At 55.8% G+C, this 230686-nt stretch carries 187 protein-coding genes and 1 pseudogene (1 of these 188 running past the window's edge); 87 read left to right on the top strand and 101 right to left on the bottom strand.

The genetic code is table 11. From position 1 onward, the window contains the following. Window positions 1-59: 59 nt before the first annotated feature. Window positions 60-356, bottom strand: a complete 297-nt coding sequence (locus LVD14_RS08500) for a hypothetical protein (RefSeq protein ID WP_237133659.1) — start codon at window positions 354-356, stop codon at window positions 60-62. A gap of 147 nt (window positions 357-503) precedes the next feature. Here LVD14_RS08500 and LVD14_RS08495 point away from each other — a divergent pair, with 147 nt between their 5' ends. Continuing rightward, window positions 504-2249: a DUF885 domain-containing protein gene (locus LVD14_RS08495; RefSeq protein ID WP_237133658.1), complete on the top strand. Its 1746-nt coding sequence runs from the start codon at window positions 504-506 to the stop codon at window positions 2247-2249. Between the two features lie 15 nt (window positions 2250-2264). On the opposite strand, the gene LVD14_RS08490 is transcribed toward LVD14_RS08495, so the two are convergent. The 3 genes from LVD14_RS08490 to LVD14_RS08480 are packed head-to-tail and all read right to left on the bottom strand — an operon-like array spanning window position 2265 to window position 4830. Then, a complete protein-coding gene (locus LVD14_RS08490) occupies window positions 2265-3548 on the bottom strand; it encodes a metal-dependent hydrolase family protein (RefSeq protein ID WP_237133657.1) in 1284 nt (427 codons plus the stop codon). Between the two features lie 29 nt (window positions 3549-3577). Next, window positions 3578-4384, bottom strand: coding sequence for a M15 family metallopeptidase (locus LVD14_RS08485; RefSeq protein WP_237133655.1), 807 nt, complete (start codon window positions 4382-4384; stop codon window positions 3578-3580). After that, window positions 4384-4830 carry an acyl-CoA thioesterase gene (locus LVD14_RS08480; protein WP_237134632.1) on the bottom strand — a complete coding sequence of 149 codons (447 nt, stop codon included), beginning with the start codon at window positions 4828-4830 and terminating at the stop codon, window positions 4384-4386. The genes LVD14_RS08485 and LVD14_RS08480 overlap by 1 nt, the downstream gene beginning before the upstream one ends. Window positions 4831-4929: 99 nt before the next feature. On the opposite strand from LVD14_RS08480, the gene LVD14_RS08475 reads away from it, so the two are divergent. Continuing rightward, on the top strand, window positions 4930-5817 hold the full coding sequence (locus LVD14_RS08475) for a glycosyltransferase family A protein (RefSeq protein ID WP_237133654.1): 888 nt from the start codon (window positions 4930-4932) through the stop codon (window positions 5815-5817). A 10-nt stretch (window positions 5818-5827) separates the two neighbouring features. Here the strand turns inward: LVD14_RS08475 and LVD14_RS08470 are convergent, their stop codons facing one another. Next, complete coding sequence (locus LVD14_RS08470; protein WP_237133653.1) at window positions 5828-7111, bottom strand: amidohydrolase; 1284 nt, start codon at window positions 7109-7111, stop codon at window positions 5828-5830. A gap of 138 nt (window positions 7112-7249) precedes the next feature. Here LVD14_RS08470 and LVD14_RS08465 point away from each other — a divergent pair, with 138 nt between their 5' ends. The 4 genes from LVD14_RS08465 (at window position 7250) to LVD14_RS08450 (ending at window position 10228) form a co-directional block, all read left to right on the top strand. Continuing rightward, window positions 7250-8071 carry an HAD family hydrolase gene (locus tag LVD14_RS08465; protein WP_237133652.1) on the top strand — a complete coding sequence of 274 codons (822 nt, stop codon included), beginning with the start codon at window positions 7250-7252 and terminating at the stop codon, window positions 8069-8071. A 70-nt stretch (window positions 8072-8141) separates the two neighbouring features. Beyond that, complete coding sequence (locus LVD14_RS08460; protein WP_237133651.1) at window positions 8142-8531, top strand: MAPEG family protein; 390 nt, start codon at window positions 8142-8144, stop codon at window positions 8529-8531. Then, window positions 8528-9154 carry a DUF938 domain-containing protein gene (locus LVD14_RS08455; protein ID WP_237133650.1) on the top strand — a complete coding sequence of 209 codons (627 nt, stop codon included), beginning with the start codon at window positions 8528-8530 and terminating at the stop codon, window positions 9152-9154. Before LVD14_RS08460 ends, LVD14_RS08455 begins: the two co-directional genes overlap by 4 nt. A gap of 108 nt (window positions 9155-9262) precedes the next feature. Continuing rightward, window positions 9263-10228 (top strand): aldo/keto reductase, encoded by a 966-nt coding sequence (locus tag LVD14_RS08450; RefSeq protein WP_237133649.1) that lies wholly within the window; start codon window positions 9263-9265, stop codon window positions 10226-10228. Between the two features lie 122 nt (window positions 10229-10350). On the opposite strand, the gene LVD14_RS08445 is transcribed toward LVD14_RS08450, so the two are convergent. Beyond that, window positions 10351-10785 (bottom strand): c-type cytochrome, encoded by a 435-nt coding sequence (locus LVD14_RS08445; RefSeq protein ID WP_237133648.1) that lies wholly within the window; start codon window positions 10783-10785, stop codon window positions 10351-10353. Between the two features lie 131 nt (window positions 10786-10916). Between LVD14_RS08445 and LVD14_RS08440 the strand changes: the two genes are divergently transcribed. The 3 genes from LVD14_RS08440 to leuB all read left to right on the top strand — a co-directional run bounded on the left by LVD14_RS08440 (window position 10917) and on the right by leuB (window position 13729). After that, entirely contained in the window at window positions 10917-12272 is a 1356-nt protein-coding gene (locus LVD14_RS08440; protein ID WP_237133647.1) for a DASH family cryptochrome, read from the top strand. Between the two features lie 95 nt (window positions 12273-12367). Beyond that, window positions 12368-12493, top strand: coding sequence for a hypothetical protein (locus LVD14_RS15450; RefSeq protein WP_272907265.1), 126 nt, complete (start codon window positions 12368-12370; stop codon window positions 12491-12493). A gap of 120 nt (window positions 12494-12613) precedes the next feature. After that, window positions 12614-13729 (top strand): 3-isopropylmalate dehydrogenase, encoded by a 1116-nt coding sequence (gene leuB, locus LVD14_RS08435; RefSeq protein ID WP_237133646.1) that lies wholly within the window; start codon window positions 12614-12616, stop codon window positions 13727-13729. Window positions 13730-13745: 16 nt separating this feature from the next. Here the strand turns inward: leuB and LVD14_RS08430 are convergent, their stop codons facing one another. Together LVD14_RS08430 and LVD14_RS08425 are read right to left on the bottom strand one after the other, a co-directional pair. Next, window positions 13746-14309 carry an RDD family protein gene (locus LVD14_RS08430; protein ID WP_237133645.1) on the bottom strand — a complete coding sequence of 188 codons (564 nt, stop codon included), beginning with the start codon at window positions 14307-14309 and terminating at the stop codon, window positions 13746-13748. A gap of 4 nt (window positions 14310-14313) precedes the next feature. Next, window positions 14314-14817 (bottom strand): hypothetical protein, encoded by a 504-nt coding sequence (locus tag LVD14_RS08425; RefSeq protein ID WP_237133644.1) that lies wholly within the window; start codon window positions 14815-14817, stop codon window positions 14314-14316. A gap of 86 nt (window positions 14818-14903) precedes the next feature. On the opposite strand from LVD14_RS08425, the gene LVD14_RS08420 reads away from it, so the two are divergent. Beyond that, on the top strand, window positions 14904-16451 hold the full coding sequence (locus tag LVD14_RS08420; protein WP_237133643.1) for an alpha-isopropylmalate synthase regulatory domain-containing protein: 1548 nt from the start codon (window positions 14904-14906) through the stop codon (window positions 16449-16451). A gap of 33 nt (window positions 16452-16484) precedes the next feature. Here LVD14_RS08420 and lptG read toward each other — a convergent pair whose 3' ends face one another. Genes lptG through LVD14_RS08405 form a run of 3 tightly spaced genes read right to left on the bottom strand, consistent with a single transcriptional unit; the run spans window position 16485 to window position 19135 of the window. Continuing rightward, window positions 16485-17558, bottom strand: a complete 1074-nt coding sequence (lptG, locus tag LVD14_RS08415; protein WP_237133642.1) for an LPS export ABC transporter permease LptG — start codon at window positions 17556-17558, stop codon at window positions 16485-16487. Further along, window positions 17555-18685 carry an LPS export ABC transporter permease LptF gene (lptF, locus tag LVD14_RS08410; protein ID WP_237133641.1) on the bottom strand — a complete coding sequence of 377 codons (1131 nt, stop codon included), beginning with the start codon at window positions 18683-18685 and terminating at the stop codon, window positions 17555-17557. The genes lptG and lptF overlap by 4 nt, the downstream gene beginning before the upstream one ends. Window positions 18686-18700: 15 nt before the next feature. Continuing rightward, entirely contained in the window at window positions 18701-19135 is a 435-nt protein-coding gene (locus tag LVD14_RS08405) for an acyl-CoA thioesterase (protein WP_237133640.1), read from the bottom strand. Window positions 19136-19280: 145 nt separating this feature from the next. On the opposite strand from LVD14_RS08405, the gene LVD14_RS08400 reads away from it, so the two are divergent. The 6 genes from LVD14_RS08400 (at window position 19281) to LVD14_RS08375 (ending at window position 26589) form a co-directional block, all read left to right on the top strand. Then, complete coding sequence (locus LVD14_RS08400; RefSeq protein WP_237133639.1) at window positions 19281-20771, top strand: leucyl aminopeptidase; 1491 nt, start codon at window positions 19281-19283, stop codon at window positions 20769-20771. A gap of 95 nt (window positions 20772-20866) precedes the next feature. Then, window positions 20867-21763 carry a DMT family transporter gene (locus tag LVD14_RS08395; protein WP_237133638.1) on the top strand — a complete coding sequence of 299 codons (897 nt, stop codon included), beginning with the start codon at window positions 20867-20869 and terminating at the stop codon, window positions 21761-21763. 92 nt (window positions 21764-21855) lie between these two features. Next, window positions 21856-22941, top strand: coding sequence for an SPASM domain-containing protein (locus LVD14_RS08390; RefSeq protein WP_237133637.1), 1086 nt, complete (start codon window positions 21856-21858; stop codon window positions 22939-22941). Window positions 22942-22955: 14 nt separating this feature from the next. Continuing rightward, entirely contained in the window at window positions 22956-24230 is a 1275-nt protein-coding gene (locus LVD14_RS08385) for an ABC transporter substrate-binding protein (protein WP_237133636.1), read from the top strand. Window positions 24231-24280: 50 nt separating this feature from the next. After that, window positions 24281-25963: an ABC transporter permease gene (locus LVD14_RS08380; RefSeq protein ID WP_237133635.1), complete on the top strand. Its 1683-nt coding sequence runs from the start codon at window positions 24281-24283 to the stop codon at window positions 25961-25963. Next, window positions 25960-26589, top strand: coding sequence for an ATP-binding cassette domain-containing protein (locus LVD14_RS08375; protein ID WP_237133634.1), 630 nt, complete (start codon window positions 25960-25962; stop codon window positions 26587-26589). Before LVD14_RS08380 ends, LVD14_RS08375 begins: the two co-directional genes overlap by 4 nt. Window positions 26590-26604: 15 nt before the next feature. Here the strand turns inward: LVD14_RS08375 and LVD14_RS08370 are convergent, their stop codons facing one another. Next, window positions 26605-27417, bottom strand: coding sequence for a DUF547 domain-containing protein (locus tag LVD14_RS08370; protein WP_237133633.1), 813 nt, complete (start codon window positions 27415-27417; stop codon window positions 26605-26607). Window positions 27418-27962: 545 nt separating this feature from the next. Between LVD14_RS08370 and LVD14_RS08365 the strand changes: the two genes are divergently transcribed. Further along, window positions 27963-30776 carry a valine--tRNA ligase gene (locus LVD14_RS08365; protein ID WP_237133632.1) on the top strand — a complete coding sequence of 938 codons (2814 nt, stop codon included), beginning with the start codon at window positions 27963-27965 and terminating at the stop codon, window positions 30774-30776. A 276-nt stretch (window positions 30777-31052) separates the two neighbouring features. After that, the gene (gene katG, locus LVD14_RS08360) at window positions 31053-33272 is read left to right on the top strand and encodes a catalase/peroxidase HPI (RefSeq protein WP_272907264.1); all 2220 of its coding nucleotides are present in this window, start codon (window positions 31053-31055) and stop codon (window positions 33270-33272) included. Between the two features lie 30 nt (window positions 33273-33302). Here the strand turns inward: katG and LVD14_RS08355 are convergent, their stop codons facing one another. Further along, window positions 33303-33515, bottom strand: coding sequence for a helix-turn-helix domain-containing protein (locus tag LVD14_RS08355; protein ID WP_272907295.1), 213 nt, complete (start codon window positions 33513-33515; stop codon window positions 33303-33305). A 29-nt stretch (window positions 33516-33544) separates the two neighbouring features. Beyond that, a complete protein-coding gene (locus LVD14_RS08350; RefSeq protein WP_237133630.1) occupies window positions 33545-34087 on the bottom strand; it encodes a DUF2975 domain-containing protein in 543 nt (180 codons plus the stop codon). A gap of 94 nt (window positions 34088-34181) precedes the next feature. Here LVD14_RS08350 and LVD14_RS08345 point away from each other — a divergent pair, with 94 nt between their 5' ends. The 4 genes from LVD14_RS08345 to LVD14_RS08330 are packed head-to-tail and all read left to right on the top strand — an operon-like array spanning window position 34182 to window position 39251. Next, entirely contained in the window at window positions 34182-34532 is a 351-nt protein-coding gene (locus LVD14_RS08345; protein ID WP_237133629.1) for a hypothetical protein, read from the top strand. A 43-nt stretch (window positions 34533-34575) separates the two neighbouring features. After that, window positions 34576-34812 (top strand): hypothetical protein, encoded by a 237-nt coding sequence (locus LVD14_RS08340; protein ID WP_237133628.1) that lies wholly within the window; start codon window positions 34576-34578, stop codon window positions 34810-34812. Window positions 34813-34827: 15 nt separating this feature from the next. Then, complete coding sequence (locus LVD14_RS08335) at window positions 34828-36108, top strand: exonuclease SbcCD subunit D C-terminal domain-containing protein (RefSeq protein WP_237133627.1); 1281 nt, start codon at window positions 34828-34830, stop codon at window positions 36106-36108. 2 nt (window positions 36109-36110) lie between these two features. Further along, window positions 36111-39251: an AAA family ATPase gene (locus LVD14_RS08330; protein ID WP_237133626.1), complete on the top strand. Its 3141-nt coding sequence runs from the start codon at window positions 36111-36113 to the stop codon at window positions 39249-39251. Here the strand turns inward: LVD14_RS08330 and LVD14_RS08325 are convergent. Next, entirely contained in the window at window positions 39246-39761 is a 516-nt protein-coding gene (locus LVD14_RS08325) for a DinB family protein (RefSeq protein ID WP_237133625.1), read from the bottom strand. The genes LVD14_RS08330 and LVD14_RS08325 overlap by 6 nt on opposite strands. Window positions 39762-39852: 91 nt before the next feature. Continuing rightward, the gene (locus LVD14_RS08320) at window positions 39853-40455 is read right to left on the bottom strand and encodes a LysE family translocator (protein WP_237133624.1); all 603 of its coding nucleotides are present in this window, start codon (window positions 40453-40455) and stop codon (window positions 39853-39855) included. 186 nt (window positions 40456-40641) lie between these two features. Here LVD14_RS08320 and LVD14_RS08315 point away from each other — a divergent pair, with 186 nt between their 5' ends. After that, window positions 40642-42036, top strand: a complete 1395-nt coding sequence (locus LVD14_RS08315; RefSeq protein WP_237133623.1) for a PLP-dependent aminotransferase family protein — start codon at window positions 40642-40644, stop codon at window positions 42034-42036. Between the two features lie 67 nt (window positions 42037-42103). Here LVD14_RS08315 and LVD14_RS08310 read toward each other — a convergent pair whose 3' ends face one another. Continuing rightward, the gene (locus tag LVD14_RS08310) at window positions 42104-44527 is read right to left on the bottom strand and encodes a DUF5916 domain-containing protein (protein WP_237133622.1); all 2424 of its coding nucleotides are present in this window, start codon (window positions 44525-44527) and stop codon (window positions 42104-42106) included. 222 nt (window positions 44528-44749) lie between these two features. Here LVD14_RS08310 and LVD14_RS08305 point away from each other — a divergent pair, with 222 nt between their 5' ends. Genes LVD14_RS08305 through recD form a run of 5 tightly spaced genes read left to right on the top strand, consistent with a single transcriptional unit; the run spans window position 44750 to window position 56904 of the window. Next, entirely contained in the window at window positions 44750-45757 is a 1008-nt protein-coding gene (locus LVD14_RS08305) for a hypothetical protein (RefSeq protein WP_237133621.1), read from the top strand. A 43-nt stretch (window positions 45758-45800) separates the two neighbouring features. Next, on the top strand, window positions 45801-47498 hold the full coding sequence (locus tag LVD14_RS08300; RefSeq protein ID WP_237133620.1) for an amidase: 1698 nt from the start codon (window positions 45801-45803) through the stop codon (window positions 47496-47498). A 51-nt stretch (window positions 47499-47549) separates the two neighbouring features. Then, window positions 47550-51089, top strand: a complete 3540-nt coding sequence (recC, locus tag LVD14_RS08295) for an exodeoxyribonuclease V subunit gamma (protein WP_237133619.1) — start codon at window positions 47550-47552, stop codon at window positions 51087-51089. Next, window positions 51086-54835, top strand: coding sequence for an exodeoxyribonuclease V subunit beta (gene recB / locus LVD14_RS08290; protein WP_237133618.1), 3750 nt, complete (start codon window positions 51086-51088; stop codon window positions 54833-54835). The genes recC and recB overlap by 4 nt, the downstream gene beginning before the upstream one ends. Next, window positions 54832-56904: an exodeoxyribonuclease V subunit alpha gene (recD, locus tag LVD14_RS08285; protein ID WP_237133617.1), complete on the top strand. Its 2073-nt coding sequence runs from the start codon at window positions 54832-54834 to the stop codon at window positions 56902-56904. The genes recB and recD overlap by 4 nt, the downstream gene beginning before the upstream one ends. Here recD and LVD14_RS08280 read toward each other — a convergent pair. Together LVD14_RS08280 and LVD14_RS08275 are read right to left on the bottom strand one after the other, a co-directional pair. Continuing rightward, window positions 56895-58202 carry a dipeptidase gene (locus tag LVD14_RS08280; protein ID WP_317622706.1) on the bottom strand — a complete coding sequence of 436 codons (1308 nt, stop codon included), beginning with the start codon at window positions 58200-58202 and terminating at the stop codon, window positions 56895-56897. The genes recD and LVD14_RS08280 overlap by 10 nt on opposite strands. Window positions 58203-58325: 123 nt before the next feature. Continuing rightward, window positions 58326-58736 carry a gamma-glutamylcyclotransferase gene (locus LVD14_RS08275; protein ID WP_237133616.1) on the bottom strand — a complete coding sequence of 137 codons (411 nt, stop codon included), beginning with the start codon at window positions 58734-58736 and terminating at the stop codon, window positions 58326-58328. Between the two features lie 137 nt (window positions 58737-58873). On the opposite strand from LVD14_RS08275, the gene LVD14_RS08270 reads away from it, so the two are divergent. Continuing rightward, entirely contained in the window at window positions 58874-59725 is an 852-nt protein-coding gene (locus LVD14_RS08270) for a hypothetical protein (protein WP_237133615.1), read from the top strand. Window positions 59726-59748: 23 nt separating this feature from the next. Next, complete coding sequence (locus tag LVD14_RS08265) at window positions 59749-60798, top strand: hypothetical protein (protein ID WP_237133614.1); 1050 nt, start codon at window positions 59749-59751, stop codon at window positions 60796-60798. Window positions 60799-60807: 9 nt separating this feature from the next. Here LVD14_RS08265 and ispH read toward each other — a convergent pair whose 3' ends face one another. The 5 genes from ispH to LVD14_RS08240 form a co-directional block, all read right to left on the bottom strand. Then, window positions 60808-61782, bottom strand: a complete 975-nt coding sequence (ispH, locus tag LVD14_RS08260) for a 4-hydroxy-3-methylbut-2-enyl diphosphate reductase (protein ID WP_237133613.1) — start codon at window positions 61780-61782, stop codon at window positions 60808-60810. A gap of 6 nt (window positions 61783-61788) precedes the next feature. After that, window positions 61789-62292, bottom strand: coding sequence for a peptidylprolyl isomerase (locus LVD14_RS08255; protein WP_237133612.1), 504 nt, complete (start codon window positions 62290-62292; stop codon window positions 61789-61791). Next, window positions 62285-65119, bottom strand: coding sequence for an isoleucine--tRNA ligase (gene ileS / locus LVD14_RS08250; RefSeq protein WP_237133611.1), 2835 nt, complete (start codon window positions 65117-65119; stop codon window positions 62285-62287). Before ileS ends, LVD14_RS08255 begins: the two co-directional genes overlap by 8 nt. A gap of 32 nt (window positions 65120-65151) precedes the next feature. Next, window positions 65152-66102: a bifunctional riboflavin kinase/FAD synthetase gene (locus LVD14_RS08245; protein WP_237133610.1), complete on the bottom strand. Its 951-nt coding sequence runs from the start codon at window positions 66100-66102 to the stop codon at window positions 65152-65154. Window positions 66103-66180: 78 nt separating this feature from the next. Beyond that, window positions 66181-66393, bottom strand: coding sequence for a hypothetical protein (locus LVD14_RS08240; RefSeq protein WP_237133609.1), 213 nt, complete (start codon window positions 66391-66393; stop codon window positions 66181-66183). A gap of 135 nt (window positions 66394-66528) precedes the next feature. Between LVD14_RS08240 and LVD14_RS08235 the strand changes: the two genes are divergently transcribed. From LVD14_RS08235 to LVD14_RS08225, 3 genes are all read left to right on the top strand, one after another. Continuing rightward, on the top strand, window positions 66529-66843 hold the full coding sequence (locus LVD14_RS08235) for a hypothetical protein (protein ID WP_237133608.1): 315 nt from the start codon (window positions 66529-66531) through the stop codon (window positions 66841-66843). Window positions 66844-66981: 138 nt separating this feature from the next. Continuing rightward, complete coding sequence (locus LVD14_RS08230; RefSeq protein ID WP_237133607.1) at window positions 66982-67749, top strand: dienelactone hydrolase family protein; 768 nt, start codon at window positions 66982-66984, stop codon at window positions 67747-67749. Window positions 67750-67853: 104 nt separating this feature from the next. After that, a complete protein-coding gene (locus tag LVD14_RS08225) occupies window positions 67854-68192 on the top strand; it encodes a P-II family nitrogen regulator (protein WP_237133606.1) in 339 nt (112 codons plus the stop codon). A gap of 21 nt (window positions 68193-68213) precedes the next feature. Here the strand turns inward: LVD14_RS08225 and LVD14_RS08220 are convergent, their stop codons facing one another. The 4 genes from LVD14_RS08220 to LVD14_RS08205 all read right to left on the bottom strand — a co-directional run bounded on the left by LVD14_RS08220 (window position 68214) and on the right by LVD14_RS08205 (window position 71232). Then, window positions 68214-68648, bottom strand: a complete 435-nt coding sequence (locus LVD14_RS08220) for a PaaI family thioesterase (RefSeq protein WP_237133605.1) — start codon at window positions 68646-68648, stop codon at window positions 68214-68216. An 8-nt stretch (window positions 68649-68656) separates the two neighbouring features. After that, the gene (locus LVD14_RS08215; protein WP_237133604.1) at window positions 68657-69682 is read right to left on the bottom strand and encodes a hypothetical protein; all 1026 of its coding nucleotides are present in this window, start codon (window positions 69680-69682) and stop codon (window positions 68657-68659) included. Between the two features lie 124 nt (window positions 69683-69806). Continuing rightward, window positions 69807-70769: a M56 family metallopeptidase gene (locus LVD14_RS08210; protein ID WP_237133603.1), complete on the bottom strand. Its 963-nt coding sequence runs from the start codon at window positions 70767-70769 to the stop codon at window positions 69807-69809. A 13-nt stretch (window positions 70770-70782) separates the two neighbouring features. Continuing rightward, window positions 70783-71232, bottom strand: coding sequence for a BlaI/MecI/CopY family transcriptional regulator (locus LVD14_RS08205; protein WP_237133602.1), 450 nt, complete (start codon window positions 71230-71232; stop codon window positions 70783-70785). Window positions 71233-71451: 219 nt separating this feature from the next. Here LVD14_RS08205 and LVD14_RS08200 point away from each other — a divergent pair, with 219 nt between their 5' ends. Next, on the top strand, window positions 71452-73539 hold the full coding sequence (locus LVD14_RS08200) for a TonB-dependent receptor (RefSeq protein ID WP_237133601.1): 2088 nt from the start codon (window positions 71452-71454) through the stop codon (window positions 73537-73539). 23 nt (window positions 73540-73562) lie between these two features. Here the strand turns inward: LVD14_RS08200 and LVD14_RS08195 are convergent, their stop codons facing one another. Then, window positions 73563-75311, bottom strand: coding sequence for a methyltransferase domain-containing protein (locus LVD14_RS08195; protein ID WP_237133600.1), 1749 nt, complete (start codon window positions 75309-75311; stop codon window positions 73563-73565). Window positions 75312-75340: 29 nt separating this feature from the next. On the opposite strand from LVD14_RS08195, the gene LVD14_RS08190 reads away from it, so the two are divergent. The 4 genes from LVD14_RS08190 to LVD14_RS08175 all read left to right on the top strand — a co-directional run bounded on the left by LVD14_RS08190 (window position 75341) and on the right by LVD14_RS08175 (window position 81794). Beyond that, entirely contained in the window at window positions 75341-76693 is a 1353-nt protein-coding gene (locus LVD14_RS08190; RefSeq protein WP_237133599.1) for an ATP-binding protein, read from the top strand. Next, window positions 76665-77201 (top strand): response regulator transcription factor, encoded by a 537-nt coding sequence (locus tag LVD14_RS08185; protein ID WP_237133598.1) that lies wholly within the window; start codon window positions 76665-76667, stop codon window positions 77199-77201. Before LVD14_RS08190 ends, LVD14_RS08185 begins: the two co-directional genes overlap by 29 nt. Before the next feature lie 298 nt (window positions 77202-77499). Next, window positions 77500-78624, top strand: a complete 1125-nt coding sequence (locus LVD14_RS08180; protein WP_237133597.1) for an efflux RND transporter periplasmic adaptor subunit — start codon at window positions 77500-77502, stop codon at window positions 78622-78624. After that, window positions 78621-81794, top strand: a complete 3174-nt coding sequence (locus LVD14_RS08175) for an efflux RND transporter permease subunit (protein ID WP_237133596.1) — start codon at window positions 78621-78623, stop codon at window positions 81792-81794. Before LVD14_RS08180 ends, LVD14_RS08175 begins: the two co-directional genes overlap by 4 nt. Before the next feature lie 301 nt (window positions 81795-82095). Here the strand turns inward: LVD14_RS08175 and LVD14_RS08170 are convergent, their stop codons facing one another. The 10 genes from LVD14_RS08170 to LVD14_RS08125 form a co-directional block, all read right to left on the bottom strand. Beyond that, on the bottom strand, window positions 82096-84135 hold the full coding sequence (locus LVD14_RS08170) for a BatA domain-containing protein (protein WP_237133595.1): 2040 nt from the start codon (window positions 84133-84135) through the stop codon (window positions 82096-82098). Continuing rightward, window positions 84136-85032 (bottom strand): DUF58 domain-containing protein, encoded by an 897-nt coding sequence (locus LVD14_RS08165; protein ID WP_237133594.1) that lies wholly within the window; start codon window positions 85030-85032, stop codon window positions 84136-84138. A 64-nt stretch (window positions 85033-85096) separates the two neighbouring features. After that, window positions 85097-86131 (bottom strand): AAA family ATPase, encoded by a 1035-nt coding sequence (locus LVD14_RS08160; RefSeq protein ID WP_237133593.1) that lies wholly within the window; start codon window positions 86129-86131, stop codon window positions 85097-85099. Window positions 86132-86180: 49 nt separating this feature from the next. After that, entirely contained in the window at window positions 86181-87092 is a 912-nt protein-coding gene (locus tag LVD14_RS08155) for a DUF4159 domain-containing protein (RefSeq protein ID WP_237133592.1), read from the bottom strand. Window position 87093: 1 nt separating this feature from the next. Continuing rightward, window positions 87094-89820 (bottom strand): tetratricopeptide repeat protein, encoded by a 2727-nt coding sequence (locus tag LVD14_RS08150; protein WP_237133591.1) that lies wholly within the window; start codon window positions 89818-89820, stop codon window positions 87094-87096. Between the two features lie 46 nt (window positions 89821-89866). Further along, on the bottom strand, window positions 89867-90919 hold the full coding sequence (locus tag LVD14_RS08145; RefSeq protein WP_237133590.1) for a hypothetical protein: 1053 nt from the start codon (window positions 90917-90919) through the stop codon (window positions 89867-89869). Then, window positions 90916-93219 (bottom strand): hypothetical protein, encoded by a 2304-nt coding sequence (locus tag LVD14_RS08140; protein ID WP_237133589.1) that lies wholly within the window; start codon window positions 93217-93219, stop codon window positions 90916-90918. Before LVD14_RS08140 ends, LVD14_RS08145 begins: the two co-directional genes overlap by 4 nt. A gap of 3 nt (window positions 93220-93222) precedes the next feature. Next, window positions 93223-96810 (bottom strand): DUF4175 domain-containing protein, encoded by a 3588-nt coding sequence (locus tag LVD14_RS08135; RefSeq protein WP_237133588.1) that lies wholly within the window; start codon window positions 96808-96810, stop codon window positions 93223-93225. 117 nt (window positions 96811-96927) lie between these two features. Further along, complete coding sequence (locus LVD14_RS08130) at window positions 96928-97536, bottom strand: NUDIX hydrolase (protein WP_237133587.1); 609 nt, start codon at window positions 97534-97536, stop codon at window positions 96928-96930. Window positions 97537-97613: 77 nt separating this feature from the next. Beyond that, window positions 97614-99170 carry a class I adenylate-forming enzyme family protein gene (locus tag LVD14_RS08125; protein WP_237133586.1) on the bottom strand — a complete coding sequence of 519 codons (1557 nt, stop codon included), beginning with the start codon at window positions 99168-99170 and terminating at the stop codon, window positions 97614-97616. A gap of 74 nt (window positions 99171-99244) precedes the next feature. On the opposite strand from LVD14_RS08125, the gene LVD14_RS08120 reads away from it, so the two are divergent. Both LVD14_RS08120 and LVD14_RS08115 read left to right on the top strand, forming a co-directional pair. Beyond that, window positions 99245-100468 carry a DUF3524 domain-containing protein gene (locus LVD14_RS08120; RefSeq protein WP_237133585.1) on the top strand — a complete coding sequence of 408 codons (1224 nt, stop codon included), beginning with the start codon at window positions 99245-99247 and terminating at the stop codon, window positions 100466-100468. A gap of 65 nt (window positions 100469-100533) precedes the next feature. Next, window positions 100534-101598, top strand: a complete 1065-nt coding sequence (locus LVD14_RS08115; RefSeq protein ID WP_237133584.1) for a lytic transglycosylase domain-containing protein — start codon at window positions 100534-100536, stop codon at window positions 101596-101598. Here LVD14_RS08115 and LVD14_RS08110 read toward each other — a convergent pair whose 3' ends face one another. Continuing rightward, window positions 101599-103764, bottom strand: coding sequence for a LysM peptidoglycan-binding domain-containing protein (locus tag LVD14_RS08110; RefSeq protein ID WP_237133583.1), 2166 nt, complete (start codon window positions 103762-103764; stop codon window positions 101599-101601). Window positions 103765-104031: 267 nt separating this feature from the next. Between LVD14_RS08110 and panP the strand changes: the two genes are divergently transcribed. After that, window positions 104032-105699 carry a pyridoxal-dependent aspartate 1-decarboxylase PanP gene (panP, locus tag LVD14_RS08105; protein ID WP_237133582.1) on the top strand — a complete coding sequence of 556 codons (1668 nt, stop codon included), beginning with the start codon at window positions 104032-104034 and terminating at the stop codon, window positions 105697-105699. A 168-nt stretch (window positions 105700-105867) separates the two neighbouring features. Here the strand turns inward: panP and oadA are convergent, their stop codons facing one another. Further along, window positions 105868-107667, bottom strand: a complete 1800-nt coding sequence (gene oadA, locus LVD14_RS08100; protein ID WP_237133581.1) for a sodium-extruding oxaloacetate decarboxylase subunit alpha — start codon at window positions 107665-107667, stop codon at window positions 105868-105870. 26 nt (window positions 107668-107693) lie between these two features. Next, window positions 107694-109109: an acetyl-CoA carboxylase biotin carboxylase subunit gene (locus LVD14_RS08095; RefSeq protein WP_237133580.1), complete on the bottom strand. Its 1416-nt coding sequence runs from the start codon at window positions 109107-109109 to the stop codon at window positions 107694-107696. Between the two features lie 135 nt (window positions 109110-109244). On the opposite strand from LVD14_RS08095, the gene LVD14_RS08090 reads away from it, so the two are divergent. After that, window positions 109245-110183 carry a LysR family transcriptional regulator gene (locus LVD14_RS08090; protein WP_237133579.1) on the top strand — a complete coding sequence of 313 codons (939 nt, stop codon included), beginning with the start codon at window positions 109245-109247 and terminating at the stop codon, window positions 110181-110183. A gap of 18 nt (window positions 110184-110201) precedes the next feature. Here LVD14_RS08090 and secF read toward each other — a convergent pair whose 3' ends face one another. The 5 genes from secF to LVD14_RS08065 all read right to left on the bottom strand — a co-directional run bounded on the left by secF (window position 110202) and on the right by LVD14_RS08065 (window position 116619). Further along, window positions 110202-111161: a protein translocase subunit SecF gene (secF, locus tag LVD14_RS08085; protein WP_237133578.1), complete on the bottom strand. Its 960-nt coding sequence runs from the start codon at window positions 111159-111161 to the stop codon at window positions 110202-110204. Between the two features lie 5 nt (window positions 111162-111166). Beyond that, entirely contained in the window at window positions 111167-113038 is a 1872-nt protein-coding gene (gene secD / locus LVD14_RS08080; protein ID WP_237133577.1) for a protein translocase subunit SecD, read from the bottom strand. Window positions 113039-113093: 55 nt separating this feature from the next. After that, window positions 113094-113426 (bottom strand): preprotein translocase subunit YajC, encoded by a 333-nt coding sequence (yajC, locus tag LVD14_RS08075; RefSeq protein WP_237133576.1) that lies wholly within the window; start codon window positions 113424-113426, stop codon window positions 113094-113096. A gap of 132 nt (window positions 113427-113558) precedes the next feature. Further along, entirely contained in the window at window positions 113559-114677 is a 1119-nt protein-coding gene (gene tgt, locus LVD14_RS08070) for a tRNA guanosine(34) transglycosylase Tgt (protein WP_237133575.1), read from the bottom strand. 337 nt (window positions 114678-115014) lie between these two features. Next, complete coding sequence (locus tag LVD14_RS08065; RefSeq protein ID WP_237133574.1) at window positions 115015-116619, bottom strand: peptide chain release factor 3; 1605 nt, start codon at window positions 116617-116619, stop codon at window positions 115015-115017. 118 nt (window positions 116620-116737) lie between these two features. Between LVD14_RS08065 and LVD14_RS08060 the strand changes: the two genes are divergently transcribed. Beyond that, the gene (locus tag LVD14_RS08060; protein WP_237133573.1) at window positions 116738-117598 is read left to right on the top strand and encodes an EamA family transporter; all 861 of its coding nucleotides are present in this window, start codon (window positions 116738-116740) and stop codon (window positions 117596-117598) included. Window positions 117599-117630: 32 nt separating this feature from the next. On the opposite strand, the gene LVD14_RS08055 is transcribed toward LVD14_RS08060, so the two are convergent. Then, window positions 117631-118497, bottom strand: coding sequence for a sulfurtransferase (locus LVD14_RS08055; RefSeq protein WP_237133572.1), 867 nt, complete (start codon window positions 118495-118497; stop codon window positions 117631-117633). Window positions 118498-118652: 155 nt separating this feature from the next. On the opposite strand from LVD14_RS08055, the gene LVD14_RS08050 reads away from it, so the two are divergent. Further along, complete coding sequence (locus tag LVD14_RS08050) at window positions 118653-119210, top strand: phosphatase PAP2 family protein (RefSeq protein ID WP_237133571.1); 558 nt, start codon at window positions 118653-118655, stop codon at window positions 119208-119210. Between the two features lie 41 nt (window positions 119211-119251). Continuing rightward, window positions 119252-120076: a class I SAM-dependent methyltransferase gene (locus LVD14_RS08045; protein ID WP_237133570.1), complete on the top strand. Its 825-nt coding sequence runs from the start codon at window positions 119252-119254 to the stop codon at window positions 120074-120076. Here the strand turns inward: LVD14_RS08045 and LVD14_RS08040 are convergent, their stop codons facing one another. The 5 genes from LVD14_RS08040 to LVD14_RS08020 all read right to left on the bottom strand — a co-directional run bounded on the left by LVD14_RS08040 (window position 120077) and on the right by LVD14_RS08020 (window position 125891). Next, complete coding sequence (locus LVD14_RS08040; RefSeq protein WP_237133569.1) at window positions 120077-120982, bottom strand: alpha/beta hydrolase; 906 nt, start codon at window positions 120980-120982, stop codon at window positions 120077-120079. Beyond that, window positions 120979-121995, bottom strand: a complete 1017-nt coding sequence (locus LVD14_RS08035; protein WP_237133568.1) for a COX15/CtaA family protein — start codon at window positions 121993-121995, stop codon at window positions 120979-120981. Before LVD14_RS08035 ends, LVD14_RS08040 begins: the two co-directional genes overlap by 4 nt. Window positions 121996-122104: 109 nt before the next feature. After that, complete coding sequence (locus tag LVD14_RS08030; protein ID WP_237133567.1) at window positions 122105-123196, bottom strand: helix-turn-helix domain-containing protein; 1092 nt, start codon at window positions 123194-123196, stop codon at window positions 122105-122107. A gap of 176 nt (window positions 123197-123372) precedes the next feature. Continuing rightward, window positions 123373-124344, bottom strand: coding sequence for a hypothetical protein (locus tag LVD14_RS08025; RefSeq protein WP_237133566.1), 972 nt, complete (start codon window positions 124342-124344; stop codon window positions 123373-123375). After that, window positions 124344-125891: a c-type cytochrome gene (locus LVD14_RS08020; RefSeq protein ID WP_237133565.1), complete on the bottom strand. Its 1548-nt coding sequence runs from the start codon at window positions 125889-125891 to the stop codon at window positions 124344-124346. The genes LVD14_RS08025 and LVD14_RS08020 overlap by 1 nt, the downstream gene beginning before the upstream one ends. A 271-nt stretch (window positions 125892-126162) precedes the next feature. Here LVD14_RS08020 and LVD14_RS08015 point away from each other — a divergent pair, with 271 nt between their 5' ends. After that, complete coding sequence (locus tag LVD14_RS08015; protein WP_237133564.1) at window positions 126163-126630, top strand: copper resistance protein CopC; 468 nt, start codon at window positions 126163-126165, stop codon at window positions 126628-126630. Between the two features lie 26 nt (window positions 126631-126656). Here LVD14_RS08015 and LVD14_RS08010 read toward each other — a convergent pair whose 3' ends face one another. The 6 genes from LVD14_RS08010 to LVD14_RS07985 all read right to left on the bottom strand — a co-directional run bounded on the left by LVD14_RS08010 (window position 126657) and on the right by LVD14_RS07985 (window position 133047). Next, complete coding sequence (locus tag LVD14_RS08010) at window positions 126657-127640, bottom strand: ABC transporter ATP-binding protein (RefSeq protein ID WP_237133563.1); 984 nt, start codon at window positions 127638-127640, stop codon at window positions 126657-126659. Further along, a complete protein-coding gene (locus tag LVD14_RS08005) occupies window positions 127637-128665 on the bottom strand; it encodes an ABC transporter ATP-binding protein (RefSeq protein ID WP_237133562.1) in 1029 nt (342 codons plus the stop codon). The genes LVD14_RS08010 and LVD14_RS08005 overlap by 4 nt, the downstream gene beginning before the upstream one ends. Further along, window positions 128662-129609, bottom strand: a complete 948-nt coding sequence (locus LVD14_RS08000) for an ABC transporter permease (protein WP_237133561.1) — start codon at window positions 129607-129609, stop codon at window positions 128662-128664. The genes LVD14_RS08005 and LVD14_RS08000 overlap by 4 nt, the downstream gene beginning before the upstream one ends. Beyond that, complete coding sequence (locus tag LVD14_RS07995; RefSeq protein ID WP_272907262.1) at window positions 129599-130546, bottom strand: ABC transporter permease; 948 nt, start codon at window positions 130544-130546, stop codon at window positions 129599-129601. Before LVD14_RS07995 ends, LVD14_RS08000 begins: the two co-directional genes overlap by 11 nt. Further along, a complete protein-coding gene (locus tag LVD14_RS07990) occupies window positions 130546-132234 on the bottom strand; it encodes an ABC transporter substrate-binding protein (RefSeq protein WP_237133560.1) in 1689 nt (562 codons plus the stop codon). Before LVD14_RS07990 ends, LVD14_RS07995 begins: the two co-directional genes overlap by 1 nt. Window positions 132235-132402: 168 nt before the next feature. Beyond that, complete coding sequence (locus LVD14_RS07985; RefSeq protein ID WP_237133559.1) at window positions 132403-133047, bottom strand: hypothetical protein; 645 nt, start codon at window positions 133045-133047, stop codon at window positions 132403-132405. 497 nt (window positions 133048-133544) lie between these two features. Between LVD14_RS07985 and LVD14_RS07980 the strand changes: the two genes are divergently transcribed. Further along, complete coding sequence (locus LVD14_RS07980; protein ID WP_237133558.1) at window positions 133545-133991, top strand: hypothetical protein; 447 nt, start codon at window positions 133545-133547, stop codon at window positions 133989-133991. A 23-nt stretch (window positions 133992-134014) separates the two neighbouring features. On the opposite strand, the gene LVD14_RS07975 is transcribed toward LVD14_RS07980, so the two are convergent. The 5 genes from LVD14_RS07975 to LVD14_RS07955 are packed head-to-tail and all read right to left on the bottom strand — an operon-like array spanning window position 134015 to window position 137719. Further along, window positions 134015-134257: a hypothetical protein gene (locus LVD14_RS07975; RefSeq protein WP_237133557.1), complete on the bottom strand. Its 243-nt coding sequence runs from the start codon at window positions 134255-134257 to the stop codon at window positions 134015-134017. Window positions 134258-134273: 16 nt separating this feature from the next. Then, window positions 134274-135371, bottom strand: a complete 1098-nt coding sequence (gene hisC, locus LVD14_RS07970) for a histidinol-phosphate transaminase (protein ID WP_237133556.1) — start codon at window positions 135369-135371, stop codon at window positions 134274-134276. A 12-nt stretch (window positions 135372-135383) separates the two neighbouring features. Next, a complete protein-coding gene (locus LVD14_RS07965; protein WP_237133555.1) occupies window positions 135384-136241 on the bottom strand; it encodes a hypothetical protein in 858 nt (285 codons plus the stop codon). Next, complete coding sequence (rimI, locus tag LVD14_RS07960; protein WP_237133554.1) at window positions 136238-136744, bottom strand: ribosomal protein S18-alanine N-acetyltransferase; 507 nt, start codon at window positions 136742-136744, stop codon at window positions 136238-136240. The genes LVD14_RS07965 and rimI overlap by 4 nt, the downstream gene beginning before the upstream one ends. 12 nt (window positions 136745-136756) lie before the next feature. After that, window positions 136757-137719, bottom strand: a complete 963-nt coding sequence (locus tag LVD14_RS07955) for a hypothetical protein (RefSeq protein WP_237133553.1) — start codon at window positions 137717-137719, stop codon at window positions 136757-136759. 112 nt (window positions 137720-137831) lie between these two features. Between LVD14_RS07955 and LVD14_RS07950 the strand changes: the two genes are divergently transcribed. The 3 genes from LVD14_RS07950 (at window position 137832) to LVD14_RS07940 (ending at window position 141097) form a co-directional block, all read left to right on the top strand. After that, on the top strand, window positions 137832-138815 hold the full coding sequence (locus LVD14_RS07950; protein ID WP_237133552.1) for an NADPH:quinone oxidoreductase family protein: 984 nt from the start codon (window positions 137832-137834) through the stop codon (window positions 138813-138815). 62 nt (window positions 138816-138877) lie between these two features. After that, on the top strand, window positions 138878-140611 hold the full coding sequence (locus tag LVD14_RS07945) for a class I adenylate-forming enzyme family protein (protein WP_237133551.1): 1734 nt from the start codon (window positions 138878-138880) through the stop codon (window positions 140609-140611). 198 nt (window positions 140612-140809) lie between these two features. Further along, window positions 140810-141097 (top strand): hypothetical protein, encoded by a 288-nt coding sequence (locus LVD14_RS07940; protein WP_237133550.1) that lies wholly within the window; start codon window positions 140810-140812, stop codon window positions 141095-141097. A 709-nt stretch (window positions 141098-141806) separates the two neighbouring features. On the opposite strand, the gene htpX is transcribed toward LVD14_RS07940, so the two are convergent. The 5 genes from htpX to acnA are packed head-to-tail and all read right to left on the bottom strand — an operon-like array spanning window position 141807 to window position 149479. Beyond that, window positions 141807-142688 carry a protease HtpX gene (htpX, locus tag LVD14_RS07935; RefSeq protein WP_237133549.1) on the bottom strand — a complete coding sequence of 294 codons (882 nt, stop codon included), beginning with the start codon at window positions 142686-142688 and terminating at the stop codon, window positions 141807-141809. Between the two features lie 11 nt (window positions 142689-142699). Beyond that, window positions 142700-144037 (bottom strand): flavohemoglobin expression-modulating QEGLA motif protein, encoded by a 1338-nt coding sequence (locus LVD14_RS07930; RefSeq protein WP_237133548.1) that lies wholly within the window; start codon window positions 144035-144037, stop codon window positions 142700-142702. Then, window positions 144034-145395: an NAD-dependent succinate-semialdehyde dehydrogenase gene (locus LVD14_RS07925; RefSeq protein ID WP_237133547.1), complete on the bottom strand. Its 1362-nt coding sequence runs from the start codon at window positions 145393-145395 to the stop codon at window positions 144034-144036. The genes LVD14_RS07930 and LVD14_RS07925 overlap by 4 nt, the downstream gene beginning before the upstream one ends. A 47-nt stretch (window positions 145396-145442) precedes the next feature. Beyond that, window positions 145443-146828 carry a class II fumarate hydratase gene (gene fumC, locus LVD14_RS07920; protein WP_237133546.1) on the bottom strand — a complete coding sequence of 462 codons (1386 nt, stop codon included), beginning with the start codon at window positions 146826-146828 and terminating at the stop codon, window positions 145443-145445. Then, window positions 146825-149479 (bottom strand): aconitate hydratase AcnA, encoded by a 2655-nt coding sequence (gene acnA / locus LVD14_RS07915; protein WP_237133545.1) that lies wholly within the window; start codon window positions 149477-149479, stop codon window positions 146825-146827. Before acnA ends, fumC begins: the two co-directional genes overlap by 4 nt. Window positions 149480-149659: 180 nt before the next feature. Between acnA and LVD14_RS07910 the strand changes: the two genes are divergently transcribed. From LVD14_RS07910 to LVD14_RS07865, 10 genes are all read left to right on the top strand, one after another. Further along, a complete protein-coding gene (locus LVD14_RS07910; RefSeq protein WP_237133544.1) occupies window positions 149660-151471 on the top strand; it encodes an autotransporter assembly complex protein TamA in 1812 nt (603 codons plus the stop codon). A gap of 65 nt (window positions 151472-151536) precedes the next feature. Further along, window positions 151537-155271, top strand: coding sequence for a translocation/assembly module TamB domain-containing protein (locus LVD14_RS07905; protein WP_237133543.1), 3735 nt, complete (start codon window positions 151537-151539; stop codon window positions 155269-155271). Window positions 155272-155397: 126 nt separating this feature from the next. Next, entirely contained in the window at window positions 155398-155586 is a 189-nt protein-coding gene (locus LVD14_RS07900; protein WP_237133542.1) for a CPXCG motif-containing cysteine-rich protein, read from the top strand. Window positions 155587-155698: 112 nt separating this feature from the next. Continuing rightward, window positions 155699-156910, top strand: coding sequence for a phosphoserine phosphatase SerB (gene serB / locus LVD14_RS07895; RefSeq protein WP_237133541.1), 1212 nt, complete (start codon window positions 155699-155701; stop codon window positions 156908-156910). A 95-nt stretch (window positions 156911-157005) separates the two neighbouring features. Further along, window positions 157006-157170 carry a hemin uptake protein HemP gene (locus LVD14_RS07890; protein WP_237133540.1) on the top strand — a complete coding sequence of 55 codons (165 nt, stop codon included), beginning with the start codon at window positions 157006-157008 and terminating at the stop codon, window positions 157168-157170. Between the two features lie 90 nt (window positions 157171-157260). Then, a complete protein-coding gene (locus LVD14_RS07885; RefSeq protein ID WP_237133539.1) occupies window positions 157261-159480 on the top strand; it encodes a TonB-dependent hemoglobin/transferrin/lactoferrin family receptor in 2220 nt (739 codons plus the stop codon). A 34-nt stretch (window positions 159481-159514) separates the two neighbouring features. Then, a complete protein-coding gene (locus LVD14_RS07880) occupies window positions 159515-160495 on the top strand; it encodes a sirohydrochlorin chelatase (RefSeq protein WP_237133538.1) in 981 nt (326 codons plus the stop codon). A 99-nt stretch (window positions 160496-160594) separates the two neighbouring features. Further along, window positions 160595-161638, top strand: coding sequence for a hypothetical protein (locus tag LVD14_RS07875; RefSeq protein ID WP_237133537.1), 1044 nt, complete (start codon window positions 160595-160597; stop codon window positions 161636-161638). A 20-nt stretch (window positions 161639-161658) separates the two neighbouring features. Then, window positions 161659-161904: a DUF2835 domain-containing protein gene (locus LVD14_RS07870; RefSeq protein WP_237133536.1), complete on the top strand. Its 246-nt coding sequence runs from the start codon at window positions 161659-161661 to the stop codon at window positions 161902-161904. A gap of 12 nt (window positions 161905-161916) precedes the next feature. After that, on the top strand, window positions 161917-162873 hold the full coding sequence (locus LVD14_RS07865) for a DUF1853 family protein (protein WP_317622705.1): 957 nt from the start codon (window positions 161917-161919) through the stop codon (window positions 162871-162873). Here the strand turns inward: LVD14_RS07865 and LVD14_RS15445 are convergent. Next, entirely contained in the window at window positions 162840-163757 is a 918-nt protein-coding gene (locus LVD14_RS15445; RefSeq protein ID WP_272907261.1) for a DUF5715 family protein, read from the bottom strand. The two genes, LVD14_RS07865 and LVD14_RS15445, sit on opposite strands and share 34 nt — an antisense overlap. A 393-nt stretch (window positions 163758-164150) precedes the next feature. Between LVD14_RS15445 and LVD14_RS07850 the strand changes: the two genes are divergently transcribed. Further along, window positions 164151-165734 (top strand): tetratricopeptide repeat protein, encoded by a 1584-nt coding sequence (locus tag LVD14_RS07850; protein ID WP_237133534.1) that lies wholly within the window; start codon window positions 164151-164153, stop codon window positions 165732-165734. A 232-nt stretch (window positions 165735-165966) separates the two neighbouring features. Next, on the top strand, window positions 165967-166308 hold the full coding sequence (locus tag LVD14_RS07845; RefSeq protein ID WP_237133533.1) for a DUF454 family protein: 342 nt from the start codon (window positions 165967-165969) through the stop codon (window positions 166306-166308). On the opposite strand, the gene LVD14_RS07840 is transcribed toward LVD14_RS07845, so the two are convergent. Then, entirely contained in the window at window positions 166305-166694 is a 390-nt protein-coding gene (locus tag LVD14_RS07840; RefSeq protein ID WP_237133532.1) for a hypothetical protein, read from the bottom strand. The two genes, LVD14_RS07845 and LVD14_RS07840, sit on opposite strands and share 4 nt — an antisense overlap. A gap of 188 nt (window positions 166695-166882) precedes the next feature. Between LVD14_RS07840 and LVD14_RS07835 the strand changes: the two genes are divergently transcribed. From LVD14_RS07835 to LVD14_RS07820, 4 genes are all read left to right on the top strand, one after another. Beyond that, window positions 166883-167773 carry a sulfurtransferase gene (locus tag LVD14_RS07835; protein WP_237133531.1) on the top strand — a complete coding sequence of 297 codons (891 nt, stop codon included), beginning with the start codon at window positions 166883-166885 and terminating at the stop codon, window positions 167771-167773. Window positions 167774-167837: 64 nt separating this feature from the next. Then, complete coding sequence (locus tag LVD14_RS07830; protein ID WP_317622704.1) at window positions 167838-169547, top strand: peptide MFS transporter; 1710 nt, start codon at window positions 167838-167840, stop codon at window positions 169545-169547. A 32-nt stretch (window positions 169548-169579) separates the two neighbouring features. Further along, window positions 169580-171769: a M3 family metallopeptidase gene (locus LVD14_RS07825; protein WP_317622703.1), complete on the top strand. Its 2190-nt coding sequence runs from the start codon at window positions 169580-169582 to the stop codon at window positions 171767-171769. 40 nt (window positions 171770-171809) lie between these two features. Beyond that, window positions 171810-172670, top strand: a complete 861-nt coding sequence (locus tag LVD14_RS07820; protein ID WP_237133530.1) for a penicillin-binding transpeptidase domain-containing protein — start codon at window positions 171810-171812, stop codon at window positions 172668-172670. Between the two features lie 16 nt (window positions 172671-172686). On the opposite strand, the gene LVD14_RS07815 is transcribed toward LVD14_RS07820, so the two are convergent. The 3 genes from LVD14_RS07815 to fghA are packed head-to-tail and all read right to left on the bottom strand — an operon-like array spanning window position 172687 to window position 176212. Then, entirely contained in the window at window positions 172687-174156 is a 1470-nt protein-coding gene (locus LVD14_RS07815; RefSeq protein ID WP_237133529.1) for a sodium:solute symporter, read from the bottom strand. A gap of 60 nt (window positions 174157-174216) precedes the next feature. Then, a complete protein-coding gene (locus LVD14_RS07810; RefSeq protein ID WP_317622726.1) occupies window positions 174217-175326 on the bottom strand; it encodes an S-(hydroxymethyl)glutathione dehydrogenase/class III alcohol dehydrogenase in 1110 nt (369 codons plus the stop codon). Window positions 175327-175363: 37 nt separating this feature from the next. Next, the gene (gene fghA, locus LVD14_RS07805) at window positions 175364-176212 is read right to left on the bottom strand and encodes an S-formylglutathione hydrolase (RefSeq protein WP_272907260.1); all 849 of its coding nucleotides are present in this window, start codon (window positions 176210-176212) and stop codon (window positions 175364-175366) included. A gap of 190 nt (window positions 176213-176402) precedes the next feature. Between fghA and LVD14_RS07800 the strand changes: the two genes are divergently transcribed. Then, the gene (locus LVD14_RS07800; protein ID WP_237133527.1) at window positions 176403-177737 is read left to right on the top strand and encodes an APC family permease; all 1335 of its coding nucleotides are present in this window, start codon (window positions 176403-176405) and stop codon (window positions 177735-177737) included. A gap of 30 nt (window positions 177738-177767) precedes the next feature. Further along, entirely contained in the window at window positions 177768-180041 is a 2274-nt protein-coding gene (locus tag LVD14_RS07795; RefSeq protein ID WP_237133526.1) for a penicillin acylase family protein, read from the top strand. Window positions 180042-180104: 63 nt separating this feature from the next. Here the strand turns inward: LVD14_RS07795 and LVD14_RS07790 are convergent, their stop codons facing one another. From LVD14_RS07790 to pip, 4 genes are all read right to left on the bottom strand, one after another. Beyond that, window positions 180105-181808 carry an alpha/beta hydrolase family protein gene (locus LVD14_RS07790; protein ID WP_237133525.1) on the bottom strand — a complete coding sequence of 568 codons (1704 nt, stop codon included), beginning with the start codon at window positions 181806-181808 and terminating at the stop codon, window positions 180105-180107. A 23-nt stretch (window positions 181809-181831) separates the two neighbouring features. After that, on the bottom strand, window positions 181832-182995 hold the full coding sequence (locus LVD14_RS07785) for a sensor domain-containing diguanylate cyclase (RefSeq protein WP_237133524.1): 1164 nt from the start codon (window positions 182993-182995) through the stop codon (window positions 181832-181834). A 237-nt stretch (window positions 182996-183232) separates the two neighbouring features. After that, window positions 183233-184483: a TIGR03862 family flavoprotein gene (locus tag LVD14_RS07780; protein WP_317622702.1), complete on the bottom strand. Its 1251-nt coding sequence runs from the start codon at window positions 184481-184483 to the stop codon at window positions 183233-183235. After that, window positions 184476-185429 (bottom strand): prolyl aminopeptidase, encoded by a 954-nt coding sequence (gene pip / locus LVD14_RS07775; protein WP_237133523.1) that lies wholly within the window; start codon window positions 185427-185429, stop codon window positions 184476-184478. Before pip ends, LVD14_RS07780 begins: the two co-directional genes overlap by 8 nt. Before the next feature lie 130 nt (window positions 185430-185559). Between pip and LVD14_RS07770 the strand changes: the two genes are divergently transcribed. After that, complete coding sequence (locus LVD14_RS07770; RefSeq protein WP_237133522.1) at window positions 185560-186708, top strand: diguanylate cyclase domain-containing protein; 1149 nt, start codon at window positions 185560-185562, stop codon at window positions 186706-186708. Between the two features lie 13 nt (window positions 186709-186721). On the opposite strand, the gene LVD14_RS07765 is transcribed toward LVD14_RS07770, so the two are convergent. Further along, on the bottom strand, window positions 186722-188266 hold the full coding sequence (locus LVD14_RS07765; protein WP_237133521.1) for an EAL domain-containing protein: 1545 nt from the start codon (window positions 188264-188266) through the stop codon (window positions 186722-186724). Between the two features lie 189 nt (window positions 188267-188455). Between LVD14_RS07765 and LVD14_RS07760 the strand changes: the two genes are divergently transcribed. Next, the gene (locus tag LVD14_RS07760; RefSeq protein ID WP_237133520.1) at window positions 188456-188971 is read left to right on the top strand and encodes a polymer-forming cytoskeletal protein; all 516 of its coding nucleotides are present in this window, start codon (window positions 188456-188458) and stop codon (window positions 188969-188971) included. A gap of 2 nt (window positions 188972-188973) precedes the next feature. Next, window positions 188974-189639, top strand: coding sequence for a hypothetical protein (locus LVD14_RS07755; RefSeq protein WP_237133519.1), 666 nt, complete (start codon window positions 188974-188976; stop codon window positions 189637-189639). A gap of 19 nt (window positions 189640-189658) precedes the next feature. Here the strand turns inward: LVD14_RS07755 and LVD14_RS07750 are convergent, their stop codons facing one another. After that, window positions 189659-191422: an amidohydrolase gene (locus tag LVD14_RS07750; RefSeq protein ID WP_237133518.1), complete on the bottom strand. Its 1764-nt coding sequence runs from the start codon at window positions 191420-191422 to the stop codon at window positions 189659-189661. A gap of 265 nt (window positions 191423-191687) precedes the next feature. Between LVD14_RS07750 and LVD14_RS07745 the strand changes: the two genes are divergently transcribed. After that, window positions 191688-192533: a fumarylacetoacetate hydrolase family protein gene (locus tag LVD14_RS07745; RefSeq protein WP_237134624.1), complete on the top strand. Its 846-nt coding sequence runs from the start codon at window positions 191688-191690 to the stop codon at window positions 192531-192533. 1 nt (window position 192534) lies between these two features. Continuing rightward, a complete protein-coding gene (gene ybaK / locus LVD14_RS07740; RefSeq protein WP_237133517.1) occupies window positions 192535-193002 on the top strand; it encodes a Cys-tRNA(Pro) deacylase in 468 nt (155 codons plus the stop codon). On the opposite strand, the gene LVD14_RS07735 is transcribed toward ybaK, so the two are convergent. Genes LVD14_RS07735 through LVD14_RS07715 form a run of 5 tightly spaced genes read right to left on the bottom strand, consistent with a single transcriptional unit; the run spans window position 192994 to window position 197339 of the window. Further along, entirely contained in the window at window positions 192994-194019 is a 1026-nt protein-coding gene (locus LVD14_RS07735; RefSeq protein WP_237133516.1) for an amidoligase family protein, read from the bottom strand. The genes ybaK and LVD14_RS07735 overlap by 9 nt on opposite strands. Continuing rightward, on the bottom strand, window positions 194012-194539 hold the full coding sequence (locus tag LVD14_RS07730) for a gamma-glutamylcyclotransferase family protein (RefSeq protein WP_237133515.1): 528 nt from the start codon (window positions 194537-194539) through the stop codon (window positions 194012-194014). Before LVD14_RS07730 ends, LVD14_RS07735 begins: the two co-directional genes overlap by 8 nt. A 21-nt stretch (window positions 194540-194560) precedes the next feature. Further along, on the bottom strand, window positions 194561-195859 hold the full coding sequence (locus tag LVD14_RS07725) for a serine hydrolase domain-containing protein (protein ID WP_237133514.1): 1299 nt from the start codon (window positions 195857-195859) through the stop codon (window positions 194561-194563). A gap of 44 nt (window positions 195860-195903) precedes the next feature. Further along, the gene (locus tag LVD14_RS07720) at window positions 195904-196182 is read right to left on the bottom strand and encodes a MoaD/ThiS family protein (RefSeq protein ID WP_237133513.1); all 279 of its coding nucleotides are present in this window, start codon (window positions 196180-196182) and stop codon (window positions 195904-195906) included. Next, on the bottom strand, window positions 196182-197339 hold the full coding sequence (locus LVD14_RS07715) for a glycosyl hydrolase (RefSeq protein WP_237133512.1): 1158 nt from the start codon (window positions 197337-197339) through the stop codon (window positions 196182-196184). Before LVD14_RS07715 ends, LVD14_RS07720 begins: the two co-directional genes overlap by 1 nt. A gap of 505 nt (window positions 197340-197844) precedes the next feature. On the opposite strand from LVD14_RS07715, the gene LVD14_RS07710 reads away from it, so the two are divergent. Further along, window positions 197845-200943: a TonB-dependent receptor domain-containing protein gene (locus LVD14_RS07710; protein ID WP_237133511.1), complete on the top strand. Its 3099-nt coding sequence runs from the start codon at window positions 197845-197847 to the stop codon at window positions 200941-200943. Window positions 200944-201127: 184 nt separating this feature from the next. Here LVD14_RS07710 and LVD14_RS07705 read toward each other — a convergent pair whose 3' ends face one another. Continuing rightward, the gene (locus LVD14_RS07705) at window positions 201128-201976 is read right to left on the bottom strand and encodes a glucosaminidase domain-containing protein (protein ID WP_237133510.1); all 849 of its coding nucleotides are present in this window, start codon (window positions 201974-201976) and stop codon (window positions 201128-201130) included. Window positions 201977-202125: 149 nt separating this feature from the next. On the opposite strand from LVD14_RS07705, the gene LVD14_RS07700 reads away from it, so the two are divergent. The 5 genes from LVD14_RS07700 (at window position 202126) to LVD14_RS07680 (ending at window position 207354) form a co-directional block, all read left to right on the top strand. Continuing rightward, window positions 202126-202524 (top strand): ArsR/SmtB family transcription factor, encoded by a 399-nt coding sequence (locus LVD14_RS07700; RefSeq protein WP_237133509.1) that lies wholly within the window; start codon window positions 202126-202128, stop codon window positions 202522-202524. Continuing rightward, a complete protein-coding gene (locus LVD14_RS07695) occupies window positions 202521-203537 on the top strand; it encodes an ArsJ-associated glyceraldehyde-3-phosphate dehydrogenase (protein WP_237133508.1) in 1017 nt (338 codons plus the stop codon). The genes LVD14_RS07700 and LVD14_RS07695 overlap by 4 nt, the downstream gene beginning before the upstream one ends. A gap of 12 nt (window positions 203538-203549) precedes the next feature. Beyond that, window positions 203550-204749: an organoarsenical effux MFS transporter ArsJ gene (gene arsJ, locus LVD14_RS07690; protein ID WP_237133507.1), complete on the top strand. Its 1200-nt coding sequence runs from the start codon at window positions 203550-203552 to the stop codon at window positions 204747-204749. Between the two features lie 251 nt (window positions 204750-205000). After that, window positions 205001-206494 (top strand): SulP family inorganic anion transporter, encoded by a 1494-nt coding sequence (locus LVD14_RS07685; RefSeq protein WP_237133506.1) that lies wholly within the window; start codon window positions 205001-205003, stop codon window positions 206492-206494. Continuing rightward, window positions 206494-207354 carry a universal stress protein gene (locus tag LVD14_RS07680; protein ID WP_237133505.1) on the top strand — a complete coding sequence of 287 codons (861 nt, stop codon included), beginning with the start codon at window positions 206494-206496 and terminating at the stop codon, window positions 207352-207354. The genes LVD14_RS07685 and LVD14_RS07680 overlap by 1 nt, the downstream gene beginning before the upstream one ends. A gap of 137 nt (window positions 207355-207491) precedes the next feature. Here the strand turns inward: LVD14_RS07680 and LVD14_RS07675 are convergent, their stop codons facing one another. The 4 genes from LVD14_RS07675 to LVD14_RS07660 all read right to left on the bottom strand — a co-directional run bounded on the left by LVD14_RS07675 (window position 207492) and on the right by LVD14_RS07660 (window position 212172). Then, on the bottom strand, window positions 207492-208139 hold the full coding sequence (locus LVD14_RS07675) for a YceI family protein (protein WP_237133504.1): 648 nt from the start codon (window positions 208137-208139) through the stop codon (window positions 207492-207494). Window positions 208140-208171: 32 nt separating this feature from the next. Then, the gene (locus tag LVD14_RS07670; protein ID WP_237133503.1) at window positions 208172-208735 is read right to left on the bottom strand and encodes a YceI family protein; all 564 of its coding nucleotides are present in this window, start codon (window positions 208733-208735) and stop codon (window positions 208172-208174) included. A 27-nt stretch (window positions 208736-208762) separates the two neighbouring features. Beyond that, a complete protein-coding gene (locus LVD14_RS07665; protein WP_237133502.1) occupies window positions 208763-210691 on the bottom strand; it encodes a PQQ-binding-like beta-propeller repeat protein in 1929 nt (642 codons plus the stop codon). Window positions 210692-210939: 248 nt separating this feature from the next. Then, the gene (locus LVD14_RS07660; RefSeq protein ID WP_237133501.1) at window positions 210940-212172 is read right to left on the bottom strand and encodes an ADP-ribosylglycohydrolase family protein; all 1233 of its coding nucleotides are present in this window, start codon (window positions 212170-212172) and stop codon (window positions 210940-210942) included. Between the two features lie 291 nt (window positions 212173-212463). Between LVD14_RS07660 and LVD14_RS07655 the strand changes: the two genes are divergently transcribed. Both LVD14_RS07655 and LVD14_RS07650 read left to right on the top strand, forming a co-directional pair. Continuing rightward, window positions 212464-212952: a nucleoside deaminase gene (locus LVD14_RS07655; protein WP_237133500.1), complete on the top strand. Its 489-nt coding sequence runs from the start codon at window positions 212464-212466 to the stop codon at window positions 212950-212952. A 409-nt stretch (window positions 212953-213361) separates the two neighbouring features. Continuing rightward, entirely contained in the window at window positions 213362-214207 is an 846-nt protein-coding gene (locus tag LVD14_RS07650; RefSeq protein WP_237133499.1) for an HDOD domain-containing protein, read from the top strand. Between the two features lie 472 nt (window positions 214208-214679). Here LVD14_RS07650 and merC read toward each other — a convergent pair whose 3' ends face one another. Genes merC through merT form a run of 4 tightly spaced genes read right to left on the bottom strand, consistent with a single transcriptional unit; the run spans window position 214680 to window position 217263 of the window. Next, window positions 214680-215114 carry an organomercurial transporter MerC gene (merC, locus tag LVD14_RS07645; RefSeq protein ID WP_237133498.1) on the bottom strand — a complete coding sequence of 145 codons (435 nt, stop codon included), beginning with the start codon at window positions 215112-215114 and terminating at the stop codon, window positions 214680-214682. A gap of 57 nt (window positions 215115-215171) precedes the next feature. Beyond that, window positions 215172-216578: a mercury(II) reductase gene (gene merA, locus LVD14_RS07640; RefSeq protein ID WP_237133497.1), complete on the bottom strand. Its 1407-nt coding sequence runs from the start codon at window positions 216576-216578 to the stop codon at window positions 215172-215174. Between the two features lie 12 nt (window positions 216579-216590). After that, window positions 216591-216899, bottom strand: a complete 309-nt coding sequence (gene merP, locus LVD14_RS07635) for a mercury resistance system periplasmic binding protein MerP (RefSeq protein ID WP_237133496.1) — start codon at window positions 216897-216899, stop codon at window positions 216591-216593. A 13-nt stretch (window positions 216900-216912) separates the two neighbouring features. Beyond that, on the bottom strand, window positions 216913-217263 hold the full coding sequence (gene merT / locus LVD14_RS07630; RefSeq protein WP_237133495.1) for a mercuric ion transporter MerT: 351 nt from the start codon (window positions 217261-217263) through the stop codon (window positions 216913-216915). A 72-nt stretch (window positions 217264-217335) separates the two neighbouring features. Between merT and merR the strand changes: the two genes are divergently transcribed. Both merR and LVD14_RS07620 read left to right on the top strand, forming a co-directional pair. Beyond that, complete coding sequence (merR, locus tag LVD14_RS07625) at window positions 217336-217755, top strand: Hg(II)-responsive transcriptional regulator (protein WP_237133494.1); 420 nt, start codon at window positions 217336-217338, stop codon at window positions 217753-217755. A 767-nt stretch (window positions 217756-218522) separates the two neighbouring features. Beyond that, entirely contained in the window at window positions 218523-219347 is an 825-nt protein-coding gene (locus LVD14_RS07620) for a cation transporter (protein WP_237133493.1), read from the top strand. Window positions 219348-219387: 40 nt separating this feature from the next. Here the strand turns inward: LVD14_RS07620 and LVD14_RS07615 are convergent, their stop codons facing one another. Continuing rightward, window positions 219388-221349, bottom strand: coding sequence for a TonB-dependent receptor plug domain-containing protein (locus LVD14_RS07615; protein ID WP_237133492.1), 1962 nt, complete (start codon window positions 221347-221349; stop codon window positions 219388-219390). Window positions 221350-221512: 163 nt separating this feature from the next. Between LVD14_RS07615 and LVD14_RS07610 the strand changes: the two genes are divergently transcribed. After that, window positions 221513-221944 (top strand): Cd(II)/Pb(II)-responsive transcriptional regulator, encoded by a 432-nt coding sequence (locus LVD14_RS07610; RefSeq protein ID WP_070116083.1) that lies wholly within the window; start codon window positions 221513-221515, stop codon window positions 221942-221944. Window positions 221945-221991: 47 nt separating this feature from the next. Here the strand turns inward: LVD14_RS07610 and LVD14_RS07605 are convergent, their stop codons facing one another. The 5 genes from LVD14_RS07605 to LVD14_RS07585 form a co-directional block, all read right to left on the bottom strand. Beyond that, window positions 221992-222900: a cation diffusion facilitator family transporter gene (locus LVD14_RS07605; RefSeq protein ID WP_237133491.1), complete on the bottom strand. Its 909-nt coding sequence runs from the start codon at window positions 222898-222900 to the stop codon at window positions 221992-221994. 63 nt (window positions 222901-222963) lie between these two features. Next, window positions 222964-226086 carry an efflux RND transporter permease subunit gene (locus tag LVD14_RS07600; protein WP_237133490.1) on the bottom strand — a complete coding sequence of 1041 codons (3123 nt, stop codon included), beginning with the start codon at window positions 226084-226086 and terminating at the stop codon, window positions 222964-222966. A gap of 14 nt (window positions 226087-226100) precedes the next feature. Next, entirely contained in the window at window positions 226101-227054 is a 954-nt protein-coding gene (locus tag LVD14_RS07595) for an efflux RND transporter periplasmic adaptor subunit (RefSeq protein ID WP_237133489.1), read from the bottom strand. 15 nt (window positions 227055-227069) lie between these two features. Next, window positions 227070-228365: a TolC family protein gene (locus tag LVD14_RS07590; RefSeq protein ID WP_237133488.1), complete on the bottom strand. Its 1296-nt coding sequence runs from the start codon at window positions 228363-228365 to the stop codon at window positions 227070-227072. A 63-nt stretch (window positions 228366-228428) separates the two neighbouring features. Then, window positions 228429-228908 (bottom strand): hypothetical protein, encoded by a 480-nt coding sequence (locus tag LVD14_RS07585; RefSeq protein WP_237133487.1) that lies wholly within the window; start codon window positions 228906-228908, stop codon window positions 228429-228431. A 14-nt stretch (window positions 228909-228922) separates the two neighbouring features. Between LVD14_RS07585 and LVD14_RS07580 the strand changes: the two genes are divergently transcribed. Both LVD14_RS07580 and LVD14_RS07575 read left to right on the top strand, forming a co-directional pair. Then, window positions 228923-229132, top strand: a complete 210-nt coding sequence (locus LVD14_RS07580) for a hypothetical protein (RefSeq protein ID WP_237133486.1) — start codon at window positions 228923-228925, stop codon at window positions 229130-229132. 159 nt (window positions 229133-229291) lie between these two features. Further along, window positions 229292-229510, top strand: a pseudogene (locus LVD14_RS07575) (HupE/UreJ family protein); the annotation flags it as partial. Here the strand turns inward: LVD14_RS07575 and LVD14_RS07570 are convergent. Beyond that, window positions 229437-229658: a hypothetical protein gene (locus tag LVD14_RS07570; RefSeq protein ID WP_237133485.1), complete on the bottom strand. Its 222-nt coding sequence runs from the start codon at window positions 229656-229658 to the stop codon at window positions 229437-229439. The pseudogene LVD14_RS07575 and the gene LVD14_RS07570 sit on opposite strands and share 74 nt — an antisense overlap. Window positions 229659-230623: 965 nt before the next feature. Between LVD14_RS07570 and LVD14_RS07565 the strand changes: the two genes are divergently transcribed. Then, window positions 230624-230686, top strand: the start of a protein-coding gene (locus LVD14_RS07565) for a MauE/DoxX family redox-associated membrane protein (RefSeq protein WP_237133484.1). 690 nt of this gene lie beyond the right edge of the window; only the first 63 of its 753 coding nucleotides appear in the window; its start codon is at window positions 230624-230626; the stop codon falls past the right edge of the window.

Below are 230686 nucleotides of genomic sequence, written 5' to 3'. Positions count from 1 at the left end.
TATTCCGCGCTTGTAAAAAATCACTGTTAAATCAGTTTATTGACTGCGTCGTTCGGATATCAGAGTCGTTTGTCGCGGGCGGAGTCTTCAGACTCAGGCTCTGCCTGTGCATTGTCTTTATCACGACGGAAAGTGCTGCGCTCGCTGTGCGGCGTTCCCGCACAGCTTTCACCGGTGTACATACCCGCCAGAAACTGCGAGAACGCGTACAGCCATCGCTGCCATCGACCTCGCTTCGGTTCAACACCAAGGTTCAGTTCGCTCAGGCCAATTCGCCGCCCATCCAGCGTGGGCTCGCGCCGGGCTGATTCGCGGGGTTTGCTGTCAGGTGCGCGAGTGCTCATGGCTTTGATCATAACCAAAACATGCGGGCAGTCCTATACGAAGCTGGAAAATCATTGTCCTCAATTGCATCACCTGATGCGACAGCGTCCGTGATTCATACTGTTGTGTTATGCTCGGAATCCATCGACTCTCGACTTCTGGCCTACGGAGACTTCCTTATGCGTTCCATTACCCTGGCTGCAATCCTGCTGGCATACAGTGCACTGAGCGTCGCGCAACCCGGTGACGCTGACAATGCGTCATTCAGCCAATTCAGCGAGTCTTTAATGATGGAAATGCTGGAGCGCAACCCAGAATGGGCTCTGTACGCCGGGCGCTACGACAATGCGCATCTGGTGACATTGCCGACGCCTGCGCGCTTCGCCGATGACGTGGCTTTTGCTGAACAGGCACTGGCGCAGCTGGCGGAGTACCCTGTGGATACACTGACCGCCTCCGAGCGCATTGACCAGGCTCTGCTGCGCAATGAACTGGAGTCAATGCAGTGGTATCTGACAGCGTTTCGTGACTGGCAATGGGATCCCTCCAGCTACAATGTTGCGGGTCCGATCGGCGTGATACTCACGACGCCATACGCCCCGGAAGAGGAGCGTCTGCGTACGATAATGGCGCGACTGGAGCAGGTGCCCGAGTACTACAGGGCAGCCCGCGCCAATATCAGTGATCCGACGCTGCCCCACACCGAACTGGCTATTACGCAGAATCAGGGCACCCGCAATCTGCTGGGTGAGTCACTGCGTGAGCGCGTCATGGCAGCCAATCTGGAACAGGCTGAAAAAGACAGATTTGAACAGCTTCGGGTGCAGGCGCTGGAAACGGTGGACGGCTTCATTACCGAACTGGAACAGCTGCAGCAATTACTGACAGACAACCCGCAGGCGCGCGGCTTTCGCATCGGCGCCGAGCTTTACGAAGAAAAATTTCGCTACGATATACAATCCGGTTTCACCGCGCGGGAAATGTACGAGCGGGCCCTCGCAGAAAAAGAGCGACTGCATAACGACATGGACGCGATCACACGCGAGCTTTGGCCAGGCTACTTCCCCGATACGGCAATGCCTGACGACAGATTGCAGCGCATAGGCATGCTCGTTGATCTGCTATCTGACCGGCATGTCGCCAGAGACGAGTTCTTTGCGGAAATCCGTCGGCAAATCCCGGAACTGACCGCGTTTGTGGCCGAGAACGACCTGCTGGATCAGGATCCCAGCCGTCCCCTGGTTGTGCGGGAGACACCGGAGTACATGCGCGGAAGTGGTGCCGGCGCCTCTGTCAGTGCGCCGGGTCCATTCAATCCGACCGCAGACACTTATTACAACGTCACGCCACTGGATGGTTACACCGAAGAACAGGCGGCAAGCTATCTGCGTGAATACAACCACTGGGTGCTGCAGATTCTGAACATTCACGAAGCTGTGCCAGGGCATTACACGCAGCTCGTGCACGGTAACAAGTCGTCCGGCCTGATCAAAAGCCTGCTGCGCAACGGCGCCATGATTGAAGGCTGGGCCGTGTATTCCGAGCGCATGATGCTGGAGGAAGGCTGGGGCAATCAGGAGCCGGAGATGTGGCTGATGTACGGCAAATGGAACCTGCGCGTCGTCACCAATGCCATCATGGATTATGCCGTGCATGTACTGGGCATGACTGAAGACGAAGCCATGGACATGATGCTGAATGAGGCTTTCCAGGAGCAGACTGAAGCAGAGAACAAATGGCGCCGTATCCGGCTGTCACAGGTTCAGTTGACCTCTTACTTTACTGGTTATGCTGAGATTTACGATTATCGTGAACGCGTCAAGGAGCGTCAGGGTGACGACTTTGATCTGAAGGCATTCCACAACGAATTTTTGAGTTACGGCAATGCGCCGGTCCCTGCCATCATTGAACTGATGGAAGAATGACCGGCGCACGCAAGGTCAGTCGTAGACCTGACCCTGTTTCATGACCCAGTCGACCTGCTGCAGCACAGTCACGTCGCTGAGCGGGTCGCCATCGACCGCAATCAGGTCGGCGCTCATACCGGGTTTAAGCGTACCTATCTCATTCTCCAGACCCAGCACGCCAGCTGCGACTGAGGTTGCACTCAACAGTGCTTCGCGGGCAGGCATGCCCGCCTCGACCATGTACTGAAACTCGATGGCATTGGTTGCATGCGGGAACACACTGGCATCGGTACCGAAGGCAATATTGACTCCATACTCATAAGCACGCGCAAAGGTGCCCTGAATCAGCGGGCCTATTTCACGTGCTTTTGGCACCACCAGCGGATGGTAGTACCCCTCAATCTCCGCCTGTTCGGCTACATATTTACCCGCCGAAATCGTCGGAATATACCAGGTGCCATGCTCAACCATGGCCGCCATGACCTCCTCGTCCATATAGGTGCCGTGCTCGATGGTATGCACGCCAGCCCGAATGGCGCGCAGCATGCCCTCTTTGCCATGCGCGTGCGCCGCGACATGCATACCGTAATCGCGGGCAGTGGCAACCACCGCTTCCAGTTCGTCTTCCATGAACTGCGGATTCTGACCTGAGGCCGCCACGCTCAATACACCGCCTGTCGCGGTAATCTTGATGTGATCGGCGCCATTTTTATATTGCTGGCGAACCGCTTCACGGGCATCTTCAGCACTGTTGATCACACCTTCTCCCGGTCCGGGATGACCCATCAGGTCATCGCGCCAGCCATTGGTCGGATCAGCGTGACCACCGGTAGTAGCCAGGCTTTTACCGACGGTGATGATGCGTGGACCCTCGGTTTTGCCCTGATTGATGGCATCGCGCAAAGCGATATTGACACCGCTGCCACCCAGCTCACGAATTGTTGTAAAGCCCGCGCGTAAAGTCTTGCGTGCATTCACCGCTGCGTCGAAGGCAATATCTGCCGGGTTTTTGGTGAATCGATTAAGTCCCTGAGTCGGGCTGGTTTCACTTTCGATATGCACATGCAGGTCAATGAGTCCGGGCAGCACCGTGCGCTCAGACAGATCAATCAGAGTGTCATTGGCGCCCGGCTGCAGGTACCCGTTTTCGATGGCGTTGATGCGTCCGTCCTGCACGATAAGTGTGACCTGCTGGCGAGCATCTGCACCACTGCCATCCCACAGGCTGCCGGCATGGATGTAGGTCGATTGGGCCAGCGCCGATTGTGCGCTCAGGGTCGTGATGACAATGCCAAGGGCAGAAATAAGTTTATTCATATCTTTGCGTCCGATTCTGTGGTTATTGATTATTGTTCTGTGCCAGTATGCTGCGGCAACGCGAAGTCGAAATATTGCTCCGGGAAGGGCTCGTCCCGCAAGGTGAAATGCCACCATTCCTGATCGTAATTATCGAATCCTGCGGTGTTCATGATATTGACCAGCATGCGACGGCGCGCCAGCACCGCATCACCTACCGCGGGATTGAATGTATGCGACAGGGCATCGAAACAGTCATAGGCTGTGCCCATATCCAGACTGTTATCCGGCACCCGCTCGGCAACCGGTGCCCGGCAATCGTAGTCGCGGGCCAGTGCATCGACCTCTGGCTGTTCACTGTCCAGCGGCACCAGCGTCAGATCAACCGTGCTGCCGCGGCTATGACCACTGCGCTCGGCAATGTAGCCCTGCGAAAATAATTCCGCCTTTGGCACATCCGGGTAATAGCTGGCCTTCATGCGTTGATCAAACACCAGTTGAGCCCATTCAACAAAGTCATCCACGGCATGCTGGGGCCGATAGCAATCGTAAACTTTGAGCCCAAAACCCAGCGCGGCAAGGTGTGGCTGAATCGCGGCCAGGGCATTGGCAGCTTCAGTACTCAATACGCATTCGTTGGCGCCGTACCCGGCAACCGGACGCCCAAGAAAATTGTTGTTGCCTCGATACCGGATATCCTGCTGAATATCCGGTGCCAGCTCTGATAACAGACTGAATCCATCCGGCAATTGCTGGGCAGATTGTGCATGTGCCAGCGTTGAGCCCAGACAGGCAATGCCAACCGCCAGAGCGGCACGGCGGCTTAATTTAGTGATACTGCTGTTTCCAGATGCCATCAAGGCTCTCCTTTGATATTGACCATCGCCTGGCCGTAGCCACTGACGAATTCCTGCGGCATGCGCCTGGCCTTGCCAGTGCTGAGCTCAATACACACGAATGCACTGCGTGCACGCAGCAGCGTGTCACCCCTGTCAGCTTTCTGAATCTGAAAGTGCCGGCTCAGCTTCAGCCGCCCGTCCGATTCTACAATCCAGGTGGCCACCACGAGTTCGTCGCCTTCGTATGCCGCCGCCAGATAATCGATTTCGTGACGCAACACGACCATGGCGCGATCCAGATCGCGATATTCTGCCAATGACAGACCCAGTGACTCGGAGTGACGCCAGGCACAGGCTTCCAGCCAGCGCACATAGGCTGCGTTATTGACATGCCCGAGCTCATCAATATCGGCACGGGTAACCGTCAATTCGTGCATAAAAGGCGCGGGATGGTCCCACTTCAGCATGCAACACTCCTGTATTTACTCATGCAGGACTGCAATTAGGCGCCATTCACCGTAAAATGGCCGCAGCCTAAAATCACTGCCAATCACTGGACCTGCATGGACATTTTTGTATTTTCCTACAATCGCGGCGACTTCCTTAAAAACTGTGTCGATTCGCTGTTGCGACACGCACCAGACAGCCGCATCTGTATTGTCGATGATCGCAGCACCTGTCCGGACACACAAGCTTATCTGTCGGCTTTACCGCCCGGTGTTGAGCTCATGCTGGGTCAGGTCAAGGACGGCGCACGACATGGTGGCCTCTACAATAATATGCAATTGGCCCTGGACAACAGCCGCAGCGAGCTGGTGTTTTTTATTCAGGATGATATGCAGGTGGTCCGTGATATCGATCAACAGGATCAGGACTACATCGAGGCGTTTTTTGCGCAGTACCCGGATGCTGCGTTTCTGCACCCCATGTTTTTGCGTGGCCGGCGCCATCGACGCGACCGACGCATCACACAGCTGGCAGACAATTTTCCTGTGTATTTCCGTCATCAGCCCGAGAAGAAGACACAGCGCGACCTGAGCTATGTGGACGGCGTCATCGCCCATGCGGGAAGGTTGAAAGCCAAAGACTGGCAGTTTGTAGAAGGCGAGGCGGCCAATGCTGATCAGGCGGCTCCGCTGTTTGGCAAAATGGGCATCTGGCCACACCCGGTCGCAATGTTCCTGCCAGAGGTTCCCGTTTACCGGGGCAAACACAAAACCCGAGCCGTACAACTGGCAGAGCGATGGGCGGGCACCGAGCCCAAAGCATTTTTGCCCATGACAGCTGAGCAGGTGGCCAGCATGCGCAGCCGTGACCTGCAGATACTGCCAGTAGCAGAAGATTTTCTGCAGTGCTCAGTGCCGGTCAAGCGACCTTTTCATTACAGTGTGGTCAACGTCTATCCGGCACTGCGCATCTGGCACAAACTAACACAGTGGCTACGGCGCTAGTGCGTTGCTCCTAATTTCCGTTCAGAAAATCCAGTGCCAGCGCCGTCATGGCACTCACGCCCACCGGCAAAGCCCGCTCATCGGCATAAAAGAACGGTGAGTGATTTGGATAAACCATGGCAGGGTCATCGGCGGCAATACCCAGGAAAAAGAACATACCTGGCACCTCATTGGCATAGTAGGAGAAATCCTCCGCACCAGTAATCAGTGATGCCTCGGTAAATCGTTCACCCGCTACACGCTGCAGTGTCGACGACATGCGCCGAGTCAGGGCCGGATCGTTGTTGGTAACCGGATAACCCAGCGAAATATCGACCTCAGCACTTGCTCCAGCACTTTCTGCAATCTGTTTTGCCGTTCGCTCAACACGCTGATGGATCTGACGGCGTGTCTCGGCATCAAAGGTACGCAGTGTGCCGATCATTTCTACTGAATCCGGGATGATGTTGCTGCGCAGACCGCCATTAATGGCCCCCACGGTCACAATCGATGGCGTCAGCGTGGCATCCAGCTGGCGACTGGGAATCGTCTGCAGGCCCAGTACGATCTGAGAGGCAATCACAATCGGGTCGATGCCCGCCCATGGGGCTGCGCCGTGGGTCTGCTGCCCCTGCACCCGAATCCGGAAGGAGTCGCTGGATGCCATGGTGCCACCTTCACGAACCGCAATCTGTCCTGCCGGAATCGGCCAGACATGCAGGCCGAACACGGCATCAGGGCGCAGCTCGTCGAAAAGACCTTCTTTCAGCATCAGTTCGGCACCACCCTCCTCGCCTTCGGGAGCGCCTTCCTCGGCTGGCTGAAAGATGAACATGACGGTACCGGGCAGCTCATCTCGCATACCCGCAAGCACAGAGGCTGTACCCATCAGGATGGCCATGTGATTATCATGACCACAGGCATGCATCACACCGACATCCTGACCGTTGTATTCGGTGCGCACCTGTGAGGCAAACGGCAGATCCACCTGCTCTTCCACAGGCAACGCATCCATGTCCGCGCGCAGCGCAACCACGGGCCCGGGTCGACCACCGTGCAGAATACCAACGACACCCGTGTGTGCCACGCCAGTGGTGACCTCCATCCCCAGTGATTCCAGATGAGATGCGATCACACCAGCGGTCCTGAACTCACGATTGCCAAGTTCAGGATGCTGATGAAAGTCGCGGCGCCAGTCGACTACCTGCGGCATGACGGCATCAACACGCCCCTGCACATTGGCCGGCAGCGCCGGTGTCTGGGCACTAACAACGGCACTTGCGAATAGGAATAGCACTGCACTGAGCTGTTTCATTGTTCTGGCTCCTGAGTTGTCATTGTTGATCTGCCGGTACTGCCAGAAAGCGTAGCCCTGCGCGGCAGATAAATCCAGCGAGCTTTGTTACAATCATTGTTTTGCGAGTCCTTGGTGGGCCGCAACCCGGTATTTGCTATGGAACTGTTCGTTTTTGATCTCGATGGTACGCTGCTGGATAATTCTTCCAGAATCTCTGTGTTCACGCGCGACACTCTGCGCGAGCTGGAACGCAACGGTATTGCCTATACGGTAGCGACCGGTCGCAACCTGCATGCGGCCAAAGACATCATCGCCGATCATGGCTTCGGACTGCCCCATGTCTATACCAACGGTGTACTGGTATGGGATCCACGCCTGGAAAGCATTTCACTCGGCAACTTTCTGACCATTGTTGAGGCCAGGCACATCCTGGCGGCCGCCGACCAGGCAGATCTGACGCCGTTTGTTCATACCATCAACAAGCAGCACCAGCACGCCATTTTCCACCCGCCAGTGCGACACTCGGTTGAGGAAAGGCTGCTGGGAGTGTTCGCTGCCCGCTCGGAGACGCCGGTCAAACCACTGCAGGCCATGCCGAACGACGTACAGATCACCAACATTAACATGATCGGTCAAAATGAATCTGTCGACTTTGTAAACGACAACATCTCCAATGAACCGCTGCTGGTTGCCTATTCCGGACCGGCCATGGAAGACCAGTCTCTCAAGTGGATTGACATTCACCACAGCGAGGCCAGCAAAGGGGCAGCAATTGCGGCACTGCGTGAGCAACTGGGCGCCTCCCGGGTTATATGCTTTGGCGACAGCGACAATGACCTGAGCATGTTTGCCATTGCTGATGAGAGTTACGCCACGAGCAATGCCAAAGATCCGGTCAAAGCCGCTGCCACGGCTGTCATCGGGCATCACCATGAAGACGGTGTCGCCAGATTTCTGCGCGAGCGCTTCGGACTTTAACCGCGCTTGTGAATGCCAGTGCCAGACCGTATGATCAGGCCACCATCACACACCAACAGGGGAAGCCATCATGGCATGGGTAATGTTGATCGTTGCTGTCGCACTGCTGCAATACATCGTCTTCGGCGTACAGGTTGGACGAGCTCGGGGAAAATACAATGTGCCCGCACCAGCAGTTCAGGGCGACCCGACCTTTGAGCGTTACTATCGGGTGCAGATGAACACACTGGAAAGCCTGGTGATCTTCCTGCCGGCTATCTACATGTTTGCCAACAGTATCAGTGCATTTTATGCCGCCATACTCGGTCTGATTTTTGTCATCGGACGCCAGCTTTACGCCATCGCCTACGTGAAAGACCCCAAGACTCGTGGCCTTGGATTCGCTCTTACCATGCTGCCCAATCTGTTTCTTGTCATCGGGGCCATTGTGGCTGCCGTTATGGCGCTGCTTCCGGCATGAGACAGAGTGCACCATCGGCGCTGCGTAACCGCGAACCAATCTGTCAGGTTCTGAAGTCGTTTGTAAAATCTGGTGACATGGCTCTTGAGATCGCAGCGGGTACTGGCGAACATGCCATTTTCTTCAGCCATGAACTGCCAGTTGCGCGATGGTGGCCCAGCGATATCAACCCCGATGCACTGTCGAGCATTGCCGCGTGGCGCGAACACGAGGGCATCGACGCGCTGCAGCCTCCACTTCTGCTGGATATCAGTGGCGAGCCTGCCCAGACCAGAGCGCAACTGGCAGTGGCCGGACTGGACCCTGTCGCGCTGGACCTCATCACCTGCATCAACATGATTCACATCAGTCCCTGGTCAGCGACACAGGGTTTGATGCGCCATGCAGAGGCCTTGCTGAATGCTGGTGGCATTCTGTATCTGTATGGCCCCTATCAGCGTGGAGGCCGCCATACTGCAGACAGCAACGCCGCGTTTGATGCCGACCTGCAAAGCAGAAATCCGCAGTGGGGCGTGCGGCACCTTGAAGATGTGGTGCAGCTGGCAGGCCAGCATCAACTTGAACTGGCGGACACGGTTGAAATGCCTGCCAACAATCTGAGTGTCATCTTCCGGCGGAGTTGACTGGTATCCGGCGGGCAAACCGGTTTTTGTTGATGCGGTATAAGCCCTCTGGGTAAACTGCCTCGCGCGGGTCTCTGAATAACCATTCAAACAAACCGGAGTAGTCTGATGAGCAATAACCGTGTTCTTTCGCGTCGCAAGTTCCTGGGTACCAGTCTTGGCGCAGGAGCGGCGCTGACTTTATCGCCATCCTTTCTGGCGCTGGCGCAGAATGCGTCACCCATAATGCGACCAATTCCATCTTCCGGACAGATGCTGCCTGCCATCGGACTGGGCAGCTCCGCCACATTTGCACAGGTGGCACGCAGCGAAGACATCAGCGCTGTTCGGGACGTACTGCAGCGCATGCACTCTTTGGGTGGGCGTGTGTTTGATACCGCTCCCGGTTATGGCGCATCGGAGGAAGTGGCAGGCCAGATTGCCCAGGAACTGGGTATCAATGACTCACTGTTCTGGGCAACCAAAGTCAATGTCGCCGGCCGGGATGGCGGCAGCGCAGATCCCGAGGCTGCCCGCGAACAGATTGAAACCTCCTTCGAACGCATAGCCAAACCTGTTATTGACCTGATCCAGGTTCACAATATGGGTGACCCGGACACGCAGCTCGGCATTCTGCGCGAGTACAAAGAGGCTGGTCGCATTCGTTACATGGGTATTACTACTACCTTCCCCGGACAATACGATCACCTGATTGAGGTCATGCGCAGCCAGCCACTGGATTTTATCGGTATCGATTACGCCGTCGACAACCGCGACGTTGAGGAAACGATTCTGCCACTGGCCCAGGAACGCGGTATAGGCGTGCTGGTATACGCGCCGTTTGGCCGCACTCGTCTCTGGTCGCGTGTTGGCGACCGGCCAGTCCCTGAGTACGCCAGTGAATTCGATGCGTCAACCTGGGGACAGTTCTTCCTGAAATTTGTGCTCAGCCACCCTGCGGTCACCGCCGCCACGCCATCGACCAGTCGACCCAGCAATATGGAAGACAATATCGGCGCGATGCTTGGACGACTGCCCGATGAAGCCATGCGACGCCGCATGGTTGCGACCGTCGACGAGCTGCCGATGGTATAGCGAGAAGCTGCTTAACGAAGGGACCTGCGGCCAGGGAGAGATCGGCACAGGTATGAGGGTTTTCGCTTAGCCGTCTGCAGAATTGCCCTGCAGACGGCTATCGCGCCCGGCATTTATCAGACTTACAGTGTCCCGATGTAAGCTGCCAGATTCTGCATTTCGTCGTCGGTCAGTGCTGCCGCCGTCGCGTACATCATTGCACTTTGTGGACCACGCTCTTCCCGGTTTTTGTAGGCTGTCAGCGCCTCTACGATGAAGTCCGGGCTGCGACCAGCCAGAGTCGGGCCAATGCCACCGCCGCCATTGGCGCCGTGACAGGCGGCACAGCTGGCGTAGGTAGCCGCACCAAGCTCTGCTGGACTGGCTGAGGCAGCCGCCTCAGCGGCAGCACGCTGCTGATCGAGAATGTTACCGTTGTCTGCTACATACTGTTCATAACAGTCGCCAATGCAGGCATGAACGCGTGATTGATTAGGCAGATCCAGATTCATCCAGGCGATTCCAATGACCGCTACGGTGCCCAATACAGTTAAAACCGGGATGTACACTTGCTTCATAATTACTCCTGAAATTCATAAGCACCGGTGATACCCTACATCTGCACGGAACAGACCCAAATTCACCGGTTTGATCTGCATCTTGCCGCGCGGCGCAATTTTACCCCAATTTACTCGATGGGCGCGATCACATGGCGACAACTTTGTACTGGATAACGAATGATTTGCGGCTTAGTGACAACCCGGCCCTGCTGCGGGCCTCACAAAGCGACGCATTAATTTGTGTTTATTGTGTTGATCAGCGATGGTTTCTGCCACATCGCTATCATATCAGCTCAATGGGCCTGCATCGCTGGCGCTACCTGAACGAGTCGCTTGCCGAACTGGGCCGTTCCCTGCGCGACCGCGGTCAATATCTTGATATCAAGTACGGCTACACAGAACAACAGCTAAGCCAGTTGATTGACCGACACCCCGTCAACCGCCTGGTCTGCAGTCGTCAGAATGGCAGTGATGAGCGCCGGATTCTGAGCTATCTGCAGTCTCGTTTCCCCAATCTGCAAATAGTGCAGGTAGATAACAATACGCTGTATGAGCTCGAACAGATTGACACCGAACTGAGCACACTGAAGCAGGGATTTGCGGCATTTCGCCAGCGGGTTCAGAATCTTCCGCCACAACTTCCCATTCAGACGCCTGATTCTCTGCCCCGACCGCCACTGCGTGTTGTAGAAAGCAGCCCGTTACCCGCCTGGCTGCCAACACTGCCGCCGTTGGCAGCCAATGGCGGTCAGCGCCCCGGCGCCGACAATAGCGCGGATCTCGCTTTCCCGCCGGGTGAGTCGGCTGCCTCCAGTCATGCCAGGCGTTACTTCGAATCAGAGTTACCGATGACCTATAAGGAGACACGCAACGCGCTGTCTGGCAGGGACAACTCCAGCAGGTTATCAGCGGCACTCTCGCAGGGATGTCTGTCAGTGCGCCGTGCTGCACACATGTTGCAACGACACGAGGAACAAAACGGTGTCACCGCATCCAGTCAGCATCTGCTGCAGGAGCTGCTTTGGCGCGAATACTTTCACTGGCTGGCGCTGGCGCAGCATGACAGCCTGTACCGCCTGAAAGGCCTGCGCAAGCAGGCACCGCATGCCTGCCTGCATCCTGAGCGATACCAGAAGTGGTGTCATGGCAATACGCCCTGGCCGCTGGTAAACGCCTGCATGAGGGAATTGAAGGCGACCGGCTACCTGTCCAATCGGGGACGTCAGATTGCAGCCAGTTGCTTTGTCAACGAACTGGGCATGGACTGGCGCTATGGCGCGGCCTGGTTTGAGCACCAGCTGGTTGATTATGATGTCGCGTCAAACTGGGGCAACTGGCAATATATCGCTGGCGTGGGAGTGGATCCTCGCGGTGGTCGACACTTCAATATTGAAAAGCAGGCGGCCCAGTTCGACCCTCACGGAGACTATGTGCGGCACTGGGCACCTGAGCAGCCAAATACCCAGCTGGACTCGGTTGATGCAGCCGATTGGCCCGTTTCGTAGGAGATTTACCCTAAATCCCCCCCATTCGGTGCTAGTAAGCATTGACAATGTTGTGTAATCTACGCTCCATGTATGACAAGGATGCAGGATCTGACATGGCACAAAATAACGAAGGCAAACCTAAAAAGTTTTTTGGTTTTCAGGTCAGCGATACAGTCTCGTATATCGTGGTGGTAATTCTGGCACTCATTTTTATCCGCCAGGTTATGCAGCTATTCTGATTGGCAGGGCCGGTCAGCAAACTTCCGATCCCCCTCCTGCCGTGTTAAATTAACGCCCTTTTTGAAATTCCCGTGCGGACGCAGGCCCGCCCGGGCCCTAATCTATATACAGGAATTCATATGTCTCAACATTACAAGGTCGCCTTGCTCGACGGTGACGGAATCGGCCCGGAAATCATGCGCGAAGCGGTCAAGGTGCTGGAACTCGTTGCCGAGCGCAATGACGTCACCTTTGACCTGATCCATACGCCCTTTGGCGCCAGCGCCTATTTTGAGTGCGGCCACCCGTTTCCGGAACAGACCCAGAAGGTATGTGATGAGGCAGATGCCATTCTGAAAGGTCCGATTGGTCTGAACCACCAGGAATCACAGAAGATCCCGGTCGATATGCAGCCTGAACGTGGTGCTCTGCTGCCGCTGCGCCGTCGTTACAATACCTACGCAAACTTCCGCCCGGTATTCCTGCCACAGGGTCTTGCGCATTTCTCGCCGCTGAAAAAAGAAATCATAGGTGACGGCATTGATATCATGATCATCCGTGAGCTGGTCGGTGGCCTTTACTTCGGCGAGAAGGAAACGGGCACAACGGCCGATGGCATTCGTTATGTCAAAGAGATTCTGGAGTATGACGAAGTGCAGATTCGTCAGATTGCCAAAGTCGCCTTCGAAACGGCACAGAGCCGCAAAAAAGTACTGCACAACATCCACAAGAGCAATGTATTGAAGTCGAGCGTGCTGTGGAACACGGTCATTGAAGAAGTTGGCAAGGACTACCCGGACGTAAAGATCGAACACATTCTGGTTGATGCCGCCGCGACCTACCTCTGCCTGAACCCAGGTCGATTTGACGTGATGGTGATGGAAAATATGTTCGGCGACATTCTCAGCGACCAGGGTGGCGGCATTCTGGGCTCTCTGGGACTGATGCCCTCAGCATGTATCGGTGACGAAAAGGCCTATTATGAGCCCTCTCATGGTTCGGCTCCGGATATCGCGGGCAAGAATATCGCCAATCCTTACTCGATGATCGGGTCTGTGGCAATGATGCTGGAGATGAGCTTTGGAATGCGCGAGGAATCACGCAACGTGTGGCACGCCATGCAAAGCGTATTTGCCGACGGCTACTCGACTCCGGATCTGTCCAAACCCGGCAGCGACGTCAAAATGATTGATACCCAGGCATTTGGCGACCGCGTCGTCGAGGCACTGCGAAAGCTGCCTGTACCGTCAGCCTGACAGGCGGCCCGGACCGTCAGAACGGTCTGGCATGTTTGGGCAGCAGGATCACCTTGCTGCCCGACAGCTTGTCATGCACTGCGTCCCGATCCCGGTCGACGTACATCCAAAAATACCCAAGCCCGGCCAGCCAGAAAGCTGGCCACGCGGCAACAAAACGTGTCACCGCCTGCCGCGCAGTCAAGGGCTGATTATCCAGACTCAGCACCCGAATTCGCCAGGCAATCATGCCCAGCGTCTGACCACTGCGGCACCAGAACCACACGTAGAACGCCAGTGAAGTACTCACCATCATGACAAACTGCAGAGCAGACAGCACCGGGTGCGTAACCACCTCGCCGTCCACCAGTTGACTGGTGTTGTCCGCAAAAAAGCCGAAGATAAACAGCAGTACGTAGCCAAAACAGAACCAGATAGCCGCCACCAGAAACATATCGTACAGCAGCGCTGCCAGACGCCGCAGCAGCCCTGCACGCGGCAGCTCGGCGATTTCTGCTGCATCCAGCAGACGGCGATCGATTTTGGTTTTGCCTGATTTGACTGAGGCGCCGGAGTCTGGCGCCTGACGGGAATCACTCATGGGTTCAGAATACTTCCGGCGGGGTTGTATCGACTGCAGCTTCGTCCGCGTCATCTTCGCTGCCAGGAACACGTCGATTCGGAGCCACTGACTGCAGCAGACCACGCAACTGCTCCAGCTCCTCAGAGCTAGGTTGCTGCCTCGGCTCATCCAGCGACTCACCGTCGAGCTCACTGGCAAAAAACACCTGATCAAAGGTGGTACGCACATCCTTCATACACATGATCGTAAACGAGGGCTCATCACGTTCTGTGCGATACTCATTCAGACGTCCGTACAACACTTCCTGACAATCCTCGTGACGGGCTGCCCGGCGTGCTGCAAGAACCAGCTGATTCTGTAAATGCGAATAACTGGCAGGCAGCCACAGACGGGCTATTTCCTTCTCGTCAAGCAGCTCAGTGCTGCCACCGGAAATACTCTGCGCCTGGACCACACCGGGGGTCAGACCCAGAGCGGGCAGCAGGAACAGGGAGAAAATTGACAGCTTCAGTTTGTTTGTCATCATGCCCTCATTATCGGTCATTTCGCCACAAACTTAAACTCTGATAGAATCGCCGCTCTCGTCCAGACCAGTACCGGGACCCGTAACACATGACAGACACGGCCAACGACACACGCCGCCACATTCGCCTGCTGGACACCACGCTACGCGATGGTGAACAGACCCAGAGTGTTTCCTTCACGCCCAAGGAAAAGCTGCAGATTGCCAAGTCACTGCTGCAGGCGCTGCGTGTTGACCGTATTGAAGTTGCTTCAGCGCGAGTCTCTGCGGGCGAACAACAGGCAGTCGCCGATATTAATGCCTGGGCGGCGCAGGAAGGCCTGCTGGAGAAAGTCGAGGTGCTTGGCTTTGTGGATTACACACTGAGCGTCAACTGGGTTCGCGATGCCGGCGGCAAGGTCATCAACCTGCTGGCAAAAGGCAGCGAAAAACACTGCCGCGAGCAGCTGGGCAGAACGCTGGAACAGCATGTCGACGACATCAGACGGACCGTGGCCTACGCGCATGAAAACGGCCTGCAGGTAAACATGTATCTGGAAGACTGGTCCAATGGTTACCGAGACAGCCGTGAGTATGTTTATAGCCTGGTGGCCGGTGTCAGCGATATTGGGATTCGCAACTTCATGCTGCCTGACACACTGGGCGTCATGACTCCGGACGAAGTGTTCGAAGCGCTCTCCGACATGGTGGATCGCTTTCCCGATCAACGCTTTGACTTCCATCCCCACAATGACTACGGGCTGGCCACTGCCAACGTGATGGCCGCAGTGAAAGCCGGTGTCGACACCATTCATTGCACCATCAACTGCCTCGGCGAACGCGCCGGTAATGCATCACTGGCGGAAGTCGCCGTCGTATTAAAAGACAAAATGAATGTCCGACTGTCCATCGATGAAACCCGCATCGCCATGCTGAGTCGCATGGTCGAAAATTTTTCAGGCAAATGGGTCGCCGCCAATGCGCCCATCGTTGGTGCCGATGTCTTTACTCAAACCGCAGGCATTCACGCCGATGGTGACCAGAAAGGCGGGCTCTATATCACTGCCCTGCGTCCGGAACGTTTTGCCCGCAAGCGCACCTACGCACTGGGCAAAATGAGTGGCAAGGCCTCTCTGGCCAATAACCTGGAAGAGCTGGGCCTGGAACTGTCCGACGAAGATCAGCGCAAGGTGTTGCAGGAAATCGTCAAGCTTGGGGACTCCAAGGCTTTGATCACGGCTGACGATCTGCCGTTCATCATTGCCGATGTGCTCGAACGGCGCGAGTACCGTTACATCGAATTGCTGAACTGCTACATCAGCAGTGGACTGGATGTCGACAGTACCGCCAGCATACGCGTGACCATTCAGGGCAAGAACTACAACGCTTCAGGATCGGGGAATGGCGGCTTTGCAGCCTTCATTGATGCCATCAGCAAAATCCTCAAGAAGCGCGACTTTGTCATGCCGGCACTGGTCGATTATGAAGTCCACATTCCACGTGGCGGCAATACCAATGCGTTGACTGAATGTATCATTACCTGGCGGGTTGAGGAGCGGGAGATAAAAACCCGTGGCGTGGATGCCAACCAGGTGCTGGCGGCGGTCAAGGCCACGCTGCGCATGATCAACATCCGTATGCATGCACTGATCCCCTGATCAGGCAGCGATGCTGAGCTGGATGGCGATCAGTCAGACTCGGCGCAACAGCACGACACCAATCGACACACACAGCAGTACCGGTAGCAGTGCTGCCAGGAACGGGCTGATGCCATACAATAATGTGACAGGCTCAATGGTGCGCTGGACAATGGTAAACACCAGCGATATCGCTATGGCGACAAACACACGGTGCCCCATGGTAGCTTCACGCAGCGGTCCAAATACAAATGATACCGCCAGCAGCACCAGGCTCAGAGTCGCCAGGGGCTGCATCAGTTTTTTCCAGAACGCCAGGTAATAGCTGCTGCTGTCCAGACCCTCGCTGTCAAAATAGCGTGCAAACTGGAACAGACCGCTGATCGACTGTCGGTCTGGCCGGACCAGCAATACGCTTAACAGTTCCGGCGACATATCAACGTCCCATCGATACTCCGGCTGGCGACTGCCCTGCAACTGAGTGTCGCCGAATACAGTCTGCTGCACATCGTAAAGACGCCAGTAGGACTGACCATCGGTGTCGACATATTCACCACGCTGCGCAAAGCGGCTGCTTGCTACCCGGCGCTCGACGTTCAGGGCGAAAATGGTGATACCAAACAGCTCGCGCCCGCCCGGTGCAATGGCATTGATATGAATAAACTGATCACCAATCTTGCGCCATTCCCCCTCATCACTGCTGATCGCCTGCCCACCGCTCATGGTCATGGCACGATCACTTTGCGCCTGTTGCTGCAGAGTCGGCGCCACCCATTCACCCAGAACCAGACCAAACAGCATGACACCCAGAACGGGAATCATTACCCACCCTATCAGTGTGTGCGTCTTGACACCGGCTGCCTGCATGATCAGCAGTTCCTGACTGGAGGCCAGCACACCCAGCCCGATAATCGCGCCACCCAGAGCAATGTAGGGAAGCAGCTCGTAAACGCTGGTAGGCAGGGTTTTCATCACGTAAGCAAAGGCATTCGCAGCTGTGTAAAACTGATTGGTACTGCCCAGCTCGTCAGCCAGCGTGAAGATCAGGTCAATCGTGGTAATCAGGCCCAGCACAATCAGCATTGCGCCAAGCACCGTTCGCGTCACGTATCGGGACAGCATGCTCATGAGGGCTGACCCTCTGGCCCGGACGCGAGGCGGGAAGCCTGGCTGACCCTGGGCCGACCGCGCAGCATCAGCCACAGACCGCCGGCAAGAAACATCAGATGTACCCACCAGAGTCCGACCAGCACCGGCAGCTCACCCTCTTCAATGGCGTCACGAGACACCTGCAGCAGCATGAAATAGACACCATACAGCAGTGCCGCGGGCACCAGCCTGGCAAAACGCCCCTGACGCGGTTCGACCTTGCTAAGAGGCACCGCAATCAAGGACAGAATGGGCAGCAGCAGGACCACTGAAATGCGCCACTGCAGTTCCGCCTGATAGGCAGGGTCTGCCGAACCAAGCAGCGCCAGTGTCGGCAGGGCTTTTTCTTCCAGTACCGGCGCAATGCCGACCTGTTCTGGCAGCAGTATGCCCTGCTGCACAAAGTCTGTGATGGTGTAGTCTGCCTGACCTGGTGTGCCGTCATAAAACACACCGTTTTCCAGCAGCATGAAGCGACGCCCGCTGGGCTCATCGAGCACGGGTCGGGCGGTTTCTGCAATCATCACTCGCAGACCGGACTCGCCTTCCGGCGGCGTTGGGTCCCTGACCACCACAAAGGTATTGTTGAGCTGGCGGCCCTGGCCGGTTTCGGAAATGGTTTCTGCGTAGGTCACCCGCTGTCCGCGGTTGAACTCCTGAAACTGTCCGGCAACGATCAGGTCTATTTCCGTCAGTTCCTGCTGAGACTGACGCAATCGTTCGGTCTGTTGCAGACCTGCCGGGGCTGCGTAAAGACTCAGCAGACCCATCAGCGTAGCCAGTATCAAGGCAATCAGGGTGGTCACGCCAAGCAGCCGGCGGCGACTGTAACCACAGGCATGCAGGACAACCAGTTCATTCTCAGCATACATACGACCATAAGTCAGCAGGACGGCCAAAAACCACGCGAAGGGTACGATGATGGTGAGAAACTCGGGCAGCCGGAACGACATCAACAGCAGCAGAATATCGGTTGTCATCTGCCCGGCAACAGCATCGCCCAGATACTGCAGAAATCTTGAGGTGAAGGACACTACCAACAGGATCAGTGTTACGGCCGCAGTGACCTGCAGCAGTTGACGGGCAAGATAGCGGAACAGGATCACTGGGCAGCGTCCCGTTTAAATTTCACTCTCGCCCACCAGAGTTTTGAAGGCAGGCGGCACAGGGGCGATCTTGTGCTTGTCAAAATCAAAAAAAACAACGCCCTGCTTGGCATTGCAGACAACCCGATCCAGCGCGGAGTTGGTGATCTGAAAGCAGATATCACAGCCGTACTTGTTGAAACGCCCGACTCCCACTTCTATGACCAGCACATCCTTGGCAAACGATTCAGAACGATAATCAATGGCCATATCGGTCACGACCATACCCAGCCCGAAAATATTGGACTCGGTCAGTCCCAGGCTGGCCAGCAGCTGCAGACGCGCTTCATGCAGTATGTGAACCATGGCAACACTATTGAGGTGGCGGGCGTAGTCAAGGTCGCTGAAGCGCACCGGATATTCCATGCTGAACAGGAATTCTTCCGGCATATTGATTTTGACACGTGCCATAACCGCTCCATGTTGCCTGCTGAGAAAATGAGGCGCCAATTTTAATCGTCTGGGGCACTAAAGTACACTTATTGCCATGCCGCGCGTAATTCTCTAGCATGTCAGGCAGTTACCCTTTTGATAACGCACTTTTCAGGAAACTTCTATGAAATTTCAGCTGCTCGCCGACAAGAATCTGGGCAAAAAACACGACTGCCTGGTACTGGGTGTATGCCAAAAAACCGGCCTGCTGGCCGAGGATATCCCACTGGACGACAAGCTGGCCGCACTGATCAAATCACTGCATAAAGCCGGCGACATTAAAGGCAATGCTGGCGAGACTTTGCTGGTGCCGGTTGCAGACAGTTCATTGACGGATCGACTGCTGCTGGTAGGTGTTGGGGAGAGCGCACCGGCCGAAGCCAAAATCTGGCGCAAGGCGGTCCGTGCCGCCGCCCAGGCCCTGAACAAGACCCCCGCAAAATCGGCCCTGGTGGCGCTGGCACAGGTTCCGGTAAAAGAGCGCGATGGCGAATGGACTGTCACACAGTTGACCATGGAACTCGGCAATGCCCAGTACCGTTACGACCAGACCAAAAGCAAAAAAGCGCCACCACTGAGCCTGAAATCGGTTGGCATTGCAGCACCCACGGGCAGCACCAAAAAGTCGCTGGATCAGGCATTGCAGGCAGGTCAGGCAATCAGTGCCGGCATGAGCGTGACAAGAGAGCTGGGCAATCTGCCTGGAAATATCTGCACACCGTCATACCTGGCGCAGCGCGCCACAGAAATGGGCCTGAAGTACAAATCTCTGAAGGTCAAAGCCCTGACCGAAAAGCAGATGGAACGACTCGGTATGGGTTCATTGCTGTCAGTGGGTCACGGCTCTGATCAGGAGTCCCGCCTGATTGTCATCGAACATAAAGGCACCACAAAAGCCAACAGCCGACCTTACTGTCTGGTTGGCAAAGGCATCACCTTCGACACTGGCGGCATCAGCCTGAAGCCAGGACTGGGCATGGACGAAATGAAGTTCGACATGTGCGGTGCGGCCTCAGTAATAGGTACAATGACAGCCGTGGCAGAACTCAACCTGCCGATTAATGTTGTGGCAGTGATTGCCGCTGCTGAAAACATGCCCAGTGGCCGGGCAACCAAACCCGGCGATATCGTTACCAGCATGTCCGGCAAGACCATCGAGATTCTCAATACCGATGCAGAAGGCCGACTGGTATTGTGTGATGCACTGACCTATGCAGAGCGCTTCAAACCCAAAACTGTCATCGATGTTGCAACACTGACGGGCGCGGCCGTGGCCACCTTTGGCGACGTCAACACCGCCATGCTAAGCAACCATGACCCATTGGCTGATGAGCTGTTCAAGATTGGTCAGACCACGCTGGATACCGTCTGGCGCCTGCCCATGAGCGATGAATACCAGGCTCTGCTGGACTCAAATTTTGCTGACATTGCCAACATTGGTGGTCCCAAAGCCGGCACCATCACAGCGGCCTGCTTCCTGTCGCGGTTCACTGAAAAATTCCAGTGGGCACACCTGGATATCGCTGGCACGGCCTGGTTTGGCGGCGCGTTAAAAGGCGCAACCGGACGTCCGGTTCCGCTGCTGGTTGAATACCTGCGTCAACAGAAAGCCTGACAAAGCGCACAAGAGTCGGCCCTTTCTGAACCAGACGCACTCCAGGGTGGCAGTGCGTCTGGCGACCTTAATCATTGTTTTCGGGGATACGGAGCATGTCAGGGCATACCCTGCACAGCGCCATGATTTTGCTGATCGTCGGCAACGCACTCGCTGTGCTTTCGGATGTGGTCGTGAAGCTGATGGGCAGCGACGCACCCATCTTCCAGTTTATTGTCATCCGAACACTGATCACGCTGCTACTGCTGCTTCCCTTTTATCGGCAGTTCAATCACAGGGCGCCATTCGCAGGATTCAAGGTGCATCTTGTGCGCTCGCTGACGGCCCTGCTGGGCGTATTTTGTATGGTCGTGGCGCTGACAACGCTACCACTGGCAACTGCCAATGCGGTTTTTTACGTAGCTCCCCTGATGGTCATGGTGCTGGCTGTGGTGCTGTTCGGCGAAAAACTCACACCGCTGAGTATGTTTGCCGTCGTCAGTGGCTTTGTTGGCACGTTGGTGATTCTGCGGCCAATCGAATTTAACTGGGGTGCACTTGCAGCGCTGGGGAGCGCACTGTCATTAGCCGTCAATGCGGTTCTGGTGCGGTCGCTGCCGAAAGATCAGTCCACCGTCCACAAATTGTTTGTCAGCCATCTTTTGATGATGCCCCTGGCCCTGTTACTGTTCGCCTGGGAATGGTTTTTCTCGGCACCCGGCTGGCGCCTGGATATTGTCAGCTATGCACTGAGTTCCGGCACTCTGATGCTGATCTATAGCCTGACGGTGCTGCTGGCCTACCGGACAGTGGATGCCAACCAGGTGACCAGTGCCGAATACACCGGTCTGATCTGGGCAATAGTGATTGGCTGGATCTGGTTTGCCGAGGCGCCTGATATCTGGTTTGTCATTGGCAGCTTGATGATTGTTGTGCCACTGGTATTGCTGGGCATTGTGCAAAACAATCGCAGCACAGCACCGGCGGCCTATCGACCACCATCCAGCAGCTGACAGGCAGCGTACTTTCCTGAAACAACACAAGACACAGGCAGTTTCGCACTGGCAAACGACCAGCATAAGCAAACAACAAGCAGGAGCAATCGATGGAATCCATCTACTACGTACTTTGCTGGCATTGTCATCGACGCTGCAAACACTGCTATGAAGAGCGCTTCCGCCCCTATGTGCGCGAAGAACTGGACGAGGTGGTGAACGAGGCAATGCGGTGCGCACCGGCCATTATCAAAAATTTTCCTGAGACCATGCAGTACCTCGACCGCGATACACCGGACGACAGCACGCCCAGCGGATTCAAGCTGCGCACCGGCAGAATCATCATTTCGGGTGGCGACGTGCTGACCGACCCAGTCAGGGAGCGCGTGTTATATCCAGCCCTTGAAGCCATCCGCGACAAGTACCGCAACAACGGTGGCGTCAAGGTCATCGTGCAGACCACCGGCGATCTGCTGACTGAAAAGATACTCGACGAACTATTGAGTCGGGGCGTTTGGTCGGTATCAGCGGCAGGCATCGACGATTACCATGTCGGCATGCAGGGTGACAAAAAACTCGAGCTGGCAGCGAAGCTTCGCGAGATGTTCGAATCTGCCGGCATGATCAGCGTCGCAGATCATGACAAGCGTCGCGACCTGGACGGCCAGGGCCCGCCGGTATACAGCATGTTTGGCGCAACCGATGATGCCTGGATTGGCAAGATCTGGCCTCGCGGGCGTGCCTGGCAGAACAGTCTGTCCAAAGCCACCATCAAGGACAACTTCTGTAACGCCTGGTCGGGTGGGCTGGGTTTTCTGGAATATGGCTACAATGGATCAGAAGTCTCGATCGACCCCGATGGCAATGTGTTCCCCTGCTGTCTGAAAACCGCTCGGGCGCTGGGCAACCTGACGGAAGAACCACTGACAGACATTCTCGACAGCCTGGCCGGACATCCGGTATTTGAGGCCATCAACGCCGGCAAACCTGAACGTATGGGCCTTACCCAGGGCCAGTCGGTCAGTGAGTATCTTGCCAACTGCTATACACACACACCCGATGGGCGCGATTACAGCAATCTGTGTATTGGCTGCGACGCATTTTTTCGCGACCACCTGGAAACTGTGCTGCACGATCTTCGCAGACAGCGTCTCGGGCGTCGCCTGCAGATGATACCTACCCATCAGACATCCTGAGAGTTTAATAGCCGATGAAGTCCTATCCGACAACGACTGCATTGACTGATGTGCTCTCAAAACCGCTCCGAGGCCTGGCAAGATGCAAGTCCCGGACGCTGCTCGGCTGCCTGTTTTTTGCGGCTTTCGCTCACGGCCAACAGCCCGACCCGTCAGACTGGACGGCGGTACTGGAACAGGCGCGTAACCAGCCCCTGTATTTTTATGCATGGGGTGGAGATCAGCAGACCAACACCTACCTGAACTGGGTTGCCAGCGAACTGGCTGAACGCCATGACATTGATATGACGCATGTGCGATTGAGCGATACAGCCGATGCCGTCGCTCGGGTGCTGGCGGAAACACAGGCAGGCAATTCAGGTCGAGGTGCCGTGGACCTGCTGTGGCTGAACGGTGAGAATTTTGCCAGCATGAAGGACAATGACCTGCTGTTTGGCCCCTGGGCTGAACAACTGCCCAACTTCGCACTGGTCAATGCCGATGCCAATCCAGATGTCAGATCTGACTTTACCGTACCAGTGGACGGTTATGAGTCGCCCTGGCTGCGGGCGCATCTGGTGTTCTATTACGACAGCGCCTTTGTGGCTTCGGCGCCTGCCAGTGTGAGCGAGCTGCTCGCCTGGGCAGAGCGCTACCCAGGCGAATTCACCTACCCCCGGCCGCCCAACTTTCTGGGCACTACGTTTTTAAAGCAGGCATTGCTGGAGCTGGTGTCAGACACATCGGTGTTGTATACACCAGTTGGTGACAGCGATTTCAATGCAGTCACTGCCCCGCTTTGGCACTTCCTGGACGCCCTGCATCCCAATCTGCTGCGCCAGGGTCGCAGTTTCCCTGCCAACGGGGCGGAGCTTCACCGCCTGATGGTCGACGGTGAAATTGCGCTGGCGATTTCTTTTAATCCGACTGAAGCAGTCAACAGCGTGGTGCGCGGTGAATTGCCGGACAGCGTCCGTACGCACCTGCCCCAACGTGGCACACTGGCGAATGTCAGTTTCCTCGCGATCCCATTCAATGCCAGCCACAAGGCTGCCGCGATGGTGGCAGCCAACTTTCTGCTGTCACCCGAGGCCCAGTTGCGCGCGCAGGATCCCGATCACATGGGTGGCACAGCCGTTATCGATGTAACTGTTCTGTCGCAGCAATGGCAGGATCAATTCGCGGCGACACGCCAGTCACACCCTGCAGCCCCTGCAGCGATGACGGGCACGACCGCACTACAGGAACCGCACCCCAGCTGGATGGACGCGCTAGAGGCAGCCTGGATGGCGCGTTATGTCAGCCGCTGAAGACTCTTTGGTGTCAATGAAACAGTCAAACCACAACAGGGCCGGCTGAAATGCTGAGAGCTGCGCCAGCACTGATGGTCATTTTACTGGTCATTCCCGTTTTATTGGGACTGGCCGCTGTGGTATTGCCAGCCTTCGGCTACCTGCCCGTCCTGGGGCTGACCGATCCCGGTCTGGCTGTCTGGCGCGAACTGCTGGAAGTGCCAGGCATAGGCCATAGTGTTGCACTTAGTCTTGCCGCTGGCGTCATCACACCACTGCTGGCCCTGCTGCTGGTCATGTTGTTTCTTGCTGCAGTCAGCGGCACCCGATGGGCGCGGATCATGCGTCAACTGGTGGCGCCATTGCTCGCGGTCCCCCATGCGGCAGCAGCCTTTGGTCTGGCATTTCTGATCGCGCCTTCAGGCCTTGCGCTGCGCCTGATATCACCAGAATTGAGTGGCTGGCAACGCCCCCCTGATCTGCTGATCCTCAACGATCCGCTGGGCCTGTCGATGATGGCAGGTCTTGTTCTCAAGGAAATCCCTTTCCTGTTACTCATGGCACTGGCCGTACTGCCTCAGTTGCATGCGGACCAACGTGTTGCCATGGCACGGACACTGGGATACCGTCCGGTCTACGCATGGCTGTGGGCCGTGGCGCCTGCTCTCTACCCGCTGTTGCGACTGCCGTTGTTTGCCGTTATCGCTTTCGCTTCCGCCACCGTCGATGTGGCGCTGATTCTGGGCCCGTCTTTGCCACCGCCGCTGAGCGTCCGCATCGTAGGCTGGTTCGCTGACCCCGATTTGACAACCCGTATGCTGGCATCGGCAGCGGCGCTGTTGCAGCTGACGGTCACGCTGTCAGCCATTGCCATCTGGCTGATAGCGGAGCGGCTGCTGACACCGCTGCTTAGACAACTGAGTCTGCGCGGCATCCGTCGACGGGGACAGGCGACAATTAATTTCATTGGCCGCAGCACGCTGATAGTGACGCTTGGCACGTTAATGCTCAGCCTGATGGTTCTCTGCCTGCAGGCATTCGCAGGACCCTGGCGCTTTCCGGACAATCTGCCAACAGCATGGACAATTCAGCACTGGCAGAGTGTGGGCAGTGTGCTCAGCACGCCGTTGGGTAATACACTGTTGCTGGGCCTGACGTCGGTGTTATTCACCGTGGCACTTGTGCTGGCGGCACTGGAATACGAATCCCGACGCGGCCTGGCACCACAACGATTACTTTGGGCCATATATATTCCTCTGCTGGTGCCTCAGGTGGCATTTTTGTATGGCCTGACGCTGTTGCTGGAACAGTTGCGCTGGCAGCCAGGCTTGCTGGTTGTAGGATTTAGCCACTGTCTATTTGTGCTGCCCTACGTCTATCTGACATTGGCGGACCCCTACCGACGCCTGGACCCGCGATGGCAGCAACTCGCTGCGGCGCTGGGAGCCTCCCCCATGCGTGTCTGGTGGCGGATCAAGTTGCCGCTGCTGCTCGCGCCAATAGCCACTGCCTGTGCTGTCGGGTTTGCTGTGAGCATCGGTCAGTACCTGGCAACTTTATTGACAGGTGCAGGACGGGTCAGCACACTGACGACCGAAGCGGTCGCGCTAGCTTCGGGTGGGACACGCGGCCCCATTGCAGTATGGGCATTGATGCAGACAATACTCCCCATGCTGGGTTTCGCGCTGGCACTGGCACTGCCCCGAATTATCTGGCGCCATCGACAGGCGATGCGAGGTTCACTGACATGACTGGCATGACCCTGCGCCTGCAGGATATTGAAATCACCCTCAAAGGTCAGCGCCTTCTGCAAATCAATGCACAGATCGAACCCGGCGCGACGCTGACTGTCATGGGTCCATCCGGCGCCGGAAAGTCCTCGCTGCTGGCATACATTGCAGGCTTTCTTGCACCGGAATTTCAGGCTCAGGGTGAGATATGGCTGGGCGAACGCTGTCTGAACGGGCTGCCGCCTGAACAGCGCAAAGTGGGATTGTTGTTCCAGGACCCTTTGCTGTTTCCGCATCTATCGGTTGCGCAGAACCTTACCTTTGCGTTGCCTGCCGACGTACCGGATCGATCAGCACGCGTCGAACTGGCACTTGAGAATGTGGGTCTGGCGGGTTTTGCTGAGCGCGATCCCGCCACGCTATCCGGTGGCCAGAAAGCACGCGTGTCATTGCAGCGGCTGCTACTGTCCAATCCGCACGCTGTGCTGTTGGATGAACCTTTTTCTCGGCTGGACAGTCATCTGCGCCAGGAAGTTCGACAGCATGTGTTTCAGACCCTGCGCGATGCCAGTCTGCCTGCCATCCTGGTGACGCATGATGCTGAGGATGCCCGCGCTGCAGATGGCACTGTGATTGAGCTTGGCTGAAAGTTACAAAGTTTGTTACGAACCCGGAATATCATTCAGGGCCCAGTCATAATCCAGATAGCGTATTGCCATATCGCCGCTCCGGAGTGCATCAGCCTGCTCTGCTGTCGCGCCCAGCGCTGAGGCGTAGTCTGCAAGGAACTCACCCACCCTCTGATACCCCATCCAGCCTTGCTCAAAATCCTCAGGATACCAGCGGAAGATCTCTGAGACGCGGGCACGGCCGTCCTCGATTCGATTGCGCGAACGGTCTGCCAGGAACAGTCGCGTCTGCTCATCCAGCTGTGCAGCCAGCTGCTCACCGGTATACGCCTCATTGCGAAGCGCCGGACAGCCGATGCTGGCGCAATTGACCGCAAAGTGAATCAACGGATTATTGTAGCGATTCCAGCCGCGAATCATGTCGTGCTCGACATTGTCCAGCGTGTAGCGCTCACCAAACAGCTCGACAATATCCTGACCCCAGGGCGAGCCGAACCAGCCACCAATGTCGCGAATGGAGTCGATGTCCGGATACTCGGTCAGAATGAGCTCCACAGTCCAGGCATTGTAGGCGTTGATCAAGAACGCCAGCTGCTCATCCTGCGCCCACTGTTCAAAATCCTCACGCGAGACAGCCGCCAGCGCATCCAGATAAGCCCGCAGCGCCGCCCTGTCATCATTCATACCCTGGTAATCGACCTGAGTCGCCTGCCCGCCATCAATCACCCGCACATGCTCCTGCAGCAACGCCGTCCAGGCCTGATGATCAATCTCAGCATGCACCGGCGCCGCAGACACCAGCAGCCACAAGGCAGCCACCCGAGCAAAAACACCCAATCGATTCACAAATCCTCCACGCTCTCCAATCAACAACCGGTAGCCATTATCTATCAGATTTTACGCAACCCCGTCCCTCCTGGATGGCTTCGATCCGGTCCGGCCCCAAGGGAACGGGGTAAGTCTGCATTGGGCACGCCCGTGAATACGTCTGGCCGCCATGGATGGCGGTCATGCCGGTTTTGCAGGAGCAATAGCCGCCAATGACGCATGACACCCTAGCGGCCTTGTGCCCGCCAGGTTAAAAGCATACCCGGTGCAGTGATACTGCTGAAGATTTCACGGTCTGACGGCGGATGGCCTCCGTGCTTTGCAGGATGGCACTGAGGCCTTGGGGTGCCGGGGGTAGCTGCGTGGAGCGCCGCCAGCCAGGGATGGCTGGCGACGAGCCCTACACGGACGTATTCACGGGCGTCTCCTAAGCACCTACCCCCGACTTCCCAAGGCCGGAGCTGATCACGGGAATCCGGATGATCGCTGCAAATGTGGCATTGCATCAGGTATAATCCCGGGCTTTCCGACATTGAGCCATCGCAGAGACCCCCCGAGCATCCATGGACAAGACCTACCAGCCCCAAGACATCGAACAACAGTGGTACCAGACCTGGGAATCGCGTAACTACTTTGCCCCCAGCGGCGAAGGCGACTCCTACAGTATTGTGATACCGCCCCCGAACGTCACAGGTCGCCTGCACATGGGTCACGGTTTCCAGAATGCCATCATGGATGCACTGATCCGTTACCACCGCATGATGGGGCGCAACACCCTCTGGCAGGTGGGTACCGACCACGCAGGCATTGCCACCCAGATGGTGGTCGAGCGTCGTCTGGAACGCGAGGGTGTCAAACGCACTGAGCTGGGTCGCGACAAGTTTCTTGATGAAGTCTGGAAGTGGAAAGAAGAGTCCGGCGGCATCATCACGCAGCAGATCCGCCGCCTGGGTGGTTCCATCGACTGGACACGTGAACGCTTCACCATGGACGAAGGGCTGTCTGCGGCCGTGGAAGAAGTGTTTGTCCGCCTCTATGACGAAGGTCTGATCTATCGCGGCAATCGTCTGGTTAACTGGGATCCGAAACTGCACACGGCGGTTTCTGATCTGGAAGTGATCAATGAGGAAGAAGACGGCTTTTTCTGGTACTTCAATTATCCGTTGGCGGACGGTGCCACAACCGACAATGGCGAGACCTTTATCACCATCGCCACCACGCGCCCGGAAACGCTGCTGGGTGACACCGCAGTTGCGGTCAATCCGGAAGATCCGCGTTTCAAGTCACTGATCGGCAAATGGATAGACCTGCCCCTTTGCGATCGGCGCATACCAATTATTGCGGATGATTACGTCGATCCGGAGTTTGGTACTGGCTGCGTAAAAATCACGCCTGCCCACGATTTTAATGACTATGAAGTTGGCAAGCGCCACGACCTGGAAATGATCAATATTTTCACGATCGATGCCGCCATCAACGACAATGCGCCACAGGCCTATCGTGGTATGGACCGCTTTGATGCACGCAAGCAGGTCGTGGCTGATATGGAAAGCGCCGGGCTGCTCGCCAAGGTCGAGCCACACAAATTAAAAGTACCACGCGGCGACAGAACCGGCGTAGTCATTGAGCCCTACCTGACCAACCAGTGGTATGTGGCAGTCAAATCGCTGGCCGAACCAGCCATCAAGGCGGTCGAGGACGGCGATATTGAATTTGTGCCAAAGAACTGGGAAAACACCTATTTTGCCTGGATGCGCGACATTCAGGACTGGTGTATTTCACGTCAGCTATGGTGGGGACATCGCATACCGGCCTGGTATGACGCCGAAGGCAAGATCTATGTCGGACGCAGCGAAGCCCAGGTGCGGGAAAAGTACAAACTGCCTGAGAACCTGGCCCTGCAGCAGGATGAAGACGTGCTGGACACCTGGTTCTCGTCTGCACTGTGGACCTTCTCAACGCTGGGCTGGCCGGATGACCCGGAAACCCTGAAAACCTTCCATCCGACCGATGTACTGGTCACCGGTTTCGACATCATCTTTTTCTGGGTAGCCCGGATGATCATGATGACACTGAAATTCACCGGCGAGATCCCGTTCAAGAAGGTATACATCACCGGCCTGGTCCGCGATGAAAACGGACAGAAGATGTCCAAGTCCAAAGGCAATGTGCTGGACCCGATCGACCTGATCGACGGTATCAGCCTGGATGATCTGGTTGCCAAGCGTACAGAAGGCCTGATGCAGCCGCAGCTCGAGAAGAAAATCGAGAAGTTTACCCGTGAGTCGTTCCCGGATGGCATTACCGGTTATGGCACCGATGCGCTTCGCTACACCTACTACTCGCTGGCATCCACCGGCCGTGACATCAAGTTCGATGTCAGCCGCATGGAGGGTTACCGCAACTTCTGCAACAAGATCTGGAATGCCTCGCGCTACGTGATCATGAACACCGAAGAGAAGGGAATTCAGTTTTCTGCCTCTGATGCGGCCACACTGCGCGACGATCCAAATCTGAGCCTGGCCGACCGCTGGATTCTTTCGCGTCTGCAGCAGACCATCGCCCAGGTACATGATCACATGGGCAACTACCGTTTTGACCTGATGTCACAGACCATCTACGACTTCTTCTGGAACGAGTACTGTGACTGGTATGTGGAGCTGTCCAAGCCCGTGCTCTGGGATGCCGACAATCAGCCGGAGAAGGCCCGCGCTGCCCGCCTTACCCTGTTGACAGTGCTGGAAACCAGCCTGCGTATGGTGCACCCGCTGATGCCATTTATCACCGAAGAAATCTGGCAGAAGATCGCCACCTTGATCGGCATCGAAACCAGCAACACCAGTATCATGCTGCAGGCCTATCCGGCCGTGGATAATGCCTTGATCAATCCTCAGGCAGAGTCCGACATCGACTGGGTCAAGGGCGTGATCATTGGTATTCGAAATATTCGCGGCGAGATGAATATCGCCCCTGGCAAACAGTTCCCGGCGCTGCTGGGCAACACCACCGAGCAGGACCGCCGACGTCTTGATGAAAATCTGGCCAACCTGCTGAAACTGGCAAAACTGTCGGAGCTGCGTGCATTGCGGGCAGGCGAATCGGCACCGGTCAGCGCCACACAGCTGTATCAGGACATGGAGATTCTGGTACCACTGGCTGACCTGATCGACAAGGATGTGGAAATCGCGCGACTTGAAAAAGAGATAGCGAAACTGGAGAAAAACCTGCAGGCGATCAATGGCAAACTGGGCAATGCACGGTTTGTCGACAACGCCCCGGCAGAAATCGTGGCTACCGAGCGTGAACGACAGCGCGCTGTGGAAAGCTCCGTGGCCGCATTGCAGGACAAGCTGAATACCATCAAGTCGCTGGCGTAATCTTACCGCCACACTCCGCGAACGCCGCCAGCCATCGCAGGCTGGCCGGCGCTCTGACATCTGAACAATCGCTCTGGCGCACATCATCTATCCGGAACATTAGCTCGTAGTGTCTTGTAGGGCCGAAACGTGAATGCGTTCTGACGGCCCAAACGATACATATTTTCTATCGATTTATTGCAAAAACAAGATTCTCTATATCAAGCAAAGCGCGCTATAGTGCTTGAGTACAAGACATCACCCTCAAACAATTCATGCAGAACAATGGAGTGAGTTATGGACCGTCAAAACGAAAACAGCGCTGGCAAATGCCCCGTGATGCACGGCTCCCGCACCCAGATGGGCGGCAAAGGCACGGGAGTGCAGGACTGGTGGCCCAACCAGTTGAACCTGGGCATCCTGCATCAACACTCGCCGAAATCGAATCCACTGGGCGATGACTTCAACTATGCTGATGCATTCAAGTCACTCGACCTGGCAGCTGTCAAGAAAGACCTCGAAGCCTTAATGACCGACTCCAAAGACTGGTGGCCGGCTGACTACGGTCACTATGGTCCGTTTTTTATTCGTATGGCCTGGCACAGTGCTGGCACCTACCGTATGGGTGATGGCCGCGGCGGCGCTGGCACTGGCGCTCAGCGTTTCGCACCGCTTGGCAGCTGGCCCGACAACGGCAACCTGGATAAAGCCCGTCGCCTGCTTTGGCCGATCAAAAAGAAGTATGGCAACAAACTTTCCTGGGCTGACCTGTACATCCTTACTGGTAATGTTGCACTGGAATCGATGGGATTCAAAACATTCGGCTTTGCCGGCGGTCGCGCCGACATCTACCAACCTGAAGAAGATATCTACTGGGGTGCGGAAGACGAGTGGCTGGCCACCAGTGACAAACCCAACAGCCGTTATTCTGGCGAGCGCGAGCTGGAAAACCCCCTGGCTGCCGTGCAGATGGGTCTGATCTACGTAAATCCGGAAGGCCCGGATGGCAATCCTGATCCGCTGCTTTCTGCCAAAGACATCCGCGAGACCTTCAAGCGCATGGCCATGGACGATTACGAAACCGTTGCATTGACCGCTGGCGGTCATACCTTCGGCAAAACCCACGGTGCCGGTGACCCCTCCCATGTTGGTCCTGAGCCGGAAGCAGCGCCGATCGAGCAGATGGGCACGGGCTGGAAGAGCAGCTACAAAAGCGGTAAAGGCCGCGATGCGATAACCAGCGGACTGGAAGGTGCATGGACGCCCACGCCGACAAAGTGGGACATGAGCTACTTCGATGTTCTGTTCGGTTATGAATGGGAACTGACCAAGAGTCCGGCTGGCGCTAACCAGTGGCAGCCCAAGAACCTGGCTGACAAAGACAAGGCACCCGACGCCGAAGATGCATCACAGAAAGTCGGCATCATGATGTCGACGGCCGACATGGCCATGCGGGAAGATCCTGAGTACCGCAAAATCTCCCAGCACTTCCACAAGAACCCGGAAGAGTTTGCCGATGCTTTCGCGCGAGCTTGGTTTAAACTGACGCACCGTGACATGGGGCCGAAGTCTCGCTATCTCGGGCCGGAAGTGCCGGCCGAAGACCTGATCTGGCAGGATCCGGTACCTGCAGTTGATCACGAGCTTATCAACGACAAGGACATTGCTGATCTCAAGGCGAAGATTCTAGGCTCCGGTCTGACCGTCTCCGAGCTGGTTTACACAGCATGGTCTTCTGCCTCAACTTTCCGTGGTTCCGACATGCGCGGCGGCGCGAACGGTGCGCGTATCCGCCTGGCACCCCAGAAAGACTGGGAAGTAAACCAGCCGGAACAACTGGCCAAAGTGCTGGGCAAACTGGAAGCCATTCAGTCTGAATTCAACAGTTCACAGTCAGGCAAACAGGTCTCACTGGCTGACCTGATTGTACTGGGCGGCAGCGCTGCCGTTGAAAAGGCTGCCAAGGATGCCGGTCACAGCATTGCTGTACCATTTGCGCCAGGTCGCACCGATACGACTCAGGAAATGACAGATGCGGAATCTTTCGATCCACTGCGTCCCGAAGCAGACGGCTTCCGCAACTATCGCCGCGCCGCGTTTACGGTGTCAGATGAAGAAATGCTGGTCGACAAAGCCCAGCTGCTGCAACTGAGCGCACCAGAGATGACTGTGCTGGTGGGCGGACTGCGTGTATTGAACGCCAACTACAAAGGCGCCAAACACGGCGTATTGACCAAAACACCTGGCAAGCTGACCAATGACTTCTTTGTCAACCTGACTGATCTGGACCTCGAGTGGGCGCCGGTCAAGGGTGAAGACAATGTGTTCGAAGCCCGCGATCGCAAGTCCGGAGAAGTAAAATGGACAGGCACCCGCGTGGATCTGGTTTTCGGTTCCAACTCACAGTTGCGGGCACTGTCAGAGGTCTACGCCCAGGACGACGCCAAAGAAAAATTCGTCAAGGATTTTGTGGCGGCCTGGACCAAGGTGATGAACGCTGATCGTTTTGATCTGTAATACCTCACTGTAAAACACCAATGAGCGCCATCATTCGGCTTCGCCGTCTGATGGCGCTTCGTTTTCGCCAGCTACATACCTAAGAATGTCACCCGGCTGACATTCAAGAAATTCACATATCTTTTCCAGCGTCGCGAAGCGAATACCCTTCACCCTGCCTGTCTTCAACAGCGAGATATTCTGCTCTGTTATTCCGACATAAGCGGCCAGCTCTTTGGATCGCTTTTTGCGGATAGCCAGCATTGCATCGAGGTTTACGATAATCGCCACTGTCAGACAAATGCCTCGTTTTCTGACTGGATGCGATGTCCCTCGCGTAGAACCCAGGCCACCGCCAACAACAGACCGGCGATAAACAGCTGTCCCAGATCATTGCTGCCCGTACTCAGGGTAATCGCCCGTTGTCCAGGCGGATTACTCATGGTCAGTACCAGGCTGAGCAGCGCGCTGATCAGCGGCGAAATCAACACTGTGATGAACAGCATGCGTGCGAACACCAGCAGGTTTGCTGCAGCTCTGTCATTAAAGATCTCGCCGCGACGGAACTGCCCAAACAACATGCGCAAATGCCAGACACCCCACATCATCAGACCAAGCGGAAGTGCACTGACCATGGCGCCCAGCACCAGATTCAGGGTGCCGACATATTCCGGTCTGATCGGTAGCTGCTGGAGTGTCTGCCAACGTGGACCCAGTGTTTCGAAACTCAACCAGATCACTAGCAGCATCACGGGCGCCAACACCAGATACAGTGTGCAGGCGATCTGCATCAGCCTGCTGATACGGCCTATCCGCACCAGATGATTCATTGCCATGCCCTCCTGGACAGAACACAAAAATTTCACTATTGACATCGTAAAACAATATTTTATTATTGTAAAACAATAATTATCTGGAGGTATTCGAATCATGAGGACCTTATTTCTGGTTTGCCTGTGTGTCGCTGCAGCGCCAGTCAAGGCACTGACCTGGCTGGAACTGCACCAGGAAATCCAGTCTGTCGAGCAGGGCAACCCCGCCAATACAGCCATAATCCAGCGTATGAGTGACATCACGACTGCACTTTTCACCTACCACCGCACTGCCGTCAACGCAGAGCTGGCAACCCTGTTCTGTCCCCCTTCAGGTGGTTCAATGGGCCTTGATGAAATTGTCTCAATCGTACGCCAGCAGGCCGCGGAGGCAGACGTGCAGGACGATTATCTGGTAGAGTCTCTGCTGCTGAGCGGCCTGCAGCAACGCTTCCCCTGCAGCCGTTGATATAACAATCGACACGACCGATAACTGCCAAGCAGGAGCAAGGATGAGTGCTTTTCCAAGGGATGATCTGTTGGATACCATCCCCGATGTCAGGGATGGACTGACCCGTGTTGAGCGAATAATCCTTAAAGTGCTGCATGATACGCAACAGGAACTGGGTGGACGTTCTGTATCCACCATCATGCTGTATGGCCGTGTCTGCGAGATCATCGACATCAGCCAGGACGAGCTGCAGCGGCATTTGCAGCGTCTGACCGGCAAACTGAATCCACCCAATTAACGAACACCCCCGAACATGACACTTCGCGTCTTACATACTTCAGACTGGCATCTGGGCCGCAGTCTTTACGGCCACAAACGTTATGAAGAATTTGACTGCATGCTGGACTGGATGGTCAGCACCATTGAGACGGAGCTCATTGATGTACTTCTGATCGCGGGTGACATTTTCGACACCACCACCCCCAGCAACCGCGCTATGCAGCAGTATTACGACTTTCTGCGCCGGGTCAGCGCAACACAGTGCCAGCACATTGTGATCATCGGCGGTAATCATGATTCACCCACATTCCTGAATGCTCCCCGGCAACTGCTACAGGCACTGAATGTCCACGTTGTTGGTGCCGCGCTGGATGATCCGGCAGAAGAAGTTCTGCTGCTCAGAGATTCACAGCAGCAGCCCATGATGATCGTCTGCGCAGTCCCCTACCTGCGCGACCGCGATATTCGACAATCTGAGGCCGGCGAATCCATGGCCGACAAGGAGCAGAAACTGCTGTCGGGCATCGCCCTGCACTACCAGCAGGTTGTGGCAGCTGCAGAAACACTGCGAGCCGAACCTGGCAGCACCGAAACGTCTGTGAAAAAGAGTGAGACCGGTATTGATGTACCCATCATAGGTATGGGCCACCTGTTTACCGCAGGCGCACAGACTGTGGAAGACGATGGCGTCCGTGATCTGTATGTCGGGTCGCTGGCACATGTAGGCCCTGACATCTTCCCTTCATCTCTGGATTATGTGGCGCTGGGCCACCTGCATGTACCTCAGGCTGTCGGCGGGAATACCTACATCCGTTACAGCGGCTCACCGCTGCCGATGGGCTTTGGTGAGGCGACCCAGCAAAAGTCGGTCTGCCTGCTGGAGTTCCGGGGCCGCGAACCGCAGCTGAAGTTGTTGCCTGTACCAGTCTTTCAACGCCTGCGTCAGTGCCGCGGTGACCTTGAAACATTGCAGGATGCCCTGCGTGATGTCGCGGAACTGCCTGGCGACACCTGGGTCGAGCTGGTGTACACCAGTCAGCGTCGACAGCCTGAGCTGCGCGAAAAACTGGAATCCTTCGCCGCCGATATAGGCGCAGGACGACTCACCGTGCTGAGGATAAAACACCCTCAGGCAGTCCAGCGAGCCTTAAGCCAGAGCGACGACGAACAGACGCTGGATGAACTGACACCAGAGGATGTTTTTGAACGTTGTCTCAGCCAGCATGAGGTTCCGATGGATGAACGCGAGGAGCTGCGAAGCCTTTACAGCGAGATCGTCAACGACATGCAAACAGCAGATCGGCGGGCTGAATAAACATGCGCATTCTGGGCATACGCTTTCAGAACCTGAACTCCCTGCTTGGCGAATGGGAAATCGACTTCACAGACCCGGCCTACACAAGTGACGGAATTTTTGCCATTATCGGCCCCACCGGTGCCGGCAAAAGCACGCTGCTTGATGCGATGTGTCTGGCGCTTTATGGACAGACACCGCGGCTTGGTTCCATCACTGCCTCCAGCAATGAAATCATGTCGCGCCAGAGCGGCGAGTGTTTTGCGGAAATTACCTTCAGCACGCAACAGGGTCGCTATCGCGCGTTCTGGGCACAGCACCGCGCTCGCAAAAAACCGGACGGCAAACTGCAGGCCGCCCGACATGAAGTTGTGGATGCAGAGTCCGGGAAAATCATCGACAGCAAGTTGAGCACTGTTGGCTCTCGAATTGTAGAGTTGACCGGCATGGACTTCGCCAGGTTCACGCAATCCATGCTGCTGGCCCAGGGTGGGTTTACCGCCTTCCTGAGAGCCACACCCGATGACCGCGCGCCGATACTGGAAAAGATAACCGGCACCGCCATCTATGGCGATATCTCCCTGGCGGTGCACGAGCGGCTCAGCGAGAAGAAACAGCAGCTTGCACTTTTGCTGGCTGAGCAACAGGGCACGCAATTGCTGACGGAGGAGCAGGAAACCGGACTGCAGAATGAAGCCTCGCAGCTTGCCGCGCAGCTGCAGACTGCAACTGTGCAAATCGATTCTCTGCGCCAGAAATACCAATGGCATATCAAGTGTGAAGAGCTGCGCAGCAGTCTGGAACAACTTCAGCACGACCAGCAGCAATGGCAGCAACGAGAGGCAGCGTCCGCGCCAGACCGACGCCAGCTGGAGGCAGCCAACCGGGCGCTGGAACTCAGCTCTAAATACACAGGCTTGACTGAGTTGCGACGTCAGCAGCAAACCGAGAAACAGCGACTGACTGACGACAAAACCCTGCAGCAAAAACTGCAGGATGACATCGAACAGCAACAGCGACTTATCTCAGACGGTGAGGAAGCGCTGCAGGAAGCCGAGGCCCAAGAGCAGAAGATGCGTCCCTTGTTCCGAAAAGTCGATGCTCTGGATACCCAGATTACAGAGACCAGAGTGTCGGCAGAACATCAGCAGCACGAACTGGCAAAATGCATCAAAGACAAGGGCCTGCAAAAAGACAGAATCCTGCAGATGGATCCGGCGGACGCTGACGCAGTCCACGAACTTGCCAGCAGCGAAGTACGCGCCGCAGAGCAACACCTCCAGAAACTGACCCGTGCCAGCAGCAGTGCCGACATCAGGGCGCAGTCCGAAGCGGCGACAGCGAAGCTTGGCGCGCATGCCAATCTGCTCCGCGATATCGAATCACTCTCATCCTCAGACGAACAGGTGTCGAAACTCGAGCAGGAAAATGCCAACGCCAACAACGAACATGTTCGCGCCAGTCATGAGCGCGAGCAGGCGGAGGCCATGGTGCTGGCGCACCAGAAAACATTAAAGTCACTGCAGGAGCAGCAGCGATTGCAGCAGCGCGTGCTGGACATGGAAGCCATGCGTACGCAACTGGAAGAAGATGTGCCCTGCCCGCTTTGCGGCTCCACACAGCACCCTTATGCCAGTCATCAGCCGGACATCAATCAGGACGCAGTTCAGGCAGACATCGACAGCACTCAACAGGCCCTGGAAAACAGTACTCAAACCGTTTCCACTGCTGGCAAAAAAGAAGTGACATGGCACACCAGAAAGGAGCAACTGCAGCAGCAGATCGAGGCACTCCAGCACAGGCAGTCTGAATTACGTAGACATATCGAAAGCCAGTGCCTTGAGCTTGGCATACACACTGAACAAGACAGGCTGAGTGCCACAGTCGCATCACGTCGCGACTCAATCATCGAGCAGAAAGCCACTCTAAGCAAAACGCTCGAGGAAATTGATGCGGCCCAGGCCAGATTGCATGCCGCCCAACAAAAGCAGATTGCCACTGAGGGCGCACGCGAAGCACTGAGCATCAAGCGCCAGCTGGAAGCAAGCCAGCTGAAACTTGAGAATCTTGTGCAGCAACGGCGGGATCTGCTGGGTGACAAATCAGTTGAGCAGCAAGAGCAGTCTGTCACTGAAAAAACACAGAAAGCACGGCAGTCACTGCACACCGCACAAGTAAGCCTGAATCGACTGGGCCAGCAACTTAGCGACTGTGAACGACGCATCGCAACTGGAATCAAGAGCGTACACAGATTGTGCCACCAGTTAAATGATGCCGAATCACATTTCTGCGAATTATTGTCTGCTCAGCAATTCGAGAATGAACAGGCCTTGCTGTCGGCCCAGTTGCCGGAACGGGAACGCAAGCAGCTGGCGGACCGGATTCAGGCATTAACGGACGAAGGCAAAACCATCAAGGCACTGTTGCGGCGTCGCAATGAGGAACTGGAGGCCCTGCTAAACAGTAAACCGGGTGAGGAAACACGACAGCTTCTACAACAGCAGTTGCAGGCAGAGGAAACGACGGCCAACTCATTGCGGGAATCACTCGGCGCTGTTCGACAACGCCTTAAGGACAACGACGAGGCGCGCCAGCGACAGCAATCACTGTCAGAACAGATTGACCGACACCGCGATGAGGTCGAACGCTGGGGACGCCTGCATGAACTGATTGGCTCCAGTAACGGCAAGAAATTCCGCAATTTTGCACAGGGCCTGACATTTGAATTGATGGTGTCGCATGCCAATCAGCAATTACAGAAAATGACCGATCGATACCTGCTGGTCCGTGATCGCGAGCAACCGCTGGAACTGAATGTCATCGACAACTATCAGGCCGGAGAAACACGTTCAACAAAGAACCTGTCAGGCGGCGAGAGCTTTATCGTGTCGCTGGCCCTGGCACTCGGGCTGTCAGGCATAGCCAGTCGCAATGTGCGGGTCGACTCGCTGTTTCTGGACGAAGGGTTTGGAACTCTGGATGAAGAAGCTCTGGATGTCGCACTGGATACACTGTCCGGCCTGCAGCAGCAAGGCAAATTGATCGGTGTCATTTCTCACGTTGCAGCACTCAAAGAACGCATCGGCACGCAGATAATAGTGGCCCCGGTGGCCGGCGGGCGCAGTCGTCTCAGCGGCCCCGGCTGCCGATCGCTTTCCTCATGACAGTCCAGGCATATACAAAAGGTCCGTCACACCCGGGTCCATGCCCTGCTGGAATAACAATGTAGTGAGCTGCCCACGATGATGGGTCTGATGATTAAAAAAATGTGTCAGCGCCAGCCACATCGGCAGGGTTCGGGGCTGCGGGTTGGTCATCGGGGTGAAATGCAGCTCTGACTCAACGGTTTCCCGGTCCAGGCTGCCTGCCCAGTCAATAATGCGTTGATCTTCCGCTTCTCTGGCCTGTCGCAGCTCCTCAAAAGAATCAGTCAGCATGTAGTCCAGTGACGGCACGACGTATGGTTTGCCTGTAAAACGTCCCATCCAGATTCGGTCAGCCAGTATCAGATGATTCAGCGTACCGTGTATGGACTTGAAAAAGGCTCGCTGGTCCTGTTTGCGCTGCTCATCACTCAGGCTGGCGCTGGCCTCGTAAAGCTTCTGATTCATCCATTGATTATAGGTCGCCATCGTATTGGCATGTGTCAGGTAGTCCACAGACTTTGTGTTCACCACACTTTCCTCCTGATTATCGAGCACTTCCGTTTAACCGGGCCGATGATAAGCCAATTCATACAATGTGCTAATGCGTTCGCAAGCTCTGTCACACCAGCAAGGGATACATGGAGGCCAGCAACAGCCCTGCCATCAGCAGATTGAACTGACGCGCTCGTCTTGCATTTGCCAGAAAGCGTCGCAGCGACGCGCCAAACAGATTCCAGATACTGATGCAGGGGATACCGACTACGGCAAACATAAGACCAATCATCAGAAGACTGTCTAGCATGGCCTCTGGCTGTGTATAGGTTGCCACAGCCGTAATCATCATCATCCATGCTTTGGGATTCACCCACTGAAACAGCGCAGCCTGCCAGAAACTCAACGGACGTTTAACCTTCAAGGGCGCAGACTCATCAATAGCGGGCGCCGGTCGCACCAGCAACCAGGTGAGATACAGCAGCGCAACTCCGCACAATACCTTCAGCAGGCCTGCAGCCTGGGGCACACGCAGCAGCAGCTGACCAATCCCCAGTGCCACGGCGACCAGCAATATCTGACATCCGACTGTGATTCCCAGAATATGCGGTATCGATCGTTGAAAACCAAAATTAGCGCCCGAGGCAAGCAACATCATATTGTTAGGCCCCGGTGTTCCTGTCATGACAAGCACAAACCCGACAAGTGCCAGAATCTGCTCCAATGCCATATCAATTCTCCTCCGCAGGAGTCATACCTGCACATAGTGCTATTACGCATGCCACTGTAGCTGGACAGGCACCACCAATACAGATATAAAATAATGAATTTGAACCGTTACAGTTTTGATATTCACACATCTGTAATGGCGGCCTGAGACCTATCTGTACCGCTGGACTGTAACACTGGAGCTACTATGCTTTATCTGGAAATGGCAGACCGACTGCAGACACAAATCGCCGCAGGACTTTTCCCTGTCGGTTCCCGGCTGCCAGGAGTTCGCAAACTCAGTATTCAGCAGGAAGTCAGCATCGCCACAGCCGTCAGTGCCTGTCGTGAGCTTGAGCAGCGAGGCGTGCTGGAAGCCAGGCCGCGGTCCGGCTATTTTGTGCGCCAGCCACCTGCCCAGCGCGATATGCCGAGGAAGGCAAGCACCAGCCACCGGCCACGCGCAGTCACCGGACAGGAGCGCGTACTGCAGTTACTCCAGGCCGTCAACGATCCCGGGATTGTCAATCTGGGCGCCGCCGTACCAGACGCTGATTTTCTACCTGCGCGGCAGGTGGAACAGGCTTTTCATCACGTACTCAAGACCCAGCGCAGGCGCTGTGCAGGTTACGAATTCCCACCTGGTGCACCTGAGCTGCGTCAGCAGATTGCGCGCAGGCTGGCGGGTATGCAATGTCTGGTTAACGCTGACGATGTACTGGTCACCAACAGCTGTCAGGAATCCATTGCCATCGCCCTGAAGTTGCTGACTCAGGCCGGCGATACCGTGGCTCTAGAGTCGCCAACCTATTACGGACTGCTGCAGGTCATCGAATCGCTGGGGCTGAAGGCCCTGGAGATTCCAACCGACCCCGAGACAGGCATCTCCATAGAAGCGCTGGATCTCGCACTGGAAAAATGGAAGGTCGCAGCCTGCATTCTGGTCCCCAACTTTTCCAACCCGCTTGGCGTATGTATGAGTGACGCACGCAAGCAGGCGCTGATGAAATGCCTGAGCAGACACCAGGTACCACTGATTGAAGATGATATTTATGGAGACCTGTCGTTCAATATAAGACGACCTTCGCCGGTCAAGCGCTGGGACACCGAAGGTCTGGTCTACTATTGTTCTTCATCGTCGAAAACCCTGTCGGCTGGCATGCGGGTGGGCTGGCTGGTTCCTGGCAAACGCCATGCTGAAGCAACCTATCTGCAGTTTGTAAACACGGTTTCGGTTAATTCACCCGGTCAGCTTGCATTGGCGCATATTCTGCAGCACGGCCACTACGAACGGGAAGTGAGGCGCTCAGCCAGTGAATATGTGCGAGCCATTGCCCGCATGACCGACAGGGTGACACAGCTGTTTCCGGAAGATACCCGGGTCAGCCGACCTGCCGGTGGTTTTGTGCTGTGGGTGGAGCTGCCAGAAGATATCAACACCACCGCATTGATGGCACAGGCGATGGATGAAGGTGTGAGCTTTGCGCCAGGTCCGCTGTTTTCTGCCAGCGGCAAGTTTGGCCATTGCCTGCGATTGAACTGTGCCGTGCGCTGGGATGCGCGGCTGGAGAGAGCACTGCTGACACTGGCGCGCCTGCTATGAAATTCTATTGAGTGGCACCTGGAGCCCTGATATCAAATCAGGGCTCCAGTGCTGCACTGCAAAGTCCTCAGGTACCGAGGCGGTAACGCAGCTTGATAACCAGCTGGCTGACCAGTGGGTTCTGCCAGGAATCATCAAACTGATCGGAAAAGTCGAACAGGCCCGCACGACGGTTGGCGTTGCGGTTGTAGACGATAAACAGATCTGACAACGGCGCAATCTCCCAACGGTAGCGCAGCTGGAAGTTCATCTGCGAAATCGAGAAATCCCCGGGTGTCGCCGAGTGCTGATCCACTTCGATCAGATCACGGTTGCGGGTCGGTGCATTCGCAGGCAGGCGGAAGTAGCGATCACCCAGCGCCTTGATGCCTACCCACTGCAGACCCGCACTGAGCTGCTGCTTGGCGGTCAGATAGTACTCAAAACGGAAGTTGCTTTCCCACTGCGAAGTTTCAAAGGCAGTAAAGTTCTGACCGCCCTGATGCAACAACCAGCCGTCACGATCCTGATAGTTAACATTGGCCGCGAAATTAATGTTCGGCAGCGGACGCCAGTTCATCCCCAGGTCATAGCGATAGCTGTCACCACTGGCAAATTCCTCGGAACGGCCAAAGCCAATTTCCCAGCTGAACGGCAGAGCAGTATTGGTGCTGTAGTTGGCGCTGGCATTCAGACGCTCACGGGTAGCAAAGGTGCCATTGCCAAAACTGTTCAGATCATCATAACGCTTGGGGAAGTGCTGGAAGCTCAGGTTGACCCGGTCCAGATTATTCAGCGTGATGGTCGTGCTGATTACAGGCACGGCATTGTTGGTGCGATCACCGTCCAGACTCTCCTCGTAGCGCAGGAAGGGACTGACACGGATATCACGCGCCCAGCCCAGGTTGGTCTTGATCCACTCAAAACGATACCAGGCTTCCCAGACGTTATTGCGATCCTGGTAACCAAAGTCATTGATGTCGATGGTGTCATCCAGGTAGGTCAGGTTCAGGGTGTGTTTAAAGCCCTGCCGCGGTGAGTAAACGATGTCGGTGAAGGTGCCATAACCCTGGCCGTTTTCATCGGAGTCGGAGGTCACCACAGCGCCATCAAAGCTCCAGATACCGCCCTGGGTCAGATAACGATAGTCCACCGCATGCACTTCGGCATCAGAGTCAGGGTGTGCCACCAGTGTGCCAATGTAACCCAGCCCGCGATACGCGGCACCGCCTGCTGCATCCTCATAGAGCACACGGAAAGCTGTGAAGTCGCGACCTTCCTGCTCAATGCGCTGACCGCCGACATTGTATCGGGTCTCGTCTTCCACCGCTGACAGCAGACCATAACGCACACGTCCCAGCTGGCCAGTGGCTTTGACCGCACCAATCAGATCGGCGTTGGTAATGCGCTGGCGCGCGGTCAGCGATTCACCGGGATCCAGATCTGGCGATCGTGGGCGGCCACCAATGCGTCGTGTATTGAGAATTGTGAAGCGCTTCCCGGAACTGCCGTTGGCGCGCGAGGTGACATTAAAGATTTCCTGGCCTTCCTGGAAGAACAGGCGCTTTTCAGGGAAAAAAGTCTCGCTGGCAGTGAGGTTGACCACAACATCATCTGCTTCTGCCGAGCCAAAGTCGGGATTGATGGTTGCCGTCATCTGGAAGTTGGTGGATGGTCTCCAGAATATATCTGCACCCGTGCGATGCCGCCACTCACTGTCGATTTCATCATAGGTCGACGCAACCGAGGGAAACAGGCTCCACTGCTGGGTGGGGTTGACGCCATCGAGCTGCATCCGCGGAAAGTTGCTCAGAAACACCGGATCGGACTTGGCGATGGCCGGCCAGGACCAGTTCTGGTTCAGGTGGGCCACAACACGCTCGGCATAAAACCCGATCTCCCGGTCTTCATCACGTGATGGCATGGCCAGCTGTCCCCAGGGGATATAGAACTCCGCGGACCAGCCATTGGCCGTTTCTGAAGTCGCGCCGTACCAGGCGCCATCCCACTGACTGTTGTACTGACGCTCAGGTAGAATCGTGCCGTCCAGCTGATTGTCACCCAGTGCGAGACTGACCCAGTAGCCATACTGCCCTTCGCCGGAAGAATCCAGTGTTATGGACACCCGGTCGCGGTTCACTTCGCGATTGTCGCGCGCAGTGATGCGGCGCACCAGGGTATCCGACGGCTGTTCCATATCGACGCCGATGTAGATACCACGGTCGTTATAAAACACCCTGAGCCTGGTTCGGTAAGGTGCCGGTGCAAGTGTTTCCGGCTCAACCACGCCAAAACCGGTGTACTCCGTCAGTCCCTGCCAGGCAGAGTCGTCCAGATTACCATCAAGACGGATGTCTATATCATCCGATAATCGTTGCAGAGGCAGTCTGGTTTCGGCTCCCAGTCTGGGAACGGTTTCCGTAGCGGCGGCGTTAATGGGTTGGGCTGCTGCCAGCTGGCTGAACGGGATGGCAAGCAAACCGGCAATGGTCAGGTGAACAATCGATCTCAAAACGACCTTCCTGTAATTTGAATTATGAGTAACAAAACTTTGGGATTATAACGACCTGATATGGAAGTGGCTTTAATAAAATTGCAGCAAAGTTTGTCCAATTGTCGACCATTTGCCGCAAATGCTTGATTAGACCTTGCCTTACCCGGAACCTTTATCCAATAATCGGTGTTGTTCAGGCACAATTCTGTGACAAATCCAACGATCCCGGGGGAAATAATAATGACTCTCCGCGCCGCCGCTATTTCACTGTCCCTGCTTGCCACCCTGCCGGCTGGTCTCAGCCATGCCCAATCTGACGATCTGCCCCGCCTGGCCAATGGCCAGCCTGATCTGCAGGGTGTCTGGAGCAATAAAACACTGACTCCGCTGACCCGCGACCGCGATCTGGGCGAAACGCTGGTACTGAACCCAGAGCAGGTGCGTGCCATGGAACAGAACCATGCCTCATTCATCGATGCCGAATTTGCACCCAGCGATCCCAATCGCGAAGCCGGTGCCGGCGCCCAGGCTGGCGATGATGGCGATACCGATGACGGCTACAACGAGTTCTGGAAAGAAGTCGGCGACCGCATCCAGGTGATCAATGGTGAGCCCCGCTCCTCCATCATCGTGGACCCACCCAACGGGCAGATTCCCTTTGCAGAAGGTGCCCGGCTGCGCCGCGAACTGCCACCAGGAGTCAGCGCCAATGACGGCCCTGAGGGTCGGCCGCTGGCTGAGCGCTGCCTGCTCTCCTTTGGCAACCACTCTGGTCCGCCCATGCTGCCAGTGATGTACAACAATAATTATCAGATCGTTCAGAATGACGACTACGTGATGATCATGGCCGAGATGAATCACGACGCCCGTATCATCCGCCTGAATGATGAATTGCGCCCGGAAATGAACAAGTGGATGGGCGACTCCGTGGGTCACTGGGACGGCGATACCCTGGTCGTGACCACTACCGGCTTTCATCCGCAACAGCGCGTGTTTGGTGCTTCCCAGAACCTGACCGTGACCGAGCGCTTCGAACGGGTCTCGGAAACCGAGATTCTGTACACCTTTACACTGGATGACCCATCAGTTTACCGACAGCCGTGGACCGGTGAACTGATGTTTAATGCCCGGCCCAGCGACGAAAAAATATTCGAATACGCCTGCCACGAGGGCAACTATGCACTGCCAGGCGTCCTGGCGGGGGCACGACGGGCTGAAGCAGAAGCCGCCATGAGCGCCAACGAGTAATAAAGCAGCAAACACTGGATTCAATACTCTGACATGCAGGTGAATGATGACTGATAATGCCGCAACGATGATTCACCCGCCCGCAATCGAACGCGGAATCAGGTATCACGCTTTGTTGCTGGCGCGAACCGCCATGATGGGGGCGACAGCACTGCTGATAGCCTGCTCGCCGCCATCAGAGACTGTTGAGAGCAGCGATGTCAGCGTCGGCTCTACCGATGCCAGCGAGACTGCAGGCAACAACAGTAAGCAGGTTCCGGCCTGGGCGGATGTCGAAATCCTGCAGGACGCCATGCAGGACGGTGAGCTGACTGCCGTCGCCTTGACTGAGTATTACCTGCAGCGTATCGCCACCTACAACGACAGCCTGCGGGCCGTGATCGAAGTGAATCCGGAGGCACTGGACATCGCCGCCCGTCTCGACCAGGAGCGCGCCAGCGGCAACGTGCGTTCGGCGCTGCACGGCATGCCGGTGCTATTGAAAGACAATATCGATACCGCGGATGCCATGAAAACGACCGCCGGGAGTTACGCGCTGCTGTTTGCCCCCACACCGGCAGAGGACGCCTTTCTGGTTCAACAGCTGCGTGAGGCTGGTGCCGTCATTCTTGGAAAGGCCAATCTCAGTGAGTGGGCTAATTTCCGCTCCACAAGCTCATCCAGCGGCTGGTCAGCGCGTGGTGGCCAGGCCCGCAACCCCTACAATGCGCTGCACACTCCCTGCGGGTCCAGCTCTGGCTCCGGTGTCGCAGTCGCAGCCGATCTGACATTGCTGGCAGTGGGCACCGAAACCAACGGGTCCATCATCTGCCCCTCTGCCAACAATAGCGTGGTTGGCATTAAGCCCACGCTGGGACTGATTTCCCGCAGCGGTGTCATTCCGATTGCCCACAGTCAGGACACTGCAGGCCCCATGACGCGAACTGTGGCAGACGCCGCTGTCATGCTGAGCGTGATGGCGGGCAGCGATCCGCAGGATGCCATCACTGACAACCCTCAGGCGCAGAGCCCCGTGGACTACACGCAATACCTGCAGGCCGACGCGCTGTCAGGCAAACGCATAGGCGTGATGCGCTCTTTGTTTGGCCGCAACGCTCCGCTTGACGCCTTGATGGAGTCGCAACTGGACGAGCTGCGCAGTGCTGGCGCTACAGTGGTTGACATCGAACTGAGTGGCAGCCGCGAGCTCAGTGAGGCCTCCTACCAGGTGCTGTTGTATGAGTTCAAAAACGACCTGAATGCCTACCTGAGAAATCGTGGTGGCTTTTATCAGTCCCTTGAGCACCTGATCCGCTTTAACGAGGTCAATGCATCACTGCAGATGCCATGGTTCGCCCAGGAGATTTTTCTGGAGGCCCAGGCGACAACAGATCTGACCGACCCTGCATACCTGGAAGCCTTGCAGCAGGCAAAGTCCATCAGTCAGTCCCGCCTCGACGACGCACTGACAGACAATCAGCTGGATGCGATTGTGGCACCGAGCAACGGCCCTGGCTGGCTGATCGATCTGGAAAATGGTGATGATGGCTCCTCGGTGAACTATGTATCCAGCTCCGGCCTCGCCGCGATCGCTGGGTACCCTGCCATCACGGTTCCCGCTGGCTACATAGACGGGATGCCAGTCGGCATCTCCTTTTTCGGAGCGGCCTTTTCAGAACCAGAGCTGATTGGCCTGGCCTATGCCTACGAACAGCGCACCCAGGCCAGACGGGCGCCCGAGCTGACATCCGTATCGCCCTGACGCTGCTTTGTCGGTGTATACTCGCCGAATGCGAAGGACAAGGACTGACGGATGATTCAACACGGCTTCATGGTGCTGCAGAGCAACCGACTGGAAAACCTGCGCCGTGTAACTGTGGAATGGCTGCGCCTCAACCCGCTGCCGCCGCTGCAGAACGAAGTCATACTGGTTCAGAGCAGCGGTGTCGCACAGTGGCTGAAACTCGCGCTGGCCAATGACGACGATGGCAGCAGTGATGCTGGCTGCGGAATCGCCGCCGCACTCTCCATTGATCTCCCCGGACGCTTTCACTGGCAGGCCTATCGGGCGGTGCTGGGCGATCTTCCACCCCTCTCGCCATTCGACAAACCGCTGCTGGTGTGGCGCCTGTTACACCTGCTGCCTTCACTGCTGGATGATTCACAGTTTTCTGCACTCAGGCACTTCCTGCAGCGCGACGACAGCCAGCGCAAACGTTATCAGCTTGCAGAACGTCTGGCCGACCTGCTTGACCAGTACCAGATATACCGGGCCGACTGGCTGAACGACTGGGCTGAAGGTAATGACCAGATAAGCCAGCATAACCGGCTCACATCGCTGCCAGACTCGCAACGCTGGCAGGCACAGCTCTGGCGACGCCTGCTGGATGATATTCCCGACTCACAGCGCGACAGTGGCAGAGCGCAGATTCATGCGCGTTTTCTGAAAGCCTGCGAGAGCGGCTCACTGGCCATGGCGGACCAGTTACCGCAGCGCGTTCTTGTATTTGGTCTTTCATCGCTGCCTGCTCAGACGCTCGAAGTGCTGGCCGCCGTATCCCGGCATACCCAGGTGATCCTTTGTGTGCACAACCCCTGCCAGTTCTACTGGGGTGACATCATTGAACCACATACAGTGATGCGACTGTTCCACAAGCCCTATCGGCGCCACAACACCAGACCCGATTTTCCGCAGCTGCCCGCAGACGACCAGTCTGATATCGATCCGGGGATAATCGACGAACTGTTTTCGCGCGGCAATCCATTGCTTGCCGCCTGGGGCAAGCAGGGTCGCGACTATATCAGGCTGTTGGATGAGCATGACGAACGGGCCGCTTACGAAGAAGTCTTCGCCAGTCGCAAACTGGCCGTCGATCTGTTTGAGGCGCCGGATGAAAGTTCAAGACTGAGGCGTCTGCAGGGCGACATCTATCACTTGCGAAGCCGCAGCGAGATCCAGCAGCAGACCACACTACCGTCGGATGACCGCAGCATCAGCTTTCACATAGCCCACAGCCGGCAGCGAGAAGTAGAAATACTGCAGGACCACCTGCTTGCCCTGTTTGCCGAGGATCCGCAATTGCATCCGCGGGATATTCTGGTCATGGTGCCCGACATCAATCAGTTTGCACCGCACATTCAGGCAGTGTTCGGGCGGCTGTCACGGGACGATCCGCGATACATACCATTTACTGTCTCCGACCGCGGACAGCGACAGCGGGCGGGTGCGTTTCGCGCACTGGATGTACTGATGAACCTGCATCGTTCACGATTTGCCGTCAGCGAAATTCTTGACCTGCTCGACATACCGGTCGTGCAGGCAGCGTTTGGTTTAAAAAGTGAAGACCATGCCCTGCTGCACCGCTGGATTACCGGCTCCGGTGTGCGCTGGGGCATGGACGCCAAACAGCGGCTGGAGCAATCCTGGCTGGTGACTGACGACGTCAGATCTGCGAACCAGAATACCTGGCAGTTCGGTTTGCAGCGTATGCTGCTCGGTTACACCAGTGGTGATCAGTGCGCCTGGTCGGGCATAGAGTCCTACGCCGAAGTGGGCGGGCTTGATGCCGCCCTGGCCGGTATTGTCGCCCATGTCGTGGAGCGCCTGAACCACTATCGCGAATTATTTATGACACCCGCCCCGGTTCGCGAATGGACCACGCGCATCAGCACCATGATGCAGGAGTTTCTGCGAGCAGACAGCGACCAGGATCTGTTACTGACTACGCGCGTAGAGCAGAAACTCCAACAATGGCAGGAACATTGTGAGCTCGCAGACTTTGATGACGAGCTGCCTATTGAAATCGTCAGTGATTATTTTCTGGATTCCATTGATCAGTCTGATCTCAACCAGCGCTTCCTGGGTGGCTCAGTCAACTTTGCCACACTGATGCCGATGCGGGCCATACCGTTTCGGCATATCTGCCTTCTGGGGATGAATGATGGAGACTATCCCCGTCAGGTGCCAGCAGTCGATTTTGATCTTATGCGACAGGATTATCGGCCTGGCGATCGATCCCGCCGGGAGGATGACCGCTACCTGTTTCTGGAAGCACTTTTGTCCGCACGCGATTCACTTTACATTGGCTGGACGGGGCGTAGCATTAGGGACAACAGCGAACGCCCACCATCGGTCCTGGTTGCCCAGCTTCGAGAGTACCTGGCCGATACCTGCGACGTCGACGCGCTGACAACCGTCTATCCACTGCAGCCATTCAGCCTCAGCTACTTCACAGCAGGATCACCCCACCAGACCTTCGCCCATGAGTGGCAGCCCGCCGAACTGTCAACATCCGAAGAGCAGCACGACGCCACCACTATTGCCGGCGCCTCCATCGGGGCGGAAGCTAAAGAAGTATCTGTGGTGTCCCTGCGTCAGTTGGCAGCCTTGCTGAAAAACCCGGCAGCGGTTTTCTTTGAGCATGTGCTGGGCATCGTGTTTCGCTCGCCAGGCGCCGACATTGATGACGACGAAGTATTCACAGTGGATGCCCTGCAACGCTGGCAGCTGCAGGACCAGCTGCTGAGCATGGCGACCGATGTCATGCGGCGCGACCCCGATCAGGACAGTAGCGCTGCGCTGCAACATGCATCACAGCGTCTCAAGGGGCGTGGACTTTTGCCTCTGGGTCATTTTGCAGACATTTATCATGACTCGCTGACAGAGCCACTGAGCAAGTCGCTGGAAGTCTATCGTGACTTGTGCAGCAGCCACCCGCAGACACTTCAGGACAGTATTGACCTTGCGCAGGATGATGGTGCCGTAGCATTGAGCGACACATTGACAGGGATTCGCAGATCGGAATCCGGAGAACGATTGCGCATCGAGTTGATCAGCGGCCAGCTTTGGCAGGGCAAAAAGTCAGGCGGCAGGCAGGCGCTGGTTAAATGGCACTACCTGGCACGTATCTGGCCAGCTCATCTGGCAGCGCAGCTGGCTGGCCCGACACCGACACACATACTCGGCCCAGACACCAATGAGGTATTGCCAGCCATGACAGCCGCTGAAGCCAGAGCCTCGCTTTTGCAGCTGCTATCTGCCTGGCATGATAATTTACAGACACCGTTGGCAAGCAGTGTTAAAACCGGTTGCGGCTGGCTGGCTAATGACAACGGCGAAGTACCATCAAAAGCGACACTGGCCTGTTATGAAGGCGACTACCATCGCAGTGGCGAGGTAGTTGACAGCGAAGCCCTGGCGCGTCTGTGGCCAGACTTCGACAGTCTGTGCAGTAACGGTTTTGAACAAGACAGCACCACCCTGTACAGCCCATTGGTGGCATTCTGGCAGGCATCAAGATCACAGCGATTCAGCCAGGGTTTGGAGCGCGCAGATGAGGAGGCAGTGGAGTGAGCACCGCATTGCAGCCATTCAGTCTGCCATTGCGTGGCAGCAGCCTCATCGAAGCCAGCGCCGGCACCGGCAAGACCTATACCATCGCCCTGCTTTACGTCAGGCTGATCCTTCAGCATGGTAAAGAGCAGGCTTTTCACCGGGCGCTGACACCCGATGAAATCCTGGTGGTAACCTTTACCGATGCGGCAACCCAGGAACTTCGTGATCGCATCCGGGCGCGACTCAGCGCAGCAGCGCGCTGCTTCCTGAACGACAGCCCGGATCATGACACGAGCCTGTTGGCGCTCCGTGAAGACTATCCCGAATCCGACTGGTTGCGATGTGCACAACAATTGACGCTGGCTGCCCAGAGCATGGACCAGTCTGCCATATCCACCATTCATGGCTGGTGCTACCGAATGCTGCGAGAACACGCTTTCGACAGCGGTTCACTGTTTCGCCAGCAATTGATCACCCAGATGCAGGACGTACTGGCAGAGCTGGTGCGCGATTACTGGCGCCAGCATTTTTACCGACTCGATCCGGCCTGTGTGGCATTGGTGCAGGCTTCGTTTGCAGGTCCCGGAGAACTGCTGAAGGCAGTCCGGGGACTCCTGAACAAAACCCAGACCACCGTCACCTTCAATGGTCAGCCGCTGCAGGTGGAAGCAGATCTTGAGCAGGCGCTGGCACCCGTCATCAAGCGTCACGCACACTCGGCTGCTGAGCAGCAGGCTGCCCGTGAGCTTTGGCTACAACATTGGGACGAACTCAGTGCCCTGCTGGATTCCCTGCGGCCTGGTCTGAGCAAGCGGAGCTACCCTGCTGCCAAGACGGAAGACGACTTCGTCAGCCTGAAGGAGTCTCTCCACCGTTGGGCGCAGGGCGAGGAGTTTGAGGACAAACTGGAACGTTTTGGTTATAACGGCCTGCAACTGAATAAAGGTTATAGTGCACCTGAGCACCCTGCACTGCTGGCAATTGACCGCTGGGCCGAAGTCGAACAGGATGCGGCTGCGCGTCACCGCATTCCGGCCAGAGCGATAGTTCTGCAGCATGCCCGGCACTGGCTGGAACAGGCTTTGGAGCAGCGCATTCACAGCCGGGCCGAACTCGGCTTTGACGACCTTTTGCTGCAACTCGATCGAGCCCTGCACGGCGCCCAGGGTGAACAACTGGCCGCGCAGATCCGCGCTCAGTACCCGGTAGCATTGATAGATGAATTTCAGGATACTGACCCGCTTCAATACCGAATATTCAACCGGATTTACGGAATAGCCGATGCTCCCAACGAACAGGTCGTGGTGCTGATCGGCGACCCTAAACAATCCATTTATTCGTTCCGTAATGCAGACATTCACACCTATCTGGCTGCACGTACAGCAACCACAGGTCGACACTTCCACCTGGGCACCAACTTTCGCTCCAGCAAATCGCTGGTCGACGCCGTCAATGCATGCTTTGAACATGCCGACCAGTTCCCGGCCGGAGCCTTCTGTTTCCGGGATGCCAGTGGCGATGATCCCTTACCGTTTCATCCGGTCAAAGCCAATGGCCGTCCCGAAGTACTATACCAGTCAGCCGATACGGCTGCTGCGGCCATGACATTCTGGCATCTCAGCGATGCCGATGATGCAGAGGCAGCAATCAGCAAGGAGCGTTACCAGCGCAGCCTGGGCGCGGTGTGTGCAGCCCGTATCGCGACCATACTACAGTCAGACAGTGACTGGCGATTCGCTGGCGCATCGGAGCAGCGGGTTCGTGCCAGTGATATCGCTATCCTGGTCCGTGACCGGCATGAGGCTGCGGCAATCCGGGAACACCTGCAGCAGCATGGACTCGCCAGCGTTTACCTGTCCGACCAGGAGTCTGTATTTGCAACGCCAGAGGCGCACGATGTTCTGCGCTGGCTGATTGCCTGCGCGGAACCAGCCAATGAGAGCGCTGTGCGGGCAGCACTGGGCACTGCATCATTGGGCCTCACTGTCGATGCGCTTCGCAGACTTAATGAAGATGAACAGCACTGGGAGGATCAGGCTGAGCTTTTCCGTCTGCTGTCGCAGCACTGGCAAACCAATGGTGTGCTACCCATGTTGCGTGAACTGATGCAAAAGCATCACGTGCCACAACGCCTGGTACAGCTGGTTGACGGCGAGCGGGTTCTGACCAATCTGTTACACCTGGCGGAATACCTGCAACAGGCAAGTGTTGAATTTGAAGGCGAACAGGCTCTCATTCGTCACCTGCGCGAGATGATCGACAACCCGGGCGACGAGGAGATTCTGCGTCTGGAAAGTGACGCCGAACTGATTCGTATCGTCACCATCCACAAATCAAAAGGGCTGCAATATCCGCTGGTATTCCTGCCCTTTGCAGCCAGCTGGCGACCCATTCGCAAGGACTGGACGGTGATGCTGCCGATGGCAGATCAGACACAGCAGCGTCGGCTGGAAATCTCTCCCGACCGTGATGATGCAGATACCGCGCTGGCCGAGCAGGAACGGCTGGCAGAGGACCTGAGGCTGCTGTACGTGGCGATGACACGTGCGGTGCACGGACTATGGCTGGGCGTTGGCCTGTTGAAATACGGCAACAGCAACAAACCCAGGCTGCATGAAAGTGCACTGGGATATCTGCTTGCCGGTGGCCAGGAGATCGATGCCGGTGGACTGTCCGCGGCGCTTGCCGACCTGCAGCAGCGTTGTGGCGACATCACTGTCGAAACGGTGACAACACAGCAGAGTCACGCTGACGACGATCACGACAAAAGCGAAGTTTTCAGCTCAAGTGTGAACAAGCCAGCAACAGAGCTCCAACCGGCTCGCAAGGCAGAACACACGCGTCCAACGCCATGGTGGATCTCCAGTTACTCGCTGATTACCCAGGTTACAGTTGCCGGCGACCGGGTTGAACCTGAACAGCCACAGGACGAACAGGCGCTTGAGGAACGAATGGCACAGGAATCCGAACTGGATCAGTCTGTACTGTCCACTCCGCGCAGTTTTGACCGCAATGACCCGGGTCTGCATGGATTCGCTCGCGGTCCCGCGCAAGGCACTTTCCTTCACAACCTGCTGGAGTGGGCCTGCGCCGAAGGCTTCGCCAATGCTGTCAGCGATGATACTCGCAGGCTCGAAGCCATCACGTCCCGCTGTCGGGTAAAAGGCTGGCAGGATGAGGTGCAGCGACTGGATGCCTGGTTGAAAGGCTTTCTCCAGCAAACCTTCACACTGCACAATCAGAGCAACCTGGTACTTACGACTTTGCAGAATCTACAGCCAGAAATGGAATTTCTGTTGCCCGCGCACTCCGTGGATACTGCTGACATCGACGCCCTGTGTCATCAGTATCTGCTGCCGGGACACCCACGCCCCAGGCTGCAGCCGACAGACCTGAACGGCATGCTGAAGGGCTTTATTGACCTGAGCTTCGAACACGACGGAAAGTACTACGTGGCAGACTGGAAATCCAACCATCTGGGGCGCAATGACACAGCGTACCATGAGGCTGCGTTGACAAAGGCTGTGCTGGAACATCGCTATGATGTGCAATACGCGCTCTACCTGCTGGCGCTGCATCGACTGCTGCGAGTCAGATTGCCTGACTACGATTACCAGCAGCATGTAGGAGGCGCCGTGTATTTCTTTTTGCGTGGCTATCAGGCCGACACTCAGGGTGTATTGATGGACAGGCCACCAGCGGTGTTCATTCACGCTCTGGACCAACTGTTTGCCGGTAAACCCCTGACGGAGGGCCAGCCATGAATGCTACAGAGCAGACATCATCACAGCGCGTGACAGTCAGCGAAGCATTGGCAGACAGTAAAATACTGATAAGGGTGCTGGACCAGTGGGCGCAGGCAGACTGGCTGCGCTGGCTGGATGTTGAGGTGGTGCGCTTTCTCTGGCAGCAGACCGCGACCAGCGATCCTGCATCCCCTTTGTTGCTGCTGGCCGCTGCCCTTTGCAGTCACCAGAACGGGCACGGACATGCCTGCCTGGACCTGGCCTATTGTCTTGAGGATCCGGACCAGGCACTGGCTCTGCCACCCGACAGACCCCACGGTCAGCCGGACGTCTTGCCGAAAGATCTGCTGGCCGGGCTGACGCTGGAACAATGGCGCGGGCATCTGGCTCATGCTCAGCTAATCGATGCAGGAACTGGCAATGCTCCTCTGGTGCTGGTTGATGATCCGGCGCGACCGTTGTTTTATCTGCGCCGATTCTGGCGCTACGAACAGGCTATTCTGCGCCAGATAGAAAAGCGGCTTGAAACATCGGCAGGCAGCGACGGCATTAACGCTGTTGATCCACAAAAGCTGCGCAGCATTCTGGACTCCCTGTTCCCCGACGCAGAGGATTGTGACTGGCAGAAAATAGCCTGTGCCAATGCGCTGCGGAATCGTTTCGCAATCATCACCGGCGGCCCGGGCACGGGTAAGACAACAACAGTGATGCGCCTGCTGATTGCATTACAACTGGCAATCAGCTCGGACCGACCCTTGCGTATCCGTCTGGCCGCACCTACCGGCAAAGCGGCCGTGCGCCTGAGCGAATCGATCAGCAGTCAGCGCGACCGACTCAGCCGAGACGGCGATGACACAAGCCTGCCGAGCGAAGTCACGACGCTGCACAGACTGCTGGGCCCGATACCCAACAGCAGACAGTTCAGACATCACGCGGGTAATCCCCTGCCCGCCGATGTCGTGGTCATCGACGAAGCTTCGATGGTGGATATTGAGCTGTTCGCCCAGTTACTGGATGCGCTTCCTGACGCATGTCGTCTGGTACTGCTCGGTGACAAGGATCAGCTGGCATCGGTTGAGGCCGGCGCCGTGCTGGGTAGTCTGTGCGCGCGCGCTGATGCTGGCCATTACTCTGCCAACACCATGGCCTGGCTGAAATCCACGACCGGCCAGCAGTTGCCCGCGTCTGTACAATCCAGTGTCGGCCAACCCATTGATCAGGCCATTACCATGCTGCGATTCAGCTATCGATTTGGCAGCATTCCAGGCATCGGTGCCCTGGCCGGTGCCATCAACCGTCAGCAGGACTCCCTGCTGGAACTGTTCGATGGACGCTATCCCGAGTTGCAGGCGCTCCGGCTGCAGACGTCCTCCGACAAAGCATTTAGACAACTGATACTTGACCCCGAAAATGGTTATGGGCGACTGCTGAAGATACTGTCGCAGCAACCTGCCACAACAGGCAGCCGTCAGGGTGCGGAACCATCGATCTGGGACAGCTGGGCCCAGCAGGTACTGAAAGCTTTCGACGGCTTCAGGGTGCTTGCTGCGGTGCGTCGCTCAGAGTTCGGGACTATCGCCCTGAATCAACGCATTGAATCAATCCTGCGCTCGACTGACATGGATAGTGATGTGTCAAGGTACGACAGACCTGCCCTGAGCAGCGAAACACTGTGGTATCGCGGCCGCGCCATCATGCTGACGCGCAACGACTACAATCTGAAGTTGATGAATGGTGATATCGGCATTGTGCTGCCCTGCCCCGACGCTGAGGGCCGTCTGCGTTTACGGGTGGCCTTCCCGGGCAAAGATGGCGACGCCGTGCGCTGGGTCTCTCCCACACGTTTGCAGTCGGTTGAAACGGCCTTTGCAATGACGGTACACAAGTCACAGGGTTCCGAGTTCGCCCACACCGCACTGGTGCTGCCCGGACACGATGTGCCAATTCTGACACGCGAGCTGATCTACACAGCCGTCACGCGGGCGTCCCGGCAATTCACACTGATTCAGACCGATCCAGACATCCTGGCGCGCGCTGTCCGCAGACGCGTGACGCGCCAGGATGGATTGAACAGGACTTATTCCTGAGTCTGAATTTCAGCGGCGATTCGCTGCACCTCATCCAGTACCCGCAGCACGTTGCCGCCCCAGATTTTGGCGATATCCTCTTCTGAGTAGCCACGTCGCACCATTTCCAGCGTGACATTGAAGGTTTCGCTGGCATCGTCCCAGCCGGTCACACCGCCACCACCATCAAAGTCACCACTGATGCCGACATGGTCAATGCCTATAAGGTCAACGATATGGTCGATGTGGTCAACGAAGTCACTGACGTCTACCGGCGGTGCCACGCTGTAAACCTCTTCGGCCAGTCGGGGCTCAGCCATGGCGTTGATTTCCTCAAGGCGGGCTGTGTACATCTCTCGCTGTTCTGCATCCAGAGCGCGCACCTCGGCCGGCTCCAGCAGCGTGTAGCCCAGCTCTTCGGCAATGGCCGCCTGCAGCGCGTTCAGAGCCTCTACGTAGGCACGATGTTTGGCTGAGTTGACATATCCTCGGAAAGCTACCGCCTGGACAACGCCACCATTGTCGCGCACTGCCAGCAGCTCTTCGTCGGTCAGGTTACGGCTGACGTCCGGATCCAGGGCCCGCGCAGAAGAGTGAGAGGCGATCACTGGTGCCTGGCTCAACTCCAGCACCTGCTGATTGGCTGCGGATGAAGGGTGTGAGATATCAATCATGATGCCAAGACGGTTCATTTCAGCGACGGCCTGTCGACCAAGCTCACTAAGTCCGTTATGCAGCCAAACATCGTCACGCTCACCGGTATTGGAGTCGGAGAACTGGCTGTGGCCGTTGTGGGACAATGACACGTAACGGGCGCCGCGATCATAATAATCCTGCAGTTTGCTGAGGTCCTCACCCAGTGGGTAGGCATTTTCAACGCCGATCATGGCAACCTTCTTGCCCGCAGCAACGATACGCCGAACGTCATCCGACGTGGTGGCCAGCTCAATTTGGTCGGGTGCAATCTCAGTGGTCAGACGACGAATGGCCTCAAACTTGTCGATCGCGTTGGCTTCAGCTGCCACGTAGCCTTCAGCTGTCAACGGCCCCTGCCCGGTGTAGACCACCAGCCAGGCGACATCCATCCCGCCGGCTTCCATCTTGGGCAGGTTGACCTGTGTGTTCAGGTCCTGAAGATAGTTCTGTCCTTCTGTGAAATTGGCAGTATTGATATCAACATGGGTGTCCATGACGATGACGCGTTCATGAATCGCCAGTGCCCTGGCCACCAGATCTTCTTCTGACTCTTCAGCTGCAGCGTCAACCATATCCGCAGACTCGGCGATGGACTGCGACATCGACATGTCGGTTTCCGACATGTCAGAGCCTGTATCAGCGGGCCCGCAGGCAGCGAGTAGTACAAAGCATAAAGCGAGCGCTGGTATACGTAAGCTATCCAGGTATTGTTTTGTCACGCGCGGTTCCTCCAGTCAGAAATATTTTTATGTGGTGGTTTCTTCCATGTCATTCATGTTGCGATGGTCCCGCCCGTCCCCTGGCAACCAGCCACCGGAGCAGATTCGTGGTCTGCCCTCCACGGGCAGCAGGTAAAGATACACCCAGGCCAGTCCAAAACGGGTCTCAATCTGAATGCGGTCATACATGCCATTGCGGGGTTCAATCGCATCATAATCTTCCAGTTCATCAAGTTGCTGCAACTGATTTGTGTCTATCTCGTAAACTTCAACATCAATCCCCAGCGAGGCCTCAAGCCTGGCACCCGGCCAGGGACCCAGGTCATACAGCACGATATCCGTCAGACAGTCGGTACCGAGGTAATGCGCATGCTCGAGATAGTGCGCATTGGACAAGCCTTTTTTCAGCGTGCCATAGACGGCAACACGAATCGTCATGACAAACCCTGTAATTGATTTACTGGCATACTCGTGTGATAGTTGGACCGAAAATAACTCCTTCACAATAATGAAGAACAAGCGGGAGAACAAGTATGCCGAAATACCGGGCTGATGCGTTGTATTGCGCAGCTGCAATGACTCTTTCAATGTCAATCGCGGTGACGCTCTCTCTGGGCGGGGCCGACGCTCACGCGCAGCCAGCCAACAGCGACACCATCAGCCGCACTGCAGATGGCAGGCCAGACCTGAGCGGACTGTGGCAAAGCATGGGCAACCACCACTACAACATCGAACCCTCCGCAGCGCATGCCGGTCCCGACTGGGAACTGGGTGCCTATGGTGCCATCCCGGCTACTCTGGGCGTTGTACAGGATGGTGAACTGCCGTACACGCCGCAGGGTCTCGCACAAAAGCAGGAAAACCAGGCTGACTGGCTGGCTCTTGATCCACTGGTAAAATGCTATATGCCAGGTGTCCCACGCGCCAACTACCTGCCCTTCCCATTCCAGATCATTCAGTCCGACGACCACATTGTCATGGCCTATGAGTTTGCCTCTGCCATGCGCATTGTGTACATGGATCAGCCTGATTTCGACGGCCCGGTGCCTGCATGGATGGGTCACTCCCGCGGACACTGGGAAGGCGACACGCTGGTCATCCGCGTGACCGATTTCATGCCCTATACCTGGTTTGACCACGCTGGCAACCACCACAGTGACCAGCTGGAGGTCATCGAGCGCTACACACCTGCCGGCCCCAACGTCATCATGTACGAGGCTGAAATTCGCGACCCGGTCACCTACACCCGACCCTGGCACATGAAGTTCCCGATCTACCGGCGCCTGGAGGACAACGCCCAGTTGCTGGAATTCAAGTGTGTGGAATTCGCCGAAGAACTCATCTACGGCTACCTGAACAAGGATGCTCCTGACGACCGTGTCCCGCCGCGCGGGATGCCATTTACCATTCAGGAACCTGTGCAATAGTAAGCACGCCGAGGAGTCACGTCATGACTTGTACCGACACAACATTGAACTTAAAAATCAGAGTCAAGCCGGTCCGCCGCGCACTGACCCTGCTTGTGGCCATCGCATTAAGCGCTCAGGCATCTGCGCAACAGGCCAATGACTGGGAGGCCCCCAGAACCCCTGACGGTCACCCTGACCTGCAGGGCGTATGGGCCAATAACAGCAGTACGCCGCTGGAAAGACCGGAAATATTTGGTGACCGCGCCACGCTCTCTGCGGAGGAATTTGCCGAGTTGCGACGTCAGGCCCAGGAAATTCGCGACAGCGGCGGCGATGCCCTGTTCGGCGACGGCTTTCTGAATGCGGTAATCTCCGGTGAAGTGCAATCCTATGACCCTTCAACCGGCAACTATGATGCAGCCTGGATGGTTGATCGCAATCTGGAGAATCGTACCTCCCTGATTATTGATCCGCCCAATGGCCGCATACCGCCAATGACCGAAGAAGCCCGCGCACGCCTGGCACAGCGCAATGCCAACAGGCCGGGAGAAACCGACTCCTATCTGGGGCGACCGCTGCAGGAGCGCTGTATTACCTGGGGAATGCCCTACATCATGGCCGGCTATAACAGCTACTATCAGATTGTTCAGGGCAGCGACTCGGTGGCCATCATTCAGGAAATGATTCATGACGTTCGGGTGATTCCGATCGTTGACGCACCAGAACAGGATGAGTTTGTGCTGGATGACCGGGTGCGACTCTGGCACGGGGCATCACGTGGCTGGTACGAAGGAGATACGCTGGTGGTGGAAACCCGCAACTTCTCTGACCAGAGCCTGTTCCGTGGCGCGGGTGCCAACCGGCTGTTTATGGAGCGCTACACCCGCATATCCGAGGATGTGCTGCAGTATCAGTTCACCGTGGAAGACCCCAGCACCTGGGAGCGACCATGGACGGCCATTATCAACTATACCGCCAGCGAGGACCCGATCTTTGAATACGCCTGTCATGAGGGCAATTATGCACTGATGGGCATTCTTTCAGGGGCACGCGCTGCTGAGCGAAACGCAGCAACAGGCAACAACCAGTAAGTCTGAATCCTAGCTTCTGGCCAGTTCCCGGGGCATGCGGAAAACGATATTTTCTTCTACCCCGGGCACTTCGACAGGATCCTCGCCGCTCATCTCGCGCAGGCGCTCAACAACCTGCTGTACCAGAATCTCGGGCGCCGACGCTCCCGCAGTGACTCCGAAACGACGCTTGCCGTTGAACCACTCGGGTTTAAGGTCCTCAACGCGATCAATAAGATAGGCTTCGCAACCCAGTCTTTCCGCCAGCTCCCGCAAACGGTTGGAGTTGGAGCTGTTGGGTGAACCAACCACCAGCACCAGATCTGACTCCAGTGCCAGCTGCTTCACCGCATCCTGACGGTTCTGCGTGGCATAACAAATATCTTTCTTACGCGGGCCTTCGATCGCCGGAAAGTGTTCATGCAGCGCATCGATGATTTTTGCCGTATCGTCCATGGACAGCGTCGTTTGTGTGACGTAGGCCAGTTTGTCCGGATTGCGTACGGTCAGTGTCGCCACATCGTCAACACTTTCCACCAGGTAGATATCACCGCCGTGGCTGCGATCATACTGCCCCATGGTGCCTTCCACTTCCGGGTGTCGGGCATGGCCAATCAGCACGCATTCACGCCCTTCGGCGCTGAAACGGGCCACTTCCAGATGCACTTTGGTGACCAGCGGACAGGTCGCGTCAAATACCTGAAAGCCGCGCAATGTGGCTTCCTGCTGTACCTGCTGAGAGACACCATGCGCACTGAAAATAACGATGGGCTGACGACCCAGGCTGTCCTCTGTGGGGACATCATCAAGCTCATCAACAAAGATTGCGCCGCGCTGGCGCAGGGTATCAACCACAAATTTGTTGTGCACTACCTCGTGCCGCACGTATATAGGCGCGCCATATACATCCAGCGCACGATTGACAATGTCGATGGCACGGTCCACGCCAGCGCAGAAACCACGCGGGTTGGCGAGCTTGATTTCTGTTCTTCCGCTTGATTGCATAATTCCTTAACCCTGAATCCTGACTGCCTGAACATCAGGCGCCATGACAGAAATAATATGCGCCCTGAATACGATCTCACGACCCGCCAATGGATGATTGAAGTCCACCACGATAGTCAGTTCGCCAATCTGTTTCAAGACACCGGGAATCTCATTGCCGCCACTGTCCGTGAAAGACAGGACCGTACCAGGCTCTACCGGATCGGTGGTATTGGCCAGCAGGCGGGCGAACTGCTGACGGGGAAACGTCTGCACATTACTGGGGTTGCTGTCGCCAAAGGCTTCACTGGCGGGCAGGACGCACTCTCGCGTGTCACCGGCTTTAGCCCCCATCAGGGCTGCCTCAAAACCCGGCAGCAGATTGCCATCACCAACGGTAAACGTGGCTGGCTTGCCATCGAAATTGCTGTCAACGATGGAGCCATCAGTCAAGGCCAGCGAAAAATGCAGGGTAACCCGTGCGCCGGCAACAATTTCCGTTGCCGGAGAGTCAGCATGATGATCAGGCATAGTGACGTATTTCACCCTCGCCACTGATGTTGTCAACGCAGCGACCACACAGTTCCGGATGCTCCTGATGCTGACCTACATCTTCTCGATGGTGCCAGCAGCGAACGCATTTGGTGTGAACAGACGGCTTCACTTTGACCTTGAGCCCTTCCACTTCGGTGGCACTGGCATCACCGGCCTGTTCCAGGGGCTGGAGTTTGGCTGCCGAAACAATCAGCACAAACCGCAATTCGTCCTGCAGAGTAGCCAGCCGTTTCAGCAGTCCATCCTCACAGTACAGCGTAACTTCAGCGCTGAGTGCGGCGCCGACACGTTTCTCGGTACGTTCACGCTCCAGCTCTTTGTTGACTGCAGCCTTGACCTCGATCAGTTCACGCCAGAAGGCGTCACTGAAATCGTCTCGCGCTGGCAAAGGTGCCAGGCCGTCCGCAAAAGCGGACAGGAACACTGATTCGCTGCGTTGCCCTGGGATCAGTGGCCAGATTTCATCTGCCGTAAAACTGAGTACCGGTGCAATCAGGCGCACCAGAATCTCAACGATATGGTACATGGCAGTCTGCGTGGAACGACGCGCCAGACCTTCTGCCTTGGCGGTGTACTGTCTGTCCTTGATGACATCCAGGTAGAAACTGCCCAGCTCAATGACACAGAAGTTATGCACTTTCTGATAGACACTCAGGAACTGGTAGTTCTCATAGTCTGCCTTGACCTGCTCTCGCAGCAGCTGCGCCTGGCGGGTGATCCAGTAATCCAGCGCCAGCATCTGTTCCGGTGCTACTGCATCGGCAGACGGGTCGAAGCCGTTGAGGTTGGCCAGAATGAAGCGCGCGGTATTACGAATGCGACGATAGGAGTCGGCAACGCGCTTGAAAATTTCACTCGATGCAGCGATCTCACCCCGATAATCAGTGGCAGCGACCCACAGACGCAGAATATCAGCACCGTATTCGTTGAATACTTCCTGCGGGGATATGGTATTACCGATGGATTTGGACATTTTGCGTCCCTGCGAATCCACCGTAAAACCGTGCGTCAGCACCTGCCGATACGGTGCTGTGCCGTTCATGGCAATCGCTGTTTTCAATGATGACTGGAACCAGCCACGATGCTGATCTGACCCTTCCAGATACAGGTCAGCCGGGTAACTTAATCCCTCACGTGCCTGCAACACAGAGTAATGTGTGACACCTGAGTCAAACCAGACATCCAGTGTATCAGTCACCTTGCTGTAGTTATCAGCTTCCGCCCCCAGCAATTCGGCAGCATCCAGTTCAAACCAGGCGTCGATGCCTGACTTTTCAATCAGACTGGCCACCTGCTCCACTAAAGATGCCGTATCCGGATGCAGTTCTCCTGTCTGCTTGTGAACAAACAGGGTAATTGGCACGCCCCAGGTACGCTGACGCGACACACACCAGTCAGGGCTGCCTTTGAGCATCAGCTCTATCCGCGCCTGACCCCATTCTGGCATCCACTTGACCTGTTTGACGGCAGCCAGTGCGTCGGTCAACAGCCCTTTCTCTGTCATGCTGATGAACCATTGCGGCGTCGCCCGGTAAATAAGCGGCGTCTTGGTGCGCCAGCAGTGCGGATAGCTGTGCGTGATTTTATTGACGTGAACCAGGGCCTGCTGTCGCTTGAGGATTTCCAGAATCTTTTCGTCAACTTTGTAGACATGTTCACCGGCAACTTCTCCCGCCGCTTCGACAAACACGCCATTTTCGTCGACCAGGTTCAGTGTACCCAGGCCGTAGACCTGCCCCACAACAAAGTCTTCCATACCATGGTCGGGTGCCGTGTGAACGGCACCGGTGCCGGCATCAAGCGTCACATGGTCACCCAGCAGCACTGGAACCTGACGCTCAACAAACGGGTGTTGCAGCAGCATCTTTTCAAAAGCCGCGCCTTTGGCGATACCAAGCCGCGTCGCGGATTCCGCACACCCATAACGTTTTAGCACGTCGTCCTGCATTTCTGCGGCAACCACCAGCAACTCTTCACCCACCGCGTCATCGACGGTGCATCGGATCAGCGCGTACTCCAGATCGGCATTCAGGGAAACCGCCTGATTGGCAGGCAGGGTCCAGGGAGTGGTTGTCCAGATCACCAGTGACAGGCTGCCAGTGCCGGCAGTGTCAGCATCCACATTAAAGGCCTGCAGCCACGCATTGGCATCGACCACCGGAAAACGCACGTCGATCGCAAACGATGTTTTGTCCTGATATTCAACTTCCGCTTCAGCCAGGGCAGAGGCGCCAACCACACTCCAGTAAACCGGTTTGAAACCTTTGACCAGATGTCCGTTTACGGCGATCTTGCCGAGCGCTCTGACGATATTGGCCTCGGTGTCGAAGTTCATGGTCAGGTAAGGGTTGTCCCAGTCTCCCAGCACACCCATCCGGATAAAGTCTTTCTTCTGGTTCTCGACCTGCCGCGCCGCATATTCGCGACACGCTTTACGGAATTCAGCGTGGCTGATCTTGTGACCCGCCTTGCCCTTTTTCTTCTCAACATTGTGTTCGATGGGCAGGCCATGGCAGTCCCAGCCCGGCACGTAGGGCGCATCATAGCCGGCCAGCGAGCGTGACTTGACGATTATGTCTTTCAGTGTCTTGTTGACTGAGTGTCCCAGGTGCAGGTCACCGTTTGCATAGGGAGGACCATCATGCAGAATGAATGTCGGACTGCCTGCGCGCAGTTGGCGGATTTTTCCGTACAGGTCCATGTCCTGCCAGCGTTTCAGCATGGCTGGCTCGCGCTGCGACAGACCCGCCTTCATCGGAAACTCCGTAAACGGCAGGTTCAGGGTTTGCTTGTAGTCAGTCATAAAGTGTCACTTGCTCGATTTACGTTTTGAATTCAATGGTTGGCAAGCCACGCTCTGGCCTGCTGGGTGTCCTTGCCTATTTGCTGTGTCAGCTCGTCCAATGACGAAAATTTCTGCTCCGAGCGCACCCGGTGCCGGAAGATCACCGACATCCACGCACCGTAGACATCCTGGTCAAAATCCAGCAAGTGCACCTCCAGAATGGCCTCGCCGCTGTCATCCACCGTCGGACGATATCCGATATTGGCAATCCCCGACACACTCAGCTGACGTCCATCAGGCAGGCTAATCTGTGTGTCGCAGACATAGACGCCATGCAGGGGGATATTGCGACGATTAAGCGCCAGGTTGCAGGTTGGGAAGCCAATGTCACGTCCCAGTTGCCTGCCCTTGACAACTTCTCCGGCAATTGCATAAGGCCGCCCCAACAATCCAGCCACGGTTTCGAAGTCCCCGGCCCTGAGCCGGTCGCGCACATACGTGCTGCTGACGCGGGCGCCATCGTAGCTGCAGCTCTGGGTCTCGATTACCTGAAAACCTGCACGCGCCCCATACTCCTGCAGTAAGGCGTAATCGCCTTGACGCTGGTGACCAAATCGGAAGTCATTGCCCACGATCAGACAGCGCACATTCAGACCTTTGATCAGGATATCCTCGACATACTGCTGGGGGCTCAGACGGCAGAGTCTGTCGTCAAAGCGCAGCAGATAGACCGTGTCGACGCCAAACTCTTCCAGCAATGTGATCTTTTCAGCGGCCTCACTGAGCCTTGGCGGGCAGTCACGGGGATTTCTGGCAAAAAACTCTTCCGGATGCGGCTCAATGACAATTACAACAGTGGGCACATCGAGCTCAGCTGCCCTGGCCCGCAATTGCCTGACGATCTGCTGATGCCCAAGGTGCACGCCATCAAACTTGCCGATGGTCGCTACACAACCTGGATGATGTTCCAGGAAGCCTTCAGTGTCGTGAATGACGTTCATGAGCCAGCTGCTGCAGAAAAAGCCGGATTATAACGTGTTAGTCGCCAGCTTCCCACTCCTGAGCCAGACCATCCGCGCTTAGCGCAACCGGGCTCTGCCAGCCTCGTATAACCATTTGGCCAGTACCAGCGCCGCCACAATCACAACAAACTGGCCGATAAAGGTATTGGCCACGGAGATCGAATCAGGCCGCGTCATGATAAAACCCAGATTAATGGCCGTCATTACCGCCGCCAGTGCGCTGGCCAGCGCCAGCACCAATAGAATCACTGCGATTATTTTTGTTTTCATCACGCCTCCAGCGTCCAGTTATCCTGATGCTCAGATCCACCGATTATGGCAGCGGAAAGGTCAATCGGTCCATAACACTGGCAGTGGGCATAGCTGAAAGGTATCATTCGGGTCCTTGCGAGACTGGGTAGCAACATGCTTTGGAAGATTTTGATTACAGCTCTTGTCGTGGTGGTCGCATTTGCCTACCTCAAACGACGCAGCCGGCTGCAGCGGGCTGCCCAGCAGCAGCATCGCGTCAACGAATTTCTGGGGCATGCCGAAACCTCATCCGGATGGCGGGATAACGGTACCGGTGACCCGACGCTGAACCGCAGCCTGGCCGCGCGACTGCGATTGATCCTCTGGATTATTCTTACTCTCATTCTGCTGGCAGGCTCAGTCTACAGTTTCTTCCAATGGCGTGACCAGCAGTCTGAACCGCTTGCCAGCATGGAGCGTAACCCCTAGTCCAGATGCACTTTCTGTCGGGCCAAAGGCACGGCTTGTCGACATCAGGGCGCGACCCCAGGATTAATCTGATATTCTGAACCTGTTCAAAAATATTCATCATTCCCTGCCCTGGACCATTACCCAGCCGGACACTGCATGCTGCTCACGTTTGACCACACAGAACCATTAAGACTGTCCATCACGCGCAATCTGCACCGATTGCTTCGCTGGACGCTGTGTCTTTGCATGACAGTGCTACTGCTGTCCCAATCGGGCCTGGCGCTTGCACGCGAAGTACGCGTGACCATGAGCGATGGCAGCGAGGTCAAGGTTTTCCTGTTTGAACCGGACAACCACGGCGAAGGCCCATGGCCGCTTTCAGTGCTGATACCCGGTGGCGGCGGCAATGAATATGTTGCGCGCGCGCAGTTCTGGCTGGGCCGCGAGCTTGCCAGACAGGGCTGGATGATCGCGGTTCCAGTGTCGACCGACGGCAGCAATTTTGATGGTCAAAACGGTTACAAAATTCCGGCTGTGATCGAACACCTGCAATCCCAGGCCGATATCCTGTCAGGCAAAGCCTTGCTGGTCGGAGTTTCCACAGGAGGCAGTTCTGCACTGGCGCTGGCCGCACAGCAACCCGATCAGTACCACGGCGTGGTCGCCGTGCCCGGTATCCTTCGTGACCTGAGCATTATTCAGGATATGAACAATCTGCCAGTTTACGTGCGGATCGCGCAGAATGACCTATTCCGCTGGGATCAGGCGATGCCTGACATGGTCACAGCTCTGGAACAGGCCGGCGCCAGAGTCAATGCCGGGCTTGTAACTGGCACTAACGCCAAACACATTTTTAACCTGGACTGGGATGAGCTGCGCCCATGGATTGATGCGCTGCACGCGCACGAACCGAGCAGCGATTGAACCTCCACTGACTCCCAGGCAACATCCCTGATATGGTGTATGACAGGCCTGCATGATAAAGTGCGCGTCCACAACCGAGTTTATGGCCACGCTGGAGTAGCTGGATGAAATTGATAACTGCCATCATTAAACCCTTCAAATCCGATGATGTTCGCGAAGCGCTGTCCGAGCTTGGCGTCAATGGCATGACCATGACGGAAGTTAAGGGTTTCGGCCGGCAAAAAGGCCACACCGAGCTCTATCGCGGCGCGGAGTATGTCGTTGATTTTCTGCCTAAAGCCAAGATTGAAGTAGCAGTCGCTGATGAGATCGTAGACGCTGTCATCGACGCCATCTGCAAAGCGGCCAACACTGGTCATATTGGCGATGGCAAAATTTTTGTGACCGCCCTCGAACAGAGCATACGCATTCGAACCGGCGAAACGGGCAACGATGCGTTGTAAGGCAAGACCGATAATTATTGCTTAATTGCTGGCCTTGTCGATGACACGCAGGGTCACAATCGAATAGACCTGCTTTTCCCCATCAGGGCCGTAAAATGTCACCGCAACCAGCGATGTCGAGCGGCCCTGATTGATCAACTCCCCAGTCAAGCGCACTCTCGGCCCGGTTACAGGCGATAGATAGTCAATCCGCATGTTGATTGTGGTGATCCAGTAGTCATGACGCGAACCAAACATGGTCCGGATGGTGTACAGAGCCACCATGTCGACGTAGGTCCCGGTAAACCCGCCAAATAACTGCTGCCGTGGATTCAGCACCTGATCGGGAATGTGGGCATCAATCTCGACAAAGCCGTGCGACTGCGCCAGCACTTTCCACTGCGGTGCTTCCAGCAGATCCCCCGCGCAATGTCCTGGCCGCATGAATATGGGTAAGTTTGTTTCGTCAGTTGTCATAGCCTGCCTCAATCGTTGACTGCGTTGCCAAACTCAAAAAAGTACACCTCCAGGTTCAGCTGCACGCGTGGATCAGGCTCCCAGTCGTATCGGTACTCAAACAGCAATTGCGGCACCACCTCCATAACCAGCCAGTCTTCGTAGATCGCTTTTCGATACAGCATTTGCGCGTAATAACTGTCTACCTCACTTTCCGGTCGATTCTGCCCCAACAAGCCGATTTCATAAATCATGCTCTCTCGTTCAGCCAGTTGCTGATGCAGTGAGAACGACTGTGCAAACTCTGTCAGCCGGTATTTGTGTTCGTAGTTCACTTCCGATTCAATGCGGAAGTTCCAGTCTTCAGAAATGCGTCGGGTAAAGAACAGCCGGGTATCCTGACCCCAGCCCTCGTTATGATAATAATAGATGCGGTTGTTGAGGCCGACATACCAGTCCTCGTTAATATCCACGCCATAGCGCGTCCGCAGACGATAGAACACATCCAGAGGGATCCGCCCCCTGACACCAACATCATGATTAAATCGCCACCCATTGCGCTCAGGGTGTTCGTAGCTGAAGCCACCGGTAAACTCGGAGGAATTGATGTTGCTCAGGCGCTGATCACGCAGTGAGTTCTGCTCACGGTTCTCAGACTCGAAGATCAGCTTCCAGCGTTCAGAGGCGCGCGGCAGATCCAGGCGGCCGCTGATGCGCGCATTGGAGAAATAAGCATCATGTCGCCCAACACGCTGATTGAAGCGGATTCTCAGGTAGCTTTGATTAATGTCTGCACTTTCGATATCGCCAGCGAGCCAGTCGTCAACGGACCGCCCCATATTGGTCACTCGCCGGGACATGTCGTCGCGCTGCTCTTCCAGCCACTCTAATGTCCGGTCCAGCGGCAATTCGTCCAGTGCACGTGATATCAGGCCGGGCTCATCATCCTGAGCTGTCTGATTTAAATCTTCGGCATCCTGTGCCCAGGCAATCGCAATTGGCAGGCAGAGCAGCGTCAGCAGCCAAGAGGTTTGCGCTAATTTCTTCCTGCCCACTTGATTCCCCTGATGGTTGATCTCAGCCGGCCCAGTTTAGTGCAGCTTCCCTGGCCTCGCCAGTCACCCCCGCAAATTTCCCTGCGAAGGTCATGTTTGGCCACATTCTGTCATTATTCAACAGTCAGACGAGTCGATGCGCGAGATATTCCAGGATCGCGATCAATGACTCAGCTCCGTGATGCAAAGGGTCCAGCGAAAGGATGAGCAGGGATGTGCAGATCAGAGTCAGCACCAACATTAGCCAGGCGGGAATTGGACGGCGGCTGTGATGAGCCAGTAAGGCCTCCACTCTGAGCTCAAGATCACTGCTCGCGAAACCACGCGAGTGAATCGGCGCCGGGTGATTCTTCAATACTCTCCCCACGTGCACCAGCGTCTCCGCAACACTGGCAACGCCATGATTACCCGCAGCCACAAAATCGCAGGCTTCTTCACACAATAAATGCATATCATGGCGAATCTGCCGGCCACGATCTCCCGGGACAAACAGCGTGAACACCCGACCCAGCAGCAACCTGAGATTGTCTTTACGCTGACGGTGCGCCTGCTCATGATCGAGGATAACGGCCAGCTGCTCGCGACTGCAGGACTCAAGCAGACCACGACTGATGAAAACACGCGGACTCCACCAGCCCAGAGTAAACACGGCCGGCTCTCTGGCATCGAGAAATCTGAATCCAGGCCTGGTTTCTGTCATCAATTCAAATTGCTTGAACATCGAGCGACCTTTAGCAAGCTGCTGCAGGAAATTAAATAACAGCACCAGAACCAGCAGACCAGCTATCACCAGACCGCCAATGGCGAGCGCATCGACACTCAGCAGCGGTACGTGTTCTTCGCAGGCGCCGTGACAGTGTGCCGAGATCAACATCCCGTCCGCCTGCGATACAAACAACAAACTGCTGGCCAGAAACCCGACAAGTGCGGGTGCCGCCCAGTATAGAAGTAACAGCAGACTGCCATGCTTTGGGTGTATTCGCAGCACAACACGTCGCAGCAGCGGATACAGCAGAGCAAAAAACAGTGCCAGTCCTGCCCACAGCATTAGCCAGATCAGAGAGAATGTGCCGACCATTTGAATCATGCTCGCAACTCCATCAAAGCTTACCCTCTTGCGGAGTACCGTCATTACCGCCCGATGTCCTGCGATAATTCCTGATCATCTCCTCCAGACTGTCCAGAGACGACTCGTCCATGTCGGCGGCGACGTGCACAAAACTGCTCAGAATGGTTTCCATGCGACCGTCATGCAAAAGGTGAATCGCCTCGCCCAGCATACGGGCCAACAGCGCGCCTCGGGAAACCGTGACAAAGTAAGAGTAAGCGTGACCCTGTTTAATGCGATCTACGAAAGACTTGCGATAGAGGCGTTCCAACGCCGACTGCACGGTGCTCAAGCTGGGTTGTCTGGTGCGCTGAAGGCGTTCACGGATCTGTCGTGCATCAAGATGCGGGCAACCCCACAGGACTTCCATGGCCTGCAATTCCAGCTCACCCAGATTGGTGGCAAGAATATTTGAAGAGGCTCGGTGCTTATTGTTTTCCATGGTTGGGCCTTGTGGACAACTGCATGCAGATTGCTGGGTGACAATCTAGCGCCCTTCCCCAAAAATTGCAAAAACCGATTGCCGATCGGCACCTATTCTGTCCATTTACTAATTACATATCAGTCACTTAAGATTTATAGCCATTTAAACAAGCTATATTCACAAGCCTCTAACTGCGAGATACGTAATTAAACAGGCCAACAGAATAAGGAAGTAATTTTGAAGTCAACTTACCTGCTAAGCGCTGCGATTGCCGTGGCACTGCCCACTCATGCTCAGACAAATAGTGATGCAGACAACGTTTTTGAAGAGATGCCCGTGCAGAGCACACAACAGGGCGTACGTGAAATTCTGGTCATGGGTACAGATTTCGACCTTCAGGGAGACCCTGAGACGGCGACCGAAGGAGTGGTCTACGCCCAGCAACTGGAACTGCGCCCGGTGTCACGAACTGCAGAACTGCTCGAGTTTGTTCCGGGTATGATCGCGACACAGCATAGTGGCGAGGGCAAAGCGAACCAGTACTTTGTGCGCGGCTTCAACCTGGATCACGGCACCGATTTTGCCATCAGTGTCGACAAAATGCCGGTCAACACACCGTCGCATGGCCATGGTCAGGGTTACGCGGACATCAACTTCATTATCCCCGAACTGGTTGGCACCCTGCGCTACCGAAAAGGCCCTTACTACGCAGACGCCGGTAATTTCGCCACCGCTGGCTCAGCCGAGTTTGTCTATCTGGACAGCCTGGATGAGGGGCAGATCAGTCTGACATTGGGTGAACATGACTACCGAAGACTGTTTGCAGGTGAATCCTTTGCCGTTGGCGACGGACAACTGACACTCGCTGGCGCGCTGACAGATTATGATGGGCCCTGGGACCTGGATCAGGATCTGGACAAACGCAATGCCATGATCAAGTACCACGAACAGGGCGAAGACTACAGCCTCAGCATCACTGGCCTGGCCTACGACAACAGCTGGGATGCCACCGACCAGATCCCGCTGCGTGCGGTTGAACGTGGTGCGATCAGTGTATGGGGCAATATTGACCCGACTGCTGGCGGCGAATCACGCCGCAACAGCCTGTCCATGGACTATGACAGTCAGCTGGACAGCCGCAGCCGCTGGCAGTTCAGTGCCTATCTTATGGATTACGCGCTGGACCTGTACTCCAACTTTACCTACTTCGACGCTGACCCGGTGCGGGGCGATCAGTTTCAACAGACTGACAGCCGTCGCGTTGCCGGTATCGACACGCAGTACGAGCAGGATCTTGAAACCCGGCTGCCGACCACTGTCCGCTTCGGTTTTCAGCATCGCTACGATGACATTCACGTCGGCCTGCACCTTTCTGAACAGCGTCAGCGTTACGCGAGCACACGTGACGACTATATCGAGCAGTCGCTGACCAGCGTCTATGCCGCCGTCGATACACGCTGGACCTCAAAGTTGCGAACTGTTGCCTCGCTGCGGACTGACCACTACCGGTTCCGGGTCGATGACCTGCTGGGTACAAACAGCGGCGAAGGTAACGACTCGCTGCTGAACCCCAGGCTGAATGTCATCTACACGCTGACTGACGACTTTGAGACCTACCTCAGCGCCGGACAGGGCTACCACAGCAATGATGCGCGTGGAGCCACAACCAGAACTGACCCGGTGACCGGAGATCTGACGACGCCAGTTGATCCGCTGGCTACAGCCAGAAGCTATGAAGTTGGCATGCGATCAACCATTATCCCCAGGACTCAGATAACGCTGACCGCGTTCCGGCTGAAGCTGTCGTCTGAACTGATTTACGTTGGTGACGCTGGAAATACCGAAGCGCTCTCGCCCAGTGAACGTGAAGGTGTGGAGATTGATATTCTGTATTCGCCGCTGGACTGGTTGCTGATTGATGCTGATGCAACCTGGACGGATGCCAGCCTGAAGGATATCGGCCCTGACGACTACATACCCAATGCCGTCAAAAACACGGCGTCACTGGGCGTGATTGCCGACAACATCCGCGACAGCGGCTGGAGTGCCGGACTACGCGTGCGCTATCTGGGTTCCGCGCCATTGATAGAAGACAACTCGGTTCGGACTGAACCCACAACGCTGGTCAACGCCCAGCTAAGCACCCGTCTGACTGACAATATGTCGCTGGATGTTGAATTACTGAACCTGCTGGACAGCCGTGACAGTGATATTACCTATTACTACGCTTCGCGTCTGCCGAATGAGGCTCAGGGGGTTGAAGATATCCACTTCCACCCGGCCGAACCACGAAGCCTGCGCGCCACGATTACCGCTCGTTTTTAGGCGACTGCCTGATACTCCGTCGGCTACATGAAGTCCATGTCGCCGGCGGTCAACCACCATTTGCCCTGCAATTGATCAGCGCCGGGGCCGGCAGTCCAGCGATTGCAGGGAATGTGTATACCCAGCGACTCGACACATAGTGACTCAATGCCGAGGCGATCCACCTGACCTGCTGACAACCAGAACACGGTCGGCCGACCCTGGCGCAGGGTGTGCGCGCTGATCTCATTAAAGGCCTGCCCCAACAGTGCCGGTTCGCATAGTATGTCCATAACCAGGTAATGCTCACCATGCGGTCTTAGCACAATGATCGCGACCAGCGTGTCGCCATCTATAATCTGAACGCTTTCGTACTCAAGCCCGGGGCGTTGTCTGAACCGATAGTCGAGATACTGCGAATCTCTGACGCCGATAATGCTATCTGTAAAACCCTCTTTCATGGTCAGCCACAGACTCTGCGCCGCTTCGATGACTGCGGCGTCCATGTCTCCGAACTGCAGGTGCCAGTCGGTCTGATGCTGAGCTACCGGAATTTTTAACTGCACCAGCTCATCAGTTTTGTCGTAAAGCTTCAGTCGCTGGGCAACGTGCATGGCTTTCATGTTGGGAAAGCCGAAACCAAGCAGATGCCTGGCGTGATAACCGGCGTATTGTTCCAGCATGGTTGAAGCCGTTTTGAAAAACAGACTGTCACGGCTGAAGAAACTGCGTTGCTCAGGCATGACCATGACGTCACAGATCTGAACTGCCGCGCCCGGATCGCCAAAATACAGAATATCCCTGCGGATACCGCCGTAGTGCGCCACCACCTGCTGATCCCGAAGGGCGGCCACCGAAGCGCCACGCCCTGCACCGTATTTCCAGTGCCACAATGCAGCAGAAAAATCTGTTTTGAAACTTCGCTCAAACACCTGCTGGAAATCTTCTGCCTGCAGGGTTTCAGCAGGCACCAGTGATTCTGCCGCGGCCTGCATTTGCCAGGTCAGTAGCTGGTGACTGGTGTCGCCTTGCCGCAATCGCTTCAAGTCGTCGAGCATGGCCGTTTCCAGCTCACTGATCGTTTCCGGGGACTCGTCAGTGAGTGCCACCAGTTCCTGCCGGTGTCCCTGAAACAGGGCAATGAACGCGCCCAGGAAATTGGCAGTTTCGCCGGTCATGTCCACCCTGTCCTGCAACAGGAACCCGGCTCGGGCAGCAAGCGCCTCAACATTATCTAACTGTGCCAGGTCGCACGACTTGGCGGCATCCGATGTTCTTGCCAGGAACTCATCAACAATCAGCACTCTGCCGTTATCAGCAAGCAAATGTCTTGCCGACGCAAAACAGCACAAGGGGAGAAAATAGCGCGCACTATTGTGAAAGATCAGCGCGTCGTATTGTTGCGGCGCCCATTGCGGCCACTGACTGGCAAAATCTGCAGTGACAATATTTGCACTGACTTCACTCAGCGCCTGCGTGCTCAGTTTGCTGGCCGCCTCATTATTATCCACGGCCGTGACCTGCCATCCGGCATCAGCCATGTGTCTTGCCAGCAGCCCTGAACCACTGCCCACTTCCAGTACTCTGGAACCAGCAGGCAGGTCCAGCGCAGCAATTATCTGGTCAGCGAGCCGCCGTTGAGCGTCTATCAGCTCGTCTGCAACCGGTGATGAGGAGCTGGAGCGGGCTTGCAGTGTTCCGTAAGCCAGAAAGGCGGATTGCTCTGCTGTCGCCTCCATCAATGCGGCGTAGACATTCAGGGGAAAACGTAATTTTTCTGCGACTGTCTCCATGCGCGGCATTATACGGTAGAATGCCGTGCATGAGTGAATCGTTGCTACAAGCCTTGAGCCGCCTGCTCGCGGCTGGCGCCAGTGAACTGCGCAGCTCCCCCAGAGTTGCCCTGCAGCGATTGCTGCTGTTGCGTGCACTGGTAACTATCACAGGCACTCTGGGTGCACTCATATTTAATTATTTCTCACCTTTGCAGGTCCCGCTCTCGGTAATTCTGGTGTTATTGTCCGGCATCATTGTGTCGCTGCTTGCCGGGTGGTTTCAGGTTCAACGGGCAACCCTGGTCGGACAGCGCACTGTCGCATTGAACCTCGCGCTGGATTTTGTGTTTCTGGCCATACTGCTGGCCTACACCGGCGGCGCTTCCAATCCGCTTATCTCATATCTGCTGGTTCTGTTGGCCGTTGCAGCAACACTGATGACGGCGCTATGGGCACACATCTTTGCGCTGGCAGCCATGGCGTTTTACACGGTTTTCCTGCTGATAGGCATCAATACTGACGCCCACAGTGACCACATGATGCAGAGCTTTCAGGTGCATCTGGTTGGCATGTGGGTGACATTTGTTGTCAGCGCAGCCTTGATCAGCATTTTTGTCAATCGGATGGCAGCAGCGATCCGCAGTCGCGAACTAAGTCTGGCCACGTTCCGCGAAAGCGAAATGCGCAATGAACAGCTGGTCGCCATTGGCACACTGGCAGCCGGTACTGCACACGCGCTGGGTACACCTCTGTCCACCATGTCGGTGCTGCTGGCCGATCTGGATGACCAGACTCTCGATGGCCTGCCTCCAGAGGAGCTGAAACGGGATATTCACCTGCTTCGTCAGCAGGTGATGCGGTGCAAGGCTTCTCTGGACCAGTTGACGCAGTTCTATCATCAGAATGATCCACAGAACCCTGGCAAGATCTCAGTGCGCGCCTTTCGCCAGGCGATCAGCGATTACATTACCAATATACATCCCAGTGCCACAATTTCCTTCAGTGTCGAACCAGAGTGCGACAAGCTGTTCCTGAGCAGTGATCTGACCGTGCGCCACGCCCTGATCAACTTGATCGAGAACGCCATCAGGGCCGCTGCCAGCCAGGTGCAGGTCCATTACCAGCGAGACCAGCAGACACCAGCCGTTCTGATGATCAGCGTAGAGGACGACGGCCCGGGTATTCCGGCACATGTGATGGAGAACATGGGAGAGCCGTTCATCTCGACGCGGGAAGGCAATATGGGACTGGGTATCTTTCTGGCCAACGCTTCCATTCAGCGACTGGGTGGTCAGATCGAAATGTTTAACTTGAAGGACGCCGGTGCCAGAACGGTCGTCCGCTTGCCAACCGTGACTGGGATATCCGGCGATGCCGAACAACTCACTACTGCTGATTGAAGATGACGAGGTTTTTGCCTCGGTACTGGTCCGCGCTTTTCAACGCCGCGGATTTGAAACTGCACATGCTACAGATATCCCGCAAGCACGCCAGCTAATCGCCAGCACGGCTTTCACTCATGCAGTAGTTGACCTGAATCTGGACGGACAATCGTCACTGGAACTGATTCCGCTGCTTCGCAAGTATGCACCGGCCAGCCGCATCCTGATGCTGACCGGCTACGCGAGCATTGCCACTGCGGTAGAAGCCATCAAACTCGGTGCCGACAATTACCTGGCCAAACCCGCCGACACCAATGAAATTCTGGCGGCACTTCAGGAGGATTCTGTAGAATCGGCGCGCGAGCCTGAGTTTCAGGAGCCGATGTCTGTTCGACGCCTTGAGTGGGAACATATTCAGAAGGTGCTGAAAGAGAACAACGGCAATATTTCCGAAACTGCGCGTCAGCTAAAGATGCACAGGCGAACTTTGCAACGCAAACTTCAGAAGAAGCCTGTATCAGGCTAGGCATGGGCCTCGAAGCGCCTGCCTTTGTGACTTTTGGCACTCAGGCATTTTGCGGCGTTGTGGTATAAAGCCTCGCGCAATGTTCTCATCCGGCGCTTATCTTTCTCAAGATCTGTCCGCAAACCGCTGGCGTAACTAACTCATACAAAAACAATAATACATAAGGCGCATCCGGACCGGGTGTCGGCATTGCGATTGTTCGAGCATGGTTGCCTGTTCTGGCTAGTCTTACTAGCTGACTGTCATAGCTTAATGGCCTGGTAACACCCCACATTTTTGTCAGCAAGTGGAGTCTGGCGTGAAAAAACAGTATCTGGTAGCAGTGGGCCTGGTTGCCCTTATAGTGATATGGATGGTCATGCCACGAGGTGAGCGCGCAGACGATGATCGTTACGCCATAAGTGAGGATCAGCCCCAAATCAATGTAATCCCTGAATCTGCATCCATGTCTGGCAGCGGCGAAGACTTCACTGTAAGAGCCCGTCGTGTCAGTGCCGACATGTTCACTCAGTCTGTCAGCGTCCGCGGCCGCACCCAGGCAGACCGGCTCGTTGAGGTCCGTGCTGAAACCGCAGGCCGTATCGTCGGCACGCCGGTGGCCGAAGGCGAGCGGGTCAGACAGGGCGACACTCTGTGCGAACTGGCCATGGACACCCGACAGTCTGACCTTCAGGAGGCTCTGAGCCGCGTCGAGCAGACTCGCCGGGAATATGAAGGTGCGCAGGATCTGCAGCGCCGCGATCTCGAATCATCGGTCTCCGTTTCCCAGCGCAAGGCCGCCTATGATTCCGCAGTCGCCGCTGCTGCGCGCGCTGAACTGGCAGTGGAGCGTACCAAAATCAAGGCACCATTTGACGGCATCATGGAGTCGCGCCGCGTCGAAGTGGGCGGCTATATGGACATGGGCGGCGTTTGCGCCACCCTGATGGACGATCGCCCGATGCTGCTGGTGGCCCAGGTGCCCGAGCTTGATGTGGGAAAACTGGAACTGGGCAGCCAGGTGACCGGGCGTCTGGTTACCGGAGAGAGGGTGCAGGGCACGCTGACCTACATCGCGCGGGCAGCTGACAATATGTCGCGCAGCTATCGCATAGAAGTGGCGCTGAACCTGCAGGACGATCAGCTGATCCGTCAGGGCGTCAGCACAGACATACAGATCGCTGCGAATCAGAGCAGAGCTCACCTGGTACCTCCGTCGTCACTGACCATGGATGACCAGGGTATGGTCGGCGTCAAGACTCTTAACAGCGACAATGTCGTCGAATTTCATCATGTCGAGATCGTTGGTGAAAGCACAGACATGGCCAACCCGGGCTTCTGGGTAGCCGGACTGCCGGACCAGATCACTCTGATCACGCTGGGCCAGGAGCTGGTGTTTGCTGGCCAGCAGGTCAATGCCAATTTTGACTGGGCACAACAATGAGATACATCAAATCTGCCGTATCGAGATCGCGCACCACACTCAGTATCTTTGTGGTGATCCTGCTGGCTGGACTGGCGTCCTACCGGTCCATCCCCGTGGAACTGAACCCGGATGTCACAGTACCAGTCATCATCACCACCATTATCTTTCCTGGCATTTCACCTGAAGACTCTGAGCGCCTGCTGGTCAGACCGACCGAGATTGAGCTGAAAAACGTCGAAGGCATCACCGAGATTCGCTCGTTTGCCAACGAGGGCACGGCAACCATCATTACCGAGTTTGATGTCAGCTTTAATCCTGACCTGGCTGTTCAGGACATCCGCACAGCGGTGGATCGGGCCAAAGCGCGCTTCCCGGCAGAGACTGAGGAGCCGATCATTCAGGAAGTATCAGCGGCGACAGTACCCGTGGTGCAGATCGCCATCGGCGGTACTGGCGTTTCAGAGCGGGTTCTGCTGCAGATCGCCCAGGACCTGCAACGCGATATCGAAAACCTGCCGGAAATCCTCTCCGCTGACATGATTGGTGCCCGCGAAGAACTGCTGGAAGTCATCGTCGACCCTGCCAAGCTGGAAACCTACGGCATAACTAATCAACAGCTGGTGCAGGCGGTAAGCAGCAATAACCGTCTGATTCCGGCAGGCACCCTGAATACTGGTTCGGGCAGCTTCTCCATCAAAGTTCCGGGGCTGATCGAAACCGCCAACGACCTGTTCGAGCTGCCGGTAGCGGCGAACGAAGACGGCGTTGTTGTACTCAGCGATCTGGCCGAAGTGCGCCGCACCTTTAAAGATGCCGAGCGCTTTGCCTACGCTAATGGTGAGCAGAGCATCTCCCTGGACGTACAGAAACGCAAGGGAGCCAACCTTATCCAGGCCATGGACAATATCGACGCGCTGGTGCGTGAAATGCGTGCCCAGATTCCACCGGCGGTCGAAATCACCTACCTGAATAACACCATCCCGCTGGTCATTGAACAGAACTCGGGACTGCAGGGCAATATGGCCACGGCAATGGTGCTGGTGCTGGTCGTGGTCATCGCCGCTGTTGGCGTCCGTTCTGGCATTCTGGTCGCGCTGGCCGTGCCCTTCTCTTTCTTTTTTGCCTTCATCGTTATCTCAATGCTGGGTTTCACCTACAATTTTATGGTGATCTTTGGCCTGCTGCTGGGTCTGGGTATGCTGATCGATGGCGCCATCGTGATGGTGGAATACGCCGATCGCAAGATGGCCGAGGGGTATGCACGCTCCGACGCCTTCCAGGAAGCGGTCAGCCGGATGTTCTGGCCCATCATGGCATCCACCGGCACAACCCTGGCCGCCTTTCTGCCACTGATGTTCTGGCCCGGCGTCGCCGGTGAGTTCATGGGATATCTGCCCGTTACGGTGTTTGCTGTGCTGGTCGGCTCCCTGCTCTACGCACTGATATTTGCGCCTACCATTGGCTCGCTGATTGGCAGCCAGACGGTAAAGATGCAGGGTGCAAACCAACTGAGCCAGCTGGAAGACGTCAAACCCGAAAAGCTTGGTGGCGTGGTGGGCGTCTATGCAGCCATATTGCGAACTGCCGTCAGATTTCCCGGGCTCGTCACGCTGGGCAGTGTCTTTACACTGGTCGCCATCATAGTTTCATACGGCATGTTTGGCAGAGGCGTCGAGTTCTTCACCAGTGTAGAGCCAGCGCAGACCCAGGTGCAGATATTTGCGCGCGGAAACTACTCGCCAGAAGAAATCCGTGACATCGTGCTGGATGTTGAAGATCGCATCAAAAACGTGGGTTATTACAAGAGCATTGTTACCCAGTCCGGCGCCGGTCGCAGCATGGGTGGTGGCATGGGTGCCGCGCCCGATCTGATCGGTACCATTTTCCTGGAGTTCACCGACCGTCGTGACCGGGACGTTAATGGCTTTGAAGTCGAAGATCTTTACCGCCAGGCCATTCAGGGCATTCCTGGTGTACGCGCCGAAATCAATACCCCGGAACAGGGTCCACCGGTCGGCAAGGAACTGCAGATCGAGTTTTACGGTGAGGACCTGCGCACCATCATTTCTGAGGCCCGTCGCGTGCGTGACTTTATCGAAAATGAAGTCACTGGCCTGATTGATATCGATGATACAACACCGGTTCCCGGTATCGAGTGGGAAATAACAGTTGACCGCGCACGTGCTGCCATGTCCGGAGCCAGCATGACCGAGATTGGCACGGCTATCCAGCTGTTGACCAATGGTGTGATGATGGGTGACTACCGCCCGGACGACAGTGAGGAAGAAGTTGAGATTCGCGTGCGCTACCCACGTGAATATCGTGGCATTGAGCAGATAGACAATATCCGGATCAACACCATGGACGGCCTGGTGCCGATCAGCAGCTTTATACAGCGCGAAGCGTTGCCCGGTGTGAGCTCCATCCAGCGTGTCGATGGCAATCGCGTGATTTACGTGCGAGCCAACCCGGCGCCCGGCGTCGTCACCGACAACAAGCTGCAGGAAATCCGTCAGTGGCTGCAGGAAAACCCACTGGCACCTGGCGTCAACTACGTATTCCGTGGTGCCAACGAGGAACAGGAAGAGTCTTTCGCATTCCTGATGGTGGCCTTCAGCCTGGCGCTGGCTTTGATGGCCGTTTTGCTGGTCACGCAGTTCAACAGCTTTTATCAGGCTGTGTTGATCCTGTCTTCGGTGCTGCTGTCCACTGCGGGCGTGCTGCTGGGTCTGCTGACCACGGGCCAGACATTCAGTGTGATTCTGACCGGGGTGGGTATTGTGTCGCTGGCAGGTATTATCGTGAACAACAACATCGTTCTGATCGATACGTTCAACTATCTGCGTGAACGACACAAGGACTGGCATATCCGTGAGGTAATTGTACAGACCGGGGTGCAGCGTCTGCGACCGGTGTTCCTGACAACCTTCACGACCGGTTGCGGCCTGCTACCGCTGGCGGCGCATGTGTCGTTCGACCTGATTGGTGCCGAGATTGAAATCGGTGGCCCTATTACCTCGCAATGGGTGAAACTGGCCAATGCGATTGTATTTGGCCTGTCCTTTGCGACCATTCTGACATTGATCGTGACACCTGCCATGCTGGCATTGCCTGATTCCCTGCGCAGCAAGATCGCATGGGTACGTGATCGCTTCAGTCGTAACTCTCAGGCTCAGCCTGCAGCCTGAAACGTCCAGGACTGAGTTACATTTGCGGGCGTTTGTAATGCTTCGTTACAGCAATACAAACGCTTTGCAACAATTTGTCACCCCGGGGTACGGCCCGAAAGGCCTGTGATAGGATTCGACCATCCAGAGCAAGGTTGTGGGGTCATCATTCTCTGTTCCCCCCTAACTGACTTGGAATCTGCTCCTGCAGCCTTGTTCTGGTGATTGCAACCGCACATACATTCTCTTCCTGAAGCACCTCCTGTCTACTCACACCCTGACTGAACTGTTTCTCAGAACAGAGCCCTGAATAAACATCAGCTCAGCGATACGTGCGATTGGCGATCCAGGCCTCCAGGATCAGCATTAATGCCGCAACCAGAAGAATCCACCACCAGAGCCTCTGCGGCTGTTCCAGATCAGCAATCAGCTGGGCAGAGCGAACCTGCTCGCTGGCACGCGGCGTGGTTTCCGGATTCAGGATTCGATCATTCACGGTAGCAACGGCTACCCGGTTTAACTGCGCAGCGGCAGGCTCAATATTGACCGCCAGCGTGCGATTATCAGGCCCTTCGACAAAACCGGGCATGGACGCCGTGTAGTAAGGGGATTGCGAGTCTATCCGCACCTGTTGTCCGTCACTTTGTGTCAGCACCAGCTCTTCACCGGAGACCCGCCGTGCATCAAGCATGGACTCGTCCAGAACAATGCGGTCACCAATCTGCCAGGCGCCCTGCTGTTGTGGTGGCTGGATCAGATAACGAAGCATTTCGTGAACAAACGGTACATAGAGCCCCTGCAAGGGAAAATTGCTCCATCCCAGATCAAGCGAGGTTGTCAGCAAAACCGTATGGCCGTCCCCAAGCGAGCGCTCCATGACCATGGGTGCCCCGGAATCAAAGCGCATCAACACCTCAGCCTCGTCTGATGGTGTCACCTGCCAGAACCCCTGGAAACGTGCTGTCCAGTCAACGTTCAGACCACTTAGCGCAGGATGACGACGATCCATATCAGCAATCAACTGATACTCCGCCTCGCTCAGCACATTGGGTGCCTGCAATGTGGCAGGACTGAGCTCAGCGAAGCTGCGACTAAACGCGTCAGCTCGCACCCGGTCACCAGGCGCAAACCAGACAGCACCGCCCTGCCTTACGAAATCTGACATATCATCGACAAAAGCCGCAGGCAGGGTATCCAGGTTCAGGACAACCACGGCATCGCTGCTGGCGAGCATATCTGCAGACAAATCAGAGGGCGTGGTTGTTGTCACGGCAAATGGAGAGTTCTCCATGCCCTCCAGCGCCAGTACAAACCAGTGAGCCTCATCGTCAAACCAGTCGGAGGAAGGCGCCCCGTTGATAACCAGTACACGCATCGGTGGCAGGACATTCATGGTGAAGTACCAGCGATTATCAACGTCGAAATCGTCGTCAGACAAGCGCAACTCGCCGCGATAGGAACCGGAGTCTTCAAGCTCAAACGGGAAAGTGATCACCGCCTCTGAGCGATCCCCAAGATCGACCGCCTCCTGTCCTACCACCTCACCATTCATTCGCAGCGTCAAATTAGCGCGCGGCTGAAACACTGAGCCGGTGCTGCGCACCCGCGCCAGGACTTCATAATTGTCGGTGGTCTCCATCACCTGCATGGGTGCTCTGACGTCAGTCAGCGTCAGGTTGCTGCTGCGCTCATCGCCCACATCAATCCCCTGAAAGGCAACCCCCGGAGCGAGTCGCCACCCCTGTACGTCATCAGACAGACCGTCAGCCTGAAAATCAGAAATCAGCACAACGCGTCGCTGATCATGTATGGCCTGGCGGGCCAGCATATCGTCAGCCAGCTGCAACGGCGGATAAAATCGCACCCGCTCGTAGCCGGGACCTTCGAGTTCTTCGATGAATTGTCGCTGACTGTCCAGATCGCTGCTTAGTTCCCGCGTATCCTGAGTGCCCGCGGCAAAGGTTACCACGGCCACTTCATCACCGCTGGACAGCCCGTCCAGGACATCCTGGGCCTGCTCAATAGCGCGCTCGAAGCGATCACCAAACTGCATGCTCAATGAGGTGTCCAGCAGGATCACAACCGACTCAGGCTCTGCGTCCACCAGTTGCGCCAGCGAGCCCTGATAGAGCAGTGGCCTGGCAAAGGCCAGCACCACCAGACAGATCAACAGTGACCGTAACAACAGCAGCAACCACTGCTGTACCTTCTGAAAAAGAATCAGTTTTTTACTAGTTTGTTTTAGAAACCGCAGTGAGCCAAACAGCAGCTTGGGCGGATCTTCGCGTTTGATCAGGTGAATGGCCACAGGAATTGCAGCAGCCAGCAGACCCAACAGGAACAGAGGCGACAGGAAACCCATTTATGCGCTCCTTGCCCGGCGCGCCAGATAGGAGGCCAGCGCCTTGTCCAGCGGTTGTGAAGTGTTGAGCAGGCAGTAATCAACGCCGCTACTCTGACAGCGTTTGCGGCACTCAGTCAGATAGTGGTTCAGATTCTCCAGATAGGCATTGCGCACAGCGGCCGGGGATGTCCGGTGAGTTTCTGCCGACTCCATGTCGACAAACTCCGTGGACTCCTTGAAGTTGAAATTCAGCTCCTGATCATCAAGTACATGAAAAACGATGACTTCGTTGCCCATGGCGCGCAACTGCTGCAGTGCCTTTATGGTGCCCTCTTCATCTTCCAGCATATCGCTGATCAGTATTACCAGGCTTTTGCTGTTCAGCGACATGGCCAGCTCGGTTAACGGTCGCACGATATTGGTAGTCTTGCCTGCCTGAAGCTCATTCAGTTTGCGCAGGATCCGAATCAGATGTAACTGACGGGCCCGGGCAGGAATGTAGTCCCGGATGTGATCATCAAAAGTAATCAGGCCTACCGCATCTTTCTGCCGCATGATGAAATAGGCCAGTGCTGAGGCCAGCGTGCGGCCATACTCAAGCTTGCTCATCATGCCCGGCGAGGCATAACTCATCGATGCACTGCTATCCAGCAGCAGATAACAGCGCACGTTGGTTTCATCCTCGTACTGCTTGATATACAGCTTGTCGGTGCGGCCGTAGAGCTTCCAGTCCACATGGCGCATGTCGTCACCGCGGATATAGTGACGATAGTCGGTGAACTCCACACTGAAACCACGTTTGGGACTTTTGTGCAGGCCGGCAATAAACCCTTCAACAACGACGCGGGCGCGCATCTCCAGATTATCCAGAGTTGCCAGCACAGCAGGGTCTATAAAGTTATTGCTTTGTGTCATATCTGCCAGCTTCCTGTCGCCACACCTGTTCCCGTTGTTATTGTTTCAACAGCCACCTGATTGATCAGGCCGGTTCCTTGACGTGAGCCAGCACACGTCTGATGAGTTCGTCAGCATTGATGCGCTCAGCCTCGGCGTGAAAGTTCAATTGCAGACGATGCCGCAGCACGGATGGCGCCAGTGCCCGGATGTCATTAAAGGACACGTTATAGCGGCCATGCAGCAGCGCACGAACCTTGCCAGCCAGCACCAGATTCTGGGATGCGCGAATACCAGCGCCCCAGGTTACCCAGTCGCGCACAAAATCCGGTGCCGATTCGCTCTGCGGACGAGTCGCATGTACCAGTCTCACGGCATACTGAATGACGGCCTGAGCGGCGGGAACCTGGCGGGCGATACGCTGGAAGGCCAGAATGTCCTCGCCACTCAATGGATGTGACACCGTATGATCAACGGTACGGGTGGTGTTGCTGACCACCTGCACTTCCTCCTCTTCACTCAGGTACTGCAGCTCTATCTTGAACATGAACCGGTCCAGCTGCGCCTCTGGCAGGGGATAGGTGCCTTCCAGTTCAATCGGGTTCTGAGTGGCCAGCACAAAAAATGGTTGCGCCATTTTGTGTGTGACACCTGCCGCTGTGACCTGACGCTCCTCCATTGCTTCAAGCAGGGATGACTGTGTCTTGGGTGGCGTCCGGTTGATTTCGTCGGCCAGCAGAATATTGGTGAAAATGGGTCCTTTCACAAACACCAGCTTGCGACGACCTTCCTGCTCTTCAACAATCTCCGCGCCCACCACATCAGAAGGCATCAAATCCGGTGTGAACTGTATGCGACTGAAATCAAGCTGGAGAATGTCAGCCACGGTTTTGATCAACAGTGTTTTGGCCAGACCCGGCACACCAGTCACCAGGCAGTGGCCGCCTGCAAACAGCGCAATCAGCAACTCCTCCACAACCGCTTCCTGACCGACGATGATCTTGCGGATCTCCTGCACCATCTGATCCCGTCCCTGCTGCATCTTTTTGACCAGCGCCAGATCGTCTTGATCATCCAGCCCGGCAACTGGTGCGTCCTGTATGGTATCTGTGTCTGTCATCGTCATGTCCTTCTTGTGCCAATAGGTTGAAGCAGTCTCTCTGCTTTAATCAGTGTGTGTAAGCGTAAATCAGATAGTTAATTCCAAGTCGATATGCTGCGTTGCTCATTTCCGTGGGATACATCTCCAGAAAGGTATGTTCCCAGCCATCACCCATATCCGAATTGTAATTTGCCACCAGCATGATCCTTCCGTCATCGTCGAGGATGGCGTGTACAGAGGGTGGATAGCGCGCATCATCCAGCGTGACACCGCCGTAGTCCCAGGTCACGGCGCGGCCAGGCACCTGCGGTACCCTGTCAATCTCATAAAACAGGTTAAATATCTCGTGATCCAGGGGCAGCTGCACGACTTCGCGATCCGGGAAAATTTTCACCATCTCTATCAGAAAATCTTCAAAATGCGCTTCGGTCCAGAAATCATCCAGCATTACAAATCCGCCGCGCAGCATAAACTCGCGCAGCGCTTCAGCCTCTGCCGTCGAGAAGTTCGGGCCGCTGTACATCCGGCCGACGGGTACGCGTTTCATGGTCATGTAAAGAAACACATGTTCAAACAGCGTCGGATCTGTCAGGTCCAGCCAGCGAGTCGCCTGTGTCTCTGTGTCTACCAGGGTATAGCGCTGCACGCCGCGCAGAAAGTTCTGTTCGGCGTCGGGATAGTCGGTATCCCACCAGCCACCGCGTCGTCCCATTCCGCCAGGATAGTTTTCATAGCGTCCCCGGATAAAAGTGAATTCGGGCGCTACCCGAGGCTCGCGCGCCTGGTTGCTGCTCTGCCCGCCGATGGCGATCTGGGGTGGATCGCGGTCCTGCAGTGAACGTATGTCAAAGTCTGGTGGGAATGCGATACCGGACTGCGGCTGTGCCTGACTATTGACCGCCAGCAGTGCGCTCGCCACCAGCAGCCCGCAGGCAAGAGCCCGGCGACCAGCAATCATGTGTCGCAGCCGGACCGGCATGCTACTCACCTCCCCGGCCAACAGCGCGCAGCAGTATCTGCTGCGCACGTACATAACCGGGCGCTGTTTCAAGTGCTCGCAACACACTCTGGCGAGCTTCCTCAGTCTGGTTGTTTTCCAAATAGGCCTGCGCCAGATTGGTTCTAGCGGCAACCGGATCAGTCTGATCAAGTTCCAGCAGAACTTCGTATTCCTGGACCGCAGTGGCAGTATCACCCAGTGCCGATGCCAGTTCGGCATTGACCTGATGAATCTCGGGGCGATATGGGTTTACTGACAGCGCACGCTCTATGTAATACCCGGCACGTTCCAGATTACCGTTTTCAAGTGCGACATTGGCCAGTTTCAATGGCGATGCAAAATCATGCTGGCTGTTTTCAAGCATGACTTCCAGCCAGTACAGCTGCTGATTGGTATCACCTCTTGCTTCGTAAACCTGTGACAGCACAAGTGGGGGACTTGGGTAGCCCGAATAATCGGGCAGGATTTCATGGGCGATGACCAGATGCTCAATCGCCTCATCCCATGCCTCTTCGCGAAACTGTACGATTCCCAGTTGCAGATGGGCCTGAAAGTCGCGCGGCTGACGCTGCACCCGTCCTTCCATGTACTCCTTCAAAGATTGATTGTTGTACAGCTCGGCAAGCACCGCGCTGCTGTTTTCACGGCGCCCGTGACCATGTGCCGCGCCATCGTCAGGGCTGTCTTCACTGTGCACGTAAACGTTGATCGATTCCACTCTGGCCTGCAACCAGGCCTGGAAGCCCTCATCAAAGCTTGCCATGTCCATATTGAACACAGCCTCAAACATTTCAGCCTCGGGTTTGGCCTCGGCATACTGATGAATCAGGGCCAGCAGACTCTCGAAACCGAAGGCTTCGGCGATGTATTCCACCACCAGATAGGATTGATAGTAGGCGAAGTTCAGATCGGAATTGCTCCCTGCCGAGGTGAACGCATTGTTGAGCTCTGCGACTGGTGCAACGCGCTGCTGTTGTACCGCCCTGACCAGATCAAGCCCCTGGCGGCGGCCCCACTCTGGTCGGCCGAGTCGCTCTTCCCAGGTTGAGATACCTTCTGACAGCCAGCGCGGCATGCGATTGCTGGTCATCTGCAGCGTCCACACATGGACCAGTTCGTGCCAGACAATTTCCTGCCAGTTGGCACTCAGGGTATCCGGTGAAATCAGTGTAATCACTTTACCAAAACAGATGCCGACCAGCGGCCCGATATCGGGAAGTCCGACGGAGCGCACGGCAAAATCCTCGGTACGTTCGAAGACCTGGATGACAACCGGCACCTCAGGCTCGAACTGGTATTTGGCCACCAGGCGGTCCCAGCTTTCCTCAAGCAGCGGTGCCATATACGGCCACAGGATCTGCGCATCGCGCGAACTCATGTTGACGCGGAAATGCTCGGTCTCCAGCGTCTCGTACTCTTCCAGCACATCAAATACCTGCAGCATGTTTGATGTGAGCACGTTAAACGGGTCATTATCAAAGGCGCTTTCCAGATGGCCTTTACCCTCTGCTTCCTCGCCGAGTCGGACCAGATTGCCACCCAGCACGGTATGCGCAAACCAGTTCTGCGGATCGCTGTCTATTGCCAGTCTTGCATATTCAACCGCTTCCTCGAATCGATAGTTATTGCCCAGGAACTCTGCAGCCAGCGCATAGAACATGGAATTGTCCGGGCTGAAACTGTTGATTGCGGCGCGCTGGGCAGCCAGCGCAGGCTCGTCATCATTCATGACAGCCAGCGCCGCCAGTATCGCCCGTGCAGGAATGGACTCGGGATTGATGCCGATCGCCTGCTCCAGCATGCGAACGCCTTCTTCGCGCTGATTATTACGTATCAGTATCAGTCCGAATGTGTGCAGCGCCTCGCTGTCGCGAACATTGACATCCAGCGCTCGCGAGAGGTTCTGCTCCGGTGAAGTGATACGCCCCATGCCAACCAGCGCCGGTGTGTAGCGGGGATTGATATCCAGCACCTGCTGATAGTTGCGACGGGCATCCTCGTCATTAAATTTGTCCTGGAACAGATCACCCCACAGCGCCAGTGCTTCGAGGTTGTTGTCGTCCAGGCGCACGGCCTCGTTAAAAAGTGCATTGGCGTCATGGAATTCACCGAGCTGCCAGGCAGCCAGTGCCACCATCCCGACATCTGAGGATTCGAATACACTGCCACTGTCGTAACGCGCCAGCGCGGCATTAAATTGCTCCTGCGCCGCCTCACGATCGCCACGCAGCGACAACACCATGCCGTGTTGCACCAGGGACCGCACAGGCGGTGTAGTCAGCTGCCGTGTTACTTCTGTCAGCAAGGTGTTTGCCTGTTCCGAACGTCCGGTACGCACATAAATTTCAGCCAGTGCTGTGGCCACTTCGGGCGTGTCAGCAGCGTCGCGCATGACATCCTGCAGCACATCCACGGCACGATCGTACTGTCCGGTTTCGACATGTGCGCGGGCGAGTGCCAGGGCGGCCGACTCCTGATAAAAATCGTCGCGAACGGAGCCAAGAACCTCCATCGCAGCCAGGTAGGATCCGCGCAACAGCAGCTGCTGCCCGCGTTCAAGATTCTCCAGGTCAGTCGGCTGGGTCTGCGCATACGCTGCTGGTGCCAGATAAACAACTACACCCGCCAGATTAAGTCTGTCCGTTACCAGCGGCGAGGCCAGCATTGCCAGCATCAGGCAGGCAGTGATCGGACGTCGCATGCTCATCGCAGCGAAGCGTCTGGATTTTCTGATCTTTACGTGGCCAATCGATTCAGGGCAATGCATTGTAATCCCTCGTTTGTAACGCCAGGTCAATTAACAGGGCTTCCAGCCGGCTCCAGTAGTCTTCCTCCAGGTAGTTGCTCTTCTGATTGCGAAGAATGAAAATCTCCCGCTCCAGACGCTGAATATCTGCCAGTATTTCCCGCGCGCCAGGTGAGGTTTTGGCCTCATCCGGCCTGACAATATCGATATATGCGATTTCCGCCAGCAGGCCATCAGACTCGTTTCGACCAGGCTCCCGACTGAACAGACCATCACCGGTATCATCCAGGACGGCATTTTCAGTGGGTAATCTGCCCTGTTCGCTGTACCACTCGGCCGTCTGACTGCTCGCAAAATTGAAGGCTTCCAGAATTGACAGTCGACCATTACGATCCAGATCCGCCTGTCGCCCCTGCATGGCCTCTATAAAAAAGCCGCCGAACACCGGGTCATAACGTTCTGCTGCAGACCGGGTCGCCGACACGATGACACGACCGTTGGCTGCCAGCTCGCGTGAAAACTCAAAGCTTGCACTTGTCGTATTGACCACAACGATATCCTGACCCTCAAAAGCTTCAAGCATCTGCGCCAGATCGCTGCCCGTCATGTCTGGACCGACGTTGTTGAATTTGGCCTCACCAAACCGGCTTGAACCGTGACCGATCAAAAACAGTGTCAGCTGATCACCCTGAGCCATCTGCTGGCCCAGCTGATCAAGGGCACTGCGGATATCTTCGAGTTCAGAGCTGCCATCAACCAAAGGTGCCAGCTCGCCTACGTTATTGCCATCATCCATCAACAGCGTAGTGTGGGAATCCGGATAACCGTAGTCGTCACGCAGAGACCGGTACAGGTCTGCAGTCCAGCTGCGAAACTGTTCCCGGCTCTCCGGCGTGGCAGCCGCTCCGGTAATGATCACCGCGAACTTTTCGGTATCTACTGCCTGACTGAACCATGGCGTCTCGCCGTCTGTTGCAACATCCTGTGCCATGACTAAAGCCGCAGATGAGAAAACGCTCAGCGCAAAAACCAGTCTGCCAATTACGCTTCGAGCAATCATGACAACCCCCGGTAACGTCTGGCCATCCAGTCGGCACACATCAATGCGATCAGCAACAGAAGGAAGCCTGGCCGGTCCCACAGGTCTTCCTCAACCTGTTGAGAATACGCACCAGGGCTGCGCTCAATATCGCCTACCAGCTGGTTGATTTCACCCAGATCGTAATACCGACCGCCACTGCTTTCCGCGATGCGACCCAGCAGACCGTCGTCACGGGCTGCATTGTTGTATTCGCGCAGCGACGGAGTAACCACAAATGCTGCCGGTTTTTCGTCATCGATTCTTGCCGCCGCAGTGCTGCTGACATCCACCAGCGTGTTGTAAACGCCTTCGTCTTCCACCAGGAAACGGCTGCGGTAGACTCCGTCTTCATCGATGTCCCACTCCATCGCAATATCACTGACTTCGCCCTGCGGGTCGGTGCGCTGCAGCCACAGCGACGCGTTATTGTCCGGCTCAAAGCGTTCATCACGAACTTCAACCGAAACGGTAACTTCATCACCGACATTGTAAAATGGCTTATCAAAGTTCACGGTAACGCGTTCCATCGCTCCCTGCGCCAGCCAGCGCAGTATCTGTCGCCAGACACGCTCGTGCGATTCATCTTCTGCCGGCATCAGCATCTGCCAGCGCCAGGTGCTGGCTGTGGTAATCGCCATGCTGCGACCGCTGCCATAACGCTGCGTGGCCATGACCGGCAGCGCCTGATCCTGAAACTGCACCGATGGGTGTTCCATCAGGACGGTGGCGCCCGGTTTGGCGCGGCCGGTCACATAGATACCCTGCAATTGCGGCAAGGCCGACCAGGCATTGCGATTCTCACTGTCATCAGCGCCCAGACGCAGTAGCGGGGAGAATTCACCGGGCGTGGTCAGGCGAGGTGTAAACATTTCGCCGGTAGCATGGCTGCCTCGCCGTACACCACCCTGCAGGTAGCCGGGAAGAGCGGACAGCCGTACCGGCGTGACCGGAAGGATGTCAGCCAGCGCCGTATCAACAAAGGCATCATCCAGCATACCGCTCACCAGCAGGCCGCCACCGCGCTCTGCCACAAAATCCTGCAGCAGCGTCAACTGCTCCGCACTGAGAAAGTCCGGATCAATGTCACCTATCACCACCGCCTGATACTGATAGAGGTCTTCTGCAGTGGCAGGGAACCCGTCGTTCAGCTCCAGCGGTGTATTGATACCCTGTCGGTAGAACCTGCCAGGCCCAGTCTGCAGATAGGAGGCCAGACGCAGGCTTTCGTCACCTTCGGCAGCCCGTCTGATGAACTTGAACTCATTACGTGGATGGCCCTCAACATAAAGAATATTCAGTGGCGGGCGCTCGCTGTTGTCGACCAGAAACTGATAGCGGTTATTCTGGGCAATCAGCTCTCCATCAAGAGTTTCAACTTCAAGTTCGTAGAGAATCGGCTCCCGGCGCTCCGGCTCCAGTTCCAGCTCGTAGCGGCTGCTGCCACCATTAGCGCCGAGTGTCACATTTCGAGTGAGCACTTCAGTCTCACCATCGAGAACCCGCAGCTGAACCTGACGCCCTTCATAACCCTGCTGCTGCAGCGTAACCTGAACATCAAAAATACTGTTGTCCAGTATCGTGCTGGCTGCTGCAACATCGGTAATGGCGACATCCTGCTGGATTTCAGGCTGACCCACACCGACGGTAAAAATTGGCACCTGACGTGCCGCGAATTCGCGCGCCTGCGCCAGCACATCGGCACCGGAATTGTCGGCTCCATCGCTGATCAGCACAACGCCGCTCAAAGGCAGCCCGCCCAGCTGGTTGCGCAGTTGCTGCAATGCCTGGCCGGGATCAGACAGATTGCCGCTTGCCTGCAGTTCTTCGGCCGTATCCAGCCGGTTCAAGGCATTGTTGAACGCGAATGTCCTCAGTTGATATCGCTCGGCCAGCGGCGGCAGTATGCCGTTGTCAGCAAACAGCGCCCTTTGCACGGCTTCGGCTCGTGACTGGCCATTCCCCACATCATTGATCTGCATGCTCTGGCTGTCATCAATCAGCACGGCCAGGTAAGTCTCCTGTGGATTGACTTCCCAGGTGGTTATTACCGGACGCAGCAGCATCAGCAGCAGGAGCAGCAGGACGGCCGATCGCAGGGTGATGAGCAGGGCCTTCCAGCGAGGGCTGACCGGCCGTGTTGTGCGCCGGTACAGCAGCCAGACGATTGCCGGCACAAGCAGTATCAGAATGGCTGTGACCAGCGGGTGCGGGCTGTTAGCGAAGGAGAACTGCCCGTCTGCAATAGCCTCAAGTGCATATGGATCTACAAAGAAACTCATCGTTTAGGGCGTCGCGCTCCGATTCTCGGACAGCGCCCGGTAGTAGTCTTCCACCAGCTGTCGATATTCCTCAGGGATATCCTCTTCGGATACGGTATACAGGCGGCGCGTGATGCGGGCGAGTTCAGCGCGCGCACGCAGATCACTTTCGAGTTCAATCAGTGGTTGCAGAACACCCTGCAGAAGCTCGGGCTGATTCATGAATGCTTCCAGCGACTGACTGGTAATCTCGGTACTGATTGAGCGGGCGTTACCCCAGAGTGCCGCTTCACCTTCCGCTGGAATGCGTCCGATACCCCGCTGATCACCAGGATCGACCTGACTGGCGGCGCCACCCACTTGAACCTGGCTGCCAGGGTTGCCCTGCTGGCCGCGCTGAGCAAGCTGACCACGTGAGGGCTGGCCTTCGCCGGCCTGCTGCTCGCCAGCCTGCGACAGTTGCTGATCGAGTTGCTGCGCCAGTTGCTGGGAGCGCGCCAGTCTCTCCCGCATCTGCCCGATTGACTCCTGCAGGCCATTACTAATCTGCTCCTGCAGCGCCTCGAGCTCGCGCCGCAGCGCGCTGGCGTCAGCGGCGGCCTGATTGATAGGATCAGCATCCGTCTGCTGGGCAAGCTGATTACCCGGCTCCAGACCCTGCAGGTCGCGGCTGAGATCAGCCAGCGCTTCCGCAATGTCCTGCTCAATATCAACCGCCAGATTGACCATGCCATTGCGCAGCACACGATTACTGGTGTCCATCTGCTCACGTAGAGGCCGCAGCGCACGTGTGGCTTCCTGTGCCTGCGCCAGCGTCTGCTGCTCGTCATTGCCCGCCCGCGCGATGACGGCACGCAACATGCGATCGATCTCCTCCAGCTCCTGACGCAGACGCTGCTGCTGTTCTGTCAGCTCCTGCAGGCCTTCATCATTGGCTGCCGACTGTCGCGACTGACCGAGGCCCTGCTCACGACTCAGGTCTTCCAGCGACTGCTGCAACTGTCGCTGCTGCTGCTGAAGCTGTTGTCCACGCTGCGCCAGATCCTGTACCAGCTGATTCGGTGACTGCTCAGACTGCTGTGCCAGCTGCCTTTGCTGTTCACGGAGACTGTCCAATGCACGTTGACTGCGGGCGGCTGCCTGCGCTGGCGTTTCGGCCTGCGCTGCTTCCTGCATCTGTTCAATCGTGCGCTGCATCTGCTCTAGCTGCTGACTGCTGCCACCTGCCTGAGCCTGACTGTTCTGCTGTCCCTGACTCATTTGTTGCCGACGTGACATCTGTTGCTGCAGCTGCGCCAGCTCATTGCTGATCTGCTCCTGATCGCGGCGCAGGCGCTCGAGCTCCCGGCGGCGCTGCTCTTCATCCATCTCTTCCAGACGTCGGGCCAGGTTTCGCTGGGCCCGAGTCAGTCCTTCCTGACGTCTGGCAAGCTCTTCCAGCCGGCTGGCCTCTTCGGTGTTCTGACCACCCTGACTGGCCTGACGTGGGGTTTCGTAACGATTTTCGTTCTGCCCCATTTCCATATCAAACAGTTCACGCAGGTCCTGACGTTCCTGCTGGCTGCCACCGCCTCCGCCACCACCGGCCTGCTGCTGGAAGCTGACATCGGTCTGATTGATTTCTGCCTCGGCACGCAGCACATACTGCAGCGCCTGTTGTTCAGGTGTCATGGCCTGAGTTAGCGCCAGCTGGTCGAGATCTGCGGCAGCGGCTTCCATCTGCTCGATGGCACGCTGCAGGTAGGTCACTGCATTGCCGTAGCTGTCATCGGCAAAGTTGACACGCTCTGACAGGCGGTCAATGGACATCTGAGCCCGTTCCGAAGCATCTCGCTGGGACTCGGCAATCACAGCGACATCGTCGCTGAACTGTTGCTGATCCATATTAAGCTGCTGCTGCCGAAGGCGCCAGGTCGCCGCAATAATGTCTTTCTGTAATGTCACCAGCGCACTGCCGGTGTCACCACCGCCACCACCACCGCCGCCGCCCTGCTGTCCACCACTGGCACGACGGAACTCCTGATCAGTTGGAACCACCTGCAGGAAGTAGATGTCAGACACAACTTCCTGCGGCCCTCTGAGGCCGTTATTGTCAGCCACGGTGAGGTAGTAACTGACAAAGTCGCCCGGGCTGACAACCAGGTCTTCCATGTAGATCATCTGGTTGCCGGTCACATTGCGAGTGCGCTCTTCTGGCAGGAAATCGATGGCCACCTCATCAGAGCCGATCACGCTGTAATGCAGCGTAAAATCACTCAGTCCGTAGTCATCAGTAGCCTCTACCTGAAGAATCACTTCCTCCAGTGGCATCACATCCTGATCGCGGCCCGGACTGTGTAAAGCCAGTTCCGGAGGCTCATCAGGTATGGTACGCAAGTAGTAGATGTCGGCGTCTTCGGTCTGCAGCTGCTCAAAATCGGTTGCCAGGACACGGTAGGAACGATCCTGCTCGGCAATCAGGGTGACCTGGCCACGATCGCCATCAACAGTGACCGGTACGCGCGTGTCATCCTCAAACACCAGGTCAGCCTGTGTGACTGCCTTATTAAACATGATGTCGAGCGTCAGGGAAGTGCCTTCTGGCACAACAAAGTCACCACTGTCGGTTTCCTGGTAGTCGTCTATGCCAGTGTATTCCGGAAAGTCGTAAGCCACATCAATCTGTTCGGCCCGTGGGAGGTCATAGAGCGTAATGCGGTACTCGCGGCTCCGTTCATCATCACCCTCGCCCACGCTGACGTAATAAACGAGATCCTCTTCCACAGCCGGCAGGTAGTAGCTGAATGCCGCGCCGTTGCTACCGCTACCGTCACGCTGCATATTGGCGTCGTACCAGTTGACCTGGTCGGAGCGCATACGCAACCGCACATCATCGGGTATGGCGTTTTCGATACGGACTTCGATGGTCGCGGCCCGGCCGCGTTGCATGCTGATGTCACCCGGTTCCACCGAGATGACCATGTCGGCTGGCTCGACCACAGGTTCGGGCACTGGCGCCAGCGCGAGCTCCGGACCGGCACGGAATGGCCACAGGAGTGACGAACCGGCACGCCACAGTGCGTCTGAGGCGGTAAGCAGAACTACAAGTGTCAGAATGGCGCCACCAGCCACCGATAATGGCAACCACGGCATGCGATTGTCAGCATCCTCAAGCAGTCGTTGCTGCTGGGCGCCCAACTGGGTATCCGCATCATCCCAAAGCTGCTGGACAAACTGCTGCGAAACACCGCGCTGCTCCACGCTGTCGGGATCGGATGAAAATTCAAGTGAGGTGAGAAGTCGCTGTTCAAGATCGGGCAAGCGCGATTCAACATAGCCCGCGAGCTGACGATCGTCCTGCCGCAGTTGTGCAAGCGTGCGCAGGTAACGCCAGACCAGCACCCCAGCAATTGCAACGAATGCCAGAAACAGCAAGGCATCGAGGCCACGCCCGCCAGGCAGCGACACACTGAGTGTGGACAAACCCAAAAATGCAGCAATCAGGGCGATGGCGACCAGGCTGGTCTGCTTGAGTATCAGGAGCCGCTGGCGGCGTTTACGAACACCGGCCAGCGCGGCTCTGAGTTTGATGACACTGGCTGAATCCGGTTTGACAGTCTCGGGACGGCTCATATGCGACTCGGTTAATTCTTCTTTCGGATCTGCTTCAACTATCCCATTAACGGACCGGGCAAAGCAAGGGAATCTGACACGCTGCAAGGTTCACTTATCGGGTACGCTCAAGCGGCGTCAACGGATGCTGCAGATACCCTCAACCGGCCGATAATGCGCAGAGTCTTCCGGAAAAACATGAATATCAGCAGTGGACATGGCATGGCACAGGGACTTCAGCGACTTAAAGCCTGCGATACTCTGAAGTGTATGTGCGGTGGGTGGAGGCAGGCGAATTTCACCACTTGCGTGACGAGCCAGCGCCAGGTCTGGACGTATCCACTGATAGTCGTGTATTTCCTGCTGGTCAACAACGATGTCCACCGCTTCATTCAGTGGACACAGGAAAAACCAGGTAGCGAATCGCCGCGACATACCCTGCGGAGTGGTCCAGTGAGCGATATGGATGAGCTCGCCCGGCGAGATACAGATACCGGCCTCCTCCTCAGTTTCACGCACCGCGGCCTTGATGGCCGCCAGGTACTCTACGTGGGAAGCAGGCAGATCCGCGCGATCGGGCGGGTAATCGCAGTCATCGACTCTACCGCCCGGGAACACCCAGGCTCCGCCCTCAAATACAAGCTTTGAGTTGCGAAGCAGCAGCAGCGTCTCCAGCCCTGAAGTGCCGGATGTCTGGGCCTGTTCCCGAACCAGCACTACGGTGCTGGCCAGACTCGGGGACATCATGTGTGTTGCACCAATTTTGTGCGCATTACACATTTTTAACGGAAAGCCACTCCGCTGGCAAGTTCCTATTTGTGGCACTATTTGAGTTTGTGTTTCAACACTTTGCCGGACGGTGCAGTCGGTAACGACTCAACGAAATGAATGATGCCTGGCCGTTTGTACGCCGTCAGTCTGGGCTTGATAAAAGCGCGCAGTTCCTCTTCGCCCAGCTGGCTGTCGGCAATCCGCTGGATATAAGCAACCACTTCCTCATTGCCGTCGTGCATCTGACCGATCACGGCACATAGCAGTACATCCGGATGCTTGGAAATAACTGCCTCTACTTCCGGAGGGAACACATTAAAGCCGGAATGAATGATCAGTTCCTTGCTGCGCCCGGCGATGTGGACATTGCCGTACTCGTCCAGTCTGACCAGATCGCCCGTATTCAGAAAGCCATCCGCATCTATTGCGGCCCTGGTTGCCTCTGGGTTGCGATAATAGCCTCGCATGACATTCGGGCCACGGACATGCAGCTCTCCAACTTCACCATCGGTGACTGGATTACCGTCCGCACCGATCAAACGTATCTCCAGGCCGGGCAGCGGCTTGCCGACACTGCAGCTGTCCAGGGGCTCATTGAATCTTACCTGGCAGATGGTGGGACCGCTTTCTGTCATGCCGTAACCATTAAGCAGGGGCAGTCCAAACAGCTTTTCGGTTTTCTCCTTGATGGCCGGATCCAGCGGTGCACCGCCACTGTACATAAAACGCAGCGCCGGAATGTCGTCACCGGTAAGGCCCTGCTGACGAACATGATCCACCAGCCGGGCAAACATGGCAGGTACACCAAAAATGCCTGTCACCGACTGCTCACGCATGACCCGCAGGGCCTGGCTGGCGTCAAACCGGTCAGCCACGATAAGTTCTGCTCCGGCGTAGATCGCGGCCAGAAACACTGCGGACAAGCCAAATACATGGGAAACTGGCAGCACCAGGTAAACCTTGTCGCTGTTGTTCAGACCACGCAGTGCGCCACTTACTGCAGATACAAAAAGTATGTTGCGATGCGTCAACATGACTCCCTTGGGGTCGCCAGTTGTGCCTGTTGTGTAAATGAGGGTAAACACATCGGCCGTATCAGCTGCGGCGTCTGGCGCATCCGGCTGATGCTGCAGAACACCGACAGAGCCCCCTGCCAGTTCGCGCTGAGCCTGGGCTTCATCGCTGTTCGCAAGTGCCTGCCAATGCTGCCGGGCTGCGGCAGAATCGAGCAGGTAAAGTGACAGACGCGGCTGACAGTGAGCCCTAATCTTTTCAATCTCGTCGGCGGCCATCCGAGCGTTGATGACAACCGGCCAGGCACCTACTTCACTCAACGCCAGAATGACGACCAGCAAGGGGACACAATTCTCGTTGACCAGCACCACTCGATCGCCAGCCACAACACCCAGCGATGCCAGTTCTACCGCGGTCTGCTCAACCGCAGCCGCCAACTCCCGATACGTCAATTGTCGACCCAGGTGGTCGGTCACGGCTGGCGCATCGGGCCGATTGCCGGCCTGAGTGAAAAGCGGTGTACTTACTTTCGCTGGCAAGCCTGTCAGCAGCGCTTCCGGCGATTGACCCAGAAGTTGTTCATCATTAGATTGCATGTTCCGTTCCTGTTACGAATCCCTGGATACAACTTATCAGCACTAATCTCACATCTGACTCACGACTGGCGACCATGCTCAGCTCGCTGGCTGGCAAACGCATACTGTTGCTGAGCGCCTATGACGCCTACAGCCACCAGTTGTGGCGCACAACTCTGGTCGACATGTTTCCGCAGATCGATTGGACGGTGCTGAGCCTGCCACCGCGCTATTTTGCCTGGCGCGTTCGGGGCAATAGTCTAAGCTGGGCATTTAACCATCGTGACCAGTTAACTGACAACTATGACATGGTTCTGGCAACATCGCTGACTGACCTGACTGCGTTGCGGGGATTTGTGCCGGAACTGGCACAGCTTCCGGCAATGGTTTACTTCCACGAAAATCAGTTTGCCTATCCAGAAAACCGCGGACCTCAAAACCGTGGATCTGAAAGCCAGCGGCCTGAGGGTGACGGAGTAGCCCGAGTGCAGGCGCAGCTAACCAGCCTATACACAGCGCTATGTGCCGACCAGGTGCTGTTCAACAGCGACTGGAACCGGCGCAGCTTCTTTACCGGCGCCGGGCAGCTATTGGCCAAATTGCCTGATCATGTACCTGGCAATCTGCTTGCCGAACTTCAGAATAAATCGCATGTGCTGGCGGTGCCGCTTGCGGATCAACTGTTCAGGGCGACCCAACGCACAGCGCAGCGGGCTCGGACTGCCGAAGAACCAGTGAACATCGTCTGGAACCACCGGCATGAATACGACAAAGGTCCAGCCTTGCTGCTGAGCATCGTCAACAGGCTGTGCGACCGGGGTGTCGCCTTCCGTCTGCACCTGCTGGGACAACGCTTTCGCAGCAGCCCGACTGAATTTGACAGCATCAGACGTCGCCTGCAGCAGCACTATCAGGACCACGACATCAGCCCCGGTGTTGACGAATGGCTCAGTGACCGCCAGACCTACCAGGCATTGCTGGCGCAATCAGACATTGTGCTATCGACGGCGGAACACGACTTTCAGGGGCTTTCAGTGCTGGAAGCGAGTATCCTGGGCTGCCTGCCTGCAGTGCCCGATGCGCTGGCCTATCCGGAATATTTTGCCAGCCACTTTCGTTATGAAGTTGGTGAGCTCGACCATGGCGGCATCGCACTGTCGGCGGTGAAGTTGATCGAGCGTCTGGCCGCGGAACGGGCGTCTGATTTGCCTGTCCCACCCCCGGACCTGCAAGACCTGTCAGCCTCTGCGCTCCGACCAGCCTGGGCCAGTGCATTGCTCGGTACCATAAAGCGCCACAAACACAAGAACAGTAAATAACTTGTCCACCCTAATCAGCTCAGGATAAAGTTAGGGGCTGTTTCGGTTTTCCATCAGGAGTCTGCATGTTCGTCAAACCCTCACTTAAAGCTATTTCCCTTGCCGTATGCGTGGCGACCTCCAGCCTGTTGGCCCCTCACGGACTCGCCCAGGAAGTTGCCGAGGCTGACAACGAGGCAGCATTTCAGAGCTGGCTGCTTGAGTTTCGCAGTGAGGCCCTGGAACGAGGCATCAGTGAACAGACGCTGGATGAGGTGCTGCCACAGATTTCGCAGCAGCGTCAGGTCATCCAGCAGGATCGCAACCAGGCTGAATTTGACAACACCTATTCTCGTTACCTGCAGCGCGTCAACAACAACCGGATTGAAGCCGGTAAAGAGCTGATGGCTGAGCACGGCGACATGATCCGTGAGGTCAGCGCGCACTACGGCGTGCAGTGGCGCTTTGTGGTGGCCATCCTGGGACTGGAAAGCAATTACGGTTCTTTCCCAATCACCGAGCCTCTGTTCAGCGTCATCGCTACTCTGGCCTTTGATGGTCGGCGTGGCGACATGTTTCGCAATGAATTGATCGCCGCTCTGCAGATTATCGAAAACGGTTATGCGACGGTTGATATGATGAAAAGCTCATGGGCTGGAGCGCTGGGCATCGTTCAGTTCACACCCAGCAGTTTTTTGCGCCTGGCCGTTGATCACGATGGCGATGGTCAAATTGACCTCTGGTCCATGGGTCCGGACGTGATTGCCTCGGTCGCCAATTACCTGGCGTCTTTTGGGTGGCGTGAAGATCAGACCTGGGGACGTGAAGTCAGTCTGCCGCCCGGTGGTGAACAGTCTCTGGCGGCGCCTCAGAGTGCCGGCATGACACCCGATGCGACCTGTCGCTCGTTCCGCACAATGGGGGCATGGCGCCCTCTGGAAGACTGGCAACAGCTGGGCGTGCGCCGCAGTGACGGCAGTGACCTGCCAACCCGCAATCTGCCGGCAGCGCTGCTGATGGGAGATGAAGGCGATGACAAGGGTTATCTGGTTTACCGCAACTTCTGCTCAATCATGCGCTACAACCCGGCATTTCGATATGCTTTGTCGGTCAGCCTGCTGGCCGATGAAATTGCCGATATCTCCAACTGATCACACGTCATTAACCGGTTCGACAACCGGGAACACGATTGTCTGACCAACCCGGACGCGACTGAAGTCCAGCTCCGGGTTGTACTGGCGCAGCAGCCACAAGGGTACTGAGTAACGCTGACGGGCCAGGGTATCAATGTTCTCGTTGGCGGCCAGTTGATGCTGCTCCAGATCCTGAATACGGTGGTTGCGGAAAAAGTTCTGCTGCTGATCAATATGGAACTGGCGGCGACGAAGTTCAAACTCGTCGCGGCTGACCTCTGACAGATCTACTACCAGACGCTGACCGACGATCAGTGGCTGATCAAAACGCATGTTGTTGGCATTGCGAAGATCCTGCGAGCGTACGCCCAGCCACTCTGCGTAATGACCCAGTGTCTCCGAGGCGTGTACTTCGATGGTACGGTTATCAGCAACTGAATAGTCGTTGGGATCAGCCGCCAGCGCCTGTGCTGCCAGCTCATTACGCTCGGCAGGGCTTTCAATAATCTCCACTGCCAGCTGGCTGGCGTTTACTGCCGACATCGGCTGTTCAACCATGGCCACCTCTGCAGGCGCCGGTGGTCCAAAAAACTCACCAGTGGGTGGCTGGCGTTCCGGAGTTTGCGCGGATTCAGCTGATGCCAGTGATTCGCTTATATCTGCATCTGTCGGCGTCTGCTCTGGCACCGTGTAAGATGCGGCAATCAGCTCCGGCTCATCGCCCAGTGGCATTTGCAGAGACTGCCCCGCGTAGATGCGATCCACGCTGTCGAGGCCGTTCAGGCGCATGATGTCGATGGCGGAGACGCCATGCTGATCAGCAATTCGGGACAGTGTGTCACCGGATCGGACGACATAGCGACCATCTGCAGCGATCGGCAAAGGTTCATCTTCCGATGCCAGTGTCTGAGTGACCATCTGGGTGTCATGCGGCAATAGCAGGGTTTCACCTACCCGGATCTGATGCTGGTTCTGCAACTGATTCAGCCTGACCAGTTCACCCACCGACGTATCAAAACGTGAGGCGATGACTGACAGGCTGTCGCCACGCTGCACCACATAGTTGACATCGGGAGTCTGGTAGGCATAGAGCTGCGTATCGGGTATCGCCGCAATCAGGGCATCCAGATTGCCGCGGATGGAGTCGCTCTGGATCTTGACCGTGTAACCTTTGGGTATGCGCTTGCCACCCTGCCAGACGACCGGGCGCAGTGCCGGATTATCGAATTTCAGCTGGTCAATCGTTACACCCAGCGACTGCGCCAGAGTGTCCGCCTCAATGTAGGCCTGCAGCTCAAACTCCTGATAGTCGGGCGCTGGATCCAGGTGGAGAACGCCGAACAGTGCCTGCGCCTGACGCTCGACATCAAGCACGGCAAGAAACTGAGGGTAGAAGTTGCGAGAGGCAAATCCAAACGCCCGCCCCTGGTAGTTGGCAATGATGGTCGCGATGTCATTGGTACCGGTTTCGCGGACTGCCCGGGCCAGACCACCGGCACCATGGTTATAGGCTGTCAGCGCCAGAGGCCAGCTGCCGAGAAGATTGTAGTTGTACTCCAGCAGGCTCATTGCCGCATAGGTGGCGGTATAAGGGTCCATCCGCTCATCGACTACATTGTCGATACGCATGAATCGCTGCCCGGTAGCACGAATGAACTGCCACATACCGGCGGCATTGGCGTGAGAGTAGGCACCCGGATGGAATGAAGACTCAACATGCGGAAGCGCCGCCAGCTCGACCGGCAAGCCCTTCTCGCGAGCTACCTGTTCAATGTGCTCGCGATAGGCGCCAGAGCGGATCAGACCTTCGATGAACCGGTCGGACTGTCCAAGCTGAAAGCGTACATTGTTGGCTGCCTCGGCCAGTGTGGCGTTGTCGACACCGGCTGGCCAGGCATCAAGCACTTCCTGCTGGGTCAGGGTCAGGCCGGTGCGCTTTCCCGAAGCAAGGACTTTCAGATCCTCAACTATCCGGCTGCGGAAACTTTCGATCTCGCGCCGATCGTAATCCACTTTACGGTAGACCACTGACAGATTGCGCGCGTCATGCAGAAATCCACTCTCCGTGTCCGCCTCGGTGTAAACGCGGGTCCAGAAACGAATGGCTGGCTCGAGGCCAGCCGGACGCGGCAGCGCATCAGTGCCAGTCTGGGCAGAGACTCGAGAGCTGAGCAGCAGTGTCATCAACAGAACCAATAGCAGCCCGCTGGCCAAACACCGATTTAGAAAGCTTGAGGTTGCACTTGTCACTGACATCGTGTGAAGACTCTTGTTCTGTCTCTCGTTTGATTGGGATTATCGTTGCGCAGGTCTTCAGCAGACCTGGATTAATTTGCCTGATCTTGCCCGCAGCCATGCAAGCTGTCAACCTCGGCCCGGGTGCCGGGCGGCGTTTCACTTACCGGACATTTGCTCTATACTGCGCACCCCGTTTGCCAATGAGCGTCTACGATGAGCGATAGCAACGAGCTGGCCCAGGCCGGCAGCCGTAAACTGGCCAGGGCAAGTCTGGATTCCCTGTACCGTATCTTTACCGTCCCTGAGGCGCCGGATTCGACGCTTGGACGCATAGATCAGTCTATTTCCCAGAACCTGGCGGGCTTTCTGCAAGAGCATATCGTTGCATCAGAGCGCGACCTTGCCGACATAGAAAAAGACTTCTCAGATCCGCAGATTCCGGAACAACCGACCTTTGTCTCCGACCAGATCCAGTTTGTTCTGGACAAACTCGTCGCGCAATCTGTCCATATTTCAGCCCCAAGCTTCGTAGGCCATATGGCCTCGGCGCTGCCCTATTTCATGCTGCCTCTGTCGCGCATCATGATGGCGCTGAACCAGAACCTGGTTAAAGTCGAGACATCCAAGGCGTTTACCCCCATGGAACGGCAGGTCATCGGCATGATCCATCATCTGGTTTACGGCCGGGATGAGGATTTCTACAGTCAGTGGATGCACGACCGGGCTCATGCCCTCGGCAGTTTCTGTTCAGGAGGCACGATTGCCAATCTGACCGCGCTATGGGCGGCACGCAATAACGTACTGGCCCCACGGGAAGGTTTCGCCGGACTCGGCCAGGAAGGCCTGATGGCCGGTATGCAGCATTACGGATACCAGGGTCTGGCCATCCTGGTTTCCGAACGTGGGCACTACTCTCTTGGTAAAGCAGCCGACATCCTGGGTATCGGTCGCCGTTCTCTGATTGCCATCGAAACCGATGCCAATAACCGCATTCGCACTGACCTGCTGGCGAAGAAATGCGACGAGCTGGCGGCAAAAAATATTAAAGTCATGGCGCTGGTTGGTATCGCCGGGGCCTCCGAGACTGGCAGTATCGATCCGCTGGATGCCATGGCGGACGTTGCCGAGGAGCGCGGCATTCACTTTCATGTCGACTCCGCATGGGGCGGCCCTACCCTGTTCTCGAGCACTCATCGCCCACTGCTGAAAGGCATCGAACGGGCCGATTCGGTGACACTTGATGCGCACAAGCAGCTTTACGTACCGATGGGTGCCGGCATCTGTGTGTTCAAGGGGCCAAATACGCTCAGCAGCGTCGAGCATCATGCCGAGTACATCATCCGCAAAGGCTCCAAGGACCTTGGCAGCCACACGGTAGAAGGCTCACGACCGGGCATGGCCATTCTGGTGCATTCGGGATTGCATATCATTGGGCGCCAGGGCTACGAGCTGCTGATTGATCAGGGCATCAACCGTGCGCGTCAATTTGCAGACATGATCCGGCGGGAAGCCGACTTTGAACTGATCAGCGAACCTGAGTTGAACATCCTGACCTATCGCTACGTACCGGCAGACATACAGAAGGCCCTGCAGGACGCGCCAGCAAGCCTGCGCCAGGAGGTCAATGACAGCCTCAATCTGGTGACCAAGCGTATTCAGAAGATTCAGCGTGGACTGGGTCGCTCGTTTGTCTCTCGCACACGCCTGAATCCACATCAGCACGGCCGCGACCCCATTATTGTATTCCGCGCTGTACTGGCAAATCCGCTGACAACCGACCAGATTCTCGCGGACATGCTGGAGGAACAAAAGGAAATTGCCCAGATGCCTGAAGTGCAAACGCTGCTCAAGCAGACCCGGGCGATGTTCTGTGGCTGCTAACTGCTCCCTGCGTTAGCAGCACTTCCACCATCCCTGGTGGTCGGCTATTAACTGCTCCCTGCGTTAGCAGCACTTCCACCTTTATCCTCGAAGAGGGATCCGTGGCGGCCGGCTGTTGACGACTGAGCCTGCAGCCAGCCGTCACCACGCCAGCCAAAGGCAAACTGACTAGCCTTCGGTAATTTCTATCAGCACTTCGCCGGGTGTCACACGATCTCCTTTGGCGACATGTACTTCTTTCACCGTGCCTGAAATCGTCGCGTGAATCTCTGTTTCCATTTTCATGGCCTCAGTGATCAGCACTGCCCGGCCGGCCTCAACCTTATCCCCGACCTGAACCAGCACTTCGACAATATTACCCGGCATGGTGGTCGTCACATGTCCGGGCCGGCTGGCACGCTGACGAGCATCGCCGCCCTCTGAAACGTAGGCGTTGGTAGGCTGGAACACCACCTCTTCTGGCATGCCATCCAGCGTCAGGTAGATACGGCGCTTGCCATCTTCCTGTTTGCCAACACCGGTGACGGCCACCTGATAGGTTTCACCGTGCACATCAATGATGAACTCGGTGGCAACGCCCTCTTCAACCGTACGACCACTTTTGGGTTCTGGCAGCAGTTGCTCGGGCTCAAGGGTGCCGGCCTCACGCTGCTCCAGAAACTGTCGACCCAGGTCCGGGAACATGGCGTAGGTCAGTACATCTTCTTCAGTTTTGGCGAGTTCACCGACGTCCTTGCGCAGCTTGTCCATCTCAGGCTTGAGCAGATCTGCCGGCCGACCATCGATGATGTCTTCCTTACCGATCGCCCGTGTCTGCAGCTTCTGGTCCACCTCTGCTGGCGGCTGACCATAACCACCCTGAAGGTAACGTTTCACTTCATTGGTGATTGACTTGTAGCGCTCGCCCGTCAGCACATTGAGCACCGCCTGCGTGCCTACAATCTGAGACGTGGGTGTTACCAGCGGCGGATAACCGAGATCCTTGCGCACTCGCGGAATTTCCGCAAAAACGTCACGAATACGACTCAGTGCGTTCTGTTCTTTTAACTGGTTGGCCAGGTTGGACATCATGCCGCCCGGCACCTGATTGATCTGAACAGAAATATCCTCGCGCGCAAACTCGCTTTCAAACTGATGATACTTCTTGCGTACTTCACGGAAGTAATCCGCGATTTCAGTCAGCAGCTCGAGGTCCAGCCCGGTGTCCCACTTTGTGCCTTTTAGTGCCGCGACCATCGATTCAGTCGCCGGATGGCTGGTACCCCAGGCAAACGAGGAGATCGCTGTATCAATATGCTCGGCGCCCGCTTCGATCGCTTTCAGCTGACACTGATCTGCCATGCCTGCAGTGGCGTGGCTGTGAATAAACAGTGGCAGGTCAACAGCCCCTTTGATGGCCTTGACCAGGTCATAGGTCGCATATGGCGTCAGGAGTCCCGCCATGTCCTTGATGGCGATTGAGTCAGCACCCATATCGCGCAGCGCCAATGCCTGCTTAACAAACAGCTCTGCTGTATGGACCGGGCTGGTGGTGTAGCAAATGGTGCCCTGGGCGTGCTTGCCTGATTTTTTGACCGCGCGTATTGCCACTTCAAGATTGCGCAGGTCGTTCAGCGCATCGAAGACCCGGAACACATCTATGCCATTGGCCGCCGCTTTTGCGACGAAGGCTTCAACCACGTCGTCGGCGTAGTGCCTATAGCCCAGCAGGTTCTGACCTCGCAGCAACATCTGCAGGCGCGTGTTGGGCAGAGCCTCACGCAGCTGTCGCAGACGCTCCCAGGGATCTTCCTTGAGGAACCGTACGCAGGCGTCAAAGGTTGCACCTCCCCAGACTTCCAGCGACCAGTAGCCGACCTTGTCCAGTTTCTCGCAGATGGGCAGCATGTCTTCGGTGCGCATACGGGTAGCGATCAGTGACTGGTGCGCGTCGCGCAGTATCACATCGCTCACATGAATTTTACTCATAGGTCTGTCTCCTTGTTCCTGGCGCCTTACACGCCGGCATGTGCAGCAAGTGCTGCCGCAATGGCCAAAGCCACTTCATTGGGGTTACGTTTCTCGGAGTAACTCAGAAGCTGCGGATGCTCCGGCACAAAACTGGTAGTGAATTCTGCACTTCTAAAATCAGGGTCCTGCAATATTTCCTGGTAATAACGCGCGGTGGTCTTGACCCCCTGCACACGCATATCCGATAGCGCACGTGCACCTCTGTTCAAGGCTTCTTCCCAGGTCAGTGCCCAGACAATCAGCTTGAGGCACATGGAATCATAGTACGGAGGAATCGTGTATCCGGTGTAAATTGCAGTGTCCGTACGCACACCAGGACCGCCCGGCGCGTAGTAACGCGTGATGCGACCAAAGCTTGGCAGGAAGTTGTTTTTGGGATCCTCGGCATTGATCCTGAACTGCAGGGCAAAACCACGATAGCTGATATCCTCCTGGCGATAACGCAGCGGCAGGCCTGAGGCAATCCGTATCTGCTCCTGCACGATATCGACACCGGTAATCTGTTCAGAAATGGTGTGCTCAACCTGCACGCGAGTGTTCATTTCCATGAAGTAGATTTCGTGACCAGTGACCAGAAACTCAACCGTGCCGGCATTTTCATAACCGACGGCTTTGCTGGCCCGCACCGCCAGCTCACCCACGTACTGGCGCTGTTCGGGTGTCAGTTGCGGACTGGGTGCAATCTCGATTAGCTTCTGGTTGCGGCGCTGAATGGAGCAGTCACGTTCATAGAGGTGAATGACATTACCCTGGCTGTCCGCCAGTACCTGAACCTCAATGTGTTTGGGATCGACGATACACTTTTCCAGGAAAACATCCGCCGACCCGAAAGCCTTCGTCGCTTCTGAAATGACGCGTGAGAACTGCTTTTTCAGATCATCAGGGGAATCACAGCGGCGAATGCCGCGACCACCACCACCAGATGTCGCTTTCAGCATGACCGGGTAACCGATTTTTTCAGCGACCTGAAGGGCCTCATCAACATCCGCCAGGTTACCGTCAGAACCCGGCGTAACGGGAACGTCTGCCTCAATCATGCTGGCTCGTGCGGCAGTTTTGTCACCCATTCTGGCAATCACGTCCGCTGACGGGCCGATAAAGCGTACACCGCGTGATTCACAGATTCTGGCAAACTCCGAGTTCTCCGACAGAAAGCCATAACCCGGGTGGATGGCGTCGCAACCGGTCTGGACGGCCAGGTTCACCAGCTGACGCGGATCCAGATATCCCGCCAGCGGGTCCTCGCCCACACAGTAGGCTTCGTCGGCACGTTTGACATGAAGGGCGTGCCGGTCAGGTTCGGTATATACCGCCACGGACCGGATGTTCATCTCGGCACAGGCCCGGACAATCCGGACCGCGATCTCCCCGCGATTGGCGATCAGTATCTTCTTTAGCATGCGCAGTCTCCGCTGGGTGCGTTCATTGCAGGCTGACTAACATAATGCACCTGAAGCAAAAGAAAAAATTGAATTTACTTTTATTTAACATAAGGTATACCTTATACATGAACCACAAGCTACGGCAAACAACGCATGCTTTACACTCTTAACCAGCTCATACAGCGACTCACATTCAGACAACTGCAGGTATTCGATGCGGTTTACACGAAACAAAGCTACAGCCATGCGGCTGTGGAGCTCGGTCTGACCCAGCCGGCTGTAAGCGCCCAGATTCGTCAGCTGGAACATGTCATCGGACAGCCGGTTTTTGAGTATGTTGGTAAAAAGCTGTATGTGACGGCGGCTGGTGAACAGCTAATGAAACATGTCACCTTGCTGTTTGAGAATCTGGGACGTCTGCAGATGGAGCTGGCTGTACTTCAGGGGCAGATCAGGGGCGACCTGCGGATTTCTGCCGTCAGCACCGCACAGTACGTCGTGCCCTACCTGCTGCAGGGATTTCTTGAGCTCTATCCCCAGGTCGATGTCCAGCTTCAGGTGATCAATCGGGCACAGGCAGTGGAGCGTCTGTCACAGAACCGTGAAGACCTGTTCATCATGGGCATGGTGCCAGAATCCCGAGTCGTGAACCTGCTGCCATTTCTGGACAACCTGCTGGTGCCAGTGGTGCGGGCCGATGACCCGATACTGAAACAACGCAGCCTGCAGACCAAACAGTTCCTCGATGCGGGATTGCTGGTACGTGAGCGCGGCTCGGGCACCCGCCATGCGCTGGAACAGTGGTGCAGCCAGCAACAGCTGCAGTTTCAGCCAAGACTGGAGATGGGGTCTAACGATGCCATCAAGCATGGAGTGCTGGCCGGACTTGGCGTTGCCGTATTGCCGCGTCTGAGCATCAGCGCAGAACTGCGACTGGGCGAGCTGGCGATTCCGGCATTGCCGGGGTTTCCCTTGCGCCGCTCATGGAGCGTCGTGTACCCGCGCGGCAAACACCCCACACCGGTCATGCATGCCTTCATGGAATACGTAAAAGCATCCATGCCCGACCTCGCCAAAACAATTTATGGCTAGACCGGGCAGCAATGTCTGTTACGGCAGTGAATCGACTTCTTCCCCTTCTTTAATGGGGACTGCCAGATCTTCTTTGTCGATTTTGAGGTACATCAGGAAGTTGCAGCTGATATGCAGTGAGGTATAAGTACCCACGCTGACACCAACGATCAATGACACCGCAAATCCTCGGATCGATTCACCACCCATCACCAGCATGGCGAACAGTGCCAGCAAGGTGGTCAGCGAGGTTACAAAGGTACGCGAAATCACCTGATTCAGTGTCGTGTTCAAAATGAACTCTGAATCCGTCGAGCGCATTGTCCGGAAGTTCTCCCGGGCTCGGTCGAATACCACGATGGTGTCATTCAATGAGTAACCAATTACGGCCAGCAAAGCCGCCAGTACAGTCAGATCGAAGGTCAGGTGGAACAGAGAGATGATGCCCAGCACGACAATTACATCGTGCGCCAGCGCAGCCACCGAGGCCACTGCAAACTTGTACTGAAAGCGGACTGCCACGTACAGCATGACGATGCCCAGAGCAACCAGCAGCGCCAATGCGCCCTGTTCGGCAAGTTCCTCACCCACTTTTGGCCCGACGTATTCAGAGCGGCGCATTTCGACCGGTACGTCACTGGCCTCCTGCAACGCAGCCAGCACTTCATTGCCTAGCGATGAGGCCGCACTGGCCGCGGCCAGGTCGTCAGCACTTTCTTCCACGGGCAGCCTGACCAGCAGATCACGGTCGGATCCGAAGGCGACTACTACCGCGTCCTCAAAACCAGCAGAAATCAGCTGTTGGCGCACATCCTCCGGATTGATGGATTGCGGGTAACCGACCTCGATGAGCGTGCCGCTGGTGAAATCGAGACCGAATTCAAATCGGTTGATAGCCAGCGACAGGATGGCAACCACGAGCATAACCGCAGAGATGGTCCCCGTGATGCGGCGCTTGCGCGCACTCATGAAGTCGATATCGGATTTTAACAGTGCCATAATGCTTACCCCTGCGCCTCAGCTGCCTTGATGAATGGGCCGATGGACAGTTTGTCGACCTTGCGGCCGCCATACATCAGGTTGACGATGAAACGTGTCACCATGATTGCCGAGAACATCGAGGTCATGATGCCGACCATCAGGGTCACGGCAAAGCCCTTGACAGGACCAGTACCCACCGAGAACAGCACCATGGCCACCAGGAATGTGGTCAGGTTGGCGTCTACAATGGTGGAGAATGCCCGGTCGAAACCGGCAGAAATGGCGTTCTGTGGCGACAGGCCTGAGACAATCTCTTCCCGTATCCTGGTAAAAATCAGTACGTTGGCATCAACCGCCATACCGATCGTCAATACAATACCGAAGATACCCGGCAAGGTGAGCGTGGCTGAAATAATCGACATGATCGATACCAGCAGCACCACGTTGATGACCAGGGCAATATTCGCCGCCAGGCCGAACAGACGGTAATAATAGAGCATGAACGACAGCACCAGCAGGTAGCCAAGCATGACAGCGCGACTGCCCTGCTCGATATTTTCTGCACCAAGGCTCGGCCCAACGGTACGCTCTTCGATGAAGTACATCGGCGCCGCCAGCGCCCCTGATCGAATCAGCAGCGACAGATCATTTGCCTCCTGCTGGCTGAGACCGGTAATGACAAACTCGCGTCCAAGCGCGGCACGAATGACTGCATGACTGATCAGACGGCGCTCTTCATAGGTTTCCTGGCGCTCAACCACATTGCCGTCGGCGTCTTCTTCAAAAACCGTCCGTGTCCGAGTCTCAATCAACAGGATATCCATCAGGTTGCCGATGTTCTCCCGAGTGACGCGGTTAAACTGTTGCCCACCCTGGGCATCCAGATTTATGACAACCTGCGGCTGGCCATACTGGTCAAGTGCGGAACGCACATTGCTGATGCGGTCACCCTGCAGAATGACGGTATTGTCCACATTGACCCGCTGTCCCTGATATTCGTAGGTCTCGTAACTGGTAGTGGGCGCACCCGGCTCCGCCTCCAGGTGGAACTGCAACGTGGCGATGCGCTGCAGAATACGTTTGGCCTGCGCGGTATCCTGAACACCGGGCAACTCCACAACAATCCGGTTAGGCCCCTGTTGCTGCACCACGGGTTCGGCGACACCAAGCGAGTCAACACGATTGCGGATACTGGTCTGGTTGGCGGTCACGGTGTCCTGACGCATCTGGTCCAGATCTTCAGCTGTCAGCGACATCTCCAGCAGATAATCACCGCCCTGCTCTCTGGCGATGACCTGCAGATCGGCAAAGTTCTCGCGGATCAGGGTTCGTGCCTGGCTGCGTGACTCTTCATCTTCAAAGCGAGCTTCGATCAGATTGATATTTTCCAGGGACAGATTGCGTGAACGGATACGTTCATTACGCAACTCCTGGCGAATGGAGTTCATGGTATTTTCCATGCGCCTTCTTTGCGCAGTCTCCATGTCGACTTCCATCAGGAAGTGCACACCGCCCTGCAGGTCAAGACCGAGGTTCATCTTGCCGGCACCCACCGCCTGCAGGAATCCAGGAGTCGTTGGTGCCAGGTTCAACGCGACAATGTAATCACCTTCGAGGTTCTGCTCGATGGTCGACTTGGCACGCAATTGATCATCCAGACTGTAAAAGCGGATCAGGCCACCCAGATCAGTCAGCTCGTCGCCGAAATATTCAATACCCGCCGCACGCAGGGCATCAGTGGCCATGCCCAGGTCGATATCGGTAACTTCGCGGTTCTCGTGAGATATCTGCAGCGCCGGATCGTCCGGGAACAGATTGGGGGAGGCGTAAATCAGACCCAGCGCCACAACCGTGGCCACCAGGATGTTCTTCCAGAGTGGAAATTTGTTAAGCATGCTTAGAACCTGTTACAGCGCGGCGGGCCGAAGCCAGCCGCTTATGTTCGCTGACTCATCCGATCGACTTGATCGTGCCTTTGGGAAGAGCTGCCGCTACTGCTGACTTCTGCAGATTCAGCTCGACGCCATCAGCCACTTCTACAGCAATATAATCGTCTGTCACTTTAGTGACTTTGCCCAGGATGCCACCACTGGTCAGCACTTCGTCACCTTTGCCAAGGTTGCCGACCAGCTCGCGATGCTCTTTGGCCCGTTTGGCCTGTGGACGCCACAGAATCAGGTAAAACAGCACAAACATGCCGCCAATAAACAGCAGGTTGAACATGGCACCACCCTGCGGGGCTGCTGCTTGCTGGGCATGTGCGGTACTGATAAAAAAGTCCATAGTGCGTCTCTCTCAAATAATGTCTGTGTTGTATCAATAGTATATAACGATTAAATGGCGTGGCCTGTTTAGATCCCACCATTGACATCTGTATGACCGATGCAGCGGGGCGCAGTTACAAGCCATGCAAAATCAGGCCTCAGGTTCGTCCTGCAACCTGGCCTGATTCTGGTAGAACTCTTCAGCAAAGGCGGTAAATCTACCCTGTTCCAATGCCTGACGCAAACCCTGCATCAAGTGTTGGTAGTAGTGCAGATTATGGATGGTATTGAGCTGGGCACCCAGCATTTCCTTGCACTTGTCGAGATGATGCAGGTAGGCCCGACTGAAATTCTGACAGGTATAGCAGTCACAATTGGGATCCAATGGCCGAACATCATCTTTAAAGCGGGCATTACGCAGCTTCAGCAGGCCCTGACTGGTGAACAGATGGGCGTTGCGGGCGTTACGGGTCGGCATCACACAGTCAAACATGTCGATACCGCGCCGCACACCCTCAACCAGATCTGCCGGCGTACCGACCCCCATCAGATAACGGGGCTTGTGCTCTGGCAGGCGATGACCGACGTAATCCAGCACCTTGATCATCTCATCCTTTGGTTCCCCCACGGAAAGACCACCGATGGCATAACCATCAAAATCCATGGCCACCAGCGCATCCAGCGACTGCTGCCGCAGATGTTCGTACATCCCCCCCTGCACAATACCAAACAGGGCCGACGGGTGGTCGCCATGCGCCACCTTGCAGCGCTGGGCCCAGCGCAGGCTCAGCTGCATCGATGCCTCGGCCTCTTGCTCAGTAGCCGGATAGGGTGTGCATTCGTCAAAAATCATGATGATGTCTGAACCCAACTCATGCTGCACCTGGATGGCGGACTCGGGGCCGAGAAACACTTTGGCGCCGTCCACGGGCGAGCGGAAGGTCACGCCCTCTTCGGTAATCTTGCGCATCTCGCCCAGGCTGAACACCTGAAATCCGCCGGAGTCGGTCAGAATGGGTTTCTGCCAGCCGCCAAAATCGTGCAGATCGCCATGCTTGCGGATAATCCCGGTCCCGGGACGCAGCATCAGATGGAAGGTGTTGCCGAGGATTATTTCAGCGCCGGTATCAAGGATCTGCTGGGGAGTCATGCCTTTGACGGTGCCGTAGGTGCCAACGGGCATAAAGGCCGGTGTCTGCACATCACCGCGCGGGAAGCTGAGTGTACCGCGTCGGGCGTGGCCGTCTGTATGGTGTACCTTGAATTCCATCGTTCTCTCAGTGCCGGCATCCGGCTTGTCTGTCGTTGTTTACTTTTACGTCTATCACTCTGTAACCCGCGTCGCGGGTTGCCCTGAACTGTGTCGATTACCCTGTAGCCCGCGTCGCGTGATGTCCGAAGCCGACGTGAGGAGCGTCGAGCGCCAGGGACGGTGATGACTCCTGCTACACCGTCATGCTCGCCATCCATGGCGAGCAGACAGCGCGAGGCGAGCCCTACAGGGACGTATTCACGGGCGTCTCCGAGCGGCGGCTCCGGACAGCGCGCGGGGCGGAAAACTATCGACCAACCGTCAGCGCGACGCGGGCTACGAAGCACAGCGCAGGCTACGAAGAGGAACCGGCAGCGTGCTCGCGGGTGGCGCGGAAGCGGACGTCGGGCCAGCGTTCTTCCATCAGGCTCAGGTTTACCCGCGTTGGCGGCAGATACGTCAGGTGATCGCCACCATCTACTGCCAGGTTTTCATAGGCCTTCTTCCTGAACTCCTCGAACTTCTTCGGATCGTCGCATTCCACCCAGCGCGCGCTGTAAATGTTCACCGGCTCGTAGATGCAGTCCACCTTGTATTCATCTTTCAGACGATAGGCAACCACTTCGAACTGCAGCACGCCGACCGCGCCAACGATCAGGTCATTGTTGCGCTCAGGCATGAATACCTGGACAGAACCTTCTTCTGACAACTGCCGCAGCCCTTTCTGCAACTGCTTGGTCTTCAATGGGTCTTTCAGGCGGATGCGGCGAAACAATTCAGGGGCGAAGTGCGGGATACCGGTGAACTGCAGCAGCTCGCCTTCGGTAAAGGTGTCACCAATCTGGATGGTACCGTGATTGTGAAAACCGATGATGTCACCAGACACGGCGTGTTCCGCCTGCTCGCGCTCACCGGCCTTGAAAGTCACGGCATCGCTGATACGGACATCTTTGCCGAGCCTGCAGTGCTGCAGCTTCATGCCCTTGCTGTATTTGCCGGAGCAGATCCGCAGGAAGGCAACACGGTCACGGTGGTTCGGGTCCATGTTCGCCTGGATCTTGAATACAAAGGCACTGAACTGGGGTTCAACCGGCGACACCTCGCGGCTGTCGGTGCCCCGGGCCCTGGGCGATGGCGCCCATTTCACAAAATCGTCGAGCAGCTCGCGAACGCCGAAGTTACCCAGTGCTGTACCAAAAAACACCGGCGTCATGCGACCGGCCAGGTATTCTTCGAGATCAAATTCATGACTGGCGCCGCGCACCAGCTCAATCTCGTCAGCGAAATCGTCGGCGTAGGCACCCAGCAGGGCCCTGGCCTCGGCGCTGCGCAGCCCTTCGATTCTCACATCATCAGGAATACGATCGCCCTGCCCGTGATGATAGACATGTAGGGTGTCAGTATAGAGGTTGTAAACACCCTTAAAGCCCTTACCGTTGCCCAGCGGCCAATAGATCGGTGCACACTGGATATTAAGCACTGTCTCAATCTCATCCAGCACTTCAATCGGATCTCGCGTGTCACGGTCCAGTTTGTTGACGAAGGTAAAGATGGGCGTGTCCCGCAGACGACAGACTTCCATCAGCTTGATGGTCCTTTCCTCAACGCCTTTTGCGCCATCCACCACCATCAGCGCCGAGTCTACGGCAGTCAATACGCGGTAAGTGTCTTCCGAGAAATCTTCGTGGCCGGGCGTGTCGAGCAGGTTTACAACAGCATCGTTGTAGGGAAACTGCATTACCGACGAGGTAACCGAGATGCCCCGTTGCTGCTCCATGGCCATCCAGTCAGAGGTCGCATGTTTTTCATTGCGTTTGCCCTTCACCGAGCCGGCTGTCTGAATCAGACGCCCGAACAGCAGCAGCTTTTCGGTAATCGTGGTTTTACCGGCATCCGGGTGCGAAATGATCGCGAAGGTGCGACGGGTAGCGATTTCCCGCGCTAACTGGTCTTGTGCCATAACGTGTATCTGCGACTTTGAAAAGGCGCGTATTTTCGCCTATTCGCCGCCATTAAACAAACCTGCAACCCGCTTATGTGCTACGCTTTGCCACTTTTTCGCATCTGATGAATCTGATATGGGCTTATTGTTATTTGTCACCGTCTTCTGGGCGTTCTCATTCAGCCTGATTGGCGAGTTTTTGAGCGGCAACGTCGACAACGATTTTGCAGTCCTGACGCGCGTGACTCTGGCCGCGCTGATGTTCCTGCCGCTGACGGTCTGGCGCGGGGTTCCCGGCCGGCTGATCGGTGGACTCATGTTGTGTGGCGCCCTGCAGTTTGGCATCACTTACCTGTTGCTGTATCGATCATTCAGCTTCCTGACAGTGCCGGAAGTGCTGCTGTTTACAATCTTCACGCCCCTGTACGTGACGCTGATCGATGATGCCCTGAATCGCCGGTTTTCACCTGTTGCTTTGTTGGCCGCAGCGGTTGCAACACTGGGCGCCGGCGTGATTCGTTATGACGGTCTGAGTGAAGACTATCTGACGGGTTTCCTGCTGTTGCAGGTGTCGAACCTGACGTTTGCTGCTGGCCAGGTGGGTTACAAGCATTTGATGCAGGCGTTCCCATTGGTGCTGAAGCCTTGGCGCACTTTTGGTCACTTTTTTATCGGTGCACTGATCATTGCGCTGCCCTCTTTCCTGATTTTCGGCAATACCGAGATGCTGCCGTCTACATCCCTACACTGGGGCATTCTTGCCTGGCTGGGCGTGGGTGCGTCCGGCATCGGCATGTATCTGTGGAACCGGGGTGGCTGTCAGGTCGACGCCGGCACGCTGGGCATCATGAACAACGCCCTGGTGCCAGCTGGCTTGTTGGTCAATCTTGCCATCTGGGGCCGGGATGAACCTTTGCTGCCGCTGTTCCTGGGCGGCTCCATTATTGCCTTTTCCTTATGGATCAATGCGCGACGCCCGGCCAGCAAGCTTGCCTGAGACAGCTCACAGAACCTCAAGCGCATCGGCAATCAGACTTTTGCGACGGGCCGCGACGGATCTGTAATCCACTCGCTCCATGAACCAGCGTAGAGCCGCGGCAATTCCAGCCCGGCTATCGCTGCCGCCAGAATATTGTGGCAGGCCGTCACGCCTGAACCACAATACGCCACCAGTTCGCCGTTTGACTCCAGCGCAGCAAAACGCTTCGCCAATTCCGCAGCAGGCAGAAACCGGCCCTGTTCATCGACGTTGCCGGAGCACGGCAGACAGATTGCGCCGGGAATATGCCCGGCTACCGGATCAATCGGCTCGTGCTCTCCCCGAAACCTCGGCTCAGCGCGCGCATCAATCAGTTGCCACTGCGGCGTGTCCAGATGCTTCAGCACTTCACCGGACGAAACCCACATGTCTGCCACAGGCTGCGCAACAAAATTGCCCGGCCAGGCTTTGACGGTCATGGAATTTGTGGTCTTGCCGCCCCGGTTTCGCCACGCCGCAAGACCACCGTCAAGCACCTGTACCTTTGAATGTCCGAGCCACACCAGCAGCCACCAGGCTCGCGCGGCATGCAGGGAAGAGCTGTCGTCGTAGACCACGACATGATCGCTGTTGCGCATGCCCAGTTCTCGAAGCCTGGCCTCCAGTACTGCCGGATCTGGCAGCGGATGGCGGCCTGTCTCGCCGGGCACGATTGTCGACGACAGGTCCTCATCCAGATCCAGAAATACCGCTCCTGGAATGTGACCTTCCTGGTAGGCCCTCCGGCCATAGCTGACATCCTCCAGCTTGAACCGACAGTCAATGACAAAAACCCCTTCACTGGACAGCAGTGATTCCAGCTGCCCGGCACTGATCAACGGATTAACGACTGTTTTTTCATCACTGTGTGTCTTCATTAACGCCTCATTTTCCATGATGGGGATAATTAAATGTGTCGGGTCAGCCGCCGTTAGCAAAACCATTGATTGTCAACGAAATGTCATGTGCAGGACATGCAGCTGTCGTAAAGCGCTGCCAAACTGCCCGCGTGCAGACAAACGGGGTAGCCGTTATGAACAACCGAACCGTCAATGCTTTGCAACGTCTGGCTGACATGGATGCCCGCCTTTTCCTCGCACTAAACAGTGTACACCGTCACGCCCGGGTGGAACGACTGATTCGCGCCATCTCCTTCAGCGGTGACGGGTATCTGTATCTGGCGCTTGGCATATGTTTGCCCTGGCTGTTTCCAGAAGCAGGCACTGGGTTCCTGATTGCTGGTCTGATTGGCTTCCTGATTGAATTGCCCATTTACTGGGTGCTCAAGAACGCGTTCAAACGCCGTCGGCCGTTCCGGGTTGTTGAGGCGATGGCACCAGCACTTAATCCGTCCGATGAGTTCAGTTTCCCTTCCGGGCACACCACAGCGGCCTTCATGATGGCCGCGCTGGTCAGTTTCTTCTTCCCCCTGGCAGGCCTGTTCATGTATGGCTGGGCTGCTCTGGTTGGACTGTCCCGGGTCATGCTTAAGGTACATTTCATTTCTGACGTAATCGCCGGTGCAGCGCTTGGCTCACTGATCGCCTGGCTGGCAATCACTGCACTGTTACCGCTGGCAATTCTGGGGTAATCTCTTTCGCTCGGTATTCACACTCTGCGGAGCATTACGCAATGAAAACAGCAATTAGAAAAACGCTCGCCTGCTCAGCTTTGATGCTGGCCGGCGTTCTGGCCATCGGACAGGCTGCCGCCCAGCACAATGGCCCACTGCTGGCTGCCATTCACGGCGACCACAGATCTGACCTCAATAAGGCTCGCGATGTCTATCGCAGCCCATACGACACACTGACATTCTTTGGCATAGAGCCACACCACACTGTCATCGAAGCCTGGCCAGGCGGCGGCTGGTATACCGAAATACTCGCGCCCTATCTGAAAGAGAATGGCAAGCTGATTGCCGCCACTTATGATCGCAGTGACAACCCTGAACAAGGCTGGATGACTGGCTCCAACGCCGCATTTGCGCGTCTGGTCGACAGCAACCCGGAGCTGTACGGTGATATCGAGATATCCCAACAGCTCACCCAGTCACAGTCTGCAATCGCGCCAGCTGGCACAGTTGATGCGATCGTGGATTTCAGAAATGCCCACAACTGGCTTGGCATGGGCGCAGACAATGTTGTCATGGCGTGGCATGCTGCACTGAAACCGGGCGGTGTCGTTGGCATCGTCGATCACCGTTGGCCAGCTGACCAGGCTGCCATTCCGGGCAACGGCTATATTCACGAACAGCAATTGATCGACCTGATGACCGCACATGGATTCACCCTGGCTGGCCGCTCGGAGATTAATGCCAATCCAAACGATCCCAAGGATCATCCCAACGGTGTGTGGATGCTGCCTCCGAACCTGCGCGGACTAGACGATGAAACACGTGCGCGTAACATCCGTATCGGTGAAAGTGACCGCATGACCCTCAAGTTCATCAAGAACTGATCAGGGCTGCAGAAAATCAAGCATGGTCTGGCGGACGTTCTGCCAGGCCTCCTGCCCCAGTGAGTGCGGCCCGATGATCAGATGATTCAGCACACTGGCCGCATCTTCGCTTTTTTCAACATCGACATACTGCCACTGACTCAACTGATGCGTATTGATGAATTCACGTATGCCATTGTCTGATACCAGCTCATCGCGTGAGTGCATGAATAGCAGCACAGGCATGTTCAATGTATCGGTTATCGATGCGTTAAATGCTTCAATGCCGCGATAAAGGGCAAGATAGGCCGACACCGGTGCAAAATCATTGGCACGATACTCATCTGGTGAAGTGCTGGGCAGCACCACGTCAGGAAAAGGCTGCAAAGGGTAAAGCAGATAGGAAGACCAGCGCAGACTGATAGCTGGCGCAAACAGCACCATTTTTTGCGGACCTGCGCCGTCCTGTTCAGCGAAGTGCGCCTGATAATCAGCTGCCAGCAATCCACCCAGCGAAAACCCGACCACATAGAGCGGCAGTGACTGCTCTACAGCAGCCTGATTCGCCTCACGGACCGCCCTGCGAACCTCGCCCTGCCAGACAGAAAAATCGGCCTCGCGAAACTGCACCAGACGGCCCTGCGCATCCAGCTCATCAGCATGACCGCTCAGAGAAACGCTGAGCACATTGATATTGGCGTCCAGGAGCGCAGCGGCAATATCGTCCATCGCATCAGGCTGCAGATTCAGACCATGCACCAGCACCGCCACGGCATGGGGTTCGTCTACCAATAGCCATTCATAGGTATAGGTATCCGAGTCAAGCAGCGCCTGTTGTTGCGCATCCAGCGTGTCACGGTCAAGCGACGCTGGATAGCCGGCACAGCCACTGGTAAGTAGCAGCGCCGCCGCCAGCCAGCGAATCACGCGATGGCTGCCTGATGGCCGCCGCCGGATTGCTGCCCTGTTGCGTGTCGGTAATCCATCCATAACAGAAACTGCAGGCCAAAAATAAGTGAGGCACTGAGCAGGTGCAGGGGTTGAACCAGGGCCGGCATTCCAAGGTGGCCAAGGGTCGCACCAGAGATGACCGCAAGCCCGATCACCGCCAGCACGCCGCCGGCCAGTCTTGTAATGAAGTGATGATGGCCCAGCGAACGGTAAGCCAGCCACACCAGCCAGACATTGGAGAACAGGACTACCGCCGAGAAGGAACGGTGTACATAAAACACCCACTGCTGTGCGGATATCCATGTCGAGCGGTCAGCACCCTGAACATGGTTCAGATAGTCCATTAATTCTCGAATCTGAATGCCCATCGTGATCTGCACAACGGTCATGGCCATGACCGCATAGAGCCATGGCTTGAAGCGTCGGTCCAGCCCCTCAATTGAGCGCGCAGCCACAATGCCGCGCCTTGAGCGCGCCAGTGCAAACAGCAACACACCAACGATTGCCAGCGCCATTAACATATGCACGGTAATCATGCCTGGCTGCAGGTTGGACGCCACTACCCGCGAACCCAGCCAGCCCTGGTAGATCACCATCAACAGCGCGGCTACCGACGCGATTGTGATCCAGCGATCGTGTCGCCGAAGCCCGATTGACTTCACAGCGGTGATCAGGATGAACAGACCAATACTGACGCCTACCAGGCGGTTGACATACTCAGTCCAGGTTTTGACTGGATTGAAGCGGGTTTCAGCGTAACCGCGATCGGCATAGATTTCCTGGTAGTTGGCTGGCAGCTGCGACTCGCTGACTGGAGGAATCCAGCTTCCGAAACAGGTTGGCCAGTCGGGGCAGCCCATTCCGGCACCGGATGCGCGGACTGTCGCTCCGACAAGAATCAGAAAATAGACAGCACAAATGGTTATCAGTGCAATTCGGCGCCAGGATCTTAGCGCAGGCGTATCATCAATAAGGCTTGAATCGGTCATGTTCAGCGTATGTTCCAGCAATCGGGAGAATCAGGACACGGTGATCAGGGAGCCCGACTGATTCAGGTCTCAACACACCGTATGAGGCAAGTCTTGTTGTACAGGGATTTTACTCCCCTTGCCCGCCACTGGCAAAGTGCTGTGCGTCGGTTTGTATGCGCCAAACCGACGGCGTCACACCATGAGTCTCTTTGAACGCCTTATTGAACGAAGACAATGAGACATAACCCACATCAAGCGCGATGCTGGATATGGGAATATGTTCTTCCTCAGGGTCTCGAAGCCGGCGGGCGGCCTCTTCAATGCGGTACTGGTTCAGGAACTGATTGAAATTTCTGAAGTGCATTGCCTGATTGATCAGCCGACGAAGACGGTATTCCTGCAGGGATACCTTGGCCGCCAGGTCACCAATCGTCAGTCCTGGCTCGGCGTACAGACGCTCCTGGCGCATCGCCGTCAGAACGCGATCGATCAGCTGCTGATCATGTCGTGATACGGTGCCAGTGGGGAGAGTGGACGCTGCAATCCGCGGCTGTTCAACGGCAGTCTGAATCAGCTGTGGCGCATCATTCTGCAGTCTGAACATGGCCAGGTTCACAAACAGGATCAGTCCAAAGATCACGATGAAATACAGGGTATCCAGCTGCGGCCCGCCGAACTGGAAAAAGCCGGAGCCAATGATTACCCCGACGATGGTACCCATGCCGATGGCAAAGGGCACCCGCACCTGACGACGCGACTCCACCAGATCACCTTCGCGGCCGCGACAGGCCATATAGACAACGTGGCAGGCCAGGAACAGCATGATCCATTGTGGTATGTAAAAGTAAAGTAAATACAGGAAGGTACTGTCTCGGGGCACACTGCCACCGTAGGACAGCAGTCCAATCGTACGGATGACCATATAAAAGATGATCATGGCCGCCACACCCGGATGGACTCGCCTCTGGTCTTCAAACAGATAACGGGCAATCACCCACAGCACCGCTGGCGCCAGGGTTGCCAGAATGGTCAGCAGCAGGCGCACCGCCTGCGGCCAATCAACGTCGGAACGCACCAGAATGTAGGCCGTGATGCAGATACTGAAGAGTACGATAAGGCGGGAGATCAGCCTGCGTGGAAAATAGACCGAATACAGACAGGCGAGAAACACCAGTTGCGAAATGGCCAGAAAACTACTGGCTGTGTGTAACCATGACATCGTGGGATTAGCCTGCCGTGCCGTGCCTGAAAGTACCCGTCAACCGGGCCGGAAGAGGTCATGACAATAAATGAGCTTATTCATTTATGCAAGTCCACTCCTGCGATGCCGCCGCAGCAATAAAAAAGCCAGGCTCCCGTCGGGAGGCCTGGCTTCGACCCAGCGGACGTCAGACCTCAGGGATTGACGTTCACCGTGATGTACTGATCATGGTAGAGACCACCATCATCAGCACGCGCCCAGAGAATATACTGACCGGGCTTGTCAAAGGTCACTGAGGTTTCATAGATACCGTCTTCCGGATAGGGTGGCGGCGTCCAGTAGGCTCCCCAGGGTGAATTGGCACTGGCTCGTGTGTCTTCCCAGGGTTTAACCTGCGGCGGGTAGAACTCGACGTTGCCGTCGCCAGATTCTTCATCACCCCGATACACGTTCCATGACAGGTAAAGACCGTTCACTTTACCCACGGTGATGCGCGAAGGTGCGCGCATGAAGCGGCGAATCTCGCTGGTTGCGGTACGAGTGCTGAGGTCATAAAAACTCGCGCCGGCAATGCCCTGTTTAGGCAGACCATCGTCCTTCACCTCGGTACGCAGCAACAGTGGTTCGCCGACACGCACATTGCGCACAGTATCACCGATCACACTGACCACAGGTGGCGTATTGGCACGCGACTCCGGGGTACTGGTACCCGCACCGAGAGAACCGGTTTCGGAGGCTATCACTACGCTGTCGATCACGTAGTCTTTAGCCAGCGTGGCATAAGCTGTGCGGGTTTCGCCATTGGCAGTAATGGTCCACGTCAGCTCCTTGTCACCCCAGTCAGCCGGTACGTGCACCTTGAAGGTAAAGCGGTTGCGACGCGGCAGAAAGTGCGTGGGCTGACCACGGTCGGCTTCACCGGGCGAGAAGAAATTGTTTTCTCCGACCTGGATATCCAGTTCTTCTTCCCAGTTTTCATTGTGATAACCGAAGATGAAGTTATAGCTGCCATCGGGGTTTTGCTCCCAGCCTTCAAAGGCCGGCTCGATATGCTGGCCTCTGAAGTAAGTCTGAGCCTGGGCTGGCAGCGTGGCCAGCACCATCACCACACCGAGCACTGCCACGGCACCCGCCGTCACTCGTTTTGTTAAAGCACGTGCGAACATCAGTTTTCCTCCGTCTGACTGACCATCATGGCATCGCCAGTCAGGCCAATTCGTTGTTTTTCTTCTTCTGTCAGCGTCAGATAGTTGATCATCGCTTCTGACATCTCTGCTTTTTCTTCTTCAGTTGGCTCAATCGGTGCTACCAGTGGTGCCAGACACAGCGGGCAACCAATCTGGTGGTCATTTGGCCCAAGCTGCAGCTCGCGGCGACGGTTGGTCATTTCTTCGTAAAATTGATCCTCAGTCAGCGCAACCCGCATACCCAGATCGATGAACATATTGGTCACCGAGCGGTTGCCGGAACCCTGCCAGTTACGTGAATCCGGCACGTTAGGGTTGGTATCAGTGTTGTTCATGTAACCAACAATGTGCAGCACTGTGCCTTCCGGCAGCAGAGGTGCAGCGTCAGACTCGAAGGTGTAACCACGCACCCAGTTGTGGTCGTAACCCACGCATGACAGTGTTTCCACCGTGTAGCCCCAGATTGCTTCCAGGCACATACGTTCGCCCGGCGCATGCAGGTGCGGCTCGAAGGTCACGATCTTGGTAGGCTGATTCAGCACCGCATAGGCATGCAGTTCCTGCTGATCCTGGTTACCGGTGATTGAAATATCTACACCGTTACCCAGACCCAGAATTGCGGGCGGATACTTGGGCTCATAACCCTCAGGGTGGAAGCGGAAGCCGATTTCCAGATGGCCAGTGGTATCAACACCCGTGGAGTGCAGGTGCACCGAGTTGGAAACCAGGTGTGAATTGGCACGCAGCAGGCGGCCTGAATCTTCGTCGAAGATGTCGGGGTTACGGGCAATTTCATGCACCGGCCAGGACACCTGACGGCCATCAGAACTGCCGTCTTCGTTGAATACCTGCGTACTCCAGATCATGTGGTGCACAATGTTACGTGCGCCCACTGTACCGCCTGCAGCTGCGGTATCAACGTTATTGATTTCGCGAATTTCAACGGATTTGACATAACGGTCTTCAGTCAGGCCAGTCGGTACGGACGGGATATCACCCCACCAGTCCGGTGCCCCACCTTCTACAAAAATGTCTTCGGTGCGAATGATCAGATCAGGCTCGCCGGCCGTCCAGGTTGCACCGCTGCCGAAATCGATGGGCTCCGGGGCATCCGCCGGATTACCTTCCGGTACACCACCGCGCGCCCAGGCAGAAATCTTAGCCAGTTCTTCGTCACTCAGTGACGGATCCTGTTTGTAGTGCTGAATACCGACATCTTTCTCGGCATACCACGGCGGCATGGCACCAGCGCGGTCCCGCAGCTGGGTGCGGTATTCAATCAGGCCCGCCCATGGCACCACTTCTTCGTAGCTCACCAGTGACATGGGGGCAACACCCGCCGGACGGTGACAGTTTTGACAGCTGCGCTGCAAAATAGGGGCGATGTCCTTGTGGAATGTGACTTGCTCATCATTGGACTGAGCATGGCTGAGGGAGATCGGTAAGGTGGCAAAACAGGCAGCGGCCAGCAGACGCAGCGACTGACGGGTGGTGAAACCCTTGCCGGGGGAACGCAGTATCCTCACGGGACACCTCCTTGGTTGTTTATTGTTGTTGCTATTGCGACCAGCTTATTGGAGCACGAATTTACCGGGCCGTCTTGCTGATTCAGAAAAATAGCTGACGGATTTTTGAAATCTGCTGTATTTACTGCAAAATCCGCCAGTGCCGACCTGCACCAAAAAATGCTGACATGGTATAAAGCGAGAGTCGATTTACGTCAGTGACAGGATAATAACAACAGTGACCATGCCTCCACGATTCACCCTTCCAGCGCTGCTTCTAGGCGTTTTGCTTATGGCTACAGCCGGCGCCGCCTCGGCCCAGCATTTTTCGCATACCTATCGTTATACTGGCGATGTGGAAATCGATCACATTCCCGATCACGACGCTGTGCTCGCGAGCGCCCCCAGTGATCTGATACTGCGTTTCAGCGACTTTGTCACACTGGTCAAACTGACGGTAAAAACGCCCGATTACAAGAATATAGACATCAAATTCCGTTATGACCCGGCAGCCAATCGTGTTTTCATTTGGCCGCTGCCGACCTTGCCGGAAGCAGCCTACTATATTGTGGACTGGGGCGTGATTGATCCGGATCGGCAACTGATGCAGGGCCAGTTCCTGTTTTCTGCAGGTCCCGATGCCCAGCTGCCCTCATCCCTGGTTACCGAGGATGAAGCGGAGCACGTAATGCTGCCCGATTATCGACTGATCGACCCCTCGCTGTTTCAGCAACAGACAGAAAGCGGACCAGTACCCTGATCTGACTGGCCAGCAACGGACATCATTCAGCCAGGAAAATGACAGGCAACGAAATGATCACCGATACCTGATGGTGATGCCTGCATGGCAGGCTCCTGCTGCGCGCAGATTGCCTGAGCTTTGGGGCAGCGTGTTCTGAACCGGCAGCCGGAGGGCGGATTCATCGGCGACGGGATGTCGCCCTGCAACAGCGGAATGGCATCTTCCTGCGATGTCTCCAGCTCAGGAATGGAGGCCAGCAGGGCCTGCGTATAAGGGTGCGAGGGATGCTGATACACCGCATCAACACTGCCAATTTCGCACAACTTGCCCAGATACATGACGGCGACCCGGTCGCTGATGTGCTTCACCACTGCCAGGTTGTGGGCGACAAACACCATGGTCAGCTGGTAGCGGGCCTTCATGTCTTCGAGCAGGTTGAGTATCTGGGCCTGGACACTGACATCCAGCGCCGACACCGGCTCGTCGCAGATCAGTACATCCGGATCAAGCGCCAGTGAGCGGGCGATACAGATGCGTTGGCACTGGCCTCCAGAAAACTGATGGGGGCGTCGATCCGCGGCCGTCTCGGGATCCAGCCCGACAGCCTCCATGACCTCTTCCACTCTGGCGCGCTGGTTCGGGCGCTCCCAGATCTGCAGCCCCTCGGCAATGATGTCTTTCACACGCCGACGCGGGTTCAGAGACGATATAGGGTCCTGAAAAATCATTTGCAGGGCGGTGCGCGTCTTACGCAACGCCTCGCCCTCAAGCTGGGTGATATCCTGGCCCTTGAAAATTACTTTACCGCCTTTCGGTGGCGGCAGTTGCATGATTGCGCGTCCTACTGTCGACTTGCCGCAGCCTGACTCCCCCACCAGCCCAAGGGTCTCACCACGGGCGATATCAAAACTGACATCGGAAACTGCCTGTACGAGCTCGCGCCCCACATCGAATGTGACCACAAGATGCTCAACTTTCAGGACGATATCGTCTCGTGCTCTAAGCTGGGGGTTGGACGTCTCGCTCATGCACCGACCTCCTTGCTGCCGATCGGGTAAAAGCAGGCATGCAGATGTTGATCGCCGATCTGCGCCAGTGCCGGTGTCTCGCGGCGACAGCGTTGCTGGGCATTGGGGCAACGCGGGGCGAAGGCGCAACCTGGCGCAGGGTCAATCAATTGCGGCGGTCGTCCTGGAATGGCGTGCAGACGCGTATGCGAGGGATCACTGAGTCTGGGCACCGATTTGAACAGCGCTTCCGTATAGGGGTGACGCATGGACGAGAAAAGTCGTGAGGTCGGTGCGTATTCAACAATACGCCCGGCATACATAACGGCGATATGATCGGCGCGATTGGCAACCACACCCAGATCGTGGGTAATCAATACCATGCCCATCTGCCGCTCTCGCTGCAGAGCCAGCAGCAGATCCAGCACCTGCCGTTGCACTGTGACATCCAGCGCCGTGGTTGGCTCATCAGCCAGCAACACCTGCGGATCGCAGGCAAGAGCAATCGCGATCACCACGCGCTGGCGCATGCCACCCGACAATTGATGAGGATACTGTCGCAACCGTCCTTCAGGGTCTGGGATACCAACCTGCGTCAGCAATTCCAGCGCCCTGGCCATGGCCTGAGCTTTGTTCAGTCCCAGATGCAGTTGCAGTGGTTCGGCGATCTGTACTCCCAGTGTCAGGACGGGGTTCAGAGCCGTCATTGGATCTTGAAAGACCATCGCCAGCCGGGGACCACGAAGAGTGCGAAACTCGCGCTCCGACAATTTAAGCAACTCCAGGACCCTGCCATCAACAGCCAGACTTACACTGCCTTCCATCAGATGCGTGGCACGGCGTGGAAGCAGTCCCATCAGCGCCCTTGCCATGACACTCTTGCCAGAGCCAGACTCACCAACAATACCCAGCGTCTGACCCCGCTGCAGCTGGAAGGACACATCGGAAACGGCGTGCACAATTCCGGCTTCGCCGCGCAATCGAACCGTCAGTTCCTCAACCCTGAGCAAGGGCACCTGCTGTGTTTGGTGTTGTGAATCCGTCACAGGTTTGACTCCTTGACCTCAAAGCGACTGCGCAGCCTGTCGCCCACGTAATTCAATGACAGCACCGTCAGGAACATGGTTATCGACGGCACCAGCGCAACATGCGGTGCAATTGCCAGGTGGCGCTTGCCTTCCGCAATCATGCCGCCCCAGGTCGGTTGCGGGGCCTCTACACTCAAACCCAGAAACGCCAGCGCACTTTCAACAATGACCACCAGACCCATGGCAACCAGGCCATATGCCAGTACTGGCAGAATGACATTTGGCAGCACTTCGCGCAGCAGAATGCGCAGGGTACTGGCCCCCATGGCTCTTGCCGCCAGCACATACTCACGCTGCACAACAGACAGGGTGTTGGCACGCGCCACACGCGCGTAGGCAGGGATCCACAAAAGCCCGATCGCCAGGGAGATAGCCATCAGGCTCTGACCGATGAAGGCCACCAGCGCCAGCAGCAGCACCAGCCAGGGGAAGGCCAGAATGACATCAAGCACTGCCATCAGTGCGCGCTCGAAGCGACCCCGGAAATAGCCAGCCAGGATCCCCAGACTGCCACCAATCAGCATACCGATGCTGACCGCCGTTAAAGAAATGACAACCGACACCCTGGCACCGTGAACCAGTCTGGAAAGCATATCCCGACCCAGGCCATCGGCGCCAAGCCAGTTGCTTGTAAATGGCGCATTCAGACGATTGACAATAACAGGGTCCAGCGGATCGCGCACAGGCAGCACCGTCGCAAACAGAGCGCATGCCGCCACCAGCAACAGCCAGCCAGCCGCCAGCCAGAAACCTGTACCGAAGCCACTGCCAAACACCTGACGTACAGCGACCGAAAAGCTCAGCGCACGACTGGCACGGCCGGCCGAGCCATAGCTGGTTTTGCGCCGGACCGGCAGTGGTTCAGCAGGCGTGCGGCGGCGATTACCTGACTCAATCGGCATGGCGCACCCTTGGGTCGAGAAGCGAATAACTCAGATCAACCAGGAAGTTTACAACGACGTAGGCGGTGGCAATAAACAGGACGATACCCTGCACCATCAGCAGATCACGCTGCAGAATGGACTGATACAGCAAGCGTCCGACACCGGGCAGTGCAAATATCTCCTCAATGATAATAGCGCCACTGATCACACCACCCAGCTGCAGGCCCACCACGGTCATCAGTGAGAAAGATGATGGGCGCAGGGCGTGGCGAAGCATTATCTGCCAGTTGGGAACACCTTTGGCACGGGCCAGTGTGATGTAATCCTGTTGCAATGTGCTGATCAGGTCGGTTCGCAGCAGGCGCATGTACAGCGCCAGTTCGATCATTGCCAGCGACAGCGCTGGCAATGCGGCACTACGCAGATTGGCTGTCGGTGACACCGAGAATGGCACCCAGCCGGTGGCCGGGAACAGGTTCATTGAAACAGCCAGGATAAGAATCAGGAAAATTGCCATCATGAAACTGGGAATCGACATCAGTGCAAAGCCCAGTCCGCTGATCACCCGGTCCAGGCGGCTTCCGGCGTGGTAAGCAGAGAGCATGGCCAGCGGCACTGCCAGCAGCAGGGCAATGATTATCGCCATGACTCCCAGCTGAATGGTGACCGGCAATCGGCTCAGTATGGCATCCATGACTGACTGCCCGGTCATCGGGGAGCGTCCAAAGTCACCAGTAAGCGCAGAACCCAGCCAGTCAAAATAACGGACAAGCAATGGACGATCGAGTCCCAGCTCGGCTCTCAACGCAGCGACCGCTTCCGGGGAAACGCCCCCTGCCCCGAGTATCATCACTGCTGGATCTCCCGGCAGCAGACTGACCAGCAAAAAGGTGAAAAAGGACACTGCCAACAGGGTACCAATCAACCAGGGTAACTTGCGCAGCACCAGGTGCATTATTCGCCACCCTCCTGGCTGGCCTGTTCGGCCTGCCAGGCTTCATCGTCAAGCATCCACACCTGGGCCCAGCTGACCTGAGCAACCGGCATGCCATCGCCCAGCGTTCCATCTGGAAAAGTCCAGTCACGCAGATTGCGCACGCGCGGCTGAGCCGCAACAGCCGATGGCGTTGAACCAGTCCAGGTGTTCGGCACCTGTTCGGTCAGCAGCATCATGATGTCTTCCACGGCGGCCTTGCGAATTTCAAATTCAGGCTCGGTTCGCAGTATCGCCAGCTTCTCCTCGATCAGCGGGTGCGTAAAGTTGGTGTAATTCAGTGGCTGGATATCCACCGGCCCAAAATCATTATTGAGCGTGATATAGGGATCCTGTTCATTACTGGTGCGCCAGCACGTGGTCATGTAGTCGCCACTGATGACGCTCTGGATCTGTGTCGCCTGTTCCACCTGCCGCAATCTGACCTCGAAACCGACCGCATTCCAGAGTGCCTGATACATCTGCGCCAGATCCTGCAGGCTTTGCTCTGGCAGGCACATCAGCTCAAGGGAAATCGGGGTCCCGACCGGCAGCCCGTCGGAACGATCAGGGTCATTGACATAGGACTGTACCAGCTCTCTGGCACGCTGCTGGTCGCGCTGTGGCCAGGCTTCTGCAACGCGGTCGGAATACCAGACGCTGTTCTCATTAAAGTACTGGGTCTGCACCGGGGAGATACCCCGTCCACCCAGAACCTCAACCAGCGCGGCCGGATCGACCGCCCATGCCAGCGCCTGACGCACACGATAATCGTCAACCGGCGGTCGCTGGGCATTGAAGATGGCGCTGCCACTGCTGTTGCCCAACTGTTCGTAGAGGTGAATGTCAGACATACGTCTGAGTCTATCGACAATGTGCTGGCGTAAGGTCTGAATGGCATCCATGTCGCCGGAAATCAGACTGGCGACACGGGCATCTTCATCCGGCAGCGGCCTGAAGGTGATCCCATCGAGATACGGCAGCCCTTCCCGCCAATACTGCTCATTGCGCTCCAGTACCAGACGGTCATCCCGCCGCCAGCTGACCAGTTTGAAGGGACCAGTACCAACCGGATAAAGTCCAGCCTCCTCGCCGTACTGCTGAACAGCGGTTGGCGAGACTGGCCAGCCAACGGCGCGCGTCAACATATCAGGGAACGGGACCACAGTCTGCGTTAAATGGTAGACGACTGTCAGTTCATCAATAACCTCCACCCGGTCGATGTCCCGGATGGAACCGAAGGTTACTGAGCCCTGACGTTTGTGGAGGTTATCAAAATTCCACTTGATCGCGTCGGCGTCAAGCGGTGTGCCATCATGAAAGACAACTCCCGGACGCAGTCGTACGGTCCACTGATCGTAGCTTTCGTTGGGTGTGACTGACTCAGCCAGGTAGGGCCGGAACTGGCCTTCATGGTCCAGGCGGACCAGAGGGTCAAAAAGTGCCATGGCAACGGTTAACGCGGCAGGTGCCACATGATTGCCGCGCCCAGGCAGCCAGTTATTGGTCTCGCCCTCCAGGGCAACCCGCAACTGCCCACCATAAACTGGCGGACCCGGGTCAGCGGGCGGCGCATTATCTACATAGCCGCCATTTTCAGGCGTACACGCCACAAATAGCAGCGACACTGACAACAGCGCCGAACGATATATCAGGCCAATCTGTTTCATCCGTCCCCCCCGGGCATGCCACCTTACCTGTGTGATGATTTCTAATTATTCAGGCAAAACGGCAGCTTGGGACGTTATCAGCAAATCAAGGGAATTGACAAGTGCCGAAACTGGTTCGGCACTGTCAAAAAAGTTGAATGGTAACTGGGACGGGTTCAATAACCGCAATCAGTGCAACGTTGCGCTCGGTGGGCGTACCAGATCACTGGCGAAGTCGGGGTGTAGCAAGTCAGTGGTTTTGACCATTAGCAGATCATGGCGACTCAGGCGGTCGTATTCTCCAATGGACACCACATCGACTTCTTCCAGCAGGACACAGACAACGTCTTCCCCATCCATATCCACAACCACACAGCGCTTGAATCCGTCCAGCGTATTGAGCGCAGCGAAGCTGCCGATGTCACAGGCGTGCGGCGGATAGCGGCCGATAGAGTTGTTCAGCATGCCATGCGACGAGTAAGCCGTTCCAAAACCGGCGGCAGCAACCACATGTATGATCTCAATGATCTCTGGGTCGGTCAGATCCACGCGCACCGACTCAGCAACCGGCACATGCTCACCTTGCTGCTGGCAGGTAACCAGTTTGAGGAACAGGTTCATGTCGTCCTGATTCCATTCAAGCGTCTCTTCATTTTCCGCACGGGTACTGTCAGACGAAAAGCTGACCACGCTGGTTTCGATGGTCAGGTCACGCCGCTCTTCAGCCTCGTCGTCTGGTTCAAAAGGGACCACCATTGAAACCATACAGAATCCGTCGCTGGATTCAGGACTCAATCGCCAGAGGAATGGAATGTTGCCGGAGAGTTCAACCATGATGAGTAAGACCTGCAATAATCATGTTGCTTTACGATAGCATTAGAAATGAGTCAGCACCAGCGTAAACCGCCGATGTCGCACACTGTGACACAGCTAATATGTGGGCACTTAGGTAACATTTCAATGCACGACTTTGATGCAGTTCACACATCACTCCCCGAAGCTCGGCAGCTTGTCCACAGAATCTGTGGATAAGTCAGTTGATAACTTACGGATAAGCGCCTGAAACGCTTGAATCATGGCGACTTAGCTTAAATTGGTTATTTTTTAACCAATAAAGATATCTTTATTTATCAATTACTTATGTATTTTTTATAGGATAAAAGCGGTTTTTTGAGAAAAACTGTGTCGAAGATTGACATCGCTGACATCTATGTGCATAAAACCGCGTTTTTTCATGAGCAACTGCAATTCAATCGCATTTCTATATGTTTTTCTTCGATTTTTTTGCCCTATAATGAAGTCACGTGCAGACCCGCCCAAGAGACACCCGTATGAAACGAATCGCACTCATCCTTTCAAGTGCCGTGCTCGTCGTCGTTTTAACCCTCACGCTGTGGCAAAATTATGACCGCGGGCAGGCTATTGAGCAGGCTTCTCAGTTAATGCAGGAAGTCACGCAGGCCGCACTGTCTGACTGGGACCCGGCACCCGTGCTTGCCAATGCGGCAGTGCCCACCCCGGAACCGATGCAGGAGGCATCTATGGCCAATGTCTTCAATGCCTTGCGGCGCCTGGGTGAACTTCGCCAGATGGGCGAGGTGCAGATGGAGGTTGATATACCCCCGATCTGGCAGACCAGTCGTGCCGCGACAGCAGGTTTTGTCACTCACGCTGAGTTTGAGTACGGCAATGCAGAAATCCGTATCACCATGGAGCGCGAGTCTGGTCGCTGGTACTTTACCAGCTTTCGCGTGCTGACTTCCCTGCTGGCTGCCTGACGGACAACAGCAGAAGTCTCGCTTCAGTCATCGGCCTTCCGTTCGCCGATTTTCCGTATCAGTCTGGCCATCAATTTGATGGCAGCGACGACCAGAACGGCCAGCAGCATTGTGCCTATCACAACCGCGAGACTGCCTATCAGGAAGCTCGCCAGTTCCGACAGCGGTATATCGTACGATACCGTCAGCGCATAGAGCGCGGCTACCGCGATTGCGAGCCCGCCCAGCGTGGCACGGGTCTTTACGGAAACTCTACGTTTGCCCATAAGGCTCCAACAACGTTCATTGTGACTTCAAAAGCTGTTTGAGTGCGGACAGCAGGGTGTCGTTTTCCTCGACCGTGCCCACCGTTATTCGCAGCTTGTCGCTCAGACGGGGCTGATCGAAGTACCGGATCAGAATGCCTTGATCCTTGAGTCCCAGGTACAGCGTCCTGGCCAGCTCATCGCCTGGCTGCGAGGCGCCATGTGGCACTGTCGCCAGCAAAAAGTTGCTCTGACTGGGCAACACATCAAAACCCAGCTCACGCAGCCTCTCAGCCAATCTCAGGCGCTCGCTGCGCACCTTTGCCCAACCGACCGCCGCTTCGTCCTTCGCCGCCAGCGCCGCAGCAGCCAGCACTTGCGAGAATGCATCGGTGTTATAACTGTCGCGTGTTTTATACAGCATTGGTGCCAGCAATTCCGCCGAGCCGATACCGTAGGCAAATCGGAGACCTGCCAGGGAATAGCCCTTGCTCATCGTACGCAGCAGCAGGACATTGTCAAACTCTTTGACCAGAGGCACCGCATCATAGGCCTGATCAGGCTCGATAAAATCAACATAGGCCTCATCAATCACCAGCACGCCGCGAAAGGTACGGGCTATCTCCCGCAGACGCGACACAGGCAACAACGTGCCGGTTGGCGCGTGAGGGTTCACTACAAACGCCAGCCTGACGTCGGCGCGATTTAACTGATCGGCGAAATCGTCCGGCAGTGCCCAGTCATCCAGCAGGGGGATACGACACACCTGGCACCCCTGTATTGCAGCCAGGACGGGGTAGAGTGAGTAACTGGGCTCGGCCATGCCTAATGTCTGGCCAACATCAACAAAAGTGGTGATGGCGAGCCTCAATAGCTCGTCGCCACCGTTGGTCGCAATGATGTTGTCGCGACTGAGACCATGACTGGCAGCGGCCACATCCCTGAAACCATTGGCGAATGGCTGCGGATAGCGGCGCAGCTGATCCACCGAAAGTCCGGCCAGCGCACTGGCAACTGCTGCAGTGGCCGGATAAGGGTTTTCGTTGGTATTCAATTTGATTACGCGCTGCTGAGCAGGTTGTTCGCCAAAGGCATAACCTTGCATGTCGCGGATATTGGGTCGTTCATAACTCATACAGCATCGTCCTCAGGGCACGTAGGTAAACGTGCGATTGTTCCAGCCATCGCGCCATCTTGATTCATTGCGTTCTGCCGGGGCGTTTGCGATTCGGCGCGCCAGCACCGCGCGTGCCGCCGCCGCGAACTGCTCAAGCAGCGCGCTTTCGTCGTCCAGGATCGGCGGATTGTCCAACATAAACTCGAGGACCTGCAACAGGCCCCAGCCCTCACCCTGGTAGCGTTCGGACAGCGCTGTGCCCTCACCCTTGAAGTTGACATAATCAATGAGCGCGTACATACCGTATGGCGATGAGGTATTGGCGATACGATAAAAAAGATCCTGAACCGCCTCCGGGCGATCACTGGCCTGCATCAGTTTCGGCAGGCTTTCCTCCATGCGCTGCATGATAAAAGCGGTCTGTGTAGCCCGAGTGTTGTAAAGAAATGCCCGCAGCTCACTTAGCTGAGCCCCCTGCCTCGCTTCAAGAAAGGTCTGACGATCGGACCACGGCGATTCCCACCCTGGCAGCCCGGCCAGCCAGGCCGGCAACTGTTCTCCGCGACTGACATAATAGGCCAGCAACTGCGGGAAACTCTCCACAAACCGCTCCTGCTGACCCTCGCGGTACCAGATAAAGTGGCCAATTCCAAGCGACGGGAAATCCTCCCCTGAATTCCAGCTGGTCAGGCAATCCATACGTCGGGCACATTCATTGTTAAATATCTGGTCAGCCACCCATTCTGCCTCACTTTCACTCAGTTGCGGCAGGCTTTCGGGCCCATTCTGCGCGTACAGTTCCGAGGCAGCACAGCCGTAAAAAAATACGATCAACGCGGCATTGAGCACTGACCGCGCCCATCGACGGGACTTGGCTTTAATCATCATTGTTCACTCTGTTTTTGCAGGCGTGAATCCAGCCGACACGACAGAATCAGGGCATTTTCCCGTTCAACACTGCCTGGCTCGGACGGATAATAGTGGCGTCTTTCTCCGACCTGAACAAAACCCATCGAATAATAAAGAGAGCGTGCAGCCTGATTGGATGGCCTGACTTCCAGAAAACAGGTATCTGCCCCCAGACGGTCTGCTTCGGCCAGCAAATGCGTCAGCATCTTCCGGCCGTACGCGCGTCGACGAGCCTGAGGATGGACACAGAGCGTCAGTAAGTGGCTCTCATCCATGGCTACGCTCATAACGCCATGCGCGAGAATTTTGTCGCGTGTCGCGTATACCCAACACTGGTAACCGGCACGCAGGCAATCAAGAAAAATACGCTTGCTCCAGGGGTTGGGATAGGAAATGTTTTCATTGTGCACGACCTGATCCAGGTCGCTTGCCCTCATGCGGCGCAGAACAGGCTGGCTGGGGTCTCTGGCTAAATCAAACATGGGTTTCAGAATTTACTCGTTTGCCTCTGCGGCCAGTCTCGGCATCAGTGCCTGCATGGCCTTCCACGCAGAGCGCTTAAGTGCTGGCTCTGTCTGCATAGACTGTAAAGAATGGGTTTGTAGTACGGTCAGGCCAAACTGCGCCTCGCGACGCAGTTCCGATTGCATGCCCGATGCATCAGCCGGATGAGACCTGGATTTAAGGAAGAACAGTTCATCATCACCCAGCACCAACAGGTTTTGCGCAGGACGATCACGCAGACGGCGCGCGATAAATCCGAGCACGGCCTGCTCTGCCGCCTGTTCATCATCCGCAGGTCCAATTCCAAGGTCGGCTGGCAAGGGCCAGTGAAAAGCCTGACCAGAGAGCTGTATCTGCCTGTATCTTGGATTGAGCGCAGCAATAATTCTCTGCAGCATCTCCCGTGAGACAGCCGACAGCTGTTGCTGCTGCGACGGCTGCACAGCCAGAACCGCCAGCTGTGTGTCGAGCCCAAACCAGGTAAAAGCAAAAGGCTGCACGGATAACTCGCTGCCCTGTGGCTGATCATCCTGATTCGATTCAGGCTCTGGAACAGCGGGTGCCTGCGGCATGACTTGCCTGGATAAATCTTCTGAAACGTTCTTGCCAGGCTCCGGCTGCGGTGCAGTCACAGATGCCTGCAAGGCCTGCCTTGCGGCTTCCAGCTCGGCTTGCGGGTTACCTTTTGGTGTTTTCTGTTCCAACCGTGCAGGCACTGCTTCAGCAGCTTGCACAGCACGACTCTCGCCTGCCACGATTGAGGCGCGAGCCTGAACCGAATCAGCGGCACCTGCCTGTATTGCCGAAAAGTCGAAAACCGGGGATGGCCCGGCACCAGGCAGCGTGCGTGTCTGGTAAAGGGCGACGACACCCATTTCGGCCAGCAGCTCGCGCCGCCACATTTCGCGGCTGGCTGAGCCTGGCGTACCTGCATATACGTTTGATTCTCCCATCCCACTATTATAGGGACTGCAGCGCTTTTGCGCCAAAGCAATATTGTGCCGTGCGGGCAAACATGGTTGAATCTGTGCCTTTGTCAGAAGATGCTTCCAAAGGGGGAACGACATGAAAGCACTACTCTGCAAATCCTACGGGCCGCCGGAGAATCTGGTGATCGAGGATGTACCGGACCTGGAGCCGGAGGCCGGAGAAGCCATCGTTGATGTATATGCAGCGTCACTGAACTTTCCGGACACCCTGCAGATTCAGGGCAAGTACCAGTTTCAGCCACCTATGCCATTTTCACCCGGTTCCGAAGTAGGTGGCATCATCAGCAAGCTCGGTCCAAACATGGACGGCTTCAAGGTCGGCGATCGCGTGATGGCCACACCTTCCATCGGTGGCATGGCAGAGCAGGTACGCTGCGCAGCCGCTGGCCTGCGCAAGATTCCTGACAATATGGACTTCAAGACCGCCGCGGGTTTCGCCATGGTCTATACCACGTCCTACCACGCCCTGAAACAGCGTGCCCAGATCAAACCCGGCGAGACACTGCTGGTACTCGGCGCCAGTGGCGGCGTTGGCATGGCAGCGGTGGAACTTGGCAAAATCATGGGCGCGCGAGTCATTGCTGCGGCCAGTAGCGACGAAAAGCTTGAGTTTGTTAAACAGGCTGACCCTGACGAGCTGCTCAACTATGGCGACGGAGAGCTCAAGGAAAAGGTCAAAGCCATGACCGACGGCAAGGGCGCGGATGTGATCTATGACCCGGTCGGCGGCGATCTTTTTGATCAGTCCACCCGCTGCATCAACTGGAACGGACGTCTGCTGGTGGTCGGATTTACCAGTGGCCGCATCCCCTCTTATCCGGCCAACCTGGCACTGCTGAAGGGCAGTTCCATGGTGGGTGTATTCCTGGGACGTTTCCGCAAAGAGGAACCAGAAGAATACGAACGGAATTTCCAGGAACTGCTGGACATGTACCGGTCCGGCAAAATCAAACCCATAGTGACCGAATCATTTGCCTTCGAAGACTACGTTGCTGCCTTTAATGTGTTCAGAGACCGGCGCGTCATGGGCAAGGTTACCTTTGAAATTCGCAAGGAATAAAGCCGCAGCAGACACCCATCCGCGCTGCGGCAACATTTGACTACAGAATAAGACAACGCATCATGTTAACAGCACAACAAGTTCAGCAGGACCTGGAAAAACTCAGGGACATCGTTATTGCTTTAAAATCGCCAGAGTCAGATCTGGCAACTACCACCAAAGTCATCAACGGCATCGAATTAAACGTATTCGCAAAGGTCCCGGACAATCTTCGGGGCGTCTACAAGCTTGGCCTGGAAGCTGCCGACAAAGACTTTCTTGTTTACGAAGACGAGCGTTTTACCTTTGCGCAGTCACTGCACACCGCGGAGGCCATGAGCCAGGTGTTGCTCAGGAGATATGGCATCAAAAAGGGTGACCGGGTGGCTGTCTGCTCGCGCAATTACCCGGAATGGTGTCTTGCCTACATGGCCATCACCATGATCGGTGCCATCGTTGTGCCAATGAACTCCTGGTGGCAGAGCAATGAGCTGGTTTATGGCATCAAGGACAGTGGCACACGTGTATTGTTTGCAGACCAGGAGCGCATAGACCAGCTGCTGCCTGTGATCGACCAGGTTGATGTTGAAGTGATCGCCATCAAGCCCAGCAAGCCGGATCCACGATTCCCGGAGTTTCATGATCTTGTCGCCGAAGGTCTTACCGGAGAGCAGGTCGATCTGGACGCCATTGAGGTGCTGCCAGAGGACGACGCCTCCATCATGTACACCTCTGGTTCTACCGGCAATCCCAAAGGCGTTCTGTCTACCCACCGCAATATCGTCAACGCCCTCTATAGCTGGATATTTGGCAAAGAGGCCAATGACACGCTGCGCCCTGAGCTGGTAGAAGAGGATCCGGAGTTTGATCCCGGCATACTGTCAAATGTGCCGCTGTTTCACGTCACCGGCAGTCACGCGCAGTTTCTGGTCAGCTTCATCATGCTTCGTAAATTCGTCATGATGTATAAGTGGAACGCCGAAAAGGCCCTGGAGCTTATCGAACAAGAACGTCTGTCCGTATTGCACGGCGTGCCCACCATGACATGGGAAGTGATGAACTCCCCAATGTTCGACAAAACCGATCTGCGCAGCCTGCGAATCGTGCAAAGTGGCGGAGCAGCGCGCCCACCAGGGCACCTGACGCTGATGAAACAGAAATTCGACGAAGTGGTACAGCCAGGGCTGGGTTACGGTCTGACCGAAACCAATGCCATCGGCGCCACAATCACCGGGGCATTCTATCTGGCCAAGCCAGAAAGTACTGGCCGCCCTACTCAGCCTGTTACAGAAATCCGCATTGAGGATGAACGAGGCAATGTGTTGCCAAACGGACAGATTGGCGAAATCTGTATCAAGGGCGCCACGATCATGAAAGCCTACTGGAATCGTCCAGAGGAGACGGCCAAAGCCATCAAAAATGGCTGGTTCCACACTGGCGATATCGGTCTGTTGGATGAACATGGCTTCCTGGTCATCAAGGATCGCGCCAAGGACATCGTCATCCGCGGCGGCGAAAACGTGGCATGCGCCGAGGTCGAGTACGCGCTGTGTGACCACCCCGATGTCTGCGAAGCGGCGGTCTATGGCCTGCCTGACGAAAGACTGGGTGAAATCGTTGGCGCCAGCGTCATGGTCCAGCCCGGATCTGGCCTGGACGAGGCCACATTGCAGGTTTTCCTGCGCGAAAACATAGCCCACTACAAAGTCCCGAGTCACATCGCTGTGCAAACCAAACAGCTGGAAAGAATAGCCACTGGCAAGATCGCCAAAAAGCTTCTGAGGGAGCAGGCAATCAAGCGACTTGGCCTCGCGTAAAAAAAGTTTTCCAACCTATTGCATATTTCACTTTTATACCCATAATTCGCATCGTGAGCGCCGGCCAAACCGGCCCTCACGCATGCTGAAGCGTCCAAAGCCTTCAGAGTGCTGGTGGTTGGCATAATCTGCTTAACAGAGCATGCCATGATTCTCGTGTTGATTCCGTTAGGACGGAGTTTTAGAGAGAGTATTCTTATGAAGAGCCATCCCTGGGACGAATTAAACGATAGTTCAAAAGACTACTTCGATTCTGGCAGCTTTGTACCTGAAGCCGAGTTCGAAGAAGAACCTATGGACAAGCACATGCAGCGTCGCCGTCTGACAGAGCTGCGCCGCCGTACTGAAGAGCGCCTCGACTGGAAGCGCATGTACGGTGATATGCAGTTTGATGACATCGAGGACGAAGACGACGAGCGCCTGATGAAGGACGACTTCAGTCGCGCTGCTGACGATTATTACGACGCGGACGAGCTCGACGACTAAGACGAGCTACCGCCATCGCACCCCACTCCGGGAGGCTGATCTCCACGCCTCCCGTCGCTATATGTTTCACCTCGCTACACGCGCTATCTTCATCGCTTCCGGCGCCGGAACTAAGGTGGCAGTCCTCCTCAAGTTTTCGTCGCTCCTTGCCACCTTATCCCCGGCGCCTCGATTGGGGCCCTGTGCCGCGTCAATCAACAACTTTTGACTGACAATGTCTGGCATAAGAATTTGAGCAATGACCCGCCCACTGATCGGGTGAGCGGCAAAAGGATAAACGCGACAACCGCCATGGATGGCGGGAATGCGGGTTTTGCAGGAGCAAAAACCCGCCTGATTGGGCGAGATGCTGCCACCCGCTACCCTGCCCTAGTACCAACGTCGACGCCTGAGCCTGAGCCTGAGCCTTACGTGATTAAACCGATGTAGCATTGACGCGGCACAAGCAACTAATCGAGGTTCAGGGCCTGGCGGGAAACGGATCGAGGGAACTCGGACGATGGCACTAGGGACGGGGAGCGGCGGGAGCGATGGGAACCAATCAGGCCATGTATTCTTTCTTTCCCGCACACCCGAATAGCGGGCGGGACTGTCCGAGTCCCGAGCGGCGGCGCCGCGAGGTCGAGTTCCCCCCCGCCGGGTGGGCGGGGAAGGAAGATGGCCGGTTCACAGCGTCCCGCCGCTTCCCGTCCCGACCTTAAAACGAAGCTTACCGGCCTTCGCGCAGACGGGCGATGCGGTCAGCCAGCGGCGGGTGGCTCATGAAGAGTTTGGTGTAGACATCACGCGCCTTGTTATTGATACCGAAGGCAACCAGCTCATCCGGCAGATGCGTCGGCTGCCCGGCTTTCAGGCGCTCCAGCGCGGCGATCATGTTCTGTCGGCCGGCGAGAGCTGCACCGCCAGCATCAGCCCGGTATTCACGCTGACGGCTGAACCACATCACGATAACCGAGGCCAGAATACCCAGCACCAGCTGCGCGATGATGGACGTGACCCAGAACGCCGGACCGTGGCCCTGTTCCGTCTTGAATACCACACGGTCAACAAAGTGACCGATAACACGTGAGAAGAAGATGACGAATGTGTTGACGATGCCCTGAATCAGGGTAAGCGTCACCATATCACCGTTGGCCACGTGACTGACTTCATGCGCCAGCACGGCTTCGGCTTCCTGTTTGGTCATGGTGTTCAGAAGCCCCGCACTGACCGCGACCAGCGAGCTGTTCTTGCTCGCGCCGGTTGCGAAGGCATTGACTTCAGGAGATGGGAAAATGGCAACTTCAGGCATGGCGATGCCAGCGCGTTTAGCCTGACTGGCAACGGTGTCCAGCAACCACTGCTCAGTAGCATTGCGCGCCTGGGTGATAACCTGTGCGTTGGTCGAGCGCTTGGCGACCCATTTGGACATTGCCAGTGAAATAAAGGAACCGCCAAAACCGATGACGGCGGAGAAAATCAACAAGGCGTTCAGATCCAGATCGCTGCCGCTCTCATCCAGGATCCGCTCCACGCCCAACAGACGCAGCACAATACTCAGCACCAACACGATGGCCAGGTTGGTCAGCAAAAACAGCGCAATACGCTTCATATACTCAATCCTCAGTCAACTGCAGAGTCAATAACCTTGTCATAGAGCGGCGCTACCTTTGGCATCCCACTAAACAGATTGTGGAAATGCTTCTGTACTCGCGCCATGTTGATTACCGAGATGCCACTGGCAAATCCAAACCACACATACAATCCATTCAGGTCCCTGAACATCTCAGGAATATAATGGGGGCCGGCAATGGTTCCTTCAAGATAGTGCTGATACAAAATTGGAATATCATCCAGTGTTACTTTGCCCACGAACAGCATTGGCAGTATCTCCGGCACACCGGAGTGAATGCTGCTGCGTATGAAGTTCACGTTTTCCACAAAACCTTTCAGGTAGGAAAGGTCTTTGGTGAACACCGAACCACCGCGCAGCATACCGCCCCTGAACACGCGCTGCGTGATTTTATAGCTATCCGCAGGCTTAAGTCCACGCTCGCAGAAATAGCGATATACCTCAATAAAATCAGCACCTTGCTCAGCCATATCGACTGCAACCACGCGATCACTGACTTTTAGTGCACGGCGTGGATAGGAACTGAATGTCAGCGTCTCCATGAGCACAGCCAGGCCTTCCTGGCAGGCAGTTACGCGCGGCGACCCGACACTGAGCCAGCTCGCCCAGGGCTGCCTGCGACCATTGAGCGTGGTACCGACATGCACCCAACCCTCGTGGACCTCGAGAACCTGCAGGTCAATATCGGTGAAGCTGGCATCCTGATTAACCTTGATGTAATCACCACCCGCTGCGGCATCGGACACGATGCCGTCACTGAGAATGACGCGGATATCGCCCGGCTGGAAGTAACTGCCCAGCCGCTGCTGCAGGATCTCGACCGCTTCGGGCGCGCCGATATCTTTGTCGTAAGGACGGGTCAAGTGCTCGGCTGCCGGCAGGGAAAAAATATCGCAGAGTTTCTCGCCAAGCTGGCGCAAGGATTTCCGGTCACCTCGCAGGTGGTCCCTGGCAGAGCCATAAAGCTCACGACTGTAGCGCCCGAAGTCGACAGTGCCACGATGGCGCAGCAACTCGATTACCAGCAGGTACTGATCAACGGTGTCACACAGGATACTGCCAAGTCCATCACGGCGACCCAGTTTGCGACGAACTTCGCGGCGCAGCTCAAGAAACCGGTCGCGAAGCAGTTCGGGTGAGAACCCCAGATCAATCCGTTGATAGTGGTCCGGATCCAGACGGGGCATTTCAGTACCATTTGCGGCCAGGAATGTTTTTTCCAGCGACGATGACCACTTGATGGCATCCAGAATGCGGATAGGTTTTTGCAGCTCTATCAGTTGATCTGACAGCCGTTTAACCTGCGCCTGATATTCAGACAATGTCATCGTAGCAGCATGGCCTTGATGTTGGTGAACTCTCGAATGCCAAACGGACCCAGCTCGCGCCCGTACCCGGACGCCTTTATACCACCAAATGGCATGGCTGGCTCGGATTTTACGAAGTCATTGACAGCGCAGGCGCCCGCTTCCAGAGCCAGCGCAACACGGCGCCCTCGGGCGGCGTCACGGGTAAACACGGCAGAGCCCAGACCAAATGCAGACTGATTGGCAAGGGAGATGGCCTCGTTTTCATCGCGGGCCCGTATCAGTGCTGCCACGGGGCCGAACAGCTCCTCATCAAACGCCGGCATACCCGGTCGTACTTCACCGAGCACTGTTGGCCAGTAGGTGGCGCCCTCGGACTGTCCACCTGAGACCAGTACCGCGCCCAGTCGTATTGTTTCGTTCACCTGTCTGGTCAACTCATCACAGAGATCCTGCTTGGCCTGCGGCCCGATATCCGTGTCTTCCAGCAAGGGATCACCAACACGCTTTTTGTTCATGGCCGCCGCCATTGCCGATGCAAACTCACCATACAGGCTGTCATGAACAATAAACCGTTTGGCGGCGATACAGCTCTGCCCGTTGTTCAACAAGCGGCTGGTGACACACTTTTCCACGGCCAGATCAATATCGGCATCATCAAGCACCAGATAGGGGTCGCTGCCACCCAGTTCCAGAACCGTCTTCTTGAGACATTTGCCCGCAGTCGAGGCTATTTTTCGACCCGCATTGGTGCTGCCAGTGAAAGTCACCGCCTTGATCAGCGGATGTTCGATCAGGCGGTCGGCATCTTTGCTGGAGACCAGCAATGAACGGAACAGATTCTCCGGCACATTGGCATCCCGGCAGATTGCTTCAATTGCCATGGCACAGCCCGGCACATTGGAGGCATGTTTGAGAATGGCACCGTTACCTGCCATCAATGCCGGCGCCAGAAACCGGAACACCTGCCAGTACGGAAAGTTCCAGGGCATGATGGCCAGCACCAGTCCCAATGGCTGGTAACAGATAATGCGTTCGGCATCGTCGTCACTGGGAACGGTTTCAGACTGCAGCATGGCGGGACCATTATCAGCATAATATTCACAGGCCCAGGCACATTTATCTACCTCAGCCCTGGCGCTTGCCAGTGTCTTGCCCATTTCCAGCGTAGCTGTGCGCGCAAGTGTGTCGCGCTGCGCCTTGAGCTGTTTCGCAAGGGATCGCAACACTGAGGCACGAGTCGACAGCTCAGTGGTCTGCCACATTTTCTGCGCCTGATCCGCCGCAGCCAGAGTTGAGTCCAGTGCAGTGAGATCGAAAGCCTCATAAGTATCCAGCGTCTCACCAGAAAACGGATTGATACTGCTGATCTGTTTCATTGACTTCTCCCCCTGGATGATTGCTTTTGAGCGCGGGCGCAGGCCGATTACTCGGGTCCAAGCATGCGCCGCGCATCGACTTGCCGATCAAACTCTGCTTCGCTCATCAGCTCAAGCTCCACCACTGATTCCCTGAGACTGAGCCCATGATCGTTGGCATGTTTGGCAGCACGTGCAGCGTTTTCATAACCTATAACCGGGCTAAGCGCCGTCACCAGCATAAGAGAACGGTTGACATATTGTGACAACTGCTCCTTATTGGCCTGAATTCCGCTGACACAGTGCGCGTGGAAGCTGTGCTGAGCATCCGTCAACAGCTGCAGTGACTCCATCAGTGCATGAATGATAACCGGTTTGAATACATTTAACTGGAAGTGCCCCTGGCTTGCCGCCACCGTGACAGTGGTATGGTTGCCCATCACGCGGCTGCAGACCATTGTCAGCGCCTCTGCCTGAGTCGGGTTGACCTTGCCGGGCATGATCGAGCTGCCGGGTTCATTGGCAGGAATGGTAATTTCAGCCAGACCACAGCGTGGCCCACTGTTCATCAGGCGAATATCGCTGGCTATTTTGAAAAGCGCCGTGGCGAGCGTGTTGGCGCGCCCATGCAGATCAACCAGCGCATCATGGGCCGCCAGGGCCATAAATTTGTTGCCGGCAGAAGCAAACTCTATTCCTGTGAGCTCGCTGACCTTCTTCGCCACCATGCTCGCCCAATCGGGATGTGTATTGAGTCCGGTACCCACGGCACTGCCACCGATCGCCAGCTGGCGCACGCCTGAACGTGCCTGAATGAGCTGTTCCAGCGAGTAGTCCAGCTGCGCGACATAGGCTGAAAATTCCTGGCCCAGCGTGATCGGTGTAGCATCCATCAGATGGGTTCGCCCACTTTTCAGGATATCCGCAAATGCCTCTGCACGTTCGGCCAGTGATGCCCTTAGCGTGGACGTCGCGTCAATCAGCGTTTCCAGTTGCTGCGCGGCGACCACATGCATGACCGTCGGGAACACATCATTCGATGACTGTGACATGTTGACGTGATCATTGGGGTGCAGCGGCGAGTAAGCCCCGCGCGCGTGGCCTGCCAGTTCATTGCCCCTATTGGCAATGACTTCATTAAGATTCATATTGGTCTGCGTGCCACTGCCAGTCTGCCAGACACTTAATGGAAACTGGTCATCGTGTCGCCCCTGCAGAATCTCATCGCAAACAGCAGCGATCAGCCTGGCCCTGTCTTCAGACAACCCGCCCAGCGCCTGGTTGCTGCTGGCAGCCGCCTTTTTGACCTTGGCAAAAGCATGGATGAACTGCCTGGGGAAGCGGTGGTCTCCAATCGCAAAATTCTGCAGCGATCGTTGAGTCTGTGCCCCCCACAACACCTGTTCTGAAACCTCGACAGGTCCGAGGCTGTCTCGTTCCTGTCGGGTTTTCATGATGTCATCAACTTGTTCACGACAAATGGCATGATACCGCCACTGGTGTAGTAACTGACCTCATCAGCGGTATCCAGTCTGCACAGCAGATCGACGCTGTCCACATGATCGCCGCCACGGCATACCTGCATGGTTACCGTCATGCCTGCTGAAATCCTCTCGAGGCCCACAAGGTTGATTGTCTCACTGCCGGTCAATTTCAGTGACTTGCGAGTCACTCCTTCGGGAAACTGAAGTGGCAGGACGCCCATACCGGCCAGGTTGGAGCGATGAATACGCTCAAAGCTTTCGGCAATTACAGCCTGAATGCCAAGCAGCCGCGTCCCTTTGGCCGCCCAGTCGCGGCTGGAACCTGTGCCGTATTCCTTGCCCGCAATCACTACCAGTGGTGTTTTCTGCTTCTGATAATGCATCGCCGCATCGTAGATGCTCATCTCTTCGCCATCTGGCATCAAGCTGGTGTAACCACCCTCGACCCCGTCCAGCATTTCGTTCTTGATACGCACGTTCGCAAAGGTGCCACGCATCATCACTTCGTGGTTACCACGTCGCGACCCATAGGAATTGAAATCTTCTGGGGCAACGCCTTTTTCTATCAGATACTTGCCTGCAGGCGTGGAGCGCCCGATTGAGCCCGCTGGTGAAATATGGTCAGTAGTGACCGAGTCACCCAGCAATGCGATGATTCGAGCACTTTTGATGTCTCCCGATACCGGCGCCATTTCAGGGCTGAAGAACGGCGGATTCTGTATGTATGTCGAATCGTCGTTCCAGTCGTAGGTATCGCCCTCGGTAATAGGCATGGCATTCCATGCCTCGTTACCGGTGAACACATCGGCGTAATCTTTGGTAAACATTTCACGACTCACCAGGGCGACGGCCTTTTTGATGGCATCAGTATCTGGCCATATGTCGCGCAGGTAGACTGGATTTCCGGATTTGTCCTCACCCAGCGCCTCAGTGGTCAGATCAATCTCCGTGGTACCTGCCAGCGCGAATGCGACCACCAGGGGCGGAGAGGCCAGCCAGTTGGCACGCACTTTGGGATGAATGCGGCCCTCGAAGTTACGGTTACCAGACAGTACTGAGCAGACCGTCAGCTTGCCCTTGTCTATCGCCTCATCAATCTCGGGTGGCAGCGGACCGGAGTTCCCGATGCAGGTCGTGCAACCATAACCCACAAGATTGAATCCCAGCTGGTCAAGCGCAGGCTGCAAACCGGCTTTTTCCAGATAATGTGTGACCACTTTTGAACCCGGCGCCAGCGATGTTTTCACCCACGGCTTTACCGTCAGACCTTTCTCCAGAGCGTTCCTGGCGAGTAATCCCGCTGCCATCATCACCGCTGGATTGGAGGTATTGGTGCAGGAAGTAATTGCTGCGATAACGACGTCACCATCCTGCAGGGTCCATTTACCATGATCCATGGCCGCGACGGCTTTATTGTGGTTGGGATACTGTTTACGCGTTGCATCTGCCATGGCAGTCAAAGCCACACGGTCCTGGGGACGGACGGGGCCTGCCAGGCTGGGCTCGACAGTCGTCAAGTCCAGTTGCACTTCACTGGAATAAACAGCGCTGGACTCGGACTGTCGCCACAGGCCCTGCTCTTCGCTGTAGCGTCTGGTCAGCTCAATGACGTCTGTGTCGCGGCCACTCAATTCCATGTAGCGAAGTGTTTCGTCATCGACGGCGAAAAAGCAACACGTGGCGCCATACTCTGGCGACATATTGGCGATTGTAGCACGGTCGGCGAGCGTCAGATCGTCCAGGCCGGGGCCAAAGAACTCGACAAATTTGCCAACCACACCATGCTTACGCAGCATTTCCGCCACCGTCAATACCAGGTCAGTTGCCGTCACACCCTCTTTGAGCCGCCCCTCGAGTTTGACACCAACCACTTCAGGAATTCGCATGGAGATCGGCTGGCCCAGCATGGCCGCTTCAGCCTCGATACCGCCCACGCCCCAGCCAAGCACTGCCAGGCCGTTGATCATGGTGGTATGGCTGTCAGTGCCGACCAGCGTGTCAGGATAGGCGCGCAGTTTGCCTTCGCTATCAGACGACCAGACACAACGAGCCAGGTACTCCAGATTGACCTGGTGACAGATACCTGTACCCGGCGGTACTACCCGGAAGTTGTCGAAAGCTTCTTGTCCCCAGCGGAGAAACTCATAGCGCTCCCCGTTACGCTCCATTTCGATGCGCACGTTATCTTCGTAGGCGCTGCTCGATGCGAAACGGTCGACCATGACAGAATGGTCAATGACCAGATCCACCGGATTCAGTGGATTGACTTTCCTGGGATCGCCGCCTTCATTGGCAACCGCATCCCGCATTGCCGCCAGATCAACAACCGCCGGCACACCCGTAAAGTCCTGCATCAGGACGCGCGCCGGCATGAAGGAAATTTCATGGTCAGAGTTACGTTTTTCTGTCCACTCCAGCAGCTCACGCACGTCGTGATCCGTGGCGAAGCCCTTCTCTTTATGCCGTAACAGATTCTCCAACAGAATCTTCAGTGTCACTGGCAGTTTGCTAACGCCTTTCAGTCCAGCCTGCTCCAGCGCGGCAAGACTGAAATATTCGTAGGTTTGACCATTCACGGATAATTCGCGACGAGTATCAGGAATCGTGTCTCGAGCCGTCATTGCGCATTTCTCCTTTAATCCAGCATACACTTGGGCACGTAGGTCTCATAAAGTGCCTTTTCGGCAGTATAACCCAGCAAACAGGCCAGGGCGAACAGCGTCCCACTGGCATCCGGCAGGCGTTCACGTTAAGCTGATGAGCCAATGGTTTGCCAGGAACGGCACGGTATTTTTCTTGAAATGTGGGCTAAAATCAGAGTTACCAACACAGTAGTTGCCATGCTCGGCGCGTTGGCATGTGTACCAACTGTCTCGTTGGCTCAAACCGAGCCTGACCCCGGGACCGCCCAGGCAGCTCAGCAGCAATCACCGCGGATTCAGGTTCTGGGGGTTGAGGGTGCGTTGGCGGATAATATCCGTGTGCATGTTGGCACCCCCGATATCAGCTGCGAAGCCAGTCAGCGCCGCCTGGACCGTTTACTGCCAGGTATCCGGCGTGAGGTTCTGCGGGCCGCTCAGGCTCTGGGCTATTACCAGTCGCAGCGCCAGATCAGTTTTACACCTGCATCAGAGACCGAATCCGGATGCTGGCAGCTTGTCGTCAATATCACTCCTGGTGCTCCGGTCAGACTGGCAGAGATCGATGTGCAGATCACAGACCCGCAGTACCGGGATCTGTTTACGCCCGTCCTGCAAAGCCTTCCCTTGCGAAGCGGCGATGTGCTGAACCACAGCGCTTACGAGCGACTGAAAGCCATGCTGAGCGGCTACGCCGTAGAGCGTGGCTTCTTTCAGGCACGCTTTGACACCGCTGAGCTGCAGGTTGACGTGACCCAGAATCAAGCCTTCGTGGATATCGACTTCAACCCTGGCGCCCGTTATCGGTTCGGCGAAATCGTTTTAAACACACCCGATGCGCTGTCCCAGCGATTCGTTGAGCGCTTCCTGATTTTCGAACCCAATAGTGAGTACTCAAGCGAAGTGCTCATTCAGCAGCGACAGAATTTTAATGACAGCCAGTACTTTTCAAGAGTTTCGGTATCGCCTGAACTGGACAACGCGCAGAATAATGCGGTGCCCGTAAGCGTCGATCTTGCCATGCGCCCTCGCAAAGCCTGGTCGGCTGGCGCTGGTGTCAACACGGACACCGGCCCCAGAATGCGCTTTTCCTACGAGGACCGATACTTCAACCGCCAGGGCCATCGACTGACGGGTGACCTGACCGTGTCCACCGCTCGACAGGAGCCAAGTCTGACATATGTCATCCCATTGCAGGATCCAGTGAATGACAGCCTGCGACTTTCCGGCGGTTTTCAGCGTGAGGAAACTGACAGCTACATCACAAACACGTATCGTGCGGGTGCGAGTTATCAGACCCTGGTTGGCAGCTGGGTACAGAGTATCTTCACCAACTATGAGCAGGAACGATCTCAGCTGACCAATGTCATGGACCGGTCGGAGTTCAACGAACAGACCAACTCGCTGATCTCGGGTGTCAGCTGGTCACGCACGCGCAGCAACGATCCAATCTACCCAAGCCGCGGCTGGCGTCTGTTCGGCCAGGTGCGTGGCGCCCATGAAGACCTGATTTCCGACATCACCTTCGTGCAGCTGACCAGCAGCGCCAAGTTCATCCGCGAGATTGGGCCAGGGCGTGTTCTGCTGCGCGCGGAAGCAGCCACCACGCTCGCCGACGAGCTGCTGGAACTGCCCATCTCAGTCCGGTTTTTTACAGGTGGCGATACCAGTGTCCGCGGCTATCAGTTCGGCGAACTGGGCGCAACCAACGATGACGGTGAGGTTGTCGGTGGTAAACACATGCTGGTAGGCAGCATCGAGTATGACATTCCAGTGATGGGTAACTGGTATGCTGCCGCGTTTTTTGACACAGGTAACTCGTTTTCCGATTTTGATGACATGCAGCTCCAGGAAAGCGCCGGCCTTGGTATCCGCTGGCTGTCGCCAATTGGTCCGATCCGCGTTGATGTTGCCAAGGGTCTGGACAGTGGAGGCGGTTACCGCTTGCATATCACCATGGGGCCAGACCTGTAATGAGCAATCAGAGCAACTCTCCCCATTCGTACCCCACACCGGATCGATCAGCTGGACGCCGGATCATGCGCTGGATCTGGCGAATTCTGGCTGCCACAAGTCTTGTCATTGTGTTGGCTCTGGCGACGGTAACTGGCATGCTGGGAACGGTGTCTGGCACTGAGTGGTTATTGACCAGGGCAACGAAGCTGTTAAATACAGAGTCTCGCCAGTTTTCCTATGATCGCTCTCAGGGTACCTTTCTGCGAGGTCTTAATCTTCAGGGTGTGCGCTGGATTGACGACAGTATGGACGTTCGTGCTGCACAGTTGCACAGCCGCTGGAACCCGATGACCCTGCTGGAAGGTACTTTCAATCTGGAGTCGCTCAGGTTAACGGGGCTACAGTTGACGCTTGCCGAGTCAGATGCGCCTGCAGAACCCGCCCCGCCGCTGATGCTGGATGACATCCTCGACACCTTCCTGCCATTGCCGATTGCCATAGATATCTACAATGCCCGTTTTGATGGCATACGTATTCAGAGCGGAGACACCAGCGTGGCTATCAACCTGCTGGCTTTCAGCGCGCATCTGCAGGGCCGCCAGCTAAGTATCGACTCACTTGAGCTCGACAGCCCGCCTGCGCACCTTGAAGCCGCGGTGAACCTGACACTGGAGCAACCCTATCCTGTAGAGGCCACGGCTCAGTGGCAGTACGACGAAGTGCTGCTGGAAAACACGCAGCCGCCGTCAGGTGAACTGACGTTGACCGGCAACCTGGATCGACTGCAGCTTGAACATTCACTGCGCGGTATCGCCAGCGTCCTGAGTGAAGGTGAAGTGACACTGGAGCTGGCGCGCTTTCTGAATGCACAGGCAGAAGCAATAGATCCGCGCGTAGATCTGGAGCACACACTGGAGCCCATGCAGGTTCCTGGCATGGAGAGTTACGACATCAGGGCTCTGCGACTGCGCACCCAGGGAAGTCCGGATGATCTGGGCCTGTTCGCGGCGGCGCAGATAAACGCGGAAATTTCAGCAGATGTTGCATTGGAAGCTGACATGAATGTCCGTGCGTACCTGCGTGGCTCCACGCTCAACATTGATGAACTGGCCTTGCGCTCAACCAACGATGGCAGACTGCTGATCGCCGGCGAAGTTGACTGGTCACAGGGTGTGCAGGTGACGCTGGATTACAGCATTACCGATCCGACACCCACCAGCTATATCGCTTCGATTCCGGAATCCATCCGCCTCAGAGAGCTGGCAAGCCAGGGGAGTCTCTCGCTCTCCCAGGCTGAAAACGAATCCCTGCAGTTGCAATTCATGATGGCTGAGCTCAGTGCCAACCTGAACGATTTCGATCTGAATGGCAGCGGAGGGCTGCGTTTCGATGGGGATGAGTGGCATGTGCAGGACCTGGCGATCGCCACCGGGGAAAACTCACTTAGGCTTGATGCCAGTGTTGAGCCCGAGCAAAGCATCCGGGCCACGGCCACGATCGACGCGCCTTCTCTTGCGGCAATCTATCCTGACCTGGATGGCAGGCTTCAGGTTGATGCGCAGGTGTCCGGCACCGTGTCCGAACCTGTGATAGACCTGGACGCCAGCGCCAGCAATGTCCGCTATGGTGAATATCTGATTCCGGAACTGACAATAACGGGTCAGAACCGCGGCGGCATGAACGAGATTGAAATGCAGACCGGCAATATCCGGGTGCCAGTGGGCGAGTCGGTTGAAACAGTGGAATCGCTGCAGCTGCGACTGCGCGGCGCGCCGGACGCCCACAGTCTTCTGTTACTCGTCCAGAGCAGCCTGGGTGGTGCCCGCATTAATGCCGATGGCGGCACCACCAGCAACGGCTGGCAGGGTCGCCTGCTTAACAGTGAAGTAAGCTCAGAGTTTGGCACCTGGGCACAGCAACAATCGACCAGTATCGTTGCGCGATCTGAGCGTCTATCAATGGCAGAAACCTGCTGGGCCATGCGCGATACGCGGCTTTGTCTCGACGGCGAGCTCTCGGGCGGAGAACAGCTGGATGCCAACGCCCGGCTGGAAAACTACCCGCTGTCTGCTCTGAATCTGCCGGCCACAGAACGAAGCCTGCAGCAACTTGGCGGCATTGAACTACATGATGGGTCAGAAGCGGAACCCTATAGATTGCCATTCTCCCTGCCACCGGATCTGGCCCTGGCCGGCCGTGTCAACGTGTCAGCACAGGTGGCGGGCCTTATATCATCAATCGATCAGCTTGATATCCAGGCTGAAATCGATGCCACCGGTGGCAGTCTCTATTTTATCGGGCAAGCCGTTCCTGAGGATCTGGAAGGCGCTGATGCTGCCGCTGCGCTGGCGGAGCCGGAAATCAGCCAGTTCCGCTGGCCAGAGCTGACCGGCAGTGCCAGCCTGCAAAACGGCGACTGGCAACTGGACAGCCTGTTGCGCTTCACCCAGGAAGACCCCGAAAGCTCGGCGGTAATCCAGGGTACCGCCACAGCCAATGTCGGGCTCGCGGCTGATCGCTCGCTCAGTGGCAACCTGCAGCTCGATTTCGACGACATTGCCTGGGCAGCTGCGCTGGCCCCGCAGATTTCAGAGGTTTCAGGTCAGCTCACAGGACGTATGAATCTGCAGGGGTCCATGGAAGCACCAGTGCTGGTTGGCGACCTTAATCTGACAGACGCCAGTGTCGCTGTGCCGATTCTAGGCATTCAGGTAGCTGCCATCGACGCGACGCTGAGCAGTCGTGACAACAGCCTGGTAGAATTAAACGGATACGCTGAATCTGGTGCAGGCAGCCTCAATTTTGGTGGCCAGTTAAGCAATCCTTTCGATGAGCGACGTGAATTTTCTCTGCAGGTCGCAGGCAGCAACTTCACCGTGGCCGATCTCCCCGACATTCAGGCCGCCATCAGCCCGGACATACGTTTGCAGGGCAATATTGAAGGCATCGAGCTGAGCGGACAGCTGTTTATCCCCAGCGTAGATGCCCGCATCAATACCCTGCCAGAGTCGGCTGTTGACGTCTCCAGCGACACCATCATCATAAACCAGCCTGCATCCGGTGAGCCCGTACGCAACGCGGCGATCGCTGATACTGGCCTGCTCGGCAATACGCCGGTATCCGGTGAAATTACGATCACACTCGGAGATGACGTGCGCATCTCCGGTTTCGGACTGAATGCCCAGGTCAGCGGTGAACTGGACATTACTCAGCGCCCGAACGCGACGCCATTGACTTACGGTGAGCTGGAAGTGGTTCAGGGTAGTTTTGAAACCTACGGCAGAGTGCTGACCATCGAGCAGGGCAAGCTGCTCTTCATGGGCAGCTACGACAATCCTGCAATCGATATTCGCGCGGTACGCCAGGTGGAAAACATGCGGGTGGGTGTGCAGATGAACGGCACCATCCAGAATATTCGCAGCGACCTGTTCTCCACCCCTTCCCTGTCGGATGGCGATATCCTGGCTGTGATGATCACCGGTCGCCCCATGTCGGAAATTGGCACCGAGCAGGATGGCAATGCACTGGTGGGTGCCGCGACATCGCTGGGTATCAATCAGACCCAGGGCATCGTGACACAGATTCAGGACCAGCTTGGACTGGACACACTGTCCATTGACAGCCGCGGTGATGTCTCTGACAGCAGTCTGATGCTTGGCAAGTACATCACTCCTCGCATATTTGTTCGCTACGCTGTTGGTCTGTTCGAAACCGAGAGCAGCCTGGCCATCGAATATACTGTAAATGACCGCGTCAGACTGGAGGCAACGTCCGGGCAGAGCCAGAGCATCGATCTGACTTACACGGTCGAACAGTAGCAGCGATCCTCGTTTGGGCAGCGATGTTTCTACTGGTATGCCTGCTGCGAATCAAGCTGCTAAACTGCAAGTCGCGCAAACTCGGATAACGGGTCAACACGCCAACTGACGTGCGGAGGTCCATCGATGCTGACTGATAGTGTGACCGTGCAATGCCCCTATTGCTGGGAGACCATTGAAGTAGTGGTGGACTGCTCTGTCGAGGAGCAGGAATATACCGAGGACTGCAGCGTCTGTTGCCGGCCCATCATATTGACAGTGATCACGGCGGACGGCGAACTGCAATCGATCGACGCCCGTTCGGAGGACGAATAAGGCGACAAGTGCAGCATGGACTTGCGCTACGACGCGCGATTACAATACGCGCCTTCAGTTTGAGCCGACCGCAGAAACAGCGGCGGTTGCCAATCGAAAGGAGCGCCACAGCGTGAAGGAAATCGTCCTGATCAACATTACTGGCCCGGACCGGCCAGGTCTGACTGCGGCCATTACTGGCATACTTTCGCGCTCCGACGTTAACATTCTCGACATTGGGCAGGCTGTGATTCACGACACTCTGTCTTTCGGCATACTTGTCGAGCTGGCAGACGAAACTGGCAAGGCTGATGTACTGAAGGACCTGCTCTTCAAGGCCTCCGAGCTGGACCAGCAAGTCAAATTCACGCCCGTCAGCGCAGACGATTACACCCAGTGGGTCAGTGGTCAGGGTAAGGCCCGGCACATCGTCACACTGCTGGCGCGTCGCATCACCGCCGAACACATCGCCCGAGTCAGCACCATTACCGCCCGCCATGGTCTAAACATTGATCACATAGACAGATTATCAGGCCGTATTCCGGAAGGACTGCCTGCCGATCAGGGCAAAGGCTGCATAGAGTTTTCGGTGCGCGGCGAAGCCGAAGACCCTGATGCCTTGCGCGCAGAGTTTCTGGCGATAGCACAGGAACTCAATGTAGATATCGCCTTCCAGCAGGACAGCATTTTCCGACGCAACCGACGTCTGGTCGTGTTCGATATGGATTCAACACTGATTGACGCAGAGGTCATCGACGAGCTGGCGAAGGCCGCCGGCGTAGGTGAGCAGGTCGCCGAAATCACCGAGCGAGCCATGCGCGGCGAACTGGACTTCCAGGCGAGCTTCAGAGAGCGTATGGCCCTGTTGAAAGGACTTCCAGAAACCACGCTGGAACAGATCGCGGGACGGCTGCAACTTAATGAAGGCGCGGAAACGCTGATCAGCCAGCTCAGGCGACTGGGATACAAAACCGCCATCCTGTCGGGTGGTTTCCAGTATTTTGCCGAGAAACTTCAGCGCCGCCTGGGCATTGACTACATTTATGCCAACGCCCTGCCCATCAAGGATGGACTGGTCACCGGCGAAGTACTGGAGCCGATAGTCGACGGTCAGCGCAAAGCCGACCTGCTGCGAGAGCTGGCCGAGAGAGAGGGAATCAGTCTGGAACAGACTATTGCGGTAGGCGACGGTGCCAATGACCTGCCCATGCTGTCGATCGCTGGACTGGGTGTCGCATTCCGCGCAAAACCACTGGTCAAGCAGTCCGCCAAACAGGCCATCTCCAATCTGGGCCTGGATGGTATTCTCTATCTGCTGGGTTTCCGGGACAGAGATGGAATTTAATCACACTAATGATAATGATTATTATTTACAAATCCTGATTTGATCCGTTATTATTACTCTCCATTACTACAACAACTGTTACAGGAGAGACCGCAATGAGCCAAGTCAAGCCTCACGCTGCGGCGTCAGACCCCAACTTGCCGACAACCCTCAACTCAAAATCCCTGTTTCAGGGCCGCAAAACATTGAAGATTGAACACAACGGTGATCAGTACACACTGCGTATCACAGCCAACGGAAAACTGATTTTGACCAAATAACTGCGTCTGTTTGAGTCCAGCCAGCCACCCTCTTCACTCCCCTCAGCACGGTAGCCAGCACGACTCTCTTTTAACCAGGAGAGATGTGCCATGCATACGAAAAAATTTAAACACTTATTATTGATGGGTGTACCGGTCGCCGCGACGACATTCGCCATCCAGGCCCACGCACAACAGAATTCAGATTCACCAACCGAAGTCCTTGTTACCGCGACACATCTGGAACGTCGCCCGGAAGACATCGCCGGTACAGTCACCGTTGTTGGCGATGCACAGATCCGCGATATGGTGGCCAACAATCTGGCCGATGTGGTGCGCTATCAGCCCGGACTGGGGATGGATAGTGCCGCACGCGGCGGCGATGAAGGTTTCCGGATACGCGGCATTGGCGGCAACCGCGTTCTGACTGTGATTGATGGTGTGCGAAGTAATGACATGTACGCCGCTGGCCCGGCATCGTATGGTAAGGACAGTTTTGAAGTCGATGACCTCAAAGCGGTCGAAGTCATCCGGGGCCCGGCCTCAGTGCTATACGGGGCAGATGCTCTGGGTGGGGTGGTAGTGCTGCGCACCCGGGATGCCAGTGATTATCTGGGCAGCGAAAACCGGCTCTACACCGCGGTCAGGGCGTCGAGTGCCAGCGTCAATAGCCAGAGCCGCATTGGTGCCACAATCGCCGGACAGTCCGGAACCTTGGGCAGCGTACTGCAACTGACACGTCGCGAGTTCTCGGAACAGGAGGTCAAAGGTGAAGGACAATGGAATCCGCAGGACGGCGAAAGTCAGAATGTGTTCTGGAAAACAGACTGGCAAGCTGCCGCAGGACATCAACTGACGCTGGCTATTGACGCCAATGACGAAACCATTGATACCCTGCTGGAGAATGAACTCAGCAGCTCGGTTTCACTATCGACTGGCGAGGACACCACAGAGCGCCGACGTGTCAGCCTGAGCCACGACTGGCAACTGGAATCGGCACTGGCTGACTCAGTCAGCACGCACCTGCACTGGCAACGCACTGATGCGGAGCAGTTTACGCGCCAACTGCGCACCAGTTATGCCTTCGTGAACCCGCGCAACCCGGCGTCGTTTGCGGGTTCGCAGGCAGAACGACTGACAAGCTTCGGATTCAATCAGGACACAGCCAGTGCCATGCTCCTGGCCGAGAAGTTCTGGTCAAGCCCGGGCATCTCGCACGCGCTGGTCTACGGCGTCAGTATCGAACGAACCGACACCGAACGTCCCCGATACCGTCAAGATCGACAGCTGAGCACCGGTGAAACCAGCCAGGCCATACCCAGTTATCCGATGGCGCCACCTGAACTGTTTCCCAACAAAACTTTTCCGGACACAGAAACAAAGCGCAGCGGTTTTTTCGCCCAGAATGAAGTATCTCTGATAGCTGGCCGTCTGACTGTCATTCCAGGGCTGCGCTATGACCGATATGAGATGACACCGCGACCGGACACGCTATTTGTTGGCGCCGACAGTATCACCAATGGCTCAGGCGAGTTTCAGGTACGAGCGTTTGACCAGGATAAGGTATCAGCCAATCTGGGAGTGATTTTTGATATCAATGACGGGTACTCGGTATTCGCGCAATATGCAGAAGGTTTTCGGCCGCCGAATTTTGACGAGGCCAACCAGGCATTTGTAAATCTCGGCCACGGCTACGCAACACTGCCAAATCCTAATTTGTCCGCAGAGACCAGTCAGGGATTTGAGGCTGGCATCCGAGGCAGGGTGTCAAAAGGCCAATTCACGGTTTCGGTGTTCGACAATCACTACGACGACTTTATCGAGAGTTCCCTGGTCGGCACGGCCGATGGCGTCATGCTGTTCCAGTCAGACAACATCGGCAGGGCCAGAATATATGGTCTTGAGACGAGCCTTGACTGGCAGCTCAGCGACGCTTTGAGCTGGCGTAATGCCGTTTCACTTAGTCGAGGTCGCGACAAGATAAGCGAGCGTGAACTCAATTCAGTCGATCCCATGACCTGGGTCACTGGTCTGCGTTATCAGACCAGCGCCCGCTGGTCAGCCGAGGCAATTGCCACTCTCACCGCCGACAAGAATCACGTTGCTGAGCCGGGTCAGATCACCGGTGATGCCTATCAGGTCGTTGACCTCCTTGGCCACTACCAATTGTCCAGCAACGCTGAACTTCGCTTCGGGGTATTCAATGTGCTTGACGAGCAGTACGCCCCATGGAGCCGTATTCGTGGCCTTCAGGCCAGTGACAACGAGGCTGTCGCCAACAGTCAGGCACCAGGCATTAACGCCCGACTGGCCCTGGACTGGCATTTCTGAATAACACATAAAGTTTGCACTTGAGGATATCTCGATGAAGATCAGACAAATAATGGAAAAATCAGGCCGTGGGATGATGCTGTCCTTGTTACTGGCCACTGCAGGTCTTTCTGCACCGTGGGCAATGGCCAAGGAGTCAGACGACCGTTTTGGTGTCGTCGTCATGGCCCACGGCGGCCCGCAATCATGGAACGAAGGAGTGAGCGAGATGCTGGCGCCGCTATCCAGTCAATACAAGCTGGAGCTGGCTTTCGGCATGGCAGATGCCTACTCGTTGCAGGAAGCAATCGACCGCCTGGAAGCAAGAGGGGTAGATGACATCGGTGTAGTGCGACTTTTTATCAGCGGCGAAAGCTGGCTGGAGCGGACCCGACAGATTCTGGGCATGAAGGAAGGAGCGCCACTACGAGACACCCCATCTCAGGAACATGGCACCAGTGGTCATGGCATGCATGGTGCGCACTCGCCGGAATCAACTCCGTCTGCAACGGCAAGCCACGGCAATCACGGCGGTATGCGCATGGAATTCTGGCAGGTGGACAGCGATGCGCAGTTTGCCATCAGCCTGGAGGGCCTGTCCGAAGCACCGGAGATGGATCAGATATTGCTGCAACGCGCCAGAAGCCTGAGCACTGAGCCTTCGCAAGAGCAGGTGCTGGTGCTTGCCCATGGTCCTGGCGATGATGCAGAAAATGAACGCTGGCTGGCAAACATCAGTAATCGTGCAGAGCTGCTGTCACGGGAGGGCGGCTTTAGTGACGTGAAAGTTGCCACGCTTAGAGAGGACTGGCCGGAAAAACGCGAGGCGGCTCAGCAGGAAGTCCGTGAGTATGTACACATGGGCAATGAAGCCGGCCACCGCGTTCTGGTGATCCCGTATCGCGTCCACGGCTTCGGCCCCTATGCAGAAGCATTGGAGGGCCTCGACTATGTTGCTGACGAGACTGGTCTGGTTCCCCACCCCGCCGTGGCGCAGTGGATCAAACGACAGATTATGGAATTGCAGGCTCAGTAATTCACAGCCCCTAGTCAATGAACACATTCACTTTACAAGCATAGGTAACAGCGATACCGTATCGAGCAGACTCATAATTCAAAACTCAGGAGATCTGTGATGAAAATGACCTTTCCGCTGACCCGATTATCTGCAGCAGTGGGTGTGTCATTGTCTGTGGTACTGGCCTCATCCTGGGCATTTGCCCAGGATGCTGACATTCCCGACCTGGAAGGCCTTTGGACCAATGCATCCTTAACCAACCTGCAGCGTCCGGACGGAGTTGACTCGCTGGTGGTCACGCCAGAGGAGGCAGCCCTGATCGTGGCCAACACGTCAATCGCAGGGTTACCCGCTAATGAAGTTGACGCACCTGAGGCGAGCACACCGGGCACAGCACCGCCCGCTGGCAGTTTCGACTTCGGTCTGCGTGGCTACAACGACTTCTGGATTGATCCAGGTTCCAACCTGGCATTGGTAAAAGGTGAGTTCCGTACTTCCTATATTATCGACCCTGAGAACGGCCAGATCCCCAGACTCGAGAATCCGGCCGTGCAGATTCGTCGAAGTTTTGGTGCCCGGTATGTGACTGGCCAGGGCAACGCCGACGGCCCTGAGGCCCTGCCGCTGGCAGAGCGCTGCTTTATTGGTTTTGGCAACACCGCCGGTCCAGGCATGATGGGAACGCTGTACAACAGCACGTATCAGTTTGTGCAGACGGACGATTATGTGGTCATCCTGGTTGAAATGAACCACGATGCGCGCATCATCCCGCTCTACAATAATGCCGAAGAAGCTCGCGCGAATGAAAGGCCTGAAGAGCTGAACCAGTGGTTCGGCGACTCTCGCGGCTGGTATGAAGACGGCTGGCTGGTTGTGGAAACTGTGAACATCAATCCGCAACAGATGGCTGAGAGCTCGGTGCCGATAACGCCGGATGGCAAAATTACCGAGCGCTTCATGCGGTACTCCGATTCGGAAATCGTCTACCAGTTCACTGTTGATGATGCCAACCTGTACAGTCAGCCATGGACCGCTGAGCTTAGTTACCACGCAACCGAGGGCCCAATGTATGAGTATGCCTGCCATGAAGGCAATTATGCACTGCCCGGCATTCTCGCTGGTGCTCGTCGAGCGGAAGCTGAAGCAGCGACCAACCAGTAATCAGCGTATAATGTTCGACCATGAACCCTTCACAGTACATGGTCATTGACCTGAACATACATCCAGATGAATACCTGCGTCACTACCGTGGCAAAGTGACGCAGGTCGTCTGTCGCGCACGCGACGGCCGCACTGTCCGCTTTCCCTCAGCCCTTTTGCAGCGCCACGTAACACACGACGGTGTACATGGAACATTCCGTCTGGAGTTTGACAACAACTTCAAACTGATTGCCTTTAATCGAGTTCACCCGTCCAGCTCTGTGTGACGGCTTGTACTCGTGAATCCCTCGTCCCAATTTAACTGGCCGGTCCTCAGACATCTGTATTGGATGTGTCATGCGCCGCAACTGATCACACACCCGGCGGTGTTGCCCATGCAGTCCTGGCACCCTTCAGACCTGACCTCAAAGCTGCTTCGCTGGCAGTCCGAGCCGGAATCAGCGCCGGCCTGGCTGCATGCGCGTGCACATTACCGTCTGGGCATCTATTTTGAAGATCTGTATGCAGGGTTAATATCTGAGCTGCTGGGTTGGCGGCTGCTGGCTCGCAATGTTGCTGTGCGCCAGAAAGGTCACACATTCGGCGAGCTTGACTTTGTGGTACAGAATCCATCATCAGGACTCGTTGAACACCATGAGATTGCCGTAAAATTTTATCTGGCCGTACAAACTGCAGAGGGATTGAGCTGGCACGGTCCGAACCCGGCAGATCGCCTTGACATCAAAGTCAGCCGCCTGCTGTCGCATCAGCTGGCGCTCAGTGATCGACCGGATACCATCGCCACGCTGAGCCGGCTGGGCATTGCCGCTCCAGCAGCAAAACGACTCTTCATGCCCGGTTATCTGTTCTACCCTCGCCGGCGAGATTCACAGTCAAACGTCCCCATCCCAGACATGCCAGCGAAATTCGTGTTGCCACCGGAGGCCGATATCGCGAGTGACCATCTTTCAGGGAGCTGGAGTTACGCAAATGAAATAAGCGATACAGAATGCCGACACTGGGTGCCGCTTAACAAGCCACATTGGCTGGGCGACTGGCAGCAGGAGGCTGAAGCCGATCCGGCGCTAGCAGCCGATTCAGTTCAGGCAGTGGAACTGTCGGGTAAACCCAGGCTGTTTGCCAGGCTGGCTAGGCAGCCTGACTCAGCCATGTGGACAGAGGTCGAGCGAATTTTTGTAGTGCCGTCGTTCTGGCCCGGAACTCAAGACTCGTCCAGAACTACCTTGAGCACCTGACCCACTTTCAGCAGATCACCGGCGAGACCATTTTCACTGCGCAATGCTTCGACACTGGTGCGATAGCGACTGGCGATGCGCCACAACGTCTCTCCGGCACGCACGCGATGTTCCAGTTCACGCACCACCGGCGCGCTGGCCTGCATCATGACAGGTGCGTTGCTGGCCTGCTCACCAGGTATCATCAAGGTCTGTCCGATATGGATCAGGTCGCCGCTGATCGCATTGGCCGCGCGCAGCTGAGCAACAGTGGTATCCATTCTTGAGGCTATCGCCACCAGCGTATCACCGCGTCGCACTGTGTATTCACGCTGCTGGCCCATAATGCCGGCAAGATACTGCTGATAGGGTTCTGGAAAAACTGCGACATGGTAATGCGGCGGGCGTCGCTCCCGCGTGGCATCCAGCACGTTGTAGTCTTCCAGTGACAGCAGTGTGCTTTCCAGCCAGCTTCGGCAACGGGAATTCGATGGAACCCGCAGATCGAAGGCCATACCCGTTGGGTGGACTGAGTCATTGTGGGCATTGGCGGGCTGACGGGCAATTGGCCGCGTCATGCTGGTTACCGTAAGCTTTTCACCGCAGGCGTTGTGGTATTGAGCACTGAGCCGTTCCAGCAGGGTTTTGACCTGTGGCTTCAGGTAGGCATAGGAAACATTGTGAATGACCATGTCACGATTGGCCGTCACTTTGACCAGTTGGCCACGGTTGACCAGATCCGAGACATCACGGGACGTATGAGCGAACCCGTAGCCGTGCATGACCGCATGGGAATGTTGAAGATCCATGGAGGAACGAGAGCCGCGCAGGCTGCTTTGTGCCAGACTCTCCGACGCGAACGTCAGAAAGGACACGACTGTCAAAGCTGCTGTCAGAAGTTTCATACCGTCTACCCCACCGCTAAGTCTACGGTTTATTGTTGTCAGACTTTGCAAAATTTCGAACCCTCGGCGCCGTATTCTCACGTGGTTTATTTAAAAAGTCCAGCACCGCAATGATTTTATTATTAAAAAATAGTTCTGAGCAGCTTTTCCAGGCTTTAGGTCATTCGCAATAGCCGGGAGACAGGCGTTATACTGCCAGCCTTAGTCTGACTCCGTAGCAAAACAGTAACTGAACCGCACACCGAGCCGCGCGCCAGGAAAGCCGGGCATAAGTACCGACAAATCGGCGTGATGATCAATTTGCCACCCCTGCAGAGGCCAACCATGATCAACGAAAAGCCAGTCAACGTCAGAGATTTTTCACTCCGCGCAGTTTCCACTCCAAAGCGCCTCATGGCACTGCTCTGCGCAGCAACGCTCAGCAGCGGCGGGGCCGTCGCACAGACCGACACTGAGCAGCTTGACGTTGGCAGCGACCATATCGAGTTCCCTATAAGCTGTGTCGACGCCAGTTCAGAAACGTTTAATCGTGGCGTTGCCCTGCTGCACTCATTCTGGTTCGCCGACGCGATCAACACCTTCAATCAGGTATTGGCCAAGGATCCGGACTGCGATATAGCCTATTGGGGTATTGCACTTGCACACTGGGGCAACCCCTTCGCCGGACAGCGCAATGCCCAGCAACTGGCCCGCGGCAGCAGCACACTTGAGCAGGCCGGCCAGGCCGGCAGCGCCCGCGAGCAAGCCTATCTGAACGCCGTCAGTGCATTGTTCTCTGATCACAATCCCGGCAACCAGCGCAACCGCACCCTGGCTTACGAAGAAGCCATGGCAAATCTGGTCGCTGACTATCCGGACGATATGGAGGCAAAGATATTCTATGCACTGTCAGTCAATCAAAATGCATCGGCCAACGATCAGTCCTATAGCAAGCAATTGCAGGCTGCGGCCATACTGGAGCCATTGTTTGAACAGCATCCGGAACATCCTGGCCTGGCACACTACATCATCCACGCGTATGACCACCCGCCTTTGGCGGAACGGGCACTGACCGCGGCAGAGCGCTACGCCTCGCTGGCACCGGACGCACCACACGCCCTGCACATGCCCTCCCATACCTTTACGCGGGTCGGCAGATGGCAGGCTTCGGTTGATACCAATCTGCGCTCGGCAGCGGCAGCGCAAAACGACGGTGACCCGGGCTCTGAACTCCACGCTCTGGACTACCTGGCTTACGCCTATCTGCAGATGGCCCGGGACACTGAGGCCGCAGTAGTGGTCGCGAGGGCCAATGAACTGCGCGCCGAGGTGGATATCACCGCCGTCGGAGCCACACAGGCAGGCGCCTTTGCCATTGCTGCCATTCCGGCGCGATATGCTCTGGAGCGTGAACAGTGGGAACAGGCTGCCGGGCTGGACATCGTCCCCGCTGAGACGCCCCATACTCAGGCCATGACGCATTTTGCGCGCGTCATTGGCGCCGCCCGAAGTGGGCAGCCTGAACAAGCAACTGAAGACATTGCCATGCTTGAGGAGCTGCATAAACGGGCGCAGGCACGTCAGGACAGCTACTGGCAGGAGCAGATAGCCATTCAGCTGCAGGCTGCCCGCGCCTGGCTTCACTTTGCCAGCGACGAACCGGTAGACGCCATCCACTTGATGGCAGCCGCCGCCGATCGTGAGGACAATACAGACAAAGCGGCGGTGACCCCTGGCCCGCTTGTCCCGACAAGAGAAATGCTGGCTGACATGCTGATGGCACATGACGATCCGGAGCAGGCGCTGGCTGCGTATCAGGCAACCCTGCGACGCGAACCTAATCGCTTCAGGGCAATTGCGGGAGCGGCAAAGGCAGCTGAGGTAATCGGCAATAAGCAACTGGCAACAGACTACTATCAGCAATTACTGGACATGGCTGAGGGGCAGATGCATAACCGGCCTGATTTACAGCGGGCAAGGGAGTTTGTGGGTAACTAAGTCGCAGGCGGGGATATCAACGAAGTTGTTTTATTTGGCTATTATTTGGCCGGCCTGACCAATCCCGCGACCAGGCACAGAGATTTTTTGTAAAAAAATCAGGCTGATGAACGTTGGCATGAACTCTGCAGGTCTTCTTGGGTCAAGCCTGCCCACCACTCGGTGGCGACAGGTAAAAAGCTTTCGATTACAGGATCGACCGATTGATTAATTGAGGATAAAGACTGTGTCCATGCCGGTACCACCTTTTAGACCCCTGCCGCTTTACGCCAAAGTCATTGCCCTGGTGCTGATTGCGGGTTTTGTTGTGATTGGCATCATCGGCATCCTTCTGCCGGTGATTCCGGGAGTGCTGTTCCTGTTTCTGGCCGCCCTGATGGCAACCCGGGTCTCCCGGCGTGCTTCGGCTGCGGCGCATTCCAGCCCCTGGTTTCGCGAGCAGCTCAGGCAGTGGCGGGCATCCTCGCACCTGTCAGCTGGTCACAAAGTCAAGCTGTCGCTGCTGATCGTGGCACGTGCATTTGTTGGTACTATTCGCGCGGGCCTGAATCTGCTGCGCCGGGTGTCGCGCTAGTTTCTGACACGGATGAGCACGGCGCCCCGATTCTCCTGTCTGTAATCCAGAATCGTGCCCTGGCTCTGCAGATAATGCAGTTCGGCCAGAACAGCGTCGCCGATACGACCACCGCCTACGATCAGGCGCAGGAATTCAGCATGCGAATGTTGCCAGACACGATCGAGTGCAGCGCGACATTTTTCCAGCGCCACAACCACGGTTTCCCGTTGATGGGCAATATCTTCAGTCTCGATAGACCCATCTGAGCAGCTCCATAGCGGACTGTCACATTTGCTGCAAAGCGGTTCAGAATCGCGGTCCACAATACTGCCAGGACTGTGGCTGTGCTGCATGCCACAGATCAGACAGCATCGCTGCCCTCGCTGTAGATATGAACCACTCATGGATCTGCTCCCCCAATCCTGTTTACCACCGCAGGTACAATCAAACCTGAATAAATACGCCAGATGGGAGGCTCCCATCCTGCAGGCGGGACATTATCCGCAAACTGTGGCCGAGTGCAATCGGCCTGCGTATACTGAAATCTTTTGCTGCGTTGCAGACCAAAGCCACCCACACAACAGGAGGCAACATGAAAAAAATCGGGATTTTTGTTTGCCAGCTTCTGCTGATTAGCCTTTTTGCGGGTTCTACATCAGCCAGCCCTGCGGGGTGGTCACCTCTGCTCGAAGCCGCTCCGCTGCTGAATATGCTCTCCACTCAGGATTCAGTGCGCGTTCTGCACCTGACCGGAGACTACGATGCGGCACACATACCGGGTGCGGTGAATGCTCCTTACGCGCGCTTTCGCGGGCCGGAAGACAATGCTGGCCAACTCCCTCCCATGACCGAACTGACGACGCTGGTTCAAGAGCTGGGTATTGCAGCAGACACGCCGGTCGTGTTGGTGCACGCCGGCAATGGACCCGTGGACATGGGTGCTGCAACCCGCGTTTACTGGACACTGAAGTCTCTGGGCATTGAACAGCTGGCGATCCTCAACGGCGGCCTCTCGGCCTGGCAGGAAGCCGGTTTTCCGGTCAGCAATGAACCCGTCACTGTCACTGCGTCCAGCTTCCAGCCCGAATGGAACGACCAGTACCAGGCGACGACCGTGCAAATTGAGCAAATGCTCAATGACAGCGGTACGCAAATCGTTGACGCCCGACCAGCCGCATATTTCCGCGGCGAGCAAAGCACTGCCGCGCGCGCTGGCACCCTGCCTGGTGCCGATAACATCAGTTTTACGCAGTTTTTCGCCGGCAGCCGCATGCAGGTTTCAACGGAATTGGCAGACACGCTGAGCGGCACACTGGATCGAAGCGCTGATTCCACCGTAACATTCTGTAATACTGGCCACCTTGGCTCCATCAACTGGTTTGTTATCAGTGAGCTGGGCGGTTATGAAAATACCCGGCTGTACGCTGAAAGCATCACGGAGTGGGCTCAGGATGCCAGCCGACCAATGATGAACGAACCATAACTGGCCTGATTGATCCGGCTTCCCTATACTCGGAAAGGGACCATACAATCAGGATGCGTTTATCGTGACCAATAACAAGACCCTGCTGGGCCATCCGCGCGGACTGGCCATACTGTTTCTCACCGAAATGTGGGAACGCTTTTCTTATTATGGAATGCGCGCACTGCTGGTCATTTACCTGACCCAGCACTTTCTGTTCTCCGATGAACGCTCGACTGTGCTGTATGGCGCCTATACAGCACTGGTCTTTGTGATGACCATCATCGGCGGCATTCTTGCTGATCGTTATCTGGGCTCTCGCAAGGCCGTAACCTTTGGCGCCCTGCTGCTGGTACTGGGGCACACCGGTATGGCCTTCGAGGGCAGCGGTTCACGTCAGATCATGAGTTATCAGGGCAATGAGTATCAATTGACCCTGGATGGTCGTGGCGGGGATGCCAATCAGATCATCGTCTCCGAGTCGGGTGTCTCCCGCATCAGTTTTTCGGATGCTGGGTCAATGATGCAGGTCGCGGAGCCGGACACAGTGGGTTTGCCAGCCACCATTGCCGTATCGGATTACACGACCCGCGTTGAAACCGAATCGCTTTACGTCAATATTCTGTACCTGTCACTGGCGCTCATCATAACCGGAGTTGGTTTTCTCAAAGCCAATATTTCCACCATGGTTGGCGACCTCTATGAACCCGGCGATCCGCGTCGCGACTCCGGTTTCACCATCTTTTACATGGGCATCAATCTTGGCTCGTTCCTGTCATCGATCACCTGTGGTTATCTCGGTATTGTTTATGGCTGGAAGTATGGCTTTGGACTGGCAGGCATTGGCATGCTGGCTGGCCTGCTGATATTCCTGCGCTACCAGCCCTGGCTGGAAGGCCGGGGGGAGCCGCCAAATGCTGCCAGACTGCAGGACAAGGTTCTGGGCCCAATCAACCTGGAATGGATGTGTTACCTGATCGGCATCGGCATTATTGCCATCTCGATGATAATTGTCATGAACTCACATCTGGTGGAAGAAGGATATGTGGGACTTCTTGGCCTGATCATTCTGGTACTGATGGTGGCTTATGCCATCTGGGGATGCCGGGGCAACGAACGTGGCAAAATGTTTGCGGCGCTGTATTTCATTCTGGCGCAGATTCCATTCTGGGCACTGTTCGAACAGGCTGGTTCATCACTCAACCTTTTCACTGACCGCCTGGTCGACCGCAGCATGTTTGGCATGACCGTGCCAGCACCGGTGTTCCAGTCGTTGAACGCCGGCTTCATCATCATCTTTGCGCCATTGCTGGCGTGGCTGTGGGTTATTCTGGCACGCCGCAACCTGAACCCGTCAACGCCGGTAAAATTTGCTTTTGGCGTGTTTCTGGCAGGACTGGGCTTCCTGGCGCTGGTTGGTGGTATGCAGATCTCCGGCGATGCCGGCATGACCGCAGTGTACTTCATATTCCTTATTTACTGGATTCACACCATGGGCGAATTGATGGTTTCTCCGGTAGGACTATCGGTGGTGACCAAACTGGCTCCCGCTCGTGCTGTCGGCATGACCATGGGCGCCTGGTTCCTGTACAGCGGTCTTTCAAACTATCTTGCTGGCATTATTGCCGCGGGTACCGGCGCCGAGACCATCGGAGGTCAACTGACCGATACCGTGGCTGCCAAAGCCAATTACGCTGAGGTCTATACCAGTGTAGGATACGTAGCTATGGCAATTTCGCTGGCAATGCTGCTGGTTGCCCCCATTATCAAGAAACTTATGCACGATGCCGAATGAGCCGTGCTGCACCAAAGATTCAGGAGTTAATTGTGAAAATACGTCAACTTGGTTTAGCAATGAGCATCAGCGCGGCAATGGCTGCCTGCTCCGACAACACCAATACAACCACAGATCTCGTGGCAGAGCCTGAAGAAACCATCGATACCCAGGTCACACAGGCTGCCGCTACTACCCAGGACAATCCATTGTTCACAGAGAGTCAGTTGCCTTACGGACTGCCGGCATTCGATGAGATTCGGGACGAACATTTCCTGCCCGCTTTTGAGCGCGCCATGGCGCTGCACCTGGAAGAGATTGACATTATTGCCAGCAACCCTGACCCGGCCACATTCGACAATACCATTCTGGCCATGGAACGCAGCGGCAGAGACCTGGATCGCGTTGCACGGGTTTTCTTTAATGTGGCAGGTGCAGATACCAATCCAGATCGTCAGCAGATTCAACGTGAAGTGTCCCCCATGCTGTCAGCCCATGACGACACCATTGCGCTGAACAGTGAGCTTTTTGCACGTATCGACAGCCTGTACCAACAGAGTAATTCGCTGAATCTGGATCCGGTCTCACAGCGCCTGCTGGAACGTTACCACACCCAGTTCGTGCGCTCAGGCGCGTTGCTGTCAGACGTCCAGAAAGAGCGCCTGCGCGAGATCAACAGCGACCTGGCAACATTGAGCACGCAGTTCAGCCAGAATGTGCTGGCCGAGGTTAATGACTCTGCAGTTCTTGTGGATGATGTGGCCCTGCTGGATGGCCTCAGTGATGCCCAGATCGAGGCAGCCGCTGCCGCAGCTGAAGAGCGCGGCGAGATCGGGCAGTATCTGATCACCCTCCAGAACACCAGCAATCAGCCCGTGCTGACTTCACTGACCAATCGCGAGCTGCGCGAGCGTATTCATGATGCATCATTGCAGCGTGGCATTCGCGGCAATGAGTTCGACACGCGCGATATCGTCGCGACAACGCTAAGACTGCGTGCTGAACGTGCACAGATGCTTGGTTATGAAACCCATGCCGATTACATCCTTTCAGAGCAAACCGCAGGCTCTATTGCCGCAGTCAACGAAATGCTGGATGACATCGTGCCGGTGGCGGTAGCCAATGCGCGTCGTGAGGGAGAAGACATCCAGCAGATGATCAACGAGATTGAAGCCGAGCCTTTTGAGCTTTCTGACTCGGACTGGTCTTACTACGCTGAAAAAGTCCGTGCCGAGCGCTACGCATTCGACGAGTCAGAAGTGCGGCCCTATTTTGAGCTGAATAGCGTACTCACCAATGGTGTATTCTTTGCCGCGGAACAGGTTTACGGTCTGACATTCCAGCGTCGCGAAGATCTATCTGGTTACCATCCCGATGTACAGGTGTGGGAAGTATTCGACGCCGATGGCTCGCCGCTCGGACTGATGCTTGCGGACTTCTATGCACGGCCCAGCAAACGTGGCGGCGCGTGGATGAACAGCTACGACCTGCCCAGTGAGCTAACTGGCGGCTTCCCGGTTGTTGCCATGCACCAGAATATTCCCAAACCCCCGGCTGGCGACCCCACACTGCTGACCTTTGATGAAGTGACCACCATGTTCCACGAGTTCGGTCATGTACTACACGGCATCATGACCGATGTGCCCTACCCCTATTTTGCAGGCACGGCGGTGCCGCGCGACTTTGTGGAATTCCCATCACAGGTCAATGAAATGTGGGCGTCCTGGCCCGAGGTTCTCGCCAACTATGCGCGCCACTACGAGACAGGCGAGCAGATACCGCAGGAGCTGCTCGACAAGGTGATGGCGGCCGAGCAATTCAATCAGGGTTACTCGACCACCGAGTACATTGCGGCGTCTGTGCTGGACCAGGAACTGCATCAACTGAGCCTGGAGGAGATACCTTCAGCAGATGAGCTGGTTGAATTTGAACTGCAGGCGCTGGCAGAAAATGGACTCAACTATGGCCCGGTTCCGCCTCGTTACCGCACGGCGTATTTCTCACACATCATGGGCGGCTATTCAGCTGGCTATTACTCATATATCTGGTCTGAAGTACTGGATGCGGATGCCGTTGAGTGGTTCAAGGAGAACGGCGGCATGCTGCGCGAGAATGGTCAACAGTTCCGCGATCAGCTGCTCGCGCGGGGTGGCAGTGCAGAAGCCATGCAGCTGTATCGCGATTTTGCAGGTCGTGAACCAGACCCGGTTCACATGCTGCAACGACGTGGCCTGACGGAATAAACAGATAAACAGCAGGGACTCTGCTCCAGGAGAATAAACCATGACTTTTTTGCAGAGCACAGGCCGCTCAAGTCGGCCTGTTCGTTTTGCTGTGTGTGCAATTGCTGCCAGTTTCAGCAGCCTGTTGATCAACCTTGGCGTCGCCGCAGAGGTAGCTGAGCATCCCTCAATCACCGCGCTGCATGAGTCGTCTGGATTTAGCGGAATAACCCTTATCTACGATGACGAAGCAGGTCAATGGATATCAGGCTCCGCCGATGCAGGTCAGTCAGTGACTGCTGAAACTTCCGCCCTGCCCGCGTCGACTTTCAAGATTTTCAGCACAATGACTGCGCTGCAGGCTGGTGTGGCTGAAGGCCCGGATACACTGCTGCGCTGGGACGGAACCGTCCGCAGCAGGCCCGAAACCAATCGCGATATGACGCTTCGTGAAGCCTTTGCTATCTCAGCGGTACCACATTACCAGCAGATGGTGCAGTCTGTTGGCGGCACTCGCATGCAGGCGATGCTGGATGCCGCAGAATACGGCAATCAGAACATGTCGGGTGGGCTGACAACGTTCTGGCTGTCTGGAGAACTGCGCATCAGCCCACTGCAACAGATCGAGCTGTTGCAGCGGCTGCGCCACAACGATCTTCCCTTTCAGTCGGAAGTGATGGCGGCAACACGTGACATCATGCGCATGGAACAGACGGCGGATTACGCGCTGTATGCCAAGACCGGACTGACAACTGCCGATGATGGTGGTTACGTAGGCTGGTATGTGGGATGGGTAGAGCAGGAAAATGACACCTGGTACTTTGCCACACTGCTCCGTTCAACAGGAGAGGATGACACCCTGATTCCAGCGCGCATCGATATCACACGACGCGCGCTGCAATCAGTAGGTGCGCTGCCCTGACGGGACAGCGCACCCATCAAGGTACTGGCGTTTTGAGTGCCTGATAGAAATTATCCACGCTTTCGCCTTCATTCTGTGGAGACTGTGTCATCAGTGAGACCACCGGTATCACGACCAGCGGCACCAGCGTAGTGAAATAGGCCGCCACATCATTCTCCAGTCCGAGGACAAAGGTGTTGGCTGCCCAGCCTGCCAGGCCAAGCCCGTATCCGCTGGCAATGCCCCAGAACACACCCTGCTCGGTAGTCTTGCGCCAGTAGAAGATGAAACCGATAGCCAGGGCCGGCGGCACAACCATCGCGAAGCCCAGCAGCAGCAATTCAAGCACCGAGGTAATCGGCAGCACACAGGCCAGGGCACCGGCGAATAATCCGTAGATGACACTGGTAATGCGGTAGGAACGCAGCTTGCGCTTTGGTTCAAAATCTTTGGAACCCGGAATCCAGTCATTCACAAACAGCGTGGCGCTGGATAGCAGAATCGGGCCACCTGAGGAAATCAGCGCTGCCAGTACCGCCGCAAGCGCGATACCGCCAATGATGGGGCCTGTATCGGTGGCAATTCGTGTAATTGTGGCATAGCTGGTAATACCGCTGTCCGTGCCGTAACGTGCAACCGCCTCAATACCAATGATGGAAGCGAGTACCGGCATCAGCGCCGCCAGTACACCCGCCAGCAGGAAGGCGGGAATCAGCAGGTTCTCACGTCGGGCTGAGCTGGAGTAGTTCACATAAACCGAAGCGGCTGGCGTATGAATGACCGCAGAGAAGAACATGGCAATGACCGGGAACCAGCCAAGGCCTACGAAACTCCACCAGCTGGCAGCATTGGTATCCGGGTCTGCAGCCAGCGCCGCGTCCACTTTCTCTTTGATACCACTGATACCGCCCAGTTCAGCGCCTGCCACCATCGCAACAGCCAGCAGACCAAAGGTCACCACCACCACGTGGATGACGTTGGTAGCCGATGCCCCGCGCAGACCCGACAGTGTGGTTGAACTGATGATGATCAGCGCACCGATCATGATCGCCAGTTCGCGGTTAATGCCGAACACGGCGCTGATGATGATACCGATCAGAAGAGGCTCAAGGATATTGATGATCAGGTATTCGGTCTGCACGCAAAGGCTGGTCAACCGGCCGTTGCGCTGACTGTCGTGACGTTTTACGAACAGCTCGCCAATCGTTGTCAGTCGCAGACGGCGGTAAGGCACCGCAAAAAAGATACCCACCAGAGCCAGCGCCAGAAAGGAATTGACGCCGTACCACATGTTCCAGACACCGGTGTTCATGGTGTCGCCAGCAACGCCATAAGTGCCTGCACCACCGATGCGGGTACCGGCGATACCGGCGGCAATCAGCCACAGGCCCATGCCACCACCACCGATCGCCCAGTCATCTGAACTGCTGCTGCGTTTGGTCAGATACATGCCGACCAAGGTCACGACCACCAGATACACGATGATGGTGATGCCTGCCATATCCATGATATTCCCCCCCGGGATTATTGTTTTAAATGATACCGGGGCGGGATTCTAGCCTGCGCGTCAGTACAGTACAACGCTGCGGATGGATTTACCCTCGTGCATCAGATCAAATGCCTCATTGATGCGCTCGAGCGGCATGGTGTGGGTAATCAGGTCATCGATATTGATACGGCCTTCCATATACCAGTCGACGATGGTCGGCACGTCAGTGCGCCCTCGCGCACCGCCAAAGGCACTGCCGCGCCAGACACGGCCCGTCACCAGCTGGAAGGGGCGGGTCGAGATTTCCTGGCCAGCACCAGCCACACCGATAATGACTGACTCACCCCAGCCCTTGTGGCAGGCCTCCAGCGCCTGCCGCATGGTATTGACGTTGCCGATGCATTCAAAGGTGTAATCGGCACCACCATGGGTCAGATCGACGATCGCCTCAACCACATTGTCAACTTCCTTGGGGTTGATGAAATCTGTCATGCCGAATTTTTTCGCCAGCTCGACTTTGGCCGGATTGATGTCCACACCCACGATCTGCCGCGCCCCAACCATACGTGCCGCCTGAATGACATTCAGGCCGATACCGCCAAGACCAAATACAACCACTCGCGAACCCGGCTCCACTTTGGCGTCAAACACCACGGCCCCGACGCCGGTTGTCACACCGCAGCCGATATAACAGACCTTGTCCAGGGGCGCATCGCTGCGAATCTTCGCCAGGGCTATCTCGGGGAGCACGGTATAGTTGGAAAATGAAGAGCAGCCCATATAGTGCAGGATAGGTTTGCCATCCAGCGAAAAACGGCTGGTACCATCTGGCATCACCCCTTTTCCCTGCGTGCTGCGAATCGCCTGGCACAGATTCGTTTTGGGATGCAGACAGTACTCGCATTCACGGCATTCAGGTGTATACAGCGGGATGACTGTGTCACCCTTTTTTAAGGATTTAACGCCCGGTCCCACATCAACAACAATACCGGCACCTTCATGGCCCAGGATGGCCGGAAATGCACCCTCTGGATCATCGCCAGACAGAGTGAAGGCATCCGTATGGCAGACACCTGTCGCCTTGAGCTCTACCAGCACCTCACCCGCCTTGGGCCCCTCAAGATCAACTTCCATAATTTCGAGTGGTTTTCCGGCTGCGAATGCAACCGCTGCTTTGGTTTTCATGATTATTTTCTCCCGTCGAGTTCGTTATGCGATTGCGTGTTCAGCCAAGATAACGTGCGTGGAATCGCAGATGCTCTTCAATATAGCTGGCAATAAAGTAATAGCTGTGATCATAACCCGGCTGGTACCTCACCTGCACATCGGCGTAGCCATCAGTTGCCGCGATCAGATTGTCAGTCAGCAGCTGTTCTCGCAGAAAGTTGTCCTCAGTGCCCTGATCCACCAGCAAGGGCAGTTTCAGACCACGTTTTTTGATCAGCTCTACGCTGTCGTAGTCAAGCCAGCTGGCCTGCTCATTACCCAGGTAGGCAGAAAAAGCCTTATGCCCCCAAGGGCACTGCGAGGGATTGGCGATTGGCGCGAAGGCGGACACAGAACAGTAATTTTCGGGTTCCCGCACTGCCATGATGATGGCACCGTGTCCGCCCATGGAATGACCACAGATTGAACGCCGGGCACTGATTGGAAAGTGACCCTCGACCACTGCCGGCAATTCCTTTGTGATGTAGTCATACATCTGGTAGTGAGTCTGCCAGGGAGACTCGGTGGCATTGACATAAAACCCGGCGCCCTTGCCAAGATCATAGCCCTCATCATCGGGGACATCGTCTCCTCTCGGGCTGGTATCGGGAATGACCAACGCAAGACCCAGCTCTGCTGCAACTCTCTGCGCACCGGCTTTGGTGCTGAAGTTTTCGTCATTGCAGGTCAGGCCTGACAGGAAATAGACAGCCGGCACTGCTTTCTTTTCACTGGCAGCAGGTATAAACACTGAAAACTGCATTTTGCACTGCAGCGTCTCTGACCAGTGCGTCACTCTGATCTGCTGCCCGCCAAAAGCCTTTACCTGGCTGACCTGATCGATTCCCGTTTCGTTTTTGCTGGACATACGGCGTGCGGCTCCCCTAAATTCATCTGACTGTATTAAATATTCCCGTTTATCGCATCCTGACCAGGCTGCAATGCTGATAAGCTGCTGCAATACCCGAAGATAAACCAGGCCGAAGCCAGTCTCAACGTTACATTACGCATTACTGCGCAGATCAGGATCAACTCAGACACCGTAAAGGCAGGACCGCATGAGCCAACAGGGCAGTTACAAACCATCAACCGCGATCGCTGTGGTCATTGCCAATATGGTGGGTACTGGTGTTTTCACCAGTCTTGGTTACCAGATCATCGACATTAAATCGACTTTCGCGCTGCTGATGCTCTGGCTGGTCGGTGGCATTGCCGCGCTTTGTGGCGCGCTAACCTATGCCGAACTGGCAAGCCGGTTACCGCGCTCAGGTGGTGAGTACAACTTTCTCAGTCGCATTTATCACCCGGCGGTTGGCTTCGTGTCTGGCTGGGTTTCGCTGACAGTCGGGTTTGCGGCCCCAACAGCACTGGCCGCCATGACATTCGCGGCCTACCTTGATTCGGCGCTGACGGCAGTGGAGCTGAACCGCATGCTGATTGCGGTGCTGCTGGTGATCATTGTAACCGTCACACATGGACGAAATCATCGCGCCAGTGGCGGCCTGCAAAACTGGTTCACGCTGATCAAGGTCGGACTGATACTGGGGTTTGTGACGTTGGTGACCCTGAGCGTCGACACTCCCCAGCCCTTAAGCCTGCTGCCCTCAGACAGCGACCTCGGCGTACTGACCAGCAGCGCGTTCGCCGTATCGCTGATCTACGTGAACTACGCCTATACTGGCTGGAATGCGGCTACCTACATCACCAGCGAAGTGGATGATCCGGCACGCTCGGTGCCCAGAGTACTGATACTGGGTACTGCTGTCGTCATCCTGTTATACCTGGCACTGAACGCGACATTTCTGTATGCCGTCCCCATGCAGCTTTTAGAGGGACGTCTGGAGATCGGGGTCATCGTAGCACAGAACACCTTCGGACAGACTGGCGCTCTGATCATGGGTGCAGTGCTGTCTTTGCTGCTGATCTCCACCGTCAGTGCCATGCTGATGGCTGGCCCAAGAGTCCTGCAGGTCATGGGCGAGGACTTTCGACTGTTCCGCTGGTTGTCAGTGCGTCATGCTGACGGCGTTCCGCGTGTTGCCATCTACTCACAGGGTATTCTGACAGCCCTGTTTATATTGACCTCAACCTTTGAGTCGATTCTGGTCTTTTCCGGATTCATCCTCGGCTTGAGTTCGCTGGCTACGGTATTGGGTGTATTTGTGCTGCGCTATCGACACGGCATAGACCGTCAGCCGGGAGAACAGACCTACAGAACCTGGCTCTACCCCTATCCTCCGCTGATCTACAGCGGTATTGTCATCTGGACGCTGACATTCATAACCATCAATCGCCCTCAGGAGGCCGGAATTGCGCTCGCGGTGATCCTTGGCGGTTGCCTGTGCTACTGGCTCACTGAGCGCGCTTCGCGCCCGGGAACGAATCCCAACTAACTTTCTATCCACTAACCAGTCGGAGTAATCATGCTAAAAATAAAGACTCTTCTGTTACCGGTAGCTCTGACGCTGTTTGCGCTGCTGTCTGCCTGCTCCCAGGATAATGCCCCGCCGCCCCAGGCACCGTCGACAGACATGACTTCGGAGATGCAGCGGCTGCAGGCCCGGGCCGAGCGCGTTGAAATCATTCGCGATGACTTTGGTGTTGCTCACATCTACGGGGAAACCGATGCCGATGTGGTGTTCGGTTTTCTGTATGCCCAGGCCGAAGACGATTTCCCCCGAATTGAACGCAACTATACCTGGGCCATCGGCCGACTGGCGGAGGTGGAAGGGGAATCAGCGCTGTACAGTGACCTGCGCGCACAACTCTACATGAGCGAAGCCGAGGCACGGACCGCATACGCGGAAGCGCCAGAGTGGTTGCAGGAACTGAGTGAGGCCTTTGCTGATGGTCTGAACTATTATCTGGCCAGCAATCCTCAGGTTGAACCTCTGTTGCTGACCCGCTTTGAGCCATGGATGCCTTTCTATTTCTTCGAGGGCTCGATCGGTGGTGACATCGAGCAGATCCCGCTGGCAGGTATTGAGGCATTCTACTCATCGGCTGAGGAGCGCGTCAGCCAGCTGCCGACCACCACGGCACAGCTCGGCGATGACATGCGCGAGCTGTCACCAGTGCCCGCCGTCCCGCTGGCGCGCAGCATCTTTCAGGAGCCAGCCGGTTCCAATGGTATTGCTGTTACCGGCGATAAAAGTGCCAGTGGCAATGCACTGCTGCTGATCAACCCGCACACCAGTTTTTTCTTCCGGGGTGAATATCACCTGGTCAGTGAAGAGGGGCTAAATGCGTACGGGGCATCGACCTGGGGACAGTTCTTTATTTATCAGGGATTTAATGAAACCACCGGCTGGATGCATACCAGCACCAGTGCCGACTTTATGGACGAGTTTGTCCAGCAGGTCGTCAATGACAATGGCCAGTTAATGTATCGCTACGGCGACGAACTGCGCCCTCTGGAGGTATCAGAAGTAACGCTGCGTTATCGCAATGGCGAGCAAATGGCAGAGCGTACTTTCCCGGTATACCGCACCCATCAGGGGCCCATCACTCACCTGCACGACAACCAGTGGACCAGCACCCGTATCAACTGGAACCCAGTCGAGGCGCTGCGTCAGTCCTATCTGCGCATGAAAACAGATGATCTGGGCGAGTTCCTGGACATGATGGACATACGCACCAACTCCTCCAACAATACCGTGTTTGCCGACGCGGATGGCAACATCGCCTACTTCCATGGCAATTTCATGCCACGCCGTGATCCGCAGTTCGACTATGGTCAGCCGGTCAACGGCAGCAATCCGGCGACAGACTGGCAGGGCATGCATGAGGTAGACGAAACCGTAGTCGTCATCAACCCTGACAGCGACTGGATTCAGAACACCAACTCCACACCATTTACTGCAGCGGGTCCGGACAGCCCCGTTCGTGAAGACTACCCTGCCTATATGGCACCCGACGCCGAAAATTTTCGCGGGGTACATGCTGCCGCGCTGCTGTCGGAGACACCGCCCCTGACACTGGAGTCATTAATTGATCTTGCCTACGACCCCACCATCATCGGTTTTAGCCTGCTGATTGATGGTCTGGTCTCGGCCTGGGACGATCATTCAGAGGAATGGCCCGCGCTGGCGCCTGCCATAGAAACACTGCGCGGCTGGGATCTTAATGTCAGCACCGGATCTGTTGCTATGACACTGGCCCACTTTTACGGCATGAATGCCGCGCAGGCAATCGATACGCCTGCCGGCCTGAGCCAGATGGAACAGATCAACTGGCTGGGGACCGGCAGTGAAGCTGAAGAACGTCTGCAGGTTTTCGCCGATACTCTGACACAACTGGAAAACAGTTTTGGCGACTGGCAGACGCCCTGGGGCGGGGTCAATCGTTACCAGCGCATCAGCGGTGCCATTGATCATCCCTACAGCGACGACGCTCCCAGCCTGCCGGTAGGTATGGCCTCATCTCGCTGGGGAGCACTGGCGTCATTTGGAGCCCGGGCGTTTCCCGGCACTGAACGCATTTACGGTACTGCCGGCAACAGCTTCATCGCCGTTGTTGAGTTTGGCGACCGGGTACGAGCCAAATCCCTGTTGGCGGGCGGACAAAGCAATGACCCGAACTCCCCGCACTTCGACGATCAGGCACAGCGCTACGTAGACCGTGAGTTCAAGGATGTTGCTTTCTACCGTGAAGATGTGGAGCAACGCGCCCAGCGAAGCTATTCACCGGGCGACTAATACATCACATTGGCATTGGCTGCTTGACTTGATTGATGCAAAAGTCTGTCAGCAACCCGGCGGTCATACCGCCTGGGTTGCCTGGCCTGCCACAATATACCAGCCAACAAACATCGTGTTGATCAGAGCGCCGGGAACGTAGCTACCAGTGTGCCGCCAGGCACAGGTAGAGATGGTCGATATAATGACCAGCAATGGCACAAACTGGATCATGACGATGGTATTTAATGGTTCAGCCGGCGTAAGTAGCAGTCCTCGCGTAAACAGGCTGATGTACTGAGCCAGCAGAAATATCGCAAAGCCGCCTGCCAGCACCATGGCATTGCTCAGGTACTGCTGGCGAACCGTATCACTGGACACCGAAAGACCGCCATGCAGGGCCCTGCCCAGCAGCAGGAAGAACACCAGCAGCGGCGGCAGGTAAATCAGCATGTTCTGGAACTGATCCAGACTCAACAGCTTAAGCCCGACAAACCAGAACCGGAAATCGATCAGGAAGAAATAGTCCGCGAGCAGCAGCGCCAGATATCCCACTCCCACGATCGCCAGTGCAAATCTTGCCGCAGCAAACCAGGACACCGATTTAAAGCTGACCGCTTCCGCTTTGATCACCAGCCCAAGGGCGGTCGCCAGCAGCCCATTGAGTACAGCCCAGACGATGATCTGGTTGGTGATGCTCTGGGGAAACCAGGAAGATGCCGGCAGCATTGAGGCGGCCATTGAGAATACCGGGTAGAAAACGGCAACCGGGATAAACATGCTAAGGGCTGCCAATAACCACCACTTCCCATTGCGCTGGGTCCAGGCCGTGTTGATGGGTGCACCACTCAAACCCGCAAAAGTCGGGAATTGAATGAACTGCTTGATCGCCCCGCACAGCAGCACCACAAAACCAACAAATGCCAGTAAAGTGCCAATTTCCTTAAAGAACCAGATCTGTCCGGTCACACCCGCAGTCTGGGCGCCCGACAAGGTCAGCTGAAACCAGTCCACCGTATGCCCAATGGAAGCATGTGACAGATGATTGCCAGGATGCGTGACCGGCGGATTGTGCAGGACCCGCGCGGTGCCTGCCGGTACGCTGCCATACACGCGCCCTTCCTGTATCGCGTCATCCACGCCAAACATGGCCTGCAACTTCTCACTGTCAGCCACATCACTGCCGCGCGGCACTTCCCACATCAACGGCGCAAACTCATCATACTGGGCAAAGACAACGGACACATTGCGCGGCCAGTCGGGTGTACCTGGCAAGGCACGCCCGCTGCCAGTGCTGGAACCCTGCAACACCATGGAGCGGTAGGCATCCGGCATGGCTGCCGCCGCTGCCAGCACTGTCCAGCCACCCATTGAATGCCCTTCCAGTCCGATATTATCCGGGTCAACAATATCCAGTGAACGCAGATAACGCAGGGCGGCCGGCCCGCCAAAACCATTGGAGAATGCCGGTGCATCCGAGTAACCGTGGCCACTCTGATCCAGAGCCAGTACGACATAGCCACGGCGCGCCAGCTCGATGGCGAAACCGGACTGCACTTCACGCGAGTTGATATAACCATGAACAGCCAGCACACCAGGTGCCGGACTGTCTGCCGAAGCGTTGGCCGGGATATATAACAATGCACTCAGTGTCTGACCATTGTCTCCGGTGAACCTGACATCTTCGATACGTGTTCCACCGGATGTCTGCACCCAATGGGCCAGTAGTGATCCGACCAATACCAGAACACACCCTGCGATCAGCGTGCGGGCTGCTGACTGTTTCATCTGTGATTCTCCGTTTCCAGTGGCTAAAGTTTATCTGGGGTTTTTGCTTTCTGACGGGCCTTGTCGCTGTACATACGCGAATCGGCTGCCCCCAGCAACTCATCCGCACTCGTACCATCGACAGGACAGACTGCTGCCCCGATACTGACAACCACGTAGAACGTGCCACCCGGCACACGCAGCTCACTGTTCAGCTTGTCACGCAGGCGCTCGATCAGTTGATCCAGCGATTCACGTGACTCCAGCTGCCTGGCGATTACCAGAAACTCATCGCCGCCGTAGCGGCCTGCAAAGTCCGACGTCCTGACGGCTTCGCGCAGCCTGCCGGTAAACTCAACCAGTAAGGTATCGCCGGAGCTGTGCCCATAGTGGTCATTTACCGTTTTGAAATCGTTCAGGTCGATAAGAATGGTGGCAAACTGTTCCCCGCTGCGTTGCACTTCCAGCAAAGTCTGGTTTAGTTTTTCGTCGATACAACGTCTGTTGGGCAAGCCGGTCAGCGCGTCCTCACGGGCCAGTTGCATAACCTGCTGTCGTGAACGGAAATAACAGGCGACGCTCAGTCCGAAGATCCAGGCGACATGGAAATTGGCGCCAGCAAAGACATACCACTGTGTACCGGTGGATTCTGGACCCATTATTATGCTCTCGCTGCTCGTCAGCGCCAGCATGAACCGCCACGCTATCGTGGCGCTCATGCATACACCCGCTACAGCGGCCAGGGAGTTGGCCGTGAATTCATGACGGTCGCTGGTGCGCCAGACGAACGCAATCGCCGAAGTCAATTGAAAAGCCAACGTAAAGCCGTCATGGAAAATATACCGCAAACCCGGATCAAGCCTCAGGAGCCAGGAACCAATGACAAACACGGGAATCAGCAGTATCAAATAACTCCAGCGGTCGGTTGAGCCCAGGTTTCGAAACCGCAAGGTGCCTTCCATGATCAACAGATTGGCGGTCAAGCTGGCCGTATTGCTGGTAAACGGTCCCCAGCCATCGGACCAGCCCAGCAAGGCATTGAGCAGGTTGAACATGGCAGACGTGATGTTGAGCAGGGTGCCCAGCATCCAAAACATGACTCCAGGCATATCACGATTGATACGCCAGATCAGGAACATGACAAAAAACGAGGTTATCCCCAGCGCCAAAAACATAAGCGCCAGTGTCGCAAGGTCAAGCTGGATCATAGGAAGATGCAAATCTCCGCAAGACAGTTGCCCAAACCCCGTTTGCAGGCACTGTCAGTTTTATTGTGCTCAAGCTGTCATTCCAGTTGGAACAACTGACCCGACAACGTGATTTTGCACTGATCTTAGCAGAATTGCATCGCAGCAGACAGCAATCGATACTATTGATTACGTTTACATTCTGAGGTCCATTCACCAGCTTTATGTTGTGGCTTGCCGGACAATGTCGGGCACATTCTATTTTCCCAAGATTCCGGCTGCGGCACGACCAGCCCGCAGCCCGCTTGCCATGCTTGCCGTCAACAAATAACCACCCGTCGGCGCATCCCAGTCGAGCATTTCACCGACACAGAACAGGCCCGGATGCTCATTCAGCATCAGGTCCTGTGTCAGCGCAGAGCCATGTACCCCGCCTGCTGTGCTGATCGCCTCATCAAGCGGGCGCATGCCTTTGACCGGCAGACTCAGTTTTTTGGCTGCCACTGCCATGGCGACAACGTCCTGTTCTGCGCCATCCCTTACAAGTTCGCGCAACAGCGCGTATTTGACGCCATCAAGGCCCAGGCGTTTACGCAGGTAGTTACTACGGGACATCTTGCCCTGCGGCTTATTCAACTTCTGGCGGACCTGCTCCTCTGTCAGATCAGGCAACAGATCAAGCCCCAGAGTGACAGCTCCTGATTTCGCCAGAGCCTCCCTGATCGATGCAGACAGGGCATAAATCAACCCGCCTTCCAGTCCATGCGTTGTCACCACGGCTTCGCCTCGCCTGCAGCCCGATTCAGTCCCGGCCACGCCGAGTGTCACAGTTTTCAGGGGCCTTCCAGCGAAGTGTTCACTGAACCACGGCGACCAGGGGATTTCGACGCCGCCGTTGCTTGGCATGAAATCGGTCACAGGGATAGTGTGGGCTGATAAGACATCGCGCCAGCGCCCGTCAGAACCGAGTCGTGACCAGCTGGCGCCACCCAGGGCCAGCACGCAGACACGGGCAGCAATCTGCACCTGCCCCGTCGGCGTCGTGAATTCGTGAACCATGCCGTCGGCGGTCTGTGTCCATCCGCACCAGCGGTACCGGTTACGAATCTGCAGTCCGGCAAGCGCCAGTTGTCCCAACCAGGCTCTCAAGAGTGGTGATGCCTTCATCTGGACAGGAAAGACACGCCCTGAGCTGCCCACGAATGTGTCTATTCCCAGCGCTCGCGCCCACGCTGTCATGGCCTGAGCATCAAAGTCCTCCAGCCACGGAGCGACATCGACCGACCCAGTGAAACGTGAGACAAACTCTGCTTTGGGTTCTGCATGGGTAAGGTTGAGACCGCCAACGCCAGCGCGAAGCAGTTTGCGCCCCACGGCCGGCATGGCGTCACACAGCACAACAGAGCAACCAGCTTCGATGAGTTGTTGGGCAGCCATCAGACCGGCGGGGCCACCACCGACGACCAGAGCATCGGGCTTATTCTCAGGCAGGATTTTGTTTTCAGACACGCGCTGCGGCCCAGCGATCGGTGTAGTCAATCAATACACTGGTAATACCTGGTTCTGACAGGGCATGACCGGCATCAGCAATGATGTGCAGCTCTGAATTGGGCAGTACTCGATGCAGATCCCAGGCATTCTCGACCGGACAGATAACGTCGTAGCGGCCATGCACTATCACTGTGGGTATATGCTGGATACTGGCTGCCTGGTTTAGCAGATAGTTATCTTCGCTAAAGAAACCTCGATTGATGAAGTAATGGCATTCGATGCGGGCAAAGGCCTCGGCAAAACTGTCCTGACCAAACTTGGCGGCTGCACCAGCATCAGGCAACAGTCGCAGGGTTGAACCTTCCCAGGTTGACCAGGCTCTGGCTGCCTCGCGGCGTACATTCGCATCGTCGGAGGTCAGACGCCGATAGTATGCCGTAACCATGTCCCCACGCTCATTCACTGGGATGGGGGCCTGATACTGCTCCCATAGATCGGGAAACAGGCGGGAACAGCCCTCCTGGTAAAACCAGTCAATCTCTTTTTTGCGAAGCAGGAAAATGCCACGCAAAAACAGCTCCGTGCAACGCTCCGCATGGGTCACGGCATAGGCCAGCGACAGGGTAGAGCCCCAGGAACCGCCAAACACTGCCCAATTATCGATTCCCAGATGGACCCGAAGACGCTCCATATCAGCAACCAGGTCCCAGGTTGTATTCTCCCGAAGTTCAGCAAATGGCGTGCTGCGCCCACAGCCACGCTGATCGAACAGCACCACACGCCATTTGTCAGGGTCAAAATAGCGACGGTAATCTGGATTTACCCCTCCTCCGGGACCACCATGCAGGAATACCACCGGCTTGCCGTCCGGATTGCCAACCTGCTCATAATAGAGCGTGTGCAGGGGCGACACTTCAAGTGTGCCCACGTCGTATGGCTCAATGGGTGGATAGGGTTTGTTCATTGTCGGCACACCTTATTCTGTCATTGTCAGTATTCAGCGGCTTGCTGAGTATTGTATGCTACCACCACTTACACCAGGACTGCTGCTGACTTCATCAACAAGTAAGCAGCAAACCCAAGCAAGACGCGCCATGTCAAAACAGAAGATTGCTTCATTAAGCCATTATATCGACCTCCTGCTTGACGCTATCTGCCTGGTCGATGCCGAAGGCTTTTTTGTTGATGTCAGCGCTGGCTGTGAACGGGTATTCGGCTATACGCGCGACGAACTGATAGGCCGTAACATTCGCGAGCTCATTCACCCTGATGATCTGGAGCCAACCATGGCCACGGCCGATCGCGTGCTCAAGGGGCAGCCCGTCACTTTCTTTGAAAACAGATACATACGTAAAGATGGCAGCGTGGCGCATATCATGTGGTCAGCACGCTGGGCAGAACAGGATAAACTGCGCGTCGCGGTCGCCCGCAACATCTCCGAGCGCAAACACGTTGAAGCTAAGCAACACGCCATGTACTCGATATCCGAGGCCGTCCATGCTGCAGATAATATTGAACAGCTGACTGCCAACATCAGTCATGCAGTGAGCAGCATACTGCCCGGGCTGAAGCTGAGCATTACACATCAGGACGGTACTGCTGATTTGGCCGACCTGACAGTGAACTGCACGCATAACGGTAGACTGGACGCTGCCGATCAGGCCCTGTTCGAATTCATCAATACCCAGGTGGCCATCGCCGTCGAGCGCCACCAGCTACTGGCAAAACTGAAACACCTGGCACTGTATGATGAATTGACCGGACTGCCCAATCGCAGCCTTTTCAATGACCGGCTGGATTCCGCACTCAAGCGCAAACAGCGCAGTGGGGGCTCCTTGACGATCCTGTATATCGACCTGGATGGGTTCAAGGCAATCAACGATACCTGGGGGCATGAAGCTGGCGATATTGTGCTCAAACAGGTCGCCATCCGATTACAGGACAGCGTACGCAGCGCTGACACGGTAGCCCGTCTTGCTGGTGATGAATTTGTGATCCTGCTGGAAGGCGATGGACCGGCGCATTCACCCTGGGTGGTTGCCGAAAAGATCGTCTGCAACGTCGAACAGCCGATTCGCGTGGCAGAAGCAGAGTTGCGAGTACTACCCAGTATTGGCCTGGCGAACTTCCCGACAGACGCGCTGGACGCCACAGCCCTGCTGAGGCACGCTGATCATGCCATGTACAAGGCCAAGAAAACGCGCAACCAATACATCTACCCACCTTCGCCAGCCTGTAACTGAGCTGTTATGGCTGCTAGCAGGTAGCCTTGAAAATGTCCGCTGGTATTGATTTGCTGTACAACCAGCCCTGGGCGTACCGAACGCCTCTTTCACGCAGATAGGCAGCCTGCTTCTCCGTCTCGACCCCTTCTGCAACAACATCAAGCTGCAGAGTGTTGGCCATCTCAATCAAGTGCAGAACAACGCGGCTGGTAGCCGCTTCCTTGTCAATTGCTTCAACAAACAGCCTGTCGATTTTCAGGCTGTCAAAAGGCATGGTTTCCAGGTAAGACAGACTACTGTAACCAGTACCAAAATCATCTATCGATACACGAATGCCCTGCTCCCTCATGGCTGCCAGCGCGACGCGGGCTTTTTCAGGCTCCACCAGCATTCGCTCGGTCAACTCGACAGTCAGCTGGCCCGGTCGCAAATTAAACCGCTTGATGACGGACAGCAGATGTTCCGATGTTGCCGGGAGCAGAATATCGCTGGCAGACAGGTTGATACTTAAGGACATGACTGGATTGTCACGCAGAAACCCTCCCATGTCCTGTGCCGCCAGCTCCAGAACCCGGCTTGTGATCAGATTGATGAGATTGCTTTCCTCCGCCACCGGAATAAAGATGTCCGGCTCTACCAGCTTACCATCGCGCGTTCGCCATCTAAGAAGCGCCTCGGCGCCAACCCATTCACTGGTCTGTAGATCTACAATCGGCTGGTATTCAAGGAAAAACTCATCGCGGCGCAGACCCAAACGTATCTGCGTCGCCATCGACACCTGTTGCCGTGCCGCATACAGAAACGCCAATGTCAGCACGCCGGCCGCAAGGAGTGAAAATGGCAGCCAGCGCAGGCTGATTTCCCGAACACGCTCATCCAGATGGAATAATGGCTCAGCCGCCAGAGAACCCGTCTGACCCACCTGGTCGGACAACATCACAGCCACAATAAAACTACCGTCTACGAAAGTGGCTTCCTGCTCATCTCCCAGCCGGTCAATCCAGTCGGGATTGGCTTCACCAATCGACGTCCTTATCTCACCATTATTAGGGTTGAATGTTGCAAAAACTGCGCCCTGAATATCCGTGGCAATATCCACCGCCTGATTACGGTGGGCCATCGCTATGAATCCGTCACGGGAGATGGAAATGTACGGGGTGTCATTAGGCAGCGGCATAGGAGAGCTAAGCCGTAATTCTGTGCCAATTGCAGTAACCGTATCCGGCTGCCCGAGGTTTAATGGTGGTTCGTGCAAGCCAAGTGATGAACACGGCATGAAATTGCCATCGACCACACCTGCAGCTTTCATGAATTCGCCGCGAAGAGCCAGCTGCCTCATGAGCTGAAGCATATCTGCAGAGCAGGGATCAACAGCGCCTTCAGCGATGAGCATATCAATTGCTTCCTGCATCTGCTCCACAGCGCGATCAGAGCGCTGCACAACAACCTCAGCGTAACCCCGGACCCGTTCCATTTCTATCTGCAGTCCCTGCTGGCGCGCCAGATAAAGCGATACCAGTGGCGGCCCGAGAGCCGTCATCAGCACAATCGTTGCTGTTACGAGGGTAAATCTCATACTGCGCATGCTGATCCCTGCATGTCTTGTTATGGTTTGTAAAAGCATACTAGGGCAGGAAGACGCTCTTGTCACTAGTCAGTAAGTAACGCAGCGAAGGCAGGAATACAAACCGCATCAAACCGTTGTCAGCAATGATATTAGTTGTTAAATTCAGATCGATAACCACAAATCAAAGCGGTGAGTATTATGTTTGACAGAAACAAGGATAAAACCAACGAAAGAACGGAAGCCCCTGCTTCACCCGCAGCGCCAGCCGAAACCAGTAACACTGGCGCCAGCTATCGCAGCGCACCTGCTGCCTCCCCCTCATCGGCTTCCGGCAAGGCTGCCGTGCTGGGCGCGACCATCAAGGTCAAAGGAGACATCAGTGGCGACGAGAATTTGCTGATCGAAGGCCAGGTGGATGGTTCCGTTATGCTGGCCAATCACGAATTGACCATCGGCAAAACCGGCCGACTGAATGCTGACCTCACCGCCAAGACCATACGAATCGATGGCGAAGTGAATGGCGACATCACTGGCAAGGACAAAGTGGTAGTCAGCAGCACCAGTCATATTAAAGGCAATATCGTCACGCCAAAGATGACGCTGGAAGAAGGCGCACGCTTCAAGGGTACCATCGATATCGATCCCAGCCACGCCAACAGCAACACCAGTGCGGCGTCTCTGAAATCATCAAGCACTTCGGACAAGCCTGCCTGATCGTGAACCTGGCCGAGCAACTCAACAGCGGACAGCCTGAAACGCTGCCGTCGCGACTGATGCCCGACATAATGGAGCGCCTGCAGTCTGTACCAAGACTGATGGTACTGGACGTCGGGCTGGGCGTGCATGAAACGGTGGCTTTTTTTGGCGATCGCAGATGTCGGCTGCATTTTGCGGGCATTCACGATGCACTGCACAGCCCACCGCGAGTTGAACATCAGCGTCAACCAGGCCAACTGGTCGACAAACAGGTCGAGGAAGCTGCCAGCTACGAGGCATGGCGACAGCATTTTGCTCAATCAATGAACTATCCGTCAGACACCCGCTTTGATGTCTGTCTGTTCTGGGATCTGTTCAATTACCTTGACGATATTGCCATCAAGGCCTTTGCCGATGTGCTGTCGCCCTACCTCTCGGATCAGACCCTGGCACATGCCTATCTGCTTCTCAAAGCGGATAACGGGTTTAGCAGCCGCGAATACGGCATCAAGTCTGCCGGGGAAATAGCAATTCGAGCTGGCGCTCACAACAGCCTGGATTGTTTTCCAAGGCCACAGGCTCGTGTCACCAGCATGATTTCTGACTTCTCAGTCAATCACAGCGTGCTGCGCCGTGATGGACTGTTGGAAGTATCACTGCGCAGCAAGACTGGGACAGCGCGATAAGCGCTGACTGAAGAGTCGATTACTCGTCGTCGTGAATCAGACGACCACCGACCCAGGTCTGAAATACATCAGTCTTCCAGATTTCCTGTGGTGCCACTTCGAACACATCCTGATCCACCAGAATAAAATCGGCCTTCTTGCCTGGCTCCAGCGTGCCCAATACATCTTCCTGATGCGCCGCATAGGCAGCATCCAGCGTGAAACTGAGCAATGCCTCTTCATGCGTCATGCGCTCTTCGGGAAACCAGCCGCCGGGTGGCTGATTGTCCTGATCCTGGCGAGTAATGGCTGCATGCAGGCCAAAGAACGGATTGGGTGATTCGACGGGAAAATCAGATCCGTTGGCGATGATTACACCAGTATCCAGAAGCTTGCGCCATGCGTACGCTCCATGAATACGCACCTCGCCAATACGATCCTGTGCCATGTTTTTATCGCTGGTCGCGTGCGTTGCCTGCATCGAGGGAATCACACCAAGTTCATTGAATCTCAGAATATCCTCAAAACGCAGAATCTGTGCGTGCTCTATGCGATGTCGCTGCTCCTCGGTACCGGTACCACGAATCAGCGCTTCAAAGTTGTCCATGACGATCCGGTTCGCACCGTCGCCAATCGCATGTACGTTAACCTGAAAGTCTGCAGACATCGCCTGGTTCATCAACTGGGTCAGACGCTCCGGGGTATGCAGCAGTAAGCCACGATGTCCAGGCTGATCGCTGTAGTCATCGTCCAGGTAGGCACCCCGGCTGCCCAGCGCGCCATCAGCAGAAATCTTCACACTTCGAACCGCCAGGGTGTTGTCATCACTGATGAAATGCCCTTCCGCCAGGCGCTCTGCAAACGCGCTGTCAGTGGCGGCCAGCATTACATAAACACGAATCGGAAGTGGACCTTCCTCCTGCAGTTCGCGGTAGGCCTGCAGCGTGCTGCTACCGACCCCCGCATCATGTACGCTGGTCAAGCCCTGAGCTGCCAGTGACTGCATCGACAGTCGCAGCGCAGCTTTTTGATCATCGATACTGGGCTGCGGAATATGCTGAGTGATCAGGCGCATGGCGGTATCAACAAAGGTACCTGTGGCGCGCCCTTCAGAATCACGTATGATCATGCCGCCGTCAGGATCCGGCGTTGATGCGTCGATTCCTGCCAGCTCCATAGCAGCCCTGTTGGCCCAGCCTGCATGCCCGTCGACACGACTGAACCACATGGGAGTGTCTGAATCTGCGGCTGCCAGTGAGTCCGCGCTTGGGAAGCTGTTGCTGTCCCACAAAACCTGATTCCAGCCCCGCCCCTGAATCCACTGCAAATCCGGATTGGCCTGCTGAAAAGCGATGACGCGCTCAACAGCTTCCTGCTCTGAGCGGGTACCGGTCATGTCCACGCGCAGCAGGCTCAGGCCATAGTTCAAGACGTGACCATGCGCATCAATCAGACCTGGCAACAGCGTGCGACCCTGCCCGTCGAGCACCGTTACATCTTCCTGCTGCGGCAACTCATCACCGGCCATCAACAGTCGATCCACCGTATCACCAGTAAACTGGATGCCAGTAAATTGCACCAGCTCACGATCGCGGTTCATAGTGTAGCCATTAACATTGGTCACCACGGTTGTCTGGGCGGCCAACAAAGATGAGCCCATGGCCGCAACCACACCAGCCAGCAACAACCATCCCTTTTTTGGGGAAACTCGCGATGAAGCTGAAGCAAACGTAGTTGGGTTGCAAGACGGTGCCATCGGCTTGGCAGAGCGGACAAGTCGGGCGAGTAAGCAGGATAAAGACATAATGAGTTCCGTAAGAGCTTGTGTAGGCAAATGTGGCGGCTCGGCGCACCACTAAACGTGTACGGAGTCTAACCAGAAACCGGCGTTTTGACTATAATGTCGCGCAGCAGAAAAAAATCCGACCAATAACAATGAGAATGTCACCATGATATCAAGTCCTTTCGTTTCGCCCCCAATGGGCCGATTTATGAACATCCGTAGCGCCGTTTTATCCGCACTGCTGGCACTGTCTGTTGCATTGCCTGCAACTGCCAAGGCAGCTGAATTGACGCTGGTGCGTTTTGGCGAGCCAGGTGCCGAAAAACCTGGCCTGGTGGATGGTCAGGGACAAATTCGGGATCTATCAGCTCATATCAGCGAGCTGACGCCCGCGCAACTGACCGACGAAAGCCTGCAACGCCTGGCGGCAATATCAGTGGATTCTCTGCCGATAGTTTCCGGCAGCCCGAGACTGGCCGCACCCATGACGGGCGTAGGCAAGATTGTCGCGATCGGGTTCAATTATGTCGACCATGCCGCAGAAATGGCTGTCGACCTGCCAGAAGAACCTCTGGTGTTCATGAAAGCAGTGACCGCGCTCAGCAACCCCTTCGATGACATCATCACGCCACGTGCGGCCACCAAGCTGGACTATGAGGCCGAACTGGTTGTTGTGATTGGCAAACGTGCCCAGTATGTCAGCCTGGAAGATGCGCTTGACTACGTGGCCGGCTATACCACTGGCAACGATGTATCGGAGCGAGCGTTTCAACGCGAACGTGCTGGTCAGTTCGTCAAGGGCAAAAGCGCCGACTCATTTGCACCATTTGGCCCCTATCTGGTGACACGTGACTCGATAGACGATGTGCAAAACCTGCGCATCTGGTCCGAAATCAATGGCGAAATGCGTCAGGATGGCAATACCAGCCAGATGGTGTTTGGGGTTGCGCATATCGTCAGTTATCTGAGTCAGTTCATGACACTGATGCCCGGCGACCTGATCTACACCGGCACACCCGAAGGCGTCGGTGACGGCATGACTCCTCCCCAGTACCTTCAGCCCGGTGACATTGTGCGTATCGGTATTGATGGCATTGGCGAGTTGCGCCAGACAGTGGTGCCGGCCCCCTGATATGACACCAGGAATCGACGCAGCCAGCAAGGCCGGAATCGAGTACCGGATCCACGAGTACACTCATGATCCGGCCCACGCGTCTTATGGTCTTGAGGCTGCAGAAAAAATGCAGGTCTCTCCTGATCAGGTGTTTAAAACACTGGTCGCAGCCCTGGACACCAGGGAATTGCTGGTAGCGGTGATTCCTGTATCGACCAGCCTGAATATGAAAATGCTGGCGAAGGCCGCTGGCGGCAAAAAGGCTGCAATGGCAGAGGTCAATGCAGTCCAGCGCAGCACCGGCTACGTGCTGGGGGGCGTCAGCCCGCTGGGACAGAAAAAGCAGCTGCGCACCTTCATAGACAGCAGCGCCACTGAGTTCGAAACCATCTTTGTCAGTGCAGGCAAGCGAGGGCTGGAAATAGAGCTGAGCCCGAACGACCTGAAGACACTGACAGCTGCACAGTTTGCGGCGCTGTCAGCCTGAGCTGCGTGTCAACATCGGCACATATTGTCCCTGCAGTGTTTTCAACCACTGCCCGAACAGGCGCTCTGACGGCGAGTTGAGATAAGCCAGATAATCGTGGCAGCACAGATTAAGTAACTGCCGGTCCGCTGCCAGTCTTTCCACAGCGAGCCAGTCATTCCATGCCAGCGACAAGGACCAGTTGCTGTCGTGAATGTCACAGTTGGGCAATCGATAATGCAGTGCGGGTCGTGACTTGATGCGCGGGTCATCGGTGTATTCCCGCACCAGTTTTTCGTCCACATGAGCGAATACGGGCAACATGTCCAGTGCCCGGTTGCGGGTTGGATTGAATTCAAGATAGTCACGCATCAGCTGTTCAAGATCAGGCTGGTAGTCCGGCGCCAGCACCAGGCGCACATAATCGACCGGGAAGGGGTCGATGTAAGGTGTCACCCGACGCGCCATGTCCACCTGGCATCGGACCTGCAGCCAGTCGAACAGGCAAAAGAACGCCTTGAGAATGGAATCAATATAGTCCGCAGTGGTCTCTGGCACCTCCATGTTCAGATGCATGCCGAACGCGTTCGACCAGCGGTCAGAGGTCCCTTTTGCGCCATGCTTCCTGATACGCGATATCAGGGTTTCCACCTGCTGCAAGCGCGCCATTGGCAGTGGCGGACTGACCAGCTCTACAGGCACAACAGTTTCTGCAACGCTGGCCATCAGCTCCTCCAGCGATTGCACCAGCTCACCCATCATGCCCGGCTCAATGGCCTGCCGCCCCATACTCTTGAGCAGCCCAAAGTCCAGTTCCACCTGCCAGTCTCCCGCCGGGTCGCCCACAATCTCCCAATCATAGCGTCCGCTTTCGCGCACATCGACGGCCATGCCCTGATCATGCAGGAACTCTGCGACCAGCTTTGCAAGCCTGTCGACAGTGATATCACTCATCTCAAGCTCAACGCCAAGCCGTCGCTCCTTACCCTCAGCATTGCGGGTAATGTCCGGCATGTGTACTGGCTGAACCTCACTCATTGCTACGGGACTCCGGAGTCGGGGGTTCAACTGTTCCCTGTTGCACAGGCGAGCCAATGTCAGGCTCAGGTCGGATTCTTTGATACACCCAGGCTTGACCGCCGTCTTCGAGGGTCACGACGAAGCGTCGATAACGCTGACCCAGACGCTCATAGCGATCCAGGCGCCGCAGCTGACGCTCATTAACGGTCAGCACCAGACCGCTGACACTGGCCGACTCATCTTCGACAATATCCAGACCAGCACGACGATAACCAGATAGCGCGCCGGGACGGCCGGTGATCCTGGAACCGGTCACCAGCATCCTGACTGCCGGATTACGCAGCGTTCCGAAAACGAAAAGCCGGGCTTCGCCGTTCTCGTCAAATCCGTAGCTGGCCTGCTCCAGCTCAAGTTGCATGGTCTGTGGCACCTCAAAATTCGCGGGATTCAGATATACATGCCACCAGAGAACGGCTGGCACTGCAAGTAGCAATGCCAGCAGCAGTGAACGAGAGCGTGTCAGGCGGGGCCAGCGCAAGAATCCTCCTGTCTGAATCGCTTACTCGCCAGCCGGGCCGTTCAGAGCATCAACGATGTTCGATTTGAACTCTTCCCGAAAGCCATTACCACTGGCGGGTGAGACCTGTGCCATGATCACAGCAATCATATTATTGACGGGATCGATCCAGAAACGGGTGCCAGCTGATCCATCCCACCAGTACTCACCGGTGCTGACGGGGTGATTGTAGGCAGCTGGGTCCATCGCAACCGCAAAGCCGCCCAGCGACCATCCCGAGCCAAGCCAGTACCCGCCACTACCGATTGGCAGAAGCGCATCAGGAATGGCATTTTCCGATACCAGACGCCGCGTCTGTTCGCTGAACAATGCCTCACCATCGGGTCGCGTGTTGGTCAACAAGGCGTGGGAGAACGACAGGAAATCTGCAGTGCTGGAAACCAGGCCCACACCACTGCTGGTCAAGGTCCGGCGCTCGGTGACGGGAATGTCCTCCATCTCTATCGCCCTTAACTGCCCTGCGTCATCCGGCCGATACACGGTTGCCAGTCGTGGGGCACGTTCTTCATCGACGTAAAACACGGTATCAGTCATACCCAGCGGCTGAAAAAGCTGCTCCTCCAGGTAGACATCAACGGGCTGCCCCGTCACCACCTCAATCACGCGCCCCAATACTTCGGCATGCAGACCATAACGAAACTGGGTACCCGGATCCTCAAACAGCGGCAGAGCCGCTGCATTGTCAACCACCTGCGCCAGTGTCTGGTCATAGCTATGTACATTATTGGCGCGATAGAGTGAGCTGCTGCGACTGCCCAGGCCTGAGGTGTGCGTCAGCAACTGGGCCAGTGTAATATCGCCCACCCTGGCCCGCACTGCGCCGGGGTCTGGATTGGCAGAATCGATCAGCACGGGTTGATCGGCGAAGGCAGGCAAGTACTGGCTGACAGGGTCATTGACGTCCAGCAGCCCCTGATCATGCAACAGCAGGATTGCCACGGCGGTCACTGGTCGAGTCATTGAATAGGTGCGAAACAGCGCATCCAGCGGCATCTCATCACGGCTTTCAATGTCGCGCCAGCCCACCGCCTCGGCGTACACGAGCTTGTCGTCCTTCATGATCGCCGCAACAGCACCAGCAATGTCATTGGCTTCCACGCGCGCGCGCAGGGCGGATGTTGCAGACTGCAGAGCCTGATCAGACAAGCCAACCGTGGCTGGTGACGCGGTGTCGAATCGATCCGACCAGGGCAGAGATGACCCGGCACTTTGCGACAGAGCGGTGCCGGCAGACAACATCATCAGCACGCCTACTGAAACCGCCTTGAAACCCGTTTGCATCTGAATACTCTCCCGTCATATTGATGATGACAGGCAGTCTACATTCAACCTCCACTCAAGGCACCCACAATCTGTATGCGACCACCATCCGGCACTGGCACAGTCAGATCATGAACCAGCGTTTCGCCCACAAACATGGCAATGTGCCGGCGGATACGCTGATGTTCGTCTACCACTCTGAATCTCAGGCCCGGGAATTTCAATTCCAGCGCATCCAGAACGCCTGCCAGTGTCAGGGTGTTAACCGGCAGACTCAAGACCAGGTGACGCTGAGCACCGGTATAGTCATCCAGCTGACTGGGCAGGGTGACAGTGATGTTCATTACTCAGCCCGCTCAGCCACTTCTACTGAATAAATCTGTGGCAGATCCATGGCCAGCCCCTGCCAGGAGTCGCCACCATCAAAGCTGCCCCAGATCTGGCCGTTGGTGGTCCCCAGATATACGCCCGTCTGATCATGTGAATCTACTGCCATACACTGACGTTTGACCGTCCACCAGGCCTGCGAGACAGGAAAACCTTTATCCAGTCGCTGCCAGCTCATGCCGCCATCGTGACTGCGATACACCGCAGGTTTACCCTGAGGACTGGTTCTCGGCCACTGTCCCGAGCCATCCATGGGGAAAACCCAGATCGTCTCCGGGTCGCGCGGATGCACCAGCATGGGAAAACCAATATCACCAATCTCGACAGGCATATTGTCACCGATACGCTGCCAGGTTTCGCCCTTGTCACGATCCATACGATAGATACCACAATGGTTTTGATGGTACAGCCGATTTGAATGAACTGGGTGCATGACCACACAGTGTGGATCGTGACCATACTCATATTCGCTGCCATCTTCTTTAGGGGGATAAAAGTCCATGGCAACGCCTTTGTTCAGGGGTCGCCAGGTGCCACCTTCATCATGGCTTTCAAAAATGCCGCCGCTGGACATGCCAATCAGCAGGTGTCGCGCGTCAGTCGGGTCCACGATCACTGAATGCAGTTTCGGACCATCCGGTGTGCCGTCCTTGTCACCGCCGCGCCAGTCCACAAATTCAGCCAGGTGGTTCAGCCCGACCACCTCCTGCCAGCTCATTCCGCCATCATTGGACCGGAACAGGCCCTGGGGAGAGGTGCCGGCATACCACACATCAGGCTGACTGGCGTGTCCCGGCGTCAACCAGAAGACATGATCCACGGCCCTGGCTGTTGAGCCTACTGGGGCAAATGCAGGCGGCTGCGTCGACTCCCGCCAGGTCTCGCCTGCATCTGTGGACACAAATACAGACGGCCCAAGATGCCCACTGCCCACGGCCATGAGCTGATAACCCGGCCGGCGCGGATCCTCCACGTAGTGGCTGACCACTGCCCCCAGATGCATAGGCCCGGTCAATTGCCGCAGCTGCCTGTCACTGCCAAGCGTCAGGCACCATGCGCCCTTTTTTGTACCGATCAACAGCGTTGTTGCTGCCGGCTCCCTGTTTTTATTCATGTCTGATGTCCTTTGCCGCGCTGAAATTGAAGGATTCCAACCAATCAGTCGTTACAGTTTGACCGCTTTCGACACAGTTTGAAGAAAAAATTGACTCTGTCAAAAAACATGGTTTATGCTTCGAGCGATCGATCGCACAGGTCTTGATTGCAAAATTTTTGTTTCAAAACATGGCGTTACGAAAAGAAACAAAATGATCATTCTGTGGAGATTGGTAACACTTCTCGAGCAGTACCTGCCGTGGGAAGTGTGACAATTCAGATCCGCCAGACGCATAACAACAACAAACAGAAACTGCAAAAAGCAACAACGTGAAGAGGGCTGACAAAGGTCCCTGTAGGCACTGGCTATTTTTATGGCCGGGAGTGATAGAGCCGAGTATTGCTATTACCTCAAGCAAACGGGGTACTGCGTTCCAGTTCTTATCTGTTTGTGTGTCCGTTACACGTATACAGGTGGCAACTTAACTGCAGTAAATAATAAGTACTAAGGGGGGGGAAACCCGATGAAACTGAAAGAACTGTACCGGTGTATCGCATGCGCCTCACTGGTGGCACCAACCCTGGTGTTCGCACAGCAAGGCTCCGAGCCGGAAATTGAAGAAGTTGTAGTTACCGGTTCCTTGATTCGTGGCACACCTGTTGATGCCGCACTTCCCGTAGAAGTTTACTCCCAGGACGATCTGGCACTGTCCGGCTCGCCTTCTGCACTGGACTTCGCCAAAAGCCTGAGTATCTCTGGTGCCACTACCGGTGAATCCTACTACTTCGGCGGCGCTGGCCTGACTGGTAGCGTGCAATACAACCTGCGCGGTATCGGCTCCGACAAAACACTGTCGCTGTTCAACGGTCGCCGCGTTACGCAAAACACCTCTGTTATTCCATCAATCGCACTGCAGCGCACCGAGATCCTGAAAGACGGCGCGGCTGTAACCTACGGTGCGGACGCCACAGGCGGTGTTGTTAACTTTATCAGCCGCGACAGCTTTGAAGGCATTGAAATCCAGTCTTCATACAAGGCTATCGACGGTTCTGATGGCGACTGGAACGTTGGTATCGTAGGCGGCTTCAGCGGCGACGTAACCGATGTCGTCTGGGCTGCTTCATGGGATCACCGTTCACTGCTGAACGCAGACGAGCGCCCCTTTACTGATCTGCCTTACGGCGTCAACCCAGCCCCCTGGTCAACACTGACCAACCTGGCTGGCTGGCTGCCGCGCGGCGCGCTGCCTGCAACACAGACTTATAACCCTGCTTCTTCGAACGGTGCAGGCGACTGGGGCAACCCGGTTGGTGGCGTAATCTCCGACTTCACCCAGAGTTCCTGTGAAGCCGTCGGTGGTGTGTATGTCAACAGCTTCACCTGTGCATACAACTACATTCCTTACTACAACGTCGTATCTGAGAATGACATTTACCGACTGTTTGGTCAGGTAACCACACAGGTTACTGACAGCATGGAATTCTACGCACGCGCAGCCTACTCCATGGTGGATACACCTGCCCAGTACGGCTCGCCCTCACAGCCAGTAATCCGCGGTCCTGCCATCCACGGCGGCGCGACATACCAGCTGTATGTGCCGAAGAACAACCCGTTTGTGCAGGATTTCGCGACCCGTACCGGCTTTATCAATAACCCGGCATGGGCTGTGACTCAGGGCTTCACGCCCATCACATACCGCGCGTTCGCACACGGTGGTCTGGATACGTTTGCTGAAGATGGCAAGTACTCAACCCCCAGCAAAATCCGCAACAAGTTCACGCACCTGGTGGCAGGTTTTGAGGGCGAGTTCGACAACGGCATCACCTACGATATCGCTACCACCTACAACCAGTCCAACCTCTACGCCGACAGCCCCGACATGATGCTGTACAACGTTCAGGAAGCGCTGAATGGTTTTGGTGGTCCAAACTGTAATGTACCCGACCTGAACCCGAACCGTTTCGGTACTCAGAACCCTGCCCTGGCAGGATCAGCTGGCTGTAGCTGGTACAACCCGTTTGCTTCCAACTTTGCTCAACAGCCGGTTTATGGCCTGGCCAACCCAAGCTATGTACCAGGCGCAGAGAACCCGGACGAGCTGATCGAGTGGATGTTTAACCCACGTGCGACTCGTGACGTTAACTGGAACCTGACCTTTGACGCCGTATTCAGCGGCGAGACACCACTGGAACTGCCAGGCGGTATCGTAGGCTGGGCGGCTGGTGCACAATTCCGTACCACCGAAAACCAGGAAATCGTGACAGATCCGCTGTACAACGGTTCACGTCCGTGTCAGAACCCAGCCACAGACGGTCAGGTACCACGCGACCCTTCAGACCCTCTGTACAACGGCTGTACGCCTGACGAACCGGGTCCATTCCAGTTCTTCTCAACCAACCCGGCTGACTTCAGCACCCAGGATCAGACTTCCGTATTCGGTGAATTGAGCCTGCCTGTGCTGGATAACGTGTTCCTGTCAGCAGCAGCACGTTATGAAGAGTTCTCGGGCGGACTGGATTCAACGGTATACAAGGTCTCTGGCCAGTGGAACATCACCGACAACATGTCAGTCCGTGGCTCGTACGGCACCAACTACCAGGCTCCTGGCGCGGATATCATTCCAGGTGAATTTGCCAGCGGCACTGCGAGCTACACCGTCGCCGGTGGTAACTGGCGTGGCGCACAGACGGTAACCCGCTCTGACATCGTTCCAGAAGAAGCCACTGTCTGGAGTTCAGGCTTCATCTGGCAATCTGAAGGCTTCACAGCTGGCAGCGACTTCCGTTTCATCATTGACTACTTCAATATTGAAACTGAAAACGAGCTGGGCCTGCTGGCTTCAGTTAACCAGATCGCCTCCTCAGTGTTCAGCATTTCGCCAACCGGCTCAGGTGCTGTACCGACTAATGGTAGCGCGCTGGCTGACTGTTCACACCCGCTCGTTGGTCGTGTGACCTTCAACGGCCAGTGTGTGCAGGGCGTAACGACTGCAGCCGACTTCTCGGAAATCCGTACTGACTTTGGTAACGGTCCTGGCCAGCTGACTGCTGGTTTTGACATCCAGACCACGTATGGTTTCCCGGCGTTCTCTGGCGACGTGACCCTGAGTGCAACAGCCACCAAGATCAACAAGTTCCAGTACACTGAAACCACGCTGGACGGCTTCCAGATTGAACCGGGCGCTGACCGACTGGGCTTCCTGAACTTCGCAACCATTGCCAACGCTGTTTCCGAATGGCGCGGCAACCTGACAGCGAACTACGCTCAGGGCGACCACAACTTCCGTCTGCAGGCTCTGTACATCAAAGGAGTTAAGGACGACCGTTACTTCAACGCAGACGGTACACGCGTTGGTGACGCTGCTCTGACACCGTCTGGTCGTCAGATTGGCAGCACTGACCCCTACGGCCCAAGCCTGTACGGTGTGTTTGGTGAAGACTGGGTATCTGTGGACTTCCACTACACCCTGGACCTGCTGGACTGGGATGCAACCCTGTCAGCTTCTATCGAGAACATCGCGGACGAAATGCCGCCTGCCTCTCGTCAGGAGCTGGGTTACGATCCACGTATCGGCAACCCGCTGGGCCGCACCTTCCAGGTTGGTGTGACCAAGCGCTTCTAATAGGCACTGCCCTCACGGGCAGTCTTGTTGGATAAACTAAAAGCCCCGCTCTCTCGAGCGGGGCTTTTTTGTTTGTACTGTCTGCGACCTGAAAATCTGTGCACTATCCCTGAATCAGATAAGTCAGTGTGCCTACGTCAGCCAAGGCGAAAAGCTCAGTATAGGATCTGTCGGTAGCGGAGTGTCAGTCTACTGTACTGTCGGGCTCTATCGTCTCATCCAGCTCATCAAGCTCATTGAAGCGAATCATCTCGCTCAGCTCATCAATATAGGCCTCACCGCGCTCCGAGTAACGATCCAGATCGCCGACCAGTTCCAGGCCGCTAACCAGCCGGTCGTTCTCGCGCAATGCTTCACGGCGTCGACGCAGCTCCAGGTAGGCCTCGTGACTGTTGAGGTTGTGGATGTAACGCTGCACCGAATGCAGTGGCGAATCAAAGGCTGCCACCTCATGCTGGGCACCGGCTGGCCTATCTTCCGGCACCAGGCCGCAACCGGCGACAAAACACCAGTGGCCAAAGTAGTTGTTGCCTTCGACGGCAAACCGCGAACCACCCCAGGCGCTCTCGTTGGCAGCCTGTGCCAGCGCCAATGACGGGGGCACGATGTCGACGCGGCGAATCAACACTTCCCAGTCTTCGTCGGAAGCGACATCGAAATCGCTTATTTCGTATTCTTCGGCCAGTTGCTGCAGCCACATGCGTTGCCAGAACATTAGCGACCCTCGCCGCTCGCTCAAAGACAGCAGGCGCTCGCGTTGCTCGAGGATCTGCTGGTTACGCAAAGTGACTAGCGGGAGAAAATACTCGAAAAACATCTGTTTGCGTTGTTCGGTATCCGTGTACATTGAGAAATCAGGCGGCGCGGGAATCGTGGCGTTGGGCAGCATTCGCCAGGCGATGGCAATCAACACCAGCGCCGCCAGACCCAATACCAGGGCATTTACCCGCCGCTGAGGTTCAGGAACAGCTACTTCCGATGGTGCCTCGACGTCAGTGCCTGATTGAGGCTTGTTTTCGTTCTGGTCGGTCATATGATCCACAATTCTCTGATTACTCCCTACCACCCTTGATACGCACCAGCATAGCCGGTCGGATCGATACAAGTCCATTCCCCACTGAGGCTTGCAGTTATCCCGGCCAGGGACTATATTCGTTTCAACAGATATTCGGGAAAACGAATATGCCAGAAAACTATTCCCCTCCCTCGGCACTGGAGTTTTTCAAGGCACTTGCGGATGAAACGCGGATGCTGAGCCTGCTATTGATTGAGCGGGCCGGTGAACTTTGTGTATGCGAGCTAATGGCCGCGCTGGAAATGCCCCAGCCAAAAATTTCGCGCCATCTGGCACAGCTGCGCAAGTGTGGCATCGTCAGTGATCGACGGGAAGGACAGTGGGTTTACTATCGGCTGCATCCGGGTCTGTTGGACTGGATGAAATCCACACTGTCAGACGCCAGACGGCATTCGCAGGGCAAAATCGAAACGCCCATGCAACGACTGCAGACAATCAACCGGCGCAGCCCTTTTCAATCCTGCGCTTCAACTGAGATGTTACAGACCACAGGAAGCTGCTCATGACTATCAGGATCGGTATTAATGGCTTTGGACGCATCGGTCGTCTGGCCACACGTGTATTACTGGAGCAGCCAAAAGCTCGAATTGTGCATATCAATGATCCGGGAGGTGACACTGAAACACTGGCTCATCTGCTGAATTTCGACTCGGTTCATGGCCGCAGTGCGCATGACTGCCAGGCGGACGGTGACGCCCTGCTGGTTAAGGGGCAACGCATATCAGTCTCGCACAACACATTGATTGCCGATACCGACTGGTCTGGTTGCGACCTTGTTATTGAGGCCTCCGGCCGCATGAAAACCGTGGCAGTACTGCAGGGCTATCTGGATCAGGGCGTAAAACGCGTCGTTGTCTCGGCGCCCGTTAAAGAGGAGGGTGTGCTGAACATCGTCATGGGGGTCAATGACGAGCTGTACGACCCAAGCCAACACACGATCGTCACAGCCGCGTCCTGCACCACCAACTGCCTGGCGCCTGTGGTCAAAGTCATCCATGAAAACCTGGGTATCAAACACGGCTCGATGACCACCATTCACAGCATCACCAACACCCAGACCATACTGGATGCGCCACACAAGGATTTGCGACGCGCCCGCGCCTGCGGTGAAAGTCTTATCCCAACTACCACTGGCTCGGCCACGGCGATCACTCACATTTTTCCGGAGTTGAAAGGCAAGCTGAACGGGCACGCCATTCGTGTACCACTTGCTAATGCCTCGCTGACCGATTGTGTGTTTGAAGTTGACAAGCCAACCACCGCAGAGGCGGTCAATGCGTTGCTGAGGCAGGCGTCAGAGACGGATCTGCAAGGTATTCTGGGATATGAGGAGCGTCCTCTGGTGTCCATCGATTACCGGACTGACCCACGTTCCAGCATCATCGATGCACTCAGCACACTGGTCGTCAACGACACTCAGGTGAAGATCTATGCCTGGTATGACAACGAGTGGGGTTACGCCAACCGCACGGCTGAGCTGGCGATAAAGGTCGGCACGCTGGACCAACAGAACGGATAAGTGTCGCCTGTAATGCGCAAACCGCTCTCACCTGACGTCCGCCAGTATCTGATTGTCACCGGCAACTACTGGGCTTTCACGCTGACCGACGGCGCACTGCGCATGCTGGTGGTGCTGCACTTCTACCAGCTGGGTTATACACCGCTGGAAATCGCTCTGCTGTTTCTGTTCTACGAGATTTTTGGTGTGGTCACCAATCTGGTGGGTGGCTGGCTGGGCGCCCGCGTGGGTCTGAATCGCACCATGAATATCGGGCTGTTCCTGCAGATTGTGGCCCTGGGCATGTTGCTGGTGCCGGCCAGTATGCTGACGGTTGCCTGGGTCATGACAGCCCAGGCGTTATCCGGTATCGCCAAGGACCTGAACAAAATGAGCGCCAAAAGCGCCATCAAGCTGCTGGTACCTGCCGAGGCCCACGGCACCCTGTTCCACTGGGTTGCTTTGCTGACGGGCTCCAAAAACGCCCTGAAAGGTGCCGGCTTTTTCCTGGGTGGTGTGCTGTTGGCCTGGCTGGGCTTTCAGGGCGCTGTTGGCGCAATGGCCGGCGCGTTACTAGTGATCTGGTGCCTGAGCCTGATGTTATTAAAGGATGATCTTGGCCGCAGCAACGCCAAACCACGTTTTCGTGATGTTTTCTCAAAAAGCCGGGCCGTCAATGTCCTGTCGGCAGCCAGGTTGTGCCTGTTTGCCGCGCGCGATGTCTGGTTTGTCGTCGCCCTGCCGGTTTACCTGTCGCAGGCACTGGACTGGTCCTCAAGTCAGACTGGCGGCTTCATGGCGTCGTGGATTATAGCTTATGGCCTGGTTCAGGGTCTGACGCCGCGCTTCATCCATCGCGACCAGAGTCGCCCTGTTTCCGGCCGCACGGCAATGGGATGGGCGGCTGCGCTGACACTGGTTCCCGCCCTGATTGCACTTGCGCTTACCCAGAATTTGCCCGACAGCCTCTTGCTGATTTGCGGTCTGCTGGTGTTTGGTGTGCTGTTTGCCATCAACTCATCACTGCACAGTTATCTGATCGTCAGCTACGCAGACAGGGAGAATGTCTCAATGGATGTGGGCTTCTACTACATGTCCAATGCCATGGGCAGGTTATTGGGTACCGTGCTGTCCGGCTGGGTGTTTCAGGTCTATGGCCTGGGTGCCTGTCTGTTAATTTCCAGCGTATTGATATTGCTCGCCAGCCTCATATCGGTCGCGCTGCCACGATAATTCCTCTATAATTCGCGCCCTTTGCACGACCGCATATTCGACGCAGCTTATCTTCATGTTCGGAACGCCACCATAGGGCAACGGCCTTTGCATCAATTCCAGATGTGAGGATCAGGCGCCTTCTTAGACACGCTTGCATCACCAGCCTCGCGCACAACAATCCAACAAGCGTGGCGCATTTTAATCAACTGCTACCCAAACCGTCTGTCAGCCAATGCCGGACCTGGGTAATCTTTAACTACGGAATGACCATGCTTTTATACTCAACACGCAAAGACTGGTTTGGAAATGTCCGTGGCGACCTGCTCGCCGGACTTGTCGTCGCCCTGGCTCTGATTCCCGAGGCAATCGCCTTCTCCATCATCGCTGGTGTCGACCCGCGAGTGGGTCTGTATGCGTCTTTTGCGATCGCAGTGATCACGGCCATCGTCGGCGGACGTCCCGGCATGATCTCTGCCGCCACTGGTGCCATGGCACTGTTGATGGTGACGCTGGTCAAAGAACACGGCCTGCAGTATCTGCTGGTCGCGACGCTGCTTACAGGGGTGATACAGATCGTCGCCGGCTACCTGAAGCTCGGTAATCTGATGAGTTTCGTATCCCGATCAGTGGTCACTGGCTTCGTCAATGCCCTGGCAATTCTGATTTTTATGGCGCAGTTGCCGGAGCTGACCAATGTCACCTGGCATGTCTACGCCATGACCGCGGCTGGATTGGGCATTATTTACCTGTTTCCTTATCTGCCGGTGGTTGGCCGCACGATACCCTCACCACTGGTATGCATTCTGTCGTTGACGGCCATCGCGGTCATATACGGTATCGATGTGCGCACCGTGGGTGACATGGGCGAGTTGCCTGCCACACTTCCGGTTTTCCTGCTGCCGGATGTCCCCTGGACGCTGGATACCCTGATGATTGTGTTGCCCTACTCTGTCTCATTGGCAGTGGTTGGCCTACTGGAATCGCTGATGACAGCAACCATTGTCGACGATCTGACCGACACACCCAGCGACAAGAACCGCGAGTGTAAAGGCCAGGGTATCGCCAATATTGGCGCAGGCCTGCTCGGCGGCATGGCCGGTTGCGCGATGATCGGGCAGTCGGTGATCAACGTGAAATCCGGCGGGCGTGGACGCCTCTCGACGCTTTGCGCCGGTGTGTTTCTGCTGATCATGGTGGTGTTTCTGGGTCCCTGGCTATCGATGATCCCCATGGCCGCTTTGGTGGCGGTGATGATCATGGTCTCAATCGGCACTTTCAGCTGGAGCTCCATCATCAACATCAAACACCACCCCAAATCGACCACGCTGGTGATGCTGGTAACCGTGGTTGTGGTGGTTGCCACCCACAACCTGGCCTATGGTGTGCTGGCCGGCGTGCTGCTGGCTTCACTGTTTTTTGCCAATAAGGTCAGCCACTTCATGTATGTGGCGTCGGAGCTTGATGCGCAAACGCAGACCCGCCATTACACGGTGGTCGGTCAGGTGTTCTTCAACTCGGCTGATCGCTTTGCCAGCAACTTCAATTTTAAGGAAGTTCTGAACAAAGTAGTGATAGACTTGAGTCGTGCACACTTTTGGGACATCTCGGCCGTCGCCGCGCTGGACAAAGTAGTCATCAAGTTCCGCCGCGAAGGCGCCGACGTTCAGGTGATTGGACTGAATGAGGCCAGCGCCACTATCGTCGATCGCTTCGGCGTACACGACAAACCCGAAGAAATAGAAAAAGTACTGGGGGGACACTGATGACGGAACGAACCACCGTATTGGCCTGTATCGACGGGTCTTCATTTACCGGCGCAGTGATCGATTATTCCGCGTGGGTAGCCTATACCGTTAACGCCCCCCTGCGCCTGCTGAATAACATTGAGCGGGGCCGCATGCCCTCTTCCGACCTCAGCGGCAGTATCGGCCTTGGCGCCCGTGAGGAGCTGCTGGATGAGCTCGTGGAGCTGGAGTCACGGCGCAGCAAGATTCTGATGGAGCAGGGTCGTATCATGCTGACTCACGCTACCGAACGCGCCTGTGATTTTGGTGTCGCCGGCATTGAGTCACTGCAGCAGCATGGTGACCTGACCGACTCGCTGATCGACATGGAGCATGAGATTCGCGTCCTTGTAGTGGGTATTCGCGGCGAAGGTCATGAGGACCGTGAGAAAGGCATTGGTGCACAGCTGGAAACTATCATCCGTGCCCTGCACCGCCCCATCCTGGTGGTCAACCGTCCTTTTGATAGTGCGCCACAGCGCATGATGCTCGCCTACGATGGCAGCGAAGCGTCCCGTAAGGCGCTGAACATGATTATCTCCAGTCCGCTGTATCAGGAGATGGAATGCCATGTGGTGCACGTCAACAATAACGCTGAAGAAGCTCAGGCACTGCTCGCACAGGCCAGCTCTGAATTGCAGGCTGCTGGCTTGCAGGCAACGACAGAAACGCTAACGGGTGATGTTGTACCCGCATTACTCGAATACCAGCACGATCATCAGATTGAGCTGACGGTCATGGGTGCATTCGGACACAACCGTCTACGCGAATTACTGTTTGGCAGTCTCACAGCCAAAATGCTGGTGCAATCAAAGGTACCGTTGCTGCTGCTGCGCTGAGCAGGACTCTGAACCCAGAAGTACCCGCGGTTGATCGGCGCGCCAACAAAAAAGCCCCACTTCTTAAAGCGGGGCTTTTTGTTTCTACACCGACGCTGACCCCATAAAAGGGCAATGCAGTCAGCTGTAGCCTGGGATTACTCGTCTTGCGCTTCCTGGAACTCCACGTGAACTTCGAGCTCGATGTCGTCACCGACGCCGAAGGTCACCATGTTGTCCAGGCCGAAATCCGAACGCTGGAATTCAGCACTTGCCTCAAAACCAAGCGTGTAACGACGAGTGAGGAAGTTACGACCACCACCATTGAAATCAACGGTCATTGTGACAGGTGCAGTATTACCCAGCAGTGTCAGGTCGCCCTCGAAAACAAAGGTGTCCTCATCGACCGCTTCAACAAAACGGGTGGTTCTATAGATTGCCTGTGGGAAGGCAGCCACATTGAACCAGTCCTCGCCACGCAGATCTTCAGCAAACTCAGGGTTGTTCACATCAATCGATTCAGTATTGATGATGACTTCCAGGCTGGAGTTTTCAACGTTCTCCGGATCGAAGTCCAGAGTGGCATCAAAGTCGTTAAAACGACCGATGTAGCTGGAAAAGCCGAGGTGGTTGATCTTCCACAGCAGGGACGCGTGAGTCTTGTCCAGTGTGTAGGCACCACCACGCAGTTCTGCTACTTCGGTGTTGAAGTCTGGAGTGATCAGACGATCACAGCCAGCCAGCGCAGCCGCGCTGACAACCGCCAGCGCGAGGGTTCGACATTTAACAAATGGTTTATTGATCATTACGGTTACCTTGTTCTAATAATGCCGATTGGTCACTGCATTTCTGCGTAGACATCAACTTCAACAGTCACATCGTTCGGAACTGCTGAGGTGTTGGCAAAATAGCCCTGACCTACACCGAACGCCAGACGCTGAACAACCACTTCGCTGGTCAGATTGAAGCGATTGCCATCAACTGTCAGCTCAAATGGGAACGTCAGCGGATGAGTCTGGTCACGAATAGTCAGCATGCCATCAGCCACAAACGAATTCATGGACTCCAGACGGCAGGAAGTTGCCTCAAAACGTGCCGTCGGGAAACGGTCCACGTCAAACAGTTCGATGTCCATCATGTAGCTGTATGTCTCTTCGTCATCAATGGCCATATCAATAATCGGAATGGTCACTTCAAACTTGCAGTCAGCCGGATTCAACGGGTCGATCTCGAATACCGCATCGACGTTCTTGAACTCACCCTGGTAAGGGGTGTCTGAATACGAGTACTTGAAGATAACGCTGGAAGCATCCTGATCAATAACCCAGGTTTGTGCCTGGGCAGAGATGCCAGCCGTCAGCATGAGCGGCGCCAGCGCCGCCCGGAAAAACTTAGTTCGCATAATCAATACAACTCCAAATCTTACAAATTAGGGCAGCGCGTAAGCCACCAGTTCGGACGGTTGTCCCTGACCGCTTACGACCATGGCCACGTACTGTTTGCCATTGTGCTCGTAAGTAAAGGGCTGACCAGTCTGAGTGCCGGGCATTTCGATCTCGGCAATGATCTCACCGGTCTGCTTGTCATGGGCACGCAGGTATGGGCCACCGCCGACGCCTTCACCGGCGAACAGCAGGGTTTTGGTCAGCAGCAGACCGGAGCGCGTTTCCACGCCGGTTCGCGGCAGATCCACGCCTTCCAGGGCGGGGTTATCAGCAATAATTGATGGTGTGTCGGCATTCGCAACCATCCACTCGTGCTCGCCTTCTACCATATCGATAGCCGTGATTCGGCCATACGGTGGCTTGACGATAGGCAGACCCATCGCGCGAGGTACACGCACACCCAGCGCCATGCTGAAATCGATGTCTGAATTTTCATCTTTGGCTACCGACAACACGGCCACTACTGTGCGTGACGGTACGTACAGCATGCCGGTTTCTGGATCCAGTGCCGCACCTTCCCAGTTAGCACCACCGGTTGCTGATGGCAGGCTCAGAGTGCCCTGCGTACCATCTTCAGCACCACGCACTGACGGTGGAGAATACAGGTTGGTACCCAGGCGGAAGGGCTCGATAGCTTCCAGGGCAGCGGCGCGCAGCTCTGGCGTGTAGTCAATCAGGTCATCTTCTGTGATGCCCTGACGGTCGAAGCCAGCTGGTTTGGTCGGGAACGGCTGCGTTGCGGCATACCACTCACCAGGCACGTCACCGGCCGGAACTGGCAACTCTTCGATTGGCCAGATTGGCTCGCCAGTCTCGCGATCGAAGGTGTAAACAAATGCCTGTTTAGTAACCTGCATGACGATTTTGCGACCGTTAGGCAGATCCGCCAGGATCGGGGCGGCCGGGTTATCCCAGTCCCAGATGTCGTGGTGGATGATCTGGTAGTGCCACTGACGTTCACCGGTTTCGATGTCAACAGCCACCAGGCTGGTACCAAACAGGTTGTCGCCCGGGCGGTCACCGCCGTAACGGTCACCGGTAGGTGCCTCTACTGGCAGATAGACGTGTCCCAGTTCCGGGTCGCCAGACATCGGGGCCCATACGCCGGTGTTACCGGTGTAATCGGCACTGTTTTCCAGCCAGGTGTCATAACCGAATTCGCCCGGACGCGGAATCGTGTGGAAAGTCCACAGATGCTCACCAGTGCGGACATCGTAGGCGCGCACGTCACCTTTGACGTTAGCCATTGACGGCGGACGCATGGACACGGCCATGGCTGGACCAACCACTACCACATTGTTCATGACAAACGGAGGCATGGAAGAGCCAATGTCGAGGTCTTCGCGGCCTGGTCCAAGACGCAGACCTTCATGCATGTCGATGAAGCCGTTGTCGCCAAATTCAGGATCGAGGGTACCGGTTTCGGCATCCAGAGATACCAGGTAGAAGCCGGGCGTAATGACAAGAAGACGACTCTCGTCACCGTCGCGCCAGATGGCCAGACCCCGCCCGGAGCCTTTACGTGGCGCATTGTCGTAGCGTTCCTGGCTGTCAATCGACTCCCATTGCCACAGCACTTCGCCAGAGGTGGCGTCTATGGCAACCACGTCACGTTGCGAACCAATGGTCGTGTACAGGACACCATCGACTTCCAGCGGCGTGAATGTTGCGTTGTATTCAGGGTTATCACCGAAATCGCCGGTGGGCAGACGCCAGGCAATCTCCAGATCGGCGACGTTGTCAGCATTAATCTGGTCCAGCGGCGAATAACGCTGGGCGGCCATGTTTCCGTTGTAATCCGGCCAGTCACCCTGTGACACGTCAGTGCCATGCTGTGACCATGCGGTGGATGCGCACATGAGGGAACCGACACTCAAAGCGAGCGCCGACAACACGCGTTTCGTTTTTATCATTCTTAACTCCCTGAATTCAGGTTGTATTTCTTGAAACTCCTGGCCAGAACCCACCCATCTGCCGCCACCTTCAGGCAGCTGACAGCACATCAAGAGGAGATTTAGCCAAGTATGGGTTGTGCCAAGAATAAGTCATACACCGGCTGCAAGCAAGCCGTGGGGCCCTCGCGTCACGTTTTGACACGATGTACAACAGGCCTGCTGCGACCAGCCCCCAGGCGCGCGATCAGGCCGCTTCAGGCACTCTTCTATTTTGTCAGATGTCCGGTACCGCTCGCCGCCAGAGCAGCGAACTGCCGTATCTCCTCCCTGAGCGCCTCGTGATCCTTCAGCCCGGTTATCCACTCCTCGGGCACCTCGCTGCTGCCCGCTGCAAGCAACAGCCCCAGCACCAGCCCACGATGGACACTGTCGCCACCAATTTCCGCATTGGCTCGCAAAGTGCTGATCAGTCCGCAGTCGTGCTCTTTCCCAAGTTTCGCCATAAGTGGCAGTGCCTGTTCAACATAGCAGGCCGTCGCAAAGTAATCCGTACTTCTGGTCTCTGCACCCTCCTTCAGAAAGCTCATGTGCAGGCGCCAGGCTTCATCAGCCGGGATATTTCCCGGGCCGTCATGTTCCCGGTATGCCTTGAAAAGCTCATCGCCAGAAATCGCTGGCGACGGTACCTGCGTCAGCAGATCTTTAAATACTTTCTGAGGATCGCTGCCATTAACCAATCGCAGCAATGCCGGCACCAGTACTCCAAGACCACTGCTTACCACTTCCGAGCGGTGCGTCAGTTGCTGGTGAGTGATTGCCATTCCCATGGCGATGAACTGATTGTCCGAATTCAGCAGAGATAGCACCAATGGTCTTATCAAACCGCCGACGCTATCGATCGACCAGACCTGACGCTGCTGCTCAGCACAATTCTCTGGCGCGATACCCAGGCTGTAATTCTCGAACCAGCGGCGCAAATAGATTTCAGTGTACGGGTCTGAATTGTCACGCGGCGTTGTCATGTAGCCAATAAAATCCTGCAAGAAGCCATCCTGGCTGTACCCGCCGCGGGAGATCACTGACCGCATCAGCAACCGCAGCAGTCCGGCGCCAAGTGTAGACTCACCTGCCTGTAAGCCATGGTGGTAGTGAATCCGCTCTTCGAGCGATGTTGTCTCGTTGCCATGCTCGCCCTCGCGATCGTCCAGTTTGAATTTGAAATCACTGTAGCTGGTGCGGTAGAAGCTGGCGTGTTCATGAAGAATGTCGAAGTCGCGATCGCAGGCCTTTGACTTTTTTACGTCCGGCTGATAACTGCTGCCCACCATGAATGAATCCGGATGAGGGTGCGGCGCCGGATAATACTGGTCGATACCGCTGGGGAACTGTTCACGAATGTGATCTGTTGAATAAAACCAGTGCACCGGCATTGCCAGTGCGTCGCCAATAAACGCGCCCCACAATGCATTCTCGATCCGGCTGGCAATAGAATCACTCATGGTTCTGCTCCTTCACTGTTCAGCTTGAGTCCGATTTATCAATGCTGGTTGTACACCCTACATTTCACCTTTTCAGTATTACTGTACGACTGAGCTGGACAGCTGGAGCACACCCAGTCGCGAGAAGACTTCAACGCTCTTTTGCTCCGATTGTCGTAAGGAAGTCGGACTAACCGGGATGAATTCGACTTCATGCAGCTGCTGTGCTGAAATTGTCGGAAATTGAGAATCCTGCAGCTGAAAGACAACTCGAAGAGCACGGAATCCCAAACTCGCCCAAAAGGCCGGACCATGATGACAGACGATGCACATATACAATATTTGCAAAAAGCGATTTCACTGGCAGTTAAATCCGTGCACGAAGGCGGTGGGCCATTTGGTGCGGTGATTGTGCGAGAGGGGAAAGTTATTGCCGAGGCCTGGAACCAGGTAACACTGAATCATGATCCGTCCGCCCATGCGGAAGTGGCTGCGATACGTAAAGCAGGCAAAGTTCTGGGACACGCCCACATACAGGACTGTATTCTATACAGCAGCTGCGAGCCCTGTCCGATGTGTCTGGCGGCCACAATGTGGGCTCGTATTCCCAAGGTTTATTTTGCTGCCGCGCACGACGAAGCCGCACGAGCTGGCTTTGCCGACACGCACATTGCGGAGCAGTTGTACGGGCAGACTCGACCAGTAGCGCTGGAAACAGGTTTTTTAACGCAAGTGAAAGTCGCATCGGCGACGCTACCATTTGATACGTGGCTGGCGAGAGAGGATCGGGTAGAATATTAATTGACTGCACTGAACCAGAGCCAGTGAAGTTTCGTTGCTGTTCGTGATTTTGCGATAGTCTGGGCCCATCTTCATGAACACTGATGGTTTCTGGCAAGCTATTGCTTGATTCCAATCCAACAGGCAAAAATCAAATGGAAGTCTTGTGATTCGAGAACTGCTGTCCCGCCTTTTCGGCCAGTCTGGGCGCCGAAACCTGTCACCAAGCTCAGCTGAAAAAAAGAACAGCCGGCCAGCGACACTCCCATCGGAAAAGACAAGGCCCGCTCCCTCTCGTGACGACACCGTTCAACATGGGCAAGCAGCCCGTGAGGCACTAAGCCGGGAAATCAAATACACCGAGATGACAGGCGGAAACACCGGGCAGTTATTCTATGACTTTCTACTTGGGGAGCCGAAGTTACAGCGAGTGTCGACACTGGAACAGGAAATTCTGCTCGATACCAATGCACTACTGGATTCTCCAGACACCATCGCCGCACACATACCGAAGCTGTCGCATTCTGTCAGCAAGTTAATGGACATGCTTGAGTCAGATGATTTTGACCTGAAGTCATATTGTGAAGTCGTGGAGAAGGATCCAACGATCGCGGCGCAACTGATTTCAGTGGCAAACAGTGCGCAATACAACCCAGGTGGTGAAGAAATTACCGATATCAAACGGGCCTTCTCACTACTGGGCAGTCAGGGCGTCAAGCAACATGTGCTGCTGGCCTACATTAAAGGTATATCGACTATCCGGCATGCTTACTTCAAGGCATTTGGCGAAAAGATCTGGATTCACAGTGACGATACAGCCAACATTTGTCGCGATCTGGCCGGGATACGTGGCCTGGACGGTGAAACAGCTTTTCTGATTGGCCTGGTCCATGACATTGGCAAGATTGTGATCTTCAAGCTGATGATAGACGCAGTACGCCGATTCAACCCTGATGAAAAGCTGGGATCGCCGGTCGTCAAACAACTGTTGTCCCAGAAGTCCATGCAGCTCAGTGTTCTGGTAGCCACGCACTGGCGGATGCCCACTGTTGTAATCTCAGCAATCCGGGACCTGGCGCTTGCAGACCGTCAGTCATCGTTTAGCCCCCTTGGGCAGGTGCTGATCTATGCCAACTTCATCAGTGAATGGCGCCAGATTCTGGGAGCCGGATTATCCTCGGAGGTGGAGTTCGAACGAGAGGTCATGCGACTGCAGCTTGCCGATGATGTGCGTGCTTACATCATGTCGGCGGAGCGGCGCTCGGCCAGTCATTAGAAAGCCTGGGCTCGGTCAAACCGGGGAGTTCTCACTAACCAGATACCACAAACAAAAAAGGCCCGCATAAAGCGGACCTTTCTTGTTTGGCGCACCCGGAGAGATTGATTCGCAATCCGCTGTGGCGGATTACTCACCCCTTCGGGGCGGCTTGCAGCCGTCCAAAACGCGAGGCGTTTTGTCGAACCGGGGAGTTCTCACTAACCAGATACCACAAACAAAAAAGGCCCGCATAAAGCGGACCTTTCTTGTTTGGCGCACCCGGAGAGATTCGAACTCCCGACCAAGTGGTTCGAAGCCACTACCTGGAACGCCATGTGATTGTTTTTATTAACTTTAATAGTGCGTCCGTTGCGTGATTTTGCACTACAAAGCACAACAATGCCCAACCAAACCCGCAAAAGTCCCGCATACAAATCCAACCCAAAAGCTTGGACTGCGGTCCAGTTGAGATACGGGAAAAGTTTCAATATCACTTGTCCGCGCTACTGCTTTCCTGATCCTTTATCGCACTTTCTGGTTCGCATCGTTTGTGTCGGGCTGAAACCATATCCCAGACCGAGACACCTAGCATGAATCCAAGCCCCGGATAAAAATACCATTCACTCATCGTTATGGCCCCGATCAATACTAATATCGGGCCAATCAACCCCAGCGCTGTCCGATGCCATTGCCCGTGACTGAAGTAACCCAACACATTGACGACTATCACCAGAACGGCTATGAGCGGAATGACCCAACTCACGAGTACCGATTCCCACTGACTGAGAAAACCTAAGCCCAAAGCCGCGCCTATAGCGCCCAGTGCGGGGAAACACGCGGAACATCCTATTCCTGCAACCAAGGCTCCGCTAAAGCCAGCTTTGTCACCAATGCGGACTATCATGTTAAACAAATTATTGAACATACTGTCTCCCTTTATTGCCGATTTCAAGGATGATTCCAGGCAACCTCGTGCACTCTGCTACGCAGCGCAACAAGATAACTGTTTAACATCCTTAGTGAACGTCTGAGCGCAAAGCTTGAGACCTTCCACCATGGTCAAATAAGGAAACATCTCATCACCGATAGCCTTCACCGTCATGCCTGCGCGCAGCGCCATTACCGCCGTCTGAATCAGTTCACCGGCGTCTCCCGCTACAGCCTGCACACCCAGCAACTTTCCTGAGTCGCGATCGGCCACCATCTTTATAAACCCATTGGTGTCGAAATTGACCAGCGCGCGCGGTACATTCTCCAGATCCAGCACGCGGGTATCCACGGTAAAGCCTCGCTTGATTGCCTCGGCTTCTGTCAGGCCAACGGTGGCCACCTGAGGGTCGGTAAACATCACGGCTGGCATGGCGCTGAGGTCCAGGATTGTCTTGCCTCCCGTCATGTTGACAGCAGCCCGACTGCCTCCGGCAGCGGCGACGTAAACAAATTGCGGCTGACCGGTGCAGTCACCGGCGGCAAAGATACCGGGGACCGTGGTTTGAAGTTGTTCGTCCACCTGGATCGCACCACGGGAGGTTTCCACGCCGATACCCTCCAGGTTCAGGGCCTCGGTATTGGGGGTCCGTCCGGTGGCTATCAACAGTTGACTTGCCCGCAGGGTACCAGCGTTGGTGTGGAGAATAAATTCATTGTCGGTATATTCCGTACGGCTGGCCTGCGTCTGCTTGAGCACCTCGATGCCTTCGCGCTTGAACGCTGCCTCAATGGCCTCGCCGATTGCAGGGTCTTCACTGGATAGCAGAGTGCTGCGGGCCAGGACAGTGACCTGGCTACCCAGTCGGGCAAAAGCCTGAGCCAGCTCCAAAGCGACAAATCCGGCGCCGATTACAATCAATCGATCTGGCAAAGCCTCCAGTGTCATTGCGCTGGTGGAAGTCAGGTAGGGCGTTTCAGCCAGCCCTGGTAGCGGCGGCACCGCCGGGCGGGCGCCAGTGCCGATGAAAGCACAATCGAAGCGGACGCTCTGCTCGTCACCTTCATTCAGTCTGACCGCCAGGTGATGGGCATCAAGAAAGCGGGCCTCGCCGTTCAGGACCGTGATGCCTGGGTGGTCGCGCAAAATCCGCTGGTACTTGGCATCACGCAGCTCGTCGACACGTTCTTGCTGTAGCTGGAGCAGTTTCGCCCGATCCACCACCGGTGCGTGGGCGCTCAATCCCTCGTCAAAGGGGCTTTCCTTTCGCTGATGCGCAATATGCGCGGCGCGAATCATGATCTTCGAGGGTACGCAGCCGACATTCACGCAGGTGCCGCCGATGGTACCTCGCTCGATCAGGGTAATGCGTGCTCCACGTTCGGCCGCCTTCAGGGCGGCCGCCATGGCCGCCCCGCCGCTGCCGATCACCGCAATATGCGGGGTTTTGTTATCGCTCATAAGGGGTTTTCCTTACTGAGATGAGTCGTTGTCATTCGCGCTCATGAATTTGAGGATCGATGGAAAGCCGGCGTTGGTGGTGGCTTCGGTCAACGCCGCCACGGACGTCTGGGCGTCGTCGAAGGTGACCACGGCTTCACGTTCTCGATAGTCCACGTCGATCTGCGAGACGCCTTCCACTTGGCCTAGAGCCATCTTGATGGTGATCGGACAAGTAGGGCAGGTCATGCCCGGCACTGAAAGTGTGACGGTCTGCATTGCGGCCCATGCGGGCATGCTTAGCAGGGCGATAAACAAGGGCATAATGAATCGCATTTTCATGGGAAATCTCCTTTTAATAGAACAGGGGAAGAGCGTAAGGGAACACCACGCCAATCAATACCAGTACCAATACCATCCAGAATGCGACCTTGTAGGCAGAGCGAACGCGGGGGACGGCGCATACCTCTCCCAGCTGGCATTTCTCCGATGGGCGGTAGATTCGGCGCCAGGCGAAGAACAGGGCCACCGCCGCTATGCCGATGAAAAGCGGACGATAGGGTTCCAGCGCCACTAGGTTACCAATCCAGGCGCCGGATATTCCCAGCGAGACCAGCACCAGAGGCCCGAGACAGCAGGCCGAGGCCAAAAGCGCCGCAACCCCGCCGGCAGCCAGGGGAAAGCGCCCTGAATTCGACATTGACATAATGCTTACTCCTTTCCTGATCCTCTCCAATGGATTAAAGTTACATCCGTAGCTGGATACGGAGTCAATAGCATGCAGAACAAATCCAATACAATGACCATCGGCGGGCTGGCCAAGGCTGCCGACGTGCATATTGAGACGATCCGTTACTATCAGCGGCGAGGCCTGTTAAAGGAGCCTGATCGTCCGTTGGGCGGCATTAGACGGTATGGATCTACCGATATAGACCGATTGATGTTCGTGAAAACGGCGAAAGAGCTCGGCTTCAGTCTTAATGAAATTAGCGACCTGCTTCGGCTGGAAGATGGCGCTAATTGCCTGGAAGCCAGTGCTCTCGCCGAGCATAAGCTGGAGCACGTACGAAAGAAGATCGTCAGACTGAAGCGCATAGAGAAGGTGTTGCGTGAAATGGTCGGTCGATGTCACGCGCAGCAGGGCAATGTCTTTTGCCCCTTGATTGAGTCTTTGCATGAAGGAATCACGAAAGCGTGACAGCCAAAGTTTTGAGCGTGCCAACAAAGAACACGTGAATGAATCACTGCAGATTCACTGATGATCAAAATTCTCAATGATTACAGGCATGGCGTCAGGTATTGCTTTTTCGACGGCGATAGCCTGGTTTCTGTAATGAGTCCGCCGCCCCAACAAAAACGATCAGCTCTCCGCTGATGCCGGAGACGGCGTAGGCTTTCGATGTTGACGGCAAATAGGGGCGTCCTGCGGGGTAAAACTCAGCAAAAACTGTATTCGCTGGAAGTGGTCGCACGGATCCCACTTCTCTATCGTCGGTTGGTTCTGACGAACCTAGTAAACTCAGGAAAGTCCCGCAAACTCCCGCATTTAAACGGTTTTCAGCCTGGGGATAACCTACCCAAAGGACTTCAACCCATTGTTTTAATGAGAAATATTGGCGCACCCGGAGAGATTCGAACTCCCGACCAAGTGGTTCGAAGCCCCTATTGCAAGCGCTATATGATTGTTTTTATTAACTTTAATAGTGCGTCCGTTGCGTGATTTTGCACTATAAAGCACAACAATGCACAACCAAACCCGCAAAAGTCCCACAAGGACTTAGCGCAGAATACGGGGAAGAGGCACTAGCCCGAAAATATACTGAAAACCTTGTCTGTGGCCAAAGTGAGGCATAACACTAGATTTAGGAAGCCTAGTTGACACCTAGTGCATTAGGAATCAATCTGATCAATGTCTCGCTTGTGAGGTAGAATAGAAATTAGTGGCAAAAACAGGGTTTATTTCAAGTGGCAGAAAACAAATTTGTCTGCGAGTTCAATCTTCCAAAAATGGACTGTGCCGCTGAAGAGCAGATGGTTCGAATGGCATTTGCGCATATTGAACCACCTCCGACTCTTATTTTTGATCTAAAAAATCGCAGCCTTAGAATAGTCCACAGTGGCAAACTATCTGACATTCAGTCACGACTTGAAGCATTGCGCCTGGGTGCAAAATTGCAATCAGTGCGTGAACTTAGTGAAGATGAACTGACTCAGACCATGAAGCAGTCAGATGTAGATCATGCGCGCGAATCGTACGCACTCAAGTGGTTGTTAGCTATCAACGGGACTATGTTTTCTCTTGAGTTGATAGTCGGCTGGATAGCGCAATCTACCGGCTTGATCGCCGATTCCTTAGATATGTTCGCAGATGCCGCAGTTTATGGGCTGGCACTGTATGCGGTAGGGCGCGCTAGCAGCTTGAAGTTACGTGCAGCCCATCTGGCGGGGCTTTTACAGATGCTGCTCGCGTTGAGCGTACTTGGTGAGGTCGTGCGACGTTTCTTTTTGGGTAGTGAGCCTGTTTCCGGATTGATGATAAGCTTTGGGATGCTAGCGTTGGCAGCCAACATCGCTTGCCTGATAATAATTCATCGCGAGAAAGACAGCGGCGCACATATGAAGGCCAGCTGGATTTTTTCGGCAAATGACGTTATCGCCAACGTTGGCGTCATTCTCGCCGGGGTGTTGGTGACCTGGACAGGATCAAGTTATCCAGACCTGGTGATTGGTTTCATTATTGGTGCCATTGTATTAAACGGTGCCTGGCGCATTCTTCAGCTTAAAAATTAGCACATTGGACATTTGTACATGCCTCTATGATGAACGCAACCTAGAACAACACTTTAATACCCCCATTCACAATAAAACCATCAAGCGGGGCATAAATATCCCTGAATTGAGGATTCGATAGGCTGCCGGTGTAGATAGTATCGAACCGTGTTTGACGGGTATCACCAAAGTTTTCGAAATTAAGGAATAGCTTTACGTTTTCCGCCAAAGTCTTCTCTGTCATCACACCTGTGACCCAATAGCTTTTACCTCTGGCACCGTCGCTCAGACGCTGCGGTCCATAGTAATAAGCTTCAAGTCCTATCCTGAAATCATCTTCGCGCTCATAGATTAGAACATTGTTGAGCCGGTGTTCTGACACCAGCGGCGCTCTGGATACAGTACCCGCATAGTGCTCCCGCACATTCGCATGCGTATAACCCAGAAACAGCTTGAAGTCGCCGTATGTGGCTGTAACAGTGATCTCTACGCCCCGTGTATCGACATATCCATCTGGTTGCGTAAATTCAAGGTTATCTCCCTGCTCCTGCAACTCCAGTGGATCGTCCACGCGTGTATAAAACAGAAGCGAATTTAGCGTAATAAGGTTACCGTTACCCTGGGGTATCCTATAGGTCACATCCATGTTGACACCTTTGGACTGCTCCTCATTCATTGAGCTGCGGTCCAACGGTAATACATTGCGGAACTGCACACTCTCTGCTTCTTCAATGAATAATGAAGGCAAACGATAACCCAGGCCACCACCAGCGCGAACAGTAATGTCAGGCGTCGGCTCGTACAAAAACGCGACACGCGGCAGAGTAATGGTACCGTGATCATCGTTGTGGTCTACGCGAACGCCTGCTTCAATACTGACGGTGTCGGTCAGCGGTCGGGAGTTTTGAATGAATGCACCCAGCGTATACTGAGAGAAATCCTGATTAAAGCCTGGTACGGCGTCCTGTTGTTCAAATTCTTCAGTGATCAGGCTCAAGCCCGTTATCCACTCCGCAGCTCCCGTCGGCAGCGCGTAGTGCAGCTCGCTGAAGCTTGATTTTTGTACCCCCGCAAATCCAAAGTCGGCCATTTCAAGCTCTCGATCAAAGTGTCCCAGACTGTTTCTGAAATTTAAAGTCCCCTCTCCCAGCGGCCGACTATATTCGAGCTGACTTGACAACCGCTTGGTACGATTGTCTTCGTAATAAGGCTCGGCGACCGGCCTGTCTTTGATGTAATCCATATTGCCGCCGAGGCGGTCTTCCACAACGGCGGTAATGCCGATGCTCAGCTCGCTTGAATCATCCAGATAGAAAAATGCGCGCGGATTCAGCGTCCATCGCTCAAATTCAGGAATAGCTGACAAGCCGACGTCCGACGGATCATAGGCAGCGTTTTCGTTCCATGAGGCGAAAAGCGTGGTACCTACGTTGTCGCTGCGCGAAGCGTGAAAAGCACTGGCATCGAGCCCACCCGCCGAAGTTCGATTTAGTAACATGCTGGTCTCTGGCTCGTAATCAGGCACTTTGGTGATCAGATTCACTAAACCCGCTATTGCGCCGCCTCCATACAAGGTAGAAGACGAGCCCTTGATGACCTCAACTGCCTGCAGATCCAGAGGCGCGATCTGGAGCAACCCAAGTCCACCGGCAAAGCCCGAATACAATGGCAAGCCGTCGCGCAACATTTGTGTGTAGCGGCCGTCCAGCCCCTGGATACGGATACTCGAGTTAAATGTGGTCGCCGAAGTCTGTTGAACCTGAATGCCGGTGCTTTCATTCAACAACATCCTGATGTCACCAGGTTTCATGTTCACCTTTTCACCAAGCTCTTCACCCGAGATTAATTCCACTCGTGTTGGCAAATCTTCCAATGAACGACGGCTTCGGGTAGAGGTCACCAGGATTTCTTCGACTGCCTCTTCCTGGGTATCTTCATCATCATCAGATTGGCCATACGCATCAGGTTGAACGATACAAAATACTAATACTCCACACACTAACGGGGACCAAAAAGACTGCATGATAAGAGCTCCTTTATGAACTGCTATTTTGGCTGACATCTGAATCAATGATGGAGGAGTCAGCTTTGTAGAACGCCGCTTTGGTGGCAATGGCCGACATTTAAAACCCTGTAGCTACTCCAGGGTCAATAGGGTATTATCTGGAAAAATTATAGAGGTGAGCATGCGGATAGGACAGCTAAGCCAAGCAACTGGCATAGGGATTGAAACAATTCGCTACTATGAGAAAGTTGGGTTGCTGCCCGACCCTGCACGATTGCCGAATGGTTATCGCGATTATGGCCCTGGGCACCTGGACAGATTGGCATTCATTCGCCAATGCCGCTCTCTGGATATATCAATCGCTGATATAGCGCGTTTGCTCGATTTTCGACATGGTAGTCCAACAGATTGCGACGCGATCAATCAGCTGGTCGATGAACATCTGGCTCAGATTCGTACTCAAATTGTCAGCATGCGTGCGCTAGAGAGCCAGCTCATTGAGTTGCGTAAACGCTGTTCAAAAGGAAAGAGAACGCCTGATTGCGGTATTCTCAATGAATTGACAACCTCAGCCCGTGGCAAAATGGCAATCAAACGGTTCCCTTCACATTGATTAGCAACTGATCAACCTCACAGCCAATCACAGTCTATGGTGTCATTCTATCCGTGCCCATATATCTTGGTATCCTGGTGACAGTGATCAGGGTGTTCAAACTCCAGCGTGGAATGCCGTATGTTGAACTCCGCCTCCAGCGCCTTTTTTAGCCGATGTTTGGTCTGCTCAAACTGATCCCAGGCGCCGGCATCAATGACTACATGAGCGTCTAGCGAGGCTTCATGCTCACCCATTTGCCAGCAATGCACATGATGAACATCAACCACGCCTTCGATCCTGGTGAGTACCTGAATGACAGCGTCCGTATCAATATTCAAAGGGCTCCCCAACATCAATGTTCTGATACTTCCACCGATTTCTGTCAGGCCAAGATAAAGAATATAGCTTGCGATGACGATGGTGATGACAGGGTCAACCCAACGCAGGTCGTAGAGCAGGATGAAAACACCGCCAATGATCACGGCAACTGATGCGAGCGCATCGGACAGATTATGCAGAAACAGCGCACGGATGTTGACGCTGTCTTTCTGCATTGAATAGGTGAGCAAGGCTGTCAGCGCATCCACGGCCAGTGCAATACCGCCAAGCCAGATAACCCACCATCCTTTGACTTCCGGGGGATCCAGTATCCGCATCCCACCTTCGTAGATCAGATATATCCCAATGATAATCAAGGTGGTGTAGTTTATCAGGGCCGCAACCACTTCAATTCGCCCATAGCCAAAGGTCATTCTGGCGTCAGCCGGACGGCGCGAAATTTTCCGGGCGGCAAACGCAATGACCAGCGCTGCCATGTCCGAAAAGTTATGCAAGGCATCGGCAATAAGCGCCAGGCTGCCGGCAAAAATACCGCCCCCGATTTGCGCAAACGTCAGAATAGCATTGGCCCAGATGGCGATGGCAACGCGCTTATCCTTCGATTCCGGGGACATATGGTTGTGTTCGTGACTCATTGGATCACCCTCGTCCTAGTCGCTGGAAAATTGCCCCCGGCAAGGTCGCTAGGGGCAAAGCAATCACCTTTCCTTAAGTTTTTTGTCTTTCCTGTGCAGCAGGGTATAAAGCACCGGCAACACAAACAACGTCAGTAATGTCGACGAAATAATGCCGCCAATCACGACTGTAGCCAATGGCCTTTGAACCTCAGCACCTGTTCCGGTGTTTAGCGCCATGGGCACAAAACCCAATGCCGCGACAAGCGCTGTCATCAGCACCGGCCGCAGACGTATCAATGCGCCTTCAGTTACTGACTTGATCAGGTCACCATTCGCGTGCCACAGGTCGCGGATGAAAGCCACCATCACCAGTCCATTGAGCACGGCAACACCTGACAAGGCAATAAAACCCACCCCGGCAGAGATTGACAAGGGCATGTCTCGCAACCACAAAGAGAATACCCCGCCTGTCAGAGCAAGCGGTACGCCACTGAAGATAATCAAGGCATCCTTGAGCGAGCCAAATGCCATCACCAACAAAGCTACAATGATCGCCAGGGTGACGGGAACCACAATGGCAAGACGCTGACTGGCGGACTCCAGTTGCTCGAATGTGCCACCATAGTCGAGCCAATAGCCTGCGGGCAGATCGACCTCCTGCTCCATACGCTCGCGGATTTCCTCCACAAAGCCACCCAGGTCGCGATCACGAACGTTGGCGGTAACCACAACCCGTCTTTTGCCATTCTCGCGGCTAATCTGGTTGGGTGCGGGTGCCAGTTCCAGTTCTGCCACTTCCGATAACGGTACATAGCCCCCGTCAGGAAGCGGCACGGGTAGATCCGCCAGGCTATCCACATCCCGGCGGATATCTTCGGGTAGCCGGACCACCAACTGGAAGCGGCGATCACCTTCGTAAATCAGGCCTGCATTCTCGCCGCCGACGCCTGCTGCCACTAGGTCTTGCATGTCATCAACAGTCAGGCCGTAGCGCGACAGTGCCATGCGTTTGGGGTGAATCGAAAGCATGGGCAACCCCGTGACCTGTTCCAGTCGGGCATCAGCAGCGCCGGTGACCGACTCAACCACCTCCAGCACCTCAGTGGCCGAGGCAAGCAACTGATCCAGGTCATCACCGAATACCTTGATGCCCAGATCTGCCCGCACCCCTGAGATCAGCTCATTAAAACGCATCTCGATGGGCTGGGTGAACTCATAGTTGTTGCCGGGCAATTCTTCCACCGCCGCCTGGATTTCTGCGATCAGCGTATCCCTTGGTTTACCCGGATCGGGCCATTCCTCTTTGGGCTTAAGGATCACAAAGTTGTCGGCCACGTTGGGCGGCATGGGGTCGGTGGCGACCTCTGGCGTGCCGATTCGCGCAAAGACCTTGTCTACCTCCGGAAATTCCTTGATACGCTGCTCAAGCTGTTCCTGCATGGCAATCGACTGCTCCAGACCCGTGCCCGGAATGCGAAGTGCATGTAAGGCGATATCCCCTTCGTTAAGTTGCGGGATGAACTCAGAACCGAGCGTTGTCGCCAACCACAGACTGGCGGCCAGCAACACACCGGCACCGGTGAGTACCATCAAACGGAACCTTAGCGCGAGCTCCAAAGCCGGACGGTAAAGCTTTTTGGAGACGTTGATGACAGCACTTTCCTTTTCCCGGACCTTGCCGGTCATGAACACAGCAACTGCGGCGGGCACAATGGTCAGCGAGAGCAGCATCGCGGAAAGCAGCGCCATGACAACCGTAGCGGCCATGGGATGGAACATCTTGCCCTCGACACCGGTGAGGGAGAAGATGGGTATGTACACCACGGTAATAATGGCCACACCGAACAGGCTGGGCCGGATAACCTCGGAGGTCGCTTCGTACACTAACTGCAGCCGCTCCTTCAACGGTTGTCGTCCGCCACTGGCGTGCTGTGCTTCGGCCAGGCGTCGTGTGCAATTCTCCACGATGATGACCGCGCCATCGACAATGAGACCAAAATCCAACGCCCCCAGACTCATCAGGTTAGCGGAAACGCCGGTGCGCACCATGCCGGTAATGGTGGCGAGCATCGCCAACGGAATCACTGCTGCGGTGATCAGCGCCGCGCGCAGATTGCCTAGCAGCAGAAATAGCACGACAATCACCAGTAGCGCGCCTTCCAGCAGATTCTTCTCCACTGTAGCGATGGCTTTGTCAACTAATGTAGTACGGTCATAGACGGTTTCCAGGCGCACACCTTGCGGCAAGGACGGACGGATCTCCTCCAGCCGTGCGGCGATGGCGCGAGCAACGCTGCGAGAGTTTTCGCCCACCAACATCATGGCGGTACCCAACACCGTTTCCACGCCATCGCGGGTGGCCGCACCCGTGCGTAGCTCCTTGCCGATGGCCACCGAAGCAACATCCGCGACCCTGACAGGGGCGCCATTGCGATTGGCTATCACCACCTGCTCAATGTCACTGATGGTCTGCAATTGACCGGGCGAGCGTACCAGCAACTGCTGGCCATTATTTTCAATATAACCGGCCCCGCGGTTGGCATTGTTGCTCTGTAATGCTGTGACCAGGTTTTCCATAGTGACACCCAACTCGAGCAACCTTGCTGGATAAGGGGTCACATGATACTGCTTGTCGTATCCGCCAATAGAATTGATTTCAATGACACCTGGTACCTGTGCAAGTTGCGGCTTGATGATCCAGTCCTGCACTTCCCGCAAGGCTGTCGGTGTCCAAGGTTCACCGTTGGCTTGTGTGGTGCCGGGAATAGCATCCACGGTGTACATAAAAATCTCGCCCAGACCGGTAGAGATAGGTCCCATTTCTGGCTCCATGCCCGGCGGCAGGACACTCTTGATGGAACCAAGTCGCTCATTGATCAGGTTACGCGCGAAATAGAGATCCGTGCCCTCTTCAAACACAACAGTGACCTGGGACAAGCCGTAGCGTGACAGCGAACGGGTGTAGGACAGATTCGGCAGCCCGTACAACGCGGTTTCGACCGGGAAGGTGATACGTTGTTCGGCTTCCAGAGGCGAATAGCCGGGGGCTTCTGTGTTGATCTGTACCTGAACATTGGTAATATCCGGCACCGCATCAATAGGCAGGCGCTGGAAACTCCAGACCCCCGCACCAATCAGCACCAGAATCAGGGATAACATAAGATACCGCCTCTCAACCGAGAAGCGGACGATTGCATCAATCATGGTGGCCTCCTGGCTTAGTGGGCGTGTTCTGCGCCGGATTTTTCAATATCGGCTTTGATGAGGTAGCTGTTGTCGACCACATAGCGCTCACCTGTCCTCAATCCGGACAGGACTTCGACAAACTCGCCATCGGTGAGACCGAGCTCCACAGGACGTGCTTCAAATGCGTTACCTTCGTGTATGAATACAACCTGCGAGTTGTCCAAGGATTGCAATGCACGTCTCTCAATAACCAGCGGTGCCTCCATACGCTCCACCACGATGTGTCCGGTAACCAGACGCCCCGGGGCTAACAAGCCATCAGAATTGTCAATTTGCACTCGGGCAATGACATAGGGAGAGTCATCGCCTTGCGGCAGGATGTCGCGAATGCTGGCCTCGATTTGAGTATCGCCGGTATCGATACGGACCATCTGTCCGGGAGCCACCTGTTGGCGCTGGCCCGGAAAGATTTTCAGCTCTGCCAACAAGATATCAAGCGGGGCGATGGTGAACAGAGCCTGTTCCATGGCCACTCCGCCCAGATTGGCGTTGCGCTCCAGTACGGTGCCACTTATAGGCGCTGTCACCGTGTAGGTTTGAAGGCTGTCATTCGATTCGATAGTAATCAGCCGATCACCGGCCTCGACGCTATCGCCCAGGCCTGCGTTTACATTAACGATCTGCCCCGGAAACCGGGCCCGAATGTGGACAATGGTGTCTGGGTCCAGCGTTAGTCTCCCATAGCTGACCAATGTACGTACCAGGGTGCCGCTACCGGCTTCTCTGCTACGGATACCGACCTGCTCTGCCATGCTGGCTGAGATTTCCACGTGGGCGCTTTCCGACTCTTCGTGTTCACCGGCTTCTTCATGATCCTGGTGTTCAGCATTTTCTTCATGTTCATGAGTATCTTGTGCGGCAAGCATCGGAGCTGATGTCATTGCACATAGACTGGCAAGAATAAGTAATAAATTAACGTTTCTCATAGTCATTGTCCTTTTTCAGCGATCAGCCAGCGGCTGGGCTGTAAGTTGTTCGATCAAGGCCTGATTCAGCAGCGCTGTTGCTGCGGAGTCGACCAGAGCACGCTGTGCGGCGAGTAATTCACGTTGTGCGGCCATCCATTCCACATAGCTGTAGCGCCCGCTTTCATAAGCTTCGCGGGTTTGAGTTAGCGCCTCGCTCAGATCGGGTAGCATCTCGTTGCGGATCCGCTCCACGGCGGCTATGCTTTGCTGCCTTTGTTGATAGGCATCAAACAGATATGAATGCAGGTTCAGCAGCGTGGTCTCGCGTCGATACCTGACTTCGTCGCGGGCCGCTCGTGCCGCGCGAACTTCGCCACGGTTACGCTGGACTGGGAACAGTGGCACGGAAAATCCAGCTGTAAATGCGAAGTCATCAGTATCTTCCCTGCGTCGGACACCCACTTGCCAGCCAATGTCGCTTTCAGACTGGCTACGGGCCAATTGAATCTCTGCTTCGCGCACTCGCTGTTCACTGGCATAGACCTGAATGGCAGGGCTGTCGCTGACGCGCTGGAACAAGGTCTCAAAACTGTCGGAAGACCCGAATTGAAACAGATCACCCTGCAACTGGCCGAACTCTGCCGAGGTGTCCCCCCACAACAGAGCCAGTGCCATCTTTCGACTAACCAGCTCCGATTGCAGGCGTGACTGTTCAATCTGGCCTTGCGTCAGCGCAGCCCTGGCCCGCAATACCTCAGCCTGGGATGTAGCGCCTTGATTGGCGCGCCGGGTAACGATATCAAGTGTCGACTGAGCCAGTGACACTGCATCAGCAGCAAGTTGAAGTTTCTCCTGCAATGCCAGGGTAGCAACAAAACGTTGAGCGACTTGCCCCAGCAGATCAAGGGTTTCCGCCCTACGTTCCGCCTCTACAAGTTCTCGCCGCGAATCGACTGCACTGACTCGTGCCTGCCGCTGCCCGCCAAGTTCAAGAGTTGACGACAGTGTCAGGGTAAGCTCCGCGCCCACCAGGCCGCGCGCATCTGCGGTACCGAGGAAGTTCTCGACCTCAGCGCCGACTTCCAGTGCCGGACTCAGATCGGCCGTGATTCGGCGCCCCTGAAGTCCATCAAGACGCAGGTCAAAGACCTGTAACCGCGGATTTTGCGCCATAGCGCGGGACATGGCATCGCTCAAGGTGAGCGTGTTATCTGCCGCCTGGACGGTAGTGAAATTGAGCGGATATACAATAACCGCCCACAACAATAGGAAAAAAATACGATACGACAATGCGCATCTCGCCGCATACACGGGCAATTTGGAAGGCATGAGAATGCTCCTACGAAAGTCTGAAAAACAGCTATTCCCTGATCAGGGAAGATATAAGCAGTGTCAGGCGATCGGAGGGCGCAGCAGTGGGGGGTGGATACCTTTCAGCAAGCTGGCTCGATAAACCAGTACAACTGAAGCCTCGGCAGTAGCAGGAAGAGATGTCTGTGGTATCACCAAACCCATATGAAAACAGTTATGGTTGTGATGACAATCAGCGCTGGAGTGATGAGACTCATTTTGAGAGGGATAGCTTTTATGTACTTCTCTTTCGATGTCAGCCGACGCCAATGAATGTTCATGGTGCGGTGCTGACGCGTGGTGAAGCTGCTCTTCATAGGCAATAGAAATCACTGACTGCAAAGCAATCATGAGCGCTACCGCTAAAATGAAACAGCGTTTGATCATAAAACCCACCAAGAATTCATCTCTTAGCTTACCAGATTCACGTGGAAAAGAAAAACTTTCGAATTTTACAAGATTCCCGCGAACATGGTTTGACCTTGTATCGAACACAGAGATAGGATTTTTAGGATAACTCATAAAGAGCCATTTCCGTGTACCGCACAGTTTTTTTCGCATTGATGCTGGTCATGCACTACTCGTTGGCATTCGGAGCCATTGAGGCAGCCGCCATGCCAGATGAGCAGCATCCGTTGGGCAAAGCCATTCAACACAATCATCACCATGCACATGCTGATGACCATAGTCATGATCACACGACTATCTGGGGCCGTACAGCACGAAACCGCTGGCGACGTACATGATCATGAACACAAACACGGTATAGACATTCAATTAAACATGAATGTACTTGGCTTATTGGCTCTGGACTTTTTCAGGGCTGATTCTCCGCCGGTCGCTCGGTACCGGCTCGATCACAACTCAATAAGTTACGCCCCCGCCGTCCCTCCGCCCAATCTCCTTTAGTCACCGGCTATGACGATCTCTTGTTTTTGGTCGGTGTGATTTTTTTCCTCCATCGATTCAAGGATGTAGCCCTCTACGTCAGCTTGTTTGCGCTGGGGCACACCATAACCCTGCTGCTTGGCACTCTGATGCAGATAAGCGTTAACGCCTATCTGATTGATGCCATTCCCCCGCATCGGTGGTCGTATGCAGCTTTTCCATCTGTTGCTGCATTTTCTCCATGTTCCCCTGCATCTGGTCCATCCGCTTGTCCATGTCCATGTTCATCGACTGATTAGCCGGCTTCGTTTCTTGCTGTGCGATTACGATCGGCGTCAACAATGTGCAGGCAAGGATTGCACTAACGAGTATTGAAGTTTTCATATGGGGTTATCTTCTTTTGGGTTGAGTAATTCGAAGTTTCATGTCTGATGACCACGGAAGGTCAAAGCTTGCTGTGCGTAAAACGCAACGGTTGGACTACCTTTATAGATGTTAAATTTTTCGACGTCCGTTCGCTGTCGAACATAGACAGCATGGCACCCATATGAGGTTCCAAACCGATTTCTCGCCAAGCCATATCTGGGGTTGCAGGCTTCCAGAATTCGGTGCGACTACATGTCCTTGTCCAGCTTTTCTGTTCATTGTGGTACTGGCGCACATCGGAAAATCCGGGGATGGTCAAAGCCGCTTTGGGACAAGACGCTTCTTGTATTAGGGATACACGAATAGAGACTTTTTGGACCTATGTAACGTGTTTGGACCCCGGAGATGGTGCTATGGTCATGAAGCCGAAGATGAAGTGGTTGCCGATAAAAAATGATCGCGCACGGGGAAAAGTGTCTTGCTTATCCCGCCCACAGTGCCGAATAGGGTGTGTCATCTTGCCTTTTGGCAAGACGACTTAACCAACAACGACTGGAACAGAACGAAAAAAGCTTTCACGACATTGCACGATTACGGCAACGCATGCTCAACGCCGTAGAGACATGGAGTCAAAAACTGAATCTAACTCCAACAGGAGAGATGATCTGCCATCTAATACAAGAATTTGGCGATACTGCTACATCGCGAGTGAACGGTAACTGCTAATCGGAGCAATCGACATGACTAAGCAAAATCCTTCAACGCACTCGCAAGCACTTGATACGCAGCGTGCAAGTAATATAGGTCAGTTTGTGGTGCCCGACATGGGCAGCCTGCCGCCCTATCTGAGAAAGTGACCCAAAGATTACATATTTGTAATCTTTGGGTCACTTTCTAGACAGAAGTGTAATTTTACAATCAGTAAACTTACACTTCAGACGCTTAGCAATCTGTCAAATCAGTTGTATATGGAGGAAGCACAGATGTCAGACACAAAAACAGCTGAGCTGTACCGTATGGTAATGAAAGACCATCTCTGTCCCTAC

The organism is Pseudohongiella sp. O18, assembly GCF_021729085.1.
Classification (GTDB): Bacteria; Pseudomonadota; Gammaproteobacteria; order Pseudomonadales; family Pseudohongiellaceae; genus Pseudohongiella.
The sequence above is the reverse complement of the archived record's forward strand: the minus strand, read 5'-3'. Positions and strand labels throughout refer to the sequence as shown.

Coding starts and splice junctions, on each gene's coding strand:
- LVD14_RS08500 (WP_237133659.1), bottom strand. CDS start 356: ATGATCAAAGCCATGAGCACTCGCGCACCTGACAGCAAACCCCGCGAA.
- LVD14_RS08495 (WP_237133658.1), top strand. CDS start 504: ATGCGTTCCATTACCCTGGCTGCAATCCTGCTGGCATACAGTGCACTG.
- LVD14_RS08490 (WP_237133657.1), bottom strand. CDS start 3,548: ATGAATAAACTTATTTCTGCCCTTGGCATTGTCATCACGACCCTGAGC.
- LVD14_RS08485 (WP_237133655.1), bottom strand. CDS start 4,384: ATGGCATCTGGAAACAGCAGTATCACTAAATTAAGCCGCCGTGCCGCT.
- LVD14_RS08475 (WP_237133654.1), top strand. CDS start 4,930: ATGGACATTTTTGTATTTTCCTACAATCGCGGCGACTTCCTTAAAAAC.
- LVD14_RS08470 (WP_237133653.1), bottom strand. CDS start 7,111: ATGAAACAGCTCAGTGCAGTGCTATTCCTATTCGCAAGTGCCGTTGTT.
- LVD14_RS08465 (WP_237133652.1), top strand. CDS start 7,250: ATGGAACTGTTCGTTTTTGATCTCGATGGTACGCTGCTGGATAATTCT.
- LVD14_RS08460 (WP_237133651.1), top strand. CDS start 8,142: ATGGCATGGGTAATGTTGATCGTTGCTGTCGCACTGCTGCAATACATC.
- LVD14_RS08455 (WP_237133650.1), top strand. CDS start 8,528: ATGAGACAGAGTGCACCATCGGCGCTGCGTAACCGCGAACCAATCTGT.
- LVD14_RS08450 (WP_237133649.1), top strand. CDS start 9,263: ATGAGCAATAACCGTGTTCTTTCGCGTCGCAAGTTCCTGGGTACCAGT.
- LVD14_RS08445 (WP_237133648.1), bottom strand. CDS start 10,785: ATGAAGCAAGTGTACATCCCGGTTTTAACTGTATTGGGCACCGTAGCG.
- LVD14_RS08440 (WP_237133647.1), top strand. CDS start 10,917: ATGGCGACAACTTTGTACTGGATAACGAATGATTTGCGGCTTAGTGAC.
- LVD14_RS15450 (WP_272907265.1), top strand. CDS start 12,368: ATGGCACAAAATAACGAAGGCAAACCTAAAAAGTTTTTTGGTTTTCAG.
- leuB (WP_237133646.1), top strand. CDS start 12,614: ATGTCTCAACATTACAAGGTCGCCTTGCTCGACGGTGACGGAATCGGC.
- LVD14_RS08430 (WP_237133645.1), bottom strand. CDS start 14,309: ATGAGTGATTCCCGTCAGGCGCCAGACTCCGGCGCCTCAGTCAAATCA.
- LVD14_RS08425 (WP_237133644.1), bottom strand. CDS start 14,817: ATGATGACAAACAAACTGAAGCTGTCAATTTTCTCCCTGTTCCTGCTG.
- LVD14_RS08420 (WP_237133643.1), top strand. CDS start 14,904: ATGACAGACACGGCCAACGACACACGCCGCCACATTCGCCTGCTGGAC.
- lptG (WP_237133642.1), bottom strand. CDS start 17,558: ATGAGCATGCTGTCCCGATACGTGACGCGAACGGTGCTTGGCGCAATG.
- LVD14_RS08405 (WP_237133640.1), bottom strand. CDS start 19,135: ATGGCACGTGTCAAAATCAATATGCCGGAAGAATTCCTGTTCAGCATG.
- LVD14_RS08400 (WP_237133639.1), top strand. CDS start 19,281: ATGAAATTTCAGCTGCTCGCCGACAAGAATCTGGGCAAAAAACACGAC.
- LVD14_RS08395 (WP_237133638.1), top strand. CDS start 20,867: ATGTCAGGGCATACCCTGCACAGCGCCATGATTTTGCTGATCGTCGGC.
- LVD14_RS08390 (WP_237133637.1), top strand. CDS start 21,856: ATGGAATCCATCTACTACGTACTTTGCTGGCATTGTCATCGACGCTGC.
- LVD14_RS08385 (WP_237133636.1), top strand. CDS start 22,956: ATGAAGTCCTATCCGACAACGACTGCATTGACTGATGTGCTCTCAAAA.
- LVD14_RS08380 (WP_237133635.1), top strand. CDS start 24,281: ATGCTGAGAGCTGCGCCAGCACTGATGGTCATTTTACTGGTCATTCCC.
- LVD14_RS08375 (WP_237133634.1), top strand. CDS start 25,960: ATGACTGGCATGACCCTGCGCCTGCAGGATATTGAAATCACCCTCAAA.
- LVD14_RS08365 (WP_237133632.1), top strand. CDS start 27,963: ATGGACAAGACCTACCAGCCCCAAGACATCGAACAACAGTGGTACCAG.
- katG (WP_272907264.1), top strand. CDS start 31,053: ATGGACCGTCAAAACGAAAACAGCGCTGGCAAATGCCCCGTGATGCAC.
- LVD14_RS08355 (WP_272907295.1), bottom strand. CDS start 33,515: ATGCTGGCTATCCGCAAAAAGCGATCCAAAGAGCTGGCCGCTTATGTC.
- LVD14_RS08350 (WP_237133630.1), bottom strand. CDS start 34,087: ATGGCAATGAATCATCTGGTGCGGATAGGCCGTATCAGCAGGCTGATG.
- LVD14_RS08345 (WP_237133629.1), top strand. CDS start 34,182: ATGAGGACCTTATTTCTGGTTTGCCTGTGTGTCGCTGCAGCGCCAGTC.
- LVD14_RS08340 (WP_237133628.1), top strand. CDS start 34,576: ATGAGTGCTTTTCCAAGGGATGATCTGTTGGATACCATCCCCGATGTC.
- LVD14_RS08335 (WP_237133627.1), top strand. CDS start 34,828: ATGACACTTCGCGTCTTACATACTTCAGACTGGCATCTGGGCCGCAGT.
- LVD14_RS08330 (WP_237133626.1), top strand. CDS start 36,111: ATGCGCATTCTGGGCATACGCTTTCAGAACCTGAACTCCCTGCTTGGC.
- LVD14_RS08320 (WP_237133624.1), bottom strand. CDS start 40,455: ATGGCATTGGAGCAGATTCTGGCACTTGTCGGGTTTGTGCTTGTCATG.
- LVD14_RS08315 (WP_237133623.1), top strand. CDS start 40,642: ATGCTTTATCTGGAAATGGCAGACCGACTGCAGACACAAATCGCCGCA.
- LVD14_RS08305 (WP_237133621.1), top strand. CDS start 44,750: ATGACTCTCCGCGCCGCCGCTATTTCACTGTCCCTGCTTGCCACCCTG.
- LVD14_RS08300 (WP_237133620.1), top strand. CDS start 45,801: ATGATGACTGATAATGCCGCAACGATGATTCACCCGCCCGCAATCGAA.
- recC (WP_237133619.1), top strand. CDS start 47,550: ATGATTCAACACGGCTTCATGGTGCTGCAGAGCAACCGACTGGAAAAC.
- recD (WP_237133617.1), top strand. CDS start 54,832: ATGAATGCTACAGAGCAGACATCATCACAGCGCGTGACAGTCAGCGAA.
- LVD14_RS08280 (WP_317622706.1), bottom strand. CDS start 58,202: ATGTCGGAAACCGACATGTCGATGTCGCAGTCCATCGCCGAGTCTGCG.
- LVD14_RS08275 (WP_237133616.1), bottom strand. CDS start 58,736: ATGACGATTCGTGTTGCCGTCTATGGCACGCTGAAAAAAGGCTTGTCC.
- LVD14_RS08270 (WP_237133615.1), top strand. CDS start 58,874: ATGACTCTTTCAATGTCAATCGCGGTGACGCTCTCTCTGGGCGGGGCC.
- LVD14_RS08265 (WP_237133614.1), top strand. CDS start 59,749: ATGACTTGTACCGACACAACATTGAACTTAAAAATCAGAGTCAAGCCG.
- ispH (WP_237133613.1), bottom strand. CDS start 61,782: ATGCAATCAAGCGGAAGAACAGAAATCAAGCTCGCCAACCCGCGTGGT.
- LVD14_RS08255 (WP_237133612.1), bottom strand. CDS start 62,292: ATGCCTGATCATCATGCTGACTCTCCGGCAACGGAAATTGTTGCCGGC.
- ileS (WP_237133611.1), bottom strand. CDS start 65,119: ATGACTGACTACAAGCAAACCCTGAACCTGCCGTTTACGGAGTTTCCG.
- LVD14_RS08245 (WP_237133610.1), bottom strand. CDS start 66,102: ATGAACGTCATTCACGACACTGAAGGCTTCCTGGAACATCATCCAGGT.
- LVD14_RS08240 (WP_237133609.1), bottom strand. CDS start 66,393: ATGAAAACAAAAATAATCGCAGTGATTCTATTGGTGCTGGCGCTGGCC.
- LVD14_RS08235 (WP_237133608.1), top strand. CDS start 66,529: ATGCTTTGGAAGATTTTGATTACAGCTCTTGTCGTGGTGGTCGCATTT.
- LVD14_RS08230 (WP_237133607.1), top strand. CDS start 66,982: ATGCTGCTCACGTTTGACCACACAGAACCATTAAGACTGTCCATCACG.
- LVD14_RS08225 (WP_237133606.1), top strand. CDS start 67,854: ATGAAATTGATAACTGCCATCATTAAACCCTTCAAATCCGATGATGTT.
- LVD14_RS08220 (WP_237133605.1), bottom strand. CDS start 68,648: ATGACAACTGACGAAACAAACTTACCCATATTCATGCGGCCAGGACAT.
- LVD14_RS08210 (WP_237133603.1), bottom strand. CDS start 70,769: ATGATTCAAATGGTCGGCACATTCTCTCTGATCTGGCTAATGCTGTGG.
- LVD14_RS08205 (WP_237133602.1), bottom strand. CDS start 71,232: ATGGAAAACAATAAGCACCGAGCCTCTTCAAATATTCTTGCCACCAAT.
- LVD14_RS08195 (WP_237133600.1), bottom strand. CDS start 75,311: ATGGAGACAGTCGCAGAAAAATTACGTTTTCCCCTGAATGTCTACGCC.
- LVD14_RS08190 (WP_237133599.1), top strand. CDS start 75,341: ATGAGTGAATCGTTGCTACAAGCCTTGAGCCGCCTGCTCGCGGCTGGC.
- LVD14_RS08185 (WP_237133598.1), top strand. CDS start 76,665: ATGCCGAACAACTCACTACTGCTGATTGAAGATGACGAGGTTTTTGCC.
- LVD14_RS08175 (WP_237133596.1), top strand. CDS start 78,621: ATGAGATACATCAAATCTGCCGTATCGAGATCGCGCACCACACTCAGT.
- LVD14_RS08170 (WP_237133595.1), bottom strand. CDS start 84,135: ATGGGTTTCCTGTCGCCTCTGTTCCTGTTGGGTCTGCTGGCTGCTGCA.
- LVD14_RS08165 (WP_237133594.1), bottom strand. CDS start 85,032: ATGACACAAAGCAATAACTTTATAGACCCTGCTGTGCTGGCAACTCTG.
- LVD14_RS08160 (WP_237133593.1), bottom strand. CDS start 86,131: ATGACAGACACAGATACCATACAGGACGCACCAGTTGCCGGGCTGGAT.
- LVD14_RS08155 (WP_237133592.1), bottom strand. CDS start 87,092: ATGCCGGTCCGGCTGCGACACATGATTGCTGGTCGCCGGGCTCTTGCC.
- LVD14_RS08150 (WP_237133591.1), bottom strand. CDS start 89,820: ATGAGCATGCGACGTCCGATCACTGCCTGCCTGATGCTGGCAATGCTG.
- LVD14_RS08145 (WP_237133590.1), bottom strand. CDS start 90,919: ATGATTGCTCGAAGCGTAATTGGCAGACTGGTTTTTGCGCTGAGCGTT.
- LVD14_RS08140 (WP_237133589.1), bottom strand. CDS start 93,219: ATGAGTTTCTTTGTAGATCCATATGCACTTGAGGCTATTGCAGACGGG.
- LVD14_RS08135 (WP_237133588.1), bottom strand. CDS start 96,810: ATGAGCCGTCCCGAGACTGTCAAACCGGATTCAGCCAGTGTCATCAAA.
- LVD14_RS08130 (WP_237133587.1), bottom strand. CDS start 97,536: ATGATGTCCCCGAGTCTGGCCAGCACCGTAGTGCTGGTTCGGGAACAG.
- LVD14_RS08125 (WP_237133586.1), bottom strand. CDS start 99,170: ATGCAATCTAATGATGAACAACTTCTGGGTCAATCGCCGGAAGCGCTG.
- LVD14_RS08120 (WP_237133585.1), top strand. CDS start 99,245: ATGCTCAGCTCGCTGGCTGGCAAACGCATACTGTTGCTGAGCGCCTAT.
- LVD14_RS08115 (WP_237133584.1), top strand. CDS start 100,534: ATGTTCGTCAAACCCTCACTTAAAGCTATTTCCCTTGCCGTATGCGTG.
- LVD14_RS08110 (WP_237133583.1), bottom strand. CDS start 103,764: ATGACACTGCTGCTCAGCTCTCGAGTCTCTGCCCAGACTGGCACTGAT.
- panP (WP_237133582.1), top strand. CDS start 104,032: ATGAGCGATAGCAACGAGCTGGCCCAGGCCGGCAGCCGTAAACTGGCC.
- oadA (WP_237133581.1), bottom strand. CDS start 107,667: ATGAGTAAAATTCATGTGAGCGATGTGATACTGCGCGACGCGCACCAG.
- LVD14_RS08095 (WP_237133580.1), bottom strand. CDS start 109,109: ATGCTAAAGAAGATACTGATCGCCAATCGCGGGGAGATCGCGGTCCGG.
- LVD14_RS08090 (WP_237133579.1), top strand. CDS start 109,245: ATGCTTTACACTCTTAACCAGCTCATACAGCGACTCACATTCAGACAA.
- secF (WP_237133578.1), bottom strand. CDS start 111,161: ATGGCACTGTTAAAATCCGATATCGACTTCATGAGTGCGCGCAAGCGC.
- secD (WP_237133577.1), bottom strand. CDS start 113,038: ATGCTTAACAAATTTCCACTCTGGAAGAACATCCTGGTGGCCACGGTT.
- yajC (WP_237133576.1), bottom strand. CDS start 113,426: ATGGACTTTTTTATCAGTACCGCACATGCCCAGCAAGCAGCAGCCCCG.
- tgt (WP_237133575.1), bottom strand. CDS start 114,677: ATGGAATTCAAGGTACACCATACAGACGGCCACGCCCGACGCGGTACA.
- LVD14_RS08065 (WP_237133574.1), bottom strand. CDS start 116,619: ATGGCACAAGACCAGTTAGCGCGGGAAATCGCTACCCGTCGCACCTTC.
- LVD14_RS08060 (WP_237133573.1), top strand. CDS start 116,738: ATGGGCTTATTGTTATTTGTCACCGTCTTCTGGGCGTTCTCATTCAGC.
- LVD14_RS08055 (WP_237133572.1), bottom strand. CDS start 118,497: ATGAAGACACACAGTGATGAAAAAACAGTCGTTAATCCGTTGATCAGT.
- LVD14_RS08050 (WP_237133571.1), top strand. CDS start 118,653: ATGAACAACCGAACCGTCAATGCTTTGCAACGTCTGGCTGACATGGAT.
- LVD14_RS08045 (WP_237133570.1), top strand. CDS start 119,252: ATGAAAACAGCAATTAGAAAAACGCTCGCCTGCTCAGCTTTGATGCTG.
- LVD14_RS08035 (WP_237133568.1), bottom strand. CDS start 121,995: ATGACCGATTCAAGCCTTATTGATGATACGCCTGCGCTAAGATCCTGG.
- LVD14_RS08030 (WP_237133567.1), bottom strand. CDS start 123,196: ATGTCATGGTTACACACAGCCAGTAGTTTTCTGGCCATTTCGCAACTG.
- LVD14_RS08025 (WP_237133566.1), bottom strand. CDS start 124,344: ATGTTCGCACGTGCTTTAACAAAACGAGTGACGGCGGGTGCCGTGGCA.
- LVD14_RS08015 (WP_237133564.1), top strand. CDS start 126,163: ATGGCTACAGCCGGCGCCGCCTCGGCCCAGCATTTTTCGCATACCTAT.
- LVD14_RS08010 (WP_237133563.1), bottom strand. CDS start 127,640: ATGAGCGAGACGTCCAACCCCCAGCTTAGAGCACGAGACGATATCGTC.
- LVD14_RS08000 (WP_237133561.1), bottom strand. CDS start 129,609: ATGCCGATTGAGTCAGGTAATCGCCGCCGCACGCCTGCTGAACCACTG.
- LVD14_RS07995 (WP_272907262.1), bottom strand. CDS start 130,546: ATGCACCTGGTGCTGCGCAAGTTACCCTGGTTGATTGGTACCCTGTTG.
- LVD14_RS07990 (WP_237133560.1), bottom strand. CDS start 132,234: ATGAAACAGATTGGCCTGATATATCGTTCGGCGCTGTTGTCAGTGTCG.
- LVD14_RS07985 (WP_237133559.1), bottom strand. CDS start 133,047: ATGGTTGAACTCTCCGGCAACATTCCATTCCTCTGGCGATTGAGTCCT.
- LVD14_RS07980 (WP_237133558.1), top strand. CDS start 133,545: ATGAAACGAATCGCACTCATCCTTTCAAGTGCCGTGCTCGTCGTCGTT.
- LVD14_RS07975 (WP_237133557.1), bottom strand. CDS start 134,257: ATGGGCAAACGTAGAGTTTCCGTAAAGACCCGTGCCACGCTGGGCGGG.
- hisC (WP_237133556.1), bottom strand. CDS start 135,371: ATGAGTTATGAACGACCCAATATCCGCGACATGCAAGGTTATGCCTTT.
- LVD14_RS07965 (WP_237133555.1), bottom strand. CDS start 136,241: ATGATGATTAAAGCCAAGTCCCGTCGATGGGCGCGGTCAGTGCTCAAT.
- rimI (WP_237133554.1), bottom strand. CDS start 136,744: ATGTTTGATTTAGCCAGAGACCCCAGCCAGCCTGTTCTGCGCCGCATG.
- LVD14_RS07955 (WP_237133553.1), bottom strand. CDS start 137,719: ATGGGAGAATCAAACGTATATGCAGGTACGCCAGGCTCAGCCAGCCGC.
- LVD14_RS07950 (WP_237133552.1), top strand. CDS start 137,832: ATGAAAGCACTACTCTGCAAATCCTACGGGCCGCCGGAGAATCTGGTG.
- LVD14_RS07945 (WP_237133551.1), top strand. CDS start 138,878: ATGTTAACAGCACAACAAGTTCAGCAGGACCTGGAAAAACTCAGGGAC.
- LVD14_RS07940 (WP_237133550.1), top strand. CDS start 140,810: ATGAAGAGCCATCCCTGGGACGAATTAAACGATAGTTCAAAAGACTAC.
- htpX (WP_237133549.1), bottom strand. CDS start 142,688: ATGAAGCGTATTGCGCTGTTTTTGCTGACCAACCTGGCCATCGTGTTG.
- LVD14_RS07930 (WP_237133548.1), bottom strand. CDS start 144,037: ATGACATTGTCTGAATATCAGGCGCAGGTTAAACGGCTGTCAGATCAA.
- LVD14_RS07925 (WP_237133547.1), bottom strand. CDS start 145,395: ATGAAACAGATCAGCAGTATCAATCCGTTTTCTGGTGAGACGCTGGAT.
- fumC (WP_237133546.1), bottom strand. CDS start 146,828: ATGAAAACCCGACAGGAACGAGACAGCCTCGGACCTGTCGAGGTTTCA.
- acnA (WP_237133545.1), bottom strand. CDS start 149,479: ATGACGGCTCGAGACACGATTCCTGATACTCGTCGCGAATTATCCGTG.
- LVD14_RS07910 (WP_237133544.1), top strand. CDS start 149,660: ATGTGGGCTAAAATCAGAGTTACCAACACAGTAGTTGCCATGCTCGGC.
- LVD14_RS07905 (WP_237133543.1), top strand. CDS start 151,537: ATGCGCTGGATCTGGCGAATTCTGGCTGCCACAAGTCTTGTCATTGTG.
- LVD14_RS07900 (WP_237133542.1), top strand. CDS start 155,398: ATGCTGACTGATAGTGTGACCGTGCAATGCCCCTATTGCTGGGAGACC.
- LVD14_RS07890 (WP_237133540.1), top strand. CDS start 157,006: ATGAGCCAAGTCAAGCCTCACGCTGCGGCGTCAGACCCCAACTTGCCG.
- LVD14_RS07885 (WP_237133539.1), top strand. CDS start 157,261: ATGCATACGAAAAAATTTAAACACTTATTATTGATGGGTGTACCGGTC.
- LVD14_RS07880 (WP_237133538.1), top strand. CDS start 159,515: ATGAAGATCAGACAAATAATGGAAAAATCAGGCCGTGGGATGATGCTG.
- LVD14_RS07875 (WP_237133537.1), top strand. CDS start 160,595: ATGAAAATGACCTTTCCGCTGACCCGATTATCTGCAGCAGTGGGTGTG.
- LVD14_RS07870 (WP_237133536.1), top strand. CDS start 161,659: ATGAACCCTTCACAGTACATGGTCATTGACCTGAACATACATCCAGAT.
- LVD14_RS15445 (WP_272907261.1), bottom strand. CDS start 163,757: ATGAAACTTCTGACAGCAGCTTTGACAGTCGTGTCCTTTCTGACGTTC.
- LVD14_RS07850 (WP_237133534.1), top strand. CDS start 164,151: ATGGCACTGCTCTGCGCAGCAACGCTCAGCAGCGGCGGGGCCGTCGCA.
- LVD14_RS07845 (WP_237133533.1), top strand. CDS start 165,967: ATGCCGGTACCACCTTTTAGACCCCTGCCGCTTTACGCCAAAGTCATT.
- LVD14_RS07840 (WP_237133532.1), bottom strand. CDS start 166,694: ATGAGTGGTTCATATCTACAGCGAGGGCAGCGATGCTGTCTGATCTGT.
- LVD14_RS07835 (WP_237133531.1), top strand. CDS start 166,883: ATGAAAAAAATCGGGATTTTTGTTTGCCAGCTTCTGCTGATTAGCCTT.
- LVD14_RS07820 (WP_237133530.1), top strand. CDS start 171,810: ATGACTTTTTTGCAGAGCACAGGCCGCTCAAGTCGGCCTGTTCGTTTT.
- LVD14_RS07815 (WP_237133529.1), bottom strand. CDS start 174,156: ATGGATATGGCAGGCATCACCATCATCGTGTATCTGGTGGTCGTGACC.
- fghA (WP_272907260.1), bottom strand. CDS start 176,212: ATGTCCAGCAAAAACGAAACGGGAATCGATCAGGTCAGCCAGGTAAAG.
- LVD14_RS07800 (WP_237133527.1), top strand. CDS start 176,403: ATGAGCCAACAGGGCAGTTACAAACCATCAACCGCGATCGCTGTGGTC.
- LVD14_RS07795 (WP_237133526.1), top strand. CDS start 177,768: ATGCTAAAAATAAAGACTCTTCTGTTACCGGTAGCTCTGACGCTGTTT.
- LVD14_RS07790 (WP_237133525.1), bottom strand. CDS start 181,808: ATGAAACAGTCAGCAGCCCGCACGCTGATCGCAGGGTGTGTTCTGGTA.
- LVD14_RS07785 (WP_237133524.1), bottom strand. CDS start 182,995: ATGATCCAGCTTGACCTTGCGACACTGGCGCTTATGTTTTTGGCGCTG.
- pip (WP_237133523.1), bottom strand. CDS start 185,429: ATGAACAAACCCTATCCACCCATTGAGCCATACGACGTGGGCACACTT.
- LVD14_RS07770 (WP_237133522.1), top strand. CDS start 185,560: ATGTCAAAACAGAAGATTGCTTCATTAAGCCATTATATCGACCTCCTG.
- LVD14_RS07765 (WP_237133521.1), bottom strand. CDS start 188,266: ATGAGATTTACCCTCGTAACAGCAACGATTGTGCTGATGACGGCTCTC.
- LVD14_RS07760 (WP_237133520.1), top strand. CDS start 188,456: ATGTTTGACAGAAACAAGGATAAAACCAACGAAAGAACGGAAGCCCCT.
- LVD14_RS07750 (WP_237133518.1), bottom strand. CDS start 191,422: ATGTCTTTATCCTGCTTACTCGCCCGACTTGTCCGCTCTGCCAAGCCG.
- ybaK (WP_237133517.1), top strand. CDS start 192,535: ATGACACCAGGAATCGACGCAGCCAGCAAGGCCGGAATCGAGTACCGG.
- LVD14_RS07735 (WP_237133516.1), bottom strand. CDS start 194,019: ATGAGTGAGGTTCAGCCAGTACACATGCCGGACATTACCCGCAATGCT.
- LVD14_RS07725 (WP_237133514.1), bottom strand. CDS start 195,859: ATGCAAACGGGTTTCAAGGCGGTTTCAGTAGGCGTGCTGATGATGTTG.
- LVD14_RS07720 (WP_237133513.1), bottom strand. CDS start 196,182: ATGAACATCACTGTCACCCTGCCCAGTCAGCTGGATGACTATACCGGT.
- LVD14_RS07715 (WP_237133512.1), bottom strand. CDS start 197,339: ATGAATAAAAACAGGGAGCCGGCAGCAACAACGCTGTTGATCGGTACA.
- LVD14_RS07710 (WP_237133511.1), top strand. CDS start 197,845: ATGAAACTGAAAGAACTGTACCGGTGTATCGCATGCGCCTCACTGGTG.
- LVD14_RS07705 (WP_237133510.1), bottom strand. CDS start 201,976: ATGACCGACCAGAACGAAAACAAGCCTCAATCAGGCACTGACGTCGAG.
- LVD14_RS07700 (WP_237133509.1), top strand. CDS start 202,126: ATGCCAGAAAACTATTCCCCTCCCTCGGCACTGGAGTTTTTCAAGGCA.
- LVD14_RS07695 (WP_237133508.1), top strand. CDS start 202,521: ATGACTATCAGGATCGGTATTAATGGCTTTGGACGCATCGGTCGTCTG.
- arsJ (WP_237133507.1), top strand. CDS start 203,550: ATGCGCAAACCGCTCTCACCTGACGTCCGCCAGTATCTGATTGTCACC.
- LVD14_RS07685 (WP_237133506.1), top strand. CDS start 205,001: ATGCTTTTATACTCAACACGCAAAGACTGGTTTGGAAATGTCCGTGGC.
- LVD14_RS07680 (WP_237133505.1), top strand. CDS start 206,494: ATGACGGAACGAACCACCGTATTGGCCTGTATCGACGGGTCTTCATTT.
- LVD14_RS07675 (WP_237133504.1), bottom strand. CDS start 208,139: ATGATCAATAAACCATTTGTTAAATGTCGAACCCTCGCGCTGGCGGTT.
- LVD14_RS07670 (WP_237133503.1), bottom strand. CDS start 208,735: ATGCGAACTAAGTTTTTCCGGGCGGCGCTGGCGCCGCTCATGCTGACG.
- LVD14_RS07665 (WP_237133502.1), bottom strand. CDS start 210,691: ATGATAAAAACGAAACGCGTGTTGTCGGCGCTCGCTTTGAGTGTCGGT.
- LVD14_RS07660 (WP_237133501.1), bottom strand. CDS start 212,172: ATGAGTGATTCTATTGCCAGCCGGATCGAGAATGCATTGTGGGGCGCG.
- LVD14_RS07655 (WP_237133500.1), top strand. CDS start 212,464: ATGATGACAGACGATGCACATATACAATATTTGCAAAAAGCGATTTCA.
- merC (WP_237133498.1), bottom strand. CDS start 215,114: ATGTTCAATAATTTGTTTAACATGATAGTCCGCATTGGTGACAAAGCT.
- merA (WP_237133497.1), bottom strand. CDS start 216,578: ATGAGCGATAACAAAACCCCGCATATTGCGGTGATCGGCAGCGGCGGG.
- merP (WP_237133496.1), bottom strand. CDS start 216,899: ATGAAAATGCGATTCATTATGCCCTTGTTTATCGCCCTGCTAAGCATG.
- merT (WP_237133495.1), bottom strand. CDS start 217,263: ATGTCAATGTCGAATTCAGGGCGCTTTCCCCTGGCTGCCGGCGGGGTT.
- merR (WP_237133494.1), top strand. CDS start 217,336: ATGCAGAACAAATCCAATACAATGACCATCGGCGGGCTGGCCAAGGCT.
- LVD14_RS07615 (WP_237133492.1), bottom strand. CDS start 221,349: ATGCAGTCTTTTTGGTCCCCGTTAGTGTGTGGAGTATTAGTATTTTGT.
- LVD14_RS07610 (WP_070116083.1), top strand. CDS start 221,513: ATGCGGATAGGACAGCTAAGCCAAGCAACTGGCATAGGGATTGAAACA.
- LVD14_RS07605 (WP_237133491.1), bottom strand. CDS start 222,900: ATGAGTCACGAACACAACCATATGTCCCCGGAATCGAAGGATAAGCGC.
- LVD14_RS07600 (WP_237133490.1), bottom strand. CDS start 226,086: ATGATTGATGCAATCGTCCGCTTCTCGGTTGAGAGGCGGTATCTTATG.
- LVD14_RS07595 (WP_237133489.1), bottom strand. CDS start 227,054: ATGAGAAACGTTAATTTATTACTTATTCTTGCCAGTCTATGTGCAATG.
- LVD14_RS07590 (WP_237133488.1), bottom strand. CDS start 228,365: ATGCCTTCCAAATTGCCCGTGTATGCGGCGAGATGCGCATTGTCGTAT.
- LVD14_RS07585 (WP_237133487.1), bottom strand. CDS start 228,908: ATGAGTTATCCTAAAAATCCTATCTCTGTGTTCGATACAAGGTCAAAC.
- LVD14_RS07570 (WP_237133485.1), bottom strand. CDS start 229,658: ATGAAAACTTCAATACTCGTTAGTGCAATCCTTGCCTGCACATTGTTG.